214 protein-coding genes, 1 tRNA gene and 1 pseudogene (2 of these 216 only partly in view) are annotated in these 223,660 nt (G+C 64.6%); 124 read left to right on the forward strand and 92 right to left on the reverse strand.

Annotated features, from left to right (window positions below; all coding sequences use genetic code 11):
- On the forward strand, positions 1-250 hold the final stretch of the coding sequence (locus IVB45_RS08320; protein ID WP_247357091.1) for a PDR/VanB family oxidoreductase. The gene continues 731 nt to the left of window position 1, outside the view; only the last 250 of its 981 coding nucleotides appear in the window; the start codon falls outside the window, past its left edge; the stop codon is at positions 248-250.
- Positions 251-336: 86 nt separating this feature from the next.
- A complete protein-coding gene (locus IVB45_RS08325) occupies positions 337-729 on the forward strand; it encodes a response regulator (RefSeq protein ID WP_247357090.1) in 393 nt (130 codons plus the stop codon).
- Positions 730-746: 17 nt separating this feature from the next.
- Here the strand turns inward: IVB45_RS08325 and IVB45_RS08330 are convergent, their stop codons facing one another.
- From IVB45_RS08330 to IVB45_RS08345, 4 genes are all read right to left on the reverse strand, one after another.
- On the reverse strand, positions 747-1,172 hold the full coding sequence (locus IVB45_RS08330) for a response regulator (RefSeq protein ID WP_247357089.1): 426 nt from the start codon (positions 1,170-1,172) through the stop codon (positions 747-749).
- The gene (locus IVB45_RS08335; protein ID WP_247501308.1) at positions 1,123-1,470 is read right to left on the reverse strand and encodes a response regulator; all 348 of its coding nucleotides are present in this window, start codon (positions 1,468-1,470) and stop codon (positions 1,123-1,125) included. Before IVB45_RS08335 ends, IVB45_RS08330 begins: the two co-directional genes overlap by 50 nt.
- Before the next feature lie 326 nt (positions 1,471-1,796).
- Positions 1,797-3,758 (reverse strand): EAL domain-containing protein, encoded by a 1,962-nt coding sequence (locus IVB45_RS08340; protein WP_247357087.1) that lies wholly within the window; start codon positions 3,756-3,758, stop codon positions 1,797-1,799.
- A 361-nt stretch (positions 3,759-4,119) separates the two neighbouring features.
- On the reverse strand, positions 4,120-4,485 hold the full coding sequence (locus tag IVB45_RS08345) for a nuclear transport factor 2 family protein (RefSeq protein WP_247357086.1): 366 nt from the start codon (positions 4,483-4,485) through the stop codon (positions 4,120-4,122).
- Positions 4,486-4,585: 100 nt separating this feature from the next.
- On the opposite strand from IVB45_RS08345, the gene IVB45_RS08350 reads away from it, so the two are divergent.
- The 3 genes from IVB45_RS08350 to hemC are packed head-to-tail and all read left to right on the forward strand — an operon-like array spanning position 4,586 to position 7,861.
- Positions 4,586-5,176, forward strand: coding sequence for a TetR/AcrR family transcriptional regulator (locus IVB45_RS08350; protein WP_247357085.1), 591 nt, complete (start codon positions 4,586-4,588; stop codon positions 5,174-5,176).
- A gap of 53 nt (positions 5,177-5,229) precedes the next feature.
- Positions 5,230-6,855: a choline dehydrogenase gene (locus IVB45_RS08355; protein WP_247357084.1), complete on the forward strand. Its 1,626-nt coding sequence runs from the start codon at positions 5,230-5,232 to the stop codon at positions 6,853-6,855.
- Positions 6,856-6,880: 25 nt separating this feature from the next.
- Entirely contained in the window at positions 6,881-7,861 is a 981-nt protein-coding gene (hemC, locus tag IVB45_RS08360) for a hydroxymethylbilane synthase (RefSeq protein ID WP_247357083.1), read from the forward strand.
- A gap of 218 nt (positions 7,862-8,079) precedes the next feature.
- Here the strand turns inward: hemC and hemE are convergent, their stop codons facing one another.
- The gene (gene hemE / locus IVB45_RS08365) at positions 8,080-9,114 is read right to left on the reverse strand and encodes a uroporphyrinogen decarboxylase (RefSeq protein WP_247357082.1); all 1,035 of its coding nucleotides are present in this window, start codon (positions 9,112-9,114) and stop codon (positions 8,080-8,082) included.
- A 110-nt stretch (positions 9,115-9,224) separates the two neighbouring features.
- Between hemE and IVB45_RS08370 the strand changes: the two genes are divergently transcribed.
- The gene (locus IVB45_RS08370; RefSeq protein WP_007595236.1) at positions 9,225-9,440 is read left to right on the forward strand and encodes a hypothetical protein; all 216 of its coding nucleotides are present in this window, start codon (positions 9,225-9,227) and stop codon (positions 9,438-9,440) included.
- Positions 9,441-9,611: 171 nt separating this feature from the next.
- Positions 9,612-11,516, forward strand: coding sequence for a diguanylate cyclase (locus tag IVB45_RS08375; protein WP_247357081.1), 1,905 nt, complete (start codon positions 9,612-9,614; stop codon positions 11,514-11,516).
- Positions 11,517-11,522: 6 nt separating this feature from the next.
- On the opposite strand, the gene IVB45_RS08380 is transcribed toward IVB45_RS08375, so the two are convergent.
- Together IVB45_RS08380 and IVB45_RS08385 are read right to left on the reverse strand one after the other, a co-directional pair.
- Positions 11,523-11,741, reverse strand: coding sequence for a SlyX family protein (locus IVB45_RS08380; protein ID WP_247357080.1), 219 nt, complete (start codon positions 11,739-11,741; stop codon positions 11,523-11,525).
- Positions 11,731-12,528 (reverse strand): rhodanese-related sulfurtransferase, encoded by a 798-nt coding sequence (locus IVB45_RS08385; RefSeq protein ID WP_247357079.1) that lies wholly within the window; start codon positions 12,526-12,528, stop codon positions 11,731-11,733. The genes IVB45_RS08380 and IVB45_RS08385 overlap by 11 nt, the downstream gene beginning before the upstream one ends.
- A 185-nt stretch (positions 12,529-12,713) precedes the next feature.
- Between IVB45_RS08385 and ggt the strand changes: the two genes are divergently transcribed.
- From ggt to IVB45_RS08410, 5 genes are all read left to right on the forward strand, one after another.
- Positions 12,714-14,300: a gamma-glutamyltransferase gene (ggt, locus tag IVB45_RS08390; RefSeq protein WP_247357078.1), complete on the forward strand. Its 1,587-nt coding sequence runs from the start codon at positions 12,714-12,716 to the stop codon at positions 14,298-14,300.
- 223 nt (positions 14,301-14,523) lie between these two features.
- On the forward strand, positions 14,524-15,087 hold the full coding sequence (locus IVB45_RS08395) for a (2Fe-2S)-binding protein (protein WP_245287830.1): 564 nt from the start codon (positions 14,524-14,526) through the stop codon (positions 15,085-15,087).
- Positions 15,088-15,091: 4 nt separating this feature from the next.
- Positions 15,092-16,108 (forward strand): xanthine dehydrogenase family protein subunit M, encoded by a 1,017-nt coding sequence (locus tag IVB45_RS08400; RefSeq protein ID WP_247357077.1) that lies wholly within the window; start codon positions 15,092-15,094, stop codon positions 16,106-16,108.
- Between the two features lie 2 nt (positions 16,109-16,110).
- On the forward strand, positions 16,111-18,402 hold the full coding sequence (locus IVB45_RS08405; RefSeq protein WP_247357076.1) for a xanthine dehydrogenase family protein molybdopterin-binding subunit: 2,292 nt from the start codon (positions 16,111-16,113) through the stop codon (positions 18,400-18,402).
- Between the two features lie 60 nt (positions 18,403-18,462).
- Positions 18,463-18,927, forward strand: coding sequence for an FKBP-type peptidyl-prolyl cis-trans isomerase (locus IVB45_RS08410; RefSeq protein ID WP_007606926.1), 465 nt, complete (start codon positions 18,463-18,465; stop codon positions 18,925-18,927).
- 68 nt (positions 18,928-18,995) lie between these two features.
- Here IVB45_RS08410 and IVB45_RS08415 read toward each other — a convergent pair whose 3' ends face one another.
- Positions 18,996-19,214, reverse strand: coding sequence for a CsbD family protein (locus IVB45_RS08415; protein ID WP_007606928.1), 219 nt, complete (start codon positions 19,212-19,214; stop codon positions 18,996-18,998).
- A 128-nt stretch (positions 19,215-19,342) separates the two neighbouring features.
- Between IVB45_RS08415 and IVB45_RS08420 the strand changes: the two genes are divergently transcribed.
- The 3 genes from IVB45_RS08420 to IVB45_RS08430 all read left to right on the forward strand — a co-directional run bounded on the left by IVB45_RS08420 (position 19,343) and on the right by IVB45_RS08430 (position 20,945).
- Complete coding sequence (locus tag IVB45_RS08420; protein ID WP_027568511.1) at positions 19,343-19,855, forward strand: cupin domain-containing protein; 513 nt, start codon at positions 19,343-19,345, stop codon at positions 19,853-19,855.
- 130 nt (positions 19,856-19,985) lie between these two features.
- Positions 19,986-20,414 carry a VOC family protein gene (locus IVB45_RS08425; protein WP_247357075.1) on the forward strand — a complete coding sequence of 143 codons (429 nt, stop codon included), beginning with the start codon at positions 19,986-19,988 and terminating at the stop codon, positions 20,412-20,414.
- 42 nt (positions 20,415-20,456) lie between these two features.
- Complete coding sequence (locus IVB45_RS08430; protein WP_247357074.1) at positions 20,457-20,945, forward strand: VOC family protein; 489 nt, start codon at positions 20,457-20,459, stop codon at positions 20,943-20,945.
- A 156-nt stretch (positions 20,946-21,101) separates the two neighbouring features.
- Here the strand turns inward: IVB45_RS08430 and IVB45_RS08435 are convergent, their stop codons facing one another.
- Positions 21,102-22,265: a hypothetical protein gene (locus IVB45_RS08435; RefSeq protein ID WP_247357073.1), complete on the reverse strand. Its 1,164-nt coding sequence runs from the start codon at positions 22,263-22,265 to the stop codon at positions 21,102-21,104.
- A 2-nt stretch (positions 22,266-22,267) separates the two neighbouring features.
- Complete coding sequence (locus IVB45_RS08440) at positions 22,268-22,969, reverse strand: FecR domain-containing protein (protein WP_247357072.1); 702 nt, start codon at positions 22,967-22,969, stop codon at positions 22,268-22,270.
- A gap of 51 nt (positions 22,970-23,020) precedes the next feature.
- Here IVB45_RS08440 and IVB45_RS08445 point away from each other — a divergent pair, with 51 nt between their 5' ends.
- Positions 23,021-24,451, forward strand: a complete 1,431-nt coding sequence (locus IVB45_RS08445; protein ID WP_247357071.1) for a phospholipid carrier-dependent glycosyltransferase — start codon at positions 23,021-23,023, stop codon at positions 24,449-24,451.
- Between the two features lie 57 nt (positions 24,452-24,508).
- Here the strand turns inward: IVB45_RS08445 and IVB45_RS08450 are convergent, their stop codons facing one another.
- Positions 24,509-25,150 (reverse strand): OmpA family protein, encoded by a 642-nt coding sequence (locus IVB45_RS08450; RefSeq protein WP_247357070.1) that lies wholly within the window; start codon positions 25,148-25,150, stop codon positions 24,509-24,511.
- A 508-nt stretch (positions 25,151-25,658) separates the two neighbouring features.
- Here IVB45_RS08450 and IVB45_RS08455 point away from each other — a divergent pair.
- The 3 genes from IVB45_RS08455 to IVB45_RS08465 all read left to right on the forward strand — a co-directional run bounded on the left by IVB45_RS08455 (position 25,659) and on the right by IVB45_RS08465 (position 27,557).
- Positions 25,659-25,904: a hypothetical protein gene (locus IVB45_RS08455; protein WP_027568518.1), complete on the forward strand. Its 246-nt coding sequence runs from the start codon at positions 25,659-25,661 to the stop codon at positions 25,902-25,904.
- Between the two features lie 119 nt (positions 25,905-26,023).
- Positions 26,024-26,278: a hypothetical protein gene (locus IVB45_RS08460; RefSeq protein ID WP_027568519.1), complete on the forward strand. Its 255-nt coding sequence runs from the start codon at positions 26,024-26,026 to the stop codon at positions 26,276-26,278.
- A gap of 115 nt (positions 26,279-26,393) precedes the next feature.
- Positions 26,394-27,557, forward strand: coding sequence for a crosslink repair DNA glycosylase YcaQ family protein (locus tag IVB45_RS08465; RefSeq protein ID WP_247357069.1), 1,164 nt, complete (start codon positions 26,394-26,396; stop codon positions 27,555-27,557).
- A gap of 22 nt (positions 27,558-27,579) precedes the next feature.
- On the opposite strand, the gene IVB45_RS08470 is transcribed toward IVB45_RS08465, so the two are convergent.
- Positions 27,580-28,008 carry a DUF2809 domain-containing protein gene (locus tag IVB45_RS08470; protein WP_247357257.1) on the reverse strand — a complete coding sequence of 143 codons (429 nt, stop codon included), beginning with the start codon at positions 28,006-28,008 and terminating at the stop codon, positions 27,580-27,582.
- Between the two features lie 79 nt (positions 28,009-28,087).
- On the opposite strand from IVB45_RS08470, the gene IVB45_RS08475 reads away from it, so the two are divergent.
- The 10 genes from IVB45_RS08475 (at position 28,088) to IVB45_RS08520 (ending at position 42,230) form a co-directional block, all read left to right on the forward strand.
- On the forward strand, positions 28,088-29,419 hold the full coding sequence (locus IVB45_RS08475; RefSeq protein ID WP_247357068.1) for an MFS transporter: 1,332 nt from the start codon (positions 28,088-28,090) through the stop codon (positions 29,417-29,419).
- 216 nt (positions 29,420-29,635) lie between these two features.
- Positions 29,636-30,742, forward strand: coding sequence for an efflux RND transporter periplasmic adaptor subunit (locus tag IVB45_RS08480; protein WP_247357067.1), 1,107 nt, complete (start codon positions 29,636-29,638; stop codon positions 30,740-30,742).
- Between the two features lie 180 nt (positions 30,743-30,922).
- Positions 30,923-34,060 (forward strand): efflux RND transporter permease subunit, encoded by a 3,138-nt coding sequence (locus IVB45_RS08485; protein WP_247357066.1) that lies wholly within the window; start codon positions 30,923-30,925, stop codon positions 34,058-34,060.
- Positions 34,061-34,095: 35 nt separating this feature from the next.
- The gene (locus IVB45_RS08490) at positions 34,096-34,695 is read left to right on the forward strand and encodes a TetR family transcriptional regulator (protein WP_247291342.1); all 600 of its coding nucleotides are present in this window, start codon (positions 34,096-34,098) and stop codon (positions 34,693-34,695) included.
- A 174-nt stretch (positions 34,696-34,869) separates the two neighbouring features.
- Positions 34,870-35,493, forward strand: a complete 624-nt coding sequence (locus tag IVB45_RS08495; protein WP_247357065.1) for a flavin reductase family protein — start codon at positions 34,870-34,872, stop codon at positions 35,491-35,493.
- Between the two features lie 218 nt (positions 35,494-35,711).
- Positions 35,712-37,979: an acyl-CoA dehydrogenase gene (locus tag IVB45_RS08500; RefSeq protein WP_247357064.1), complete on the forward strand. Its 2,268-nt coding sequence runs from the start codon at positions 35,712-35,714 to the stop codon at positions 37,977-37,979.
- Positions 37,979-39,262 (forward strand): acetyl-CoA C-acetyltransferase, encoded by a 1,284-nt coding sequence (locus tag IVB45_RS08505; RefSeq protein WP_027568527.1) that lies wholly within the window; start codon positions 37,979-37,981, stop codon positions 39,260-39,262. Before IVB45_RS08500 ends, IVB45_RS08505 begins: the two co-directional genes overlap by 1 nt.
- Position 39,263: 1 nt before the next feature.
- Positions 39,264-41,360 carry a 3-hydroxyacyl-CoA dehydrogenase NAD-binding domain-containing protein gene (locus IVB45_RS08510; RefSeq protein ID WP_247357063.1) on the forward strand — a complete coding sequence of 699 codons (2,097 nt, stop codon included), beginning with the start codon at positions 39,264-39,266 and terminating at the stop codon, positions 41,358-41,360.
- A 51-nt stretch (positions 41,361-41,411) separates the two neighbouring features.
- Positions 41,412-41,822 carry an acyl-CoA thioesterase gene (locus IVB45_RS08515; protein WP_247357062.1) on the forward strand — a complete coding sequence of 137 codons (411 nt, stop codon included), beginning with the start codon at positions 41,412-41,414 and terminating at the stop codon, positions 41,820-41,822.
- 216 nt (positions 41,823-42,038) lie between these two features.
- Entirely contained in the window at positions 42,039-42,230 is a 192-nt protein-coding gene (locus IVB45_RS08520) for a hypothetical protein (RefSeq protein WP_007595173.1), read from the forward strand.
- Positions 42,231-42,455: 225 nt separating this feature from the next.
- Here the strand turns inward: IVB45_RS08520 and IVB45_RS08525 are convergent, their stop codons facing one another.
- The gene (locus tag IVB45_RS08525) at positions 42,456-42,851 is read right to left on the reverse strand and encodes a nuclear transport factor 2 family protein (RefSeq protein ID WP_027568530.1); all 396 of its coding nucleotides are present in this window, start codon (positions 42,849-42,851) and stop codon (positions 42,456-42,458) included.
- Positions 42,852-43,214: 363 nt separating this feature from the next.
- Complete coding sequence (locus tag IVB45_RS08530) at positions 43,215-43,691, reverse strand: nuclear transport factor 2 family protein (protein ID WP_247357061.1); 477 nt, start codon at positions 43,689-43,691, stop codon at positions 43,215-43,217.
- Between the two features lie 154 nt (positions 43,692-43,845).
- Here IVB45_RS08530 and IVB45_RS08535 point away from each other — a divergent pair, with 154 nt between their 5' ends.
- Both IVB45_RS08535 and IVB45_RS08540 read left to right on the forward strand, forming a co-directional pair.
- The gene (locus IVB45_RS08535) at positions 43,846-44,520 is read left to right on the forward strand and encodes an HAD-IA family hydrolase (protein WP_247357060.1); all 675 of its coding nucleotides are present in this window, start codon (positions 43,846-43,848) and stop codon (positions 44,518-44,520) included.
- Positions 44,521-44,611: 91 nt separating this feature from the next.
- Positions 44,612-45,454, forward strand: coding sequence for a DeoR/GlpR family DNA-binding transcription regulator (locus tag IVB45_RS08540; protein WP_247357059.1), 843 nt, complete (start codon positions 44,612-44,614; stop codon positions 45,452-45,454).
- 2 nt (positions 45,455-45,456) lie between these two features.
- Here IVB45_RS08540 and IVB45_RS08545 read toward each other — a convergent pair whose 3' ends face one another.
- Both IVB45_RS08545 and IVB45_RS08550 read right to left on the reverse strand, forming a co-directional pair.
- The gene (locus IVB45_RS08545; RefSeq protein WP_247357058.1) at positions 45,457-45,882 is read right to left on the reverse strand and encodes a type II toxin-antitoxin system VapC family toxin; all 426 of its coding nucleotides are present in this window, start codon (positions 45,880-45,882) and stop codon (positions 45,457-45,459) included.
- A complete protein-coding gene (locus tag IVB45_RS08550; RefSeq protein WP_247357256.1) occupies positions 45,879-46,160 on the reverse strand; it encodes a type II toxin-antitoxin system Phd/YefM family antitoxin in 282 nt (93 codons plus the stop codon). Before IVB45_RS08550 ends, IVB45_RS08545 begins: the two co-directional genes overlap by 4 nt.
- 231 nt (positions 46,161-46,391) lie before the next feature.
- Between IVB45_RS08550 and glpD the strand changes: the two genes are divergently transcribed.
- From glpD to IVB45_RS08585, 7 genes are all read left to right on the forward strand, one after another.
- Positions 46,392-47,942 (forward strand): glycerol-3-phosphate dehydrogenase, encoded by a 1,551-nt coding sequence (glpD, locus tag IVB45_RS08555; RefSeq protein WP_247357057.1) that lies wholly within the window; start codon positions 46,392-46,394, stop codon positions 47,940-47,942.
- Complete coding sequence (locus IVB45_RS08560) at positions 47,939-49,078, forward strand: ABC transporter ATP-binding protein (protein WP_247357056.1); 1,140 nt, start codon at positions 47,939-47,941, stop codon at positions 49,076-49,078. Before glpD ends, IVB45_RS08560 begins: the two co-directional genes overlap by 4 nt.
- Before the next feature lie 12 nt (positions 49,079-49,090).
- Positions 49,091-50,176, forward strand: a complete 1,086-nt coding sequence (locus IVB45_RS08565; protein ID WP_027568538.1) for an ABC transporter ATP-binding protein — start codon at positions 49,091-49,093, stop codon at positions 50,174-50,176.
- Complete coding sequence (locus tag IVB45_RS08570; protein WP_007595151.1) at positions 50,176-51,078, forward strand: sugar ABC transporter permease; 903 nt, start codon at positions 50,176-50,178, stop codon at positions 51,076-51,078. Before IVB45_RS08565 ends, IVB45_RS08570 begins: the two co-directional genes overlap by 1 nt.
- Positions 51,078-51,884, forward strand: a complete 807-nt coding sequence (locus IVB45_RS08575) for a carbohydrate ABC transporter permease (RefSeq protein WP_247357055.1) — start codon at positions 51,078-51,080, stop codon at positions 51,882-51,884. Before IVB45_RS08570 ends, IVB45_RS08575 begins: the two co-directional genes overlap by 1 nt.
- A gap of 67 nt (positions 51,885-51,951) precedes the next feature.
- Complete coding sequence (locus tag IVB45_RS08580; protein ID WP_027568539.1) at positions 51,952-52,281, forward strand: DUF2160 domain-containing protein; 330 nt, start codon at positions 51,952-51,954, stop codon at positions 52,279-52,281.
- Between the two features lie 127 nt (positions 52,282-52,408).
- The gene (locus tag IVB45_RS08585; protein ID WP_035962951.1) at positions 52,409-54,151 is read left to right on the forward strand and encodes an ABC transporter substrate-binding protein; all 1,743 of its coding nucleotides are present in this window, start codon (positions 52,409-52,411) and stop codon (positions 54,149-54,151) included.
- 187 nt (positions 54,152-54,338) lie between these two features.
- Here IVB45_RS08585 and IVB45_RS08590 read toward each other — a convergent pair whose 3' ends face one another.
- The 3 genes from IVB45_RS08590 to IVB45_RS08600 form a co-directional block, all read right to left on the reverse strand.
- Positions 54,339-55,439 carry an alkene reductase gene (locus tag IVB45_RS08590; protein ID WP_247357054.1) on the reverse strand — a complete coding sequence of 367 codons (1,101 nt, stop codon included), beginning with the start codon at positions 55,437-55,439 and terminating at the stop codon, positions 54,339-54,341.
- 183 nt (positions 55,440-55,622) lie between these two features.
- A complete protein-coding gene (locus IVB45_RS08595) occupies positions 55,623-56,126 on the reverse strand; it encodes a DUF1993 domain-containing protein (RefSeq protein ID WP_247357053.1) in 504 nt (167 codons plus the stop codon).
- 265 nt (positions 56,127-56,391) lie between these two features.
- Positions 56,392-57,693 carry a lytic murein transglycosylase gene (locus tag IVB45_RS08600; protein WP_247357052.1) on the reverse strand — a complete coding sequence of 434 codons (1,302 nt, stop codon included), beginning with the start codon at positions 57,691-57,693 and terminating at the stop codon, positions 56,392-56,394.
- A gap of 186 nt (positions 57,694-57,879) precedes the next feature.
- On the opposite strand from IVB45_RS08600, the gene htpX reads away from it, so the two are divergent.
- A complete protein-coding gene (htpX, locus tag IVB45_RS08605) occupies positions 57,880-58,812 on the forward strand; it encodes a zinc metalloprotease HtpX (protein ID WP_247357051.1) in 933 nt (310 codons plus the stop codon).
- A 134-nt stretch (positions 58,813-58,946) separates the two neighbouring features.
- A complete protein-coding gene (locus IVB45_RS08610; protein ID WP_247357050.1) occupies positions 58,947-59,588 on the forward strand; it encodes a tetratricopeptide repeat protein in 642 nt (213 codons plus the stop codon).
- A 194-nt stretch (positions 59,589-59,782) separates the two neighbouring features.
- On the opposite strand, the gene IVB45_RS08615 is transcribed toward IVB45_RS08610, so the two are convergent.
- Both IVB45_RS08615 and IVB45_RS08620 read right to left on the reverse strand, forming a co-directional pair.
- Positions 59,783-60,124, reverse strand: a complete 342-nt coding sequence (locus IVB45_RS08615) for a hypothetical protein (RefSeq protein WP_027568547.1) — start codon at positions 60,122-60,124, stop codon at positions 59,783-59,785.
- Between the two features lie 163 nt (positions 60,125-60,287).
- Positions 60,288-61,094: a hypothetical protein gene (locus IVB45_RS08620; RefSeq protein ID WP_247291315.1), complete on the reverse strand. Its 807-nt coding sequence runs from the start codon at positions 61,092-61,094 to the stop codon at positions 60,288-60,290.
- A gap of 229 nt (positions 61,095-61,323) precedes the next feature.
- Here IVB45_RS08620 and IVB45_RS08625 point away from each other — a divergent pair, with 229 nt between their 5' ends.
- Positions 61,324-61,617, forward strand: coding sequence for an antibiotic biosynthesis monooxygenase (locus IVB45_RS08625; protein WP_007607017.1), 294 nt, complete (start codon positions 61,324-61,326; stop codon positions 61,615-61,617).
- 139 nt (positions 61,618-61,756) lie between these two features.
- Here the strand turns inward: IVB45_RS08625 and IVB45_RS08630 are convergent, their stop codons facing one another.
- Positions 61,757-63,202: a short-chain fatty acyl-CoA regulator family protein gene (locus IVB45_RS08630; RefSeq protein ID WP_247357049.1), complete on the reverse strand. Its 1,446-nt coding sequence runs from the start codon at positions 63,200-63,202 to the stop codon at positions 61,757-61,759.
- A gap of 230 nt (positions 63,203-63,432) precedes the next feature.
- On the opposite strand from IVB45_RS08630, the gene IVB45_RS08635 reads away from it, so the two are divergent.
- The 3 genes from IVB45_RS08635 to IVB45_RS08645 all read left to right on the forward strand — a co-directional run bounded on the left by IVB45_RS08635 (position 63,433) and on the right by IVB45_RS08645 (position 66,055).
- The gene (locus tag IVB45_RS08635) at positions 63,433-65,064 is read left to right on the forward strand and encodes an isocitrate lyase (protein ID WP_247291313.1); all 1,632 of its coding nucleotides are present in this window, start codon (positions 63,433-63,435) and stop codon (positions 65,062-65,064) included.
- A 30-nt stretch (positions 65,065-65,094) separates the two neighbouring features.
- A complete protein-coding gene (locus IVB45_RS08640) occupies positions 65,095-65,301 on the forward strand; it encodes a hypothetical protein (protein WP_007595122.1) in 207 nt (68 codons plus the stop codon).
- 199 nt (positions 65,302-65,500) lie between these two features.
- Positions 65,501-66,055 carry a hypothetical protein gene (locus tag IVB45_RS08645; protein ID WP_027568551.1) on the forward strand — a complete coding sequence of 185 codons (555 nt, stop codon included), beginning with the start codon at positions 65,501-65,503 and terminating at the stop codon, positions 66,053-66,055.
- Between the two features lie 128 nt (positions 66,056-66,183).
- Here IVB45_RS08645 and IVB45_RS08650 read toward each other — a convergent pair whose 3' ends face one another.
- Entirely contained in the window at positions 66,184-67,065 is an 882-nt protein-coding gene (locus IVB45_RS08650; RefSeq protein ID WP_247357048.1) for a metallophosphoesterase, read from the reverse strand.
- A 79-nt stretch (positions 67,066-67,144) separates the two neighbouring features.
- Between IVB45_RS08650 and IVB45_RS08655 the strand changes: the two genes are divergently transcribed.
- From IVB45_RS08655 to IVB45_RS08675, 5 genes are all read left to right on the forward strand, one after another.
- Positions 67,145-67,636, forward strand: a complete 492-nt coding sequence (locus IVB45_RS08655) for an NUDIX domain-containing protein (protein WP_247357047.1) — start codon at positions 67,145-67,147, stop codon at positions 67,634-67,636.
- 62 nt (positions 67,637-67,698) lie between these two features.
- Positions 67,699-68,646: a glycosyltransferase family 2 protein gene (locus IVB45_RS08660; RefSeq protein WP_247357046.1), complete on the forward strand. Its 948-nt coding sequence runs from the start codon at positions 67,699-67,701 to the stop codon at positions 68,644-68,646.
- A gap of 67 nt (positions 68,647-68,713) precedes the next feature.
- Positions 68,714-69,229: an N-acetyltransferase gene (locus tag IVB45_RS08665; RefSeq protein WP_247357045.1), complete on the forward strand. Its 516-nt coding sequence runs from the start codon at positions 68,714-68,716 to the stop codon at positions 69,227-69,229.
- 37 nt (positions 69,230-69,266) lie between these two features.
- Positions 69,267-69,953, forward strand: a complete 687-nt coding sequence (locus IVB45_RS08670; RefSeq protein WP_247357044.1) for a methyltransferase domain-containing protein — start codon at positions 69,267-69,269, stop codon at positions 69,951-69,953.
- A gap of 32 nt (positions 69,954-69,985) precedes the next feature.
- Positions 69,986-71,143, forward strand: coding sequence for a hypothetical protein (locus IVB45_RS08675; protein WP_247357043.1), 1,158 nt, complete (start codon positions 69,986-69,988; stop codon positions 71,141-71,143).
- Between the two features lie 22 nt (positions 71,144-71,165).
- Here IVB45_RS08675 and IVB45_RS08680 read toward each other — a convergent pair whose 3' ends face one another.
- From IVB45_RS08680 to IVB45_RS08710, 7 genes are all read right to left on the reverse strand, one after another.
- Positions 71,166-73,526 (reverse strand): TonB-dependent receptor, encoded by a 2,361-nt coding sequence (locus IVB45_RS08680; protein WP_247357042.1) that lies wholly within the window; start codon positions 73,524-73,526, stop codon positions 71,166-71,168.
- A gap of 148 nt (positions 73,527-73,674) precedes the next feature.
- Positions 73,675-74,079: a DUF2946 domain-containing protein gene (locus tag IVB45_RS08685; RefSeq protein ID WP_247357041.1), complete on the reverse strand. Its 405-nt coding sequence runs from the start codon at positions 74,077-74,079 to the stop codon at positions 73,675-73,677.
- Between the two features lie 228 nt (positions 74,080-74,307).
- Entirely contained in the window at positions 74,308-75,234 is a 927-nt protein-coding gene (locus IVB45_RS08690; protein WP_247357040.1) for an alpha/beta hydrolase, read from the reverse strand.
- 335 nt (positions 75,235-75,569) lie between these two features.
- Positions 75,570-77,633: a hypothetical protein gene (locus tag IVB45_RS08695; RefSeq protein WP_247357039.1), complete on the reverse strand. Its 2,064-nt coding sequence runs from the start codon at positions 77,631-77,633 to the stop codon at positions 75,570-75,572.
- A gap of 7 nt (positions 77,634-77,640) precedes the next feature.
- Complete coding sequence (locus tag IVB45_RS08700; RefSeq protein ID WP_247357038.1) at positions 77,641-80,454, reverse strand: DUF4159 domain-containing protein; 2,814 nt, start codon at positions 80,452-80,454, stop codon at positions 77,641-77,643.
- Complete coding sequence (locus IVB45_RS08705; protein ID WP_247357037.1) at positions 80,451-81,395, reverse strand: DUF58 domain-containing protein; 945 nt, start codon at positions 81,393-81,395, stop codon at positions 80,451-80,453. Before IVB45_RS08705 ends, IVB45_RS08700 begins: the two co-directional genes overlap by 4 nt.
- Entirely contained in the window at positions 81,395-82,393 is a 999-nt protein-coding gene (locus IVB45_RS08710) for a MoxR family ATPase (protein ID WP_027516392.1), read from the reverse strand. Before IVB45_RS08710 ends, IVB45_RS08705 begins: the two co-directional genes overlap by 1 nt.
- Before the next feature lie 280 nt (positions 82,394-82,673).
- Here IVB45_RS08710 and IVB45_RS08715 point away from each other — a divergent pair, with 280 nt between their 5' ends.
- Genes IVB45_RS08715 through IVB45_RS08735 form a run of 5 tightly spaced genes read left to right on the forward strand, consistent with a single transcriptional unit; the run spans position 82,674 to position 86,243 of the window.
- Positions 82,674-83,285, forward strand: coding sequence for a DUF1285 domain-containing protein (locus IVB45_RS08715; RefSeq protein WP_063993497.1), 612 nt, complete (start codon positions 82,674-82,676; stop codon positions 83,283-83,285).
- The gene (locus tag IVB45_RS08720; RefSeq protein WP_247357036.1) at positions 83,282-83,953 is read left to right on the forward strand and encodes a CoA pyrophosphatase; all 672 of its coding nucleotides are present in this window, start codon (positions 83,282-83,284) and stop codon (positions 83,951-83,953) included. The genes IVB45_RS08715 and IVB45_RS08720 overlap by 4 nt, the downstream gene beginning before the upstream one ends.
- The gene (locus tag IVB45_RS08725) at positions 83,950-84,213 is read left to right on the forward strand and encodes a DUF6111 family protein (RefSeq protein ID WP_018454951.1); all 264 of its coding nucleotides are present in this window, start codon (positions 83,950-83,952) and stop codon (positions 84,211-84,213) included. The genes IVB45_RS08720 and IVB45_RS08725 overlap by 4 nt, the downstream gene beginning before the upstream one ends.
- 9 nt (positions 84,214-84,222) lie before the next feature.
- The gene (locus tag IVB45_RS08730; protein ID WP_247357035.1) at positions 84,223-85,479 is read left to right on the forward strand and encodes a CCA tRNA nucleotidyltransferase; all 1,257 of its coding nucleotides are present in this window, start codon (positions 84,223-84,225) and stop codon (positions 85,477-85,479) included.
- Entirely contained in the window at positions 85,476-86,243 is a 768-nt protein-coding gene (locus IVB45_RS08735; RefSeq protein WP_027568567.1) for a sulfite exporter TauE/SafE family protein, read from the forward strand. Before IVB45_RS08730 ends, IVB45_RS08735 begins: the two co-directional genes overlap by 4 nt.
- A gap of 44 nt (positions 86,244-86,287) precedes the next feature.
- Here IVB45_RS08735 and IVB45_RS08740 read toward each other — a convergent pair whose 3' ends face one another.
- Positions 86,288-86,617 carry a nuclear transport factor 2 family protein gene (locus IVB45_RS08740; protein ID WP_247291269.1) on the reverse strand — a complete coding sequence of 110 codons (330 nt, stop codon included), beginning with the start codon at positions 86,615-86,617 and terminating at the stop codon, positions 86,288-86,290.
- Between the two features lie 129 nt (positions 86,618-86,746).
- Here IVB45_RS08740 and IVB45_RS08745 point away from each other — a divergent pair, with 129 nt between their 5' ends.
- From IVB45_RS08745 to IVB45_RS08755, 3 genes are all read left to right on the forward strand, one after another.
- On the forward strand, positions 86,747-90,589 hold the full coding sequence (locus tag IVB45_RS08745) for a LuxR C-terminal-related transcriptional regulator (protein WP_247357034.1): 3,843 nt from the start codon (positions 86,747-86,749) through the stop codon (positions 90,587-90,589).
- Positions 90,590-90,761: 172 nt separating this feature from the next.
- A complete protein-coding gene (locus IVB45_RS08750; RefSeq protein ID WP_247357033.1) occupies positions 90,762-91,064 on the forward strand; it encodes a hypothetical protein in 303 nt (100 codons plus the stop codon).
- Positions 91,065-91,326: 262 nt separating this feature from the next.
- The gene (locus IVB45_RS08755) at positions 91,327-92,400 is read left to right on the forward strand and encodes a TauD/TfdA family dioxygenase (protein WP_027568570.1); all 1,074 of its coding nucleotides are present in this window, start codon (positions 91,327-91,329) and stop codon (positions 92,398-92,400) included.
- Positions 92,401-92,585: 185 nt separating this feature from the next.
- Here the strand turns inward: IVB45_RS08755 and IVB45_RS08760 are convergent, their stop codons facing one another.
- On the reverse strand, positions 92,586-93,497 hold the full coding sequence (locus IVB45_RS08760) for a DUF1127 domain-containing protein (protein WP_247357032.1): 912 nt from the start codon (positions 93,495-93,497) through the stop codon (positions 92,586-92,588).
- 277 nt (positions 93,498-93,774) lie between these two features.
- On the opposite strand from IVB45_RS08760, the gene IVB45_RS08765 reads away from it, so the two are divergent.
- Positions 93,775-94,863: a winged helix-turn-helix domain-containing protein gene (locus IVB45_RS08765; protein WP_051462886.1), complete on the forward strand. Its 1,089-nt coding sequence runs from the start codon at positions 93,775-93,777 to the stop codon at positions 94,861-94,863.
- A 77-nt stretch (positions 94,864-94,940) separates the two neighbouring features.
- On the opposite strand, the gene IVB45_RS08770 is transcribed toward IVB45_RS08765, so the two are convergent.
- From IVB45_RS08770 to IVB45_RS08800, 7 genes are all read right to left on the reverse strand, one after another.
- A complete protein-coding gene (locus tag IVB45_RS08770) occupies positions 94,941-95,219 on the reverse strand; it encodes a hypothetical protein (RefSeq protein ID WP_247357031.1) in 279 nt (92 codons plus the stop codon).
- 98 nt (positions 95,220-95,317) lie between these two features.
- The gene (locus IVB45_RS08775; RefSeq protein WP_027516401.1) at positions 95,318-95,521 is read right to left on the reverse strand and encodes a DUF2158 domain-containing protein; all 204 of its coding nucleotides are present in this window, start codon (positions 95,519-95,521) and stop codon (positions 95,318-95,320) included.
- A 368-nt stretch (positions 95,522-95,889) separates the two neighbouring features.
- Positions 95,890-96,636: an HAD family hydrolase gene (locus tag IVB45_RS08780; protein WP_247291257.1), complete on the reverse strand. Its 747-nt coding sequence runs from the start codon at positions 96,634-96,636 to the stop codon at positions 95,890-95,892.
- Positions 96,633-97,532 (reverse strand): oxygen-dependent coproporphyrinogen oxidase, encoded by a 900-nt coding sequence (gene hemF, locus IVB45_RS08785; RefSeq protein WP_247357030.1) that lies wholly within the window; start codon positions 97,530-97,532, stop codon positions 96,633-96,635. Before hemF ends, IVB45_RS08780 begins: the two co-directional genes overlap by 4 nt.
- Positions 97,533-97,536: 4 nt before the next feature.
- Positions 97,537-97,902: a 6-carboxytetrahydropterin synthase gene (locus IVB45_RS08790; protein ID WP_247357255.1), complete on the reverse strand. Its 366-nt coding sequence runs from the start codon at positions 97,900-97,902 to the stop codon at positions 97,537-97,539.
- A gap of 17 nt (positions 97,903-97,919) precedes the next feature.
- Positions 97,920-98,552, reverse strand: a complete 633-nt coding sequence (queE, locus tag IVB45_RS08795; RefSeq protein ID WP_247357029.1) for a 7-carboxy-7-deazaguanine synthase — start codon at positions 98,550-98,552, stop codon at positions 97,920-97,922.
- Between the two features lie 19 nt (positions 98,553-98,571).
- Positions 98,572-99,030, reverse strand: a complete 459-nt coding sequence (locus IVB45_RS08800; RefSeq protein ID WP_007595044.1) for a tRNA (cytidine(34)-2'-O)-methyltransferase — start codon at positions 99,028-99,030, stop codon at positions 98,572-98,574.
- Positions 99,031-99,308: 278 nt separating this feature from the next.
- Between IVB45_RS08800 and petA the strand changes: the two genes are divergently transcribed.
- From petA to IVB45_RS08830, 6 genes are all read left to right on the forward strand, one after another.
- A complete protein-coding gene (petA, locus tag IVB45_RS08805) occupies positions 99,309-99,839 on the forward strand; it encodes a ubiquinol-cytochrome c reductase iron-sulfur subunit (RefSeq protein ID WP_026232845.1) in 531 nt (176 codons plus the stop codon).
- A 62-nt stretch (positions 99,840-99,901) separates the two neighbouring features.
- A complete protein-coding gene (fbcH, locus tag IVB45_RS08810) occupies positions 99,902-101,974 on the forward strand; it encodes a cytochrome b/c1 (RefSeq protein ID WP_027568577.1) in 2,073 nt (690 codons plus the stop codon).
- Positions 101,975-102,119: 145 nt separating this feature from the next.
- Complete coding sequence (locus IVB45_RS08815) at positions 102,120-102,794, forward strand: dienelactone hydrolase family protein (protein ID WP_008134159.1); 675 nt, start codon at positions 102,120-102,122, stop codon at positions 102,792-102,794.
- A gap of 93 nt (positions 102,795-102,887) precedes the next feature.
- Entirely contained in the window at positions 102,888-104,060 is a 1,173-nt protein-coding gene (locus IVB45_RS08820) for a DUF4375 domain-containing protein (protein WP_247357027.1), read from the forward strand.
- 250 nt (positions 104,061-104,310) lie between these two features.
- Entirely contained in the window at positions 104,311-106,476 is a 2,166-nt protein-coding gene (locus IVB45_RS08825) for an anthranilate synthase component I (protein WP_247357025.1), read from the forward strand.
- Between the two features lie 8 nt (positions 106,477-106,484).
- Positions 106,485-107,024 (forward strand): adenine phosphoribosyltransferase, encoded by a 540-nt coding sequence (locus IVB45_RS08830; RefSeq protein WP_007595035.1) that lies wholly within the window; start codon positions 106,485-106,487, stop codon positions 107,022-107,024.
- 25 nt (positions 107,025-107,049) lie between these two features.
- Here IVB45_RS08830 and IVB45_RS08835 read toward each other — a convergent pair whose 3' ends face one another.
- The 9 genes from IVB45_RS08835 to IVB45_RS08875 form a co-directional block, all read right to left on the reverse strand.
- A complete protein-coding gene (locus IVB45_RS08835) occupies positions 107,050-107,382 on the reverse strand; it encodes a GIY-YIG nuclease family protein (protein ID WP_027568580.1) in 333 nt (110 codons plus the stop codon).
- A gap of 87 nt (positions 107,383-107,469) precedes the next feature.
- Positions 107,470-108,138 (reverse strand): hypothetical protein, encoded by a 669-nt coding sequence (locus tag IVB45_RS08840; protein WP_027568581.1) that lies wholly within the window; start codon positions 108,136-108,138, stop codon positions 107,470-107,472.
- A gap of 60 nt (positions 108,139-108,198) precedes the next feature.
- Complete coding sequence (locus IVB45_RS08845) at positions 108,199-108,954, reverse strand: hypothetical protein (protein ID WP_027516412.1); 756 nt, start codon at positions 108,952-108,954, stop codon at positions 108,199-108,201.
- A gap of 204 nt (positions 108,955-109,158) precedes the next feature.
- Complete coding sequence (locus IVB45_RS08850; protein ID WP_247357024.1) at positions 109,159-110,400, reverse strand: M48 family metallopeptidase; 1,242 nt, start codon at positions 110,398-110,400, stop codon at positions 109,159-109,161.
- A gap of 32 nt (positions 110,401-110,432) precedes the next feature.
- Positions 110,433-110,993, reverse strand: a complete 561-nt coding sequence (locus tag IVB45_RS08855; RefSeq protein WP_027516414.1) for a LemA family protein — start codon at positions 110,991-110,993, stop codon at positions 110,433-110,435.
- Positions 110,994-111,131: 138 nt separating this feature from the next.
- Entirely contained in the window at positions 111,132-112,109 is a 978-nt protein-coding gene (locus IVB45_RS08860) for a small ribosomal subunit Rsm22 family protein (RefSeq protein WP_247357023.1), read from the reverse strand.
- 57 nt (positions 112,110-112,166) lie between these two features.
- Positions 112,167-115,631, reverse strand: coding sequence for an AAA family ATPase (locus tag IVB45_RS08865; RefSeq protein WP_247357022.1), 3,465 nt, complete (start codon positions 115,629-115,631; stop codon positions 112,167-112,169).
- A 217-nt stretch (positions 115,632-115,848) separates the two neighbouring features.
- Positions 115,849-116,523 (reverse strand): DsbA family protein, encoded by a 675-nt coding sequence (locus tag IVB45_RS08870; RefSeq protein ID WP_018454930.1) that lies wholly within the window; start codon positions 116,521-116,523, stop codon positions 115,849-115,851.
- A 127-nt stretch (positions 116,524-116,650) separates the two neighbouring features.
- Positions 116,651-117,145: a DciA family protein gene (locus IVB45_RS08875; RefSeq protein WP_247291241.1), complete on the reverse strand. Its 495-nt coding sequence runs from the start codon at positions 117,143-117,145 to the stop codon at positions 116,651-116,653.
- A 122-nt stretch (positions 117,146-117,267) separates the two neighbouring features.
- On the opposite strand from IVB45_RS08875, the gene mutY reads away from it, so the two are divergent.
- Together mutY and IVB45_RS08885 are read left to right on the forward strand one after the other, a co-directional pair.
- Positions 117,268-118,368: an A/G-specific adenine glycosylase gene (gene mutY, locus IVB45_RS08880; protein WP_247357021.1), complete on the forward strand. Its 1,101-nt coding sequence runs from the start codon at positions 117,268-117,270 to the stop codon at positions 118,366-118,368.
- A 68-nt stretch (positions 118,369-118,436) separates the two neighbouring features.
- On the forward strand, positions 118,437-118,859 hold the full coding sequence (locus tag IVB45_RS08885) for a PaaI family thioesterase (RefSeq protein WP_247291238.1): 423 nt from the start codon (positions 118,437-118,439) through the stop codon (positions 118,857-118,859).
- Between the two features lie 206 nt (positions 118,860-119,065).
- Here the strand turns inward: IVB45_RS08885 and IVB45_RS08890 are convergent.
- Positions 119,066-120,345: pseudogene (locus IVB45_RS08890) on the reverse strand (flavin-dependent oxidoreductase).
- 128 nt (positions 120,346-120,473) lie between these two features.
- On the opposite strand from IVB45_RS08890, the gene IVB45_RS08895 reads away from it, so the two are divergent.
- On the forward strand, positions 120,474-121,094 hold the full coding sequence (locus IVB45_RS08895; protein ID WP_027568589.1) for a glutathione S-transferase family protein: 621 nt from the start codon (positions 120,474-120,476) through the stop codon (positions 121,092-121,094).
- Positions 121,095-121,177: 83 nt separating this feature from the next.
- Here IVB45_RS08895 and IVB45_RS08900 read toward each other — a convergent pair whose 3' ends face one another.
- Entirely contained in the window at positions 121,178-122,098 is a 921-nt protein-coding gene (locus IVB45_RS08900) for a LysR family transcriptional regulator (RefSeq protein WP_247357020.1), read from the reverse strand.
- Between the two features lie 90 nt (positions 122,099-122,188).
- Between IVB45_RS08900 and IVB45_RS08905 the strand changes: the two genes are divergently transcribed.
- Together IVB45_RS08905 and IVB45_RS08910 are read left to right on the forward strand one after the other, a co-directional pair.
- Positions 122,189-122,632 (forward strand): nuclear transport factor 2 family protein, encoded by a 444-nt coding sequence (locus IVB45_RS08905; RefSeq protein ID WP_247357019.1) that lies wholly within the window; start codon positions 122,189-122,191, stop codon positions 122,630-122,632.
- A gap of 336 nt (positions 122,633-122,968) precedes the next feature.
- Positions 122,969-124,978, forward strand: coding sequence for a methyl-accepting chemotaxis protein (locus tag IVB45_RS08910; RefSeq protein WP_247501309.1), 2,010 nt, complete (start codon positions 122,969-122,971; stop codon positions 124,976-124,978).
- A 58-nt stretch (positions 124,979-125,036) separates the two neighbouring features.
- On the opposite strand, the gene IVB45_RS08915 is transcribed toward IVB45_RS08910, so the two are convergent.
- The 3 genes from IVB45_RS08915 to IVB45_RS08925 form a co-directional block, all read right to left on the reverse strand.
- Entirely contained in the window at positions 125,037-125,723 is a 687-nt protein-coding gene (locus IVB45_RS08915) for a glutathione S-transferase family protein (RefSeq protein WP_247291226.1), read from the reverse strand.
- A gap of 132 nt (positions 125,724-125,855) precedes the next feature.
- Positions 125,856-126,182 (reverse strand): hypothetical protein, encoded by a 327-nt coding sequence (locus tag IVB45_RS08920; RefSeq protein WP_027568594.1) that lies wholly within the window; start codon positions 126,180-126,182, stop codon positions 125,856-125,858.
- A gap of 120 nt (positions 126,183-126,302) precedes the next feature.
- Complete coding sequence (locus IVB45_RS08925; protein WP_275992023.1) at positions 126,303-127,433, reverse strand: site-specific DNA-methyltransferase; 1,131 nt, start codon at positions 127,431-127,433, stop codon at positions 126,303-126,305.
- Positions 127,434-127,842: 409 nt separating this feature from the next.
- Between IVB45_RS08925 and IVB45_RS08930 the strand changes: the two genes are divergently transcribed.
- The gene (locus IVB45_RS08930; protein WP_027568595.1) at positions 127,843-128,775 is read left to right on the forward strand and encodes a neutral zinc metallopeptidase; all 933 of its coding nucleotides are present in this window, start codon (positions 127,843-127,845) and stop codon (positions 128,773-128,775) included.
- Between the two features lie 136 nt (positions 128,776-128,911).
- A complete protein-coding gene (moaB, locus tag IVB45_RS08935) occupies positions 128,912-129,475 on the forward strand; it encodes a molybdenum cofactor biosynthesis protein B (RefSeq protein ID WP_247357017.1) in 564 nt (187 codons plus the stop codon).
- A 196-nt stretch (positions 129,476-129,671) separates the two neighbouring features.
- On the opposite strand, the gene IVB45_RS08940 is transcribed toward moaB, so the two are convergent.
- The 4 genes from IVB45_RS08940 to IVB45_RS08955 form a co-directional block, all read right to left on the reverse strand.
- Complete coding sequence (locus tag IVB45_RS08940) at positions 129,672-130,598, reverse strand: helix-turn-helix domain-containing GNAT family N-acetyltransferase (RefSeq protein WP_247357016.1); 927 nt, start codon at positions 130,596-130,598, stop codon at positions 129,672-129,674.
- 62 nt (positions 130,599-130,660) lie between these two features.
- Positions 130,661-131,236: a glycosyl transferase gene (locus IVB45_RS08945; RefSeq protein WP_247291212.1), complete on the reverse strand. Its 576-nt coding sequence runs from the start codon at positions 131,234-131,236 to the stop codon at positions 130,661-130,663.
- 341 nt (positions 131,237-131,577) lie between these two features.
- Entirely contained in the window at positions 131,578-132,762 is a 1,185-nt protein-coding gene (locus IVB45_RS08950) for an acetate/propionate family kinase (protein WP_247357015.1), read from the reverse strand.
- An 8-nt stretch (positions 132,763-132,770) separates the two neighbouring features.
- Positions 132,771-135,185 (reverse strand): phosphoketolase family protein, encoded by a 2,415-nt coding sequence (locus IVB45_RS08955; protein ID WP_247357013.1) that lies wholly within the window; start codon positions 135,183-135,185, stop codon positions 132,771-132,773.
- 211 nt (positions 135,186-135,396) lie between these two features.
- Between IVB45_RS08955 and IVB45_RS08960 the strand changes: the two genes are divergently transcribed.
- From IVB45_RS08960 to IVB45_RS08975, 4 genes are all read left to right on the forward strand, one after another.
- On the forward strand, positions 135,397-136,560 hold the full coding sequence (locus IVB45_RS08960; protein ID WP_247357011.1) for a PA0069 family radical SAM protein: 1,164 nt from the start codon (positions 135,397-135,399) through the stop codon (positions 136,558-136,560).
- Positions 136,561-136,584: 24 nt separating this feature from the next.
- A complete protein-coding gene (locus IVB45_RS08965) occupies positions 136,585-137,040 on the forward strand; it encodes a VOC family protein (RefSeq protein ID WP_247291204.1) in 456 nt (151 codons plus the stop codon).
- A gap of 77 nt (positions 137,041-137,117) precedes the next feature.
- A complete protein-coding gene (locus tag IVB45_RS08970; RefSeq protein ID WP_247291201.1) occupies positions 137,118-137,951 on the forward strand; it encodes a ribonuclease HII in 834 nt (277 codons plus the stop codon).
- A 98-nt stretch (positions 137,952-138,049) separates the two neighbouring features.
- On the forward strand, positions 138,050-139,558 hold the full coding sequence (locus IVB45_RS08975) for a glycosyltransferase family 39 protein (protein WP_247357010.1): 1,509 nt from the start codon (positions 138,050-138,052) through the stop codon (positions 139,556-139,558).
- Between the two features lie 124 nt (positions 139,559-139,682).
- On the opposite strand, the gene IVB45_RS08980 is transcribed toward IVB45_RS08975, so the two are convergent.
- Positions 139,683-140,492: a uracil-DNA glycosylase gene (locus IVB45_RS08980; RefSeq protein WP_027568605.1), complete on the reverse strand. Its 810-nt coding sequence runs from the start codon at positions 140,490-140,492 to the stop codon at positions 139,683-139,685.
- 135 nt (positions 140,493-140,627) lie between these two features.
- On the opposite strand from IVB45_RS08980, the gene IVB45_RS08985 reads away from it, so the two are divergent.
- The 3 genes from IVB45_RS08985 to IVB45_RS08995 all read left to right on the forward strand — a co-directional run bounded on the left by IVB45_RS08985 (position 140,628) and on the right by IVB45_RS08995 (position 145,340).
- The gene (locus IVB45_RS08985; protein WP_247357009.1) at positions 140,628-142,289 is read left to right on the forward strand and encodes an electron transfer flavoprotein-ubiquinone oxidoreductase; all 1,662 of its coding nucleotides are present in this window, start codon (positions 140,628-140,630) and stop codon (positions 142,287-142,289) included.
- 335 nt (positions 142,290-142,624) lie between these two features.
- Positions 142,625-144,427: a tetratricopeptide repeat protein gene (locus IVB45_RS08990; protein WP_027568607.1), complete on the forward strand. Its 1,803-nt coding sequence runs from the start codon at positions 142,625-142,627 to the stop codon at positions 144,425-144,427.
- A 28-nt stretch (positions 144,428-144,455) separates the two neighbouring features.
- Positions 144,456-145,340 (forward strand): 4-(cytidine 5'-diphospho)-2-C-methyl-D-erythritol kinase, encoded by an 885-nt coding sequence (locus IVB45_RS08995; RefSeq protein ID WP_247357008.1) that lies wholly within the window; start codon positions 144,456-144,458, stop codon positions 145,338-145,340.
- Here the strand turns inward: IVB45_RS08995 and IVB45_RS09000 are convergent.
- The 5 genes from IVB45_RS09000 to IVB45_RS09020 form a co-directional block, all read right to left on the reverse strand.
- Complete coding sequence (locus IVB45_RS09000) at positions 145,337-146,197, reverse strand: alpha/beta hydrolase (RefSeq protein ID WP_247357254.1); 861 nt, start codon at positions 146,195-146,197, stop codon at positions 145,337-145,339. The two genes, IVB45_RS08995 and IVB45_RS09000, sit on opposite strands and share 4 nt — an antisense overlap.
- 7 nt (positions 146,198-146,204) lie before the next feature.
- Positions 146,205-146,837: a LysE family translocator gene (locus tag IVB45_RS09005; protein ID WP_247357007.1), complete on the reverse strand. Its 633-nt coding sequence runs from the start codon at positions 146,835-146,837 to the stop codon at positions 146,205-146,207.
- Positions 146,838-146,896: 59 nt separating this feature from the next.
- Positions 146,897-148,153, reverse strand: a complete 1,257-nt coding sequence (gene fabF, locus IVB45_RS09010; RefSeq protein WP_247357005.1) for a beta-ketoacyl-ACP synthase II — start codon at positions 148,151-148,153, stop codon at positions 146,897-146,899.
- A gap of 1 nt (position 148,154) precedes the next feature.
- A complete protein-coding gene (locus tag IVB45_RS09015; RefSeq protein WP_247357003.1) occupies positions 148,155-148,670 on the reverse strand; it encodes a helix-turn-helix domain-containing protein in 516 nt (171 codons plus the stop codon).
- Between the two features lie 413 nt (positions 148,671-149,083).
- The gene (locus tag IVB45_RS09020; protein WP_007594965.1) at positions 149,084-150,091 is read right to left on the reverse strand and encodes a polyprenyl synthetase family protein; all 1,008 of its coding nucleotides are present in this window, start codon (positions 150,089-150,091) and stop codon (positions 149,084-149,086) included.
- A 132-nt stretch (positions 150,092-150,223) separates the two neighbouring features.
- On the opposite strand from IVB45_RS09020, the gene IVB45_RS09025 reads away from it, so the two are divergent.
- The 6 genes from IVB45_RS09025 (at position 150,224) to glyS (ending at position 155,840) form a co-directional block, all read left to right on the forward strand.
- Positions 150,224-150,451 (forward strand): DUF2007 domain-containing protein, encoded by a 228-nt coding sequence (locus tag IVB45_RS09025; RefSeq protein ID WP_007594964.1) that lies wholly within the window; start codon positions 150,224-150,226, stop codon positions 150,449-150,451.
- A complete protein-coding gene (locus tag IVB45_RS09030) occupies positions 150,444-151,211 on the forward strand; it encodes a methyltransferase (RefSeq protein ID WP_247357002.1) in 768 nt (255 codons plus the stop codon). Before IVB45_RS09025 ends, IVB45_RS09030 begins: the two co-directional genes overlap by 8 nt.
- Before the next feature lie 205 nt (positions 151,212-151,416).
- Positions 151,417-152,325: a S49 family peptidase gene (locus IVB45_RS09035; RefSeq protein WP_247357001.1), complete on the forward strand. Its 909-nt coding sequence runs from the start codon at positions 151,417-151,419 to the stop codon at positions 152,323-152,325.
- A gap of 118 nt (positions 152,326-152,443) precedes the next feature.
- Complete coding sequence (locus IVB45_RS09040; RefSeq protein ID WP_007607173.1) at positions 152,444-152,635, forward strand: hypothetical protein; 192 nt, start codon at positions 152,444-152,446, stop codon at positions 152,633-152,635.
- A 170-nt stretch (positions 152,636-152,805) separates the two neighbouring features.
- Positions 152,806-153,741, forward strand: coding sequence for a glycine--tRNA ligase subunit alpha (locus IVB45_RS09045; RefSeq protein WP_247356999.1), 936 nt, complete (start codon positions 152,806-152,808; stop codon positions 153,739-153,741).
- On the forward strand, positions 153,741-155,840 hold the full coding sequence (gene glyS, locus IVB45_RS09050) for a glycine--tRNA ligase subunit beta (RefSeq protein ID WP_247356998.1): 2,100 nt from the start codon (positions 153,741-153,743) through the stop codon (positions 155,838-155,840). The genes IVB45_RS09045 and glyS overlap by 1 nt, the downstream gene beginning before the upstream one ends.
- Positions 155,841-156,107: 267 nt before the next feature.
- Here the strand turns inward: glyS and IVB45_RS09055 are convergent, their stop codons facing one another.
- The gene (locus tag IVB45_RS09055) at positions 156,108-156,461 is read right to left on the reverse strand and encodes a DUF1236 domain-containing protein (protein ID WP_027568617.1); all 354 of its coding nucleotides are present in this window, start codon (positions 156,459-156,461) and stop codon (positions 156,108-156,110) included.
- Positions 156,462-156,683: 222 nt separating this feature from the next.
- On the opposite strand from IVB45_RS09055, the gene IVB45_RS09060 reads away from it, so the two are divergent.
- From IVB45_RS09060 to IVB45_RS09070, 3 genes are all read left to right on the forward strand, one after another.
- Positions 156,684-156,839 (forward strand): DUF3096 domain-containing protein, encoded by a 156-nt coding sequence (locus IVB45_RS09060; protein ID WP_007594951.1) that lies wholly within the window; start codon positions 156,684-156,686, stop codon positions 156,837-156,839.
- 96 nt (positions 156,840-156,935) lie between these two features.
- Positions 156,936-159,902, forward strand: coding sequence for a pyruvate, phosphate dikinase (gene ppdK / locus IVB45_RS09065; RefSeq protein ID WP_247356997.1), 2,967 nt, complete (start codon positions 156,936-156,938; stop codon positions 159,900-159,902).
- Positions 159,903-160,381: 479 nt separating this feature from the next.
- A complete protein-coding gene (locus IVB45_RS09070; protein WP_247356995.1) occupies positions 160,382-161,836 on the forward strand; it encodes a cell wall hydrolase in 1,455 nt (484 codons plus the stop codon).
- Positions 161,837-161,992: 156 nt separating this feature from the next.
- Here IVB45_RS09070 and nadC read toward each other — a convergent pair whose 3' ends face one another.
- The 3 genes from nadC to nadA are packed head-to-tail and all read right to left on the reverse strand — an operon-like array spanning position 161,993 to position 165,603.
- A complete protein-coding gene (nadC, locus tag IVB45_RS09075) occupies positions 161,993-162,871 on the reverse strand; it encodes a carboxylating nicotinate-nucleotide diphosphorylase (RefSeq protein ID WP_247807610.1) in 879 nt (292 codons plus the stop codon).
- 11 nt (positions 162,872-162,882) lie between these two features.
- Positions 162,883-164,487: an L-aspartate oxidase gene (locus IVB45_RS09080; RefSeq protein WP_247807611.1), complete on the reverse strand. Its 1,605-nt coding sequence runs from the start codon at positions 164,485-164,487 to the stop codon at positions 162,883-162,885.
- A gap of 9 nt (positions 164,488-164,496) precedes the next feature.
- Positions 164,497-165,603, reverse strand: a complete 1,107-nt coding sequence (nadA, locus tag IVB45_RS09085; protein WP_247356992.1) for a quinolinate synthase NadA — start codon at positions 165,601-165,603, stop codon at positions 164,497-164,499.
- A 329-nt stretch (positions 165,604-165,932) separates the two neighbouring features.
- Between nadA and IVB45_RS09090 the strand changes: the two genes are divergently transcribed.
- From IVB45_RS09090 to IVB45_RS09130, 9 genes are all read left to right on the forward strand, one after another.
- Positions 165,933-167,186 carry an MFS transporter gene (locus tag IVB45_RS09090; RefSeq protein ID WP_247291166.1) on the forward strand — a complete coding sequence of 418 codons (1,254 nt, stop codon included), beginning with the start codon at positions 165,933-165,935 and terminating at the stop codon, positions 167,184-167,186.
- Between the two features lie 40 nt (positions 167,187-167,226).
- Positions 167,227-168,213 carry an MDR family oxidoreductase gene (locus tag IVB45_RS09095; RefSeq protein ID WP_247356991.1) on the forward strand — a complete coding sequence of 329 codons (987 nt, stop codon included), beginning with the start codon at positions 167,227-167,229 and terminating at the stop codon, positions 168,211-168,213.
- Positions 168,214-168,325: 112 nt separating this feature from the next.
- Entirely contained in the window at positions 168,326-168,925 is a 600-nt protein-coding gene (locus IVB45_RS09100; RefSeq protein ID WP_247291162.1) for a hypothetical protein, read from the forward strand.
- Positions 168,926-169,087: 162 nt separating this feature from the next.
- Positions 169,088-169,339 (forward strand): hypothetical protein, encoded by a 252-nt coding sequence (locus IVB45_RS09105; protein ID WP_247291160.1) that lies wholly within the window; start codon positions 169,088-169,090, stop codon positions 169,337-169,339.
- Positions 169,340-169,546: 207 nt separating this feature from the next.
- Positions 169,547-171,280 (forward strand): methyl-accepting chemotaxis protein, encoded by a 1,734-nt coding sequence (locus IVB45_RS09110; protein WP_247356990.1) that lies wholly within the window; start codon positions 169,547-169,549, stop codon positions 171,278-171,280.
- Between the two features lie 328 nt (positions 171,281-171,608).
- Positions 171,609-173,765: a methyl-accepting chemotaxis protein gene (locus IVB45_RS09115; protein WP_247356989.1), complete on the forward strand. Its 2,157-nt coding sequence runs from the start codon at positions 171,609-171,611 to the stop codon at positions 173,763-173,765.
- Between the two features lie 280 nt (positions 173,766-174,045).
- Positions 174,046-175,788: a methyl-accepting chemotaxis protein gene (locus tag IVB45_RS09120; RefSeq protein ID WP_247356988.1), complete on the forward strand. Its 1,743-nt coding sequence runs from the start codon at positions 174,046-174,048 to the stop codon at positions 175,786-175,788.
- A gap of 192 nt (positions 175,789-175,980) precedes the next feature.
- On the forward strand, positions 175,981-177,951 hold the full coding sequence (locus IVB45_RS09125) for a HAMP domain-containing methyl-accepting chemotaxis protein (protein ID WP_247807612.1): 1,971 nt from the start codon (positions 175,981-175,983) through the stop codon (positions 177,949-177,951).
- 288 nt (positions 177,952-178,239) lie between these two features.
- Entirely contained in the window at positions 178,240-179,928 is a 1,689-nt protein-coding gene (locus IVB45_RS09130) for a methyl-accepting chemotaxis protein (protein ID WP_247356986.1), read from the forward strand.
- 3 nt (positions 179,929-179,931) lie between these two features.
- Here IVB45_RS09130 and IVB45_RS09135 read toward each other — a convergent pair whose 3' ends face one another.
- The 6 genes from IVB45_RS09135 to IVB45_RS09160 form a co-directional block, all read right to left on the reverse strand.
- Positions 179,932-182,637, reverse strand: coding sequence for a DUF2339 domain-containing protein (locus IVB45_RS09135; protein WP_247356985.1), 2,706 nt, complete (start codon positions 182,635-182,637; stop codon positions 179,932-179,934).
- 49 nt (positions 182,638-182,686) lie between these two features.
- A complete protein-coding gene (locus IVB45_RS09140) occupies positions 182,687-183,655 on the reverse strand; it encodes an NAD regulator (RefSeq protein WP_247356983.1) in 969 nt (322 codons plus the stop codon).
- Between the two features lie 19 nt (positions 183,656-183,674).
- The gene (locus IVB45_RS09145) at positions 183,675-184,181 is read right to left on the reverse strand and encodes a protein-tyrosine phosphatase family protein (protein WP_027568633.1); all 507 of its coding nucleotides are present in this window, start codon (positions 184,179-184,181) and stop codon (positions 183,675-183,677) included.
- Between the two features lie 130 nt (positions 184,182-184,311).
- Complete coding sequence (locus IVB45_RS09150) at positions 184,312-184,926, reverse strand: HD family hydrolase (protein ID WP_247356982.1); 615 nt, start codon at positions 184,924-184,926, stop codon at positions 184,312-184,314.
- Positions 184,923-185,549, reverse strand: a complete 627-nt coding sequence (locus tag IVB45_RS09155; protein WP_247356981.1) for a DNA-3-methyladenine glycosylase I — start codon at positions 185,547-185,549, stop codon at positions 184,923-184,925. The genes IVB45_RS09150 and IVB45_RS09155 overlap by 4 nt, the downstream gene beginning before the upstream one ends.
- The gene (locus IVB45_RS09160; protein WP_247356978.1) at positions 185,546-186,427 is read right to left on the reverse strand and encodes a folate-binding protein; all 882 of its coding nucleotides are present in this window, start codon (positions 186,425-186,427) and stop codon (positions 185,546-185,548) included. The genes IVB45_RS09155 and IVB45_RS09160 overlap by 4 nt, the downstream gene beginning before the upstream one ends.
- Positions 186,428-186,528: 101 nt before the next feature.
- On the opposite strand from IVB45_RS09160, the gene IVB45_RS09165 reads away from it, so the two are divergent.
- The 5 genes from IVB45_RS09165 to IVB45_RS09185 all read left to right on the forward strand — a co-directional run bounded on the left by IVB45_RS09165 (position 186,529) and on the right by IVB45_RS09185 (position 190,675).
- Positions 186,529-187,863 (forward strand): dihydroorotase, encoded by a 1,335-nt coding sequence (locus IVB45_RS09165; RefSeq protein WP_247356977.1) that lies wholly within the window; start codon positions 186,529-186,531, stop codon positions 187,861-187,863.
- Positions 187,864-188,042: 179 nt separating this feature from the next.
- On the forward strand, positions 188,043-188,912 hold the full coding sequence (locus IVB45_RS09170; protein WP_247356976.1) for a sulfurtransferase: 870 nt from the start codon (positions 188,043-188,045) through the stop codon (positions 188,910-188,912).
- Positions 188,913-189,017: 105 nt separating this feature from the next.
- Positions 189,018-189,722 carry an RNA polymerase sigma factor gene (locus IVB45_RS09175; RefSeq protein WP_027568639.1) on the forward strand — a complete coding sequence of 235 codons (705 nt, stop codon included), beginning with the start codon at positions 189,018-189,020 and terminating at the stop codon, positions 189,720-189,722.
- Between the two features lie 91 nt (positions 189,723-189,813).
- Complete coding sequence (locus IVB45_RS09180) at positions 189,814-190,347, forward strand: DUF4142 domain-containing protein (RefSeq protein WP_247291137.1); 534 nt, start codon at positions 189,814-189,816, stop codon at positions 190,345-190,347.
- A 10-nt stretch (positions 190,348-190,357) separates the two neighbouring features.
- Positions 190,358-190,675: a cupredoxin domain-containing protein gene (locus IVB45_RS09185; protein WP_027568641.1), complete on the forward strand. Its 318-nt coding sequence runs from the start codon at positions 190,358-190,360 to the stop codon at positions 190,673-190,675.
- Between the two features lie 92 nt (positions 190,676-190,767).
- On the opposite strand, the gene IVB45_RS09190 is transcribed toward IVB45_RS09185, so the two are convergent.
- The 4 genes from IVB45_RS09190 to IVB45_RS09205 all read right to left on the reverse strand — a co-directional run bounded on the left by IVB45_RS09190 (position 190,768) and on the right by IVB45_RS09205 (position 192,713).
- Positions 190,768-191,034, reverse strand: a complete 267-nt coding sequence (locus IVB45_RS09190) for a hypothetical protein (RefSeq protein ID WP_007594892.1) — start codon at positions 191,032-191,034, stop codon at positions 190,768-190,770.
- A 300-nt stretch (positions 191,035-191,334) separates the two neighbouring features.
- Entirely contained in the window at positions 191,335-191,712 is a 378-nt protein-coding gene (locus IVB45_RS09195; protein ID WP_007607220.1) for a TIGR02301 family protein, read from the reverse strand.
- A gap of 47 nt (positions 191,713-191,759) precedes the next feature.
- Positions 191,760-192,194, reverse strand: a complete 435-nt coding sequence (locus IVB45_RS09200) for an NUDIX domain-containing protein (protein WP_247356975.1) — start codon at positions 192,192-192,194, stop codon at positions 191,760-191,762.
- Between the two features lie 18 nt (positions 192,195-192,212).
- On the reverse strand, positions 192,213-192,713 hold the full coding sequence (locus tag IVB45_RS09205; protein WP_247356973.1) for a hypothetical protein: 501 nt from the start codon (positions 192,711-192,713) through the stop codon (positions 192,213-192,215).
- Positions 192,714-192,776: 63 nt separating this feature from the next.
- On the opposite strand from IVB45_RS09205, the gene IVB45_RS09210 reads away from it, so the two are divergent.
- Entirely contained in the window at positions 192,777-193,532 is a 756-nt protein-coding gene (locus IVB45_RS09210; RefSeq protein WP_247356972.1) for an SOS response-associated peptidase, read from the forward strand.
- Positions 193,533-193,620: 88 nt separating this feature from the next.
- Here IVB45_RS09210 and IVB45_RS09215 read toward each other — a convergent pair whose 3' ends face one another.
- The 6 genes from IVB45_RS09215 to IVB45_RS09240 form a co-directional block, all read right to left on the reverse strand.
- Positions 193,621-194,814 (reverse strand): CoA transferase, encoded by a 1,194-nt coding sequence (locus IVB45_RS09215; protein WP_247356970.1) that lies wholly within the window; start codon positions 194,812-194,814, stop codon positions 193,621-193,623.
- Positions 194,815-194,849: 35 nt separating this feature from the next.
- Positions 194,850-195,779 (reverse strand): glycine reductase, encoded by a 930-nt coding sequence (locus IVB45_RS09220; RefSeq protein WP_247356969.1) that lies wholly within the window; start codon positions 195,777-195,779, stop codon positions 194,850-194,852.
- 70 nt (positions 195,780-195,849) lie between these two features.
- Positions 195,850-196,431, reverse strand: coding sequence for a TrgB-like protein (locus IVB45_RS09225; RefSeq protein ID WP_007594883.1), 582 nt, complete (start codon positions 196,429-196,431; stop codon positions 195,850-195,852).
- A 9-nt stretch (positions 196,432-196,440) separates the two neighbouring features.
- Positions 196,441-196,884: a GNAT family acetyltransferase gene (locus IVB45_RS09230; RefSeq protein WP_247356968.1), complete on the reverse strand. Its 444-nt coding sequence runs from the start codon at positions 196,882-196,884 to the stop codon at positions 196,441-196,443.
- Entirely contained in the window at positions 196,881-198,308 is a 1,428-nt protein-coding gene (locus IVB45_RS09235; protein WP_247356967.1) for an FAD-binding oxidoreductase, read from the reverse strand. The genes IVB45_RS09230 and IVB45_RS09235 overlap by 4 nt, the downstream gene beginning before the upstream one ends.
- Before the next feature lie 22 nt (positions 198,309-198,330).
- Positions 198,331-199,320, reverse strand: coding sequence for an L-threonylcarbamoyladenylate synthase (locus IVB45_RS09240; RefSeq protein WP_247356966.1), 990 nt, complete (start codon positions 199,318-199,320; stop codon positions 198,331-198,333).
- Positions 199,321-199,388: 68 nt separating this feature from the next.
- Here IVB45_RS09240 and IVB45_RS09245 point away from each other — a divergent pair.
- Positions 199,389-199,465: transfer RNA gene (locus tag IVB45_RS09245), tRNA-Pro, on the forward strand.
- A 410-nt stretch (positions 199,466-199,875) separates the two neighbouring features.
- Positions 199,876-200,850 (forward strand): tripartite tricarboxylate transporter substrate binding protein, encoded by a 975-nt coding sequence (locus IVB45_RS09250; RefSeq protein ID WP_247356965.1) that lies wholly within the window; start codon positions 199,876-199,878, stop codon positions 200,848-200,850.
- A gap of 33 nt (positions 200,851-200,883) precedes the next feature.
- On the opposite strand, the gene IVB45_RS09255 is transcribed toward IVB45_RS09250, so the two are convergent.
- From IVB45_RS09255 to IVB45_RS09265, 3 genes are all read right to left on the reverse strand, one after another.
- Positions 200,884-201,210 (reverse strand): hypothetical protein, encoded by a 327-nt coding sequence (locus tag IVB45_RS09255; protein WP_027568651.1) that lies wholly within the window; start codon positions 201,208-201,210, stop codon positions 200,884-200,886.
- Positions 201,211-201,431: 221 nt separating this feature from the next.
- Complete coding sequence (locus tag IVB45_RS09260; RefSeq protein ID WP_247356964.1) at positions 201,432-201,656, reverse strand: hypothetical protein; 225 nt, start codon at positions 201,654-201,656, stop codon at positions 201,432-201,434.
- A 156-nt stretch (positions 201,657-201,812) separates the two neighbouring features.
- Complete coding sequence (locus IVB45_RS09265; RefSeq protein WP_247356963.1) at positions 201,813-202,073, reverse strand: hypothetical protein; 261 nt, start codon at positions 202,071-202,073, stop codon at positions 201,813-201,815.
- 177 nt (positions 202,074-202,250) lie between these two features.
- Between IVB45_RS09265 and IVB45_RS09270 the strand changes: the two genes are divergently transcribed.
- The 6 genes from IVB45_RS09270 to IVB45_RS09295 all read left to right on the forward strand — a co-directional run bounded on the left by IVB45_RS09270 (position 202,251) and on the right by IVB45_RS09295 (position 207,592).
- On the forward strand, positions 202,251-202,682 hold the full coding sequence (locus IVB45_RS09270; RefSeq protein ID WP_247356962.1) for a hypothetical protein: 432 nt from the start codon (positions 202,251-202,253) through the stop codon (positions 202,680-202,682).
- Positions 202,683-202,873: 191 nt separating this feature from the next.
- On the forward strand, positions 202,874-203,833 hold the full coding sequence (locus tag IVB45_RS09275; protein ID WP_247356961.1) for an N-carbamoyl-D-amino-acid hydrolase: 960 nt from the start codon (positions 202,874-202,876) through the stop codon (positions 203,831-203,833).
- 1,059 nt (positions 203,834-204,892) lie between these two features.
- A complete protein-coding gene (locus IVB45_RS09280; protein ID WP_247356959.1) occupies positions 204,893-205,447 on the forward strand; it encodes a TetR/AcrR family transcriptional regulator in 555 nt (184 codons plus the stop codon).
- Between the two features lie 53 nt (positions 205,448-205,500).
- Positions 205,501-206,694, forward strand: a complete 1,194-nt coding sequence (locus IVB45_RS09285) for an MFS transporter (protein ID WP_247356957.1) — start codon at positions 205,501-205,503, stop codon at positions 206,692-206,694.
- Between the two features lie 139 nt (positions 206,695-206,833).
- Complete coding sequence (locus IVB45_RS09290) at positions 206,834-207,244, forward strand: DUF4118 domain-containing protein (protein WP_247356956.1); 411 nt, start codon at positions 206,834-206,836, stop codon at positions 207,242-207,244.
- A 138-nt stretch (positions 207,245-207,382) separates the two neighbouring features.
- Positions 207,383-207,592, forward strand: a complete 210-nt coding sequence (locus tag IVB45_RS09295; protein WP_007594851.1) for a hypothetical protein — start codon at positions 207,383-207,385, stop codon at positions 207,590-207,592.
- Positions 207,593-207,846: 254 nt separating this feature from the next.
- Here IVB45_RS09295 and IVB45_RS09300 read toward each other — a convergent pair whose 3' ends face one another.
- Positions 207,847-208,818, reverse strand: a complete 972-nt coding sequence (locus tag IVB45_RS09300) for a LysR family transcriptional regulator (protein WP_247356954.1) — start codon at positions 208,816-208,818, stop codon at positions 207,847-207,849.
- Positions 208,819-208,940: 122 nt separating this feature from the next.
- Between IVB45_RS09300 and IVB45_RS09305 the strand changes: the two genes are divergently transcribed.
- From IVB45_RS09305 to IVB45_RS09345, 9 genes are all read left to right on the forward strand, one after another.
- Positions 208,941-209,978, forward strand: coding sequence for a class 1 fructose-bisphosphatase (locus IVB45_RS09305; RefSeq protein ID WP_247356953.1), 1,038 nt, complete (start codon positions 208,941-208,943; stop codon positions 209,976-209,978).
- 12 nt (positions 209,979-209,990) lie between these two features.
- On the forward strand, positions 209,991-210,866 hold the full coding sequence (locus IVB45_RS09310; RefSeq protein WP_027516497.1) for a phosphoribulokinase: 876 nt from the start codon (positions 209,991-209,993) through the stop codon (positions 210,864-210,866).
- Between the two features lie 16 nt (positions 210,867-210,882).
- Positions 210,883-212,904 (forward strand): transketolase, encoded by a 2,022-nt coding sequence (gene tkt / locus IVB45_RS09315; protein WP_247356951.1) that lies wholly within the window; start codon positions 210,883-210,885, stop codon positions 212,902-212,904.
- Between the two features lie 14 nt (positions 212,905-212,918).
- Positions 212,919-214,004, forward strand: coding sequence for a class II fructose-bisphosphate aldolase (fba, locus tag IVB45_RS09320; protein WP_247356949.1), 1,086 nt, complete (start codon positions 212,919-212,921; stop codon positions 214,002-214,004).
- A 31-nt stretch (positions 214,005-214,035) separates the two neighbouring features.
- The gene (locus tag IVB45_RS09325) at positions 214,036-215,496 is read left to right on the forward strand and encodes a form I ribulose bisphosphate carboxylase large subunit (RefSeq protein ID WP_247356948.1); all 1,461 of its coding nucleotides are present in this window, start codon (positions 214,036-214,038) and stop codon (positions 215,494-215,496) included.
- An 11-nt stretch (positions 215,497-215,507) separates the two neighbouring features.
- The gene (locus tag IVB45_RS09330; protein WP_247356946.1) at positions 215,508-215,915 is read left to right on the forward strand and encodes a ribulose bisphosphate carboxylase small subunit; all 408 of its coding nucleotides are present in this window, start codon (positions 215,508-215,510) and stop codon (positions 215,913-215,915) included.
- A 98-nt stretch (positions 215,916-216,013) separates the two neighbouring features.
- Positions 216,014-216,949: a CbbX protein gene (gene cbbX / locus IVB45_RS09335; protein WP_247356945.1), complete on the forward strand. Its 936-nt coding sequence runs from the start codon at positions 216,014-216,016 to the stop codon at positions 216,947-216,949.
- Entirely contained in the window at positions 216,946-217,683 is a 738-nt protein-coding gene (rpe, locus tag IVB45_RS09340) for a ribulose-phosphate 3-epimerase (protein ID WP_247356944.1), read from the forward strand. The genes cbbX and rpe overlap by 4 nt, the downstream gene beginning before the upstream one ends.
- Positions 217,684-217,881: 198 nt before the next feature.
- On the forward strand, positions 217,882-218,094 hold the full coding sequence (locus IVB45_RS09345) for a hypothetical protein (RefSeq protein ID WP_063993392.1): 213 nt from the start codon (positions 217,882-217,884) through the stop codon (positions 218,092-218,094).
- 115 nt (positions 218,095-218,209) lie between these two features.
- On the opposite strand, the gene IVB45_RS09350 is transcribed toward IVB45_RS09345, so the two are convergent.
- Positions 218,210-219,046 carry a universal stress protein gene (locus tag IVB45_RS09350; protein ID WP_247357253.1) on the reverse strand — a complete coding sequence of 279 codons (837 nt, stop codon included), beginning with the start codon at positions 219,044-219,046 and terminating at the stop codon, positions 218,210-218,212.
- A 209-nt stretch (positions 219,047-219,255) separates the two neighbouring features.
- Here IVB45_RS09350 and IVB45_RS09355 point away from each other — a divergent pair, with 209 nt between their 5' ends.
- Together IVB45_RS09355 and IVB45_RS09360 are read left to right on the forward strand one after the other, a co-directional pair.
- Positions 219,256-220,794 carry a Do family serine endopeptidase gene (locus IVB45_RS09355; protein WP_247356942.1) on the forward strand — a complete coding sequence of 513 codons (1,539 nt, stop codon included), beginning with the start codon at positions 219,256-219,258 and terminating at the stop codon, positions 220,792-220,794.
- A 273-nt stretch (positions 220,795-221,067) separates the two neighbouring features.
- Entirely contained in the window at positions 221,068-221,430 is a 363-nt protein-coding gene (locus IVB45_RS09360) for a hypothetical protein (protein WP_027568670.1), read from the forward strand.
- A 6-nt stretch (positions 221,431-221,436) separates the two neighbouring features.
- Here the strand turns inward: IVB45_RS09360 and IVB45_RS09365 are convergent, their stop codons facing one another.
- Positions 221,437-221,754: a DUF6496 domain-containing protein gene (locus IVB45_RS09365; protein ID WP_027568671.1), complete on the reverse strand. Its 318-nt coding sequence runs from the start codon at positions 221,752-221,754 to the stop codon at positions 221,437-221,439.
- Between the two features lie 86 nt (positions 221,755-221,840).
- Positions 221,841-222,053, reverse strand: a complete 213-nt coding sequence (locus IVB45_RS09370) for a DUF3072 domain-containing protein (RefSeq protein WP_027568672.1) — start codon at positions 222,051-222,053, stop codon at positions 221,841-221,843.
- Between the two features lie 115 nt (positions 222,054-222,168).
- On the opposite strand from IVB45_RS09370, the gene IVB45_RS09375 reads away from it, so the two are divergent.
- Both IVB45_RS09375 and IVB45_RS09380 read left to right on the forward strand, forming a co-directional pair.
- Positions 222,169-222,390, forward strand: coding sequence for a hypothetical protein (locus IVB45_RS09375; RefSeq protein WP_247357252.1), 222 nt, complete (start codon positions 222,169-222,171; stop codon positions 222,388-222,390).
- Positions 222,391-222,408: 18 nt separating this feature from the next.
- A complete protein-coding gene (locus IVB45_RS09380) occupies positions 222,409-222,618 on the forward strand; it encodes a hypothetical protein (protein ID WP_247356940.1) in 210 nt (69 codons plus the stop codon).
- Between the two features lie 98 nt (positions 222,619-222,716).
- Here the strand turns inward: IVB45_RS09380 and IVB45_RS09385 are convergent, their stop codons facing one another.
- Together IVB45_RS09385 and IVB45_RS09390 are read right to left on the reverse strand one after the other, a co-directional pair.
- On the reverse strand, positions 222,717-222,965 hold the full coding sequence (locus IVB45_RS09385) for a hypothetical protein (RefSeq protein WP_247356939.1): 249 nt from the start codon (positions 222,963-222,965) through the stop codon (positions 222,717-222,719).
- Positions 222,966-223,060: 95 nt separating this feature from the next.
- Positions 223,061-223,318, reverse strand: a complete 258-nt coding sequence (locus tag IVB45_RS09390) for a hypothetical protein (RefSeq protein WP_247356938.1) — start codon at positions 223,316-223,318, stop codon at positions 223,061-223,063.
- A gap of 141 nt (positions 223,319-223,459) precedes the next feature.
- Here IVB45_RS09390 and IVB45_RS09395 point away from each other — a divergent pair, with 141 nt between their 5' ends.
- A protein-coding gene (locus IVB45_RS09395; protein ID WP_018456200.1) for a hypothetical protein crosses the window boundary here: on the forward strand, positions 223,460-223,660 show its 5' portion. 21 nt of this gene lie beyond the right edge of the window; only the first 201 of its 222 coding nucleotides appear in the window; the start codon lies at positions 223,460-223,462; its stop codon lies off the right edge, out of view.

A 223,660-nucleotide genomic window follows, 5' to 3' on the forward strand; every position in this document is an offset into this window, starting at 1 on the left:
GGAGATCCCACGCGAGCGCTCGATGCTTGATGTCCTCAACGCCAGCGGTCACGACGTCATGTACGATTGCAAGCGCGGCGAATGCGGCCTGTGCGCCATCGACGTGGTCGCCGTCGATGGCGAGATCGATCATCGCGATGTCTTCTTCAGCGACCATCAGAAGCAAAGCAACCAGAAGATCTGCGCCTGCGTTTCGCGCGCCCGCGGCACCATCACCGTAGACACGCTGCTCCGGGCCGATGCGATCTGACCGGTTCACGATCCGACAGGGACTGCAGGAACCCGTCTGCCTCATGAGTGTTGATCCGCCGCGGCTCTGTGCCGCGAGTGAAGCCAATGACCAGCCACGGGCAGCCAACTGTTTGCCGCGTTCTCATCGTCGAGGATGAGTACTTCCTCGGGGACGATCTGGCGCGGTCGCTACGGTCGCTCGGGTTCCAGGTGATCGGTCCCGTTTCCGAGCTGCCGGACGCGATGGCTATTCAGCATCCTGCTTTCGACGTCGCGGTGATTGACATCAATCTGCGAGGAGATTCGGCTTATCCGATGGCTGACAAGCTCACGCGCGCCGCCAAACCTTTTGTCTTCGCGACGGGCTATGGGGCCACCGCCATTCCGCACCGCTTCGAGCACGTGCCCCGATGGGAGAAACCTTACGACGTCGCAAAGCTTTCGGATCACGTCCGCGAGCTCTGCGCCGAACAATCGCCCAACGCTGCTGCCGAATAGAGTCGATGCGCGCTCATTCACACCGCTCGCTGTGCGCCTCGGCCCGGCACGGGTCGATTTCGGTTGGCGAGCAGCCAGCGAATTCTTCTCAGCAGCAGCTGCGGGTCAACGGCTCCACGTCCTGAGCTCTCTCTGCAAAGTCCGGCGGCTACATCGACGGATCGCTCGGGTGTACCAGTAAGTAACACCGTCAGCTCCGGCCTGTGCTCTCGGACCCACTTCGCGATACCGAAGCCGTCGCCCGCCAATGCTAAATTGGTGATCACGGCATTGATCGCGAAATCTGCGTGATCGAGAACGTCGATCGCCTCATGGGCCGTCACGGCTTCAATCACCCGATACCCACATTCGCGCAAATGCTTCGCGATCGGCATTCGGATGAAAACGTCATCCTCAGCCAGCAGGATCGTACGGGTCGCCGGAGCGCTGCTTAAATCGGTCATGGAGCGGTAACGGGCTGGCACCCGACCCGTTCCTGGCGACGACAGATCGGATCGCCTCGACTATGGTGCGAGGATCGTAGGGCTTCGCAAAGAAGCCATCATGCAGCGTGCTGTCGTCCCGCGGCAGATCGCTGGATGCCAACAGGATCGGCAAGTCGGGAAATTCTTGCCTCACCGTTTTTGCCAAACCAAGGCCGTTGATTGAGCCGGGAAGCCTGATATCGCTGAAAACAGTCGAAACCCGTGTTCCACCGCGCAACAGGTCAATGGCTTCGTCGGCACTGCCGCATTCGATCACCTCGAAACGCGCAGCTCGTCGGAGATCATCAGGCGTATCCAGATGTCGTCTTCGACAACCATCACGACGTGACGGGGGGGGGTCGTTCGGGGCCACTCTCCCGTCCGGCGCTCTGTTCACTTTGGACCTCAATGGGTTAGGGTGTCCCATCAACTTCAAGGATGCCGCATCGTTCCTGATTCCGCATTGCGCGGATTATGTCGAGTGCTTCGTGCGGCGCTCTTTCACATAGGTTAAGGGCAGATCGCGCGCATTCGGTGTGCCGCACGGTGCAGCTCACGCGCTGCGAGAGCACCTGAGGCATCAAGCACACATGATGGTCTAGGCTATGCCGCGTAAGTCGCCCGAAGCTTCTTCGGATCCAGCAGCGGCAGAACCTGATCCGCCGACACCGGCCGGCTGATGAGATAACCCTGAACTTCGTCGCAACCGATCTGGCGCAGATATTCGAGCTGGTCGGCGGTCTCGACGCCTTCCGCGACCACGCCGATGCGCAGGTCGCGCGCGAGCCCGATCACCGATTTCACGATCGCGGCGCAGTCCGGCTGCACCAGCATGTCGCGGATGAAGGACTGGTCGATCTTGATGCGGCTGAACGGGAGCTTGCGCAGATAGGTCAGCGAGGAGAAGCCGGTGCCGAAATCGTCGAGCGCCACGGTGACGCCGAGCTCCAGCAGCGCGTTGAGGACCGACGCGGCGGAGGCGTATTGCGACAGCAGCATCGATTCCGTGATCTCGATCTCGAGCCGGTGCGGGGCGATCTTCGCGTCCGCAAGTGCCTGCACGATGATCTGGAGGAGGCCGTTGTTGTGAAACTGTGCGGCCGAGAAATTCACGGCGACCCTGATCTCTTCGGGCCACTCGGCAACCGTCGCGCAGGCGCGGCGGACGACCCATTCGCCGATCTCGTGGATCAGCCCGGTTTCCTCGGCGATCGGAATGAACTCGCTCGGCGGCACCAGTCCGCGCTGGGGATGCTGCCAACGCAGCAGCGCCTCGAACCCGGTGATGCGGTTGCCGTTGAGGTCGAGAAAGGGCTGGAACACCAGGAACAGCTCGTCCCTGGCGATGGCGCCTTCCAGATCCGATTGCAGCGCCTTGCGGTCGCGTGACGAGCGGTCGTCGGCTTCCTCGAAGAAACACACCGTGCCGGGTCCGGCGTTCTTGGCGCGATAGAGTGCGGTGTCGACGTTCTTCATGATGTCGAGTTGCGTGCTGCCGTCACGCGGCGCCAGCACGATGCCGACGCTGGTCGCGCCGACGATCTGGCGGCCCTCGATCTGGAACGGTTCGTCGAAGGCCGCGACGAAGCGCTCGGCGATCTCGAGCGCATCCTCCGGCCGCGCCAGATTGGCCATCACCAGCGCGAATTCGTCACCGCCGATCCGTGCGACATGCTCGGCCGCGCGGGTGCACCGTTGCAGGCGGCTTGCGATCTGGACCAGGAACTCGTCGCCGGCGGGATGGCCGAACTTGTCGTTGACCTCCTTGAAACGATCGAGATCGAGCAGAAGGACCGCGAATTCCTCGCCGGACAGAACGAGCCGCTTCAAGGCTGCATCGAGCGTTTCGTTGAACGCGACGCGATTGGGCAGATGGGTCAGCGGGTCCTGCCGCACCGTACGTTCGGCCTCGATCTGCCGCATCACGCGCCGTGCGAACGCGATCGAATTGACGAACACGCTGCGCAGCAGCACCGATCCGTAGACCACCACCAGGAAGGCGATCAGCAGAAACGCCGGATCGCCATTCCTGCCGAGGCAGATCGCGATGCCAGCGAAGATCGGGGCCGTGAATGCGATCGCGGCGATCGGGATCGTGGCGAAGGCCAGCGCGCCCCCCGCCAGCATCCCCGAACAAAGGCAGGTGATGACGAGCTGCCCGCCGGTTGAGGCATTGGCGAAGAATGCGACCGGGACGGTGCCCCAGGCGGCGCCGAGGATGAAAGCATTGCGCACCAGCCGATGCATGGCCCGGCGCGAGACGAATTGCGGTTTGGTGATGCGGCGCGCGGCATGGGATTGCAGGCCGAACGCGATCGCGGCGCCCGCCACGATGGCGGCCCAGATCAAGGCCAGCTTCAAGTCCGGCGAATGCCACAGCGCGACGACGAGCACCCCGGCGTTGCAGGCATTGGCCAGCATGATGCCGACCGAATAGCCGAGCACCAGCGACATCTGTTCGGCGCGGATATGGCCGGCGACGGCTTCGTCGGTTACGGGACCGCCAAAGGCCGACAGATCGCCGGCGAACAGCCGCGCGAAAGAGCTGGTCGTTTGAGTCCGCATTCCAGAGCCTAGCAGCTTGGGCCGCTTGTCCGGCCCGGTCCGGAGACTTCGCTGCAAACCTTTGACGAACTATGAATTATCCAAGCTTGCGATGATTGCTCTGACCACTTCTGCGTGTTCGCGATATTGTATCGATAACAAATCGATACAAATGCGGCACCCCGCATTACGGTTGTGACGGCGGCTCGGTGTTCGCCACCAATTCACTGTCATGCCCCGCCACCGGGTCTCGCCTTCGGCGAGCCCGATGACAGGCTCCGGCGGGGCACCCAGTACGCTGCTGCCTATCCGATCAATCACACCTGTCTCGGAATACTGGATCGCCCGGTCAAGCCGGGCGATGACAGCTTTGCTCTAGGCATCACCGCCCCATCTGCTTGGGGTCGTAATAAAAGCGTTCCTCGACGAGCTCATCGCCCCGCCACGTCTGCCATGCGATCTCATCCAACGTTCGGATGATGCCTTCGGCATTGGTGAAGCTGAATCTCCAGCGCGTAGCGACATGGTCGCCTTCGATCAGGCTTGGCCCGATGCGCACGGCCCTGACCTCCTTGAAGGCTGCCAGCACGCCGCGCTCCTTGGCCGCGAGCTTGTCGCGTCCGACCAGGGGTTCGGCCTGGTTTTCATAGGTGGCGCCGTCCGGCGCGTAGTAGTCGAGGATCGCGCCGACGAAATCCCCGTCCTCCAATCGGTTGGCGAAAGCTTCGACGACATCACGGCTCGGCATGGCACACCTCACGAGTAAAACCGACTACTAGTCGGTAAATACCGACCGGCGGTCGAAAAGTCAACTGGCTGTCCTGGTCCATTTCGACTACAGCACACCCATGGCAAAACAGGCGGAGCGGCGGGCTGCGACATCGGAGGCGATCCTGACGGCGGCGCGCCGCCTGTTCGGGACGCAAGGCTTTGCCGCGACGACGATGGACGAGATCGCCGAAGCCGCCCACGTCGCCAAGGGCGCGGTCTATCATCACTTCAAGACCAAGGAGGCGGTGTTCGAAGCGGTGTTCGACCAGGTCTCGCGCGATCTCGTCGCCGAGATCGACAGCACGGCCCGCGCCGAGAAGGACGTGCTCGCCGCGATGGTCGCAGGCACCCAGCATTATTTCGCCGCGACCGCCAAAGGCCCGACCGGTCAGATCATCCTGCGCGATGGCCCGGCCGTGCTCGGCTGGGAGCGCTGGCGCGAGATCGACGCCAAACATTTCGGGGGCAAGCTGCCGCGCGCGATCGCGGCGGCGATGGAGGCCGGCCTGATCGCGCGGCAGCCGGTCGAGCCGCTGGCCCGGCTGCTGCTCGGCGCGGTGACGGAGGCCGCCGTCGCCTGCGCCGGACGCGCCGATATCGCAAGGGCGGGTGCGGAATATGCCCGTGCGTTCAGGTCGCTGGTCGAGGCGCTGCGCGTCGCCGCATGATCATGCTAAGTGATGATTGGAAACGCCCCCACCAACAAAAAGAACAGTAGCGCATGAACGCAACTTCCTCCCTGACGCCCTCCGATCCTGAATTCGACTACATTATCGTCGGTGCCGGCTCTGCGGGCTGCGTGCTCGCCAACCGGCTGTCGGCGAACGGCAAGCACAGCGTGCTGCTGCTCGAGGCAGGGCCGAAGGATTCCAACATCTGGATCCACGTGCCGCTCGGCTACGGCAAGCTGTTCAAGGAAAAGACCGTCAACTGGATGTACCAGACCGAGCCGGAGCCCGAGCTGAAGGGCCGCCAGGTGTTCCAGCCGCGCGGCAAGACGCTGGGCGGATCGAGCTCGATCAACGGTCTGCTCTATGTCCGCGGTCAGCACGAGGATTACGACAGATGGCGTCAGCGCGGCAACGCCGGCTGGGGCTATGACGACGTGCTGCCCTATTTCAAGAAGGCCGAGAACCAGTCGCGCGGCGCCGATCAATATCACGGCAGCGGCGGCCCGCTGCCGGTGTCCAACATGGTCGTGACCGATCCGCTGTCGAAGGCCTTCATCGACGCCGCGGTCGAGACCGGCCTGCCCTACAATCCTGATTTCAACGGCGCCACGCAGGAAGGTGTCGGCCTGTTCCAGACCACGACCCGCAATGGCCGCCGCGCCTCGACGGCGGTGGCCTATCTCGGCCCCGCCAAGGCCCGCGGCAATCTCAAGATCGAAACTGGCGCGCTCGGCCAGCGCGTGCTGTTCGAGGGCCGCCGCGCGGCCGGCGTTGAATACCGTCAGGGCGCCACTTTGCGCCGCGCCCGCGCGCGCAAGGAGGTCGTGCTGTCGAGCGGCGCCTACAACTCACCGCAGCTGCTCCAGCTCTCCGGCGTCGGCCCCGGCGACCTCCTGCGCAAGCACGGCATCGATGTCGTGCTGGACGCGCCGGGCGTCGGGCACGATCTCCAGGACCACATGCAGGTGCGCATCGTGATGCGCTGCTCGCAGAAGATCACGCTGAACGACACCGTCAATCATCCGCTCCGCCGCACGATGGCCGGTGCGCGCTATGCGCTGTTCCGCAAAGGCTGGCTGACAATCGCGGCCGGCACGGCGGGCGCGTTCTTCAAGACCAGTCCGCGGCTGGCCTCGCCGGACATCCAGGTCCATTTCCTGCCGTTCTCGACCGACAAGATGGGTGAGAAGCTTCATGGTTTCTCCGGCTTCACGGCGTCGGTGTGCCAGCTCCGTCCCGAAAGCCGCGGGTCCTTGCGCATCAAGAGCGCCGACCCGACAGTGCCGCCGGAGATCCGCATCAACTATATGTCGACCGAGACCGACCGCACCACCAACGTGGAAGGCCTGAAGATCCTGCGCAACATATTGCATGCACCGGCGCTGAAGCCGTTCGTGGTCGACGAATACGATCCCGGAGCGAAGGTGTCCACGGATGCCGAGCTGCTGGATTATTGCCGTGAGCGGGGCAGCACCATCTACCATCCGACCTCGACCTGTCGTATGGGCAATGATGCGCTCGCGGTGGTCGATCAGCGGCTGAAGGTGAGGGGCCTCGAAGGCCTCCGAATCGTCGACGGCTCGATCATGCCCGATCTCGTGTCGGGGAACACCAACGCGCCGATCATCATGATCGCCGAAAAGGCCTCCGACATGATATTGGAGGATGCGCGGTAAACTCGCGTCTTGAGAGGATTTGGGCTTGGCTACGCGATTCAAGATCGGCACACGCAAGAGCGCGATGGCGCTGGCACAGACGGAAGAGATCGCGCGCCGCCTGACCGCTGCCATGCCCGATCTCGACGTCGAGATCGTCAAGTTCGACACCACGGGCGATCTCGACCAGACCAGCAAGCTGCTGCCCCATGGCGGCAAGGGCGGTGCCTTCGTGGCGCAGATCCGCGCCGCCGTGCTGTCGGGCGAGCTCCATGCGGCGATGCATTCGCTGAAGGACATGCCCGGCAACGAAGACACGCCCGGCCTCGTGATCGGCGCCACGCTCTCGCGCGATCCTCCCAATGACGCGCTGGTCCTGCGCAACGGCGTGACGCTGGAGGCATTGCGCCAGTCGCGTGGCAAGGGTTTCAAGATCGGCACCAACGCGGTCCGCCGCGCCGCCTACGCGCGGCGATTGTTTCCCGACGTCGAGATCATCCACTTCCGCGGCGCCGCCGACACGCGCGTGCGAAAACTGGACAATGGCGAGAAGCAGCGCCTGCCGGATGGCGACGCGGTGGGGCCCGCGGACGCGCTGATCATGGCGCGGTCCGGCCTCGACCGCGTCGGCCTTTCCCATCGCATCGGCTACGAATTCTCCGCGGCGGAAATGCTGCCGGCAGCGGGGCAGGGCATCGTCGCGGTCGAATGCGCGGCACAGGACTGGCAGACGCGTCGCATTCTTGCATCGATCGACGATCCCGCTGCTCACGCCTGCGCCGATGCCGAGCGCGAAGTGCTGTGGGTGCTGAACGGCCATTGCAATTCGCCGGTGGCGGGCTTTTCGACCATTGCGGGCGATCAGATGTCGCTCACCGCGTCCGTGCTCGATCTCTCCGGCAATACCATCATCGAAGCCTTGCGTTCGGGTCCCGCCAATCGTCCCCGCGAACTCGGCCGTGCGGTGGGACTGGATCTGCTGGCCAAGGGCGCCGCCGAGATCATCGAGCGCAGCCGGCCGCGGTAAGCTTTCCCGCAGGTTCGCAATGACGAGGGGGACAGCGCTGCGATGATGGGATCATGCGCCTGTTTTGCCCGACGGGTCAAATGTTGGCGCGACCTGATGTGATGACGGCGCACCTGATTTCGGTCCGCCCTAAGTCATTGATCGGGCGTGGCCTCTCTACTGTGCATGGGGTTGTTTTCGCGCTTTTTTGTTTTCCCGCTCCCTAGGCGCAAAATAAATCAGCCCCGCACCCGCTTCAGCATCTGCTCGACATGGGCGATCGGTGTTTCCGGCTGGATGCCGTGGCCGAGATTGAAGATGAACCGCCCTTGCGCGAAATTCGCCAGCGTGTTGTCGACCGCGCGGTCGAGCGCGGCGCCGCCTGTGATCAGCACCAGCGGATCGAGATTGCCCTGAACCGCAACCTTGCTCTGCACGCGCTCGCGGATGAAGGCCGGCTCCGCGGTCCAGTCGATGCTGACCGCGTTGACGCCGGTCGCCTCGACGAACCCGGGCAGTTGCGCGCCGGCGCCGCGCGGAAAGCCGATGATCTTCGCGTCCGGCATCTTGGCGCGCACGCCTTCGACGATGCGCCGGGTCGGCTCGACCGACCAGCGCGCGAATTCGGCGGGTGGCAGCACGCCGGCCCAGGTGTCGAAGATCTGCAAGGCGTTGGCGCCGGCCGCAAGCTGCGCCAGCAGATATTCGATCGAGTTCTCGACCAGCACGTCGATGATAGCTGCGAACGCCTCCGGATGCCGGTAGGCCATCATCCGCGCCGGCGCCTGGTCGGGCGTGCCCTGGCCGGCGACCATGTAGGTCGCCACCGTCCACGGGGCGCCGCAGAAGCCGATCAGCGCGATCCTGGGATCGAGCGCGCCGCGCACGATCTTGAGGGCCTCGAACACCGGGGCGAGCTTGCCGAAATCGGCTTGCTTCGCCAGTGTCGCGACCTTGGCGGGATCATCCAGCGGTTCGAGCCGCGGACCCTCGCCGACCTCGAAGCGCACGGAACGACCGAGCGCATAGGGGATCACCAGGATGTCGGAGAAGATGATCGCCGCATCGAAGCCGAACCTCCGGATCGGTTGCAGCGTCACCTCCGCGGCAAGCTCCGGGTTGAAGCAGAGGTCGAGGAAGCCGCCGGCCTTGGCGCGCACCTCGCGATATTCCGGCAAGTAACGGCCGGCCTGCCGCATCATCCAGACCGGCGGAACGATCTGCTGCTGGCCGGAGAGGACGTCGATGAAGGGTTTTGTCGCAGACTGGGGCACGAACGGTCCTGAAGATGGTTACGGCTCCTGATACACCGCCACGGCCCGAAGCGGAACAGTGGAACCAAGCGCAATTGGGCCGCGTTGACCAGCCAACGGAGGACGAGACCATGGCTGAGACATTCAACCCCGCGCCGCATGACAAGCACGCCGACGATCTGCACGAAGCCCTCGCCGCCGACCGCCACGCCAAGCTCGACGCCGGGCTGAAGGATACCTTCCCGGCATCCGATCCCGTGAGCGCCGCCCAGCCGACGCCCTCGAAGGCCGATGCGGAGGCCGACAATCCCTCGCTCTGGGACAAGGTTAAGGCCATCTTCAGCTAGCGGCGGGTGCGCCGGATTCCGATAGGTTTGCTAATGCCTTGTTAGCGATGCGCTGAGTCCGGCGTCCGTACGACTACGGAAAACCGGGGACATCACTGCATATTTATCCCGACGTTTCAGAGTTCAATAACAGAAGCGGCAGAAGTTCCGGCGATCGGAGATTTCTGCTGCATGAGCGCTGTGACCCAAAGAGCCGGATGGAGCCGCCTGCCGCTGCGGGCAGCTGCGTTCGTGGCGCTGACCTGCGTGGCCATCCTCGGCGTCAGCGGCTGGCGGGAATGGGCGGCGCGCGACGCGGTGCTCAAGGGTGCCGAGACCGAGATGGCGAATGTTGCTCGCTCGCTGACGCAGCATGCCGAGGACAGCCTCGATCTGCTGGATTCAGGCGTCGTCGGCGTCGTCAGCCGGCTGGAGATGGACGGCGCCGAGCCGGCCACGATCGCCAAGCTCAGAACCCTGCTGGAGGCGCGCAAGAAGGCGATGGAGCGTGTCCACAGCCTCGCCATCATCGACGACCGCGGCAACTGGTTGACCTCGCCCGGTACGATCGGCTCGACTCTCAACGACGACGCGTTCTTCCGTTATCACCAGCTCTCGCCGAAACGGGAGCCCCATGTCGGCCGTCCCGTGAAGAGCCTGCTCGACGGCGAATGGGTCGTAACCTTGTCGCGGCGGTTCAACAAGCCCGACGGCAGCTTCGGCGGCGTGGTGCTCGCGACCATCAGCTCCAACTATCTCTCGCATTTCTACGAACAGTTTGAGATCGGCCGCAACAGCTCGGTGGCGTTGACGCACGGCGACGGCCTGATCATCGCGCGCAACCCCAGCAACGACAGGTTCGTCGGCCGCAGCGTTGCCGATACGCCGCTGTTTCGCGACGCCAGCCTGCAGCGGCCGGGCGGCGCCTATCATTTCAAGTCGCCGCTCGACGGCGCCGACCGCGTCAGCTTCTTCAAGCGCTCTGGCCGCTATCCGCTGGTCCTGCTCGCCACCGTCGACAAGGCCGAACTGCTGGCGCCCTGGCGCTCTGCGGCGACCTCCCGCATGCTCTACGTGCTCGCGCTGGTCATGCTGATCGCGATCATCGGTGCGGTGCTGGTGCGGCAGTTGCAACGGGGCCAGAGCATGGCGGCCGCGCTGGTCGAGAAGGAGGCGCATTTCCGACTTCTTGCCGAAGGCTCCAGCGACATGGTGACGCGTATCGGGCTCGACGAGCGGCTGCGCTATGTCTCGCCATCGTCGATTGGCGTCGTCGGCTGGCGCGCCAATCAGCTGATCGGTACCCTCGCGCTCGCCGGCATTCACGCGGACGACCGGCCGCAGGTGCAGGCTCTCGTCGACGCCATGAAACGCGGCGAAAAGGAGGAGGTGCGCGTCACCTATCGCAACGCGCACCGGCAGAACGCCGAAGTCTGGCTCGAATCGACCATGCGGGTGACCCGCAAGGAGAATGGCCGCGTGGACGGCGTGGTCGCGATCTCGCGCGACATCACCGAGCAGAAGAAGCTCGAGACCCGGCTGGAAACGCTCGCGATCGAGGACAGCCTCACCGGGCTTGCCAATCGCCGCCGCTTCGATGAACGATTGAAGGAGGAGTGGGCGCGTGCCTATCGCGAGCGCTCCAGCCTCTCTTTGCTGATGATCGACGTCGACCACTTCAAGTCTTACAACGACGAATACGGCCATCCAGCCGGCGATGCCTGCCTCCGGCAGGTGGCGCAGATCATCGCCGCCGAAATGCATCGTTCCGGCGATCTAGCGGCGCGCTACGGCGGCGAGGAGTTCGCCATGCTGCTGCCGAACACCGACGCTGCGGGCTGCGCCCTGATCGGCGACCGGATTCGACGGGCGATCCGTGATGCGGGCCTGGTCCACACCAGCAACCATGTGGCTGGCTGCGTCACCGCTTCGCTCGGCGGTGCTGCCTGCCGGCCGGCGCTGGAGCGCACGGCCGGCGTGGTCTCGCTGATCGAAGCCGCCGACCAGGCGCTCTATGCCGCCAAGGAGGCCGGTCGCAACCGGCTGATGATGTCGGGCGAGGTGAGCAACCTCCTGCTCAAGGCGTCCGGTCAGTAACCCCGCTCAATAATGCGGCGGACGCTCATTGGCCGCTCCCGGCGCATTCGCCTCGGCCTCCTGCAGCCGCTCGCCGAGCTCCGCGATCCTCCGCGTCAGCGCGTCGATCTGCTTCCACTGCGCGGTGATGGTCTGGTTCAGCGTCTCGATCGCGTCGTCGTGATAGGCGAGGCGCGTCTCCAGCGTGTCGATGCGCTCGCCGAGCGTCTTGATCTCATTCGTCACGTGCCGCGTCCTTGTCCCGTTCGCGTAATCCACTTTCCTGCAAATCAAGTTGTTGCAAACCAAGTTGCTGCAAACCATGGACGAGCGCGACGCGCTCGTCGAACACGAAGCATTCGCCGCGCCAGCGGCTCTCGGCCTCCGGCACCTCTTCCAGATATTTGAGAATGCCGCCCTTGAGGTGATAGACCTCGGCAAAGCCGCGCGCGAGCAGATGCGCGCTCGCCTTCTCGCAGCGGATGCCGCCGGTGCAGAACATCGCGATCTTGCGGTGCTTGGCGGGATCGAGCTGCTCAGCCGCAAAATGTTTAAATTGGCCAAAGCTACTGATGCCGGGGTCGAGCGCGCCGTCGAACGTCCCCATCGCCACCTCGAAGGCGTTCCTGGTGTCGAGCACCAGCGTATCGGGCGCCGCGATGAGCGCGTTCCATTCGCTCGCATCGACATAGGTGCCGACCTGCCGCGTCGGATCGGCGGTTTCGTCACCCAGCGTGACGATCTCCTTCTTCAGCCGCACCTTGAGCCGGCCGAACGGCATCGTCTCGGCGGTCGAGAATTTTAGTTCGAGATTGTTCAACCTGCCGCCGAACATGTCGCCGTGCGCGAGCTCATGGGTGAGCGCTTCGATCGCCTCGCCCGGGCCCGCGACGGTGCCGTTGATACCCTCCTGCGCGAGTAGCACGCTGCCCTTCAGCGCCAGGCCTGCGCAGAACGCGCGCAGCGGCTCCCGCAGCTCGCGGTAATCGGGCAGGGCAGCGAATTGGTAGAAGGCGGCGACCTTGCAAATCATGGCGCCCGTTTAGCAGGCGGAGCCAGCCCGGAAAACCCGCAACGAGCAGCTCTATTCCCAGCGGATGGCAGCCATTTCCCTGGCATGCCAGCATTGCCCCGGCCGGCCGGAATGTGTCATGTAGGCCCGGTTTTCCGAGCCGGCGCGCCATCCGCGCCATCCGCCCAATGAAAGCAAAGAATTCGATGAGAAACTTCCATTTCCCCGGCAGGTCCACGGTCCACGCCACCAACGCGATGGTGGCGACCTCGCATCCGCAGGCGTCGCTCGCCGCGATCGAGGTGCTGCGCGAGGGCGGCACGGCGGTGGACGCGGCTGTCGCGGGTTCGGCCATTCTCGGCGTGATCGAGCCGCAATCGACCGGCATCGGCGGCGACTGCTTTGCGCTGATCCAGCCGCGCGGCGAGGGCAAGATCATCGCCTATAACGGCTCGGGGCGCGCGCCGAAGGCGGCGAACGCCGACTGGTATCTCGAGCGCAAGATCAACTCCGTGCCGCTGACCTCGGCGCATGCGGTCTCGATCCCCGGCGTGATCGACGCCTTTGCGACCGTTTTGCGCGATCACGGCAAGTTCGGCTTCGACCGGCTGCTGCAGCCCGCGATCAAGGCGGCCGAGGAAGGCTACGTCGTCGCCCCTCGCATCGCCTTCGACTGGAAGAACCAGTTCGAGAAGCTGAAGGGTGGCACCAACACCGAGCGCTATCTGTTGCCGCACGGCAAGCCGCCGGTGGCCGGCGACGTCATCCGCCAGGCCGAGCTCGGCAAGACGCTGCGGGCGATCGCCAAGGACGGCCGCGACGCCTTCTACAAGGGCCCGATCGCGGAAGACATGGTGGAGACCCTGCGCGGAATCGGCGGCCTGCACACGCTCGACGATTTCGCCGCGCACACCACCGAGACGACGACGCCGATCGGCACCATGTACAAGGGCTACGACGTCTGGCAGTGTCCGCCGAACGGACCCGGCCTCACCATGCTGCTGATGTTGAACATCCTGTCGCGGTTCGACCTGACGAAATACGCGCCGCTCAGCATCGAGCGCTTCCACCTCGAAGCCGAGGCCGCGCGCATCGCCTACATGCATCGCGAGCTGCATGTCGCCGATCCCGAGCATATGCAGGTCGAGGTCGCCAAGATCCTCGCCAAGGAATACTGCAACGAGCACATCGACAAGATCCGCATGGACGGCATGCTCGACCTGCCGAACGTCGCGCCGCCGATGAATCCCTCGACCATCTACATCACCGTCGTGGACAAGGACCGCAACGTCTGCTCGTTCATCAACTCGGTCGCGCATTCCTTCGGCTCGGCGATCGTCTCGAACAAGACCGGGGTTCTGCTCCAGAACCGCGCGGGCGGCTTCCGCATCCAGCCCGGCCATCCGAATTGCATCGCCGGCGGCAAGCGCCCGCTGCACACGATCATGCCGAGCCTGCTCACCAAAAGCGGCCGTTCCGTGATGCCGTTCGCGGTGATGGGCGGACAGTATCAGCCGGTTGGCCAGACCCATGTGGTGACCAACATCCTCGATTATGGCTGCGACGTGCAGGAGGCGATCGATATGCCGCGCGGCCTGCACTACGAAGGCCAATACCAGCTCGAGGACAGCGTGCCGGCCAATATCGTCGAAGGCCTGAAGAAGCTCGGCCACAAGACCACCAGCGTCGTCAGTCCGCTCGGCGGCGCGCAGGCGATCTGGATCGACTGGGACAAGGGCACGCTCACCGGCGGTTCCGATCCGCGCAAGGATGGTTGCGCGCTCGGATATTGACCCCCGCGGGACGGAGTTCCCCGCGCAAGATCAGGAAAAGTTGACGCAGGGGCGACGCGGCATTTGCTGCGTCGCCCTTTCTCGTTCGGAACGGAGTTCATTGCTTCAGGTTAAGGGCCGATGAGCGGTGCAGGCGTGCGCTGCTTTTGCTCCAAGCGGCGGAGGCCCTCCCATGTCGGAAAAACCAGGTTCCGGACCGTCCGGATTCGATCGGCGCGCGTTCATGGCCGGCGCCGCCGGCACTGCGCTGGTCCCCATGACGGCGCGCGCGGCCGCGCAGGATGCGAGCGCGTCGACCGCCCAGGATCCGGTGCTTCCTGTCGATGTCACGCTGCGGGTCAATGGCAAGGACAAGCGCCTGCACATCGACGCGCGCACGACGGTGCTCGACGCGCTGCGGGAGCATCTCAAGCTCACGGGCAGCAAAAAGGGCTGCGACCACGGCCAATGTGGTGCCTGCACGGTCCTGATCGACGATCGACGCGTGGTGTCGTGCCTGACGCTCGCGCTGGCGGCCGAGGGGCAGGAGATCACCACGATCGAAGGCCTTGCCACCGACGATCATCTGCATCCGATGCAGCAGGCCTTCGTCGACAACGACGCGTTTCAATGCGGCTATTGTACGCCGGGCCAGATCATGTCCGCCGTGGCCTGCGTCAAGGAGGGGCATGCGGGCAGCGAGGCCGACATCCGCGAATACATGAGCGGCAACATCTGCCGCTGCGCCGCCTACCCCAATATCGTCGCCGCCGTGAAGCAGGCCGCGCCCGAGATCATGAAAGGCTAGGCGCATGCGACCGTTTTCGTATCAAAGGGCAACAGACCCCGACATGGCCGTGCAGGTGCTCAGCGCTGCCGCGGCCGCGAACAATCCGCTGACCAAGGCTACGGCGCAGCCGCTCGCGGGCGGCACCACGCTGATCGACCTGATGAAGCTGGACGTGATGCGGCCCGCGGCGATTGTCGATATCAGTCCGCTGGCGCGGGGCTGGTCGGCGATCGAGCCCGGCAGTGACGGCTTACGGCTGGGCGCGCTCGCCAAGATGTCCGACGTGGCCGCGCATGCCGAGATCCAGCGCAACTACCCGGTGATCGCGAATTCCCTGAAGCTCGCCGCCAGCGCCCAGCTGCGCAACATGGCGACGCTCGGCGGCAATGTGATGCAGCGAACGCGTTGCAGCTATTTCCGTGATGTCTCCTATGAGAATTGCAACAAGCGCAATCCTGGCTCGGGCTGTGCCGCCATGGATGGCGTCAATCGCATGCATGCGGTGCTGGGTACGTCCGATCAGTGCATCGCGACCTATCCCGGCGATTTTGCGCAGGCGTTGATCGCGCTCGATGCGATGGTCGAGATCACCAGCAAGTCCGGCACGCGCAACCTGCCGTTCGCAGATTTGCACAAGGCGCCCGGCAACACGCCCGAGATCGAGACCACACTTCGGCCCGGTGAGCTGATCTCTGCGTTCTCCATTTCCGGCCGCTGGCCGCGCTCGGTATATCTCAAGGCGCGCGACCGTCAGTCCTACGAGTTCGCGCTGTCGTCGTCTGCGGTCGCGCTCGACGTGCAGGATGGCACGATCAGGGACGCGCGTATCGCGCTCGGCGGCGTCGCCACCGTGCCGTGGCGGGCCCGCGAGGCGGAGGCGCTGCTGAAGGAACAGAAATTCGACGACGGTCTGACGAAGCGTGTGGCCGATGCCGCGTTTGCGGACGCCAGGGGCCGCCGGCACAACAGCTTCAAGATCGCGCTCGGCAAGCGCGTGGTGGCGCGCGCGCTCCAGCAGGCCGTAACGATGGAGATCTGATCATGACCGCTGCAGCTCCCGAGCCGAAAGCAAACATGGGCCGGCCCGTGCCGCGCTATGATGCGGCCGCAAAGGTCACGGGCCGGGCGACATATGCGTCCGACATGCCGCTCGACAATCCTGCCTACGCATTCCTGGTCACCAGCGCCATCGCCAAGGGCCGCATCGACAGTTTCGATCTCGACGATGCCAGGCGGGTCCGCGGCGTGATCGACATCGTCACGCACGAGAACGCCCCGAAGCTGAAGGAATCGAAACTGTTCAGCAATGGCGGCTATGCCGGCACCACGATCCAGCCGCTGAAATCGGCCGACATCGCCCATGACGGCCAGATCATCGCCGTCGTCATCGCCGAGAGTTACGAGGCGGCGCGCGAGGCCGCCAATCGCGTCAAGGTCAGCTACACGGCCGTAATGCCGAGTGCGAGCTTCGACTCGCCGGGGACCACCACGGCAGCGGCAAAAGGACAGAACGCACAGTTCAAGGAAGACCCGGAGGTCGGCGATTTCGCCAAGGCGTTCGACGCGGCCGAGGTCAAGCTCACCGCCTCCTATGAAACGCCGACCCAGCACCACAATCCGATGGAGCTGTTTACGACGAGCTGCGCCTGGATGGGCGACGAGCTCGTCATCTACGAGGGCAGCCAGTATGTCTATGGCCTGAAGAACGGCGTCGCCGAGCAGCTCGGCATCGACGCCGACAAGGTCCGTGTCGTCAATCCCTATGTCGGCGGCGGCTTTGGTTCGCGCGGCTCGATGACGCCGCGGACCGCCATCATCGCCAGCATTGCCAAACGCCTGAACCGGCCGATCAAGCTGGTGCCGACCCGCGACCAGGGTTTCACCATCGCCACCCATCGCGCCGAGACGCGCCATGCGATCAAGCTTGGTGCGGGACGGGACGGCAAGCTGGTGGCCTTGAGGCACGACGGCGCGGAGGTTTCGTCGCGTCCGGATGCCTATTGCGTCGGCGGCACCAAGACCACGACGCGGCTCTATGCCTGCCCGAACGTCGCCAGTCTGGTCTCGATCGTGCGCGCCGACCGCAACACGCCGGGCTTCATGCGTTCACCGCCCGAGGTGCCGTATCTCTTCGCGCTGGAGAGCGCGATGGACGAGCTCGCGGTGAAGCTGAACATGGACCCCGTCGAGCTCCGCCGCATCAACGACACCACCGTCGAGCCGATCGGCGGCAAGCCCTATACATCGCGGTCATTGATGGCGTGCTTCGACGAGGCCGCGAAGGCGTTCGGCTGGTCGCAGCGTTCGCCGCAGCCGAATTCGATGTCGGACGGCGACTGGCTGGTCGGCTATGGCTGTGCCGCCACCTGCTATCCGACGCAGATGGCGCCCTCTGCCGCGCGCGTTCGCCTCCAGCGTGACGGCCGTACCCGGGTCGAAATCGCCGGTCACGAGATCGGCACCGGTGCGTATACCGTCATCGCCCAGACCGCGGCCGAGCGGCTCGGCGTACCCCTGGAGAAGGTCGCGGTCTTTCTGGGTGACAGCGATCTGCCGCCGGCGCCTGTTGCCGGCGGTTCGAACTCGACTGCCAGCACCTGCTCGGCGGTGATGATGGTGTGCGACCGGATTCGCCAAAGGCTGTTCAAGGCCATGATGCCGAGCGACAGCCTCGCCGACAAGGCCAAGGAGACTGTCGGCATCAGCCAGGCGCCGAGCACGCAGGCGGCGCAGAGCGATCGTCCACTCGATCTCGAGAAGGCCTTCGACGCGCTCGGCGTCGGTATCGTCGAGGAATATGGCGAGTGGAAGCCCGAAGGCGCGCCGCTGGATTCCTTCACGGCGATGCACAGCGGGCACGCGCGGCTCGTCGGTGGCCATCAGATGAAGGACAAGATCGCCTATGCCTTCGGTGCCGAGTTCGTCGAAGTCCGCATCAACCGCTTTACCCAAGAAATTCGTGCCCCGCGGCTGGTGGGAGCGTTCGCGGCGGGCCGCATTATGAATCCGCGCACGGCGCGCAGCCAGCTCATGGGCGGCCTGATCTGGGGCATGTCCTCGGCGCTGCTGGAGGCCACCGAGATCGACGAGCGCAATGCACGCTACGTCAACGACAATCTTGCCGACTATCTGGTGCCCGTGAATGCCGACGTGCCCGGTGTCGAGGTGATTCTGCTCTCCGAGCAGGACGATCACATCAACCCGGCAGGCGTGAAGGGCCTCGGCGAGCTCGCCAATGTCGGCACCAATGCGGCGATCTGCAATGCGATCTATCACGCCACGGGCCAGCGCATTCGCAAGCTGCCCGTGCGGCTCGAAAATATCGAGGTGTGAGGGGTGGAAACGGCGTCGGCGTTGCGCTAGACACCTTGCGCCTCAAACGGAAGGTCTCTTATGCAGCGTTTACAGCGCGTGCTCCTCGCCATCATGTCGGCACTCGCGATCACCGTGATCGCCGGCGTGTCCGATTTCGTTTCCACCACGGCCTCGGCCCAGACCGCAGGGAAGACCATGACCACAGCTTCAGGTTTGCAGATCACCGACAGCGTCGCCGGCACCGGCGCTTCACCCAAGCCCGGCCAGATCTGCGTGATGCACTACACCGGCTGGCTCTACGAGAACGGCCAGAAGGGCAAGAAATTCGACTCGTCGGTCGACCGCAACGAGCCGTTCGAATTTCCGATCGGCAAGGGCCGCGTCATCGCCGGCTGGGACGAGGGCGTTGCCTCCATGAAGGTCGGCGGCAAGCGCACGCTGATCATTCCACCGCAACTCGGCTATGGCGCCCGCGGCGCAGGCGGCGTGATCCCGCCGAACGCGACGCTGATGTTCGACGTGGAATTGCTCGGGGTGAAGTAAGCCCGCAAACAAAAAGACCGGCCTCTCGGCCGGTCTTTTCGCTTTCAATGCGACGGTGTCATCTCGTCTTATTCCGTCGCGCGCTTGGCTGCGGCCGCGGCGCGATCGACCGCGTCCTTCGCGGCATCCTTGGCGTCGCCCATGGCCTGCTGGCCCTTGCCCTTCACTTCCTGGACCGCACCTTCACCTTTCAGGCGCTCGGACCCGGTGGCTTCACCGACGCCCTGCTTGGCCTTGCCCATTGCCTCGTTTGCGGTGCCCTTGATCTTGTCGGTCGTGCTACCCATGAAACTCTCCTCGCGTTTTGCTCGCTAGGACAACGTCCGACGGCTATGAGGGTTCCGATTTTGTTATGGCTCGATGTCGCGGCTTTGGGTTAGTTTGCCGCACACGGAACCAACAGAAAGCAAGTCTCATGACCGGCCATGACCATTCGCATTCCCACCATGACCACGATCACGACGATCGCTGGAAACATGACGGCGTGCGCGTCATTCCCGGCAACCAGCTCGATACCAATGTGCCGTCGACGGCGGGCATGGACCGCGCGGCCGCGATCAATTTCGCGCGCGTCGGTGCGCAGAAATTGTGGGCGGGCACGGTCAGCATCAAGCCCGACGCCAAGACCGGCGCGCATCACCATGGCCATCTCGAAAGCGTCATCTACGTGGTGAAGGGCAAGGCGCGGATGCGCTGGGGCGAGAGCCTGCAATTCACCGCGGAAGCCGGCCCCGGCGACTTCATTTTCGTCCCGCCCTATGTGCCGCATCAGGAGATCAACGCCAGCCCGGACGAGGTGCTGGAATGCGTCCTGGTGCGCAGCGATGGCGAGGCGGTCGCGGTCAACCTCGACATCGAGCCGGTCGAGAAGCCCGAGACCGTGCTGTGGGTCGATCCCATTCACCGCGACCCGAACGAGAAGAAGTGAGGAGCGCCTGAAAGCCAGCGGGGTCTGTGCGACAGAACCTCGCAGGCAGGGTCCAGAAAAGATCCGGAAGCCGTGTCGGATCGCCGCTTGGCCGTCCGTCCTTGGGCAGAACCCCGCCCAAGGAGCTCCGATGCCCAGGATGATTTTCCTCAATCTGCCCGTGACCGACCTCAAGCGCGCCACTGCCTTTTACGAGGCGGTCGGTGCGATCAGGAACCCGCAATTCAGCGACGAAACAGCGAGCTGCATGGTCTTTTCCGAGACCATCTACGCGATGCTGACGACCCACGAGAAATTCCGTCAGTTCACGCCGAAGCCGATCTCGGATGCAAAGACCTCAAACCAGGCGCTGTTCTGCCTGTCCGCGGACAGCCGGACCGAGGTCGACGATATCGTCAGCAGGGCCGGGGCTGCAGGCGGGGTCGCCGATCCCAGCCCGAAGGACGAATACAGTTTCATGTACGGCCGCAGCTTCGAGGATCCGGACGGCCACATGTGGGGCGTGAACTGGATGGACATGGCAGCCTTCGCGGCGCAGTCCGACATGGCGAACGCCTGATCTGAGCCCACGACAGCAAGAAACCGAAGAGGAGCATTCATAATGTCCAAGGTCGTGCCCTGCATGTGGTTCAACGGCGATGCCGAGGAAGCCGCGAAATTCTACGTCTCGCTCGTTCCGAATTCGGAGATTGCGCACGTTCAGCGCAACGTTTCAGATGGCCCTTCCGGCAAGGAAGGCTCCGTGCTCGTCGTCGAGTTCTCGGTGGCGGGACAGTCCCTGGTCGCGCTCAACGGCGGCATGAAAATGGAATACACCCACGCGATCTCGCTGATGATCCATTGCGACGATCAGGCCCAGGTCGACAGCGTCTGGAATGCGTTCCTGGCCCATGGCGGCAAGGAAGAGCAGTGCGGCTGGCTCAGGGATCGCTGGGGCGTGGCTTGGCAGGTCGTGCCGAAGGTGATGTTTGAATTCCTCTCGAGCCCCGACAAGGCGGCTGCCGCACGCGCAATGCAGGCCATGATGAAGATGGTCAAGCTGGACGTGGAAACCTTGCGCCGCGCGTTCGAGGGCAAGTCGGCGGCGTGAAGGGCGTGCCCTTGCCACATACTCACTGTCATCGCCCGGCTTGACCGGGCGATCCAGTACGCCGAGTCGGCCGTTGGTCAATCGATAGGCCGCGGCGTACTGCATGCCCCGGTCGAGCGGGGGCATGACAGCGGAATTTGAGGCGAAGGCCCGCCGCTAATAATTGATCCGCAGCCCCACGCCGCCATGGATGGTGTTGCCGACCGGCTGCGGGCCGAGCGTGCCGTTGGCGAACAGGTCGACGATCCAGCCCTTCTGCACCCGGAAGCCGAGCCGGCCGCCATACTCGAACCAGCCCTGGTTACCCATGGTCGGCACCACCACGCCGTCGCCGGTCACGGTGGCGACGATGCCGCTATGGGCAGCGAATGACTGCACCCAGCCGCCGTTGATGTTGGCCTCGATATTGCTGCCGTAGAGATGCGTCCACTGGCCCCCGATCTTGACCAGGCTGGTGCGGTCGGTGCCGGTCGCGATGCTGGCGTCGAACGGATTGAACGCCACTGCGCTGTCGGTGTAGCCCGAGACGCGCTGCCAGAGCTGCCAGACCTCGATCGAGGCGGCGACCTCGTCGCGGGGCGACACGCGACTTATCCAGCCGGCGCGGCCGTAGACGGCGTAGTTCGCGGCGTTGGTCGAACTCGTGACGCTCACCGGGCCGAGGCTGGTGTTGTAGCTGCGGGTGTAGCGCGCCTTCTCCCACGGCGTCAGGATCGTGCCGACGTCGAAGAACGGGCGCGACGAGCCCCAGTCGGTGAAGTCATAGCGCAGCGCGAATGCGCCGATCGGCGCGCTGGTGATGTTGTAGCCGCCTTCGCTGTATTGCGTGTAGGCGATGCCGGCGAGCAGCGACAGATTGTTGGTCAGCTCCTTGCGGCCGTGGATGCCGGCCGAGAACGAGCCGGCGGAGCCGAACGCGCTGACGCAGTTGCTGCAATTGACCTGCTCGTTGACGCCGAGCAGCACCGTGCCGAGCACCCGGTTGGTGATCATCTGGTTGAAGCGCTGATTGGCAAGGCCGCCGATCGAGCCGCCGCTGGAATCCGCGCCGGTCGGTGTCGGCGTCGGGCTCGGCGAGGAGGACGGGTAAGGGCTCGGCGACGATGACGGGTAGGGGCTGGGCGAGGGCGAGGGGCTGTAGGTCGGCGTCGGCGAGGGGGAATAGCTCGGCGCCGGGGTTGGCGTCGGCCCTCCGCACTCGGGTTCGCAAATCGTAGCGGCTGCCGCCGGACGGGTATCGACCGCGACAAACGCAAACGCAGCCACGGCGGTCAGCACGCTCGCGAGCGTGAAGCGCATGACGTTGGTGGATATCGCCATCTTCAGCGTCCGCACAGCATGCCGTCGTCATGGACGGCGGGCGTGATGGTCGGCGATGCGTCCGCATATTGGTTGACCGCGCACAGTCCCGCGCTCGCGGCGCAGGTCGCGGCAAAGGTCCAGGGCGGCGTGTTGGTTTTGCTGATAGAGACCTTGCCGCCGGTCGAGGTGATGATTGCGGTGTCGCCGGGCTGGGTGAGCTGCACGCATTGTTGGCTCGTCGTGCAGACACTGGCGGCGCCGTCCTGCAGCACGACGACCGAGCGGCCGCGCTGGGACAGGATATCGAGTGTGGTTCCGCGCACGCCGATGGTCGCGAGCGGGGTCGTGATCTTGTAGGCGGTCTTCTCGGAATGCCCGGTGACGAAACGGAATGCGCCAGTCGTCATGCGGATTGCGACGTCGCGATAGCTGTGCTCATCGTTGAAGACGGTGCGGTCGAGCTTGAGCGTCGCGCTCGGGCCGAGCGACAGATTGGTGCTGTCGGCCATCACGAAGCGCGCCGCGCTGCTGGCGCCGGTGCGCACGGTCTCGTCGCGGAGCATGCTGTCGCCGACGCTGATCGGCGTCGTGGTCGCGGCGACGCGAACGACTTCATTCTGGATCACGACGGCTTCACCGACGCGCGTCTGCGCCTGCGCGCAAGGGGCCACGCACAAGGCGGTCGACAACAGCGTGGAGAAAAGCCAGAAACGCAAATTCATTTCGCAACCGATCGATGTGTCCCTGATCGTACCGGATCAGGCGCGCTTGCGATGTGGCGGAATTATCACAAGCAGCGCGAGACCTGCGTTATGCTTAGTGACAGTTGCGGCAGAATGCGTTCAATGAAAACCGCGATCTCTATTATTCTCCGCGGTGACGCAAATTTGCCACGCAAAATATCCCCACAAATGCGACTCGACTTGCCGGCGGTTCCGAAGGTGTCGCGGAGCGCAGTGATTGCTGTCGCGATTTTCCTGGTCGCGCATCTCGCACTGCTGATAGGCCTCACGACGCCGGAGAAGTTCGTCTTCGACGAAGTGCACTACGTGCCGGCGGCGCGGCAGATGATGGCGCCAGCGATGTCGCAACCGATGCTCAATCCGATGCATCCACCATTGGCGAAAGAGCTTATCGCGCTATCGATCGCGACCTTCGGCGACACCGCGCTGGGCTGGCGCTATCCCGCGGCGTTGTTCGGCGCCCTCGCGATCGTCGCGATCTACCTGTGCGGCCTCGCGCTGTTCGCCGCGCAAGGGCCTGCGATCGCCGCTGCGCTGATCGCCGGCTGCAACCAGATGCTGTACGTGCAGGCGCGCATCGCGATGCTCGACATTTTTGCACTCGGCTTCGGCCTGCTCGCGATTGCCGCCTTCATGCACGGGTTTCGAAAGGACCGGCCTCACGCATTGTTCGCGGCTGCCGGCAGCTTGTTCGGTTGCGCTGCGGCCTGCAAATGGAGCGGCCTGTTTCCGCTCGGAATCTGCATCGTCATCATCGCGGTGATCCGCCTGATGCAGGGCTGGCAAACTATGTTTGCCGACGCGAAGCCGGGGGATTGGTACCGGCCCGATCTCTGGCCCGACTTCAGATTACATCACGTCGTGCTCTGCTTCATCGTCCTGCCCGCGGCGACATATCTTGCGGCCTTCGTCCCGCTCTATGGCGCGTCGCTGCCGAATCTGGTCGAGGCGCAGCGCCGGATCTTCGCCGACAACACCACCACTGCCATCGCCGGCCACACTTATATGAGCGCGTGGCCGTCATGGCCGCTGCTCGCGCGCCCGGTGTGGTTCCTGTTCGACAAGGGCGCGGACGACAATGTCTCCGCGGTCGTTTTCCTCGGTAACCCCCTGGTGCTGTGGCCGGCGCTGCTCGCGCTCGCCGTCGTGCTGCGCGACTTCGTCGTCGCGCGTCGCCGGGATGCGTTCCTGATCTCGGTCTTCTATTTCGGATCCTGGCTCGCCTGGGCGTTGCTGCCGCGCACGCTCGCCTTCATCTATTACTATCTGCCGGCCGCGACCGTAGCGTCGCTCGCGCTGGTCTACGTGCTGCGCCGGGAGGGTCTGCCACGCTGGCTGTTGTGGGCCTATGTCGCGGTCGCGGCAGCAGGCTTTGCCGCCATGCTGCCGATCTCGGCGGCCTTCGTCGGCACGTCGATGCAGACCTTCAACCGGCTGATGCTTTTCCAAAGCTGGATATGACATCGCCGCCTGCCGGGGGGACGGCAGGCGGCGTTTTGATGGGCGATGACCTGGAAATTACTTCGACGCGGTCTTGGTGTCCATGTTCACAACCTGGACGCGGCGGTTGATCGGGTCGGCGCCGTTGGCGGTGTCCTTCAGCTTGGTCTTGCCGTAGCCGACGGTGACGAGATCGGTGCCGGTGAGGCCGTAGTTCTGCACCAAATATTTCTTGATGGTGTCGGCCCGCCGCTCGGAGAGCCCCTGATTGTATCCCTCGGTACCGACCGCATCGGTGTGGCCGGCGACCACGAAGGTCGAGCCCTTCAGCGAGGGATCGGACAGCGCCTTGCCGAGCGCCTGCACCGACGGCACCGACGTCTTGGCAATGTCGGCCGAGTTGTAGTCGAACTGGATCTCCAGATCGATCTTCGGCTTGGTCGCGGCGAGCTCGGCAATCTGCTCGCGCTCGCCCGTCGACAACGACCGCGTCGAGCGGTTGCGCACGGTGTTCAGGAACGTCGATTCCTTGGCCTGCACCGCCGGATCGACCTGCGGACCTGCGGACAGGCCGCGGGTCGTCGACTTCGGCTTCAATGCATCCAGGATCTGGTTGGTCGAGACATTGCCGTCGCCGGCCATGGCCAAGCCGGCCGTCATCGACAGAAGTGCCGAGAGGGTAATCGCCTTCAGTGCAATAGACTTATTGAAACGGGTCATTGTCGTATCCTCGTTGTGACGCCTGATGGCTATTTGATGCTGCAAGCATAGGGCAGGTTCAAAACCCCTGGTGTGATCTTGGTCACGGTGGAAACGGGGCCCTCCGGGGCCATGGCAGCGAATTTCGAGCGGTTTCGGGTTCGTGGAGGGCCGACCCGCGGTCCACTCCGAGGACGGACGCCAACGCGTGAAGAGAGTGGTCGCACGCTGCCCGGCGAGCGTTCGAGCCGTCGCAGTCCTGTCGTGATCCGCATCACTGAGGACCGCCGCGCCCAGGTGCCGCTCGGGGGCCGGGGCCCGGTTCACTCGGTGAAACCTGTGCTGACCGATTGTCGCAAAGCCGTCGCGCGATGGCCTGTCCGCGGACAATTTTTCGGCCAGATGGACGCCTAGGGTGGAGCCTCCCATAAGCGCAACGAAGGGAGCCGAGTTCCATCCAGTGCCGAGGCCGAGTGATTACCAGTTCTATCGCAGTGGCCCGCCGGATCGGACCGTGTCCCTGAGCTCCATGCCCATCTACGTCGGCGCGGCGATGATCGCGGTGGCGATCCTGCTGTCGACCCTGATCACGGGGCTGACCTCCCGCTATGTCGGGCTTCAAGCGCCGACCGACGAGAACATGTGGCTGCTCGATCGTCTCACCGGCAGTGTCTATCGCTGCCAGGCGGAGGAGCGCGGCAAGGCCTCGTGCGAACCCGATGTCGCAACAGGCAGCGTTGGCGACCGGTCCAAAGCCCCGAAAGCTGGCCGTTGAGCCCTCCGTCTTCGCACCGCAGCAAGAAAATTGTCTTCTCTACGAAACGTCTTCGCCGGAGAATACGTATTGCGAAGGCCGGCATGACGCCGGTTTCGTTTTACGGAGGAGACTTTTCGATGAAGATCTTGCTCACAGCCGCCGCTTTTGTCGCGCTCACCCTTTCCCTTTCGCCGGCATCCGCCGCCATGATGGCGTGCACCGGCGATAACATGATGAAATCGACAGCCATGATGATGGGCACGGCCGATACCCCGGCCAAGGTCGCGGCCAACAAGGAAATGGCTATGGCCAACACCGATATGAGCAATGGCAAGATGAAGGGCGGCTGCATGCATTACATGAAGGCGCAGAAGGCCATGATGATGAAATAGGGCCTCGGCCACGCCAAGCGGCCGCGCTGTCAGCAGATGACAGCGCGGCTTTTCTTTTGCTGCGTCCAGTCCGCTTCTTTCTCCCGGCGCGAATCCCGCTACATTCCCTCCTGCAATGTCCCGCGCGCCCAAACCGATTCCACTCACCACGACACAGGCCCGGCAAATCTGGCTTCATGCCCAGCGGCTGGACGAGCGCGCGCCGTTCGGTGACGGCGCGCAAGCCGTCTCCGACGCGGTCGCCCATCTCGGCTATGTGCAGATCGACACCATCAACGTGATCGAGCGCTGCCATCACCACATCCTGTTTAGCCGGATCCCGTCCTACCGCCGCGCCGACCTGCGCCACGCGCAGAGCGTCGACAAGAGCGTGTTTGAATATTGGACGCATGCGCTGTCCTACGTGCCGGCCGGCGATTTCCGCTTCTTCCTGCCGGCGATGCGCGAGCACCGCCGCGAGGGGCACAAATGGTTCGCCTCGGTGAAGCCTGCCGACATGCGCAAGGTGATGCGGCTGGTGCGCGCCGGTCCGCTGACGATCCGCGACATCGAGGACGACGTGCTCACCGAGAAGGAACATCTCTGGCAAAGCCGAAAACCCTCGAAGCGGGCGTTGCAGCTCGCCTTCTATACCGGTGTCGTGACCGTCAGCGAGCGCCAGGGCATGCTCAAGACCTATGAGCTGATGACGCGCCATTTCGGCTGGGACAAGCTGCCGAAGCCGGCGTCGGCAAAGGACATTACGGCCTATCTGCTCGATCGCGCGCTGCGATCGCAAGGTGTCGTGAGCCTCGATTCGGTCTGCCATCTCGACGCGCCGCGCAAGCCGGCGGTGGCTGCCCTGATCGCCTCGCGCGTCCGCCGTGGCGAGCTCGTGCCTGTCGCCATCGACGGTGCCGGCAAGCAGGAGTACTGGGCACTGCCGGCCGCGCTCGAGCCGGGCGAGCGCGCGCCGCCGGATCTCGTCCATATCCTCTCGCCGTTCGATCCGCTGATCATCCAGCGCAAGCGCACCAATCTCATTTTCGGCTACAACCATTTGTTCGAGGCCTATGTGCCGAAGGCCAAACGCAAGCTCGGCTATTTCGCGCTCCCCGTGCTGGTCGGCGACGAGATCGTCGCCGCGCTCGATCTGAAGACCGACCGGCAGGCAAAGAAGCTGCTGATGCAGAAATGGACCTGGGTCGGCGAGGGGAAGAAGACCGCGGGACGCAAGGAGCTGAAACGGAAGATCGAGGAGGAGCTCGATCGTTTTGAGCGGTTTCAACTGGCCGACTGATCGTAGGATGGATTACGCTTCGCTAATCCACCCTACGCATCCCCGCCAATCGATCGATCCAAACGCCGAACGCAATCCCGATCGCATAAGCCGCCAGATTCCACAGCGAGAAGATGCGCCCGAGCAGCAGCGCCCCGGCCGTGGTCAGCCGGAACGCGTCGAGCCAAGGCATATGCACCAGCCGGGAGAACTCGACCACGACCGCGATCGCCATCGCAATGGCCGCGATCCGCGCCCGTGACAGCCTTGGCAGCAAAACGCCGACCAGCAGAAACACCATCGTTGCCCATAGCAGCGAGCCGCCGTACTTCACCACGAAGGCGGGCAGGCCGAGCGGAAAGCCGTACCAGCGCAGTGAGAGTCCGCAGGCAATAACCGCCAGCGCCAGACCGGCGCGGATCAGCGATGTCCGTAACGGCGCAATGGGTTTGACCGGTTGCGCCTGATGCATTGCTTGCTCCATTGACTCTTTTGCGGCGATGCTCAAAACCCCGGATCAGCCCATAAAAGCAACAACCTCGGGGGAAGCCATGAGCCAGACCACGACCTATGCCGGTTCGACCGGCGCAGCCAAGTCGGAAATCGAGACCTCGACGATCCGCGCCATCTCATGGCGGTTGATCCCGTTCCTGGTGCTGGCCTACTTCTTCTCTTATCTCGACCGCGTCAATCTCGGTTTCGCTGCGCTGACCATGAATGCCGAGCTGAAATTCACCCCGCTGATCTTCTCCTGGGGCGCCGGCATCTTCTTCATCGGCTATTTCATCTTCGAGGTGCCGAGCAATCTGGCGCTGGAGAAGTTCGGCGCCAGCCGCTGGATCGCCCGCATCATGGTGACCTGGGGCATTATCTCGGCGCTGATGGCGCTCACGAGCGGCGTCACGAGCTTCTACGTGCTGCGGTTCCTGCTCGGCGTCGCCGAAGCCGGCTTCTTCCCCGGCATCATCCTCTATCTCACTTATTGGTATCCGGCCGAATATCGCGCCCGCTTCCTCGCGGCCTTCGCCATCGCCGTGCCGGTCTCCACCGTGATCGGCGCCCCGGTCTCCGGCCTGCTGCTCGGGCTCGACGGCGCGATGGGCCTGAAGGGTTGGCAGTGGCTGTTCATCATCGAGGGCATCCCTTCGATGCTGCTCGGCATCGTCACCTGGTTCTATCTCACCGACAGGCCGGAGAAGGCGGATTGGCTCTCGGCCGAGCAGAAGGCCTGGCTCAAGACCAAGCTCGATGCCGAGATCGCGGCCAAGCAGGCGGTGAAGCATTTGTCGCTCGGCGAGGCGCTGACCTCACCGAAGGTGATCATGCTGAGCCTGGTCTATTTCGGCTTCGTCGGCGCGCTGTATGGCATGCAGTTCTGGCTGCCGCAGATCGTCAAGGCGTTCGGCCTCACCAACGCCCAGACCGGCTTCGTCACCGCGATCCCCTATTTGTTCGGCACCATCGCGATGATCCTGTGGGCACGGCATTCCGATGCCACGCGCGAGCGCGTGATGCATGTCGGCGCGCCGTTGCTGCTCACCGCCATCGCGCTCGGCGTCTCCAGCTATCTCACCGACCCCACCCTGACGATGATCGTGCTGACGGTCGCCGCGATCGGCGTGTTCTGCTGCTTCGGCGTGTTCTGGACCCTGCCGACCGCCTGGCTCTCCGGCACGGCGGCGGCCGGCGCCATCGCCCTGATCAACTCGATCGGCAATCTCGCCGGCTTCGGTGGTCCGTATCTGATCGGCTGGGTCAAGGAAGCCACCGGCCAGACCTCGAGCGGACTGCTCGTGCTCGCGGTGCTGCCGCTGATCGCCGGCATCCTGGTCTTCATCGGCGGCCACGACAGCAAACACGAGTTCGTCGAACAGGCGCGGTAGCCTCGAAATATCGCCCTGGCGAAAGCCAGGGCCCATTTCCGCGCGGTCCCTGGGGCCCGCGGCGCGACGCTCTCTTCCAACAGGTCAGGCTTCGGCAAGAGCAGCCGGGCGGCAACCACCCCTTAACGATCACGCTTTCCTGATAACTGACGATTATTGACTTTTATCAGTGATTAGTCGACATTCCTCTCATTGCAGCCGAGGGAGTGTCCTCCGATGTTCGTCCGAACCGTTTTATCCAGCTATTCGAAGCTCTTGGCGGGTGTTTCGTTGGCGCTGATGGCTGCCGCCCTCGCTGGGTGCAATGATAGCGTTGCTGAAAAGGCCGAGCCGCCGCGGCCGGTCCTGGTCGCCACCGCGCACTACGATGCCGAAAAGCCCGAACGCAGCTTCGTTGGCACGATCAGGCCGCGGATCGAGAGCGATCTGGGCTTTCGGGTCGCCGGCAAGGTCGCCAAGCGTCTGGTCGAAGTCGGCCAGACCGTCGAAATCGGCCAGCCGCTCGCGGTCCTCGATGAGGTCGATCTGAAGCTCCAGGCCGAGCAAGCCGTCGCCGAACAGACCGCTGCGACCGGCGTCCTGGCCCAGGCCGCCGCGGCCGAGCAGCGCGCCAAGGATTTGAAGGCCAAGGGCTGGACCACCGATGCGCAGCTGGATTCGAGCCGCGCCGCCGCCGACGAGGCGCGTGCCCGCCTGAACCGGGCCGAGCGCTCGGTCGAGCTGACCAACAATTCCCTTTCCTACGCGACGCTCAACGCCGACGCCCGTGGCGTCGTCACCGCAACGCTGATCGAGCCTGGCCAGGTGGTTGCCGCAGGCCAGACCTCGATCCGTGTCGCCCGCTTTGCCGAAAAGGAAGCGGTCGTCGCGATCCCTGAGACGCTGGTCGGACGTGCCAAATCGGGCGCCGCCAGCGTCACTCTTTGGTCGGAGCCGGGCAAAAAATATACGGCCAGGCTGCGCGAGATCGCGCCCACCGCGGATCCCGCTACGCGCACCTATCTCGCCAAATTTTCGCTCCCCGAGGCCGACGACAAGGTCTCGCTCGGCATGACCGCGACGCTGACGCTGTCGGACGCCGCCTCCGAGCGCGTCGCGCGGCTGCCGCTGTCGGCACTGTTCAACGAAGGCGGCAAGCCGTCCTTCTACGTCGTCGACGACAACGGCGCGGTCACGCTGAAGCCGGTCGCGGTGAAGTCCTACGAGAGCAACGACGTCGTCATCACCGGCGGTGTCGAAGAGGGCGCCAAGATCGTCGCCCTCGGCGTTCAGAAGCTCGATCCGGGCCAGAGGGTGCGGATCGTCTCGTCACTGTCCTTTTAAGTCTCGCTTACGAGTTACGTCGTGTGAGGTGAGTTTCGGCCCGAGCGCAAATGCTTTGGCTGAAGCGGCGAAGCGATCCAGAACCTGCCCAGCCCCCTGGATTGCTTCGCGGCCTCGCGACGACGCGTTGAACAGGGTGGCTGTCGTTTTTTTGCAACCGGATCATCTTTGGAGAGTGCGATGAAGCGCTTCAATCTTTCGGCCTGGGCCGTCAGCCATCCGACGCTGATCCTGTTCCTGATGCTCATTCTCGGCGTCGCCGGATTCTTCTCCTATCAGAAGCTCGGCCGTGCCGAGGATCCGTTCTTCACGGTCAAGGTGGTCAACGTCTCCGTGCTCTGGCCGGGCGCGACCGCGCAGGAAATGCAGGCGCAGGTCGCCGATCCCATCGAGAAGAAGATCCAGGAGCTGCCTTACTTCGAGAAGGTGCAGACCTATTCCAAGCCCGGCTTTACCGCGCTCCAGGTCACCTTCCGCGACTCCACGCCGCCGAAGGACGTGCCGTATCTTTTTTATCTGCTGCGCAAGAAGCTGGCCGACGTACAGGGCCAGCTGCCCTCGGGGATTTTGGGGCCCGTCGTCAACGACGAATTCTCCGACGTCGATTCCATCCTCTACATGATGACCGGCGACGGCGCCGACTACGCCCAGCTCAAGAAGGTCTCGGAGGGTTTCCGTCAGCGACTCCTGAAGGTGCCGGGCGTGACCAAGGTCGACGTCTACGGCAACCAGGATGAGCGCATCTTCGTCGAGTTCAGCCATGCCAAGCTCGCCACTCTCGGCATCACGCCGCAGGCGCTGTTCGATTCGCTCGCCAAGCAGAACAACGTGACGCCGGCCGGCACGGTCGAGACCTCTTCTCAACGCGTGCCGCTGCGCGTCACCGGAGCGCTCGACGGCGCCAAGGCCGTCGCCGAAACCCCGGTCGAGAGCAACGGCCGCGTGTTCCGCCTCGGCGACATCGCCACCGTCACCCATGGTTACGTCGACCCGCCGAGCTTCATCGTGCGCCAGGAAGGCAAGGCCGCGATCGGCATCGGCGTCGTCACCGCCAAGGGCGCCAACATCCTCGATCTCGGCAAGGAGGTCGAGAAGGCGACGGCTGAATTCATGAAGGCGGTGCCGCAGGGCGTCGACATCAAGCTGATCGCCGACCAGCCCAAGGTGGTCGAGCACGCCGTCAGCGAATTCGTGCACTCCTTCATGGAAGCCCTCGTCATCGTGCTGTTCGTGTCGTTCCTGGCGCTCGGCTGGCGCACCGGCATTGTGGTCGCGCTGTCGGTGCCGCTGGTGCTCGGCATCGTCTTCGTCGTCATGAACACGATGTCGCTCGATCTGCACCGCATCACGCTGGGTGCGCTGATCATCGCGCTCGGCCTGCTGGTGGATGACGCCATCATCGCGGTCGAGATGATGGTGGTGAAGATGGAGCAGGGCTGGGACCGCATGCGTGCGGCGTCCTTTGCCTGGGAATCCACTGCGTTTCCGATGCTCACGGGAACGCTGGTCACGGCCGCTGGCTTCCTCCCCATCGGCTTTGCCAATTCCGCGGTCGGCGAATATGCCGGCAGCATCTTCTGGATCGTGGCGATCGCGCTGGTCGCGTCCTGGTTCGTGGCGGTGATCTTCACGCCCTATATCGGCGTCATGCTGCTGCCCAACATCAAGGTGCACCACAATCACGATCCGCACGCGGTCTACGAGACCCGCATGTATCGGGGCCTGCGCGCCATCGTGCAATGGTGCGTCAATCACCGCATCACCGTGGTGGCTGCGACCGTCGGCGTCTTCATCGCCTCGATCGTCGGCTTCGGCCACGTCCAGCAGCAGTTCTTCCCGCTGTCCGAGCGCCCCGAGCTGTTCCTCCAGCTTCGCCTGCCCGAGGGCACCGCCTTCAACGTCACGGAAAAGGCGGTGAAGAAGGCCGAGACCATGCTCAAGGACGACAAGGACATCGAGACCTACACGGCCTATGTCGGGCAGGGCTCGCCGCGCTTCTGGCTCGGCCTCAATCCGCAGCTTCCGAATGAGGCTTTTGCCGAAATCGTCATCGTCGCAAAGGGCGTCGAGGCGCGCGAGCGCATCAAGGCCAAGCTTGAAAACGCCGTTGCCGACGGCGCGCTCAACGAGGCCCGCGTGCGCGTCGATCGTTTCAATTTCGGTCCCCCCGTTGGTTTTCCCGTGCAGTTTCGCGTGATCGGCCCCGACGCCAACAAGGTGCGCGAGATCGCCTACCAGGTCCGCGACGTCATGCGGCAGAACAAGAGCGTCAAGGACGTCCAGCTCGACTGGAACGAGCAGTCGCCTTACCTCAAGCTCGTCGTCGACCAGGATCGCGCCCGCGCCATGGGCCTGACCCCGCAGGACGTGTCGCAGGCGCTGTCGATGCTGATCTCGGGCTCACAGGTGACCACCGTGCGCGACGGCATCGAGAAGGTCGGTGTGGTCGCGCGCGCCGTCTCGTCCGAGCGGCTCGACCTCGGTGCAGTCGGCGATCTCACCATCACCTCGCGCAACGGCGTGGCCGTGCCGCTGCAACAGATCGCCAAGATCGAGTATGCCCACGAGGAGCCGATCATGTGGCGGCGTAACCGCGACATGGCGATTACCGTGCGTTCTGACGTCGTCGACGGCGTGCAGGCGCCCGACGTCACCGGCCAGATCGCGCCGAAGCTGAAGGCGATCAAGGACAATCTCGAGCCGGCCTACCGCATCGAGGCGGGCGGCGCGTTCGAGGAATCCGCCAAGGGCAACGCCTCGATCTTCATTCTCTTCCCGCTGATGGTCATGGTGATGCTGACGCTGCTGATGTTCCAGCTGCAGAGCTTCTCGCGCCTGATCCTGGTGTTCCTGACCGCGCCGCTCGGCATTGTCGGCGCCTCGTTCGGACTCAACATCGCCAACGCCCCGTTCGGCTTCGTGGCGCTGCTCGGCCTGATCGCGCTCGCCGGCATGATCATGCGCAACGCGGTCATCCTGGTGGACCAGATCGAGACCGACGTCTCGCACGGCCTGACCCGCCGCGAGGCCATCGTGGAGGCCACCGTCCGGCGCGCCCGTCCGGTGGTGCTGACGGCGCTCGCCGCCATCCTCGCTATGATCCCGCTGTCGCGCTCGGCGTTCTGGGGGCCGATGGCGATCACCATCATGGGCGGATTGTTCGTCGCGACCTTCCTGACGCTGCTGTACCTGCCGGGCCTCTACGCCCTCTGGTTCCGCAAGAGCCTGGATGAGGCGGGTACGCCCGAGCAGCCTGCCGCGCCGCAGCATGGGAGCGATGACCAGAACGCAATTTCGCTTGCTGAGGCGGCTGAATAAGTGAAGATGAACTGCTGATTGACGAGTCCTGACAGATGACACTGGTTTCGGAACATATCGAAGGTGACACCCGGGATCGTATTCTTGAGGTGGCCGAGCGGCTGTTCCGCCAGATCGGTTATCTCAAGACCACGGTCGGGGACATCGCCAAGGAGCTCAAGATGAGCCCCGCCAACGTTTATCGCTTTTTCGAATCGAAGAAGGCGATTCATCAGGCGGTGGCCCGCTCGCTGATGGGCGAGGTCGAGCTCGAAGCGCAGCGGATCGTGGCGAGGCCCGGTCCGGTACTGCCGCGCTTCCGCGAACTGCTCACCACCATCAATCGCATGAACACCGAGCGCTATGTCGGCGACAATAAGCTGCACGAGATGGTCGAGATCGCGATGCAGGAGGACTGGGACGTATGCGTCAACCACATGGAGTGCATTGCCGGGGTCATCGGCCAGATGATCGCGCAAGGCGTGGCCTCCGGCGAGTTCGAGGCTCCGGACCTGCAACTGGCCGCGCTCTGCGCCTGCACCGCGATGATGCGCTTTTTCCACCCCCAGATGATCGCCCAGTGTGCCACCAAGCCGGGCCCGACCATCGACCAGATGATCGATTTCGTCATCGCGGGATTGTCCCCGCGGCACTGACGGGGCGGCGAATTTCCTCCTATAAGCAGGCCGACCCGGAATGACGGTTGGTGGCTGGCAAGGACGGATCAACAAACTCCGTCATTGCGAGCGTAGCGAAGCAATCCAGACTGTCTCTGCGGAGGGATTCTGGATTGGTTCGCTGCGCTCGCAAAGACGAGAAGGAAAAAGCGCGTGACCGACAAAGACCTGCACTTCTACGAGCCCGCCAAGGGCCACGGCCTCAAGCACGATCCCTTCAACGCCATCGTCGCGCCGCGGCCGATCGGCTGGATCTCGTCGCGCGACACCAACGGCCATGTCAACCTCGCGCCGTACAGCTTCTTCAATGCGTTCTGCTATGTCCCCCCGATCATCGGCTTCTCCTCCACAAACTGGAAGGACACGGTCGAGAACATCCAGCAGACAGGTGAGTTCGTCTGGAATCTCGCCACCATGGACTTGGCCAGGCACATGAACGCGACTGCGGCCCACGTCGGCCCTGAAGTCGACGAGTTCGAGGTCGCCGGCCTCACCGCCGTGCCCGGCAGGCTCGTCAACGTGCCGCGCGTCGGCGAAAGTCCGGTCGCCTTCGAATGCAAGGTGTCCGACATCGTCCGGCTCAAGGGCGCCGACGGCAAGGAAGCCAATGCCTGGCTGACGCTCGGCGAGGTCGTCGCTGTCCACATCGACAAGGCCATGATCAAGGATGGCGTCTACCAGACCGCCGCCGCCCGCCCGATCGTCCGGGCCGGCCGCAGCGGGGATTATTTCGAGATCAAGCCGGAAAACATGTTCGAGATGGTCCGGCCGGACTGATCTGGTCGCTCTCGTAGCCCGGATTGCGCTTCGCTCCATCCGGGTGACCGCTTTTCACAGCGCTCGCCTCCCGGAACTGCCACCACGCCTCGGCCGTTATGGCTGTGGGCGGCTGCCCGGCCGCGTCAATTCGCGTCTTTTCGCAGGCGAAGTGTTCACCGCCGCCGGCCACTTTCCGCTAAAATGCCCGATCACCGCGCCGATGCATGAGGTCCGCCATGAGCTTCCGCCGCGACACTTTGACAAAGCCGATTTTCTCCTGGGCGCGCGGCGTGCTGCCGGCGATGTCGGACACCGAGCGCGAGGCGCTGGAGGCCGGCGACGTCTGGTGGGACGCTGATCTCTTCACCGGCAACCCTGATTGGTCGAAGCTGCTCAAGGTCCCGCAGGCAACGCTGACCGACGAGGAGCGGGCCTTCCTCAACGGCCCCGTCGACGAGCTTTGCGCCATGCTCGACGAGTGGAAGATCTTTTGGGAATGGCGCGACCTGCCGCCCGATGTCTGGCACTTCATCAAACGCGAAAAATTCTTCGGCATGATCATTCCGAAGGAGTTCGGCGGCCTCGGCTTCTCGCCCTATGCGCATTCGGAAGTGGTTCGCAAGATCTCGACCCGCTCGATCGCCGCCGCGGTGACGGTGATGGTGCCGAACTCGTTAGGCCCCGGCGAGCTCCTGATGCACTTCGGCACGAAGGAGCAGCAGGAGCGCTGGCTGCCGCGTCTTGCCGATGGTCGCGACATTCCCTGCTTCGGCCTCACCAGCCCTGAGGCCGGCTCCGATGCCGCCTCGATGGTCGACACCGGCATCATCTGCAAGGGCAGCTTCGAGGGCCAGGAGGTGCTGGGTCTGAAGCTCAACTGGCACAAGCGCTACATCACGCTCGGTCCCGTCGCGACGCTGCTTGGCCTCGCCTTCAAGGCCTATGACCCCGATCATCTTGTGGGGAGCCAGGAAGAGCTCGGCATCAGCGTGGCGCTGATCCCGACCAACCTTCCCGGCGTCGAAATCGGCAAACGCCATCTGCCGTCGATGCAGGTGTTCCAGAACGGCCCGAATTGGGGCCGCGACGTTTTCATTCCGCTCGACTACGTCATCGGCGGCCAGGCGCGGCTGGGGCAGGGCTGGAAGATGCTGATGACGGCGCTCGCCGCCGGCCGCGGAATCTCGTTGCCGTCGCTCTCCGCCGCCGGCGCCGCCTATGCCGCCCGCACCACCGGCGCCTATGCCCGCATCCGCGAGCAGTTCGGTATCTCCATCTCCAAATTCGAGGGTGTCGAGGAGCCGCTCGCGCGCATCGTCGCGACCGCTTATCAGCTCGATGCGGCGCGACGGCTGACCTGCGCGGCACTGAATGCCGGGATCCATCCCGCCGTCATCTCGGGCATCATGAAGCTGCACGCGACCGAGCGGATGCGCACCGCGGTCGACGACGCCATGGACATCCATGGCGGCAAGGCCGTGATCGACGGCCCGCAAAACTATCTCGGCAATCTCCACCGCGCCGTCCCTGTCGGCATCACCGTCGAGGGCGCCAATATCCTCACCCGCAATCTCATCGTGTTCGGGCAAGGCGCCATCCGCGCCCATCCTTATCTGCTCGACGAGATGAATGCGCTCGCGGATACCGATCGCGAGCGTGGGCTCGCCGCCTTCGACAAGGCGTTCTGGAAGCATGTCGGCCACAGCTTCGAGACACTGTTGCGCGCGTTCGGCCGGAGCTGGAGCTTTGGTGTCTTCGCGCTTGCACCCGACGCCGGTGACGCCAGGCCATTCTATCGTCAGCTCTCGCGCTACTCCGCGGCGTTTGCCCTCTGTGCCGATATGGCGCTGCTGACGCTCGGCGGCGCGCTCAAGCGCAAGGAGATGCTGTCGGCGCGTTTCGGCGACATCCTGTCCGAGCTGTATCTGCTCTCTGCCGCGCTGAAACGCTGGCAGGACGAGGGGCGGCAGAAGGATGATTTTGCAGCGCTCGAATGGTGCATGGCGACGGGCTTTCGGACCATCGAGAACCGGCTTGCCGAGATTCTCGCCAATCTGCCGAACCGTTTCGTCGCAAGCATTCTCAAATTCGTGGTCCAGCCGTTCGGCGCCCGCGTGCTGGGTCCCTCCGACCGAGTGGTGCATCAATGCGCAAGCCTCGTGCTGGAGCCGTCGGCCGCGCGCGACCGCCTCACGCCCGACCTCGCTTATGTCGATGACGATGGCGGCTTCGCCCGGCTGGAGCGCGCTTTCAACCTGGTCGCAGGCACGGACGCCATCGCCAGGCGCATGCGCGCGGCTCATATGAGCGACTGGAAGGATGCGGTGGCCAAGGGCGTGATCACGCAAGCCGAGGGCGAGCAGCTGGCTACGGCCCGCGAAGCGGTCGCAAAGGTGATAGAGGTCGACGATTTTGCGCCGGAGGCGCTGTCGCCGATTTACAAGAAAACCGGCGACGTGCATCAGTTCTTCCAGGAACTCGGTGAACAGAGGGCGGCGAGCTGATGGCACGACCGGTTTTCATCGTCGACGGCAGCCGGACGCCGTTTCTCAAAGCGCGTTCGGGGCCCGGTCCGTTCACGCCGGTCGATCTCGCCGTGCAATGCGGCCGGCCGCTGCTGGCGCGCCAGCCGTTTTCGCCCGATACATTCGACCAGGTCATCCTCGGCTGCGTCAACGTGATCGCGGACGAAATGAACCCGGCCCGCGTCGCCGCGCTCCGACTCGGCATGGGTGAGGACATGGTCGCGTTCACCGTGCAGATCAATTGCGGATCCGGCATGCAGTCGATCGACACCGCCTACCGCTACATCCGCGAGGGCCATGCCGACATGATCCTCGCCGGCGGCACCGAGGCTTTGAGCCACGCGCCGCTGGTCTGGCCCAATTCGGGCGTGCGCTGGTTTGCCGGCCTCGCCACCGCCAAGGGCGTCGCCGCGAAGCTTGCCGCAGCCTTCAAGCTGCGGCCGCGCTATCTCAAGCCGATCATCGGCCTGGAACGCGGGCTGACCGATCCCATTACCGATTTGAACATGGGCCAGACGGCCGAAGTCGTCGGCCATCTCTTCGGCATCACCCGCGCGCAGTCCGATGCCTATGCCGCCGAGAGCCATCGCCGGCTCGCGCATGCGCAGGCGGAAGGTTTTCTCAAGGGCGAAGTCGAAACCGCGTTCTCCCGCGACGGAAAATTCTTCGACCATGATGATGGCGTGCGGCCGGACTCGACGGCCGAGAAGCTTGCCAAGCTGAGGCCGGTGTTCGAGCGTCCCTGGGGCCAGGTCACGGCCGGCAATTCCTCGCAGATCACCGACGGCGCGTCCTGGGTGATCCTGGCGTCCGACGAAGCAGTCGCCAAGCACAGGCTGACGCCGAAGGCGGTCATCGTCGACAGCAACTGGGCCGCACTTGATCCAAGCATCATGGGTCTCGGTCCCGTGATGTCGGCGACGCCGCTGCTGAAGCGCAACGATCTCACCATTCAGGACGTCCAGACCTGGGAGCTCAATGAGGCGTTTGCCACCCAAGTGCTCGGCTGCCTCGCCGCCTGGAATGACGACAAATTCTGCCGCGAGATTTTGGGGCTCGATGGCGCTGCCGGCGAGATCGACCGCGAAAAACTCAATGTCGATGGCGGCGCTATCTCGCTCGGGCATCCCGTCGGCACCTCCGGAAACCGCATCGTGCTGCACCTCGTCAACACGATGAAGCGGCTCGGCACGCGGCGCGGCGTTGCCACCGAATGCATCGGCGGCGGGCTCGGCGGCGCCATGCTGATCGAGGCGGTGTGACATGGATTCCAAGATCATGACCGCGCTCGGCGACCGCGTGCTGGAGCTCGGGCCCAGGCCCGCTGCCGATAGTCCCTACAAGCACTTCAAGCTGACGCGCGACGCCGACGGCGTCGCCTGGCTGCTGTTCGATCGCACTGACTCCAGCGCCAATACGCTGTCCCCGGACGTGATGGAGGAGTTCGACTCCGTGTTGGCGGCAATTGAGACCGAGCGTCCGGCCGGCCTCGTGATCCGCTCCGCAAAACCGTCCGGCTTCATCGCGGGCGCCGACGTCAACGAATTTCGCGGTGCCGATGATGCCGGGATGGTGGAGACGCGGATCCGCGCCGCCCACGCGGTGGTCGACCATCTGGAAGCGCTGAAGCTGCCGACAGTCGCGGTGATCCACGGCTTCTGCCTCGGCGGCGGGCTCGAAGTCGCGCTCGCCTGCCAATCGCGCATCGCCATCGACGGCGCGCGCTTCGGCTTCCCGGAGGTGATGCTGGGCCTGCATCCCGGGCTCGGCGGCACCGCGCGTTTCACCGCGCTGGTCAATCCGACCCAATCGATGGCCCTGATGCTGACCGGCCGCACCATCGATGCCCGCCGCGCCAAATCGCTCGGCCTCGTCGACACCGTGACGCAGGAGCGCCACGTTCGCAATGCCGTCAAGGATGCGCTGTTCGGCCGCCTCAAGCGGGCGCGGCCGGGCTTTCTGACGCGTGCGGCCAATTTCGGCCCGGTGCGCGGGCTGATGGCCAGGCGGATGCGATTGGAGGCGGCGAAGGCCGCGTCCCGCGAGCATTATCCAGCACCCTATGCCTTGATCGATCTCTGGGAGACCCATGGCGGCAGCAAGGCCGCGATGCTCAGGGCAGAGCAGGCCTCGTTCGCCAAGTTGATGGTGACGCCGACCGCGCAGAATTTGATCCGCGTGTTCTTCCTGCGCGAGCAGATGAAGAAGGCGGCAGGCTCCGGCAACACGATCAAGCATGTCCACGTCATCGGCGCTGGCGCCATGGGTGGCGACATCGCGGCCTGGTGCGCGGGGCAGGGGCTGCGCGTCTCGCTCGCCGACATGAAGGCAGAGCCGATCGCGGGTGCAGTCAAGCGCGCCGCCGAGCTCTACGGCAAGATCATCCGCAAGCCGACCGAGGTGCGCGACGCGCTCGATCGCCTGATCCCCGACATGGATGGGGAGAGCGTCCGCAACGCGGATCTTATCATCGAGGCGGTCCCGGAGAAGCTCGAGCTGAAGCAGAAGGTCTATGCCGGGCTCGAGCCGCGGATGAAGCCGGGCGCGATTCTCGCGACCAACACGTCGAGCATTCCGCTCCAGGATTTGCGCACCACGCTGGCGCGGCCGGAGCGGCTGGTCGGCCTCCACTTCTTCAATCCGGTGTCGCGGTTGCAGCTGGTGGAAGTCGTCAGCCATGGCGGTAACGATACGCAGGTGCTGAAGGAGGCACTTGCTTTCGTCGGCGTGATCGATCGGCTGCCGTTGTCGGTGAAGAGCTCGCCGGGCTTCCTCGTCAACCGCGCGCTGACGCCCTACATGCTGGAAGCGATGGTGATGCTGGACGAGAAGATCGACCAGCGCCTGATCGACGCCGCCGCGGAGCAGTTCGGCATGCCGATGGGGCCGATCGAACTGGCCGACCAGGTCGGGCTCGACATTTGTCTCGACGTCGGCGACATGCTGCGCAGCAAGTTCGGCGATCTGCTGCCGCCGACGCCGGCGTGGCTGCGCGAGAAGGTCGCCAAGGGCGAGCTCGGCCGCAAGACCGGCAAGGGCTTTTACGTCTGGCGCGACGGCAAGGCCGAGAAGGCGCCGTTGCCCGAGACTGGTCCGCGCGTCACCGACCAGATGATCGACCGTCTGGTGCTGCCGATGTCCAACGTCTGCGTTGCGGCGCTTCGCGAGGGGATCGTCGATGATGCCGACATGGTGGATGGCGCCATGATCTTCGGCACCGGTTATGCACCGTTCCGTGGCGGTCCGTTGAACTATGCGCGCACGCGTGGCGTGGATCATGTCGTATCCACCTTGCGCGCACTGGCCGGGAGATTCGGCGAGCGCTTTGCGCCGGATCCGGGCTGGGACAATTTCACGTGAGCAGTTTCAAGTGAGCAATCCTCAAGTGAGGAATCTTCAAGTGAGAGCGGCATGAACGAGCAAGCCAATGCCGGGCCGGGCGGCGATCTCTGCATCCGCACGCTGGCAATGCCTGCCGACACCAACGCAAACGGCGACATCTTCGGCGGCTGGCTGCTCAGCCAGATGGACGTCGGCGGCGGCGTGTTTGCGTCAAAGGTCGCAAAGTCGCGCACGGTGACCGTCGCCATCGAGGCGATGAATTTTCGCAAGGCCGTCTATGTCGGCGACCTCGTTTCGGTCTATGCCAATCTGGTTCGCGTCGGCCGCACCTCGATGACCGTGCATCTCGAAGCCTGGGCTCTGCGACGCAGGGAGCTCCAGCCGATCCTGGTGACCGACGGCAATTTCACTTACGTCTCGATCGACGATGACGGCCGTCCGCAAACAATCCAGAGAAACGATCCACCAATCGCGACGTAATCGCGCGCGGCGTTGCGCCTCATCTCAGGTGCGGCGCCACCAAACGCGGCGCGACTGAGTCACGGCGCCGCGGCTTTGCCAAGAACCAGTCATAAAACGGATGAGGTCCCGGCTTACTCCATCGCGTGTCGATCCGGGGTGGAAACGGCGTCAAAATGCCCAGGAACCTTTGGGCAGAACTGCCGTTATTTGCCCGCACTGAGGAATCCACGGACCATGCCGGACAGCTACATCATCGAAGTCGATTCGCAGACCGCAGGTATCGTCGTTCGTTCCCAGGGAGGCTACTGCTTTTTCGCCTCATCCAACCGCTTCAATCGTCTCGAAGGCCAGCTCTTCCGCAACGCCCGCGAAGCCGAGCGCGCCGCGCGCAAGCTGGTTAACGGTGATGTGAAGGAAGCGGCATAATTTTCCGCCTGTCATTTCGGGGCGCGCTAAGCGTGGTCGGAATCTTTTGCCGACAACTGTCCTTCCTTCTCCCCTTGTGGGAGGAGGTGGCGCGAAGCGCCGGATGAGGGATTGTTTCGCCGAATTCAATTGTGAGAGGTGCGCTCGCGGAAGCATACCCCTCACCCGTCTCGCCGCTCTGCGGCGAGCCACCCTCTCCTACAAGGGGAGAGGGATAAGCCGCAATCACAACTTCGTTGCTGCCCGCGACAACAGCTTCCAGTCGTCGCCCTGCTTCTGCCAGTTCATCAGGATGTAAAGGCTGTTTGTTACTTTCTGTCCGCCGGTCATCATCTCGGCCAGCCAGTGGAAGCGAACGATCGCGGCGGGGCCGACGATCTTGATGGTCGGATCCTTGTACGTAATCGACAGGAATTCCGTTTTGCCGTCGGTGGCGTTGGCGACGAAGGCCGCCTTGTCCTCAAGGAAGCCGCTGGAATGGCTGTAGCTCAGATCGTCCGAGCACAGCGCGCTGAGCGCCTTCGGATCGGCCGCGATCTGGGCGAGGCGAAATGCCTCGACGTTCTTTGCCACCGCCTCGTGGTCTGTCGTGGCAGCATGATCGCGATTCAATGTCGTCATATCCTTCGTCCTTGATCTTGCGTCCACTGTTGCAGCCGCACTTGATTTTGTCGAGCATCAGGTCGCAATACGCTGCATTGCGCCAGGCGGAGCGATTTCTGACGCGCAAAGCGTGGTCGGAATTTTTTGCAGTCCCTGGTGCTCCTGCACTTTCCTTCCCTTGTTGGAGAAGGTGGCGTAGGCCGCCTCCAGCGGTCGTTCTTAAGAAGACGCCGAAGCGAGGCTTCGGCTCTGGCGCCGGATGAGGGGTTGTTTCGCCGAATTCAATTGTGAGAGATGCGCTCGCGGAAGCATACCCCTCACCCGTCTCGCCGCTCTGCGGCGAGCCACCCTCTCCCACAAGGGGAGAGGGATAAGCCGCAATCACAACTTCGTTGCTGCCCGCGAGAGCAGCTTCCAGTCGTCGCCCTGCTTCTGCCAGTTCATCAGGATGTGAAGGTTGGTCGGCACTTTTTTCCCATCGGCCGCCATCTCCTGTTCCGCCACCCAGTGGAAACGCACGATCGCAGCGGGGCCGACGACCTTGATGGTCGGCTCCTTGTATTCGATCGACAGGAATTTGGATTTGCCGTCGGTAGCGTTGGCGACGAAGGTCGCCTTGTCCTCGACCTTGCCGCTGGAATGGCTGTAGCTCACCTCGTCGGCGCAGAGTGCGCCGAGCGCCTTGGGATCGGCCGCGATCTGGGCGAGACGGAACGCCTCGACCTTCTTCGCTACGGCTTCCTCGTCCGCCGAGGCCGCCAGCACCGGTGTCGTGAGCGCTGAAACTGCAAGCGTCGAGACGGCAAGAGCTGGGACGGCAAGAGTCGAGAGAGCCAGATCGCGTCGGTTGATCGTCATTGTTTCCTCCTTCTTGATCTTGCACGGAGTGTTGCAGCCGCGCGCGACTTTGTCGAGTGTCGCGTAGTGGTCATGCACGTGCGTCATTGCGCGATTGGCGCTGTATTGATACGGCTTTCGTATTGATGCGTCATCTATTCGGGAAAGTACGGACATGATCGAGGCTATCGGCAGGGCGTTGCTGTTCGACATCGACGGTACGCTCGCCAACACCGATCCGCTGCACCTGAAGGCCTTCAACCAGGTGCTCGGCCCTCGCGGCCATGTCTTCGATCACGCGCGCTTCTCCAGGGAGCTGCAAGGCTTCGCGAATGTAGCGATCGGCGAACGCTTTCTGCCCGATGAGGCGCCGGAACGGCGTGCCTTGATCCTCGATGAGAAGGAGGAAGTCTTCCGCGAACTCGTCGCCGGGCAGATCGAACCGCTGCCGGGCCTGATGGCGCTGCTCGACAGGGCGGATGCGGCCGGTATTCCCATGGTTGCGGTGACCAACGCCCCGCGGCTGAATGCGGAGCTGCTGCTGTCCGGCCTCGGCATCACGGACCGCTTCAAGGCGCTCGTGATCGGCGCCGAGCTGCCCTACGGCAAGCCGCATCCGCTGCCTTATCAGGAAGGGTTGCGCTTTGCCGGCGCCAGCGCGATGGCCTCGATCGGGTTCGAGGACTCCCGCACCGGCGTGCAGTCGGCTGCGGCGGCCGGCATTCCGACCATCGGCATCCGGACCAGCCTCAGCCATGCTGATCTCGTCGCCGCCGGGGCTATCGCCTCCGCCAGCGCCTTCGACGATCCGGACCTGCTGACGCGTCTCGCCGCTGCGATGGCGTGGTGAAGACCTTCGTCCGTTAACCGTGATCGGCGCGCGCATTGACCGAACGCGCGAACCGCCGCACCATGCAGCTTCCTGACTTGAGGCCATCGCCGTGACCGGACTGACCCATCGCCAAGCCGAAATCCTCAACATCGCGCGGGCCTCGGGCCGCGTCATGGTCGATGAGCTGGCGCGCCGGTTCGAGGTTTCGGCGCAGACCATCCGCAAGGATCTCAACGATCTCTGCGAGCGCCGCTCACTGACCCGTATCCATGGCGGCGCCATCATCGCCTCCGGCGTCGAAAACCTCGCCTATGAGGCGCGGCGCTTCGTCGCCGCGGACGAGAAGAAGGCGATTGGAGCTGCGGCCGCCTCCCTGATCCCGAACGGCTGCTCGCTCTTCATCAACATCGGCACCACGACCGAGGAGGTCGCGAGCGCGCTGACCTCCCACGAGGACCTCCTCGTCATCACCAACAATCTGAACGTCGCCATGCTGCTCTATCGTCATCCCCGCATCGAGGTGGTGGTCGCCGGCGGCACGGTACGACGCGCCGACGGTGCGGTGGTCGGCTCGACCGCGACGCAGCTGATCGGCCAGTTCAAGGTCGACTACGCCATCATCGGGGCGTCCGCGATCGACGAGGAGGGCGCGCTGCTCGACTTCGACTATCGCGAGGTGCAGGTGGCGCAGGCCATCATCGCCAACGCCCGCAGCGTCATGCTGGTCGCGGACTCGACCAAGCTCCGCCGCAGCGCGCCGGTGCGCATCGCACATATCAGCCAGATCCAGACCTTCGTCACCGACCAGGAATTGCCCGAGCGCCTCGCCACCATCTGCCACGGCAAGGGCATCGAGGTGATGGCGGCGATGCCGAAGGGGGCCGATGTCGATGAGGCCCAAGGCGAGATACAAGAAGCGCCCGAGGCCGGGCCGGTGGTGCGGCTGAGGTAGGACTATGGGTTGTCCCACGGGTTCAGCAGCGGGACGCCGAACACCGCGAAATCCGTCACATTGCGCGTGACGAGCATGAGGTTGTTCGCGAGAGCGGTCGCGGCAAAGAAGCCGTCCATGACAGACAATGCGACGCCGCTTCTGCGGCTCTGAGCCATCAGGTCACCCCAGCGTTCGGCCACCGCGTGGTCGATCGACAGGGTACGCCCGGCAAAACGCTCCGGCAGATCGTGGGCAAGCCAGGCGGCCAGTGCTGCGCGCCGACGGCCGTCCTCCAGCAATGCGATGCCGCGGCGAAGCTCGGCGATCGATGCCACGCTGATGAACGCACGATCCTCGTCGATCGTATCAAGCCATGACAGGACTTTCGGCGAAGGGGCCGGCCTCTGGACCTCCGACAACACGTTGGTGTCGAGCAGTAGATTCACGGCAGCTCGTCGTGCGGCGCGTCGTGCACGCGTTCAAGCTCGAGGTCGGCGCTGCGCAGCGGCGAAGCCAGCAGGAATTCGGCCAAGGTACCTTTACGTGCCGTCTTGCGCGCCCATTCCTCGGCAGAAACGATCACCGCATTGGGCTTGCCGTGTCGGGTGATGATTTGCGGGCCGGCTTGAGCACGGTCGATCACCTCGGATAGCCGGGCCTTGGCGTTGGCAAGCGTCCACGAGTCGGTCGCAGGTGACTCTGGTGCAGTGCTGTTATCTGTCATGCCGATAATGACCAATATGACTATCGTAACTAATAATGGCCTTCGACGACTATTCAAGAGCAATAATGCTGTTCGAATGCTCTCTTGAACTGACCATTTCCACGTCCATGTGCCCGCTTAGAAGTTCCGCTTTCATTTCCTTCCTCCTCTCTTTCATCTTGCTTTCGTTTTCCGGTATGATCTAATCAAAAGCGAAAGTAACCGCTCGATTGAACGGGCGGTCGCCGGGGGATGCGTCTGTTGGAGCGTATTTTCGACCTCGCCATTATCGGAGGCGGTGTTAACGGCTGCGGCATCGCGCGCGACGCGGTGGGCCGTGGCAACACGGTTTTCCTGTGCGAAATGAACGATCTGGCGAGCGGGACGTCGTCCTGGTCGACCAAGCTGGTGCATGGCGGCCTGCGCTATCTCGAATATTACGAGTTCCGGCTGGTCCGCGAGGCGCTGATCGAGCGCGAGATTCTCTGGGGCATCGCGCCCCATATCATTCGCCCCCTGCGTTTCGTTTTGCCGCACCATGCGGGCCTGCGGCCGGCCTGGCTGCTGCGCCTCGGCCTCTTCCTCTATGACCACATCGGCGGCCGTCATTTGTTGCCGGCGACGCGCTCGGTCGACCTTGGGCGTGACGAGGTCGGCCGCCCGCTGATCCCGAACCGCTACGGTCGCGCATTCGAATATTCCGACTGCTTCGTCGACGACGCCCGCCTCGTCGTGCTCAACGCGCGCGATGCCGCCGATAAGGGCGCCGAGATCCGTACCCGTACGCGCGCAACGGATATCAAACAGTCCGACGGCATCTGGACCGTCAGCATGATCGACACGCTGACCGGCGCGCGTTCGTCGATCCAGGCCCGTGCGCTGGTCAATGCCGGCGGTCCCTGGGTCGAGGATGTGCTCGGCCGCGGCGCCGGCGTCAACGCCAGAGCCAAGGTGCGCCTGGTGCAGGGCTCGCACATCGTGGTCAAGAAGCTCTACGACCACGACCGCGCCTACATGTTCCAGAATGCCGACGGCCGCATCATCTTCGTCATTCCCTATCAGGACGATTTCACGCTGATCGGCACCACCGATCGCGACTATGACGGCGATCCGGCCAAGGTGAAGGCGACGGCCGAGGAGATCCAGTATCTCTGCACGGCGGCAAGCGAATATCTGGCCAAGCCCGTCACGCCCGATGACGTGGTCTGGACCTATTCCGGCGTGCGTCCGCTCTACGACGACGGCGCCAGCGAAGCCAAGGCCGCGACGCGCGACTATGTGTTCGAGCTCGACACGCCCGGCGGCGTGCCGCTGCTGTCGATCTATGGCGGCAAGATCACGACCTACCGCCGTCTCGCGGAGGAGGCGCTGGAGCGGCTCGCGCCCTATCTTCGCAGTGCGAAAGCGCGCGAAGGCTGGACCGGCAAATGGCCGCTGCCCGGCGGCGACATGGGCGTGTCCGATGTCGACGGCCTGATCGCCGAGCTCCAGCGCGGCTATCCCTTCCTCAGCCACGAGCATGCGCGGCGCCTCGCGCGCGCCTACGGCACGAGGGCGACCAAGCTGCTTGGGGATGCGAAATCGGTGGCCGATCTCGGCCAGGCGTTCGGTGCGACGCTGACCGAGCGCGAGGTTCGCTATCTCATGGCCAACGAATGGGCCGTCACCGCCGAAGATATCGTCTGGCGCCGTTCCAAGCTCGGCCTGCGACTAAGTGCCGACGAGATCGCGGCGCTCGACGACTGGATCAGGACCCACGCCGTGCAGCAAAGTCCCCTGCTGGAAGCGGGAGGACGCTCATGACCGTGACACTCGATCACGTGACCCGGACTGTCGACGGGATCCCGCACATCCGCGACGTCTCGCTGACGCTCGAGAGCGGCACGCTCAACGTGCTGCTCGGGCCGACGCTGTCGGGCAAGACCTCGATCATGCGGCTGCTCGCAGGCCTGGACAAGCCGACATCGGGCAAGCTGCTGGTCAATGGCAAGGACGTCACCGGTGTCGACGTGCGCCAGCGCTCGGTCGCCATGGTCTATCAGCAGTTCATCAATTATCCTTCGCTCACGGTCTACGAGAACATCGCCTCGCCTTTGCGCGTGCAGGGCAAGCCGCGCGCCGAGATCGAGGCGCGCGTCGCGGAAGCCGCCCGGCTGCTCAGGCTCGAGCCGTTCCTGAAGCGCACGCCGCTCCAGCTTTCCGGCGGCCAGCAGCAGCGAACTGCGATGGCGCGCGCGCTGGTGAAGGGCGCCGACCTCGTGCTGCTCGACGAGCCGCTCGCCAATCTCGACTACAAGCTGCGCGAGGAGCTACGCACCGAGCTGCCGCGCATCTTCGAGGCATCCGGCGCGATCTTCGTCTATGCCACCACCGAGCCGACCGAGGCGCTGCTGCTTGGCGGCAACACGGTGTGCATGTGGCAGGGAGAGGCGCTCCAGATCGGCGAGACGCCGAAGGTCTACCGCCGCCCGCAGACCTTGCGCGTCGCGCAGGTGTTCTCCGATCCGCCGCTCAACCTCGTCGGCATCGAGAAGAAGAACGGTTCCGTGCAATATGCGGGCGGCATTGCCGCGCCGGCGTCCGGTCTCTATGCCTCGCTCGCGGACGGCGCCTATCGCGTCGGATTTCGCGCCCATCAGCTCGCACTTGCCAATGGCGAGACTGACCGCCACGCCTTCCATGCCACGGTAACGGTGACAGAGATCACCGGTTCGGAGAGTTTCGTGCATCTGACCCGCGACGGATCGAATTGGGTGGCGGTGCTGCACGGCGTGCACGAGTTCGAGCCCGGCCAGACCATTGATGCCGTGCTCGATCCCAACGACGTTTTCGTGTTCGACGCTGGCGACCGGCTGGTCGCGGCACCCGGTCCCATAGCGTTTTCAAGCGAAGTGCCGAGCGGTTCGCGTGAAGAAAACGCGTCAAAGAAAAAAGCCTGAGGGGGATGCGACATGGCCCGCATTGACCTCGTCGATCTCGCGCACTCCTACGGCGGCAATGATGCGCCGCAGGACAGTTTTGCGCTGAAGCCCGTCACCATGACTTGGCGGCAGGGCGGAGCCTATGCGCTTCTTGGGCCGTCCGGCTGCGGCAAGACCACGCTGCTCAACGTCATCTCCGGCATTATCACGCCGTCGCGAGGCAAAATCCTGTTCGACGGCGAGGACATCACACCGCTGTCAACCCAGAAGCGCAACATCGCCCAGGTGTTCCAGTTTCCGGTGATCTACGACACCATGACTGTGGGGCAGAATTTGGCGTTCCCTCTGAAGAACCGCGGCGTGCCGAAGGCCGAGATCGACAAGCGCGTCGCCGAGATCGGCCGCCTGCTCGACCTCGAGCCCTATCTGAACCGCAAGGCGACGCGGCTCACGGCCGATGCCAAGCAGAAGATCTCGCTCGGCCGCGGCCTCGTCCGCTCCGACGTCGCCGCCGTGCTGTTCGACGAGCCGCTCACCGTGATCGACCCCGAACTGAAATGGCAGCTCCGCTCCAAGCTGAAGGCGCTGCATCGCGAGCTCGACCTGACGATGATCTACGTCACCCACGACCAGACCGAGGCGCTGACCTTCGCCGACACCGTGGTGGTCATGCATGACGGCCGCGTGGTGCAGAGCGGCACGCCGGCCGAGCTGTTCGACAAGCCGGCGCACACCTTCGTCGGCTATTTCATCGGCTCGCCCGGCATGAACATTCTGCCGGCCGAGGTGAGGGGCCGTGAGGCCAGGATCGGCGGTCACGTGATCGCGCTCAACCGCAGCTACGACAAGCTGCCCGATGGCGCGAAGATCGAGATCGGCGTCCGTCCGGAATTCGTTGAGGCCGTCGCGCCTGCGCCCGGCCTGCTCAGTGCGAAGATCGAACGCGTCGACGACCTCGGCCGCATTCGCTTCGCGCGTGCGCGGCTCGGTGATGCAAAACTCGCGGCCCGCGCACCGGCCGGCTTCACCAGCCCGGACGGCACGGCCGGCCTGAAATTCGATCCGTCGCACGTCCACGTCTATGCCGACAGCCTTCTGGTGGAGGGAGCCGCCTGATGGACAAGACCGTCAACCAAAAAGCCTGGTTCCTGGTGCTGCCGGTGTTCCTGGTCGTCGCCTTCTCGGCAGTGCTGCCGCTGATGACGGTGGTGAACTATTCGATGCAGGACACCTTCGGCAACAACCAGTTCTTCTGGAACGGTGTCGGCTGGTTCAAGGAGTTGCTCGATCCTTCGACCGACCTCGGCGGCCGCTTCCTGGCTTCGCTCGGCCGCAATCTGTTCTTCTCGCTGGTGATCCTCGCGATCGAGGTGCCGCTCGGCATCGTCGTCGCGCTGTCGATGCCGCGCCAGGGCTGGACGGTTGCAGCCTGCCTCGTCATCCTCGCGCTGCCGTTGCTGATCCCGTGGAACGTGGTCGGCACGATCTGGCAGATCTTCGGCCGGCCCGACATCGGCCTGCTCGGTTATGTCCTCAATGCCATCGGCATCGACTACAATTACGTCTCCAACGACATCGACGCCTGGGTCACCGTCATCGTGATGGACGTCTGGCACTGGACCAGCCTGGTCGCGCTGCTCTGCTACGCCGGCCTGAAGTCGATTCCCGAAGCCTATTACCAGGCGGCGCAGATCGACGGCGCCTCGCGCTGGGCGGTGTTCAAGGCGATCCAGCTGCCGAAGATGAACCGCGTGCTGCTGATCGCGGTGCTGCTGCGCTTCATGGACAGTTTCATGATCTACACCGAGCCGTTCGTGGTGACGGGCGGCGGGCCCGGCAACTCGACGACCTTCGTGTCGATCGAGCTGGTCAAGATCGCGCTCGGCCAGTTCGACCTCGGCAAGGCCGCCGCGCTGTCGCTGGTCTACAATCTCATCATCCTGATCGTCTGCTGGATCTTCTACACCGTCATGACCAATGCCGGCGCCGACCGGAAATCGCATGAAGGAGCCGTGTGATGCATTCGATCCCCGGCCGTCGTCTCATCATGACGCTGTTTTTGATCTTCCTGCTGTTGCCGATCTACTGGCTCGTCAACATGAGCTTCAAGACCAACGCCGAGATCGTCTCGACGATGACGCTGTGGCCGCACGCCCCGACGCTCCAGCACTACAAGCGCATCTTCACCGACGAGAGCTGGTATTCCGGCTATATCAACTCGCTGGAATATGTCGTCCTCAACACCATCATCTCGATCTCGGTGGCGCTGCCGGCGGCCTACGCGTTTTCGCGCTACCGCTTCCTCGGCGACAAGCATCTGTTCTTCTGGCTGCTGTCGAACCGCATGGCGCCGGCCGCGGTTTATGCACTGCCGTTCTTCAACCTCTATTCGGCGATCGGGCTGTTCGATACGCCCTGGGCGGTCGCGCTCGCGCACTGCATCTTCAACGTCCCGCTGGCGGTGTGGATCCTGGAAGGCTTCGTCTCCGGCGTGCCGCGCGAGATCGACGAGACCGCTTTCCTCGACGGCTATTCCTTCCCGCGCTTCTTCATCAGGATCCTGGTGCCGTTGATTGCGAGCGGCATCGGCGTCGCCGCCTTCTTCTGCTTCATGTTCTCCTGGGTCGAGCTGCTGCTCGCGCGCACGCTGACCTCGGTCTCGGCCAAGCCGATCGCGGCGATCATGACGCGCACGGTGTCGGCCGCGGGCATGGACTGGGGCCTGCTGGCTGCGGCCGGCGTGCTGACGATCATCCCGGGCGCACTCGTGATCTGGTTCGTCCGCAATTACATCGCGAGCGGTTTCGCGCTCGGTCGGGTCTAGGAGATGCGCATGATCCCGAAAAGTGGAAACCGGTTTTCGGACCAGATCATGCGCAAGGAGTAAGAGCATGGAAGCTATTGCATGGATGGCCTGGACGCCGCCGACGGCAATCTTCTTTGTTGCGCTCGCCTGCACGCTCGCCGTGATGACTTGGCTTGGGGTGGCCTATCCCGAAGCCGAGCGCGTCGGCGTGCTGCGCATCCCCACCACGCGCGGCGACCGCCTGTTCATCTCCCTCATCACGGCAGCGGTCATCCACTTGCTGTGGATCGCCTTCGCCGGCACCGACGCCCTCGCCACGCTGCCGATCGGCGAGGACGGACTTGAAATTTCGCGGCTTTGGATCGCATCAGGAATTTCGCTGGCCACGGCCGTACTCATTTTCCGCACGGTCTAGCCCGCGAAGGAACGGCCAGATCCGGGACCAGCCCGGGCCTGTAAAAAGTTTGTCGCTGCAACGGAGGACTAACATGCGGCAGTTTAGGAGAAGGGAACGTCCATTGACCAAGAATAGCTTTCTGACGATGTCCAGCGTCGCCGCCATCGTCGCGGTGTCGCTGGCCGTCTCGGCGCCGGTGCGCGCCGCCGACGACGCCGCGATCCAGAAGTGGATCGCGGAATTCCAGCCCTCGACGCTGTCGAAGGAAGACCAGAAGAAGGAGCTGGAGTGGTTCGCCAAGGCCGCCGAGCCCTTCAAGGGCATGGAGATCAACGTGGTCTCCGAAACCATCACGACCCACGAATACGAGTCGCAGACGCTGGCCAAGGCGTTCTCCGAGCTCACCGGCATCAAGCTCAAGCACGACATCATCCAGGAAGGTGATGTCGTCGAGAAGCTGCAGACCCAGATGCAGTCCGGCAAGAACGTGTACGACGGCTGGATCAACGATTCCGACCTGATCGGCACGCATTTCCGCTACGGCCAGACCATCGCGCTGTCGGACTACATGACCGGCGAGGGCAAGGACGTCACCGACCCCATGCTCGACGTCAACGACTTCATCGGCAAGTCATTCGGCACGGCGCCGGACGGCAAGCTCTATCAGCTGCCCGACCAGCAGTTCGCGAACCTCTACTGGTTCCGCTACGACTGGTTCACCAACGCCGACTACAAGGCCAAGTTCAAGGCCAAGTATGGCTACGAGCTCGGCGTGCCCGTGAACTGGTCGGCCTATGAAGACATCGCCGAGTTCTTCACCAACGACATCAAGGAGATCAACGGCGTCAAGGTCTATGGCCATATGGACTATGGCAAGAAGGACCCGTCGCTCGGCTGGCGTTTCACCGACGCCTGGCTGTCGATGGCCGGTAACGGCGACAAGGGCATTCCGAACGGTCTGCCGGTCGACGAATGGGGCATCCGCATGGAAGGCTGCCGTCCGGTCGGCTCCTCGGTCGAGCGTGGTGGCGACACCAACGGTCCGGCCGCGGTCTACTCGATCACCAAGTACCTCGAGTGGATGAAGAAGTATGCTCCGCCGCAGGCGCAGGGCATGACCTTCTCCGAGTCGGGTCCGGTGCCGGCGCAGGGCAACATCGCCCAGCAGATGTTCTGGTACACCGCCTTCACCGCAGACATGGTGAAGCCGGGCATCGCCGTGATGAACGCGGACGGTACGCCGAAGTGGCGTATGGCCCCCTCGCCGCACGGTTCGTACTGGAAGGAAGGCATGAAGCTCGGCTATCAGGACGCCGGCTCGGTGACGCTGCTGAAGTCGACCCCGGCGGATCGCCGCAAGGCGGCCTGGCTCTACCTCCAGTTCATCGTCTCCAAGACGGTTTCGCTGAAGAAGAGCCATGTCGGTCTCACGTTCATCCGTGAATCCGACATCTGGGACAAGTCGTTCACGGAGCGTGCGCCGAAGCTCGGCGGCCTGATCGAGTTCTACCGCTCGCCCGCGCGCGTGCAGTGGACCCCGACCGGCAACAACGTGCCCGACTATCCGAAGCTGGCGCAGCTGTGGTGGCAGAACATCGGCGATGCGTCGTCCGGTGCGAAGACGCCGCAAGCCGCGATGGACTCGCTCGCCGCTGCTCAGGACTCCGTGATGGAGCGTCTGGAGAAGTCCGGCGTGCAGGGCGCCTGCGGTCCGAAGCTGCACAAGAAGGAGACGGCCGAGTACTGGTTCGCCAAGGCCCAGAAGGACGGCACGATTGCTCCCCAGCGCAAGCTCGCCAACGAGAAGCCGAAGGGCGAGACGGTCGACTACGACACCCTGATCAAGTCGTGGCCGGCCCAGCCCCCGAAGCGCGCTTCGCTGCAGTAAGGCACATCAACATAACGACGAAAGGCCGGGAGCAATCCCGGCCTTTTTTCTTTTTATTGTCGTGGATTTTGCTTCCACCGTCATTGCGAGCGAAGCGAAGCAATCCAGAGTCTTTCCACGGACGTAGTCTGGATTGCTTCGTCGCTTCGCTCCTCGCAATGACGGAGGATAGAGCGACGACGACGCCTTACTCCGCCGGTTCGGCCGCCAGCGCCGGGTAGTCCGTGTATCCCTTCGCGCCGCCGCCGTAGAAGGTATTCTTGTCCCAGTCGTTCAGCGTCGCGCCCGTCTTCAGCCGCTCGACGAGATCGGGGTTGGAGATGAAAGGCTTGCCGAAGGCGATGAGATCGGCCGCGTTGGCGTCCAGCACCTTGGTGGCGAGATCGAAATCATAGCCGTTGTTGGCGATGTAGGCGCCGGGGAAGCGCTTGCGCAGGCCCGCATAGTCGAATGGCGCGATGTCGCGCGGACCGCCGGTGGCGCCTTCGACGACGTGGAGATAGACGAGCTTCAGCGCGGCGAGACCGTCGACGATATGGTTGTAGAGGGCTTGCGGGTTCGACTCCGAAATGTCGTTGGCCGGCGTCACGGGCGAGATGCGGATGCCGGTGCGCTCGGCGCCGGCCTCGGCGACGACAGCCTTGGAGACTTCCAGCATCAGCCGCGCGCGGTTCTCGAGCGAGCCGCCATAGGCGTCGGTCCGCTTGTTGGTGCCGTCCTTGGCGAACTGCTCGAGCAGATAGCCGTTGGCGCCGTGGATCTCGACGCCGTCGAAGCCGGCCTCGAGCGCGTTCTTCGTGGCGCGCTTGAAATCGTCGATGATCCCTGGAATTTCGGAGAGTTCGAGCGCACGGGGCTCGGAGACGTCGGCGAAGCCGCCGTTGACGAAAGTCTTGCCCTTGGCGCGGATTGCGCTCGGCGCCACCGGGGCTGCGCCATTGGCCTGAAGGTCGACATGCGAGATGCGGCCGACATGCCAGAGCTGGATGAAGATCTTGCCGCCGCGCTGGTGCACCTGATCGGTGACCTTGCGCCAGCCGGCAACCTGCTCCTTGGAGTAGATGCCGGGCGTGTCCTGGTAGCCCTGGCCCTGCTGCGAGACCTGGCTCGCTTCGGTGATCAGAAGGCCCGCGGAAGCGCGCTGGCCGTAATAGTCCGCCGCAAGCGGACTCGGTACGAACGTGCCGGGCGCGGCGCGGTTGCGCGTCAGCGGCGCCATCACCAGGCGGTTGGCCAGCGTGATCGGGCCGAGCTTGTGGGTCTCAAACAATTTGGTCGAACGGCTCATGAGAATGCTTCCAGGCGGTGAGAGATCCGGAACACTTGTGCATCGCGGCAATCAGCGCAAGGGAGGAGCCATACGGAAACTGCAGGCGAGATGCGCAGCGGAGCCTCGCAGCATAAAGCATGTGCAATTTCAGCCGCGGCAGCAGATTCGATCTCCCGCCGCGGCCGCCTGAATAATCGGGTACTAGTTCGCGCCGAGGAAATCGCGCTTGCCGATCTCGACGCCGGCGTGGCGCAGAAGGCCGTGGGCGGTCGCGGCGTGGAAATAGAAGTTCGGCAGCGAGAACGCGCTCAGGAATTGCTGGCCCTTCATGGTGATGGACTTGTCGGGGCCGGCCGGGAAGGTGACGTCCTTGGTGTCGGCGCCCTCGAACTGCTCGGGCTTGAACGATTTCACGTAATCGATGGTCTTCGCCAGGCGCTGCTTCAGCTCCGCAAAGCTGGTCTCGGTGTCTGCTGTGGAGGGCACTTCGCTATGGGTCAGCCGCGCGCAACCTTTGGCTGCGAAATCGCTGACCAGCTGGATCTGCTTCGAAAGCGGCAGCATGTCCGGAAACAGCCGGGAGCCGAGCAGGACGCTCGGATCGACCTTCTTGGCCGCACAATGCGCCTCGGCTTTCGTGAGCAGGCCGGTGAGGCTGTTCAGCATTTGCAAATAGGCGGGAACGACGGCGTCGTGGAAGGACATGTGATGCTCGCTCTTGTGGTGGGAATCTCAGGAGAAACCTGAGCCACTCACATGGGAACCTCATGGAAAAATACAATTGCAAAAGCGGCTTGTGCAGTGCGAAAATTCTACCGAGCGGGCTTGTGGTGCTGTCGGCGCCATACCTCGCTGTCATCGTCCGGCTTGACCGGACGATCCAGTACTCCGGGGCAGCTGTGATTGAATGGATAGGCCGCGGCGTACTGGATGCCCCGCTTTCGCGGGGGCATGACAGCGATTCGAGTGCTTAGCGGATCGTGGCCGCCGGCTGCGCCTGCGCCGTGCCACCGCGCATCCGGGCCAAAAGCTCCGCGGTCGGCCAGGAATCGGCCGGCAGACCGTATTTGATCTGCATCGCCTTCACTGCGGCGCGGCTCTGCTGGCCCAGCACACCGTCCACCTTGCCGACGTTGAAGCCGGCCTGAACCAGAAGCTGCTGCAATTGCTTGAGCTCGTTGAACGGCAGTTGCGCGACCGGTGTGGACGGCTTTCGCATCGGAGCCGCGCCCGCAATCCGGGTGGCGAGATAACCTGCGGTGGTCGAATAGATCAGCGAGTTATTCCACTCGGTATAGGCCGCGAAATTCGGGTACGCCATGAAGGCCGGCCCGTTCCGACCCATCGGCAGCAGCACCGACGCGGCAAGATTGTCGGTCGGCAGCGGCCTCCCGTCGGGATAGGTCACCCCGAGCTGCGCCCATTTCGAGCGCGGCAGCTGCACCGTGAGGTCGGTCTGATCCCAGGGCAGGTTTTGCGGCACCTTGATCTCCTCCAGCCACGGCTCGCCGCGCCGCCACTTCAATCCGTTGGCGATGTAGTTCGCGGTCGAGCCGATCACGTCGTCCTCGCTGCGGAGGAGATCGCGACGTCCGTCGCCGTCGTAGTCGACGGCATAGTTGACGTAATGCACGGGCAGGAACTGGGTCTGTCCGAGCTCGCCGGCCCAGGAGCCGACCATCTCGTCGGGATGCAAATCGCCGCGGTCGATGATCTTCAGCGCGGCGATGGTCTCGTTCACGAACATCTCCGAGCGGCGGCAATCATAGGCCAGCGACACCAGCGACTTCAGCGTCGGCAAATTGCCCATGTTGACGCCGAAGTCGCTCTCCAGTCCCCAGAACGCGGCGATCACCGCCGGCGGCACGCCGTATTCTTTCTCCGCGCGCGCGAACGCGGCCGCATGTTGCTTGATGTGCTGCTGGCCGTTCTGCATGCGATAGGGCGCCGCCATGCGGCCGGCAAATTCGGTGAAGAGCTGGCCGAACACGCGCTGGCCGCGGTCGCGATTGACGATGCCCTGGTCGTAGACGAGGTAAGGCGAGGCCGCCGCGATCGTCCGCTGCGACACGCCGGCGGCGACGGCCTGCTGTTTCACGTCGGCCAGGAAGCGATCGAAGTTCGCCCCGTTGTGGCACGACGCCGCGCGCGGCGACGGCGCGGTGGCCCTGGCGGCCGCCGGCTTTGCGGGTGGCGGAGCGAACTGGGCAGAGGCGGGAAGGGCGAGCGTGAGCAGGGCGGCGGCCGCGATCGCAAATCGGGTCTGGAGCATGAGGTTTCCGCAAGGGGAGGAGACGCTTGGATTCTTGGCCAAGCTTAATGGAACGATTGACTTCAAACCAGTGCCGCGGCTCCGCGACGCACCCGGAAACCTTGCGGGCGGGCCGGGGTCATCCCTACCTCATGCTTGCCGGCCCGCAATCCCTCCAGCGGCCACGGCCGGCCTCGGGAGACGGCCATGAACTATCTGCGTACCGCAATGCTGCTCGCAGGCCTCACCGCTCTGTTCATGGGGGTTGGCTATCTGATCGGCGGTGCCGGCGGCGCCATGATTGCGCTCGTCATTGCCGCGGCGACCAATCTCTTCACCTACTGGAACTCCGACCGGATGGTGCTGTCCATGTATGGCGCCCATGAGGTCGACCGCGGCAGCGCGCCGGAGCTGGTCGGGCTCGTGGCCGAGCTTGCGGGCCGCGCCCGCTTGCCGATGCCGCGCGTGTTCCTGATGGACGAGCCGCAGCCCAACGCCTTTGCCACCGGGCGCAATCCGGAGAATGCCGCGGTCGCGGTCACCACCGGGTTGATGCGCCAGCTCAGCCGCGAGGAGCTCGCCGGCGTGATCGCGCACGAGCTTGCCCATATCAAACACCACGACACGCTGCTGATGACCGTTACCGCGACCATTGCGGGTGCGATCTCGATGCTGGCGCAGTTCGGCATGTTCTTCGGAGGCAACCGCGACAACAATGGTCCGGGCATCGTCGGTTCGATCCTGATGATGATCCTCGCCCCGATCGGCGCCATGCTGGTGCAGATGGCGATCAGTCGCACGCGCGAATACGCCGCGGACAATCTCGGCGCACGCATCGCCGGTCAGCCGATGTGGCTGGCATCGGCGCTGGTGAAGATCGAAGGCGCTGCGCATCAGGTCCCGAATGTCGAGGCGGAGCGAAATCCCGCCACCGCGCACATGTTCATCATCAACCCGCTGTCGGGCCACGGCGTCGACAATCTGTTCGCCACCCATCCCTCGACGCAGAATCGCATCGCGGCGCTTCAGCAGCTCGCAGCCGAGCTTGGCGCGCAGGCGTCGCCGTCGGTCGGCGCCAATGAGAACTATCCGCCGCGGAGCCCGTGGGGCCGCTCGTCCTCGCGCGGGCCTTGGGGCTGACGCAGCAGCGGCTCTAATTTGCGCGCTTTGTGACCTGTCGCACACAGGACGGTCCCGGCCGGTGTTAACACCCTGCCGTGACAGTTTCTGCGAAAGGGGATGCGTGGCCGGCCCTCCGCCTGCCACCGTCGAAGATGACCAAAGCTGCAGTACCATTATTGATTGTCGTGGGCGTGCTGATTGGCCTCTCCACGCACACCGTCGTCAATTGCGGAGACGAGGACGAGCCCGACATCTGTTCGGCGGTGATCGGCTTCTCGCCGCTGCGCGGCTCGCTGATCGCTTTCGCCTATGAGGGGCGCGGACGGATCGCGCTGCGCCACGGCGATTGGCGGCGGGCGATCGCGGATTTCGACGAGGCCATCCACCTCAATCCCAACCGCGCCTCGCTCTATCGCGATCGGGCGCTGGCGCGCCGGCAGAATGGCGATCTCGAACTTGCCATCGAGGATTACGACGAGGCGATCGCGCATGATCCCAGGCACGCCGCGCCCTATCACCAGCGCGGTCTCGCGCTCGCGGCCGCCGGCGATCTCGATCGCGCGATTCTGAGCTACAACACCGCGGTCCGCCTCGACCCGTCGGATGCACAGCCTCGGCTCGACCGCGGCCTCGCCTTCCTCGCCCGCGGCCAGGCAAATGAGGCGCGCGCCGATTTCGAGGCCGCGCTGGCGCTGCCCGCCGGCAAGGATGCCCGTACCCGCGATGCAGCGCGCGCAAAACTCGCCGAACTGGCGAGCGCCGAGCCGACCCGGCTCGCCGCGCCATTGCGGTAGAGATATCTAGAGCTGCGTGCGCCGCTGCAACCCTCTCCCCTTGTGGGAGAGGGTGGCTCGCAGCGAAGCGGCGAGACGGGTGAGGGGTATCTCTCCGCGCGTGAGCCTGCTGCAGTTGAATTCGCGGAAACAACCCCTCATCCGGCGCTTCGCGCCACCTTCTCCCGCAAGGGGAGAAGGAAGAAAGTGCGCGCCTACTTCTTGGCTTTGGCCTTCTTCGCCTTCTTCACCGGCTTCTCCTTGGCGGGCTTCTTCTCCACTTTCACCGCGACCGGTGTGCTGGCGGCAATCCGCATCGACCGCGCGTAGCTGTCGGCGACGTTGTCGGCGGACATCTGCAGGCGCTTGGCGGCGGCGATGGCCTGCTCCATGGTGGCCTTGGCCATCATCTTGAAGCGGTCGCCGGTCTCCTTGCTCTTGGCCTTGGCCGCAAGGCCGTTGAATCGATCCCGCCGCTCCTTGGCGCGGGACATCAGGCCCGTATGCAGCTGTCTGGCCAGTTGCCGGATCACGACATCCAGGTCGGCGTCCGCCATGTTGTTCTATCCTCTTCGAAAACAATATCGATGCGGGCGGACTATGCAGATCGGGCCCCGCCTTGGCAATTCCCGGCCGCGCGTCATCCGCAGCTTCCGGTGACCAAAACAAAAAAGCCGCGCTACGCGCGCGGCTCTCTGGCTTGGTTTGGCGTTTTTTGCCTTACTTCAGCGAGGCGACCGGGCCGCTTGTCGCTGCCGGATCGGGGTCGAAGCCGAACACGCCCACCAGATATTTGTAATAGTCCGGCAGCTTCTCCTTGAGCGCCTCGCGCGACTTGGGGTCGTGGAATTCGCTCTTCCCGGCCAGGAAGATGCTGGCGGTCACGGCAAAGAATTCCATGTGATTCTTCAGCGCGTAGGATTCCTTGGGCAGGAGATCCTTGGACTTGGCGTAGGCGTAATAGCCGATCACGCCCTTGTTGGCGTAGCCGTCCGGCAACAGCCGCGCGTGGTAGGCGTGCAGGAGCTCGTGCAGCAGCACGGCTTCCTTTTCGTACCGCATCATGTCCGGCCGCAGCATGATCACGCCGAGGCCGGAATCGACCGCGAGGTCGACGGCGTTCGGATTGCTCCAACGCTGCTTGTTGGGGTCCCAGACCGTCAGCGTGCGGGGAGCGGTGCGCTGGATGTCGGGCGTGACCCGGCCGTAGCATGCGGTCGCGGCGCCCTCGTCGAGGCAGGCGAGCTCGCTGGCGATGATCGGGACGGTGCGGAAGAAGCGCAGCACGCGCGGCGAAAGGCCGGCAGCCTCGACCACGTCGATCTGGCTCTTCACATTGTCGGTGAGCTTGTCGACATCCTTGCGGTCGGAATTCTCCGACAGGTCGAACATGTAGCCGCGGTAGCTCTGGAAGCCCGGCGGCAACGCCTGCGCTGCGCCGGCGGACGCATCCAGCGGTCCGGCATGGGACGGATTGGCAAAGAGCGCGCCGACAATGGTCGCGGTCAGCAGCAACGCAATGCGCATGATGAACCCCCTGATGTCACTTCACGCGGCACGATAAGCCGCCGTTGTTTGCGAAAAGTGAGTGGGGCGAGACTAAGGCAGCGATGTTGAGGCGTGCTTAATCGATCGTTGCGGATCGCGGAACTGAATTAGCGCCGGGTTAACCAAGCGTGGATTGCCCGCGCGCTTCGGCGTAGCATGCGGTCCGGGCACCAAGCCCTCAAATCAGATAGCCGGAAGGGAGGATGCCATGTATGCCGCCATCCGTCAGGCCAAGGCAAAAAGCGGGAGCGCCGAAGAGCTGGCGCGCCGTATCAAGGAAGGCGCCGTTCCGATCATCAGCGACGTCGACGGCTTCCGCGCCTATTACGTCGTCTATGCCGGCGACGACACGGTCACGGCGATTTCGATCTTCGACAAGTTCGAGCAGGCGGAGGAGGCGAACCGGCGTGCGATCGCCTGGATCGAGAAGGATCTCGGCGCGTTGCTTGCAGGCGACGCCCGCGCCGCCGCCGGGCCGGTGATCGTGCATACGCTGGCGTAGGGATTGGGTGCAGCCGCGCATTCAACTGTCATCGCCCGGCTTGACCGGGCGATCCAGTACTCCGAGACGGCAGGGATTGAACCGATAAGCCGCGGCGTACTGGATGCCCCGCCTTCGCGGGGCATGACAGCGGTGTGCTTTACAACTCCCTTGCATTCGAAAACGCAAACGAGCTCACCCGCCGCGTCGTCTCGTCCAGGATCAGCGTGCGCGTGATCGGCGGCTCGGCGCGCTGAGCGCAGTTTTCGCGCTCGCAGAGACGGCAGTTGACGCCGATCGGCGTGCCCTCCGTTTTCTCCAGATCGATGCCGGCAGCGTAGACGAGGCGCGCGGCGTGACGGATCTCGCAGCCGAGGCCGATGGCGAAGCGCGGCTGCGGCAGCGGGTGCGGCGCGACGGGGCGGCGCACCATCTGCGCGATCGAGAAATAGCGCGTGCCGTCGGAGAGCTCGATCACCTGCTTCAGCAGGCGGTCAGGCGTGTCGAAGGTCGAGTGCACGTTCCACAACGGACAAGTGCCGCCGAATTTCGAGAACGGGAACGTGCCCGATGAAAATCGCTTCGAGACGTTGCCGGCATTGTCGACACGAAGCAGGAAGAACGGGATGCCGCGCGCGTTCGGCCGCTGCAGGGTGGTGAGCCGATGGCAGACCTGCTCGAAACCGGAATTGAAGCGCTGCGCCAGCAGATGGATGTCGTAATTCAACGCTTCCGCCGCAGCCAGGAAAGCCGGGTAGGGCATCATCACCGCGGCCGCGAAATAGTTGCCGAGCGTGATGCGGAACAGGCGGCGCGGTGTGTCGTCGAGCGGGCCGGCGCGGCCGATGATGGTCTCCAGATGCTGCGCGCATTCAATGAGGCCGAGCTGGAAGGCGAGCTGGAACGCGCGGCCGGGCGGGTCGACCAGTTCGGAGATCAGGAGTTGGCGGCGGTGGCGGTCGAAGCGCCTCAGCGTCTCGCGCATCACGTCCACCGGCATGATGCGGGTCTGGATCGAATGCTTTTCGCGCAGCCGCGCCGCCAGCGCCGCATAAAGCTCTTCGGCCGGCACGTTCAGCTCGTCGCGCAGAGTCTCCGCGGCCTGCTCGAGTTCCGGAAAGTAGTTGCGGTTGGCCTCGATCAGCTCGCGGACGCGCTCGACCGGATTGGCCTCATAGCGGGTGCCGACGTCGCGGTCGGCCATTTGTGCCGCGGCCAGCGTCTCGCCCTGGCGGGCCTCGGTGTAGGCGGCATAGAGCCGTTGCAGCGCATGGGTGACGCCGGGGCAAAGCTCCGCGAGATCGCGTAATTCCTGCTTGGGAACGTCGATCTGGCGGAACAGCGGGTCGGAGAAGATCTCGTTGAGTTCGGCGAAAAAGCGGTCCTCGTCGGCGCTCGCGAGGTCGCGCAGGTCGAGGTCGTAGGTTTCGGCCAGCCGCAGCAGGATCTGGGCGGTCACCGGACGCTGGTTACGCTCGATCAGATTGACATAGCTCGGCGAGATCCCGAGCCCCTCGGCGATCTGGGTCTGCGACAGCCCCAGTTGCTGCCGGATCCGCCGGAAGCGCGGGCCGACGAAGAGCTTCTTGCTGGAACCGGCGGGCATTCTCAGGTCTCCGGAGGGGCATCAAAGGGCAGGCTTGCTGACCTAATTAATTTACAAGATTTACAAAGTAACATCTATTACAATTACCTATGTTACATGACATCACCATTCAAATACAAGCCTACTGTACGAGCTGTGCTTTCTCGCGTTTAGCTTCTGACGCGCATCTCGCAATGCATTGTCAAGAATGTCGATGGCTGGTGGCCATCGTCAGCGAAAGGATCAGGCACATGAATTACCAGCCCCGTGGCATCAGCACCCTCCAGGCCCCCGCCTCGTACCAGAGTGAGGTCGAGGCGGCCCGGTCGCTCCTGGAGACCCAGCCGACCTGGAACGGGGTGTCGGCCGAGGCCGTCGCCCGCATGCGCCTGCAGAATCGCTTCAAGACCGGCCTGGATATCGCCCGCTATACTGCGGCGCTGATGCGAGCCGACATGGCCGCCTACGACGGCGATCCCACCAAGTACACGCAGTCGCTGGGCTGCTGGCACGGCTTCATCGCCCAGCAGAAGCTGATCTCGGTCAAGAAGCACTTTGGCAAGACCGATCGCACCTATTTGTACCTGTCCGGCTGGATGATCGCGGCGCTGCGCTCCGAGTTCGGCCCGCTGCCGGACCAGTCGATGCACGAGAAGACCTCGGTGCCGGCGCTGATCGAAGAGCTCTACACCTTCCTGCGTCAGGCCGACTCGCGCGAGCTGAACGACATCTTCCGCAACCTCGATAAGGCCCGCAAGGAAGGCGACAAGACCCGAGAGAAGGAGTTGATCGAGAAGATCGACAACTTCCAGACCCATGTCGTGCCTGTCATCGCCGACATCGACGCCGGCTTCGGCAATGCGGAGGCGACCTATCTGCTCGCCAAGAAGATGATCGAGGCGGGTGCCTGCGCGCTCCAGATCGAGAACCAGGTTTCGGACGAGAAGCAGTGCGGCCATCAGGACGGCAAGGTCACCGTGCCGCACGAGGTGTTCCTGGCCAAGATCCGGGCCTGCCGCCACGCCTTCCTCGAACTCGGCGTCGAAGACGGCGTCGTCGTGACCCGCACCGACTCGCTCGGTGCCGGCCTGACCCAGCAGATCGCGGTCAGCCACAAGCCCGGCGACCTCGGCGACCAGTACAACAGCTTCCTGGATTGCGAGGAAGTGACGGCGGAGAACGCCCGCAACGGCGACGTCATCATCAACCGCAACGGCAAGATGATGCGTCCGAAGCGGCTGCCCTCCAATCTCTATCAGTTCCGCCCGGGCACCGGCGAAGACCGCTGCGTCCTCGACAGCATCACCTCGCTGCAGAACGGCGCCGACCTGCTCTGGATCGAAACCGAGAAGCCGCATATCGAGCAGATCGCCAAGATGGTCGACCGGATCCGCAAGGTGGTTCCGAACGCGAAGCTGGCCTATAACAACTCGCCCTCGTTCAACTGGACGCTCAACTTCCGTTGGCAGGTCTACGACGCGATGAAGGAAGCGGGCCAGGACGTCAGCAAGTACAATCGCGCCGAGCTGATGAAGGTGGAATACGACGATACGCCGCTGGCGAAGGAAGCCGACGAGCGCATCCGTACCTTCCAGGCGGATTCGGCCAAGCGTGCCGGCATCTTCCACCACCTGATCACGTTGCCGACCTATCACACGGCGGCGCTCTCGACCGACAATCTGGCGAAGGAATATTTCGGCGACCAGGGCATGCTCGGCTATGTCAAGAACGTCCAGCGCGCCGAGATCCGTCAGGGTATCGCCTGCGCCAAGCACCAGAACATGGCCGGCTCCGACATCGGCGACGACCACAAGGAATACTTCGCCGGCGAGGCTGCCCTGAAGGCGGGCGGCGCCCATAACACGATGAACCAGTTCGGCTAACGCATCACGCTAATCGACAGGAGACTGACAATGACCAACAGCAATTTCTGGGTGATCGGCGGCGAGTTCGGTTCGATGAACTTCCACAAGCTCGTGGAAGGCTCGGCCCAGGTGCAGGGTCCGTTCAAGACCCGCAAGGAGGCCGAGGACGCCTGGCGCTCGGTCTCGGAAGAGAACCGCCATAAGGCCGGCGTCCGCTTCTCGATCGTGGAAGAGCCGTCGCGGGTCTCGGCCTGACAATCTGAACTAACACGACAATCTGAATAAGAAGACGTCCAAGGACGGAGGGTCCCATCCGGCGCAAGCCGGGTGGGATCGTCTGTTTTTGGCACAGGTGAACGGCCTGTGGGCACCGTAAGTAACTGGAATTGTAGGGCCTTTGCGGACACTTTGGTTGCTGATAGGTTAATCCGGCCAAGTGAGGACGAGGCCGCCAATGTCAGAGCCCGAGACCAGCGGGATCCATCCCAGCCAGCCGCGCCCGGTGCGGCTGCGCGATGCGCTGTTGCGCGCGCGGATCGAGGCCGCCGACCGGACCGGCGTCGTCGTCGATTTGCGCGATGCCGAGGTGGCGCGGCTCGAGATCCTCAACGATTCGCTCGATCCCCTGTTCGCGCAGGTGCCTGACAAGATCGACCTGTTCGACCGCGGCATCAGCCAGGGCGATACGCCCAGGCTCTGGATCGACGTCGTCGCGCACATCTCGATGGGGCGCGACAAGCGGATGTACCGCTTCGTGCAGGACACTCGCTTCGGCCGCATCGTGCTCGCCGAATCGCACGACACCGCTGTCATCGTCGAGGCCGTCACGGACTATGTCGCCCGCCGCATGATCGAGCGCGAGCATGCGATGGTGGTCCCGCCCGAGCCGAAGCCCGAGGCCGCGCAGCCGCGGCGCCGCTCGCGCCTCTGGCCATTCGTGCTGGGGTTCGTGCTCGGCGCCGCCGCGCTGTTCGGGGTTGCCGTGCTCGCGGCCCTGCGGAGCTGGTGAGGCGTCGTCATTGCGAGGAGCCCGCGACAAAATTGCGAAGCAATTTTGCGCTGGCGACGAAGCAATCCAGGCTGCCTCTGCGGAGGGACTCTGGATTGCTTCGCTTCGCTCGCAATGACGGCGTGGGACTAGATCAATCTGACATGCTTGATCTGCCCGATCTGAAATCCAGCCCCCAGGCTCCGCACCGTCTGCTCGCAACGCCAGCCGGTGTTGTCCTTCTCGATCGTGAACAGATTGTACGCGGCAGCCGGGGTGCGCCCGTGCGCGAGCGCGGAGGCCGAGGGCACGCCGATTGCGGGAATGTTGCCGTTGGGGCCTTCGAACCACATCGTCGAATGAATGTGGTCGTGCCCGTGCAGGATCAGCTCGACGCCGCGGCGTTTCAAAAGCGTCAGGAGCCCGGCGGAGTCGGTCATCCGCTTGTGGCGCGCGCCGGACTTCAGCGGATGATGCACCAGCAGCACGCGAAAGACGTCTTCAGTCGCGAGCCGTTCGAGCACCTCTTCGAGGGACGCGAGCTGATCGCGTCCGAGCGTGCCTGTCGCCATCAACGGCAAGGTGGGCACCGCCGTGGACAGGCTGATCAGCGCGAGCGGCCCGCGTCGGCGCAGGCTCGGAAAGCCGGTACGGCCATCGTCACCCGCAAGATAGGGCGCGAAGGTTTCGCCGAAGCGATGAAAGGTGGCGCGGACATAGGCGTCGTGATTGCCGGGAATCGTGGTGACGCGGTCGGGCGGACCGACGCCGTCGAGCCAGGCGCGCGCCGGCGCGAACTCCGCCTCCAGCGCCAGATTGACGAGATCGCCTGTGACCGCGATGTGATCGGGACCTTGCGCCTTCAAATCGGCGACGAGTGCGTCGAGCACCTCGCGGCGCTGGTACTTGTGACGGTTGCGCGTCCAGTTGACGTAGCCGAGCGCGCGCTTGCCGGCGAGCTCGATCAACCGCGGCTTCGGCAGCGGCGGCAGATGCGGGTCGGACAGATGGGCGAGCGTGAAGGGGGCCATTGGGGGCGATTGCCTCGCTATTCGCCCGCTGTAATGGCAAGGTCGCAGGCTACGTGCAAGCGGGCATCGAGGGAGCCCGATGGGAGAACGTCTGAACAGTGTCCGACGGAGATTCGAGCCGCTGCTGCGGCGAATTTTCCACGCCTACTTCCTGCTGATCCGCGGCATGACGCTCGGCGTCCGCGCCGTGGTGCTGGATGCCGACACCAGGGTGTTCCTGGTCAGGCACAGCTACGTCACCGGCTGGTACCTGCCCGGCGGCGGCGTCGATCTCGGCGAGACCATGGAGCAGGCGATGCGGCGCGAGCTCAAGGAGGAGGGGGATATCGATCTCACCGGCGATGCCGTGCTGCACGGCATCTTCCTCAACAGCCACGTCTCCCGCCGCGACCACGTCGCGGTCTACGTCGTCAGGCAGTTCAAGCAGGATCGCCTGCCCGCGCCCAACCGCGAGATCGCCGAGTGCGGATTCTTCGCGGTCACCGCGCTGCCCGAGGGGACCACGCCCGGCACGCGGCTGCGGATCGAGGAAGTCCTGCACGACAGGCCGCGGATTGCGACGTGGCGATGATGGCTCCCTGTGCTAGTAAATCGCCGCGCCTGCGGTGTCGGCGCATGGACGAGGGATGAAGATTGTCTGAATCGACGAGGTCATGGCCGTTTCGGGTCGCCGTGCTGGTGCCCTGCTACAATGAGGAAGCCGCTGTCGCGAAGGTCGTCGCCGATTTCCGCAAGGCACTGCCCGCGGCCGAGGTCTTCGTGTACGACAACAATTCGACCGACCGCACCGCGGCGGTCGCGCGCGAGGCCGGCGCGATCGTGCGCAGCGAACGGCGCCAGGGCAAGGGCCACGTCGTGCGCCGCATGTTCGCGGACATCGAGGCCGACATCTACGTGCTCGTCGATGGCGATGCGACCTACGACGCGCCGAGCGCGTCGCGCATGATCGACCAGCTCCTCGATGAGCATCTGGATATGGTTGTCGGTCTGCGCGTCGATCAATCGCAAGCGGCCTACCGGCGCGGTCATCGCATCGGCAACCGGCTCTTCACCGGTTTCCTGGCATCGACCTTCGGTCACGCCTTCAAGGACATCCTGTCCGGTTACCGCGTGTTTTCGCGCCGCTTCGTCAAATCCTTCCCGGTCCTGTCCGGCGGTTTCGAGATCGAGACCGAGTTCGCGGTCTATGCGCTGGAATTGTCGCTGCCGGTCGCGGAGGTCGAGACGCCCTACTACGCGCGCCCGGAGGGCTCCTTCTCCAAGCTCAATACCTGGCAGGACGGGTTGCGCATCTTCAACACGATGTTGAAGCTCAATCGGTCGGAGCGGCCGCTGCGCTTCTTTTCGGCGATCGGCATCGTCTTCGCGCTGCTGTCGATCGCTTTCGGATTGCCCGTCGTGATCACCTTCCTCGAAACCGGCCTCGTCCCGCGCCTGCCGACCGCCGTGCTCTCCATGGGCCTGATGATCATGGCGCTGCTTTCGGCTTCGTCGGGGCTCGTGCTCGACACCGTGACGCGCGGCCGGCGGGAAGTGAAGATGCTCGCCTACCTGTCCCAACCGCCGCTCGGGCGGACCTGAAATTGCCTCCGGAGCCGGGCGCAATCGTATGGACCGCTGCCCTCCAAGGTGATATCCCGCCGACGCGATGAACGATCTCTCCCTCACCATCCGGTCGGAAGCCGCCGGCGATGCTCAGGCCATCGAGCGGCTGCACGAGCGCACCTTCGGACCCGGTCGCTTCGTGCTCAGCGCGTACCGCATCCGCGAGCACGTGGATCATGTGCTCGATCTCTCCTTCACCGCCCGCGTCGGTACGTTGCTGATCGGATCCGTCCGGCAATTGCCGATCTGCGTCGGCGACACGCCGGCACTGCTGCTCGGGCCCCTAACGGTCGAGCCTCCGTTCCGCAGCCGTGGCGTCGGCCGGCTGCTGCTCGAGCGCGCGCTGAAGGATGCGAAGGCGCAGGGGCATCGCCTGGTGCTGCTGGTCGGCGACGAGCCCTATTACAGCCGCGTCGGCTTCATGCAGGTCGCCAAGGGACGCGTCACCATGCCGGGCCCGGTCGATTACAGCCGGCTCCTCGTTATCGAGCTGGTCGAAGGCGCGTTCGAAGGCGTATCGGGTCCGGTCGGTCCCGACTGGAGCAAGACGCGAACCTGACGCGTCATCGCTTCGAAGCTCACATGAAGGTAGGGCAGTGCCGGTCGATCAGCAATATTACCGGGAAGTGGCGTCCGGGAGCACGGCGGAAAAGCTGCTGATCGCGGCGCGCGACCGCATCTTTCAGGATTTCATCGCCCGGATGCAGCCGTCTGCCTCGGACGAAATACTGGATGTCGGCGTGTCCGACGTGATCAACGACGGCGCCAACGTGCTGGAACGAAGCTACCCGCATCAGCACAAGATCACGGCCTGCGGGCTCGGCGAAGGATTAGGGTTCAAGGCGGCTTTTCCACTTTGCCGTTACGTGCAGATCGAACCGAATACACGGCTGCCCTTTGACGACAATGCGTTCGATGTCGCGACGTCCAATGCCGTGCTCGAGCATGCCGGCAGCCATGGAAATCAGGTGCTCCTTGTCGAGGAGCTTTGCCGCGTCGCGCGGCGGGTGTTCATCACCGTGCCCAACCGGTTCTTTCCGGTCGAGCACCACACCGCCATCCCCCTGGCGCACTATCTGGATGGCACCTTCAGGATCGCCTGCAGGGTCGCCGGCAAGTCGGAATGGACCGACGAGCAGAACCTGATCCTGATGACGCGAAAACGCCTGCTGGGGCTCGCCGCGCTAGTTGCCAAGTCGTCCACCCCCAAGTCCGCGGCCGTGGGCTACACCGGTTTGTCGCTCGGCCCGCTATCATCCAATCTCTATCTCGCATTCCGCTAACGCAGCGCCGCCTCCCCCGCAGCATGATCCCGATGAAGAAAATCCACACCAGCAAAGCCGTTTTCGCCGTGTTGTTTCTCGCGGTGCTGGTCGGCCATTTCTGGACCATGATGCGATGGAGCGAGGCGCGCGGCGTCTATGACGACATCTGCTACCTCAGGCAGGCGCATCTGTTCCAGAGGTTCGGGCTGGTGGAGGGCTTCGACACCAACCTTGGCCGCGACGACGACGGCTATCAGAAAGCAAAGCTGAAGGAGATCGGGTACCCGGACTGGAACGATACGACCGCTGCGCCCTGTCACAATCTGATGCCGGCCACGGGGAAGGTCGTCATTCAATACCCGCCGGGTGTAGGCCTCGTATTGGCGTTGTTTCCGCCGGGTCACCAGGTCGTGCCCATGTACATGCTGGCGACCATTGTCGTCCTCGGCCTTGCGCTGTTTGCGCTGTCTCTCGCGCGCAGCATGAGGTCGGTCCTGATGGCCGGGACGTTCGGCTGTCTTGCGATCTACCTGATGGTCAATCCGGTCAAGGCGAGCTATTCGATGGCCCCGACCGTCGTCGTGTGCGCGCTCGCCGGATGTCTCACGGCGCGATGGCTGGCGACCCCGCGATCTCAACCGGGGATCTGGCTGCTGGCGCCAATCGGTTTCCTGCTCGGATTGACCGTCGATTTCCGGTTGGCCAACCTCTTCCTGGCGTCCGGCTATGGTCTGTTTCTCCTCGTCGCGTTCCTGGCGGAGCGGACGTTGTCCCGGTTCTTGCAGGGGGCCGTGTTCGGCGTCGCGTTGCTGGCCGGCGTGATCCCGACCATCGTCTCTTACGCCGTCAACGCCGGCAGTCCATTCGCATCGACTTACGGCAACAACCCCGATGTGAGGCCGCTGGATTTTTCGTTCGCGGTGGTCCGGGACTATCTCGCCGATCCGCTCCAGACCTTGCTGATCGTCATCGGAATCGCAGGCTCGATCTGGCTGTTGCGGCAGGCGAACGGCATTCGCCGCGTCGCGCTGCTCACGTTGGCCAATCTGGCGCTCAACCTCGCCTTCTTCTTCACCTATCCGATTGCGACCCCATACTACACGATCCCCATTTCTCTCCTGACATTGTGGACCCTGCTGTTTGCCGTGCTGTTTCGGGAGGCGGCAGAGGGGGCCCCCGAAGCGGCCGCCTCAGCCACAGCACGATGAAGTCCGGCTAGCTGTCGCGCTTTCAGAACTTGAAGTTCGCGAACGCCCGCACCCCGATGCCGGGCATCAACACCTCGTCCTTGGTGTAGGACACCGAGTTGCGGATGTTTTCGTTCAACAGATTGTTGCCGACGAGGCCGAGCAGCATCTCGCGCGCGCCGAATGCATTTGGGTCGAGCTTGGTCTTGTAGCTGACCTCGGCCTTCAAGAGGTTGTAACCCGATGTCGGCGTTTCCGCGATCACGGCGACGTTGTTCTGAGCGAAGGCGTGCAACAGATTGACGCGCATCAGCCAGTTGTCGTCGCGCCAGAACACGCCGGCGCCCAGTCTCAGCGGCGGAATGCGCGGCACGTTGGTGCCGTCGGTGAAGGTGGCACGGACCACGTCGAACTGGTTCTCGATGCCCCAGATGCCGCCCCGGAATGCACCGACGTCGAGCTGCGACTGGAATTCGCCGCCGCGGAAATTCGCGTCCCGCTGCGAATAGACCGCCTGGTTCACCTCGGCGCCGGGTGCGCCGCACGAGGCAAAATCGTCGTCGCACATCACGCCGGTGAGACGGCGATAGATGAAATTGTTGAAGTGCGTGTAGTAGACGGTCGCTTCGAACCGGAACGGTCCGGTCGCCTTGCGCAGGCCAATCTCGACGGACTTCGCGGTCTCGATGCCGAGGTTGGGGTTTCCGATGTCGAAGGTCGCGGTCGCATCATGCGCACCGCGCGAGAACAGCTCCGCCGCCTTAGGCGCGCGCTCGACATATTGCGCGGTGATGCTGCCGACCAGGCCGCCCGGCAGGTCCTGCAACAGGCCGACGCTGCCGCTCTTCGGCGTGAACGCCGGATTGCGCGAAATCGCCGCCTGCGGTGTGCCGTCGGGCAGGAAGTCCGCGGGAAAATCCGGCGTCGTGCCGTGCAGCTCGACATGCTCGATGCGCCCGGCGATCTGCGCCCGCGTCGCGTCCGTGAACTTGAACTCGTTGAAGGCGTAACCGGCGACGCGCGTGCTGTTGTTCGGGTCCCACAGGCCGTTGAACAGCGTGCCCGGATTGTCCGGGCTCGGTGCGCTCAATTCCTGATGGCCGACCTGGAAGCCCAACGCCGTCGTCACCTCGGCGAAGCGCGCGTTGAACGGCATCAGCTGCACCTCGGTGCGGATCTCCTGCTCCTTGTTGGTGAAGGTCTGCCGCACGGCGTCGCTATTGGGATCGGCGGGATCGGCAAGCCCGATCTCGTTGTGCCGGTAGTCGGTCGCGCCGGCCCAGAAGCGAACGACATCGATCGCCGCAGCGTCGGGATGGTACTCGCCCTTGACGTTGATCTTGGTCTGATGGCCGTCGATCCGCGTGTTGTGGTCAGCGCCGTCGATCCCGGGGATGTGGTAGAGCGCGTCGTTCTGCGTGATCGCCGCACCGATATAGCCGCCTTGGAAAAAGTAGGAGCCGCCGATCGAGGCCCCGTCCGAGCGTGTCGCCGAGTTGGGCTGGCGTCCGTTGGCGACGGGCCGGGTCTGGTCGGTGAGGTATGGGTAGCTCGGGATGCTGTAGTCGGTGGTGTTGCGCCCGTAGACGTCGGCATGGAAGGCAAAATTGCCGCCGCCGGTGTCGAGCAGCACGCCGCTTTCGACGCCGCGGTCGACCGAACTGAACGCGCTGCGCGTCTCGGCGGTGATGCAAGGCGAAGTCGCGGTGCTCGCGAGCGGCGCCTTGACCGGCAGGCCGAAACTCTGGAACGGCTGGGCACCGCAGTTCGGCAGCGCATCCGGAATCCGGTTGTTGGTGGCGCTGACGACGCCGCCGATCGAGGTCGAGCCGTAGCGCAGCGCGGCCGGTCCGCGCACCACCTCGACCTGGTTGGTCGCGAGCGGATCGATCGGGACGAAGTGGTCCTCGCCGAGATCGGAGGCGCCGCCGGCATTGGTGCCGTTCTCGACGATGCCGACGCGGTTGACGTCGAGCCCCCGGATGATCGGCCGGCTGGAGGCACCGGGCGCGAAGCTCGAGCCGGTGATGCCGGGCTTGGAGAACAGGAGATCGCCGAGCTGGCCGCCGCCCTCGCGGCGGATCTCTTCGTTCGGCACCACCGTGACGGTCGCGAACTGGTTGGTCACGATGGGCAGCACGCCCTGCTGAGGTGCGGCCGGCGCCGCGGCTGCCGGCGTGGCGTCCGCCGCGCGTTCGTGGCTGCGTGCCCGCGCGGTTCGCGTGGGTCGGCCCGGGTTGCGGGTCGGCACCACCGCCCTGCGCACGATGGGACTCGGGGCCGTCACGGTGACGGCGGGGATCTCGGTCGATGATTTATCCTCGGCCAGCGCCGAGGTGGCGGCGCCGAGCAGGAGCAGGCTTGCTCCACCAAGACGCTGCGCGCGCCGCAATTTGAATGACATGGTCCTGATCCAGTCAGGCGCCGTCCGCAATGTTCGTCTGCTGATCGGAGGCGGCCTGCCGTCGCTGGGCGACGGAATTCGACTTCAACTGCTCCCGGGCACGCGCCGATTTGCGGCGAGTCCAGGCGTGATCAAGCGTTGTTGGAAGTCAGGACGCGGGAGGGGCGCGGGGCTGGAATGCCGTGCCGGCCGATTTCAGGTGGACGAATTCGGCGTCGGTGGTGCGGTAGAGCAGGTCGATCGCCTGCGGCAGCAACAACACAGGCGGCGACGCGAACATGACGGTGCCGGCCATCGCGACCAATGCGCAGATCGCGCAATTGTCCTCGCCCGGGTGCTCCCGGTCGGGAGCCAACGGCGATTGCCTCTCGACCGCCGCGCGGTCGATCGAGGCCACGCCGTTGCTGCTGTCGGTCTGCTGAAGCGAGGCCTGGGCGAGGGGAGCCGCCTGGGCGAACCAATGGCTGTGGCCGAACGTCAGCGCGAACTGCACCAGCATCGCGAAGATCGCGAGCCGGGCGCCGTGCCTGATATTCGACCGGAACCACTTCATCTGGAAACGTCACCCCACATCGCCAGGTGCCAATCCCCTCGGCATCCTGCGATGTTATAATGTAACATCGCCTGATCGGTCAGCGGATGTCAACCGCTGTCGAGCCGACCCGAGCGGGCCGGCTCCTCGCCGTGTCGTGCGGGCAACTGAAAGATCTAGGCTGAGGACCTTTCGAATGGCTACGGGGACGGCGATTGATTGACTCAGTGCCGGCGCGAGGAGGCGGCATCAGAGCTTTTTGCTCTGGAGCCAGGTGCGGATGGCCTCGATGTGTTCTGCCTTGCGCTCCAGCGGCAGCCAGTGCCCTGCGGGCATGCTCGTCACGGTCAGGTCCGGGCAGGCGACGCGCATCGGGTCACCTTGGCGATTTCCGATGATGCTGCAGATCTGATCAAAGTCGCCGTTGACGAACAGCACCGGCTGCGACAGGCGGCCGCCATTGGGTGCTTTGCGCGCATAGGCGATGTTGGCGTCGTCGTTCAGGTACCACGCGCAGGACGGGCGGAATCCATGAGCCTTGAACGACTGCACCAGCACGTCGAAATCCGCGGGCGGCCAGAGAGCCGGATCGGGCTCAGTCGCCGGTGCGCGGTGCGCGGCGCCAAAGCGCCCTCCATTGCGCGTGACCATCGCATTCGGCGAAACCTTGCCGATGCCGGCGGGGTCGCCTGGCCGAAAGATCGACGCCAGCGATGCGGCCAAGTCTGTATCGAGGTCGGCGACTGCCGCCTCGAAGTGCGTGGTGTAGTAACGGTAGTAATCCCATTGGCCATCCGGATATTGGTCAACCGGATAAATCGTCCGGTCGACCAGCGGGACGACTGTGCGCAGGGCGTGCCCGTCGGGTTGATATGCCAGCGAGGTCAGCACGACTCCGCGGCTGCGCTTTGGCTGATGCGCGACCAACTCACCGACCACAACACAGCCCCAGTCGTGGCCAACCCAGATCGCAGGCTTGCCGCCCAGGTGATCATGGAGTTCGGCCATGTCCGTCACGATTTCCTCGATGGTGTAGGCGTCGTTGGCTGCGGGCGTGGAAGAGCCGCCGTAGCCCCGCAGATCGGGAGCGACGCAGTGCCAACCATCGGCGGCAAACGCGTCCATCTGCGCGCGCCACATCAAACTGATGCTCGGCCAGCCATGGACGAAGATCATCAACGGTCCGTCAGCCGGCCCGCACTCGATGTAGCGCGTTGTCTGACGAGGCGAGCTGAACGTGCGCTGGTGAAGTGGGTCTGTCATGGTCGAGTAACTCCGCTTCTCATCGAACGCTCGCACTGTTTGAGTGCTGCGAAGGCTGCGTTCAGAACTGCTCTTGTCCGCGGGGCGCGATGCCTGGACAGGGACACCCCTGCCAGCGGCCGAGAATGAACCGCCCCAGATTTCCAACGCGCTACATTCGACCGGGTTCGGGGGCGAAGGCGCTATGGCGGAGAAGTGACGATGGGATTTATCCGACTAACGGAAGCGAAGGGAGGCGCGTAAGCCGCCTACCGCCCCTCGCGCATCCACGTCGCAGCAAACGCGCCGAGCAGCAGCAACAGGCCGATCAGGCCGGCAAAGATCGGCAGCACGCCGACGCCCTTCACGACGCTGGCGTCGCGCATCCGCACGCCCATCCAGCCGTCACCATGGAAGACGCTCGCCGAGCGGACCGGCAGGATGCGCGGCAGCTCGACGCTGGCGCCGTCGACCACGCGCACGGCGTCACCGCCGGTCGCCTGGGTCAGGGGCTTCAACGTGTCGGTGGTGGAGGTGACTTCCGAAAATTCCTTCGGATTGGTCGGGCCGACATTGATCAGCGCCTTCAGCGTGCCGTCGGTGGCTTGCCACAGGCCGAGCTCGCTCGCCGGCAGGCTGGCGCGCCATTCGCCGGGATCGCCGGCTGCAAGCGTCAGGTCACGCGACACGCCCGACGGCGAGGTCACGCTCACCGGCTGAACGCTGTCCGCCATGGTCTGGCGCACCACCACGAGATTCTTGCCCTGCACCTGCAGGCGCAACGCTTCCTCGTCCAGATCCGGCTGCTTCATCAGCCAGTGCGACATCCGCCGCAACAGATCGAGATGCGGGCCGCCGCCTTCATAGCCGCGCGCCCACAGCCAGATGTGGTCGGAGAGTAGCAGCGCGACGCGGCCCTCGCCGAAACGCGACAGGAACAGCAGCGGCTTGCCGTCGACGCCCGTCATGACGGGCGGGTTGACCGCATTGCGGGTCTCGACGGTGCGGAAGAACCGGCTCCAGCGCGGCGGCTCGGAGGCCGAGCCCTCGAGGCCACGCGTGACGGGATGGCGTTTGCCGACGTCGGACAGATGCGCGTAGAACGGCTTTTCCGTCACCCCGACCGGTTCGGCCGGCAGCACCGAATCCAGCGGTGTGCGCCAGATGCTGGTGTTGGAGGCGTAGTCCGGGCCGGCCGAGACCAGCACCGCGCCGCCGGAACGCACGTAGCGTGCGATGTTGTCGAAATAAGCGATCGGCAGCACGCCCTGGCGGGCATAGCGGTCGAAGATGATCAGCTGGAATTCGTTGATCTTCTGCTGGAACAGCTCGCGGGTCGGAAACGCAATCAGCGACAATTCGTTGATCGGCGTGCCGTCCTGCTTCTCCGGCGGTCGCAGAATGGTGAAGTGGACGAGATCGACACTGGCATCGGACTTGAGCAGGTTGCGCCAGGTGCGCTCGCCGGAATGCGGCTCGCCCGAGACCAGCAGCACGCGCAGCTTGTCGCGCACACCGTCGATGGCGACGACGGCGCGGTTGTTCACCGGCGTCAATTCCCGCTCGAGCGGCGAGGCCTCGATCTCGACGATGTTCGGCCCGGAATGCTTGATGTCGACGTCGACGCTTGCGGCCTGGCCGCTCGAAAGCGTGCGCTCGTTGATGACCTCGCCGTCTCTGCGGACCGTGACCTTGGCGCGCTCGCCGCTGACGCCCTGATCGTCGAGGCGGTAGGTGATGGTCTGGGGCTGCCCGACAATGCCGAAACGCGGCGCGGCGATGACCGCGATACGGCGGTCGCGCTCGTCCTTCTGCCCGGTGATCAGCGCGTGCACCGGCGCCTGGAAGCCGAGCCCGGCGGCGTTGGCCGGAATGTCATGGACGCGGCCATCGGTGATCAGGAACGCACCGGCGACGCGGTCGACCGGCACGTCCGACAAGGCCGAGGCCAGCGCCCCGAACAGCTTGGTGCCGTCGGTCTCGCCGTCGGCCTGTCCGGCATCGACGACGCGGACCTCGAGCCCCTTGATCTTCTTCAGGCTGTCAACCAGCGCTTCCTGCGCCTGAGCGGCCTCGCGATTGCGATTGCCGAAATTCTGGCTCGGGCTCTTGTCGACGACGATTGCGGCGACAGAGGTGAGGGGATCGCGGTCCTCGCGGGTGAAGGAGGGATTGGCGAGCGCCAGCAGGAACAGCGCCAGCGCGGCCACGCGCACGGCGGCGCCGCGCGCACGCGCCAGCAGCAGCACCAGCGCGATGACGACGATCGCGGCCAGCGCGAGCCACAGCACGATCGTGGGAACCAGCGGCGTGAATGCGATGCCGTAATTCATATCGATCCTATTGCCCCAGCCGTTCGATCAGGGCCGGTGCGTGCACCTGGTCGGCCTTGTAGTTGCCAGTCAGCGTGTACATCACGATGTTGGCGCCGGCGCGGTAGGCGAATTCGCGCTGGCGGGGGTCGCCGCCGGTCACCGGCAGCATGGCCTGGCCGTCGGGCCGCACGGCCCAGGCGCCGGCAAGGTCGTTCGAGGTGATGATGATCGGCGAGACGCCGTCGCCGCCGCGTGCCGGCCGCTGCGCGCTGTCTTCGTCGTCTTCGCGCGGCAAGGTCTCGACCCAGGTCTGGCCGGTTGTGAAGCGGCCGGGGAAGTCGCGCAGGAGAAAGAAGGTCTTGGTCAGCACGTGCTCGCGCGGCACCGGCTCCAGCTCGGGCACGTCGAGCGAGGACAGGATCTCGCGGAGCGTCTGCATGGCGGGGGTCTGCGCGGCGCCTTTCGCGCCGGGCGGCGCTTCGACCGCGTCGCGGGTGTCGAACAGCACGGTGCCGCCCTGCTTCATGTAGGCGTCGATCTTGTTGATGGCGTCCCGGGACGGCTTGGGCGCGCCCGGCACGATCGGCCAGTAGATCAGCGGGAAGAAGGCGAGTTCGTCGCGCGCCGGATCGATGCCGACGGGATCGCCGGCCTCGAGCGCGGTGCGCTGCGCCAGGAACAGCGTCAGTCCCGATAGCCCGGCCCTGACGATGGAATCGACGTCGGCATTGCCGGTCACGACATAGGCGAGGCGGGTCTGCGACACCGCCTTCATCGCGAACTCGTCGGACGCGCTGTCCGCGTGCGACGGCGTCGGCACGAACGAGGCGAAGGCTGCAAGCACCAGTCCGACAACGATCATCGCGGGCGCGGCGCGGCGGCGCAGCAGCGCGGCAAGACCGCCGCCGAGCACCGCGACGATAATGGCGTCGATCAGGAACAGCGCGAGCGCGGTCGATAGCAGCCAGCCGCGCAAGTCCTGCGGCTCGGCATTGGTGTAGGTGGCGTGTCGGGCGCGCAGGCTCGCGGTGTTCAGGGCTGCGATACGGTCGGCGCTGGCAAGCGTGTTCACGGCGAGCGGTCCTTCTGCCGGACCATAGAGGCCCGGCGGATGATCGGGTGTGGCGCGGTCGCGATAATCCGCGGGCAGCGGCTTTGCGGCGGCCGGCGGCGGACCGAAAGCGCCGAAGCCGTCGAGGATGTGCAACGGCGCCACCGTCTCGGCGGTCCCTTCAGTGGCAACGCCTGCGCCCGGCTTGGCGGTATAGCCGGACATGTCGACGACGCGGCGCAGGATTTCGACGAAGGTGCCCGACATGGGCAGATCCGACCAGCGCATGTCGGCGCTGACGTGGAACAGGCTGACGACGCCCTTGCCGCGATGCTCGCCTGTTACCAGCGGCGTGCCGTCTTCCAGCGACGCCCAGCTCTTGGTGGCGAGCACGGCGTCGGGCTCGGCGAGCACCTGGCGGCTGATGGTGACGTCCTTGGGGACCACGACGCCGGCAAACGGACCGTCGGCGGCAAAGGAGGCCAGATGTTGCGGCTTTTCCCAGGTCAGGCTGCCGCCAAGCGTCCGGCCGCCCTTGCGCAGCTTGACCGGAACGAGATCGTCCTCGGCCTGCGCCAGCCTCGGACCGGCGAACCGCACCAGCACGCCGCCCTGATCGATCCAGGCATTGAGACGCTCGCGGATTTCGGGGGCGATGGTGCCAACATCGGCGAGGATGATCATCGGCAGCTTCTGGTCGAGGAACTGCGTGATGCCCTGCTGCGGTGAGCCCTTGTCGGCAAGCCGCACGTCGGCGAACGGCGCCAGCGCCCGGGTGAGATAGAAGGTCGGCGCCAGCAGCGGCTGCGCGGTCTCGCTGGTCGAGCCCGAGACGATGCCGATGGCGCGGCGGCGCCAGCGCTTGTCGAGCAGCTGCACCGCGCCTGCGGAGCGCTCACCGGCAATTTCCAGCCGCGTGATGTCGTTGCGCAGCTCGACCGGCAGATCGAACGAAGCTTCGGTTTCCTTGTCCTGCGGGCCGAACGAATAACGCGCTTCGCCGATCGGCGAGGCCTTCTGGTCCAGCGCGCGCACGGTGCCGATGGCGATGTCGCTGTCGGTGCGCAGCACCTTCACCGTCATCCTCGCTGCGGCGTTCTCGGCCGCGACCAGGGCCAGCGGTGACGAGGTGCCGCCTTCGAACACGGTCAGGCTGCGGTCGCCGACGGTCTTGCCGAGGCCAGCCACGAATTCCTCGCCGCGACCGGTATCGACGCTGTCGGAGAGCCAGGCGATCTCGCAGTCGCCGGTCGCCTTCAGGAAGCGATCGATTGCGGTCAGGGTCTCGACGCGCTCGATCGAATACGGCTTCGGCGTGAGCTGCCGCAGCGCGACGCGCGCAGCGCCCGCCGGCATCAATGTGATATCGCGGTTCGGCTCGGACAGCGGCACCAGCGCAATCGCACGGCGGTCGTTCTCGGCACTGGCGATCAACTCGTCGGCGGCCCTGATCCGGATGTCCCAGTTCGAGGCCGCGCTCCAGCCGTCGTCGAACATGATCATCAGCGGCGCCTTGCTGGCGGCCGCGCCTGTTTGCGGATTCCAGATCGGACCGGCGGCGGCGAAAATGACCAGCGCGGCAGCCAGCAGCCGCAATGCGGTCAGCCACCACGGCGTCCGCGACGGCGTCTCTTCGCGCGGTGCGATGTCGAACAACAGGCGCGTCGGCGGAAACTCGATGCGGCGCGGCCGCGGCGGCATCACGCGCAACAGCCACCACAGCACCGGCAGGCTGACGAGGCCGATCAGGAGCAGCGGTTCGGTGAAGGCGAGCGGCAGTCCCATCATGCTGCCGGCCCCGCCTTGATCGTGGTGGTGCGGGCGCCCGACTTGCTCACCTGCATGCCGGCATGCAGGAACAGCAAGAGCTCAGCGGCCGAGCGGTCGGTGGCGTGCGTCGTGAACAGCCAGTCGAGCTTGTTGGTCTCGGCGCGGATCTGGTCGCGGTGCAGCGCGAGCCGCGCGGTGTAATCCTGCGCCCAGCTCTCGGCGCGGCCGGCGGTGATCACGCCGAACCCTTCCGGCTCGACGAACTCGACGCGGCCGGAATACGGGAACGATTCCTCGGCGGGATCGACGACCTGGACCAGCGTGCCATGCGCACCGGAGCCGGACAGGCCGGCGAGCGTGGTCCTGATCTCGGAGATCGGCGACCAGAAGTCCGACAGCACGATCGTCTCGGCCAGCGCCGCGGGCACGAAGGACGGCGGCAGGCTCAAGCGGTCGGCATCGTCATGCAGCATCGCCTGCGCCATCTTGTCGATGACGCTGCGGCTCGCGGTCGGTGCCATCAGCCCGGGAATGCCGACGCGTTCGCCGCCGGAGACGAGCAGCTCGGCCAGCGCGAAGGCGACGATCAGCGTCCGCTCGAGCTTGGATTCACGCGCCTGCTTTGAAGCGAACGCCATCGAGGGCGAGCGGTCGGGCCAGATCCAGACCGTGTGCGAGGCTTCCCATTCGAGCTCGCGGACGTAGAGGAGATCGTCGCGCGCCGAGCGCCGCCAGTCGACGTTCTGCGACGGCTCGCCGGAGATGAAGCGGCGGTATTGCCAGAAATTTTCGCCGGAGCCGGCGCGGCGACGGCCGTGCAGGCCGTGGATGACGTTGGCGGCGATGCGGCGGGCCTCGAGCACCAGGCGCGGCAGCGAAGCGGCGAGCGTGCGGCTTTCGCCATCGGCACGTCGGATCGCGATGACCTCCTTCGCTGCGTGCCCGTTCTCCGCCGCCATCAACCGATCCGTGTCTTCAATTGCCGGATCACGTCCGGAATCGTGCGGCCTTCGGCGCGCGCCTGGAATGTCAGCGCCATGCGGTGCTTCAGCACGGGCTCGGCGAGGTCGAGCACGTCGTCGATCGAGGGCGCGAGGCGGCCGTCGATCAGCGCGCGTGCGCGCACCGCGAGCATCAGCGATTGGCTGGCGCGCGGGCCCGGTCCCCAGGCGATGAACTTGCTGGTGTCGCCGCCATCCGGACCCGGACGGGCCGAGCGCACCAGCGACAGGATCGCCTCGACCACGGAATCGCCGACCGGCAGCCGCCGGATCAGCCGCTGCGCGGTGATCAATGCGTCGGGTGTCATCGCGCCCTTCGCCAGCGTCTCGTCGGCGCCGGTGGTCTCGAACAGGATGCGGCGCTCGGCGTCACGATCGGGATAGTCGACGTCGATCTCCATCAGGAAACGGTCGAGCTGGGCTTCAGGCAGCGGATAGGTGCCTTCCTGCTCCAGCGGGTTTTGCGTGGCGAGCACGTGGAACGGCTTCGGCAGATCGTGACGCGCGCCGGCAACGGTGATGTGCTGCTCCTGCATCGCCTGGAGCAGCGCAGATTGCGTGCGCGGGCTGGCGCGGTTGATCTCGTCGGCCATCAGCAGTTGGGCAAACACGGGGCCGGAGATGAAGCGGAAGGCACGCTTGCCGGAGGTGCTCTCGTCGAGCACTTCGGCGCCGAGAATGTCCGACGGCATCAGGTCGGGCGTGAACTGGATGCGCTTGGCATCGAGGCCGAGCGTGATGCCGAGCGTCTCGACCAGCTTGGTCTTGGCGAGACCGGGGACGCCGATCAACAACGCATGGCCGCCGGAGAGGATGGTGACCAGCGTGTTCTCGATCACGCGATCCTGACCGAAGATGACGGACGCGATCGCATCCTTTGCCGCACGAATCTGGCTCGACACCTGCTCGGCTGAACGGACTACTCCGTCTTCGAGCTTCTCGACACTCTCAGCCATCCGTTAGCTCCTTCAGCCTGCCATGCGGCTCGCTTGCGTCGTCATGTCATCACGTCCTCAACTCAAGACGTGGGCCCTATGCTAGACTTGCAGGAAGGCCATGTATTCGTTGAATTAACCTATCCCCACCTTATCGGCTTAGGGATATGTAGGGCATCACGAAGTGGCGACCTCCACACCGGACGAATGCGGGGTGGAACCGAGCACCCGGATACAACGTAAACCTGCACCAATCGTGCCAAATGACCGATCGTGCCAAATGACAAAGTCAGGGCAAACCATGGCGAACCAAGGGCAGAGCGCCGATCGCGGTCTTGAGGGGCTGACTGCCGCTGCCAAAACTGCTGCCGATGCCGAAGGCGCCAAAAAGGGCCTGCCTCCGGTGCATTTGTGGAATCCGCCGTTTTGCGGCGATCTCGACATGCGAATCGCATCCGATGGTACTTGGTTCTATTTGGGGACGCCAATCGGCCGTCATGCTTTGGTTCGCCTGTTCTCGACCATCCTCAAGCGTGAAGGCGACAAGCATTTCCTCGTCACGCCGGTGGAGAAGGTCGGCATTCGCGTCGACGACGCGCCGTTCATGGCGGTCGAGATGCAGAAGGACGGCGAGGACAACCACCGCGTGCTCCGCTTCCGCACCAATGTCGACGACTGGGTCACCTGCGATGCGGCGCATCGGCTGCGCTTCGAACAAGCCAAGGACGGCGGGCTGACGCCTTATCTGCATGTCCGCGCCGAGCTCTGGGCCAAGGTCACCCGCGCGCTCTATTACGATCTGGTTGACATGGGTGAGGAGCGGATGGTCGATGGCCAGCCGATGTTCGGTGTCGAATCGGCCGGCGAATTCTTCGCCATGGCCGATGCGGAGCAGGTGAGGGCCGCGCTTTGAACAAGCCTATCTCCAGGAACGATTGCGCCGTGATCGGTGCGGCCGATTTCTTCGCCCGCTCCGCCGCGCGGCTCGGCTTCGACGTTCCGCCCGGTCTCTACGATCCCAACATCATTCCGGCCTCGGGCGATCCCGGTACCGACAAGATGCTCGAGATCATCGCGCGCGAGCAGCCGGTGCGGCCGGCGGCGGTCTTGATCGCGGTGGTCGATCATCCCGAGCCGACCATCCTGCTGACGCAGCGCTCGGCGCATCTGAACGACCATGCCGGCCAGATCGCCTTTCCCGGCGGCAAGATCGACGCGACCGACCGCTCGCCGCTCGATGCGGCGCTGCGCGAGGCCGAGGAGGAGGTCGGGCTGTCCAGAGACTTCGTCGAGCCGATCGGCTATCTCGATCTCTACGGCACCGGTTTCGGCTTCCGCATCCTGCCGACGGTTGCCAGGGTGCGCCCGGGTTTTGAGCTGACGATCAACCATTCCGAGGTTGATGACGCGTTCGAAGTGCCGCTATCCTTCCTGATGAACCCGGCCAACCACCAGGTGCACAGCAAGGAATTCCGCGGCATGGAGCGGTCCTACTACGCGATGCCGTTTGCCGAACGCTACATCTGGGGCGCGACGGCCGGCATGCTGCGCGTACTCTACGAGCGGATCTATTCATCATGATCCGGCCGATCCTGACCGAGATCGGAATCTTCCTCGTTCCCTTTGCCGTCTATGCGCTGTTCCTGGCCGCCACGCGTTCCGGCCTGTTCGTGCAGTCGTCCTGGCCGATCACCATCGTCGCGCGCCTCATGCTGGCGGCGCTCGTGCTGGTGATCGCGGGGCTGATCGGCTTTGCGCATTTCTCCGGCGCCGCGCCGGATTCGACCTATGTCCCCGCCCATGTCGAGAACGGCAAGCTCGTGCCGGGCGTGGAAAGATAGGACCGGCCGATGAGCGCGGTGCCCATGCTCGCCGATGCGCCCTGGCTGATGTCGGGCGGGACCGCGCGCGTCCTGCAATTGCTCAACGCGGATGGCGAGGAGGCGCGGGTCGTCGGCGGCGCCGTGCGCAACGCGCTGCTCGGCCTTGTCCCCGGTGACATCGACATCGCGACCACGGCGCTCCCGCACGAGGTGATACGGCGCGCCAAGAGCGCCGGCATCAAGGCCGTGCCGACCGGCATCGACCACGGCACCGTCACCCTCGTCATCGACAGCCAGCCTTACGAAGTCACGACGCTGCGCGAGGACACCGAGACCTTCGGCCGCAAGGCCAAGGTCGCGTTCGGCCGCGATTGGGTGAAGGACGCCGAGCGTCGCGACTTCACGATGAACGGGCTCTCGGTCGATGCTGACGGCGTCGTCCACGATTACGTCGGAGGCATCGCGGATGCGGCGGCGCGGCGCGTGCGCTTCATCGGTGATCCCGACCAGCGTATCGCCGAGGATTTCCTGCGCATCCTGCGCTTCTTCCGCATCCACGCCGCCTTTGGCGCCGGCGATCCCGATCGCGACGGTTATCTCGCCTGCATCCGGGGACGCGCCGGCCTTGCGAGCCTGTCGGCCGAGCGGCTGCGCATGGAGATGCTGAAGCTGCTGGCGGCTGGCGGCGCCTCTGCCGCCGCGCTCGCCATGGCGGATGGCGGATTGGTGCAGGCGCTGACCGGCGGCGTGGTCTACACCGGGCCGCTCTCGGCGATGATCGCGATCGAGCGCGAGCTTGGCCTCGCCGCGAGCAGCACGCGGCGGCTCGCCGCGCTGACGGTCGCGGTGACCGAAGACGCCAAGCGCGTCGCCACGCGTTTGAGGCTCTCCAATGCGGAAACCAAGGCGCTCGATTCGATGGGGCACCGCTGGTGGCGCTTGGCCACCAAGGGCGAAGCCGATGCGCGGCGATTGCTCTACCGGCTCGGCGCGGAGTGCTATCACGATCGCGTGTTGCTGGGCTGGGCGCGAGCCGGCGGTGACGTCGGCTCATCGCGATGGCGTGCGCTCGCCGAGCTGCCGCAGCGCTGGATTGCGCCGAAATTTCCGCTCCGCGCCGCCGACTTCATCGCGCGCGGCATGGCGGAAGGACCCGCGCTCGGACATGTCTTGACGCTCGCCGAGGACGCTTGGCTTGCTGCGGATTTTCCCCTAGAGGAAGCCGCACTCGTTTCCATCGCCGATCAAGCTGCGGCACGAATCAGCCGCGACGAGAGAACGTGACCATCGTCTCAGGCTTCGCCGACATCTCGATCTTTCAGCTGCTGCTGGTCGCGTTGATGGCGTTGTTTGCTTCGATCATCGGTGGTCTCGCCGGCTACGGCACCGGCGCCCTGATGCCGCTGGTGCTGGTGCCTCTCGTTGGCGCCGAGCCCGTGGTGCCGATCATCGCGATCTCCGCGATCTTCACCAATTCCAGCCGCGCGGTCGCCTATCTCCGCTATGCCGATCGCCGCCGCGCGCTGATCGTGCTGGCCTGTGCGGCACTGACGACCGCGCTCGGCGCCTACGGCTATACGCGCCTCACCAATGCGGGGGCGGCGCTCGTGATCGGCTCCATGCTGATCCTGAGCGTGCCGCTGCGCCGTGTGCTCCGCCGCCGCCAGGTCAAGATCGGCGACACCGGTCTCGCGGCAGGCTCGGTCGGCTATGGCGTGCTGGTCGGCGGCACCTCTGGCTCCGGCGTGATCCTGCTATCGCTGCTGATGGCCGCGGGCCTTGAGGGCGCCGCCGTCATCGCGACCGATGCAATGATCTCGCTCGGCACCGGCCTCATCAAGATCTCGGTGTTCGGCCTCGCCGGCGCTGTCACTGCGCAGGTGCTCGCCTTTGCACTTCTGATCGGTGCCATCGCGATTCCCGGCGCGTTCCTGGCCAAAGCCTTCGTCGAGCGGATGCCGGTACACATCCACACCGCGATCCTCGACGTCGCGGTGATCACGGGCGGGTTGGTGATGATCTCTGCTGCGGCGAGGCAGCTGATCTAACGCCGACAGGTGTCCCGCTGCGGGGGTTGGATCAGGCCGCAGGTCTAGTGTGAGGGACTACAATCCAGTTCCTTGATCCTGCCGGCGGCGTCAAACGCCAAGAGTGCACTCATCACGCCGGCACTGGTGATGTACGAGATGATGGTGCCGTCGTTGCGCCAGGGATTGAGGTCGTCCAACGTGCCCGCCGGATATTTTCGGAGGCGATCGACCCAATAGGCACGAAGTGCCTCGCGGCCGGTGATGGTTTGGCCGCCAGCGCAACCGCAATGGACCACGGCGTCCTCGGCATAGAGTTCCAAAATCGCGTCGATGTCGCCCGCGCGATACGCATCAAGCCAGTCGACTGCAACGGCCATGGGATCAAAGGACATATTTTTCACTCACATGCGTCCAAATCTGGTTCAGGCCGGGGAACCACCAAGCCTCCTATGATTTTAATATCCCACCCGGCCACGGCCATATGCCGAAGGACATAGAGGACCGGGCCGAGGGCAAGATCGATGTTGGATGCGTCCGCCAGGCAGGGGATACTCAAGCCCATCCGGCTTTTGCTCGTCGATCCACAGCCGATCGTTTTGCAGGGACTGAGGTCGGTCCTCGGCACGCAGCCGGATTTCGACGTTGTCGCAGCGTCCAGCGATCGGACAAGCTGCCTCCAAGCAATTCGGAAGCTGACGCCTGACGTCGCGCTTCTTGCCGACAAGGTGCCGGATCTCACGGTCGCCGAGATCCTCGCGATCGTGAAGGCTGAGAAGCTCTCCACGCGCCTGGTGTTCTTCACCGAGTCCGACACCGACCACGATATGACTGCAGCCATCGCAGCCGGCGCCTGCAGCGCAATTTCGAAATATGCCTCTCCCGCCACGATGCTGCGATCACTGCGGCTGATGACGAAAAGCGGTGTGGCACTGGAGAAGTCCGATCTCTCGGCAGCCGGCAAGGAAGCGGACGGCGACGGCAAAGTCGAAAAGATGCTGGAACTGTTGACGCAACGGGAACGTCAAATTGCACGACTCGTGGCGGAAGGACTATCGAACAAGGAGATCGCGCGCCAGCTCAACGTTTCCGACGGGACGGTCAAAGTCCACCTGTACAATATTTTCCAGAAGCTTGAGATCACCAACAGAACTGTGCTCGCGACCATCGCATTGCTGCAACGCCCCTCAGGCCTGGCCGCGCTCTCGCTGGCATTTCTGGCGTTCGCAATTGCGGACGAACTCAAGGCGTCGGAAGCGAACGATATCTTGCCGGATGAGAACGGCGTCGGCCACGCGGACGAGCACGCGGGATACGAGCACGCGGCCTACGAGCCATGGAAAAAAGGGATTCTCCGGCACCTCGTCGTTTGGGAATCCGGCGAGACGCCCACGCAAGCCCAGAGAGATCTGTTCGCCAAGGCCGTCCAAATCACGAACCCGGCGGCCGCAATGGAAGCGCTGCGCACGGCCGAGCAATCTGGAGGCTCGAAAGCGTGGACACACCACGGTCCAGCAGGATCGGGCGCGCCCGATCTTCCGCGCTTATTGCGAGAAGCGATCGACATACAGACCGGTGACGACCCGGCCCCGGAACATCAATTCCCGCGGCTTCTTTCCAATGCGACCTCGATGCACGGAGGGTATGGCAACTTTGCTATTCTCACCGGTGCGTTGATCTACGCACTGCAGGACCCTCATCTCGCCGCGCACGCGCATGACCTCCGGGACGCCTCGATCGACAGCATCCTGGCCGCCACCGAAGAGAGTGCGACCACAAAGCTGGCCGCGATCACCCATGCCGCCGCCAATCCTGACGACCATTCAGCCCCAAGTTTTCTTTCGCAGGATGTCCGCCTGTCTTCCGCCGTTGTGACCGCTGGACACGACAATGCCACTCAAGAAGGCGCTCTGGTTCAAAAAGGCGCAGGCGATGCGGGTAACAATATCCATACACCTGTTGGCGCGGACCCTGGTCACGGTGCCGGTAGCGGCGTAGGCGGCAACGTTGAAAAAGTTGTTTATCGCTCCCCGATCGACTCCGAGTCTGACCATTTCAACTCGACCTCACCCGACACTGTGTTCGATTTCGCGTCGGGGCCGGGCAGGATCAATCTTGCGGCTTTCGGAGCGCTTGCCTGGCTGCATATGACGGCGGCAACCAAGTCTATACCGCCACATACACTCGCCTGGGTCTACGACTCCGCAAGCAATGAAACGATCGTCTATGTGAATGCGACCGATCGTGTCCTTGATGTCGGCGATCGCGGCCTGCTGGAAATCCATCTCGAGGGGATTGTGGCCGTTGCGGAGGCGGATGTCGGCTCCGAGCCAGATGGTGCGGCTGTTGCGACCACCTTGGAGCAGCTCGAAGCAGTGCTGATATCGGCGACCGAAACCGATGCGACTGTTTCGAAGGATCATGTCCAAACCACTATCGAGGGGAGCGAGAGCTCGCTCGGGACGTCTGGAGCCTGGGCGATTCTGGCCAACGGCGGCTCGGACTTCCAGTTCGGGCAGGCTCGCTTGGGAACGTCGACGAGGCTCGGAAGCTCCACCGGCGCATCGGCGGATGCAACGGAAGAGAGCGATGGTGCGTCTGCCGCGTCGGCTCACGGATCATCCATCGAGCTTGCGCATAGCGCGACGGCCCCGGTAGCCGCAAATGTCGCATCGAACAGTGGTCCGGCCAATACGGGCAACGGCGTTTCGTCGACTGCACCGAACGAGATCGGCCAACCCAATATCGTAACCGTCGACAACGCGGGGCACGGCAACTCGCAGCACGCTTCAGACCCATCGACTGAAGCTGGCTCCAAACCGGGCAACGGCGTCGGCAATGGCGCCGAGCATCACGATAAGGGCCCCGAGGCTCCGGGAGGGTCAGCGAAGAAGGCAGAACCAGACGGCGCGGAACACGGCAAAGCCGGGCACTCAAACGCTGCAAAAGCACCGGACGCAGCTAAGACCGATCCGGACGTCGCAACGGACGCCAACGCGGGTCACGGCAACTCAAAGCACGCTTCGGAGCCGGGGTCTGCAAAAGCGGCAGCCGACGAATCGACTGAAGCTGGCTCCAAACCGGGCCCTGGCGTCGGCAATGGCGCCGAGCATCACGATAAGGCCTCTGAGGCTCCGGGAGGGTTAACGAAGAAGGCAGAACCAGCGGGCGAGGATCATGGTAAATCCGGGCACTCAACCGCACCGGACGCAGCCGAGATCGATCCAGGCGCCGCAACGGCTGCCGGCGCAGTCCACGGCAACTCGCAGCACGCTTCGAAACCAGAGTCTGCAAAGGCGGCAGCCGGCGAACCGACTGAAGCCGGCTCCAATCCGGGCAACGGCGGCGAGCACCACGCTTCGGCTTCTGATGCGGCGCACGGACCAGCGAAGACGGCAGAACCAGGGGCTGCGGAACACGGCAAATCCGGGCACTCATCCGCTGCAAACGCATCGGACGCGGCCGATATCGATCCGGTCGCCGCAGCGGTCGCCAACGCTGGCCACGGCAACTCGCAACACGCTTCGAAGCCAGACTCTACGAAGGCGGCAGCCAGCGAAGCAAGTGAAGCTGGCTCCAAACCGGGCAATGATGGCGGCCATGGCGCCGATGATCATCACGCTTCGGCTTCTGAAGCCGCGCAAGCATCAGCAACGACGGCAGAAACAGGCGGCGCGGAACACGGCAAATCCGGGCACTCATCCGCTGCAAACGCATCGGACGCAGCTGAGACCGATCCGGGCGTCGCAACGGCCGCCAGCGCAGGCCACGGCAACTCGCAGCACGTTTCGGAGCCGGGATCTGCAAAGGGAGCAGCCGCGGAATCGACTGAAGCTGGCTCCAAGCCGGGCAACAGCGTCGGCCATGGCGCCGAGCATCAGGCTTCGGCTTTTGATGCGGGGCAGGGACCAGCGAAGACGGCAGAACCAGCCACCGTGGACCACGGCAACCCGGACAACGAGTTACACTCGGCCTCTGCGAACGCGTCGCAAGCAGCCGACATCACAGAGCCGAGCGTCGCAGCAGGCGGTAACGCCGGACGCGGTAACTCGCAGCACCCTGCGCAATCTGCTGCAGTCGCATCAGAAGAGGCACACCCGACCAAAGCTGCGTTCGAAACCGGCGGCCTGGACCAAGGACCGGTGTTCCGCTTCGATAAAGGCGCAACCCCTGCTACTCCTGTCGCGGTGGGTGAGCTTAAAAAACTCGATGATCCGCTGGGTTCGCACGTTCCGTCCAGTCAGGAAGAAGGCCTCGGGTTTAACGTCAACATCGTCCCTCATGCACTGAACGGACACGCGGACGATCACGGCAATAGCGGTGCGCATCAAGCCATTGTGCCTGTGCATCATGATTTGCTGATTTGAACTGTGATCGCGACGGGGCAATGACTGGCGGGCTCCGACTTTGGTGAGAGACTTCCCGCGACCGAACGTATCGGCGAGCGCATCTGCCTGGTCTCGCGTCTCAGAAACGTAACGCTTCCGCGGATCAGCCTCTTTGCTGAATTGTTCAGGGTTGCAGCCGTGAGAGCAGACGTTGCCGATCCTGATCGCGACGTCGCTGCTCCATGCGCATCCGTTCGAGTTCGCCTTCGGCTTTGGCTGTGTCCTCGTTCTGGCGCTTCATTTCAATGATCAGCGCCTCTTGCTCGGCGAGCCGCCGTTCTCCTTCGACGACCTCGCGTTCGATCTGGCTCAGCTCATCGTATATCGCCGTCGTGTACATCGCGATCCTCGCGCGGCCGTGCTGCAGAAGGCACGCCGGAGAGCAGTTTTCGCCTCTTCCAGGAGCTTGATCGGGCCGCTTGGTGCGGCCTTGACCGAAGCGCAAGGCGCATGACTTTCAACTCAATCAGCTTCTCGAACGTTCCGGCTGTTTCCATTTTTTCCCGAGCTTGGATCGGTCGAACGAGCGGCCGTGTTGTAATCATTTTGGCGGAAGCGGCTCACCTAACACGCGACTGCCTGGAACGGACCTCCTCGCGGCGACAATGCACTCGGCTCAGGGCTGCGCCTCAGTCAAGTTGCAAACAAGCGGTCGGCACAATATCGTCGATCGTCCGCCCGCATGTCTGACGTCCGATCTTTCAGGAGCCAACACTATGAATGTGGTCTCAGTGCCCGGCGGGATCCATCGCCCTCCAGGGAAGGTCGATATCCCGTCTGCCTGGCGGGGCGCTGAGATGAAAGCCAATCCCGATCGATGGTTGATATCGCTTGCGGCCGGCGAGATCGCGGAACTTGAGGGCGCGGCTGAAACGTATCTGGGCAAAAACAAAAGAATTGCCGAGATCACGAAGGAAAGCTTTCCGCTTCCCCGCTTCGGCGCGCATCTGGAAGAGCTTAAGACAACGCTCCTGGCTGGCCTTGGCTTCGAAGTGATCCGCGGCCTGCCGGTGGCAAAATATAACCAGGAGCTCGCCGCGACGATATTTTGTGGGGTGGGCGCGCATCTTGGATCGGCGCGGTCTCAGAATGCAGCGGGTCACATTCTCGGTCACGTCCGTGACACCGGCGCCGATGCGAAGGATCCGAACACCCGCATTTATCAAACCTCGGAACGGCAGACATTCCACACGGATTCGTCCGACGTGGTTGGATTGTTATGCATTCGCGAGGCGATGGAGGGAGGGGATTCTCTCCTTGTCAGTACGACGACAATCTACAACGAGATGTTTGACAGGCGTCCCGACCTTGCCACCCTCTTGTTTGATCCGATCGCGACAGACCGGCGAGGCGAGGTGCCGGAGAACGAAAAGCCATATCTTGAAATCCCGGTGCTGAATTGGCATGCGGGGTTCCTGACCGGGTTCTATCAGCGCCAGTATATCGATAGTGCGCAGCGCTTCCCCGATGCGCCGAGACTGACTCCGGCTCACGTCGAGGCGCTCGATCTCTTCGACACGCTCGCAAATGATCCCGGGCTGCATTTCGGCATGCGGCTTCAGCCGGGTGACATGCAGTTCGTTTACAATCATGCCTTGCTGCATGACCGGACCGGATTCCGTGATTGGCCCGATGCAGGCCAGAAGCGTCATCTGTTGCGCCTTTGGCTCAGCATGGAAGGCGACCGGCCGCTGCCCGACTGTTTCAAACAGCGCTATGGCTCGATTGAGATTGGCAACCGCGGCGGCATCATCACCAAAGGTACCAGTTTGAACGTCCCGTTGGATTGACGTTCCGGATGGTTTGAACCGGAAGCCCAGACCCAACTTGGCCTCGCAAGCTCTAGCGGCAGGAGCAGGCCGGACAATCCCTTCGACAGCGCCAAGCTGAAACTCTCAACGTGGCTCGACGCGACCAGGGCGAGTATCCATAAATGCCGCTTGTCGGCGTAAAGCGGACTTACGCATCACCCGAGCTACTTGAATGCCGCGGTCTCCGCCGGGGCGGGTGTACTTGGCCGCACGAATACAATGGTGGAGTTCACTGGAATTTCCGCGTTCTCGCGGGTGCCCTGGCCGATGAGAATGAGGCCTGCTCCACCATTGGCCACCGTCAGGATGACCGGTTCACCCGCCCATGTCCTGATCGGCTCCATCCCGATGATGAGAAACTCACCGATTGGCTGGTCCAAGTACTGAAGTCTCAGCTGCGGAGCGATTTCTGCGGGCGCAAGTCCGAAACCCAGCCGTTGCGCGCGCGCATAGATTTCGGTCAACGACGCTGTCTCGCCCTTGAAGCCGAGCTCCGCGGCCGAGACAGGGACGAGCTGCACGTCCGTTTTCTTGCCACTCAGAGTAAAAGCCGGCCGCGCAAGGACTTCAGCAGCGGCGCTTCCGACGTCGCAGCCCATTGCACTCATCGCCTTGCGAAGGGCGCGCATGTCCCTGAACGTCCCTATCGCAATCGTCTTCCACAGCCGAACATCGGCGGCCGAACTGACGGGAGTCTGCGATCGCTGCACCGGAGGAGCAGTCTTGAGGTCCAGGTGATTGCGCAGAACGTCCTGCGCGGTGCATTGAGCTTTGGCCTCGCTAGCGAAAGCGAGGATAAGCGCGCCACAGAGCAGCAGGGCAATAACGCCGACGTCGCGTTCTGTCGAACGATTCGGCCTCGCGATGTCTCGGTGCGAGGCGATGTAATCGATCTCGCCGCGCGTCGTGCCGATGTCCATGAGCTCCCTGTCGCTGAGGCCGCGCAGGGTCGCTTGTGCACGCCGGCGTCTACGGCGCTCCCGCCATGTGCTCAAGAATTGCTGGACGAGGCTGACAACGCGCTGCGTTGATCCGAAGGGCCGTCGCATCCATGCGGCGCCATAGATCACGCTCATCGCAATCTCCTTTGGCTTGCTTCTCACCGAGGGCTAAGGTGCCAATGCTCGGTCCGGCACGCTTGACGAGGGGCTTACATTTTTCTCACCGGCGGCTTATTCTTTGCGTCCAAGGCGGTGCGGGGGCGTTTCCGTGCGGCTGACGTCGGCCGATCCCGCGACGCTGGGCAAGGCACACTTGATATTCGGCTTACATTTTTCCGTTCGAAGGCCTATCCTCGCCGGACAATCGCTGCGGCGCTCTCGGAAGTAGAGGGCAAGCCTGGGGAATGGTGCCATGCGCTATTTCTTCGAGGACTGTGTGCTGGATACCGACCGGCGCGAGTTGCGGCGCGGGGCCGATGCCGTGCCTACGACGCCACAGGTACTTGATCTGCTCGGCTATTTGATCCGCAGCAGGGATCGCGTCGTCAGCAAGGATGATCTCATAAACGCGATTTGGAATGGTCGGATCGTGTCCGACGCGGCGCTGACGACCCGATTGAACGCGGTCCGACGCGCGATCGGCGACTCAGGCGTGCAACAACGTCTTATCAAGACATTTCCACGAAAGGGCTTTCGTTTCGTGGGCGCTGTCCACGATGACGAGCGATGTCCCGAAACTGCGGTGACATCAGGCGCCCTCGCAGAACCGGCGAATCTTGCGCGCGCAGCCGCGGAGGCAGCGGTTTTGGTCCCGGAGTTCTCCGAAAAAGTAGCTTTCAAATGGCGGTCCAAGAACTGGGTGCGTCACATCAGAGGCCCTCTGAAGTTCGTCGGCGGGACGCTGGCGTCGGTTGCTGCCATCGGTGCAATTGCCGGCGGCCTTGTCGGTTATTGGAATGTTTGGAAGACGCTCCGTACCGACGCGGTTCAGGAAGCTCGAGAGCTTCACGGACAGCCGATAGTCAGGCCCGAGATCGCGCATCGTCTCTCTCTCATCGTGTTGCCCTTCGCCAACCTCAACAACGATCCAGAGCAGGATCACCTTGCCGATGCCATCACGACAGATTTGACGACCGATCTTGCGCGAGCGCCCGCCACTTTCGTCATCGGACGCGAGGCCGCCCGCACCTACAAGAATAAGTCGATCGATCTGAAGCAGCTTGGAACGGATATCGGCACCCGCTGGGCGGTGCGCGGCGCGGTGAAGCGCAGCGGAGATCAGGTGCGGATCAGCGTATCGCTGACTGATCTTCAGACTGCGCACGACGTATGGTCCGACCGGTTCGACGGCGATCGGACAGATCTAGCCATCTTGCAGAAGAATATCACGGTGCGGCTCCTCTGTGTTGCGCACCTGCAACTCCGCCAATACGAAGAAGCCATCGAACCGTGTAGCCGATCGCTAAATATCGGCGCGGGCCTTCAGGCTTACACAAGCTGATCTCGGCCTACGGCCGACGGGACAAATGGGAGTTGCCGTGACAGTGCTGGCTGCACCACTTAAGCGAGATACGATAATTACAGGCAGGGCGTTCCGAGGATGGCCTTCTGCTTCCAGGAATTCAGATGCTGAAAGTATCCGCCGAGGGACTCGGCCAGCAACGTGTAACGGCCGTCAGTCCCTTGGTGACCGACAGGCGGCTGTCCCATGATTGAATTCCCTGCCAGACGCCTGCGAGCCGTCGGTTGCGAGCGCGCTGCGTCTTTCGGAATGTCCTGCTCCATTGTCGCCTCCGCCTTTTCGCTTCTGACAAGAAGATGAATCCGGACAGCGCCTCGTCGGCCGTTCTGCGCCATGCAGCGATGTCCGCTATCGCGCCTTTTTGGCGGAAGCGGACATCACGCGCGCCGGAGCTGTGCGCTCCGATCAAACTAGGACGTGGCCTCAGCCGCGCTTACTCCTCGTCTTCGTCATCATCCTCGTCTTCGTCGTCGAGCTCTTCCAGTCGATCGAGCACCGCGAGCGGCAGCGTCTCGCGAAACAGATCGCCTTCTGCGCCCATCCAGAGACAGATCACGTCGTCGCCCTTCACGTCAGCGACGGTGAGCGGCTGCCCGCCTGATTTCAGCATGACGATATCGCCGGCTTTTAGTTCCATGGATGGTCCTTTCGGTTGATTGACGGAGAAGCTAGCAAACCGGCATGACATGCCGATCACGGGCTACTTGGTCAGTGGATGTGTTGCGGTAGGGCGCATGCGCCGGCCGGGCTGCTGAAATCGATCAGAGAGCTTTAGGCCGGAGCGATCCCATCACGAGAGGCAATGGCGCCTGTTCGATGGGTGGCGCAAGGGCTCTTCCGTCCCGTGCGTCGCGACCATGACACCATGCGCCTGTTTTGCCCGACGGAGCAAATGATTTTGTCAGATCCGCAGTTTGCGTTTACCGCAAGTCCTTGATTCTGCTGCGGCCGTCTACTGTGCATGGGGTTGTTTTCAATGTTTTTGTTTGCGCACCCTGATTGCAGTCAGCCCGGCAGCAGTTCTGTCAGCGAGCGGATGATGCGGTCGGGCTTCACCGCCGAGCCTTCGGGCAGGCCGTCGCCATGCACGTCGATCCAGATCGCGTAGATGCCGAGACGCTGCGGCGTCACGACTTCCCATTCCAGATTGTCGCCGATCATCCATGTGTCTCTTGCGGTGACGCCGAGCGCGTCCATCGCGTGCAGATAGGCGCGCTCCTCGGGCTTGCCGAAGCCGTGCTCGCCCTCGATCTGGATGTGGTGAAAGCGATGCGCCAGCTCGAAGCGCTCGACCTTGGCGCGCTGGGTGTCGGCGGCGCCGTTGGTCACCAGCGCGAGCTTGATGCCGAGCGCCTTGAGCCTGTCGATGGCGTCATGCGCGCCGGGGAAGACGAACATCTCCTCCTCGCGATAGGCGGTGAAACGGTCGGCGAGACGAATGGCGAGGTCGTCGGGCAGGGCGCGATGACCGGCGGCCGCGAGCGCGGCGAAGCCGCCCTTGACGGTGAGATGCCGGGCCTCGGCGAGCTTCATCCGCCAGGAGGCGTCCGCATTGGCCCAGAAGTTTTTCGCGAACGCCAGGACGGTGCTTGCGACCAGTTGCGGCGGCAGCGGCGCGAGCTCCTCCGCGAACTCCGCTGTGATCGCGTTCCAGGCGATCTCGGGCCGCGCATAGGCCGACAGGATGGTGTCGTCCATGTCGATCAGCATGGCGCGCGGCAGCGGCCTCATTGCGGGCTTCATCGTCGTCATGGCCACTTCACCTCCGGCGGCAGCGACGACAGGATCGAATCCACATTGCCGCCGGTCTTGAGACCGAAGATGGTGCCGCGGTCGTAGAGCAGGTTGAACTCGACATAGCGGCCGCGCCGGATCAATTGCTCCTCGCGATCCTCCGCGGTCCAGCTCGTCGCGAAATTGCGCTGCACGATGTCGGGATAGATCTTCAGGAAGGCGCGGCCGACATCCCGGGTGAAGGCAAGGTCGGCGTCCCAGTCGCCGCTGTCATGCCAGTCGTAGAAGATGCCGCCGATGCCGCGCGCCTCTTTGCGATGCGGCAGGTGGAAATACTCGTCGCACCACTTCTTGTACTTGTCGTAATCGGCGATGCCGTTCGGCTGCGTGCAGGCCTGTTTCATTGCGGCGTGGAAGGCGATGCTGTCGGCATCGTCCTGCGTGCGCCGGCGGTCGAGCACCGGCGTGAGATCGGCGCCGCCGCCGAACCAGGCTTTCGTGGTGACGACGAAGCGTGTATTCATGTGCACCGCCGGCACGTGCGGATTGCGCAGATGCGCGATCAGCGAGATGCCGGAGGCCCAGAATTTTGGGTCGTCCGCCGCACCGGGAATCTGCGCGCGAAACTCGGGCGCGAATTCGCCGTGCACGGTGGAGCAGTGCACGCCGACCTTCTCGAACAGGCGGCCTGACATCATCGACATCACGCCGCCGCCGCCGGCCGCGCCGGTATGATCGGTACGCTGCCACGGCGTGCGTTTGAAGCGGCCCGGCTCGCCCGAATAAAGGCTTTGCGGGGCATCGTCCTCCAGCCGCTCGAAGCTCGCGCAGATGTCGTCGCGCAGGGCTTCGAACCAGGCGCGTGCGCGGGTCTTGCGGTCTTCGATCAAGCTCGGGTCCAATGTGGATGTCATTCTCTCAACCCTGCGGACCGTAATAGGTGCAGCTCTCGTTGCAACTGTCGCGGTGGATGCTGACGCGGGTGAGCTTGCCGATAGGGGCGAGCCGCTCCCACACGAAGCGCGAGAGGTTTTCCAGCGTAGGCGTGCCCAGCGCCTCGATCTTGTTGAGGTACTTGTGATCAAGCGTCATGCGCACGTCCTCGATGGCGCGCTGGACCAGGCCGAGATCGACCACCATGCCGGTTTTGGGATCGGGCGTGCCGCGCAGCGTCACCTCGGCGCGAAAGGAGTGGCCGTGGATCTCTTCGCTATCAGCGCCGAACGTCGTTCCCGACAATGAGTGCGCCGCCTCGAAGCGAAACGATTTCGTCAATTCCCACATCTGTTCGAAAACCAATCCTATCTGATACCAAGCGACTTATGCGTCTGCACGCTGAGCCGCCATTGCGGATGATTGAGGCAATAGTCGATGGCGCCCGCGGTGTTTTGGGCGACCTCGGGCCCGTCCATCGGCTGCAGCGAGAAGCGCTCGAAGGCGAGATCCGCGAAGGCCTCCGGCATGGCGAGCGGCTGCGGATAGACCAGCTTCAGCTCGTGGCCGCGCCGGATCACAAGATCGCTGCCGCCCTTCGGGCTGACGCAGATCCAGTCGAGACCCTCGGGCGGGGCGATCGTGCCGTTGGTCTCGACCCCGATCTCGAAGCCGCGGGCATGAAGCGCCTCGACCAGCGCGGTATCGACTTGGAGCAGCGGCTCGCCGCCGGTGAGCACCACGTAACGGTTGTCGGTGGAGGCCGTCCATTGCGCCGCGATGGTGCCGGCGAGTTCCGCAGCCGAAGCATAGCGCCCGCCGAGCGTGCCGTCGGTGCCGACGAAATCGGTGTCGCAGAATTTGCAGGTGGCCTCGCTGCGGTCCGTCTCGCGCCCGCTCCAGAGATTGCAGCCGGCAAAACGGCAAAATACCGACGCGCGCCCGGCGTGGGCGCCTTCGCCTTGCAGTGTCAGGAAGATTTCCTTGACCGCGTAACTCAACCGTCTCTCCTCGACAATCTCAAACTTGCGGGTTCCGAAGCTGGCGCAGTGCTTCGCCTGCGGCCATCGCCGCGGTCATGGCGACATTGAGCGACCGCAGCCCCGGAGCGATCGGGATCACCAGCCGCGCGTCCGCCGCCTCGACCACCGCCTCGGTGACGCCGGCGCTCTCGCGCCCGAATAGCAGGATGTCCGCCGTCTGGTAACGGAAATCGCGGTAGTCGGTCGCCCCCTTGGTGGTGAACAGCAGCAGGCGGGCGCCCTGCGCCGCGCGCCATTGCTCGAATTTCGACCAGGAGTCGTGCCTGACGATGCTGACCTGATCGAGGTAGTCCATTCCCGCCCGGCGGAAATGCCGGTCGGAGACGGGGAAGCCCGCCGGTTCAATGATATGGGCGGCCACGCCCAGACAGGCGCAGAGCCTGAGAATCGTGCCGGTGTTCTGGGGGATGTCGGGTTGGAAAAGCGCTATCTGCATGGGCTGTGCCGGGTTCGGTGCGGGCCGGAAATGTCTCAATAAAACATCGCTGGCCGCGGAATTCGTGCATTGCACGCTCCCGCGCCGATAGCGGGCTTGCGCTCGCCCGGCAAGGGTGCCAATAGAACGATTCTGGACTGCTGTTTTCGCCTTGTTTTGGTGGGGGCACGTGAAGTTCTGCCGCCGCGGGGGGCCGCGGGCGCCGGCAGGCTGTTCTGGGGACCTTGGGGGCTCCTGGAGCGGTTCCGCCGGCTGCATAAGAAGAAAGGGTTGGAATCGTGACGACAGCGTCTTCGGCGGACCATCCGACACGCCGTGATTTCTTATTCGTTGCAACGGGGGCAGCTGCAGCAGTAGGGGGCGCAGCCGCGCTCTGGCCCTTCATTTCCCAAATGAATCCTGATGCGTCGACCATCGCCGCCGGTGCGCCGATCGAGGTCGATCTCAGCCCGGTCGCCGAGGGGCAGGACATCAAGGTGTTCTGGCGCGGCAAGCCGATCTATATCAGCCACCGCACCAAGAAGCAGATCGACGAGGCGCGCGCCGTCAACGTGGCGAGCCTGCCCGATCCGCAGTCCGACGAGGCCCGGGTCAAGTCCGGCCACGAGCAGTGGCTGGTCGTGATCGGCATCTGCACCCACCTCGGCTGCATCCCGATCGCCCATGAAGGCAATTACGACGGGTTCTTCTGCCCCTGCCATGGTTCGCAGTACGATTCGTCCGGCCGCATCCGCCAGGGGCCCGCGCCCGCGAACCTGCCGGTGCCGCCGTACCAGTTCGTTTCCGACACCAAAATCCAGATCGGCTGAGCCTCGGGCCCTCGTCCGAAGCTTCGCGCCGTCTCGTCGTACTATTTCCTCAGGATCGCATCATGAGCGGACCATCCGACTACCAGCCGAGCAATCCGGCCCTGCAATGGATCGAGCGACGTCTGCCGATCCTCGGCCTCATGCACTCCTCCTTCGTGGTCTATCCCACCCCGCGCAACCTGAACTATTGGTGGACCTTCGGCGCCATCCTCTCGTTCATGCTGGGGATCCAGATCCTGACCGGCGTGATCCTGGCGATGCACTACACGCCGCATGCCGACCTCGCCTTCAAATCGGTCGAGCTGTTGGTCCGTGACGTCAATTACGGCTGGCTGTTGCGCAACATGCATGCCGTCGGCGCCTCGATGTTCTTCGTCGCCGTCTATGTCCACATGCTGCGCGGCCTCTATTACGGCTCCTACAAGGAGCCGCGCGAGGTGCTCTGGATCCTCGGCGTCATCATCTACCTGCTGATGATGGCGACGGGCTTCATGGGCTACGTGCTCCCCTGGGGCCAGATGAGCTTCTGGGGCGCCACCGTCATCACCAATCTGTTCTCCGCCATTCCCTATGTCGGTGAGAGCATCGTGACGCTCTTGTGGGGCGGCTATTCGGTCGGCAACCCGACGCTGAACCGCTTCTTCTCGCTGCACTATCTGCTGCCGTTCCTGATCGCGGGCGTCGTCGTGCTCCACGTCTGGGCGCTGCATGTCTCCGGCCAGAACAACCCTGATGGCGTCGAGCCCAAGACGGAGAAGGACACGGTTCCGTTCACGCCGCATGCGACCATCAAGGACATGTTTGGCGTGTCTTGCTTCATGCTGCTCTACGCCTGGTTCATCTTCTACATGCCGAACTACCTCGGTGACGCCGACAATTACATTCCGGCGAATCCGGGCGTGACGCCGCCGCACATCGTGCCGGAATGGTATTACCTGCCGTTCTACGCGATCCTGCGTTCGATCCCGAACAAGCTCGCGGGCGTGATCGGGATGTTCTCGGCGATCATCATCCTGTGCTTCCTGCCCTGGCTTGATGCTGCCAAGACCAAATCGTCGAAGTACCGTCCGCTGGCCAAGCAGTTCTTCTGGATCTTCGTCGCGGTCTGCATCCTGCTCGGCTATCTCGGCGCGCAGCCGCCGGAAGGTATCTACGTGATCGCCGGCCGGGTCCTGACGTTCTGCTACTTCGCCTACTTCCTGATCGTGCTGCCGCTGCTCTCGCGCATCGAGAAGCCGCGGCCGGTGCCGAACTCGATCTCGGATGCCGTCCTGGCTAAAACCGGGAGCAGGTCGACGCCGATGGTGTCGAGTGCGATCGTGCTTGCGCTGGCGGGCGCGTTGTTTGCGGGCTCAGCCGACAGCGCGCGTGCCTCCGAAGGCAGCGACAAGCCGCCGGGCAACAAATGGTCGTTCGCCGGTCCGTTCGGCAAGTACGACCGCGGTGCGCTCCAGCGCGGCCTGAAGGTCTACAAGGAAGTCTGCGCCAACTGCCACGGCCTGTCCTACGTCGCCTTCCGCAACCTCGCGGAAGCTGGTGGTCCCGGCTATTCGGTCGCGCAGGCGGCAGCCTTCGCCTCCGACTACAAGGTCAAGGACGGCCCGAACGACGCGGGTGACATGTTCGAGCGCGCGGGCCGGCCGGCGGATTATTTCCCCTCGCCATTCCCGAACGAGCAGGCCGCGCGTGCGGCGAACGGCGGCGCGGCGCCGCCGGATCTGTCGCTGATCACCAAGGCGCGCTCCTACGGCCGCGGCTTCCCGATGTTCATCGTCGACTTCTTCACCCAGTATCAGGAGCAGGGCCCGGACTACGTCTCGGCGCTGCTCCAGGGCTTTGAGGACAAGGCACCCGAAGGCGTGACCATCCCGGAGGGGTCCTACTACAACAAGTATTTCCCGGGCCACGCCATCAAGATGCCGAAGCCGCTCAGCGATGGCCAGGTCACCTACGACGACGGCTCGCCGACCACGATCGCGCAATATTCCAAGGACGTCACCACGTTCCTGATGTGGACCGCCGAACCGCACATGGAAGCGCGCAAGCGCCTCGGTTTCCAGGTGTTCATCTTCCTGATCATCTTCGCCGGCCTGATGTACTTCACCAAGAAGAAGGTCTGGGCCGACTCGCACTGAGCGGCCCGAGGCGAGAATGAAGAGGCCCCCGCAAGGGGGCTTTTTTGTTGGGCGCGAGAGTGTGTTGTCAGGCGCGATTGCCTATCGCCCGCGCAGCCGCCAAAATACCAGCAATCGCTTCCCCAGAAACTCGTCGGAGGACACCATGGGAACCGCCATCACCTTCAAGCGCCCGGACGGCAAGGACGCATCGGGCTATCTCGCCAATGCCGCGCGCGGCAACGCGCCGGGCGTGGTGGTCATCCAGGAATGGTGGGGGCTGTCGGACCAGATCAAGGGCCTGTGCGATCGCTTCGCGCTGGCCGGTTTCGATGCGCTCGCGCCCGATCTCTACAAGGGCAAGGTGGTGCCGTATCACGACACCGACGCCGCCGGCAAAGAAATGAACTCGCTCGATTTCATGGACGCCACCACGCAGACCGTGCGCGGCGCCACGCAATATCTGTCGCGCAACGGCGCCAAGGTCGGGCTGACAGGCTTCTGCCTCGGCGGTGCCGTCACCATCATCGGCGCGGTGCATGTGCCGGAGCTCGCGGCCGGCGTCGTGTTCTACGGCATTCCGCCGGAGCAGGCCGCCAAGCCTGCCGACGTCAAGATCCCGCTCCAGGCCCATTTCGCCAACAAGGACGATTGGTGCACGCCGGAACTGGTCAATGGCTTCGAAAAGGCCATGAAGGCCGCCGGCAAGTCGCTGGAGCTGTTCCGCTATGACGCCGAGCACGCCTTCGTCAACGAGCAACGCCAGGCCGTCCACGACCGCGAAGCCGCCGAGCTCGCCTGGGGCAGGGCGACGGAGTTTTTTAGGAAGCATCTGGGGTAGGCTGGTCGCCGACGGACCGCGATCAGCTCTACTGCCGCGCCACGATTGAAAATCAATCACCGCAATCATAGTGCAGTCGCAGGGGTTTCCACCATGCGACTGCTGGAGAGCACGATGATTGTGGATGGCCGCTTGACCAAGATTGTGGTGCCGAGCAAAGCGCTGGAAGCGGCTCGGGACCCCGAGAGGGCCGGTTATCTAACCGGCGCTGTGGTCGACTATGTCAGCCAAATTCAGCACGTCGGCGTCTACACGAGAGGTGAGCTCCCGGCCGTGGCCATACAGGCCTATCATGCCGACTACTATCTCGCTCAGGTCTGCAACGGCGGTCACAGCCAGTTCATCGGCAACACAGGGCTCGCGATGCTCCCAACGACGTCCGGCGATGCACTCGCTGGATTGGAGGCGATGGGAGCGAGCTCGCACCACCAGATCTTGCAGGAGATGATCGCCTGGGTAGAGGCACATCCCGGCGAGGCTGCGCTGCAGACCGGATTCGAAAACCGCGCCGCGGCGCTCAGCGCGCTTGATAAGCGCTTCTATGCGGTAGAACGAGAGCAACCAATGACACCACTCGCGGCCCGATGGATCGCAAGCTGGCCCGAATTGCGCGCCGTCGCGCAGGAGCAGTATTCTTCTGAAATCGAGCGGCTTGCGCAGCTTAACCCACATCGGTCCCACCGCCGGATCTGGCAAAGCGTTCGCCACATCAGCTTCCAGATGACTGACGATTTGCAGATCACGGTCGCGGCGGCCTGCGGGGCGGCAAGGCCTGACCCAGAGCTCAAGGTTATGGTGCTTCCAGGATTCGACACCGATGTGGAGGGGCAGCAATGCACGGCGTTCGGCGTAAGGACCAACAAGGGCTCGCGGCTATGCGTCTTTGATGAGGCGGGTGGACGACTTTATCAACTTGCGACGCCCCCTACGATAGTGGGCGCGCGGCTGTCGACTGTGGGGACTGACACGATCCAGAATTTTTTGAGAATTGCCGAGCAAAACTTTGCGGCCGAAGCGATCGACCTGCTGTTGCGGAAGTTAAGTCTGGGTCCCACCGCGGCGATCACGGCCTTGAGCGTGAGCGACGATCGAGCCATTTGGTGTGCGGTCACAGGAGAGACCAGCGTTTTGATCGAAACCTTGGGCGACCGCGCCCAGGTCATCGGATCTGGTGGCGAGCTCGTGCTCAGGGTCATGCGAGACGAAATCGAGCGTCATGCCGCAGACGCGGCCGTGGGGCGCAACAGCCTGCAAGACCGGCCATAACCCTCGTTGCGATTTGCGCCATTTTGCGGTCGAGCCGACCCCAGCCACCCTTGACGCCGTACCCGCGCCATGGTGAGTATCCGCCCTATGAGCACCGCCGTCCGCCCATCCCGTCTTTGGTGGCGCACCTCCTAAGAGGTGGCCGGTGCGATTTATTCTCCCAAAATCGTCTGAGGTCGCCCACGCAGTGCGGCGGCCTGATCGTTTGTCCTGTGTGGCGTTCCCTCGACAAGTTTCGTAAGAGGACCCCATGAACAGGACCGTCTTTGCCCTTCCGGCTCGAAGCGACTACGTGACCCGCGCAGGGCTTGCGATCACGCGCGTGGCGGAACAGTTCTCCGGCGGCGCCAACCGGCTCGACGATCTCGTCAGCCTGCTCGACCGCCGCCGCGGCGTGGTGCTGTCGTCGGGCACGACCGTGCCCGGCCGCTACGAGAGTTTTGACCTCGGCTTCTCCGACCCGCCGCTCAAGCTCGAGACCACCGGCGTCAATTTCAAGCTGGAAGCACTGAACGCGCGCGGGGAGGTGCTGATCGCCTTCTTCGCTGACGTCTTGCGCGAACCCTGCGTCGTGATCTCAGAGACGACGCCCACGCGCCTTGCTGGTCATATCATTCGCGGCGAAGCCCCGATCGACGAAGACCAGCGCACGCGGCGCGCCAGCGTGATGTCGCTGGTGCGCGATCTCGTCGCCGCGTTCTCCGCCAATGACGACGGGGTGCTCGGCCTGTTCGGCGCCTTCGCCTACGACCTCGTGTTCCAGATCGAGGATCTCGTGCAGAAGCGCGCGCGCGAGAGCGACCAGCGCGACATCGTGCTCTACGTCCCCGACCGCCTGCTCGCCTATGACCGCGCCACCGGCCGCGGCGTCGTGCTCACTTACGATTTCGCGTGGAAAGGCAAGTCCACCGCGGGCCTCCCGCATGAGACCGCCGAGAGCCCATACCTCAAGACACCGCGCCAGGGCTTTGCCGATCACGCCCCCGGCGAATATCAGGCCACCGTCCAGACCGCGCGCGCCGCTTTTGCGCGTGGCGATCTGTTCGAGGCGGTGCCGGGGCAGCTCTTCGCCGAGCCCTGCGACCGCTCGCCTGCCGAAGTGTTCCAGCGGCTCTGCGTCATCAACCCGTCGCCCTACGGTGCGCTGATGAATCTCGGCGAGGGCGAATTTCTCGTCTCGGCTTCTCCGGAAATGTTCGTGCGCTCGGACGGACGCCGGGTCGAGACCTGCCCGATCTCGGGGACGATCGCGCGCGGTACCGATGCGATCGGCGATGCCGAGCAGATCCGCCAGCTCCTGAACTCCGAGAAGGACGAGTTCGAGCTCAACATGTGCACCGACGTCGACCGCAACGACAAGGCACGCGTCTGCGTCCCCGGCACGATCAAGGTGCTGGCGCGGCGGCAGATCGAGACCTATTCAAAACTCTTCCACACCGTCGACCATGTCGAAGGCATGCTGCGTCCAGGGTTCGATGCGCTTGATGCGTTCCTCACCCATGCCTGGGCCGTCACCGTCACCGGCGCTCCAAAACTCTGGGCGATGCAGTTCGTCGAGGATCACGAGCGCTCGCCGCGCCGCTGGTATGCCGGCGCGATCGGAGCGGTGAATTTCGACGGCAGCATCAACACCGGCCTCACCATCCGCACCATCCGGATGAAGGAGGGCCTCGCGGAGGTGCGCGTCGGCGCCACCTGTTTGTTCGACTCCGATCCCGCCGCCGAGGACCGCGAATGCCAGGTCAAGGCCGCGGCCCTGTTCCAGGCGCTGCGCGGCGATCCGCCAAAGCCGCTGTCGGCCTTCGCGCCCGATGCCACCGGAAGCGGCAAGCGGGTACTGCTGATCGACCATGACGACAGCTTTGTGCATATGCTGGCCGATTATTTTCGCCAGGTCGGCGCCGATGTCACCGTAGTTCGCCATGTGCATGCGCTCGACATGCTCAAGCAGAAGCGGTGGGATTTGCTCGTGCTGTCGCCCGGGCCCGGCAGGCCTGAGGATTTCGGCATCAAGAAGACCATCGACGCGGCACTGGAGAACAAGCTGCCGGTGTTCGGCGTCTGCCTCGGCGTCCAGGCGATCGGCGAGTATTTCGGCGGCGAGCTCGGGCAGCTCACGCATCCCGCCCACGGCCGGCCCTCGCGGGTGCAGGTGCGCGGCGGGCGGCTGATGCGCAATCTGCCGAACGAGATCGTGATCGGCCGCTATCACTCGCTCTATGTCGAGCGCGACAGCATGCCGGAGGTGCTATCCGTCACCGCCAGCACCGAGGACGGCGTCGCGATGGCGCTCGAGCACAAGACCCTGCCGGTCGCCGGTGTGCAATTCCATCCGGAATCGCTGATGTCGCTCAGCGGCGAGGTGGGCTTACGAATTGTCGAGAACGCGTTCCGTTTGGATGCGCGCGCTGATTGAGAGGCACCATGACTTTTGACCACGATCTGAAGGCGAGCGTCCGCACCATCCCGGACTACCCCAAACCCGGGATCTTGTTCCGCGACATCACCACCCTGCTCGCGGATGCGCGTGCGTTCCGCCGCGCGGTCGACGAACTCGTCAATCCCTGGGCCGGCAACAAGATCGACAAGGTCGCCGGCATGGAAGCGCGCGGCTTCATCATCGGCGGCGCGGTGGCGCACCAGGTTTCGGCCGGCTTCGTGCCGATCCGGAAAAAGGGCAAGCTGCCGCACACCACCGTGCGGATCGCTTACTCTCTCGAATACGGCATCGACGAGATGGAGATGCATGTCGACGCCATCCAGCCCGGCGAGCGCGTGATCCTGGTCGACGACCTCATCGCCACCGGCGGCACCGCGGAAGGCGCGGTGAAATTGCTGCGCCAGATCGGCGCCAATGTGGTCGCCGCCTGCTTCATCATCGACCTGCCGGATCTCGGCGGCGCCGCCAAGCTCCGAGCGATGGACGTGCCGGTGCGCACGCTGATGACGTTCGAGGGGCACTGAGCGGCAACCGCGCCGCTGGTGACGTTCAGATCGGCTCGGCCTTTAGCTCCGACAGCCAATGCAGCATGCGCTCTTTGAGCAGCGCATTCCTGACATAGGCAGTCTCCTCATCCTCCAGACGCTCACATTCACCAAACGTCAGGCCTGTCTCGCCATGGGCGTTCCACGCAGCCTGGAGGCGACGACAGGTGTGGCTACCCTGGCGCAGAGAGAACCAGATGCGGTTCTGGATGGTCTCGAGGTTCGGGGCTTGACTGACCCAAGCCTCGCCCGAGGCCGTGCAGCGGACGACGTAGATGCCCGCAACGGTCTTCCGGTCCTTGTAGGCAGCGATCGCTGCTTTCCGGTCTATGGTCACGGTGAAAGGGCCTTGCTGAGGAACGCTGGTACGTAAACTCCAGTAACCGAAGGGCCGCTCGACGTCAATATTATCCGGGTAAAATATTCAGGATCGTTGCAGGATCAGGCTGAGCTCGAGCTCGCGGAAGGCGAGATAATTGCGCCGGGTCCACTGGTGCAGCTCGGTCGAAGCATCCTTCTCATGGCGCAGGTAGCCGGTGAAGGAGAAGTTCAGGCGGCCGATATAGGTCTTCAGGAAGCCGGGCAACGCCGGCAGGCGCAGCAGCCGGCCGCCGGCCATCGCTTCCGGCAGCTCGCCGCGCACGATGTGCTCGTTGTCCACCGTGATCAGATTGATCCGCGGGATCTGTTCGCGCAGCATCTCGTGGGCGCGAGCCGAGACGCGGTCGGTGTCGGCGACGAACAGGATCATCGGCGCGACGTGGCGGCGCGCCGCCTCTTTCAAAAGGCCGATCTCCTCCGTCATCTTGAAGAACTCGTCAAAGGCGTGGAAGCCGAGGTCGATCACCTTGGCAACCCCGTCATCGACGATGACGCGATCCATCAGCTGCATCTTGCCATAGGTGTCGATCACGTCGGCGGTCTCCGTGATCTTCGGCAGATAGTCGAGCAGCGACGGCTCCTTCAGGTTGACGTCGAAGGCCACGACGTTGCCGTTCTTGAGCAGCAAAAATTCGCTCAAAAGCCGCGCCAGCAGGGTCTTGCCGACCTGCGGGCGGGGCGAACAAATGATGTAGAGGGGCGTCGCGGGCATCGATAGCTATATCAGTCGAACTTGGCGACCAATCCAGCCGTATCCGCCCGGCTTGCGCAACTATTTTTCGCTGTTGCGGCTCCCGGATTTCGTCGAGCCGACGATATCGGTCAGCCGGATCCGGTCGAATTCGCTCCAGACGTTCGCAAGCCAATGCCGGACATAGCCGCGCAGCACGAACGAATAGTTCGCTGCCTCGTCGTTGATGCCCTTGTTGGCGACGAATTTCAGGAACGGGACGGAGGACACCTCGACCTGCTCATAGGCCATTTCGTTGAGCTTGGGGATGGTCAGCTCGGTCGCGTCCTTGATGCGGTTGAAATACGACTGGTAAGTCGCCTGGTCCCACTGGAAGAACTGGGTATCGTTGATGAAGTTCTTGACTAGGAAATATTTCGCGCCCCCCATGAAGCCTGCGGTCTCGGCGATTTCGTCCAGAGAGGCGATCGAGGGTCCGAGGATGTGGAACACGGCAAAGGTGATCTGGCCGGCCTTGGCGGCGTCGAGGAAACCGATGTCGCGCAAGGAGGCGAGCGCCGGCGAGAGCAGGCCGGCGCGGACGTCGATCACGGTAACCGACGGGCTCGTCGCGTTGAGCGTATCGAAGATCTTCATCTGGTCCGACGTCGTCGTCATGTCGACGATCTCGGTGATGTCAGGGTGGAAGCGCTTCAGGGTTCCGCGCGGCGACTCGGTGTCGAAGGCGCGCGTCGGCACGTTGTTGGCGGAAAAATAATCGAGCAGGGTGCGCGACACGGTGGTCTTGCCGACCCCGCCCTTGTCTGCGCCCACCACAACCACTGCCGGCTTTGCCATTGCTGTCCCCTAACGCGCCCCCCGATCGCGAAGTCGCAATCGGCCGGGCCCCAAATCGATGTCGCAAAGATGTCCCAAGTCTGCTGTTGGGCGCGAACATGGCAGAAACAAGGGAGAATTCAATTCCGCAGACCCCAGTTACGGCAATTCCCGAGGTTTTTCCCAATCGCGACGAAACCCGCCGCGCATGGCGTCAAATCGCGCTCAATGGCGGCCCCAAGGACCCAAGGGATTACTCAAGGGATTGCGCACGGGATTGCCTCTTGGGTTGCTACTGGCGGTTCCGGCTGAGCTGGGTGCGGGCACCGGCGGCGGATTGGCCGCGCCATCAGCGTCATTCCAGGGACCCTGCCGCAGCGCCGGTGGGGCGTCCGGCCGGTCGGCCTGCGTGTCTGGCTCCTCGGTCCCGTCGGCGGGAGGCGGCAGCGGGCCGGGATCATGGCCGCCGGCGAACTTGACCAGCGCATCGACCCGGGACTGCACCGAAGGGTGGGTCGCGAACAAATCGGCAAACCCCTCGCGCGGATTGTCGACGCAGAGCTCCATCACTGCCGAGGTTGCGCCCGGTAGTTCGCCGCGGTTCTCGATCTTGCGCAGTGCCGAGATCATGGCGTCCGGGTTTTTCGTCAGCTCGACGGAGCCCGCGTCCGCGAGATATTCCCGCGAGCGCGACAGCGCGAGCTTCACCACCTGCGACAACAGCCAGGCCACCACGATCAGCACGACCGCGATGATGATGACGATCACCGCGCCGCCCCCCGAACTCTTGCTGTCGCTCGACGACGAGGACGATCGTGACGACGAGGAGGAGCCCGACGACCACGAGCCGCCGGAGCCCCAGCTGAAATTCGTGAACAGGCGGAAGAACAGTTCGCCGAAGAACCCGACCACACCCGCGATGATGACGGCGACCACCATGAGCTGCACGTCGCCGTTCTTGATGTGGGTCAGCTCATGGCCCAGCACCGCCTCGATCTCCTTGTCATCAAGCGCATTGAGAAGACCGGTGGTGACGGTGACCGAATATTGCCGTGGATTGAGGCCGGTCGCGAACGCGTTAAGCGCCGGGCTCTCCGTGATCTTCAGCTTCGGCATCGTGATGCCGCGCGAGATGCAGAGATTTTCGAGCAGATTATAGAGCCGAGGCTGTTCCTGCCGGGTGACGTCGTGGCCTCCGGTCACCGCATCGATCATCGACTGGTGGAAGAAATAGGCGATCACGATCCAGGCCGCTGCCACGACGGTCGCAACCGGTGCGGCGACTTTCAGATCATAGAAGGCGCGTCTCAGATAATGGACGACGGTCTCGTCGCCGTTGATGACGACTTCAGCGATCAGCGCGCCGGCATAGACAAGCACATAGACCAGCGCGAACAGGCCGGCGAGCAGCAGCATCGAACGAAACTTGTTCGAGGCGATGTGCGTGTAGAGACCATACGCGGCCATGACGCGATGCCCTGCCGGCCTATCGGCTCAACTCAGAACTTCACCTGCGGCGTGGCCTCGACCTCGGTGCGGCTGGCGCCGAGATCGAAGAAGTCCTTTTTGGTGAAGCCGAACATGCCGGCGAACAGAGCGGCGGGCATCTGCTGGATGCCGGTGTTGTATTCCTGGACCGCGTTGTTGAAGAAGCGGCGGCTGGCCGCGATCTTGTTCTCGAGGTCGGACAGCTCGCTGGCGAGCTGCTGGAAATTGGCATTGGCCTTGAGGTCGGGATAGGCCTCCGACAGCGCGATCAGCCGGCCGAGCGCGCCGGAGAGCTGGGTCTCGGCCGCGGACACCTGCGCCGGTCCCTGCGCCGACATCGCCGAATTGCGCGCCTTGATGACGTCGTCGAGCGTGCCGCGCTCATGCGAGGCATACCCCTTCACCGTCTCGACCAGGTTCGGGATCAGATCGTGACGCTGCTTGAGCTGCACGTCGACGTCGGCAAAGGCCTGGCCGACGCGTTGGCCCAGCGCCACCAGCCGGTTGTAGGCGGCGAAGGCAAAGAACACGAGGACGACGATAACGCCGAGGACGATCCAGCCGGTCGACATGGAGAACTCCTGAAGGGGGAAGAAGGCGGGCGCTAGGGTAGACCAAATTGGCGCGGAGCGAGAGCCCGGCGCAGAGGGAAGGTAGGATTTGGTCGGATGAGAGGCTATCCGAGTTCAAGGTGAAAGAGCCGGAGGAGGTTAACTTTCGGACAGGTCGCCATCGCCCCAGCGCCAGCGCCGAGCGCTCGCATAGGCGGCCTTGTCACGGCGCGGCGCTTTCGTGATCGCGAGGCCTTTCCCGGTGCAGAGCTTTGCCGTGATCTCGGCCTTGCCGATATCCGGCGGCGCCAGCACGCGTGCGGCGCGGGTTGCGGGCGGCGTGCGGATCAGCGCCACGTAGATGAATCGCTCGTCCTCGAACGGCACCTCGGCGCCCTTGATCTGGCGGTGAGCCTGCGAGCGCGGCAAGCGCTGGGAGAAATGGCACCAGTCCGGCGCCGCCAGCGGACACGGCTTTTCATGTGGACAGGGTGCGGCGACGTAGGCGCCCGCCGCGATCAGTTGCTGGCGCAAAGCGAGGATGCGCGCGTAGCCGGCGGGCGTGCCGGGCTCGATTACGACCAGCGCGTGGCGCGCTTTCGCCCACATCGCTTCCGCGAGCTTGCGTTGATCGCTCTCGCTGAGCTCGCCGATGACATAACTCGCGACGACGAGATCGGCTTGCGAGATCTCGGCGAGGTTCGCGCCGGCATCGCCCGGCAGATAGCGGCAATCCGCCAAACGCGTGCTGTCGCGCGCCAGTTCGAGCGCGAGACGGCTGAGCGTGGCGTTGGCGTCGAGCAGGGTGAAATCCTGCAGCGAGGAGAAAGCCTCCGCCGCGGCCCAGCTCGCGGTGCCCGGACCTGCGCCGACGTCGAGCAGTGTTTCCGGAGCGAGGTCCGGTACGATCTCGGTCAGCGCATTCAGACTGGCCGCCACCGCCGCGTAAGTCGCCGGCATGCGCGCGAGCGCATAGGCGAGCGCATCGGCCTCCGACTTGATCGTGCCGGAGCCACCGCCTGCGCGGTAGGTGGTGGAGATCTTCTGCGATCGCTGCGCAGCGTCGGTGCGGGAAAAGCCCTGCAGCTTGCCGTCGAGCGCCGCTTTCAGTTCGGCGGGGAGAGTCGGAGAGATCATGTTTGATCATCCGCTTTCGCGGATGACGACGTCAATGGGTGTGGAACGACCGGAAGCTCACGCCACGTTCTGGTCGAGAATATCCACCGCCTCTTGCAGGTTCACCGACACCAGCTGCGAGACCCCGCGTTCGGCCATGGTGACGCCGAACAGGCGGTTCATCCGCGCCATCGTGATCGGGTTGTGGGTGATGATGATGAAGCGCGTGTCGGTCGAGGCGGTCATCTCGTGCAACAGGTTGCAATAGCGCTCGACGTTGTGGTCGTCGAGCGGCGCGTCGACTTCGTCCAGCACGCAGATCGGCGAAGGATTGGTGAGGAACACCGCGAAGATCAGCGCCATCGCGGTCAACGCCTGCTCACCGCCGGAGAGCAGCGACAGCGTCTGCGGCTTCTTGCCCGGCGGCTTGGCGATGATTTCGAGACCGGCTTCAAGAGGGTCATCGCTCTCGATCAAATGCAGCGCGGCTTCGCCGCCGCCGAACAGCTCGACGAACAGGCGCTTGAAGTGGTTGTTGACGACCTCGAACGAGGTCAGGAGCCGCTCGCGCGCCTCCTTGTTGAGGCTCTGGATGCCCTGGCGCAACCGCTTGATGGCCTCGACGAGGTCGTCGCGCTCGGTGACCAGACCGTTGTGCTGGGTCTCGACCTCGCGCAGCTCTTCCTCGGCGCGCAAATTGACCGCCCCCAGGCGCTCGCGGTCGCGGCGCATTTTTTCGAGGTCTTCCTCGATGTCGTGCAGCGGCGGCAGCTCGGCGCCGGGTTCGATCTCGGCGAGGCCGGCAACGGCCTGCGGCTCGACTTCCAGCATGTCGCGGATCTCGCGCTCGATGTCCTCGAGCCGGCGCCGTGCGCCTTCCATGCGCTCCTCGGCGCGGGCGGTGGCCTCGCGCGAGCTCGACAGCGCCTCCAGCGTCAGCTTGGCGACGCGATCGGTTTCGGCCATCGCGGTTTCCGCGCTGGCGAGCGCATCGGCAGCCATGCGGCGGTCGTTTTCGGCGTATTCGATCTCGGTGATTAGCGCGCTGCGCTTCTCCGCGAACACGGCCGGCGCGTTCTCCAGGTCGCTTCGCTCGATCGAGACTTCGGCGATGCGCGCTTGGATAGTGTCGATGTGGGAGGCGGCGCTCTCCTTGCGGTTCTGCCACTCGGTGCGTTCGGCGAGGATCGCCTGCACGCGGCGGTCGGCCAGCTCGGCTTCGCGCGCCAGCGCCTGTGCCTCGGCGCGGACCTGAGCGGCCATGCGGCGATGACCTTCGATGTCGCTGCGGACCGCGGCGAGACGGGTTTCGGTGTCCTCGCTCGACGGCAGCTCGGAGATCCCGGCTTCGGCGTATTCGTAGGCGGCTTCGGCCTCGGCGCGGTCGGCGGCCAGGCGGCTGTGCGCTTCCGACAGCGTCGCCTTGCGCGCGGCGTGGCGGCTGATTTCGCGCTCGACCGTGGCATGGCGCTCGCGCGCGACGTTGAGCTCGCGCTGCGCGGCGCGCCAGGCTTCGCGACTCGCACCTTCGGTGCTGGCGGCCATCTGCAGCTCGGCCTCGGCGTTCTCCAGCGCCTGACGCTTGATCTGCGCGTCGATGCGGGCCTGCTCCAGCTCGTTCTCGATGTCGATCAGGCGGGCGCGCTCGGCAAGCCGCCGTGCTGCGCCGGTCGGCGCGTGGGCGGCTGCGACAAAACCGTCCCAGCGCCAGACGTCACCTTCGGGCGACACCAGCCGCTGGCCGGTCTTGAGCTGCGAGACCAGCTCGGCGCCGCGCTCGCGCGGCACCACGCCGATCTGCGCCAGGCGGCGGGTCAGCTCGGCCGGGGCCTGCACGTGGCTGGCGAGCGGCACCACGCCGTCGGGCAGTGCCGGATCGCCGTCGGTGACGCCGGCATTGGTCCAGCGCATCGGCGCGGACGGATCGACCGGCGCGTCGAGATCGTCGCCAAGCGCCGCGCCGATCGCCTTTTCAAATCCCTTGTCGACGGTGATGCCGTCGATGATCGGCGGCCACAGATTCTTGGTCTCGCCGTTGAGGATCTTGGAGATCGTGCGCGCCTCGGTATCGAGCCGTTGCACGCGCTTGTCGGCTTCGACCAGCGGCGAGCGCGAGGATTCCAGCGTCTGCCGCGCCGCGACGTGCGCGGCTTCGCTGGCTTGAGCCGCGGCTTCCGAGGCCGCCAGTGTCTGCTCGGCGTTCTCGACCGTCGCGGTCAGCTCGTCGAGATCGCCGAAGCCGCCGGTCGCCTCGGTGAGCTTCTGCTCTTCCGCCGCGACGTTCGAAATCTCCTGGTCGAGCCGGGCGAGCTTGTCGCGGTGGGTTCGAACGTTGGCTTCGAGTTGATTGCGCTTGGCTGTGAGATCGGCGAGCGCGGTGGTGAGCTCGGCGAACTGCTGCTCGGTCTCGGTCAGCACCGCCTCGGCTTCGGCAACACGCTCATCGACGCCGGAGCGCTTCTCGACGCGCGACTTGATCTCTTCCTTCAGCTCGGCATCTTCGGCGTCGAGGCGCTGCAGCGCGACATCGGCGTCCATGGTCTGCTGCTGGGCACGCGAGATGTCGCCTTCGAACTGTGCGAGGCGCCGCTCGAGCTCAGCGACGCGCTCCTTGGCGCGCTCTTCCTCGCGATCGAGCAGCTCGCGGGCGTTGGTGAGGCGCTGCAGCCCCGCTGCGGCGCGGGCTTCGGCATCGCGCAGCGCCGGCATTTCGGCAGCGCGAATCGCCTGGATGCGGGCGGCCTCGGCCTGGTGCTGGGTCCGCTCGGCCATCTCGCGGACCGCGAGATCGTGGGTGTGGCCGGACTCGTTGACGTCGGCATGGGCGCCGATCCAGCGCAGGTGGAACAGGGTGGCTTCCGCCTTGCGGACCTTGGCCGCGACCTCGCGATAGCGCACGGCCTGGCGGGCCTGCTTCTTGAGGCCTTCCATTTGCCCGGCGAGCTGGCCGATCACGTCCTCGACGCGGGTGAGATTGGTTTCGGCCGCCTTGAGCCGCAGCTCGGCTTCGTGGCGGCGGGCGTGCAGGCCGGCGACGCCGGCGGCGTCTTCCAGCACGCGGCGGCGCTGCTCGGGCTTGGCCTGAATGATCTCGCCGATCTTGCCCTGGTGGACCAGGGCCGGCGAGCGCGCGCCGGTGGCGGCGTCGGCGAACAGAATCTGCACGTCGCGGGCGCGCACGTCGCGGCCGTTGATGCGGTAGACCGAACCGGCCTCGCGCTCGATGCGGCGGGAAATTTCCAGCAGCTGGCTGTCGTTCATCGCCGCCGGCGCGGTGCGATCGGAATTGTCGATCGTCATCGTCACTTCGGCGTGGTTGCGTGCCGGACGATTGCCGGAGCCGGCGAAGATCACCGCGTCCATGTCGGCGGCGCGTAGCGACTTGTAGGAGGTCTCGCCCATCGCCCAGCGCAGCGCCTCGACGAGATTCGACTTGCCGCAGCCGTTCGGGCCGACCACGCCGGTCAGGCCGGGCTCGATGACGAAGTCGGTGGCCTCAACGAAGGACTTGAAGCCGTGAAGGCGCAGGCGGGTGATTTTCATAAGCACGCATCTCTGTTGGCAGGCGCGAATCCCCCTGCCGGGACAATACCATGGAAGGCAATGTCGCTATCCGGGCGAGTCGCGCGAGGCGCCTCATGCGGTCGGACAATGGCCGCGGTGCGCCGCGAGGGCAACCGGCGAAAGCCGCTTTTCCCAAGGGATTTATGCCGGGAAAGATACGGCTATCGAGATGCGAATCAGAATCTTGACGAGCGAATCAGCTCTTGAGCAGCGGATTGATCTTCTTGGCGAATTCCTCGAATGAGGTCTCGCCCTTGATCTTCTCGCCGTTGACGAAGAACGTCGGCGTCGAATCGACCTTCAGAACGTCGCTGGCATATTTCTGGTCGGCGGCGATCTTGTCGAGCAGCGCCTGGTCCTTCAGGCAGGCCTCGACCTGCTGCTGGGTCAGACCGGCCTGCTTGCCGATCCGGGTCAGGGTCTCCGTGGTGTTCTTCACCACCCAGTCGTTCTGCTGGCGGAACAGCATGTCGGTGACGGCAAAGTATTTCGGCGCATCGCCATTGGCGATGCAGCGTGACAGCATCGAGCCAGCGGCGGCTTTGATGTCGAGCGGGAACTCGCGGAAGACGTAACGCACCTTGCCGGTGTCGATGTATTCCGACTTGATCTTGGGAAACACCTGCTCGTTGAAGGCCGCGCAATGCGGACAGGTCATCGAGGCGTATTCGGTGATGGTGACGGCGGCGTCCTTCGGGCCCAGCGCCATGTCGGGCAGCGACACCGGCTTGGCGACGTCGCCGGCCGCCGCCTGCGCCATGGCTTCAGGGATCATGGCATCGGAGATGAATCGCAGCGGCGAGAACCCAGCGAGCGCGGCAAGCCCGGTCAGCGACAGCATCGAGGTGAAGGCGCGGCGGGTGATGATCAAGGTCGGCTCCCGGATTGGCGTGGTCTCGCCCGAAATTCCCATTCAGACGGCCTGTCGCTAGCTTGAAACGTCGCTTGAGGCAATGGCGAGCGGCAAGGAGAGGTCCAGTTTGGCCGCAGAATAAGGCTCAATTTCGCTTGATGGCGGCCCCGAGGCGCGCCAGCGCCGACTTCAATTGTTCATCTTCGATGTCGCCCAGGCGCTCAGCCACCTCGGCCACCGATTTGGCGTCCGGCGGGGCGGGCCGGGTCTGCCGGCGGGCGCGCGACAGCGGAGCCTGGCGGAAGGCCAGCTTGCCGACCGCGCTCCAGCCGAAGAAGCGGTTGACCCGCTGCAGGATCACATCGGCGGAGTGCTGGATCTCCAGCGCCATCGGCCCCTCCACCCGCAGCACCAGCGTGGCCGGCTCCTGCGGCTGACCCTCGACCGGCCGCGGCCATTGCATCTTGAGCGGCTCGGCATGGGCCGCGATCTCCGGTCCGGCAATCTGCGCCCACCGCGTCACCAGTTCGCGCGCGGCAAAACCCTGCTTGGCATAGGCCTCGGCGAAGACGTCGTTGAGCAGAAGCGACAACGGCTTGGCGCTGATAGGACCGGGTTTCATGGGGCGAAGCTTGGACATGGGACCTTATAGCACTCCGGCGCGTCGGCCACAGGCTCTTCGCCGCGAAGAAAAACGTGGATGCCCGCGACAAGCGTGGGCACGACGTGGAGAGATCGGTGCATTGCCGCTACAGTGTGAACATGAGCCCCAAATCCGCCCTCAAGGCGAAATCGGAACCAGTTCCGCCGGAGACCTCGTCGCGCCCGCTCGCGCTGCTCCAATGGTACGACCGCCACCGCCGCCGCTTGCCCTGGCGCGCTGCGCCCGGCGAGGCATCCGACCCTTACCGCGTCTGGCTGTCCGAGATCATGCTGCAGCAGACCACGGTGAAGGCGGTCGGGCCCTATTTCGAAAAATTCGTCGCGCGCTGGCCTGATGTCACCGCGCTCGGACGGGCCTCGCAAGACGACGTGCTGCGGATGTGGGCCGGGCTCGGCTATTATTCTCGCGCCCGTAATCTCCATGCCTGCGCGGTCGCGGTGACGCGCGAGCACGGCGGCGCCTTTCCCGACACCGAAGTGGGCCTGCGTGCGCTGCCGGGCATCGGGCCCTATACGGCGGCAGCGATCGCGGCGATCGCGTTCGACCGCCGCACCATGCCGGTCGACGGCAATATCGAACGCGTGGTCTCGCGGCTCTTTGCAGTTGAAGAAGAGCTCCCGCAGGCCAAGCCGCTGATTCAGGAGTTGGCTGCGACGCTGCTTGCCGATTCTCGCGCCGGTGACAGCGCCCAGGCGCTGATGGATCTGGGGGCCTCGATCTGCACGCCGAAAAAGCCGGCCTGCTCGTTATGCCCGCTGAACGAGGACTGCACGGCGCGCGCGCTCGGAACGCAAGACACGTTCCCGCGCAAGGCGCCGAAGAAGAGCGGCGCGCTACGGCGCGGCGCCGCCTTCGTTGTCACGCGCGGCGACGAGCTTCTCGTCCGCAGCCGTCCCGAGAAGGGTCTGCTCGGCGGCATGACCGAGGTACCGGGATCGCATTGGCTGGCCGGGCAAGAAGATGCCAAGGCAAAACAGCAGGCACCCGAGCTGAAGGGGCTCTCGCGCTGGCAGCGCAAGATCGGCGTGGTCACCCACGTCTTCACGCATTTCCCGCTGGAACTGGTGGTCTACACGGCGAAGGTGGTAATGCGCACGCGGGCACCGGCAGGCATGCGCTGGGTGCCCATCGCCACGCTCGCCGACGAAGCATTGCCCAACGTCATGCGTAAGGTGATTGCGCATGGATTGGACCCCTAGCAGCCCATCCTGCTGACAACATGCTGGCAGCAGGCCTGCGTTAGCTGTGGTCGGCAACGGAGGCTCGCATGATCAAGACCGCGCTCGACAACTTTCCCAGGCCGCCCTGTGCCGAGCTATTGGGGTGGCGCCTGCTCGATGCCCGTCCCGGGGAAGGCTGGATCAAGCTCGCCTTCGACGGCAAGCCGGAGTTCTGTAATCCGGCCGGCTTCATCCAGGGCGGCATGCTCTCGGCCATGCTCGACGACACGATGGGCCCCGCCGTGCTGGTGATGAGCGAGGGCAGGCTCTACACCACCACCATCAGCATGACCGTGAATTTCCTGGCGCCCGCAAAGCCCGGACCGATCATCGGTGAAGCCAAGGTGACGCAGCTCGGCAGGACGATTGCGTTCGTCGAGGCAAAGCTGACGGCGGAAGACGGCACGCTGCTGGCGACGGCAAGCGCGAGCGAGCGGTTGCTGGAGGCGGCGAGGGTGGTGAGCAAATAGCTGCCGCGCACTCTTTTTTCCTTCTCCCCTTACGGGAGAAGGTGGCGCGAAGCGCCGGATGAGGGGTTTGTCTCGGCGAGTTCAAATGAGAGTTAGACTCGCGGAGACAGACCCCTCACCCAAGTGAGCTTGCGTCTGCCGGCGTCACTGCCCTCTCCCGCAAGGGGCGAGGGCGCATCAACGTGCGTCTCGCTTGGTGCGAATACTCATTTCGTCGCGCGCGCACCCGCGCTCACGATCGGCGGCTTCGCATTCAGCGCTTCGACCTGGAAGCCCGCGACGCGCTTGTAGTTGGCGGCAACATCCTCCAGCTCCTGTTGCGACAGCACGTCAGTGACGACCTTGTAGCCATCCGGCGCGCGCTCCTCGACGAGCTGCATCACCTGCTCCGGGCCATTCTTGCGGTTGAGCAGGACGAGACTGGTGGTTGCAGGCCGCCGCTCCGCCTCATAGGCGAGCAGGGCCGCTTGCGTCGGGCCGTGCGCCAGGATCTCGCGGGTGATGGTGCGGGCATCGAGGATCGCCTGCGAGGCACCGTTGGAGCCGATCGGGTACATCGGATGTGCGGCGTCGCCCATCAGCGTGACGCGGCCGAAGGTCCATTGTGACACCGGATCGCGATCGACCAGCGGATATATTCATAGGCGTGCGGGCAGTTCTTGATCAGGCCCGGCACGTCGAGCCAGTCGAACTGCCAGCTCTCGAACCAGGGCAAGAACTCTTTCAGGCGCGCGGTGCGGTTATAGTCCTCGCGCCGCCATTGATAGGTCGGCGGCATGTGGCGCTCGGCAACCCAGTTGATCAGATGGTTGCCCGCGGCGTCAGGTTCCTTCGAGATCGGATAGCAGACGAATTTCAGGATCTCGTGGCCGGCCATGATCATGGTGCGGCCGCTGAGGAAGGCCTTTGCAGGTGTGACGCCGCGCCAGAGGATGCGGCCGTTCCAGATCGGCGGGCCTTCGTCGGGATAGAGTTTTTCTCGCGCGGCGGAATGGATGCCGTCGGCGGCGATCAGGATCGTGCCGTCGTAAGTCCCCGCGGCCTTGCCGGTGGCCTTGTCGATAAAATCGGCGCGCACGCCGTCGGCGGTTTCGCTCCAGCCGGTCAGATGATGGCTGGTGAGGATGTTGTCGCGGCCGAGGCGCTCGATCGCGGTGTCGAGCAGCAATTGCTGGAGCGTGCCGCGATGGATCGAAAACTGCGGCCATTTATAGCCGGCCTCCAGCCCGCGCGGCTCGCTCCAGATCGGCTTGCCGTGCTTGGAGAAATAGGCAAGCTCGCGGGTGCGCACGCCGCTAGCATCGAGCTTGTCCATCAGGCCGAGCTCGATCAGCTCGCGCACCGCATGCGGCAGCACGTTGATGCCGACGCCGAGCGGCCGCAGTTCGGCGACGCTCTCGAACACTTTTACGGGAATGCCGATTCCGTGCAGGCTGAGCGCAAGCGTCAACCCGCCGATGCCGCCACCGGCGATGAGTACGGTCATGGGAAAGCCCCTCCAACTCGGGGCGTCTTGGCACAGCCGGGCGCCGGTGGGCAACTGCGAAGAGAAGTTCGTGCTATGGACCTCGGGGCCCGCAGCCGTTACCTTCCGGCTTTCCCATGAGGTCCGACATGCTCAAGCTCTACTACGCCACCGGCACCTGCGCGCTCGCCACCTACATCACCCTGGAAGAAGCCGGCGCCGACTACGCGGCGGAGCGGCTGAGCTTCAAGACCAACCAGCAGAACAGCGCGGAGTATCTCGCGATCAACCCGAAAGGCCGCGTGCCCGCGCTGGTGACCGATCGCGGCGTCCTGACCGAGACCCCGGCGATGCTGGCCTATCTCGCGCAGACCTTCCCCAAGGCGAAGCTCGCGCCGCTCGACGATCCCTTCGACTTCGCGCAGGTGCAGTCGTTCAACTCCTACCTCTGCTCGACCGTGCACATCAACCATGCCCACAAGATGCGCGGCGCACGCTGGGCGAGCGAAGAAAGCTCGTTCGCCGACATGAAGGCGATGATCCCGAAGACCATGGGGGCCTGCTTCGCCCTGATCGAGCAGAAGATGTACAAGGGGCCCTGGGTGATGGGCGAGCAGTTCACGATCTGCGATCCTTATCTCTACACCCTGTCGACCTGGCTCGAAGGCGATAGCGTCGACATCAACGCGACGCCGAAGATCGCCGATCATTTCAAGCGCATGTCCGACCGCCCCGCCGTGCGCAAGGTGATGGACGCGCAGAAGGCGTAGCAGCGCGGGAACATATTCCCTTGTCGTCCCGGGCAAGCGTAAGCGCAGACCCGGGACGACACCATTTGCTTTGAAGTTGCGTCTTACCCAGCGCGCCCTTTCTTCTCCAATTCGCGTCCCGTCTCCAACATCAGCCGCCTGAGCCAGATCGAGCCGGGATCCATCTGTGCGCGGGTCGGGTAGAACATGAACTGCTCGTCGATGCCGGGGTCGAGCGGCGGCGTCACCGTGACGAGGCCGAGCTTCTTGGACAGCGCCCCGATCAGCCGGTGCGGCACGAAGGCGACGAGGTCGGTGCGGGCAGCGACGTGCAGCGCTTCGAGATAGCCCGGGACGACCAATGAAATGTGCCGGTCGATGCCCTTGGTGCGCAGCCAGGTGTCGATCAGGTCCTCCGGCTGGCCGCGGATAATTACTCCGACATGGCGCGCGGCCAGGAACATCTCGCGCCGTTTCAGCTTCGCAGCCACGGGATGGCCGCGCCGCACCGCCAGCGCGTCGCTGTCGGTGTAGAGCAGCTGGCGGTGAAAGCCCTTGAAGGCGTTGCCGATCGAGATCACGAGATCGATGGTGCGGGCGAACTCGGCGTGGAAAATCGCCGGTCCCCGCCACGGCACCACGTCGATTCGGACATTGGGGGCGGCCTGCGTCACCTTTTCCATCAAGGGCGGCATCAACAGCTCTACCGCGAGATCCGGCATCATCAGTCGGAATTGCCGCTCGCTGCGCGCCGCGTCGAATTCGTCCGATAGGAACAGCCCGCGCACCTGGTCGAGCGCCTGCGCCAGCGGCGCGCGCAAGGCTTGCGCCCGCGGCGTCAGCTCCATGCGCGCGCCTGTGCGGACCAGGAGCGGATCGCGAAAGATGTCGCGCAGACGCTGGAGCGCATGACTGGCCGCCGGCTGCGACAGCCCGATCCGCAAGGCGGCGCGGCTGACGTTGGCCTCGCGCAGCAGCGCGTCGAGCGCGGTCAGGAGATTGAGGTCAAGCGAATTCAAATTCATGAGGCGAATAGATATCATATCCACTATCGATTTGAAGAATTTAGAGGCGGCGGCGATGATCTCGATGTTCTCACAAAGGGAGATGCCGCCATGAGCGCGAGCGCCAACAAGAAGCTGATGCAGGATATCTTTGCCGCCGCCGCCAGCCGCGATCCGGCTGCGCGCGACCGCGCCTTGTTCACCGAAAGCCTTGCCGACGACGCCAAATGGATCGTGACCGGCCAGTACTCGTGGTCGCGCACCTTTTCGGGCAAAGAAGCGATCCTCAACGACCTGCACGCCTATGTGCGGACCCGTCTTGTCGACCGGACGCGGACGGTCGCCCACCGCTTCACCGCCGACGGCGATGTCGTCGTCGTCGAAGCCAAGGGCGACAACGTCACGCCCGAAGGCGTACGCTACGACAACGACTACTGTCTCGTGTTTCGGCTCGAGGGCGGCAAGATCAAGGAGATCCGAGAATATTGCGACTCGGTGCTGACCGAGAAGGCCCTCGGCCCGTTTCCGCAAACGGCCGTAAGGGCCGCGAGCTGAGCGGATGAGCGGCGTCGCGTCCGCCGACCGGTGCCGTCCGCCGCGGCCGTCGATGGTCGTGTCGGTGGCGCAGGCCGGACAGGCTGCAGCGGCATGCATGACGCTGCGGGCTTCGCGCCAAGACCTTGCTCACCTGCCGATAAAATCAGCAGATGTTGTGACATTTGACGCGTGCGCGCGCGAAAAATTTGAAGGTTCAATTAACGAGTGTCCCCCATTGTGTCGCGGTGCAGCGTGGGTCGCGAACAACGCGATCCGCGGCTGCCGGGGTGGCCCGATAAATCGCCGGAGTTGTTCGTCCGCCCGAATTGACACGCTTCTGAGTGGACAGTGGGAATGCCGAGTTTTCGTTTGCGGATCAGGGGACGCCTGTACGCAGGTTTCATGGCCTTGGTGGCGGTTGGTCTTGTGATGGCGGTGGTCGCCATCTGGAATTTGCGGTCCGTTCAGGATCAGGTCGAAAAACTCTCCAAATTGTCGGACAGCACGGCGCGCGTCCTGGAGATATCGACCCATTTTCAGGCCATCCAGCGGGCCAATCTGCGCTACATTTACGACGCCAACGAGCCTGCGATGCGGGAGGCTGCCGAGCGAGAGACCGCGGCGACGGGGCTATTACAGCTCGGAGCAAAGGGCACCCTCTCGGAGGAGCGGCGGAAGCTCTACAACGATCTGATCGCCGACATCGCCAAAATGAAAAGCCTGCGTGATAGTCTCGGCGACGCCGTCAACGAGGCGCGGACCGGCAAAGCGACGCTGTTGCCGAGCGGCGAAGAGCTGACGGTGAAGATGGCCAAGCTGGTCGATGTGGCCCGCGCCGCCGCCGACGACGACACGGTGTCGCTCGTCGCGGACCTCGAATCCCGGGTCCTGCTGGTTCGAATCGCGAACTGGCGCTTCCTCGCTCTGCGCGACACCAACGGCCCCACCGCCTTCAGAACCAATGTCGACAGGGCGGTGCAGCGGCTCGCAGCCGTCGAAAGGAGCCCGCAGGCGGCCGACCTTCGCTCGTCTCTGACGCCCGTGAAGACCGCCCTCGGTATCTACAAATCTGCGTTCGAAACGACCTCCGCCGCGATGCTGCGGTCCGACGAGATCTACCACAAGGATCTCGCACCGCTCATCTCCGCGAGCATCGCCAAGCTCAAGGTCACGGAAACGGCCTTGAAGACGGATTACAAGGATTCGCGCACCGCGGCCGATGCTGTGATCGACGGCACGACCTCGCTCCAGGCGATTGCGGGCGGTCTCGCCGTCCTGTTTGGACTGATCGTCGCCTTCCTGACCGCCCGCAGCATCGTGGGGCCGCTGACCTCGATGACGCGCGCAATGGGGCTGCTTGCCGGGGGCAATCTCGCCGTCGAGATCCCTTCGCGCGGCAAGGCCGACGAGATCGGCGACATGGCCAAGGCGATCGACGTCTTCAAGACCAACATGATCGAGACGGAAAGGCTGCGCCATGAGCAGACCGCAACCGAGGCCCGGCAGGCCGAAGGCCGCAAGGCCGACATGGCCCGGCTCGCCAGCCAGTTCGAGCAGGCGGTGGGCGAAATCGTCGATACCGTATCCTCGGCATCGAACGAGCTCGAGGGCTCGGCCGGCACCCTGACCGCAACCGCGAGGCGCGCTCAGGATCTCTCCACCGAAGTGCAATCCGCCTCCCAGGAGGCCTCGGCCAATGTGCAGGCGGTGGCCTCCGCGACCGAGGAGTTATCCTCCTCGGTGACGGAGATCGCGCGCCAGGTGCAGGAATCGGCGCGCATTGCGGGCGAAGCCGTCGGTCAGGTGAGCAAGACCAACGCGCGCGTCAGCGAGCTCTCCAAGGCTGCAGCCCGCATCGGCGACGTGGTCGAGCTGATCAGCACCATCGCCGGCCAGACCAACCTCCTGGCGCTGAACGCCACCATCGAGGCGGCGCGCGCGGGTGAAGCCGGCCGTGGCTTTGCCGTGGTCGCCTCGGAGGTCAAGGCGCTCGCCGAGCAGACCGCGAGGGCCACCGGTGAGATCGCCCAGCAGGTTTCGGGCATCCAGGCCGCGACGGAGGAGTCGGTCGGCTCGATCAGGGAGATCAGCGGCACCATCGAGCGACTGTCGGAGATCTCGTCGACGGTTGCCGCCGCCGTGGAGGAGCAGGGTGCGGCGACGCAGGAGATCTCCCGCAACGTGCAGCAGGCGGCCCAGGGCACGCAGCTCGTGTCGTCCAACATCGGCGACGTGCAGCGCGGGGCTTCCGAGACCGGCTCGGCCTCTTCGCAGGTGCTCTCGGCGGCACGCTCGCTGTCGGCCGACAGCAACCGCCTGAAGCAGGAAGTCGCCAACTTCCTGAGCTCGGTCCACGCAGCCTGAGCCTCAAAAGCAAAAGGCCACGCGCATGCGCGTGGCCTCGCGTTGTGACCGGACGCGATCAGGCGACTTTCGTCGTCATGTGCTTGAACATGTTGCTGCGGGCCTCGTCGTCCATCTCCGCCTTGAAGGTGAACTTGTCCTTCAGAGCGATCGCGCGCGTCGCCGCAGGCCGCGCCGTGACCTCGTCCACCAGCCGCTTGACGTTCGGGTATCGCGCGAAGGCATCGTCGCCGAGCTTGAACGGCAACATCCGTGCCCAACCCCACAGCGCCATGTCGACGATCGAATAGCTGTCGCCGACCATGTAGCGGCGGCCTTCGAGGTGACCGTCGAGAATCTTGTAGTGACGATCGGTCTCGAACTGATAGCGGTTATGCGCGTAGTCGTGGTTCTGGTCCTTCGGCGCGAAATGCTTGAAGTGCACGGCCTGGCCCGAATACGGCCCGACGCCGGTGGCGACGAACATCAGCCATGACAGCATCTCGCCGCGAAAATTGGCGGCCGGCAGGAATTTTCCGGTCTTCTCGGCCAGATAGAGCAGGATGGCGTTGGAATCGAACACGATGGTGCCGTTGTCGTCGATCGCCGGCACCTTGCCGTTCGGATTGATCTTCAGATAGTCCGGCGTGAACTGCTCGCCCTTGCGGGTGTCGATCTTCACCGGCTCAAAGGCCAGGCCCGACTCTTCGAGATAAAGCGCGACCTTGGTCGGGTTCGGCGAGCCATTGAAATAGAATTTGAGCATCGGGCATCTCCCCTGTGTTTGTTGGCTGAGAGTGGAGGCAGCAACATGTCCGCAAGCGGCCTTGTCTTGCCTGAACCTTATCGGGGAGGGCAACCGGCGAGTTTGCCGGGCGGTATCTGCGCGCCACGCAGATCAGCCGGCGTAACAAAGGCCGATCGCCGCCGTAATGACCATGGCCGCGCCCACGACCTCCAGGCGCAGCCCGAGCCGGGTAGCGATATGCATGTCGGAAGCTCGCGCCTTGCGCTCCGATCCGCGCGCGTAGCCGTGAACGATGACGTCGTGATTGAAGCTGTCGTGGGCCTCGTTGCTGCTGGCGAGCCCGACACAGACCACGAGCACGCCGAACAAGGCGAGGCCGAAAAATCCCAGCAGCGCGATCAGGAACATCGGAAACATGCCGAGCAGAAAGATCGGCAGCAGCGGCACCAGCAGCAATGTCTCGGACTGTCGTCGCATGGGAGGACCGGTCGGGACGGGGCGCAGGCGATTAATCTAGTCCCTGCGGCGGCCGTGTTCAACCAGTCTCGTCATTCCGGCTCTTGCCAAGAGGCGCGCTCCGGGATGACGAAAGGAAGGCTACCCCGCCGCCATGCCGGCGCGGATCTCGGCGCGGAGCTCGTCGATCAGCTTGAGACCCTTCTTGGTCTCGATGTGCCAGAAGGTCCAGCCGTTGCAGGCTTGCGCGCCTTGCGCCACTGCGCCCATGCGGTGGATGGAGCCGACCTTGTCGCCGAACATGATGGCCCCGTCGGCGCGGACCAGCGCGCCGAACTTCTTTTTGGCGTCGAACAGCTTGGTGCCGGGCATGATCATGCCACGCTCGATCAGCTCGGAGAACGCAACCCGCGGCGCTTCGCGCGCCGTCATGAACGGGGCGAGGCTTGCCTCCGGCAGCGGCTCGACCGCGGCGATGCGCGCTTGTGCGGCTTTCGCATAGGTCTTGTCGCGCTCGAAGCCGATATAAGAGCGCCCGAGGCGCTTTGCGACCGCGCCGGTGGTGCCGGTGCCGTTGAAGGGATCGATTACGAGATCGCCGGGCTTGGAGGACGACAGCAGCACGCGCGCGAGCAGGCCTTCCGGCTTCTGCGTCGGGTGCACTTTCTTGCCGTCGGCGCCCTTGAGGCGCTCCTCGCCGGTGCAGAGCGGGATCAGCCAGTCGGACCGTGCCTGCACGTCCTCGTTGGCGGCTTTCAAGGCTTCGTAGTTGAAGGTGTAGCCCTTGGCCTTTTCGTCGCGCGCGGCCCAGATCATGGTCTCGTGCGCGTTGGTGAAGCGGCGGCCGCGGAAATTCGGCATCGGGTTGGTCTTGCGCCAGACGATGTCGTTCAGGAGCCAGAAGCCGAGGTCCTGCATGATCGCGCCGACGCGGAAGATGTTGTGATAGGAGCCGATTACCCAGATCGTCGCCGACGGCTTCATCGCGCGGCGGGCGGCAAGCAGCCAGGCGCGGGTGAAATCGTCATAGGCGGAGAACGAATCGAACTTGTCCCAGTCGTCGTCGACCGCATCGACATGGGATTCGTCGGGGCGCTTGAGATCGCCCTTGAGCTGGAGATTGTAGGGTGGATCGGCGAACACGAGGTCGACCGAACCAGCCTGAAGCTTCGACATCTCGGCGACGCAATCGCCGAGGACGATGCTGTGCGAAGGAGACTCAAAATTTGTGCGGGGCGCCCTTGCAGACGCCCCGCGACGCGACTCTACCATGACTCAAGAACTCTGACTCAGGCGACGCTGTCGGCGACGCGGGACCAAACAACCGACTGACCGTTACATTGAAGCGGCAAAGTAAAAATCGACTTAACCCGCCGCTTTCGTGAATAGCTCTCACATCGCGCCTTGCACGCGGTTCGCTCCGCGCATTCGCCGTGTTTTGCAGTGTATTTCGTGTTTCTTCGCGTTGCGGCTGTGATCGGAGCGCAAAAAGACTCGAAATTCCTCTCGGAAAAAATTGCTCGATGCCCGGAAAAAATTGCTGGCATTGCCATGCTGTCGCACTAGGCAATAATTGCCGAGCGGGATATTGATTAACGCAATGGAAATTTTACGTGCATGGTGCGTTGAGCTTTGCCGCCTTTGCGCCCAATGATGCCAGCCAGGACCGAGGGAAGCCGCCATGCGCTACGATGATTTCCGCCGCAGCGACGACATCGAGGATCGTCGCGACGATGGTGGCGGCGGTGGTGGAGGAGGCGGGTTCGGCCTCCCCATGGGCGGCGGCGGGCTCGGCATCGGCACCATCATCGTGCTCGGCCTGGTCGGCTACGCCTTCGGCATCGATCCGCGCATCCTGATCGGCGGCGCCGAGATCCTCACCGGCGGCGGCCAGGCGCCGTCCTACCAGACCGATCGCCAGTCCACCTCGGCCAAGCGCGGCGCGCCGACCGACGAGATGGGCAGCATGATCTCCGGCATCCTCGGCGAGATCGACGACCGCTGGAGCGAGATCTTCCAGGCCTCGGGCCAGTCCTTTACCGGTCCGAAGGTCGTCCTGTTCCGCAACGTCACCAATGGCGGGCGCTGCGGCCGGGCGGAGTCGGCGATGGGACCATTCTATTGTCCGCCCGACAGGACCATCTTCCTCGACACCGGTTTCTTCCGCGAGGTCGAGACGCGTTTTCGCGGGTGCTCCGGCAAGTCCGCCTGTAACTTCACCACCGCCTACATCATCGCCCATGAGGCCGGCCATCACATCCAGAACCTGCTCGGCATCATTCCGCGCGTGACGCGCCTGCAGCAGCAGGCCGGCAGCAAGGCGGAGTCGAATGCGCTCCAGGTGAAGGTCGAATTGCAGGCCGACTGCTTGTCCGGTGTCTGGGTCAATCGCGAGGCGAAGAAGCGGCCGAACTTCCTGGAGCCGGGCGACATCGATGCCGCACTCACCACGGCGAGCGCGATCGGCGACGACACGCTGCAGCGCCAGTCCACAGGCCGCGTCGTGCCCGATTCCTTCACCCACGGCTCGGCCGCGCAACGCAAACAGTGGTTCATGACCGGCTATCAGCAGGGCACCGTCCAGGCCTGCAACACGTTTGGTGGCGGACAGTAGGGGTTATCCGTCATCCTGAGGTGCTCGCCAATTGGCGAGCCTCGAAGGATGGCGAGCCCGTGGCCCATCCTTCGAGGCGCGCCAGAGCGCGTACCTCAGGATGACGTCAGTGGGCGGGGAAAGAAGGTGCGTTGCAATGACCTCCATCGACGAAACAAAACAGTTCGTCCCGCTCAACATCGCGGTGCTCACCGTCTCGGACACGCGCGCGCTCGCGGATGATAAATCCGGCCAGACCCTGGCCGACCGTCTCCTTGCGGCTGGCCATCATCTCGCCGCGCGCGAGATCGTCACCGACGACGTCGAGGCGATCCGCGCCGTCATCCGCCGCTGGATTGCGGAGGCAGGCGTCGACGTCGTTATCACCACCGGCGGCACCGGCTTCACCGGGCGCGACGTCACGCCGGAGGCGGTCGAGCCCCTGTTCGAGAAACGCATGGACGGTTTCTCGATCGCGTTCCACATGCTGAGCCACGCCAAGATCGGCACGTCGACGATCCAGAGCCGCGCCACGGCCGGCGTCGCGGGCGCAACCTACATCTTCTGCCTCCCAGGTTCGCCCGGTGCCTGCCGCGACGGCTGGGACGGCATCCTCAAAGCCCAGCTCGACTACCGCACGCGTCCCTGCAATTTCGTCGAGATCATGCCGCGCCTGGACGAGCACCTGCGCCGGCCGAAGGCGCAAGGCGCGACGGTGTAGTTGGACATCCCTTCTCCCCTCATGTCCGCCGAAGCGAAGCGTCGGCTATGGCGCCGGATGAGGGGTCTCTGTCCATTTGCACAGATGCTTGCGGAGACAACCCCTCACCCTAGTGAGTGTGTGTCTGCCAGCGTCGCTGCCCTCTCCCGCAAGGGGCAAGGGCATATTTATGCGCATCTCGCCCGCTGTTGCAGCATCAGAGATCCCGCTCCCACGTTTCCCCAATCAGATCCTGCCCGAAGCTGTGATGCGGCTCGGTAGCGATGAGCTTGAAGCCTGCACTTTGATAGATGCCCCGCGCGGCGACCAGGATGCTTTGCGTCCACAGCGTCATCTTGCTGTAGCCCCTCTCGCGTGCGCCCTGGATGCATTGCTCGACCAGCGCGCGGCCGACACCGAGTCCCCGCGCTTTCTTCTCCACCTGCAACAGGCGCAGCTTGGCAATCTCGTCCGTGGCCTTGACCAGAAAGATCGAGCCGACCGGCTCGCCATCCACTTCCGCAATCCAGCAGTGCTCGCGCGCGGCGTCATAGTTCTTGATGAACTGTGCGCAGATCTCGGCGACCAGGGCCTCGTAGCTGATATCCCAGTTGTAGTCGGCCGCATAGGCGGCAGCCTGGCGGGAGATGACCCAGCCCATGTCGCCGACGCGATGGCTGCGCAGCATGAAAGCCGCGGGCTGGCTTCGATGCTCCAGCACAGCCTCGATGGTCGCCATAGCCTGCGTGAGCCGCGTTGCATCGCTGGCCGAGAGCTGAGCCAGCATTGCGGCGACCTCGTTTTGCGAGCCCAGGTTCAGCTTGGCAAAGCTCTGGCGCCCCTTGGCAGTGAGGCTGAGCTGGTATTGCCTGCGATCCGCGGGCAGGGGCCTGCGGGTGATCAGCCCCTTTTCGTCGAAGCTCTGCACGATGCGGCTGAGATAGCCGGGGTCGAGGCCAAGCTCGTTGCCGATCTCCTTTGCGGCAAGGTCGTCCCGTTGTGCGAGCTCGTAGAGCACGCGGGCCTCGCTGAGCGAGAACGGGCTCTTGCCAAGGTGCTGGTCGAGCACGCCAAGCCTGCGGGTGTAGAAGCGGTTGAAGGCGCGAACCGCTGCGACGTGGTCCTCGGTACCGTTAATTGACATGGCTCACCTCGATACTTGCCATTGTCAAATAATTATTTGACTTTGGCAAGTATTGAAGTGCTTCAGCCGACCATGACGATCCGGCTGCGCAGCATGATCCGCGACGAGCGGCCGAGCCGCCGGAGCAACCGCGCCTCGGAGCGGCGGGCTTGGGGCGGGTAGCCGCCGATGCGGTCGTAGTGATCACGCGCGATCAAAAGTCCCTGATCGCCGAAGGGACCGACGAGCTTGCGCATCAGGGCCCAGAGGATATCGCGGAAGCCGGCATCAGCGTAGGGTGAGCGGGCATAGCGGAAGACAGCTGCACGATCCCGGCCGCTGGTCGAGACGGACTGGATAAACTGAGCGGTTTCCTCGATCCAGCCGGTTTCCAGCACGGCGCCGGCGGGGAGGAACATCAGCCAGGACGAACGGGCCTGGAGTGCGCCGGCGGCGAGCGCGGCGCCCTGCGTGGATCCTTCGAAGCCGATGAAACGGCAGCCCGCGACGTCGGCAACGCGCTCGATGACCCCATTGCGGGTGCCATCGACGAGGAGCACTTCCCGGATGATGCCTGCGGCGGCACCGGGTACCAGCGCGGCCAGAGTTGCGACCGCCGTCTGCTCGACGCCTTCGGTCGGAATGATGACGCTCAGCATGATTGAGGCTTCAGTGTCCACACTTCGGGAGAAGCGTAGCTCATTATCAGGGCGTCATAAAACATGTGGCGCTGCCGAGTGCAACTTTCCGGCCGTGCTTCGGTATACGATGGTAAACCGCCGCGGCTGTCGCATCCAAATTTGTCCCGTACGGGCCACGATATCGCCAATATGTCGGCCCCAGCCTATCCTCTCCGTATTAATCCGGAGGTGAGCCGTAATATTGCGCGGCGGGCCGGCCGTTCGCAATCCCGCAAGAGGAAGGACGCGATAGCGGACGAGCGCGAGAGCGGGAAAAACGTGCAATCACGCTGCTGACGAGGGCTTCGAATGAACGCCGGTCAACTTGCTGTTCTTAGCACCGCCGCACAATGTCGTGCGATCATCAGTTCCTCATTCGTTGGAATGACGAAGACATCGGCTGCGCTATCGTCACCGCTAATGCGCTCGCGCGCCGCATCATTCGCAACCGCATCGATGCGCACACCGAGCCAGTCGAGACGCTCACCGATCGCGCTGCGGATTTCCCCGGCATGCTCGCCAATGCCGCCGGTGAAGACCAGGCAGTCCAGCCCGGCAAGCGTCGTCGCCATCGCCGCCACCTCCTGCGCGGCGCGGAAGGTGAAGAGCTCGACCGCCTCCCGTGCCGCAGCTTCGCTGCTCGCAAGCAGCGTCCGCATATCCGACGCGATGCAGGAGACGCCGAGCAGGCCCGATTCGTGGTAGAGCAGGTGCTGGACATCGTCGACCGACATCTTCTCGTGCTGTTGCAGATAGAGCAGCACGCCCGGGTCGATCCTGCCGCACCGCGTGCCCATCACCAGCCCGTCGAGCGGCGTCAGTCCCATCGTGGTGTCGATGCTGCGGCCGTCGCGCAAGCCGCACAGGCTCGCGCCATTGCCGAGATGCGCGATCACGATGCGCTTGGCCACGAGCTGCGGCGCGATTCGGGCGAGCCGTCCCGCGACATATTCGAACGAGAGGCCATGAAATCCGTAGCGTCGGACTCCGCGCTCTTCATAACGTCGCGGAATGGCGAAGCGGCTGGCGGGCGGCGCAATGCCGTGGTGGAAAGCGGTGTCGAAGCAGGCGATCTGCGTCAGGTCGGGCCTGATCGCGCTGATGGCGCGGACCGGCGCCAGACACCGCGGCTGGTGCAGCGGCGCCAGCGGTGTCAACGCCTCCAGCTTTGCGGTGACATCGTCTGTCAGCTCGACCGGAGCGGAATAGTCCGGACCGCCATGGACGACGCGATGGCCGACGGCGCGCAAGCGATGGTCGCCGAAACGATCCTCGATGAAGCCGAGCATGTCGGCGAACAGATGATCGCTATCCGCATCCGATGATTCCCTCCCTTGCTGGAACAGGTCTTCGCCCGCGGGGCTCTTCACGACGAGCCGCGGCTTCGTCTCGTGCTCGTCGAGCAGGCCCTTGCAGAGCGGGGTGAGCTCGGCCGCCGAGATCTCGAACAGGCCGAATTTGATGCTCGACGATCCCGAGTTGAGAACGAGAACGGTGTTCAACATGGCTGCTGTCAGTCGCCTGCCTCCGCCGGCGTGTTGCCGCCGGCGCTGTTCTGCCAGACCCATTCCTGGATTTCCGGCATGTCCTCGCCGTATTCGCGCACATAGCGCGAATGCTCGATCAGCTTGTCGCGGAATTGCTGCTTCACCTGCGCCGCTTTGGTCGCGAGCCCCGGCACGCGCTCGATCGCCTCGATCGCGAGGTGATAGCGGTCGAGCTCGTTGAGCACGACCATGTCGAACGGCGTCGTCGTGGTGCCTTCCTCGGCAAAGCCGCGGACGTGCATGCCGGCGTGGTTGGTCCGGTTATAGGTCAGCCGGTGGATCAGATAGGGATAGCCGTGATAGGCGAAGATCACCGGCTTGTCGCGCGTGAACAGGCCGTCGAAGTCGCGGTCGGACAAGCCGTGCGGGTGCTGCTCCCTGGGTTGCAGCGTCATGAGGTCGACGACGTTGACGACGCGGATCTTCAGCTCGGGCAGCGCCTTGCGCAGCAGGTCGACGGCGGCGAGCGTTTCCAGTGTCGGCACGTCGCCGGCGCAGGCCATCACGACATCGGGCTCGCCATTCGCGTCTTCCGTCCCGGCCCAGCTCCAGATGCCAATGCCGGCATCGCAGTGCGTGGCTGCCTCCTGCATCGACAGCCATTGCGGCGCCGGCTGCTTGCCGGCCACGATGACGTTGATGCGGTCATAGGTGCGCAGGCAGTGATCGGCGATCCACAGCAGCGTGTTGGCGTCCGGTGGGAAGTAAATGCGGACGATATCGGCCTTCTTGTTGGCGACGAGATCGACGAATCCGGGGTCCTGATGGCTGAAGCCGTTGTGGTCCTGGCGCCAGACATGCGATGTCAGCAGATAGTTGAGCGAGGCGATCGGGCGTCGCCACGGCAGATGCCGCGTCACTTTCAGCCATTTGGCATGCTGGTTGAACATGGAATCCACGATGTGGATGAACGCCTCGTAGCAGGAGAAGAAGCCGTGCCGACCCGTGAGCAGGTAGCCCTCTAACCAGCCCTGGCAGAGATGTTCGCTCAGGACTTCCATCACGCGTCCGTCCTGGGCGAGATGCACGTCGTAAGGTTTTGTCGGCTCCATCCAGACGCGTTCGGTGGCCTCGAACACCGCATCGAGCCGGTTTGAGGCGGTTTCGTCCGGGCCCATGATGCGGAAGTTGCGGGCCTCGGCGTTGAGGCGGATGACGTCGCGCAGGAATTTGCCGAGCTCGCGGGTTGCCTCCGCCACGATGCCGCCCGGCTGAGGGACCTTGACGGCGAAGCTGCGGAAGTCCGGCAGCTTCAGCTCCTTCTTCAGAAGGCCGCCATTGGCGTGCGGATTGGCGCCCATGCGGCGATTGCCTTCGGGCGCGAGCGCCTGGAGCTCGGCAACGAGCGCGCCGTTCGCGTCGAATAGCTTTTCCGGCTCGTAGCTGCGCATCCAGTCTTCGAGAATCTTCAGATGCGCCGGGTTGTCGCGGCAGTTCGCGACCGGCACCTGATGTGCACGCCAAAAACCCTCGACCTTCTTGCCGTCGACTTCCTTGGGGCCGGTCCAGCCCTTCGGGCTGCGTAGCACGATCATCGGCCAACGCGGGCGTTCGACGCTCTTGCGGCCGTCGCGGGCGTGCTGCTGGATCGACCGGATGCTGGCGAACGCGACGTCGAGCGCGTCCGCCATGGCCTGGTGCATCAATTTCGGATCGTCGCCCTCGACGAATAGCGGCTCGTGGCCGAGCCCGCGGAAGAGATCGCGGATCTCGTCGTCGCGCATCCGGCCGAGCACGGTTGGGTTGGCAATCTTGTAACCGTTGAGATGCAGGATCGGCAGCACCGCGCCGTCATGGGCAGGATTGAGGAACTTGTTGGAGTGCCAGGACGCCGCGAGCGGGCCAGTCTCGGCCTCGCCGTCTCCGACGACACAGGCGACGATCAGGTCGGGATTGTCGAATGCCGCGCCATAGGCATGCACCAGCGCGTAACCGAGCTCACCGCCTTCGTGAATCGAGCCCGGCGTCTCCGGCGCCGCGTGACTCGGGATGCCGCCGGGGAAGGAGAATTGCCTGAACAGTTTGCGCAACCCGTCGGTATCGCGCGAGATATCGGGATAGATCTCGCTGTAGCTGCCTTCGAGATAGGTGTTGGCGACCATGCCGGGGCCGCCGTGGCCGGGACCGCACACATAGATCACGCTCAGGTCCAGCGCGCGGATGACGCGGTTGAGATGGGCATAAATGAAGTTCAAACCGGGCGTCGTGCCCCAATGGCCGAGCAAACGCGGCTTGATGTGCTCGGGCCGTAACGGCTCGCGCAGCAGCGGATTGTCGAGCAGGTAAATCTGCCCGACGGAGAGATAGTTCGCGGCGCGCCAATAGCGGTCGAGCAGATTGAGGTCGCTGCTCGCTGCGGCCAATTGTTGTTGATTTGTCATGTTCCTGCCGAACTTCACCCGGGATCGTCACCAACCGAGTTCCGGCTAGATCGATCCTTCGGCAGCATCAAACGAGATCGCCGTGACGCCACTGTTGCGTGAGGTCAAAAGCAGGCGCGCGAAGTTTGGGCAACTCTACTGTGCATGGGGTTGTTTTCACGTTTTTGGTTTGTGTTCTTGATTTGTTCCTTCGACGTGCTATCTTGGCTTCATGAGTCCAGCATCCTCTCATGCTCTCAAGCACCCGCCGGTCACGGCGCCCTCCGAGCCGGCGGGTGCGCCTTCTGACTTCCCTGAGCTGGCGGTCGCCATCGACCGCCAGCGCAGGCGAGGCCGGGGCGCGCAGTCCAACGCCAGCGGCCGCTTTGAGGCCGAGGCGCGCGTCGCATTCGACGATGGCTGGCAGAGCCTTGACGAACTGCCTCCGTTCAAGACCACGGTCGGGATCGACGCCTCGCGCAAGGTGATCACCCGCAACGAATCTCCCGACATCGGCTTCGACCGTTCGATCAATCCCTACCGCGGCTGCGAGCACGGCTGCGTCTATTGCTTCGCGCGGCCGACGCATGCCTATCTCGGCCTGTCGCCGGGGCTCGACTTCGAGTCGAAGCTGTTCGTGAAGCCCGAGGCGCCGGCGCTGCTCGAGAAGGAGCTTGCGGCGCCGGGCTACGAGCCGCGGATGATCGCGATCGGCACCAACACCGATCCCTATCAGCCGATCGAGCGCGAGCGCAAAATCATGCGCGGCATTCTGGAGGTGCTGGAGCGCGCCGGCCATCCCGTCGGGATCGTCACCAAGTCGGCGCTGGTGACCCGCGACATCGACATTCTCGCGCGCATGGCCAAACGCAACCTCGCCAAGGTCGGCATCTCCGTGACCTCGCTCGATCCGAAGCTGGCGCGCACCATGGAGCCGCGGGCGTCCACGCCGCCGAAGCGGCTGGAGGCGCTGAAGCAGCTTTCCGAGGCCGGCATTCCGACCACCGTCATGGTCGCGCCCCTGATTCCCGCGCTGAACGATTCCGAGATCGAACGCATCCTGGATGCTGCCGCCCATGCCGGCGTCAAGGAAGCCTCCTACGTGCTGCTGCGGTTGCCACTCGAGGTGCGCGATCTCTTTCGTGAATGGCTGATGGCGAACTATCCGGACCGCTATCGCCACGTCTTCACGCTGATCCGCGACATGCGCGGCGGCCGCGACTACGACGCGAAATGGGGCGAGCGCATGAAGGGCACCGGCCCGATGGCCTGGACCATCGGTCGCCGCTTCGAGATCGCCTGCGACAGGCTGGGGCTGAACAAGCGGCGCTCCAAGCTGACGACGGATCATTTTGCCAAGCCGAAGCGGAACGGCGATCAGCTCAGCCTGTTCTGAGGGACAAAGTGGGAGAGGCGTCGCATGAGTAAGGAACTGCCAGCTCCGATCCCGCGACTTACCGTCATCACGCTGGGCGTGAACGGCATCCGCGCCAGTATTGCCTTTTACGACGCGCTTGGTTTCTCGCGCCGGCTCAAGGTGACCGGCGAGGCCGTGGCGTTCTATGACACCGGCGGTCCGGTGCTGGCGCGATTTCCCTGGGATCAGCTCGCGGCCGACGCCAAATTGCCGGATCAGCCGAGGCCATCGACGTTTCGCGGCATGACGCTCGCATGGAACTGCCGCGCGCGTGAGGAGGTGAACGCGGTGCTGGCCTTCGCCGTCAGCAAGGGCGCCGCGCTGCTGAAGGCCGCGCATGAGACCGACTACGGCGGTTATTCCGGCTATTTCGCCGATCCTGACGGCCATCCCTGGGAAGTCGTGGTCGCGCCCGGCATCGAAGTCGGCGAGGACCGACGGGTGCATCTGGCGGAATAGGGCGACTGACTTGAATAACGGGAATTGTCCGAGGTTCCCGGTTGCGCAGGCCATGCCGCTTGCGCACGATCCCGGCCATGATTCGGGATCAATCCGCCAAGAAGCCGGCCAAAGGCGCGCCCAAGAAGGTTGCGCCTGAGAACAAGAAGGCTGCGCCGAAAATCGCCAAGGCGCTGGCCGGCACCAAGAGCGCCATCATCGTTGCCCCAAGCTTCCGCCGCGAGCGCGCGCTGATCAAGCGCGGCGTCTGGCCGGTGGCGGGCTGCGATGAGGCCGGCCGCGGGCCGTTGGCCGGTCCGGTGGTGGCGGCGGCGGTGATTCTCGATCCCGACCGCATCCCGCGCGGCATCGACGATTCCAAGCGCCTGACCGCCGAGGAGCGCGAAAGGCTGTTCGACAAGATCTGCGCCACCGCCCAGGTCTCCGTGGCCGTCGCCTCCCGCGCCCGCATCGACCGCGACAACATCCTGCGCGCTTCGCTGTGGGCGCTGAAGCGCGCCGTCGTGGCGCTGCCCGAGCAGCCCCGGCACGTCTTCGTCGACGGCCGCGACCGGCTCGACACGGCATGCGATTGCGAGGCCGTGATCGGCGGTGACGGCATCGTCCTGTCGATCGCAGCGGCCTCGATCGTCGCCAAGGTGACGCGGGACCGCCTGATGTGCGCGCTGGCTCAGGACTGCCCCGGGTACGGTTTCGAGCAGCATAAGGGCTACGCCGTGCCCGAGCACCTCGATGCGCTCAACCGCCTCGGCCCCACCGTCCACCACCGCAGCTTCTTCGCCCCCGTCGCCGCCGCACGCGCCAAGCACATGCCGTGGACGGTCGAGCCGGCGCAGGATCTGTTTGCGGTGACCGAGATCGAGCTGCAGGTGGACACGAGCTCGGAAATCGACGCGTCGGCAAATCTCTAGACGAGACTCGGTTGCCACGACGCGTCGCGCCCTCTATCAAAATAGTCGTGAGCGAATAGGGCCGGCTTCACGGGTTGGCTGCATCTTTCGGACGTTGCATGCGGTTTACCTCCCTGGTCATCGAGCTCATTCGCGCGCGGCCGCGGCTGATCGTCTGGATCGCCGTGCTGCTCCAGGCCGCGATGTGGCTGTTCGTGGCGCTGGTGTTTTATCGCAGCCCGCCCGGCAGCCTCGCGACTCTGCTGGCCTTCGGCCGCGAATACCAGGTCGGCACTGATTTGGGCCCGCCCTTGCCGGTCTGGCTCGCCGACATCGCCTATCGCGCTGCCGGCGGCCACGTGTTCGGCGTCTACGTCCTGGCGGAGCTCTGTGGGGTCGCGACCTTCATCGCGCTCTATCATCTGTCCCGCGCGGTGGTCGGCGCCCAGCAGGCAGTGCTTGCCGTGCTGCTGACCATGACGCTGCTGGCCTTCTCCTCGCCCGTACTCGACTTCGGCCCGCTGGTGCTGGCGCGGCCGCTCTGGGCACTGCTGCTGCTGCATTCCTGGCAGATCATCGGACAGCGCCGCGGCAACGCCTGGTTTGCCTGGTCGATCGAGGCGGGCCTCCTGCTGCTGACGACGCCGGCTGCGATCTTCCTGCTGCTGCTGATCGTCGTCTTCGCGCTCGCAACCGCGGATGGCCGCCGCACGCTACGCGCATTCGACCCGCTGTTTGCGCTCGTGGTGGTCGCCGTGCTGGCATTGCCCTATGCCGTCTGGCTGATGCGCGCCGAGGCGTTCGTCCTGCCGGCCTTGCCGCAGGTTGCCGAACTCAATGCCCGCGCGCTGCACGCGGCCTGGCTGCTCGGAGGGCTCCTGCTCGGCGCGGCGGCGATCCCGGCGCTGACCGTGCTCAACACCGGCCTGTTCGTTCCCAAGAGCGAGGAGGCGCCGATCATCTACCGCCCGCCGGTCGAGCCGCTCGCGCGCAATTTCGTCTGCTTCTTCGCGCTGGCGCCGGCGCTTGGCGCGGTGCTGATCTCGGGCCTGCTTGGCCTCGACGCCGTCGTGGGCGGCGCCGGCGTCGTGCTGGTGTTGTCGGGGCTCGCCGTGGTCGTGGGGGCCGGCGATCTCATCGCGATGCGCCGCGCGAGGATGCTGCGGATGGTCTGGGCGGCCGCCGTCATCGCGCCCGCAATCGGCGTCGTACTCGCCGTCCTGCTCCTGCCGTGGACCGGTGCCAACGAGATCGCGACGTCGATGCCGGCGCGCGCGATTTCGGACTTCTTCGACGAGAGCTTTGCCCGCCGCACCAATCATCGCCTGCGCGCGGTCGCCGGCGAGACCCAGCTTGCGAGCTTGATCACGCTGCATTCCGGCCGGCCGCATCTGTTCATCGATGCCCAGCCCTCACGCACGCCCTGGATCAATCAGGCCAAATTCAGCGAGACCGGCGGCGTCGTGGTCTGGCGTGCCTCCGACACCGCGGGCACCCCGCCGCCGAACATTCTCGCGCGCTTTCCCGGCATCGTGCCGGAAGTGCCGCGCGCCTTCGAATGGCTGGTGACCGGCCGTCAGCAACTGCTGCGCATCGGCTGGGCCATCGTGCGGCCGAAGGGCACTTAGTCGCTCGCTCTTTCCGTCGTCATTGCGAGGAGCCCTTGCGACGAAGCAATCCAGGGTCGCTCCGCGGAAAGATTCTGGATCGCTTCGCTGCGCTCGCAATGACGGGGAGAGGTCGTACGCCTCCTCACGCGCCCGCCAGCACCTTCGCGATCGCGCGCAGATCCTGCCAAGCGAGCCGCTTGTACGACGGCGAGCGCAACAGATAGGCGGGGTGGAAGGTCGGCAGCGCGCGAATGGTGCGCCCGCCCGTCTCGTAATCGAACCAGCGGCCGCGGGTGCGCATGATGCCTTCGCGGGTCGACAGCAGCGTCTGCGTCGAGGGATTGCCGAGCGTCACCAGCACATCCGGATTCACCAGCTCGATCTGGCGCTGGATGAAGGGCAGGCAGATTTGCGTCTCCTGCGGCGTCGGCGTGCGGTTGCCGGGCGGGCGCCAGGGAATCACGTTGGCGATGTATGCGGTGGTGCGGTTGAGGCCTATGGCTCCGATCATCAAGTCGAGCAGCTTGCCGCTGCGCCCGACGAAGGGCAGCCCCTCGATGTCCTCGTCGCGGCCCGGTGCCTCGCCGACGAACATGATGCGCGCCTGCGGATTACCGTCGGCGAAAACCAACCGTGTCGCCGTGTGCTTCAGCGCGCAGCCGTCAAAGCTTTGCATCAACTCGCGCAGCGCCTCCAAGGTCGGCGCGGTGCGTGCGGCCTCGCGCGCCGAGGCGATCGCGATGTCGGGCGCGGGGGCCGCCTCGCCGCGCAACACTGCCGGCGCGGCGGCCGGCCGTGGGGCCTCGACCGGAGGTGGCGCGCGCGGGGCCGGAGGTGGAACATCCAATTCCGCCAAGCGGTCGATCGGTTCCTCCGCGAGCGTGCAATCGACTCCGGCCTCCAGATAGAAGGCGAGAAGCTCTCGGACCGTGGGTGCGGGTTCTGGGATCATCGGAAAGTCTGACTATTAGTCCAGTTTGGGGCGCCTTGCACCCCGGCGAAACGCATTTCCGAGGTTGTCCTACCCGGAAAAATCGGAAACAAGAGGGCGCAATCGACCAAGGACCGTCTCAAGGGCTGAGATCAGATGAGCACCGAAGAACTTCCCCCGCGCGAATCCATGGAATTCGACGTCGTCATCGTCGGCGCAGGCCCCTCGGGCCTGGCTGCGGCGATCCGGCTGAAGCAGATCAATGCCGATCTCAACGTCGTCGTCGTGGAGAAGGGCTCCGAGGTCGGTGCGCATATTCTCTCCGGCGCCGTGATCGACCCGGCCGGGCTCGACAAGCTGATGCCGGACTGGCGCGAAGATTCCGATTGTCCTCTGAAGACCCAGGTGAAGGACGACCGCTTCTACTGGATGACGGGCGGCGGCGCGATTAGGCTGCCTAACTTCATCATGCCGCCGCTGATGGACAATCATCACTGCTATATCGGCTCGCTTGGCAATGTCTGCCGCTGGCTGGCACGCAAAGCGGAAGCGCTTGGCGTCGAGATTTATCCGGGCTTTGCCGCGGCCGAGGTGCTCTATGACGAGCAGGGCGCGGTGAAGGGCATTGCCACCGGCGACATGGGCATCGGCCGGGACGGCAAGCCGAAGGACTCCTTTACCCGTGGCATGGAATTGCTCGGCAAGTACACGCTGTTCGCGGAAGGCGCGCGCGGCAGCCTGACCAAACAGCTCATCGCGAAGTTCGCGCTGGATACCAAGAGCGAGCCGGCGAAATTCGGCATCGGGCTCAAGGAAGTCTGGCAGATCGATCCCGCCAAGCACCAGAAGGGCATGATCCAGCATTCGTTCGGCTGGCCGCTCGATCTGAAGACCGGCGGTGGCTCGTTCCTCTATCACTACGACGACAACCTCGTTGCCGTCGGCTTCGTCGTGCATCTCAACTACGACGACCCGTATCTGTCACCGTTCGACGAGTTCCAGCGTTTCAAGACCCATCCGTCAATCCGCTCCACCTTTGAAGGTGCCAAGCGGCTCGCCTATGGCGCGCGCGCCATCACCGAGGGCGGCTATCAGTCGGTCCCGAAACTCAGCTTTCCCGGCGGCGCCCTGATCGGCTGCGCGGCCGGCTTCGTCAACGTTCCCCGGATCAAGGGCGTGCACAACGCGATGGGCACGGGCATGCTCGCCGCCGAGCACGTTGCGTCCGCCATTGCCGCCGATCGCGCCAATGACGAGATCGTCGACTACGAGAACGCCTGGCGCTCCTCCTCGGTCGGCAAGGATTTGTTCCTGGTCCGCAACGTCAAGCCGTTGTGGTCGAAGTTCGGCACGGTGCTCGGCGTTGCGCTCGGTGGCTTCGACATGTGGTGCAACACGCTGTTCGGCGGCTCGCTGTTCGGCACCCAGTCGCACGCGAAGCCCGATCGCGCGACGCTCGATCCGGCCAAGACCCACGCGCCGAGAACCTACCCGAAGCCGGACGGCAAGATTTCCTTCGACAAGCTCTCGTCGGTGTTCCTGTCCAATACCAATCATGAGGAGGACCAGCCGGTCCATCTCAAGGTCACGGACATGAACCTCCAGAAGACCTCCGAGCATGACGTGTTTGCAGGTCCGTCGAATCGCTATTGCCCGGCCGGCGTCTATGAGTGGATCGAGGAAGGTTCGGGTCCGCGCTTCCAGATCAACGCCCAGAACTGCGTCCACTGCAAAACCTGCGACGTGAAGGACCCCAACGGCAACATCACCTGGGTTCCCCCGGAGGGCGGCGGCGGTCCAAACTACGAGGCGATGTAGGCGGGGTCAGCAAGCCGCAATCCAGGTTACCAAGGCCCAAGGCGACCAATATTGCGTGACCTTGGCCCTGCGACGCACGTTCGCGTGAGAACCCGGCCGCGGCCGCGGTCCGTGGTCACGATAAGGCCATACTGGCGGCGTCTTGGGGCGCTCTTGACCGGTCACTTGGCCGATTTGGGGCGTGCGGAGGGGATCGTCCGGCCCGAATCCTTGCGGTGAAGCGCCAAAAGCGGCATTGTTCGCCCGACGGTTCCGGGTCCCCATGCCACCGGCCGCGTTCGCATGCGATACGGCCTTCTTCAGACCCAGGCACTACCAACTCAAGGCGAGCCCTGATGTTTTCAAATCGTTTCAACCGCTGGACTGTTGCCGCCATCGCCCTCATGGGCACAGCGATCGCGACGGTCCCCGGCAGGGTCCTGGCGCAGACGCCGGATCATCCGTCCGACACGGCGGCGCAGTTTCCGACCCGAAACGATCTGAAGGCGCTGACCACTTCCGGCAGCTATCTCGCCGCCCGCCACGCCAGCGTCGAGCGCGATGCGGCCTCCGCCGCCGCGTTCTATCGCTCGGCCCTGCGCACCGATCCCAAGAACAACGAGCTGCTCGACCGCGCCTTCATCTCCTCGGTTGCCGACGGTGACATCGACGAGGCCGTCAAGCTCGCCGAGCGCATCCTGACCATCGACAAGACCAACCGCGTTGCGCGCCTCGTCGTCGGGGTGCACGATCTCAAGTTCAAGAAGTACGCGACGGCGCAGACCAACATCAACCAGTCGATCCGCGGTCCGATCACCGATCTTGTCGCCACGTTGCTGTCGGGCTGGGCCGCCTATGGTGCGGGCGATGCCAAGGGCGGTGTCGCCACCATCGACAAGCTGGCCGGTCCGGAATGGTATCCGCTGTTCAAGGATCTCCATGCCGGCATGATCCTCGAGCTCGCCGGCAAGGAGAAGGACGCTGGCACTCGGTTCGAGCGTGCCTACAAGCTCGACGATTCCATGTTGCGTGTCACCGAGGCCTATGCGCGCTGGCTGTCGCGTAACAAGGACTCGGCCGCCGCGACCACGGTCTACCAGGCTTTCGACAAGAAGCTCGCCCGCCATCCGCTGATCGTGGAAGGATTGCGCGACACCAAGGCCGGCAAGAAGATGCCGCCGCTGGTCGATAGCGCGCAAGCCGGCGCCGCCGAAGCGCTCTACGGCATCGGCGCCACACTGACCCGCCGCGGCGGCGAGGATCTGGCGCTGGTCTATCTCCAGCTCTCACTCTACCTCCAGCCCACCCATCCCCTGGCGCTGCTCTCGCTCGCCGATCTCTATGAATCGGTGAAGCGGCCGCAGATGGCGATCAAGGTCTACGAGCGCGTGCCGGCGTCCTCGCCGCTCAAGCGCAACGCCCAGATTCAGCTCGCCATCGATCTGGATTCCGCCGACCGCACCGACGAGGCGATCAAGATCCTCAAGGGCGTCACCACTGAGGATTCCAAGGATCTCGAAGCCATCATGGCGCTCGGCAACATCGAGCGCGGCCGCAAGAAGTTTGGCGAATGCGGCGCGACCTATTCGCAAGGCGTCGACGTGCTGCCGGCCGGCAACGACAAGGCCAACAGCGTCTGGTATTATTATCGCGGCATCTGCGAGGAGCGCTCCAAGCAGTGGGGCAAGGCCGAAGCCGACATGAAGAAGGCGCTCGAGCTGCAGCCCGACCAGCCCCACGTCCTCAACTATCTCGGCTATTCCTGGATCGACCAGGGCATCAATCTCGACGAAGGCATGAAGATGATCAAGCGGGCGGTCGAGCAGCGCCCGGATGACGGCTACATCGTCGACTCCCTTGGCTGGGCCTATTACCGCATCGGCAATTACGAGGACGCGGTGAAGAACCTCGAGCGCGCCATCGACCTCAAGCCCGAGGATCCCACCATCAACGATCACCTCGGCGACGCCTATTGGCGTGTCGGCCGCACGCTGGAAGCCAAGTTCCAGTGGGCGCACGCCCGCGATCTCAAGCCCGAAGCGGATGAGCTTCCGAAGATCGAGGCCAAGATTGCAAACGGAATGACCGACGACAATTCGAACTCCTCGGCTGCGCAGGCGGAGAAGGAGAAGAAGAAGGACGACGGCAAGGGCGGCTGAGCGAGTTGAAGTTGGGGGCGTGTCGTCTATGCCGGCGTTGATTGAAGAAGGGCGCGCGAAGGTCAATCTGAGCCTTCGCGTGGTCGGCCGTCGTGCCGACGGCTATCATGATCTCGAAAGCGTGGTCGCTTTTGCCGACTGCGCCGACCGGCTCACGCTGGAGCCCGGCGGCGAGCTGAAGCTCACCACGACGGGGCCGCTCGCGGCGGCCTGCGGCGATATGGCCGACAATCTCGTGTTCAAGGCGGCCAAGCTCCTGGCCGAAGCCGTCCCGAACCTGAAGCTGGGCGCCTTCGCGCTCGACAAGGTGCTCCCGGTCGCCGCCGGCATCGGCGGCGGCTCGGCCGACGCCGCGGCGGCGCTGCGGTTGCTGGCGCGTCTCAACGATCTGTCGCTCGACGACGCCCGCCTCCAGAAGGTTGCGCTTGCGACCGGTGCCGACGTGCCGGTGTGTCTGTTCTCGCGCGCCTGTGACATGACCGGTGTCGGCGAACAGCTGCTGCCGCTGGCGTTGCCGAGCATGCCCTGCGTGATGGTCAATCCGCGCGTGCCGGTCGCGACCAAGGATGTGTTTCAGGCGCTGGGCCTGCGCAACGGCGAACTCCTGGTCGGCGCCACGTCCGTCTTCGACGGTCCGGCCTGGCCGGGCGAGGGCGCCTCCATTGCCGATTGGGTCGACACGCTCGAGACCGTCGCCAACGATCTCGAAGCCCCCGCGATGCGCATCGAGCCTGTCATCGGCGACGTGCTGGAAGCCTTGCGTGGCTCCGCCGGCGTCAAGCTCGCCCGCATGTCCGGCTCGGGTGCGACGTGTTTTGCGATCTATGGCGTATTTGCCGAGGCGCATGCCGCCGCCGAGAAGATCCGCAGGGATCATTCGGGTTGGTGGGTGCACGCGGGGACGCTGAGCTAGGTCAGCCCGAGAAACCGCCGGATCTCGCCCAACACCTCTTGCGGCTTGTCATGTTGCAGCCAGTGTCCGGCGCCGGCGATGGTCTCGACACGCGCCTGCGGAAAGTAGCGCTCCAGGCCCGCGGCCCTCGCGCCAGCCAGAAAGCTTTCGCCGGCATTCAAGAGCAGCGTCGGACAGGTGATGCGCGACCACAGCGCGATGTGATCGTCCGGCCAGAGCCGGTGCGGCGCAGAGGCGCGCTGGTAGGGATCGAACTTCCAGCTATAGGTGCCGTCCTCGTTCTGCCGCGCGCCGTGGGTGGCGAGATGCAGCGCAAGGTCGCGGGACAGCCGCTTGTTGTGAAGGACCATCTGCGCCGCGGCGTCTTCGAGGGTCGAATAGCGGCGCGGTGCGCGGTCGTGCAGCTTGTCGAGCTGACCGACCCATTTGCCGATCCGCTCATGTACCGGCGGCTTTGGTGTATCCGGCAACATCGTCACGCCGTCGAGCACGACCAGCTTCGAGACCTGTTCGGGGAATGCCCCTGTAAAGATCAGGCTGACCATGCCGCCCATGGAATGGCCGATGAGAGTGACTTGAGGGGCCGCGACGGCACGGACGAGCTGGGCGAGATCGTACACATACTCCGTCAGCGCGTAGCTGCCGCCTTTGGTCCAGTCGGAATCGCCGTGCCCGCGCAGGTCGGGTGCGAGCACGTGAAAATGCGGCTGCAGCGACCGGGCGATGACGTCCCAGCTCCGGCAGTGAGCGCGCCCGCCATGGACCAGGATGGCGACGGGCGCGCCATCGTTGCCCCAGTCGGCATAGTGCAGCCGCAGGCCGTGAGACTCGTAGATGCGGCTTTGCGGGGCGAGCATGGTGGCGCTATCCATTCACCGGCCGCCGCGCCAGTGCCAGCGACAGGCCGAGCCCTGCGATGAAGACGCCGGAACCTTGGGTGAGACGCCGCATCAGCTGCAGCCTTCCGATCAACTGCGTGCGTGTCGCGGAGGCCATCAGCACCACCACGATGTCGGCGAGCGTGTTCAGCGTCACCGAAATCGCACCCAGCATGATGAATTGCAGCGTCGGGTTCGATCCCGCCGGGTCGAGGAACTGCGGAATGAAGGCGAGGAAGAAGGCGGCGGTCTTCGGGTTCAGCGCCTCGACCAGCACGCCGTCGCGAAAGGCTTGCTTGTCGCCGACGGGCTTGCTGTCGAATGACAGCGCGCGGCTGGCGCCGCGAAAAGTCCTGATGCCGAGCCAGACCAGATAGAGTGCGCCGACGAATTTCACGGCGGCAAACAGCTCGGCGCTGGCTAGGATGATCGCGGAGATGCCGAGGCTGCCTGCGACCACATGAACCAGCCCGCCGAGCGCGGTGCCTGCGGTCGATGCAAAACCGCTGGCGCGCCCTTCCGAAAGGGTCCGTGCCGCCACGTAGAAAATGCCGGGGCCGGGAACGGCGGCGATGAGACAAGCGGCGGCCAGGAACAGCCAGAAATTCGTATTGATCATCCTGCTTTGGTAGCGATGCTTGCCGCGATTGCAAGGCCCGTCGTTGCAAGGCCCGTCGTTCAGCCCATCCGGCGGAAGATCACGCTGGCGTTCACCCCGCCGAAGCCGAACCCGTTCGAGATCGCGTGCTGCATCGGCATCGGGCGCGCCGCACCGGCGACGATGTCGATGCCGTCTGCGGCAGGATCGGGGTTTTCGAGATTGAGCGTCGGCGGTGCGATCTGGTCGCGCAGGGCGAGCACGGTGAAGATCGCTTCCAAGCCACCGGCGGCGCCGAGCAGATGGCCGGTAGCCGACTTGGTCGCGCTCACGGCGATGCCGCGGTGACGACCGAACAGCGCGGCAATCGCGCCGAGTTCACTCTCGTCGCCTGCCGGCGTCGACGTCGCATGCGCGTTCAGGTGCTGCAAATCCGCGGGCGCTAGCTTGGCCTGCCGGAGCGCGATCTCCATGGCGCGCCGGGCGCCGTCGCCGTCAGGCGGACCCGATGTCATGTGATAGGCGTCCGCGGTCGTGCCGTATCCGACGATCTCCGCGATCGGCGTCGCGCCGCGCGCCAATGCATGCTCCATCTCCTCGATCACCAGGATGCCGGCGCCTTCGCCCATGACAAAACCGTCGCGGTCGCGATCGAACGGGCGCGAGGCGCGCGCGTCGTTGAACCCGCTCGACAGTGCGCGGGCCGCGGCAAAGCCGCCGAGGCTGACAATGTCGATGCAGGCTTCCGCGCCGCCGCAGATCGCCACATCAGCCTCGCCCGCGCGGATCATGCGCGCGGCATCGCCGATCGCCTGAACGCCGGCGGCGCACGCCGTGACCGGTGTGCCCAGCGCTCCCTTGTAGCCGTATTTGATCGAGACGTGGCCGGCCGCGAGATTGGCGAGGAAGGAGGGGATCGTGAACGGCGACAGCCGGCGCGGGCCGCGTTGTTCGGTGATGCGCACTGCTTCCGCCATCGCCGGAAAGCCGCCGACCCCGGAGGCGATGATCGTCGCAGTCCTCTCCAAAGCCGCCGCGTCCTGCGGCGTCCAGCCGGCCTGCGCAACCGCCTCCGCGGTAGCGAGCAGCGCGAACAGGATGAAGCGGTCCATCTTGCGCTGGTCTTTCGGCGCGGCGGCCTGCGCGGGATCGAAGCCGCCGTCCACGTCCTCGGCCTTGTCGGGCACGAGGCCGGCAACGCGTGCGGGCAGCGCCTGCGACCATTCCGGCAGCGGGCGCAGCCCGCTTTGACCGGCCAGCAGCCGGCGCCAGGACAGCTCGACGCCGCAGCCAAGCGGCGACACCGCGCCCATTCCCGTTACGACGATACGACGCATGTCAGTCTCCAGCCGGCGCGACGGCCGGGTTCATGGCTTTGAGCGAGGTCAGCCGTTTGCGCATGACACGGCTGGCGCGGGGACCGGCGATGATGACCGCATTGGTGAGCGTGATCGGCTGCATGTCGGCGGCATCGACCACGACCGGATTGAACGGACGACGATCGTGCCTGTTCGCGAGCAGGATCGCTTCGCCCTTCGGTGCGAGATGCTTGTTGCCCCAGGCGAGCAGGGTTGCGACCACGGGAAAGAAGTCCCGGGCCTTGTCCGTCAGCACATATTCGTAGCGCGGCGGCCGTTCATTGTAGCGGCGGCGGACGAACATGCCGCTTTCCGTGAGATGGGCCAATCGCCGGGACAGGATGTTCGGCGCGATCCCGAGGCTTTGCGAAAATTCGTCGAACTTCGTTGCGCCCTGGAACGCATCCCGCAGGATCAAGATGCTCCACCATTCGCCGACCGTCTCCACGGCGCGGCCGACCGGACATTCCTGGATGGAGGGGGATTTGGGCTGCATGGTTCGAAAGTAGGGATGTAACTTTCAAAATGCAAGTGACAAGGGGCAGCTTCCCCGCATGGGAGGACGAGGTGCGGGGCTGCAAAACTATCTCTGTGATAGGATGCGAGTTGGCGAGCGACGCCCGCGCTCCTTGCTCGGTCATTGCGAGCGGAGCGAAGCAATCTAGAGTCCCTCTGCGAAAAGATTCTAGATTGCTTCGCTGCGTTCGCAGTGACGCTGTTGATGCAGTGGTGGCGCTACCTCAACGATGTCGTCCCGGCGAAGGCCGGGCCCCATAGCCACGACTGTTGTTGTGGTGCACGATGGTTGCCACAGGCGCTAAGACAACGCTGACCGGGGTAATGGGTCCCGGCCTTCGCCGGGACGACACTGAGCGTGTGGCTACCAGCAAGCGCTAAGGATGCAAGTAGCTAATGCGACCGAGCCAGACAGAACGCCACGACCTGCTCCAGCGCGCTCTTCATCGGCGAGGACGGGAATAGCGCCAGCGCGTCCACCGCCATGGCGCCGTAGTGCTGGGCGCGGCTGCGCGTATCTTCGAGCGCGCGATGCTTGTTCATCAACCCGATGGCGTGGTCGAGGTCGGTGTCGCCGATCTCGCCGCGCTCGAGCGCGCGGATCCAGAAGGCGCGCTCGGTGTCGTTGCCGCGGCGGAAAGCGAGCACGACGGGCAGCGTGATCTTGCCCTCGCGGAAATCGTCGCCGGTGTTCTTGCCGAGCTTGGCGCTCTTGCCGCCATAGTCGAGCACGTCGTCGACGAGCTGGAAGGCGATGCCGAGATTCATACCGACCGAGCGGCAGGCGGTCTGCTCCGCCTTCGGGCGGTTGGCGATCACGGGTCCGACCTCGCAAGCGGCCGCGAACAGCTCGGCGGTCTTGCCGCGGATCACGGCGAGATATTCGTCCTCGGTGGTCGCGGTGTTCTTGGCGGCGGCAAGCTGCATCACCTCGCCCTCGGCGATGGTGGCGGCGGCGGCGGAGAGAATGTCGAGCGCGCGGAGCGAGCCGACCTCGACCATCATGCGGAAAGCCTGGCCGAGCAGGAAGTCGCCGACCAGCACGCTCGCCTCATTGCCCCAGAGCATCCGCGCCGACAGCTTGCCGCGGCGCATCTCGCTTTCGTCGACGACGTCGTCATGGAGCAGGGTGGCGGTATGCATGAACTCGACGCTGGCGGCGAGCTTGATATGGCCGTCGCCGGTGTAGCCGGCGAGGTTGGCCATGGCCAGCGTCAGCATCGGCCGCAGGCGCTTGCCCCCGGAGGAGATCAAATGGTTGGCGACCTCCGGGATCATGGTCACGTCCGAACCGGTCCGCGACAGGATCGTGGCGTTGACGCGCTCCATGTCACCGGCGACAAGGGCAACCAGCTCTTCGATCGACGCGCCGGGAGTTTCGAAAGGTACGATGACGGCCACGCCGGTCTCCAATATTTGCCCCGGAAGGGCTATTCTGATGGAAAGACAATAGAAACTGGACGGGGATGCGGCAAGGGCCGTGGAACCATTGACATTTGGCGCTTAATCCCCGTCAGGCAGGAGGCCTGTGTTTTGCGAGAACTGGTTCGGACCAACGATATGGTGCTGGTGTCGGCGATCGGCGCGCTGCTCGACGGCGCCAACATCCATCATCTGGTGCTCGACCAGAACATGAGCATCATCGAGGGCTCGCTTGGCATTTTGCCGCGGCGGATCCTAGTCCATGAGGACGACGCCCTCGAAGCCCGGCAGCTTCTGACCGAGGCCGGCCTCAGCCACGAACTGCGCGGCGATGAGTGAAGCACTGGCAGACCTCACCGAGGACGCCTTTCTCGGCGGGCAATTGCGGCTGAAGCAGAAGCGGTCCGGCCATCGCGCGGGGCACGACGCCATTCTGCTCGCGGCGGCGACGGAGGCGAGCGCGGGCGACCGCGTCGTCGATCTCGGCGCCGGCATCGGCACGGCCGGGCTTGCGTTGGCGCGGCGCGTTGCCGGGATCAGGCTCGGCCTGGTCGAGATCGATCCCCAGCTGGCGGAGCTTGCGCGCGCCAATGCGGCAGCGAATGCGATTGCCGCCGAGACGATCGTGCTCGACGTCACCGCGGACGCGCAGGCCTTCGCGGCCAGCGGGCTCGTGCCGGACAGCGTCGACGTGGTGCTGATGAACCCGCCCTTCAACGATCCCGCTCGCCATCGCGGCTCGCCCGATCAGGCGCGCCAGATCGCGCATGTGGCGACGGATGAGACGCTGAATGCCTGGGTGCACGCGGCGCGGCGCATCCTCCGCTCGAATGGCGCGCTGACATTGATTTGGCGCGCAGATGGGATCGCGGAGGTTTTGGCGGGACTGTCTCGCGGCTTCGGCAGTCTCGCGATTCTGCCGGTTCACGGTGAAGCCGGGCGGCCCGCGATCCGCGTGCTGGTGCGCGCGGTCAAGGGCGGGAGGGCCCCGGCACGATTGTTACCGGGCCTCGTGCTCAACGAGGAATCACGCGTGCCTAAAGAGGTGATGGATATTCTGGAGGGAAGGGCGGTTCTACCCCTGGTGGAACCGTGCTGAGCTATTGCGGAAGCGATTCCTGCTCTTGCGGAGTCGTCAGGCGGATCGCCATGAACAGCGCACCGATCAGCAGCATCAGCAGATAGATTTTCATGGTGTTCTCCGCTGGCCCATTGCAGCCTCTCAACGGGGTTTCTGCAAAACACGTTCCGGGCCCTTCCAATGACAGTCGCGTGATAAGAAATAGTTAATCAGAGGTAACGGCATGGCCGAACAATTGAACGATCGTGAGAATTCCGGCCTGGCCGACAAGCTCATGCAATATCTGCCAGCGCGCTTCCGTCCCGGCACGGCCGTGGTGCCGGTGGTGCGGCTGTCCGGTGTGATCGGTGCAGTGACGCCGCTGCGCCCGGGCATGACGCTCGCGACCGTTTCGCGGGTGCTGGAGCGGGCGTTTTCGACGCGCAACGCCAAGGCGGTGGCGCTGGTGATCAATTCGCCCGGCGGCTCGCCGGTGCAGTCGCGCCAGATCTACCTGCGCATCAAGCAGCTCGCGGCGGAGAAGAAGCTGCCGGTGCTGGTGTTCGTCGAGGACGTCGCGGCCTCCGGCGGCTACATGATCGCCTGCGCCGGCGACGAGATCATCTGCGATCCGTCCTCGATTCTCGGTTCGATCGGCGTGGTCGGCGGCAGCTTTGGTTTCCAGGAGGCGATCAAGCGGCTCGGCATCGAGCGGCGCCTCTACACCGCCGGCGCGCACAAGGCGATGCTCGACCCGTTTCTCCCTGAAAACCCCGACGACGTCGCCAAGCTGAAGGCGCTCCAGCGCGAGATCCACCAGATCTTCATCGCGCTGGTGAAGGAAAGCCGCGGCGCGCGGTTGAAGGGCTCCGACGACACCCTGTTCACGGGCGAATACTGGGCCGGCGAGAGTTCGATCGCGCTGGGGCTCGCCGACAGCATCGGCGATCTCCGCTCAACTCTTCGTGCCCGCTTTGGCGAGAAGGTTCTCACCCCCGTGATTGCCCAGCCGACCGGTCTGCTCTCCGGCCTTTTGGGTCGGAAATCGCCCGGCGCGGGGCAGCTTTCGGCCATGGAATCAATGGCCAGCCTGCCGGACGAGCTGATCTCCGCGGTCGAGACGCGGGCGATTTGGGCGAAATTCGGATTCTAGACGGAGCCCTGCCGCGCCATTTGGCCCCAAGGAGACTTGAAGCCGTGCCAATTGCGGCGCGGCCCGGTCTGCGCAAGAATGCGCGTGGGGGCTGAGCATTGTGAACAAGGAACGACCGATGCCGCCGTTCGTCGCATTCGCGGGCGTCCTGGGCGGGCTTGCCGTGGTCCGCTGGGCCTACAAGACCGCTGTCAGGATCAACCAGGAGCTGGAGGAGATGCGCCTCTCGCGCGTCGCCGAGGCCGCCCATAGGGGGGCCGTCCAGACGCTGAAACAGGATCCCGTGACCGGAGCCTATCGGCCGGGTTAGGTGCTGCGCTCGTCATGGCCGGGCTTGTCCCGGCCATCCACGCCTTGCCTGACGCACGAAAAACGCGGATGCCGGGGCATGACGGGATTGGCCCCCTTTGCCTTGATTCCCACCCCTGCCGTCGATACGGTCCCGCGCGATTCAACCCCCCGCGAGAGCCCGATCTGACGATGGACGCCTCCTTGCCCGCCCATATGCGCCCGGAACGCTCGTTCCAGGGCTTCATCCTCGCGCTCCAGCGGTTCTGGGCCGAGCAGGGCTGCGTGATCCTGCAGCCCTACGACATGGAAATGGGTGCGGGTACCTTCCATCCGGCGACCACGCTGCGCGCACTCGGGCCAAAGCCCTGGAATGCGGCCTATGTGCAGCCCTCGCGCCGGCCCAAGGACGGCCGCTACGGCGAGAATCCGAACCGGATGCAGCACTACTACCAGTTCCAGGTGATCATGAAGCCGTCGCCACCGAACCTTCAGGAGCTGTATCTGAAGTCGCTCGCCGCGATCGGCATCGATTCCGCCGTGCACGACATTCGCTTCGTCGAGGACGACTGGGAGAGCCCGACGCTGGGTGCCTGGGGCCTCGGCTGGGAGTGCTGGTGCGACGGCATGGAAGTCAGCCAGTTCACCTATTTCCAGCAGGTTGCGGGTGTCGAATGCGCGCCGGTCGCGGGCGAGCTCACCTACGGCCTCGAGCGGCTCGCGATGTACGTGCAGGGCGTCGATCGCGTCTACGACCTCAACTTCAACGGCCGCGACGGTGACGCCAAGGTCACCTATGGTGATGTCTTCCTCCAGGCCGAGCGGGAATATTCGAAGCACAATTTCGAAGTCGCCGACACCGCGATGCTGTTCGAGCAGTTCAAGATGGCGGAAGCCGCCTGCCGGAAATACCTCGATGCGGGTTGGAAGGACGGCAAGCGCGAGGCCCATCTGATGTCGCTGCCGGCTTATGACCAGTGCATCAAGGCGAGCCACGTGTTCAACCTGCTCGACGCGCGCGGCGTGATCTCGGTGACGGAGCGGCAGAGCTACATTCTTCGCGTGCGCGAATTGGCAAAGGCTTGCGGCGAGGCCTGGATACATACTGAAGCGGGCGGAGCGGCCTGATGCCCGATCTTTTGCTTGAACTGTTCTCCGAAGAAATCCCCGCGCGCATGCAGGCCAAGGCGGCCGACGATCTGCGCCGCATGGTCACCGACAAGCTCGTCGCCGAAGGTCTCGTCTACGAGGGCGCGAAGGCGTTCGCGACGCCGCGCCGCCTCGCGCTCACCGTGCACGGCATCCCTGCGCGCCAGCCTGACCTGAAGACCGAACGCCGTGGACCGAAGATCGGCGCGGCCGATGCGGCCGTGCAGGGTTTTCTGAAAGCGACCGGTTTGACGTCTCTGGATGAGGCCAAGATCCAGCGCGATCCGAAGGGCGACTTCTACATCGCGCTGATCGAGAAGCCCGGCCGCGACGCGATCGACGTGCTCGCGGAAATCCTTCCCGTGATCATCCGCACCTTCCCCTGGCCGAAATCGATGCGCTGGGGTGCGCGCTCCGGCAAGCCGGGCTCGCTGAGCTGGGTGCGTCCGCTGCACGCGATCACCGCGACGTTCGGGCTCGAAACCGAAGAGCCCGATGTCGTCAAATTCTCGGTGGACGGCATCGAGGCCGGCCAGACCACCTACGGCCATCGTTTCATGGCACCTAGCGCGATTTCCGTGCGCCGCTTCGAGGATTACGAAGCGAAGCTGAAGGCTGCCAAGGTCATCCTCGATCCGCAGGCGCGCAAGGACATCATCTTTGCCGACGCCAAGGAGCTGACGTTCGCCCAAGGGTTCGAACTGGTCGAGGACCAGGTGCTGCTCGATGAGGTTTCGGGCCTCGTCGAATGGCCCGTCGTCATGATGGGATCGTTCGAAGCGGAATATCTCGCGATTCCCGACGAGGTGATCCGCGCCACCATCCGCAACAACCAGAAGTGCTTCGTCGTCAAAGATCCCAAGACGGGCAAGCTGACGAACAAGTTCGTCCTCACGGCGAACATCGAGGCGGCCGACGGCGGCAAGACCATCGTCGCCGGCAACGAGCGCGTGATCCGTCCGCGCCTGTCGGATGCGAAGTTCTTCTATGAGACGGACCTGAAGACGAAGCTGGAAGACCGGCTGCCGAAGTTCGAGCAGATCGTGTTTCACGAGAAGCTCGGCACCCAGGCCGCGCGTATCAAGCGCATCGAACGCCTCGCCGGCGAGATCGCGCCGCTGGTCGCCGCCGATGTGGCAAAGGCGACGCGAGCCGCGCATCTGGCGAAGGCGGATTTGCTGACCGACGTCGTTGGCGAATTCCCCGAGGTGCAGGGCCTGATGGGCAAGTACTACGCGCTGGCCCAGGGCGAGGATGCCTCCGTGGCCGCCGCTTGCGAGGAGCACTACAAGCCGCAGGGGCCTGCGGATCGCGTGCCGACCGATCCGGTCAGCGTCGCGGTGGCGCTCGCGGACAAGCTCGATACGCTGGTGGGCTTCTGGGCAATCGACGAGAAGCCGACGGGAAGCAAGGACCCATATGCACTGCGTCGTGCGGCGCTGGGCGTGATCAGGCTGATCACCGAGAACGGACTACGTCTGTCGCTCATGAAGATGGCGGCATCCGCACTCGCCGCCTTGTCCTTGAAGCCTGCCGATGCGCAGAAGCTTCCGAGCGACCTGCTCGCCTTCTTCGCAGATCGCCTGAAAGTTCAGCTCCGCGAGCAGGGCGCGCGGCACGATCTCGTCGACGCCGTGTTCGCGCTCGGTGGCCAGGATGACCTTCTGATGATCGTTCGCCGCGTCGAGGCGCTCGGCAAATTCCTCGAGTCCGAGGACGGCAAGAATTTGCTCGCCGGCATCAAGCGCGCCAGCAATATCCTCGGCATCGAGGAGAAGAAGGACAAGCGCACGTTCGACGGGGCGCCGGATGCCGCGCTCTACGGTCTCGGCGAGGAGAAGGCGCTGGCCAAGGCGATCGGCGAGGTGACGGCGGAGGCAAGTGCTGCTGTCGCGAAGGAAGACTTCGCGGCCGCAATGAGTGCGATGGCCAAGCTACGTCCGCCGGTCGATGCATTCTTCGAAAAGGTTCGCGTCAACGACGAGGATGCGAAGGTGCGTGAGAATCGCCTGAAGCTGCTCAACGAGATCCGCAGCGCCACGCGTGCGGTGGCGGATTTCTCGAAGATCCAGGATTGAGCGCGGTTTGGGCGCAATGAACACCGTCATGCCCGGGCTTGTCCCGGGCATTCACGTCCTTCTTCTCGTGGAGACGCGTGGATGGCCGGGACAAGCCCGGCCTTGACGACGGAGTTGGTGGCCGCATTACCGTGCGCGAAGAGTGTCCACACAAAAAAGCCCCGCCCGGCGGGGGGAGGACCGGGCGGGGCCTGATGTCCGACTATACTGCTCGCGTCAGCCTGATTGATGTGACGCGCCGGACACCTAGTTGATCCCGTGAAAGTGCTAGTCCATCACCTCGACGATGCGTCGCGAGCGCGGCTCGACCAGCACGGTCTCGCCGTTCACGACGGTGTAGCGATAGGTGGTGGCGCCGAAACGCTGCGGCACGTCATAATAGGTGACGCCGCTTTCAGGTAACGTGGCACCGACCACCACGCGATCCGGGATACGGAAAGCCGGCACGCGTTGTTCGACGACATAGTCGCGGAAAGCCGGCCGCTGCTCGACGGCAATGGTCGGGCCGCTGTCGACGACGACGGGCGCGCGTCCCACTGTGACGCCGCTTTGCGCCTGCGCCGCAAGGGGCGAGCCGATCGCGGCCGCGAGCGCTGCAAGAGCAAGAATCCTGTTCCGCATGGGCAACTCCTTCGAGAAGGTTTCGTGAAGCGCCAATGGCGCGACCGGTTGCCAATGCATGCGTCTCCGCGATGTTCCGGAAAACGCCCGCCGCATTCGCGGCATTTTCGGGCTGTTTTCGCGGATCTGGGAACTCGCGCGCGCCCGATGCGTCTCTACCCGCGGAACCCAGTCCGCTATGATCCCGCCGCGATTCGCCCCTACCCCACGGAAAGAAAATTCATGCACATCACCGTCGCCCATATCTCGCCGATCCTGTCGCTGCTTGCGGGTGTGCTCATCCTGATTATGCCGCGCCTCCTGAACCTGATCGTCGCGATTTTTCTCATTATAAATGGTGCGATCGGGCTCGGATTGTTGAAGTGGCTCCATCTCTAGGCCTTCATTCTACGGAACTCTTCGACTTGCGCGGACCTGCCCAAAGTGGTGTAAGGCCCGCAATTACCCATTCCTCTCGCAGGTTGTGTGCAAGCTATGGCCAAAGCCGCCTCGAAAACTCCAGCGAAAATGCCAGCGAAATCAAAGTCCTCCGCCAAGGCGAAAGCCGCGCCGGCGGCCCGCAAGGCACTTGCCAAGCGCGCCCCGAAGCCCGTGGCCAAAGCCGCTGTTAAGCCGCTGGCCAAGCCGGCTGTGAAGCCTGCCGCCAAGTCGGTTTCCAAGGCTGTTGCAAAGGCACCGACGAAACCAGTTGCGCCGAAGGTTGCCGTGAAGCCCGCACCGAGCAAGGCTGCTTCAAGCAAGGCCGCGCCTGTTGCGGCCAAGGCCGGCAAGTGGGTGTTCACGTTCGGCGACGGCAAGGCCGAGGGCAAAGCGGAGATGCGCGACCTGCTCGGCGGCAAGGGCGCCAACCTCGCCGAGATGGCCAATCTCGGCCTGCCGGTGCCTCCGGGCTTCACCATCCCGACCTCGGTCTGCACCTATTTCTACGCGCACGACAAATCCTACCCCAAGGAACTGCGGTCGCAGGTTGAGAAGGCGCTCGATCATGTCGGCAAGTTGACCGGCAAGATCTTCGGCGATTCCAGGAACCCGCTGCTCGTCTCCGTGCGTTCCGGCGGCCGCGCCTCGATGCCGGGCATGATGGACACCGTGCTCAATCTCGGCCTCAACGACGAAACCGTGGAAGCGCTCTCGGAACTGTCGGGCGATCGCCGCTTCGCCTATGACAGCTATCGCCGCTTCATCACCATGTATTCGGACGTGGTGCTCGGCTTCGAGCATCATCATTTCGAGGAAATCCTCGACACCTTCAAGGACAGCCAGGGCTACACGCTCGACACGGATCTCACCGCCGACGACTGGGTCGATCTGGTCGGCAAGTACAAGGACGCGGTCGCTCGCGAAACCGGCAAGGATTTTCCGCAGGACCCGCACGACCAGCTCTGGGGCGCGATTGGCGCCGTGTTTTCATCCTGGATGAACGCCCGAGCGGTGACCTACCGCAGACTGCACGACATTCCGGAATCCTGGGGCACCGCGGTCAACGTGCAGGCCATGGTGTTCGGCAACATGGGCGAGACCTCGGCGACCGGCGTTGCCTTCACGCGCAATCCCTCGACCGGCGAGAGCAAGCTCTACGGCGAGTTCCTGATCAACGCGCAAGGCGAGGACGTGGTCGCCGGCATCCGCACGCCGCAGGACATCACCGAGGAAGCGCGGAAGGACTCGGGCTCCGACAAGGCGTCGATGGAATCGGCGATGCCGGAGGCCTTCAAGGAGCTGACGCGGATCTACACGTTGCTCGAGAAGCACTACCGCGACATGCAGGACATGGAGTTCACGGTCGAGCAGGGCAAGCTTTGGATGCTGCAGACCCGCGGCGGCAAGCGCACCGCGAAAGCGGCGCTCCGCATCGCGGTCGAGCTCGCCAATGAAGGCCTGATCACCAAGAAGGAAGCGGTGACGCGGATCGACCCGGCCTCGCTCGATCAGCTGCTGCATCCGACCATCGACCCCAACGCCAAGCGCGACGTGATCGCGACCGGCCTGCCGGCCTCGCCGGGTGCGGCCTCCGGCGAGATCGTGTTCTCCTCGGACGAAGCGGCCAAGCTTCAGGCCGACGGACGCAAGGTGATTCTGGTCCGGATCGAGACCAGCCCCGAAGACATCCACGGCATGCACGCCGCCGAAGGCATCTTGACCACCCGCGGCGGCATGACCTCGCATGCTGCGGTGGTCGCGCGCGGCATGGGCAAGCCCTGCGTCTCCGGTTGCGGCACCATCCGGGTCGATTACGGCCGCGGTACCATGAGCATCGGCTCGCGCACCTTCAAGACCGGCGACGTCATCACCATCGACGGCTCGCTCGGCCAGGTGCTCGCCGGCCGCATGCCGATGATCGAGCCCGAGCTGTCCGGCGAGTTCGGCACGCTGATGAAATGGGCCGACCAGGTCCGTAAGATCGGCGTGCGCGTCAACGCGGACACGCCGGAGGACGCGCATACCGCGATCAAGTTCGGCGCGGAAGGCATCGGTCTCTGCCGTACCGAGCACATGTTCTTCGAGGAGACGCGCATCCGCACGGTGCGGGAGATGATCCTCTCCGAGGACGAGCAGTCGCGCCGCGCTGCGCTGGCAAAGCTGCTGCCGATGCAGCGCGCCGACTTCGTCGAGCTGTTCGAGATCATGAAGGGCCTGCCCGTCACGATCCGTTTGCTTGATCCGCCGCTGCACGAGTTCCTTCCGCACACCCATGCCGAGGTCGAGGAAGTGGCCCGCGCCATGAACACCGACCCGCGGCGCCTGGCCGACCGCGCGCGCGAGCTTTCGGAGTTCAATCCGATGCTCGGCTTCCGCGGCTGCCGTATCGCGATCGCCTATCCCGAGATCGCCGAAATGCAGGCGCGTGCGATCTTCGAAGCAGCGGTCGAGGCCGAGAAGCGCACCGGCAAGGCCGTCGGCCTCGAGGTGATGGTGCCGCTGATCGCCACCAAGATGGAGCTCGACCTCGTCAAGGCGCGCATCGATTCCACCGCGAAGGCGGTGATGCGCGACACCAACACCAAGCTGACCTATCAGGTCGGCACAATGATCGAGCTGCCGCGCGCCTGCCTGCTCGCGGCCGAGATCGCGGAGAGCGCCGAGTTCTTCTCGTTCGGCACCAATGACCTCACGCAAACGACGTACGGCATCAGCCGTGACGATGCCGCGAGCTTCCTCGGCACCTACGTGTCCAAGGGCATCCTGCCGATCGATCCCTTCGTCGCGCTCGACCAGGAAGGCGTCGGCGAGCTCGTCAAGATCGGCGTCGCACGCGGTCGTAAGACGCGCGCCTCGCTCAAGGTCGGCATCTGCGGCGAGCACGGCGGCGATCCCGCCTCCGTCGCCTTCTGCCATGCGATCGGCCTCGACTACGTCTCCTGCTCGCCCTACCGCGTCCCGATCGCCCGCCTCGCCGCCGCGCAAGCCGCGCTCGGCAAGGCGGTGGCGAGCCAGGCATAATCGGAGCGGCGACCTGAAATATTGAGAGCGAAAGAGGCGGGGCAAAACCCCGCCTCTTTTCATTTTGAGGCTCGACTGCTTCCACGCCGTCATTGCGAGCGCAGCGAAGCAATCCAGAATCTTCCTGCGGCAGCAGTCTCGATTGCTTCGTCGCAAGAGCTCCTCGCAATGACGAGCTTGAGCGCGTGCGTGTGAGCACATCGCAGTAGCGGGAACTCAGCGCGCGTCCCGTAATGAGACGTGCGCGCAAGAGTTCCTTCACCATTCGCGTTGACCAATTGTTTACCCCCTCGCGTGAGGGCGCATTTACCAAGGCGCATCATCACCCCGTGAAAACACCTGCGATTGCTTGCGTGTGCCGCAAGCGCAACGCCGATTAACGCCCCGGCAACCTAAATTAGATACTCACGATAAAGATCGAATTGCACGGATGTACTGCGGCTCGATTTTTCTAGCGTAAGCGTAGCGTGAGCGTATCGATGTTTTTGTTGCGTACCCATCCGAAGGGCGCGCGGTTCGCGTCCTTCGGCATCGGTCTCTGCATCTTCGCATTGATGCCGAGAGAGACCGGCTATCAGGACATTGCCTCGCTGCTGGCGCGCCAACCCGGCGTCGCGGAGCGTTGGCAGAAGCAGGTGTTCTCTGCTGCGTCTTCCATCCAGCTCGCCACTTACAGTTTTTCCCGGCCGATCGGCACTTCGGCTCCGCAGAGCGCGATGGTTCGTCTCGCGAGCCTCGACGGCCGTGACGTCACCGGCGCGATCAGCCGCAATCCGGCGCTTCAGGCGCCGCCGCGCTACCAGGCCGCCGATTTTCCCAAGGTCGATCGCTCCATGAAGGGTGATCGCCTCGCAACGGTCACACCGACGCAGGCTCCCGAAGCGGGTGCGCCGACGGCAGCGCCGACGCAGGAAGATCCCGCAACGTCGAACAGCTCGGTGTTCGGCGCCAAAACCGTCGCGCTGCCACAGGCGATGTCGCCGGAGTCCGCGGCCGCGCTCGATCCCGAACTCGCGGAAGCGCTGCGCGCGCCGCCGCTGCCGCAATACACCAATGCACCACAAGCCAGTGATGCTGCGCGCTCGCTCGCGCTCCAGCCGCTCGAAGCGCTGAAGCAGGCCACCATACCGGCCGCACCGCCGCGCGATCCATTCCGCGTCAAGACCTCGAACCTGTTCTTCGGGAGCTCCTCGCTCGGCGGCAACGTCGAGAGCATCGAGAGCTGGCAACCGGGTGCGGAGCCGCTGATCGTGATGCCCGACCCCGACATGAAGGTGACGGCCTCGCTGTCGCCGCCGTCGGAGGAAATTGCGAAGGATATCGAAAGCGGCGAGAGCGTCGCGCCGAAGGGTGAGGTCAACGTCGACAACCAGCGCGCCAGATCGCCGGCGGAGCGGCTCGCGCTCGACGACAAGTCGCGCGCGAAGTCCGAAAAATGCCTCGCGGAGGCCGTCTATTTCGAGTCCCGCGGCGAGGCCGTGCGCGGCCAGATGGCGGTTGCGCAGGTGGTGATGAACCGCGTGTTCTCCGGCAAATATCCCGACACCGTGTGCGGCGCGGTCTATCAGAACAAGCACCGCCATCTCGCCTGCCAGTTCACCTTTGCCTGCGACAACAATGCCGACGTGATCCGCGAGCCCGAGATGTGGGAGCGTGCGAAAAAGATCTCCAAGGCCATGCTCGACGGCCAGATCTGGCTGCCCGAGGTCGGTAAGTCCACGCACTACCACGCCTATTGGGTGCGCCCGTCCTGGGTGGCCGAGATGAAGAAGATGTACAAGACCGGCGTCCACACCTTCTATCGCCCCCGCGCTTGGGGCGACGGCAGCGAGGAACCGAGCTGGGGGACGCCAGCGCAGACCGCCGCGCTCTCCGCCGAGCTCACCCAGGAAGCCAAGAGCTCCGCCGAGATGGGCGCGACCGAGCGAAGGTAGCTGTTCACAAGAATTCGTCATGCCCGGGCTTGTCCCGCCTGCGCGGCCGAAGCCGCTTCGGCGAGGCGAAGGCCCGGGCATCCACGTTCTTTGCACAGAGTTGCAAGGCGTGGATGGCCGGGACAAGCCCGGCCATGATGGAGAGGGAACCCCGCATCACGCCTCGATATCCAGTGCGCAGTCGAAATTCGGCGCCGAATGCGTCAGCGCACCGGCTGAGGCGTAGTCGACGCCGGTCGCCGCGATGGCTGCGATCGAGTCCAGGGTGACACCGCCGGATGCCTCCAATTCGAGGCGTCCCTCGTTGATCCCAACGGCTTCGCGCAACGTCGCAATGTCCATGTTGTCGAGCAGCACAGCGTCGGCAAGGCCTGTGTCAAGCACCTCGCGCAACTGCGGCAGCGTGTCGACCTCGATCTCGATCTTGACGAGGTGGCCGGCATGGGCGCGGGCGCGCTCCAGCACGGGGCGGATGCCGCCGGCGACCGCGATGTGGTTGTCCTTGATCAGGATCGCGTCGTCGAGCCCGAAGCGGTGATTGAAGCCGCCGCCGCAACGTACGGCGTATTTCTCCAACGCGCGCAGCCCAGGCGTAGTCTTTCGCGTGCAGCAGATTCTCATCCGGGTGCCCTCGGTCCGCGCAACATAGTCCGCCGTGAGCGTCGCAACACCCGACAGGCGGCCGACGAAATTCAGCGCCGTCCGCTCCGCCGTGAGGATGGCGCGTGCCGGCCCCGAGATCGTCAGCACCTGCTGTCCGCGGGCGACGCGCGCGGCGTCACGAACATGCGCGCGTATCTCGATGTCGGGCGAAAGCTTTTGCAAGGTGGCGAGGGCCAGCGGCAAGCCGGCGATCACGCCGGACTGCCGTGCGACCAGGACCGCTTGCGCCTTCGTTGCCTCGGGGATCGTCGCAAGCGCGGTGATGTCGCCGGCGCGGCCGAGATCCTCATCGAGCGCGCGGAGCACGGCCTCGTCGAGCGCGAGCGGGGAGAGAAAGGCGTCGGGATAGAGCAGAGAGGTCGGGGTGATCATGGCAGACTCCGTCAGGCGATCATGGGTTGCGCGGCTCGCGGTGTCGGGCGTTCGGTCAGACCGTCCGCGAATTCGCGCACTACTGTGAGCGTAGTCATGGTGCGTTGCGCGAGTGCGGGAACGTCCGCGGAATGGTCGGAGCGGAAATGCGCGCCGCGGCTCTCGCATCGGCTCCAGGCCGACGCCGCCACGAGCAGGGCGGCCGTTGCCATGTTGCGGACCGCGATGCTTGTGGCCTCGCGTTCGAACGCGGCGAAGCTGCGAACCGCTTCCGCAAGCCCGTCACCATCGCGGATCACACCGACATGTGCGCTCATCAGCGTCCGCAGCCGCTTCACGGCCGCGGCATCTGACGCGGCGCCGCGCGGCGGCACCAGCGCATCGGGAAGCCGGGCGGGCGAGGGGATGGCGCGGCCGGCGATGTCGTCGGCGATGCGCGCGGCGTAGACCACGGCCTCCAGCAGCGAATTCGACGCAAGCCGGTTTGCGCCATGCGCGCCGGTGGACGACACTTCGCCGCCGGCCCAGAGCCCGTCGATCGAACTGCGGCCACGATCGTCTACCGCGATGCCGCCCATGTGGTAGTGCGCGGCCGGTGCGATCGGGATGGGCTGCGTGGCGGGATCGATGCCGGCGGCGATACAGCTTGCATGAACGGTCGGGAATTTGTCGGCAAGACATGCACCCAGCGCCTGCCGCGCATCGAGGAAGGCGCCGCGCCCGGCCGCGATCTCCGCGAACACGCCGCGGGCCACGATGTCGCGCGGTGCAAGCTCGGCGAGCGGATGACGCGCCGCCATGAAACGCTCGCCACGGCCGTTGATTAGTGTCGCGCCTTCGCCGCGCAGCGCTTCCGTGGCGAGCGGCGCCGGATCGCGGCCGACCATGATGGCGGTCGGGTGAAACTGCACGAACTCGGAATCCGCGATGACCGCGCCTGCGCGTGCAGCAATCGCAAGGCCGGATCCGCTAGCCTCGCGCGGATTGGTGGTGACGGCATAGAGATGGCCGATGCCACCCGTGGCCAGCACCACCGTCCTAGCGGCGAGCAGGACAGGCCGTGCGGCGAAATTGTCGGCTTCGCGCAACTGAAGGCCGGTGACGGCGCCGTCCTCGGTCAACAGCGCCTCGGCGACGAAACCTTCGATCAGTCGGATCGACGGCGTGCGCCGCACGGCATCGCTCAGCGCCGCGATGATGGCGGCGCCCGCGCCATCGCCACGCACATGCACGATGCGGCGCGCCGAATGTGCGGCTTCGCGCCCGACTGCGAGCCTGCCTTCGAGATCGCGGTCGAACGGCACGCCATAGGCGAGAAGGTCGTGAATCCGCGGTGCGGCCTCGCGCGCGATCCCGAGAGCGACAGCTTCGTCGACGATGCCGCCGCCAACTGCAACCGTGTCCGCGGCGTGCGCTTCCGGCGTATCGCCTTCAGCCATTGCCGCGGCGATGCCGCCTTGCGCCCATGCGGACGACGCGCCCTGTCCGAGCGGCGCGGCCGAGATCAATGTCACGGGCCGCGGCGCGAGCTTGAGCGCGCAGAACAATCCGGCAAGGCCGCCGCCGACGATGATGACGTCGTCGGAGCGGGGGAGCGTGTTGATGTTGTTTGTCATGGCTTTATCTCAATTCTTTAAATTGATCATCCGCTCGACCGAGCGCCTTGCGCGGTCCGCAAGTGCGGGATCGATCGTCACTTCCTCGCGAAGCGTCAGCAGGCTCTCCAGAATGTTGGCGAGCGTGATGCGCTTCATGTGCGGGCAGATATTGCAGGGACGCAGCATCTCGACATCGGGCAGCTCGGCGCGGACATTGTCGGCCATCGAGCATTCCGTGATCATCACCAGCCGCCGCGGCCGCCGCTCACGCACCCAGTTGATCATGTGCGCGGTCGAGCCCGTGAAATCGGCCTCGGCCAGCACGTCCGGCGGGCATTCGGGATGAGCGATGATCTGCACGGAGGGATCGGCCTCGCGGTAGCTGCGCAGCTCGGCGCCAGTGAAACGCTCGTGCACCTCGCAGGCGCCCTTCCAGGCAATGATCTTCACGTCGGTCTTCGAGGCCACGTAGGTGGCGAGATAGCGGTCGGGCAGGAAGATCACGCTGGGCGCGTCGAGGCTCTCGACCACCTGGACCGCGTTCGACGAGGTGCAGCAGATATCGACCTCGGCCTTCACCTCCGCGGAGGTGTTGACATAGGCAACGACAGGCACGCCGGGAAATTTGTCACGGAGCAGGCGGACGTCGGCGCCGGTGATGCTGGCAGCGAGCGAGCAGCCGGCGCGCGTGTCAGGAATCAGCACCGTCTTGTCCGGATTGAGCAGTTTCGACGTCTCCGCCATGAAGTGCACGCCGCACTGGACGATGATGCCGGCCTTCACCCTGGTGGCTTCGACCGCGAGCTGGAGCGAATCACCGCCGATGTCGGCGACGCAGTGGAAGATCTCCGGCGCCTGGTAATTGTGGGCGAGGATTACCGCGCCCCGGGCCTGCTTCAGCTCGTTGATCGCCTTGATTGTCGGGGCCATCAGCGGCCATTCGATCGGCGGGATGGCGTGTTTCACGCGCTCGTAAAGCGGCGCGGTGGCTCGCTCGACCTCCGGCGTCCATTCCAGCGAAGGCATCGGCAGCGGAGGTCCGGTTCGCGCCTGCTCGGCCCGTGCCGGGGTGATGACGTAGCCCTGCGGCCGGTTGGCAAAGTCGTCGGGGCCGTAAATTCCAATTAGCGGCATCGAAGCCTCCGTGCATGTTATTTATACTCATCATGAGCATATATAGAACCTGAGAAATCCGGCCGACGGGCCGGAATTCCATTCGATATGCTCGATATGAGCAAATAACAAATAGCACGTCGTGTTGGGAGCCGCCAGATCTCGCCGCACACATTTCCGTCAAGTGGGGTGCTCGGCGCGTCGGACGAGGCCGCGAGGAAATGCAATGCTCCCGCGCCAGCTCTTTTCGGAATGCAATCGTTTTTGACTTGGGGTTTTCATGCAGATGCATTAAACGAGCTCGCTCGCGGCTGCCATTTGCGAAACCGCGACGACGCACGAGGAACAGCATGTCGACACAGATGGGTGAGCTCGGTTCGGTCTCCCGTTCCTCCTCCTGGCGCACGCCGGCGATCATCATTCTCTGCGGCTGCGCGATCGGGATGCTCGGCTTCGGCCCGCGCTCGGCGCTGGGCTTCTTCGTGCAGCCGATGAGTCATGAATATGCCTGGGGCCGCGACGTGTTCGGCCTCGCGATTGCCTTTCAGAATTTGCTGTGGGGACTGGGCCAACCCGTCGCCGGTGCGGTCGCCGATCGCTTCGGCCTGTTCCGGGTGATGTGCGTCGGCGCTCTGCTCTATGCCGGCGGCTTGCTCCTGATGCGCTATTCCTCGACGCCGCTGTCCCTCAACATCGGTGCTGGCGTCATGGTCGGCTTCGGTCTCGCCGGCTGCTCGTTCAATCTGGTGCTGTCGGCCTTTACCAAGCTCTTGCCGGCCGAGAAGCGCGGCCTTGCGCTCGGCGCCGGCACTGCGGCGGGATCGTTCGGGCAATTCCTGTTCGCGCCGATCGGTGTGGCCCTGATCGACAATTTCGGCTGGCAGCAGGCGCTCACCGTGTTCGGCTTCCTGATGCTGCTGATCATCCCGCTGGCGCTGGCGCTCTCGACGCCGCCGGTCGCAAGCACCGCAAACGCGCCGCCTGCGGACCAGCAGACCTTCACCAAAGCGCTCGCGGAAGCCTTCGGCCATCGCTCCTACGTGCTGCTGGTGCTCGGCTTCTTCACCTGCGGCTTCCAGCTTGCCTTCATCACGGTGCATCTGCCGGCCTTTCTGGTCGACAGCGGCATCTCCACGCAAATCGGCGGCTGGGTGATCGCCGCGATCGGCCTGTTCAACATCATGGGATCGCTGAGCGTCGGCTATCTCCAGAACAGCCTGCCCAAGCGCTACATCCTCTCGACCATTTATTTAACGCGCGCGCTTGCGACGCTTGCCTTCATCTCGTTCCCGATCACGCCGTTCTCGGCGATTGCGTTCGGCGCGGTCTCCGGCCTGACCTGGCTGTCGACCGTCCCGCCGACCTCGGCGCTGGTCGCGATCATGTTCGGCACGCGCTGGTTCGCCACCCTCTATGGCTTCGCCTTCGTCAGCCATCAGGTCGGCGGCTTCCTCGGCGTCTGGCTCGGCGGCATCGTGTTCGAGCGGTTCGGTTCCTACACGCCGATCTGGTGGCTCTCGATCCTGTTCGGCGTGCTCTCGGCGCTGATCAATCTTCCAATCGTGGAGAAACCGGTCCAGCGGGCGGTTGCGCAGCCTGCCTGATCGGCTAAACATCCCCTGAAACAAGTCAGGGAGTTTTGCTGTGGCGACGTTCAAGGCGATCCGGATCGACAAGGCGGACAAGGGCACCACCGCGCAGCTCACACAGTTCGACGAAGCCGAGCTGATGGAGGGCGACGTAACCGTCCGCGTGGAATGGTCGACCTTGAACTACAAGGACGGCCTTGCGCTCACCGGCAAGGCGCCGGTGGTGCGCCGCTTCCCGATGATTGCCGGCATCGATTTCGCCGGCACGGTCGAGCAGTCCTCGCATCCGCAATGGAAGGCGGGCGACAAGGTCGTCTGCACCGGCTGGGGCATGGGCGAGACGCATCTCGGGGCCTATGCCGAGAAGGCGCGGGTGAAAGGCGACTGGCTGGTCGCTCTTCCGCAGGGCCTGTCGGCGCGCGACGCCATGGCGATCGGCACCGCCGGCTTCACCGCGATGCTGTCCGTGCTTGCGCTGGAGAAGCACGGAGTATCGCCGAAGAGCGGTCCGGTCGTGGTGACCGGCGCGGCGGGCGGCGTTGGCTCGGTTGCGACCGCCGTGCTCTCAAAGCTCGGCTATCACGTCATCGCGTCCACCGGCCGTGCGTCCGAAGCGGACTATCTGAAAGAGATCGGCGCGACGGAGGTGATCGACCGCAACGAATTGTCGGCGGCCGCCAAGCCCATTGCGAGGGAGCGCTGGGCGGGTGGCGTCGACAGCGTCGGCTCGACCACGCTCGCAAACCTGTTGTCGATGACGAAGTACGGCGGCGCGATCGCGGCGTGCGGCTTGGCTGCCGGCATGGACCTGCCGTCTTCCGTCGCTCCCTTCATTTTGCGCGGGGTGTGCCTTCTCGGCATCGATTCCGTGATGTGTCCGATCGAGCCGCGGAAAGCCGCCTGGCAGCGCCTGGCGTCCGATCTGGATCGGACAAAACTAGCTGAAATTACTCACGAAATTTCGCTTTCCGACGTTCCGGAGTGGGGCGCGAAAATCCTGGCCGGCCATGTCCGCGGTCGCACCGTTGTAAAAATTGTCTAACGGCGTTCAGACTTTACCAACCATGCTGCTTCAATGTCGCCATGGTTAGTATGGTAAGCAGCGGGTAAAGAGATAAGGCATAGCCCGCTGCGGGGTTGGTTCGGAGTTGAGCATGCTTGCGCGTATTGTGTTGGGGGCGGTCACGGCGGTAGCGACGCTTGCGCCGGCCATTGCTGGAAGCATGAACGCCGATGAGGCGCGCCGCTTCGTCGCCGGGAAGGTGTTTGCTTTCACCTGCTTTGACGGCACCCGCGGCGCTGGCCGCATCATGGACGACCTCGGCGCCGCCGGCGCCGTGCAGTTCTCGGGTGCAGGTCCGGTGAAACATCTCCGCCTGCCCGGCAACACGCTTCAGATCCGCGGCCAGAACGTCTGCGCCTCCATCAAGGGCATTCCGTTCGAGCCCTGTTTCAACCTTGAAAAGACCGACGATCGCAGTTTCCGCGGCTCGGTATCGGGGATGGGCTTCGCCTATTGCGACTTCCATCATCAGGGCGGCAACCAGATGCTGATGGCGCGCGCCGTGGCGCGGCCGCGCTCGCTGCGCACTTCGGAACACACGGGTTCGGTCGGCACGCCCAACACCGAAGTCGCCGCGCGTGTCGAGACCCCGCGCGTCGAGAGTAGCCGGCTCGAGCCGGTGAAGCCGCAAGTCAAATCGGAGCCCGCCAGGGACGAGGCCCCGCTGGAGCTGCGCCGCTCCACCCAGTGAATTGGTGCGCGGGACAGTCCGCGCACTTTGTCGTTGAGAGCTGCCATCAGACACGAAGCCGCCGCGCCGTAGTCATACGGACGGCGGCTTTCATGCGTTGGTAGCTGTTCGCGCCCCAGTTTGCGTACGGCCGGGGGCGCGGCCCGATAAAAGGGTTCAACGATGTCGCTGTACTTCTTCCGTATCAGCACGGGCCGCTATTCCGGTGCTGCCGACCAGCCATATGAGTTCGAGGACCGCGCCGCGGCCTGGACCGAGATGACCGAAGTCTGTGCCAATCTGCTCGGCGGCATCTCGCGCAGCCTGAAGCCGAACGCCGAATGGCGCATGGAGCTGCTCGACGAGAACAAGGAGCCGGTGTTCCGGATTAGCCTGATCGGCGAGGGCCAAAAGGCCCTTGGTCGCACTGGTTAGAAATCGGGCATCCTACCGCCGCGTGTGGTTAACCTGTTAAGCGCGCAGACCGTGCCGTTTTTCAAGGGATTTTCCGGTAAGTCCGGTATTTGTCCGGGGGCGATCGTTAACCGGATCACCACACCTGAAGCTCAGTTTTTAGGCAAGGGCGATCAACGCCGAGGGCGGCCGACAATGACTTGGCCGCGCAACCCGGGAAACGCCCTCATGTCGAGACTCATCCAGAATCTGCAAATCGGTACCAAGCTCGCGCTCGCTTCGGCGTTCGGCGTTATTCTCGTCGGCGCCATGATCGCGAGCCAGGTCATGGGCAACAACACCGTGCGTCATTCCAACCAGGCAGCGATTGCGCAGCAGGAATTGGTGCGCGAGGCCACCGAAGCCAAGCTTGGGATACGCGGCTTGCAACTCGCCGTACGGGACATGCGTCTCGCCAACAATCAGGGTGACTTGCAAAAGGCGAGCGAGCTTCTGCTGGAGCGGTCGAAAGCACTGAACGGCGTTGTCGATTCCATGCTCAGGTTGTCGCACGCCCCGGAAAACCGCGCGCGGATGGAGAAGCTCAAGTCTACGTCGGCCGATTACCTGAAGGGCGCGCAGCAGAACGCCTCTGTTCGCAGCGAGGCCATTGCGGTTGCGGCCACGGACCCCGTCCGCGCCGCCAAGATTTCCGAGGAAGGCGCGCGCCAGATCCGCGAGGTGACGCTGCCGCTTGCCACACAGCTGGACAATTTGACCAGCGAGATTGCCGATTTCGCCAAGCACAAGAGCGATGAAGAAATCGCTGCCGCGAGCCAGGAGATGGCCGCGAGCGAGCGTCTCGGCATGGTGGTCGGTGCGTGCGCCGTGCTCGTCCTCATCGGTTCGTGGTTGATGTCCTTCCTGACCATCGCGCGGCCGATCCGCGCGCTCACGGTTGCCATGGACAAGCTCGCTGGTGGTGACTTCTCTGTTGTCCTGCCGGGTCTCGGCCGCAAGGACGAGGTCGGCGGCGTTGCCGGTGCCGTCGAGAAATTCAAGATCGTGTCGGAGCAGAAGGCGCGCGAAGAAGTGGAAGCCAAGATGCGACAGGACCAGGTGGCGGCCGAGCAGCGCAAGGCCGATATGCGCAGGCTTGCCGACAGTTTCGAAGGCGCCGTCGGCGAGATCGTCGATACGGTCTCCTCCGCCGCGACAGAGCTCGAGGCTTCGGCCTCGACGCTGACCTCGACGGCGGAGCGGGCACAGGAGTTGACGATAGTGGTGGCCGCAGCTTCGGAGGAAGCCTCGACCAACGTGCAGTCGGTCGCGTCGGCCACGGAGGAGCTGTCGTCCTCGATCACCGAGATCAGCCGCCAGGTGCAGGAATCGGCGCGGGTCGCGAGCGAGGCGGTAACCCAGGCCCGAACCACGACCGACCGTGTCGGCGAATTGTCCAAGGCGGCGGCGCGCATTGGCGACGTGGTCGAGCTGATCAACACCATCGCCGGCCAGACCAATCTGCTGGCACTCAATGCCACCATCGAGGCCGCGCGCGCCGGCGAAGCCGGTCGCGGCTTTGCCGTGGTGGCTTCCGAAGTGAAGGCGCTGGCGGAGCAGACCGCGAAGGCGACCGGCGAAATCGGCCAGCAGATTTCGGGCATTCAGGCGGCGACGCAGGACTCGGTCGCCGCCATCAGCGCCATCAGCAACACCATTGAAAAGCTGTCCGAGATATCGTCCACGATCGCTGCGGCCGTCGAGGAGCAGGGCGCGGCGACGCAGGAGATCTCGCGCAACGTGCAGCAGGCGGCCGAAGGCACCCATCAGGTCTCGTCCAACATCACCGACGTGCAGCGCGGTGCAGGCGAAACCGGCTCGGCATCGTCGCAGGTGCTGGCAGCCGCGCAGTCGCTGTCCGGCGACAGCAACCGCCTCAAGCTTGAGGTCGGCAAATTCCTCGATTCAGTGCGCGCTGCCTAAGAACCTCGTTCCAGACAGTTAGAGAGACGCCCTGCCTCTCTCAGGCGGGGCGTTTTTGCATCCGATCGCCGCCGCGAACGTCTCGCGCATGCCTTCGGCGAACATCGGCTGCAAAAGCAAACGGCGGCGACCTCCAGCTGAAATTTACAACTTACTCGCGAAATTATCTCTTCCATTTCAATTATTTGGGCTGAAATCTCAGTATTTCTCCGGGCCCTCCCGTTAACCAGAATGCGAAACTCGAGGACTAGATTCTCCGGCAAGGGCGATCAACGTCCATGCAGCCGGCAAGGACTTGGCTGCGTGTTTCCTTTGGGGGAAACTTAGCATGTTGAGCCCTGCTCATCATCAGCAGGTCCGAACTCAGGCCGCCAGCGCGTGGAGTCGGCTTGGAAATGTTCGGATCGGCACGATCTTGCCGATCATCATCTCTGCCCTGGTCTTGCTGGGGTTGGCCTCGGCTGGATTCATCGCCTATGAGGCCATCCTCAAGAGGCGAGAGTCCGAGGCATTCCTGAAGGTCAATGCAGTTGCCCATCTGCTGCTGCGCAGCGCAGGACATTGGGCGATTGAACGCGGGCTGACCAACGCCGTGCTGAAGTCTCCTGATGTCGTCAGCCCCGAGCGCCGTGCCGAAATCGCCAGGGCGCGCGCGACGGCCGACGAGGCCTTTCGCCAAGCCGCCCTCGATATCAGCGCGATTCCCGAAATGACGGCGGGGCAAAGACAGATTGCGGACGCCGCGGCGAAATTTGAGGCGCTGCGTCTCTTGCGTGAGAAGGCCGATGCGGGAATGTCGCGCCCGCGCGTCGAACGCGAGCCTGACCTCGTAGATGGCTTCGCGCCGACAATTACGGAGGTGATCGACGTCGCGAGCAACCGCTTGCGGCTGACGCTCGAAACGCTCACCAGCCCGCCCGTGGCAAGGCTGGCTCAGCTCATCGGCTTGCGACATCTGACAGCTCAGATGGCCGAGAATGCCGGAAGGGAGCGGGCCCTGCTGGCTGGAGTCGTCGGTGCGCGCGCGAAGCTAGGGATGGAGGGCTATGAGCGCCTTTCGGCGCTGCGAGCCAAGGTCGAACTCGCATGGGACACGGTATTGCCGGTGCGGCTGCGCTCCGACCTCGCCGTGCAGATCGGCGAGGCGATGACGGAGGTCGAGAAGTCCTATTTTGGAGCCTACGGCGAAACGCGGGCAATTGTGCTCGCCGGTGGCGAAGGCGGGGACTACAAGATCACCGGACCCGAATACTTCACGCGGGCTACTGCCGGCATCAATGCGGTGCTGAAGCTCGGTGAAGCCATTGGCGCGGCCGCTGACCGCGAAGCCACCATGCAGGCAGAAGGCAGCACTCGTAATTTCGCTTTCACGGCCGTGTTGCTCTGCGCCTCGGTGATGCTCGCTGGCCTCAGTTTCTGGATCACCTTTGGCCGGATCCTCAAGCCGCTATCAGCCATTTCGGTTGCGATGGGTGGGCTCGCCAATGGCGACTTCACGACGGTCGTGCCAGGCACCCGCCGAGGTGACGAGGTCGGCGAGATGGCGCGGACCGTCGAAGTCTTCAAGCAAAACGGCCTCGAAGTCGAACGCATGCGCGGCGATCACGCTGCGGCCGAGCGGCGGGCAGACGAGCAGCGCAAGGCGGATATGCGGAAGCTGGCCGACGGCTTCGAAGCCGCCATCGGGGAGATTGTCGATACCGTGTCCTCGGCAGCGACCGAACTCGAAGCCTCGGCGTCGACGCTCACATCGACCGCGGAGCGCGGGCAGCAGCTCACGACCATGGTTGCTGCGGCCTCCGAGGAGGCGTCGACCAACGTGCAGGCGGTGGCGTCGGCGACCGAGGAGCTGTCGTCCTCTATCACCGAGATCAGCAGGCAGGTGCAGGAATCGGCCCGCGTGGCCAACGAAGCTGTCGGCCAGGCGCGTGTCACCACCGAGCGTGTCAGCGAATTGTCCAAGGCGGCGACGCGGATCGGCGACGTGGTCGAGCTGATCAACACCATCGCGGGTCAGACCAATCTCCTGGCGCTCAACGCGACCATCGAGGCCGCGCGCGCCGGCGAAGCCGGTCGCGGCTTTGCGGTCGTCGCCTCCGAGGTCAAGGCACTCGCCGAACAGACCGCGAAGGCCACCGGCGAGATCGGGCAGCAGATCGCCAGCATCCAGACCGCGACCGAGCATTCGGTCGACGCAATCAAGGACATCAGCGGCACTATCGAGAAGCTCTCGGAGATTTCCTCCACCATCGCGGCTGCCGTGGAAGAGCAGGGCGCGGCGACACAGGAAATCTCCCGCAACGTGCAGCAGGCGGCGGAAGGCACCCATCAGGTCTCGGCCAACATCACCGACGTGCAGCGCGGGGCGAGCGAGACCGGCTCGGCGTCGTCGCAGGTGCTGGCGGCGGCCCAGTCGCTCTCCGGAGACAGCAACCGCCTTAAGCTCGAGGTCGGCAACTTCCTCGATACCGTGCGCGCAGCGTGACGCGGCATCGCGCAGTCGCAACCGAATCCGAAATCGGTTGCGTCTGCGGAGCGACCTCGTAGGGGGTAGACGTTAACGCACGCGGACCTCGCAAATTCGCGAAGCATGTTCCGATTGCGCGGGATAGTTGCGGTAACCCGGCAATTCGAGCGGCGCATTCAGTATTTCTACCTAAGCGGCGCCGCTCTCGCGCTTAACGTTAATGGAGGGCTCGTCAGATATCCTTCCCAGCTGTTCACGCGCTTGGTCGCGACAATGCGTATCCCAAGGATATTTTTCGATGATGATCATTCAGAACCTGCGAATTGGCACCAAGCTCGCCATCACCTCGGCGCTGACCCTCGCGCTCGTCGCCGTGATGATCCTCCTCCAGATGAGCGGAGGCGCCGAGGTCCAGAAGTTCGGCGATGGCGCATCGAGACAGCAGGCGATCGCGCTCAATGCCGCGGAAGCGAAATCGTCGGTGCGGGGCATGCAGATCGGCATTCGCGACATCCTGATGTCGAGCTCACCGACCGAGATGCAGAAAGCCGCCAGCTATTTCAATGACCGGCAGACGTCGGCCCTGAAGTTCTCGGGTGAAATGGCAAGGCTTTCGCAATCGCCGGAGAACCACAAGCGTATCGACCGCCTGACCGTGTTGATCGGAAATTTCCAGAAGGGCGAGCAGCAAATCGAGGCGATCCGCAAGCAGGAGCTCGCACTCGAGTCGAAGAAGGACGGCGAAGCGGCGACGCAGTTGGCAAAGCTGACCGCCGAGATCGACCGCATCCGCAAGGAAACGTTGGCGCCGATCAACGCGGAGATATCGGAGCTCGCCGACGAAATCACGAACTTTGCCAAGCACAGGAGTGAGGAGGCGCGCACGGCGGCGGAAGCGCAGGCTGCGTCCGTTGCGCGGACGTCATTGATCGCAGGCGTGCTGGTCGCGCTCGTCCTGATCGGCGCCTGCGTCTTCTCGATCTTCAGCATTGCCCGTCCGATGCGCGCCCTGACTGCCGCAATGGAGAAGCTCGCCGGCGGCGACTTCGCCGTGGTGCTGCCGGGCCTCGGCCGCAAGGACGAGGTCGGCGGCGTTGCCGGTGCCGTCGAGAAATTCAAGACCGTATCCGAGCAGAAGGCGCGCGAAGAAGCGGAAGCCAAGATGCGACAGGACCAGGTGGCGGCCGAGCAGCGCAAGGCCGATATGCGCAGGCTTGCCGACAGTTTCGAAGGCGCCGTCGGCGAGATCGTCGATACGGTCTCCTCCGCCGCGACAGAGCTCGAGGCTTCGGCCTCGACGCTGACCTCGACGGCGGAGCGGGCACAGGAGCTGACGATAGTGGTTGCTGCGGCCTCCGAGGAGGCCTCGACCAACGTGCAGTCGGTTGCCTCTGCGACCGAAGAGCTGTCGTCCTCGATCACCGAGATCAGCCGCCAGGTGCAGGAATCGGCGCGGGTCGCGAGCGAGGCGGTAACCCAGGCCCGAACCACGACCGACCGTGTCGGCGAATTGTCCAAGGCGGCGGCGCGCATTGGCGACGTGGTCGAGCTGATCAACACCATCGCCGGCCAGACCAATCTGCTGGCGCTCAATGCCACCATCGAGGCGGCACGCGCCGGCGAAGCTGGTCGCGGCTTTGCCGTGGTGGCTTCCGAAGTGAAGGCGCTGGCGGAGCAGACCGCGAAGGCGACCGGCGAAATCGGCCAGCAGATTTCCGGCATTCAGGCGGCGACGCAGGACTCGGTCGCCGCCATCAGCGCCATCAGCAACACCATTGAAAAGCTGTCCGAGATATCGTCCACGATCGCTGCGGCCGTCGAGGAGCAGGGCGCGGCGACGCAGGAGATCTCGCGCAACGTGCAGCAGGCGGCCGAAGGCACTCATCAGGTCTCGTCCAACATCACCCACGTGCAGCGCGGTGCAGGCGAAACCGGCTCGGCATCGTCGCAGGTGCTGGCAGCCGCGCAGTCGCTGTCCGGCGACAGCAACCGCCTCAAGCTCGAGGTCGGCAAGTTCCTCGACACCGTGCGCGCCGCCTGACGGCGCATATCATGAGAGAACTGCAACCGCCGCGCGTAGAAGCGCGGCGTTTGCGCGCGTGCATATTGCGGAGCCGCGACGAAGACCGCGCAGGGTTAACCTTCCGGAAAACCGATGCAGTCATGATGCCCGCAATATTCCGGGCGCTGAGTCGCCCTCCCGTATTGCGTATCGACGTATTGGAGCACACTCATGAGCGGCCTTTCCATCCGTCTCACCCACAAGGTCATGGCGATCGGACTTTTCGGTCTCGTCGGCCTCGTCGCTTTTGGCTCGATCTACCAGATCGGCAGCCTGTCCCAGGATGCCTCCCGTGCCGTCGCCAACCGCGCTCGCGCGATCGCTGACCTCGACAAGCAGCTCTCCATCGAGATGCTGGAGGCCCGCCGCAACGAGAAGAACTTTCAGCAGCGCCGCAACGAGAGCTACGCCAAGGCCCATGCCGAATTGATCGGGCCGATCAATCGCGATTTCGACGAGGTGGAGCGGCTGATGTCGGCCGGCGGCTTGGGCGCGCTGTCCGACCGGATGAAGCAGGCCCAGGACGGCTTCAAGCGATACGCGTCGGACTTCGGCGCATTGGTGGCCGCGGAGACCCGGCTCGGCCTAAACGAGACTCTGGGCCTCTCCGGCTCGCTCCGCGCCGCCGTGCACGACATCGAGGCCAAGCTCAAGGAGATCGACGATCCCAGGTCCACCAGCTGGATGCTGATGATGCGCCGGCACGAGAAGGACTTCATGCTGCGGCGCGACCCAAAATACATCGCCGAGATGAAGAAGGCCGCAGTCGAGTTCTCCAAGGCGATAGAGGTCGTCGCAATCCCTACGGCAGTGATGAACGACATCACAGCCAAGCTGCAGAAATACCAGTCCGAGTTCACGGCGTGGGTGGAGACGGCGCAGCAAACTGCGGCCCTCGACGCCAGCATGATGAAAACGTTCCGTGGGTTAGAACCGAGCATGATCGAGGTGCGCAACACAGTCGAAGACCTCTACAGGAAGGCCGACGTTGCGGAAGCTGCGACCCGCGATGCCGTGCGCATGTGGATGATGGTCGCCTTCGGCGTTACCGTCGTCGTGCTCGCCGCGGTCGGCTTCCTTCTGGGGCGTTCGATCTCGAAGTCGCTTGCCGGCATGGTCGGTGCGATGACGCGGCTTGCGCGCGGCGAGCTTTCGATTTCCGTCCCCGGCGTCGGGCGCAGGGACGAGATCGGCGAGATGGCCGGCGCCGTCGAGGTGTTCAGGACCAGCATGGCGGCGGCCGAGCGGCTGCGCATCGAGCAGATCGAGGCCGAGGCGCGCGGGCACCAGCAGCGCAAGGCCGACATGCACCGGCTCGCGGATAATTTCGAAGGCGCGGTTGGCGAGATCATCGATACTGTTTCGTCGGCTGCAACCGAGCTCGAAGCATCTTCGAACACGCTGACGCAGGCCGCCGAGCGCGGCAACGGGCTTGCCACCGTCGTGGCGGCCGCCTCCGAAGAGGCCTCCGCGAACGTGCAGTCGGTGTCTTCAGCGAGCGAGGAAATGACCTCCTCGATCTCCGAGATCAGCCGCCAGGTGCAGGAATCGGCGCGTGTCGCCGATGTCGCGGTCGAGCAGGCCCAGCGCACCAATGCGCGCGTCGCCGAGCTGACCAAGGCCGCCTCCCGCATCGGCGACGTGGTCGAGCTGATCAACACCATCGCCAGCCAGACCAATCTGCTGGCGCTGAATGCAACGATCGAGGCGGCGCGGGCGGGCGAAGCCGGCAAGGGCTTTGCCGTGGTCGCGACCGAAGTGAAGGCGCTCGCCGAGCAGACTGCAAAAGCCACCGGCGAGATCGGCCAGCACATCGGTGCGATCCAGAACGCGACGCAAGACTCGGTCGGTGCGATCAAGGAGATCGGCAACACCATCGCGCGGATGTCGGAGATCTCGTCGGCCATCGCCGCCGCGGTCGAGGAGCAGGGCGCCGCTACCCAGGAGATCTCCCGCAACATCCAGCACGCCGCGCACGGCACCTCGGAAGTCTCGGCAAATATCGGCGACGTTCAGCGCGGCGCAGGCGAAACCGGGGCCGCCTCGGCGCAGGTGCATTCGGCTGCGCAATCGCTGTCGCAGGAGAGCAACAGGCTCAAGAGCGAGGTCGCGCGCTTCCTTGAATCGGTACGGGCGGCGTGACAGCCGCTGCCGCGTTGGTCGCATGTTGCGGCGCAAGCGGACCGGCTGCGCGTGGCAGTATGAGGTGGCTGCGAGCTGCAACAGATGGTTGCAAGAGAAATTGCGACTGTCGGAAGTGTCCCGTAATTTTACGTAGGTCCCTGTTAACGCCTACTTGCGACTATAGGTGCAATCTCACGGGATAAGAACCAGCCAGCATTGTTGAACTGACCTCCGTCTCGCCATCTTCGTGGCGATTTGCGGCGCAGGTGGTTTGCGTGTTGCGAGGTAACATCGGGATTTGTCGTGATGTCGAAATTGTCCATCGTCTTCAAGCTTCTGGCCGTGCTGTCGGTCCTCGTCCTTTCGCTCGCCGGTGTCGGCGTGACGGCGATCGGCACCATGCAGAACATCAATTCCCATACGGTCGAGATCGCTGAGAGCTGGCTGCCCAGCGTGCGCGCGCTCGGCTCGCTTCGCGCCGACATCAACGAGCTGCGCGTCGCGCTGCGTCTGCATCTGATGCAGGACAGCGTTGAGGGCAAGGACGCCGCCGAGAAGCGCCTCGCCTCGCTCCGGGCGCGTATCGACCAGACGCGCAAGGTCTACGAGCCGCTGATCACCTCCGCCGAAGAGCGCTCGCTCTATGGGCAATGGAGCACGGCGTGGGCCGAGTATCTGAACGGCGTGCAGGACGTGATGGCGCTGTCGCGCAAGAATGTCGGCCGCTTCCCGGCCGACGCCAACGAGCTACTGCAGACCAAGGTTGCGAAGATGGCCCAGGCCGCCGACCCCCTGCTTCAGAAGGGCATCGAGCTCAACAACCGCGGCGCCGAGCTTGAGACGAAGCAGGCCGCCGATAGCTACGCGATGATCTTCCGCGTGCTGGTCGGCATCATCGTGCTCTCGGTCGTGATCGCGATCGGCGCCGCCTATTATCTCGTGCGCGACGTTTCTCGTGGCATTGCCTCAATCATCCGCCCGATGCAGTCGCTCGGCGAGGGCGACCTTTCGGCCGAGGTGCCGCATCGCGGCGAGAAGACCGAGATCGGATCGATGGCGGATGCACTGCAGATCTTCAAGGAGGCGCTGATCGCCAAGAAGGCCGCCGACGAGGCCGCTGCGCGCGATGCCGAAGCCAAGATCGAACGCGGCCGCCGTGTCGACGCCATCACCAGCAAATTCGAAGCCATGATCGGCGAGGTGGTCGGGACCGTGTCCTCGGCCTCGACCGAGCTCGAGGCCTCCGCCTCGACGCTGACCAACACCGCGCAGCGCGGACAGGAACTCGCGACCGTCGTCGCGGCCGCCTCCGAGGAAGCCTCGACCAACGTCCAGGCGGTGGCATCCGCTTCGGAGGAGCTGTCGTCCTCCATCACCGAGATCAGCCGCCGCGTGCAGGACTCGGCGCGAATGGCCGCTGAGGCCGTCGAGCAGGCGACGCGGACCAACGACCGCGTCAATGCGCTGTCGCAGGCTGCCTCCCGCATCGGCGATGTCGTCGAGCTCATCAACACCATCGCGGGCCAGACCAATCTGCTGGCGCTGAATGCGACCATCGAGGCCGCACGTGCCGGCGAAGCGGGCCGCGGATTCGCGGTCGTCGCGTCCGAGGTCAAGGCATTGGCTGAGCAGACTGCGAAAGCAACGGGCGAGATCGGGGCGCAGGTCGCGGGCATCCAGGCGGCGACGCAGGAATCGGTCAGTGCCATCCAGGAGATCGGCGGCACCATCGAGCGGCTGTCCGAGGTGGCTGCAGCCATTGCCGCTGCCGTCGAGGAGCAGGGCGCCGCCACGCAGGAAATCTCGCGTAACGTGCAGCAGGCCTCGGTCGGCACGCAGGAGGTCTCGTCGAACATCACGAACGTGCAGCGCGGCGCGATCGAGACTGGCGAGGCTTCCACCGAGGTACTGTCGGCGGCGAAATCGCTGGCGACGGACAGCACCCGTCTCAAGGTCGAGGTCGCGCAATTCCTGGAATCGGTTCGCGCGGCCTGATCCTCACATGCTCGTCTGCGGAGCCGGCGGCGGTGCGACCTGCCGCCGGAACAGGATGCGCTGGTAGAGCCAGCCGATCGCGACCAGCACGATGCCGAGGCACATGAACGACAGCGCGCGGTAGACGCCTGTCAGCGTCGACATGTCGATGACGAACGCCTTCAGGATCGTCAACGCGATCACGACCGCCGACGCCAGCCGCGCCCGCTCGGAATTGACGAGAATGCCGACGCCCAGCAGCACCACGCCGAAGCCGAGCCAGCCGATCGAATAGGTATATTGCTCGGCGCCCGTCGTCGCCCCGCTGGAGAGGATCGGACCGTGATAGAAGCGGCGGATCTCCAGCGTGACATAGGCCAACGCGAACAGCAGCGCACCGCCCGCAATCGTGTTGGCGTAGGCCTTGCCGCGTTCGCCGGCCACGGCATAGGACAGCAGCAGCATCAGCACCGCTGGCAGCGCGTAGCCGAGCAGCAGCAGGTTGAACACGGCGCCGCCGACGTCGGTGCGCCACAGCAGCGGGTTCTCCAGGATCAAGAGGCCGAACACGCTGACGAGCCCGCCGATCGCCGTGAGCACGACCGCGCCGACATTGTGCACGATGCTGCGGCTGCGCTGCCGCAGACGCTCCAGCCCGATCGCCATGGCGAGCGCGACGCAGGCCTGCAGCGCGCATTCGAGCAGCGACGGTGCTGACGTCACGTCGCCGCCGGTCGCAAAATGGCGGATCTCCATGAAGGCGAGCAGCGCGGTGAACAGGATAGCGGCGCTCTCGACCATGCGCAGCGGGGCGTCGTCGGCGCGTCGGCGAAGGAACAGGCTCGCTGCCCAGAACGATGCCGCCGGCAGTCCGTAGCCCCACAACAGCCAGTTGAAGATCGGCGTGGTTCCGACGGCGTCGCCGACGATGCGCGGATCATAGCCGATACGTGCGGTGACGAGGCCGGCGAAGATCGCGGCCAGCCAGCGCAGGAACGGGATTGGCCGCTGCATCGAGATCCAGGCGGTGCCGAGCGACATCAGCGCCAGTGAGATCGTGAGCCAGCCCTTCTCCAGCGCAAATGTCAGCGCCAGCGCCAACGCACCGAGCGTGCCGGTCGCGAACAAGGCCGTGGAAATCATGGCGCCCGGCCGGGTCTCGCGGCGCGCAAGGGCTTCGGTGGCAGCACCAAAGGCGGCGGCGAGCAGCACCGCGAGGATGGCGAACGGAATCGAGCGGTCGAGATGCGCGATGCGTGCGTAGAGCGCGACCAGGATCGCGATCGGCGTCGCGACAGCCGCGACCGACCACACCACTGGAATGATCGCCGAGTTCGAACGGCCCTGCGCGAGGAAGCCCGCGATGCCGAAGCCGGCGGCGAAGATCGCCGCCATCACCAGATGCAGCGTCACCGCAGTGTCGATCGCCGTCGGTGCGATGCCGGCGATGGGGCCGCCCGGCAGCACCAGCATGTCGGGATTGGCGCGCACCGCCCATTCGGCGAACACGACGAAGACGGTTGCGGCGGCTGCGCCGAGCGCGCCGGTGGTCGCCGGCGCGCGCCAGGCGACAAGCAGCGTCGCGCCGACCAGCAGCGCGAAGGCGATCAGCGCCAGGTCCGCATGCGCGCTCGACAGCACGATCAGCATCGCGCCGAACAGATAGGCGCCGAGCGAGCCCGACGAGACCGGTTCGATCTCGCCGTCCTGGATCGTCGGGCCGAACATGAAGCCGCAGACCACGAGAAGAGCGGCAAGAACGAAGCCTGCGATCACATGGAAAGCGTGCGGCGCGACCTGCAAGTCGCCGGTATCGAGCCCCGGGAAGATCCAGAGCACGGCGAAGGCGATGGTGGTGACTGCAAGCCAGCGCCACAACCGGATACGGGCGAGGCCGAAGCTCGCAGCGGTGACGATCGCGAGATAGATGTAGAGCGCCCAATAGTCCGGCTTGCCGCTGGAGACGAGGATCGGCGTCACGAACGCGCCGACCACGCCGAGGCCCGCGAGCGCGGGCCCGTGCAGCAGCGCCGCGGCCAGCGTGCCGAGCGCAACGAGGCCGAGCAGCACGAAGGCGGTCGCGGGGACGAGGAAGCCATAGAGCGCGTAAGCTGCGTAGATGGTCGCAAATGCCACCGCCGTACCGGCAGCGGTGAGGATCGCGGGAATGTTGGCGATCGGCAGCGCGGCGATATTGGAGATGCTCTCTTTGCGGCGTGACCATTCGCCGGCCCCCAGCAGCGCCAGCGCGAATACGCCGCCAAGGAACACGCGCACGCCGGGGCCGACGAGGCCGGCCTCGATCGAATAGCGCACCATGAAGAAGCCGCCGAGCGCGAGCGCAAGGCCGCCGATCCACACCACCCAGCGCGTGCCGAGCCGTTCCTCGAAGCCGGGCGCGGGTGCGGGCAGCGGCGGCGCGTCGGCCTCGGTGTTCGCTGCGAGCGGTGGCGGCGAAACATCCTCGGGGACGAGCGGGGGCGGCGCCTCGGCTCCTGGTTCGGCTTGGGGCACAAGTGGCGGCGGCGCTGCGGAAGTCGTCGCGGACGCTTCAGCCCACACATCTGCCGGGATCCGCGGCGGCTGCACGGGCCGTTGCGCGTGGAACGTCTCTTCGAGCGAGCTTAGCCGTCGTCGCAGCTCAGACGCTTGGCTGGAGGCCTTAATCGCGATGATGAAAGCGATGACCGCAATGATCAGCGCGAAGACGTCAAACGGGCCGTCAGACATAAAGCCTCCAGGCAATCGGCGGGCAGGGGCCGATCACGCATATATCGGGTTAGCGCCGGGAGCGTACGCGCAAGCCCGGCGCGGGCCGCTCCTGGAGCACGTCGCGACGGAAGCGGTAGAGCGCCGCCGGACGTCCGCCCGTCTGTGTCGACATCACCCCGGTCGGTTCGACCAGGGCTTCCATTTCGACCAGGCGGCGGAAATTTTGTTTGTGCAGGTGTCGGCCGGAGATCGCCTCCACCGTATACTGCAATTCCGTGAGTGTGAACTCGGCGGGCAAAAGTTCAAAGACCACAGGACGATACTTCAGTTTGGCACGCAGTCGCGCGATCGCTGTCGCAAGAATCCGGCGGTGGTCGAAGCGCATGAATGTGCCGAGCGCGGACAGGGCCTTGCGCGCTAATGCCGCAGGGCGGCCGTCGCGCCGTGCTTCCTCGACCAGCCCGGCCTCATACAGGAGCTCGTAGCGGTCGAGCACGCGCTCCTCGTCCCAGGACGCGCCGTCCAGACCGAAATAGAACCGCACCCGATCCTTGCGCGGCAATGCGCGCGTCGTCTCCGGCGTCTCCTCTTCGGCCCACTCGGTCAATGCCGGGATGATGTCGTCCGCGATGATCGCGGGCGGGCCCTCTCGCCGGTCCTCCCAAGGCAGGAAGCGATACCATGGCGCGAAGCTCGCACTCGTGGCTGCCAGTTCGCCGCCGATGGCGCGCGTCAGTGCGAGATAGCCGATCGACACCATGTGCGCGCCGGTGTCGCCGGCCTCGGCATGCCGGCCGCGATCGCCAAACGTGTAGAGCTGTTCGACATAGCCGAGCCGCAGCCCCGTCTGTTCCTCGACCCAGGCCCGCAGGCCGATCTCGAAAGTGCGATGGCTCGGCGCATCGAACGGGCCGAACGGCAGGCCCGCCAGTCCGTCACTGTCGCGCGCGGTGAGGATCAGCGGCTCGTGATCCTCGATCGCGACGATCGCGGCAGTCAGGCCGATCTCGATCGGCGTCAGCAGCTTTTCGCTCATGCGATGGCGATCGCAACTGTCATTCGAGCTCGATCACGAAGGGGCGGCCCTCGACCATCATCGCGCCCGGGCCCATCTCGTCGAGTGCGCGCAGCATGCGGCCGTTGCGGCCCAGCGCACGGTCGGCAAGGCCGACGATGCGGCGGTTCGGCGAGGCGATCGGGGAAGCTGCCCGGATCTTCTTCGCGATCTCGGTCTCGTCGCGATCCGGATTGAGTGCGCACACGGCGGCAAAGGCGCTCGCGGTGGAGCGGCTGATGCCAGCATAGCAATGCACCACCAGCGGCGCGTCGCGGTCCCAGCCGCGCACGAAGTTCAGCACCTGCTCGATATGCGTTTCCGATGGCGCGACGAAGCCGTCCATCTCCTCGGTGATGTCGTCCATCGACACCTTGAGATGGTTGGCCGGCAGCACCGACACCGGCCGGGCCACCTGCTCGACATTGGCCATCACGGTCAGCACGTGGCTGGCCTTGGTGAGGCGGACGGTTTCGGGAAGGGCGGCGAGAGAACAGACGTGGATCATGGCGGACCTTTTTCCGCAGATTATAGCGAGCGTTGGCGCGGTGGGCAAAGCGAAGCGTACCCACCACTTTCGTCTCATTGCGCAAAATCAGTGGGGCGGCGCAAGGGCCCCATTGCCCGCCCTGCAGGACCTACGCAAATACGGCGCCAAACCGCTCCAAAAACTGCTTCTCGGCCCGGGCAGCCGTCCAGGGGGTGAGATAATCGCGCCGGACGCTGTCTGAGAGGCCGGGATTCTTGCCGAACAGGCGCCTGGCCTCGCTCTCGCTGAAGCCGGCGAGCGTCGTCGCCTCCAGATAGGCCGCGCCGCGATCGGCGGCCTTGATCGCCAGCGTGATCTCCTCCGGCAGTACCGGCGGCAGGCCAAAGCGGATGTGGATGGCGCCGAGCAGGCGTTTCTCGACCGCCTTGTAATGACCGTCGAGCACAGCCTTGAACGGCGAGATCATGTCGCCGATCACGTATTCGGGTGCGTCATGCAGGAGCGCGGCGAGCCGCACGCGCAGATCCACGCGCGGGTTCTCGTGCCGCATCACGGTTTCGACCAGTAGCGTGTGCTGCGCGACCGAGAAGATGTGCGCGCCAATGGTCTGGCCGTTCCAGCGGGCGACACGCGCCAGCCCATGCGCGACGTCGGCGATTTCGATATCGAGCGGGGAGGGATCGAGCAAATCGAGCCGCCGGCCCGACAGCATGCGTTGCCAGGCGCGGGTGTCGGCGCCGCGTTCCGTCTTCTTCACGCTCATTTGGCCTTGAGGCGCTGCTTGCGCTGCGTCTTGCCGCAGCTCGCGTGACAATGGCAGTCGACGAGATGATCGTTGACCATGCCGGTCGCCTCCATGAAGGCATAGACGATGGTCGGGCCGACGAACTTGAAGCCGCGCGAGGACAGCTCCTTGGAGATCTGCATGGAGAGCGGCGTCGAGGCCGGCACGCTCGCGGTGGTCTTGAAATGATTGACCTTGGGCTTTCCGTCCATGAAGTCCCACAGGAATCTCGAGAAGCCGGGGCCCTTCTCCATGATGCCGAGATAGGATTTCGCGCTCGATATCGCGCCGTCGATCTTGGCCTTGTTGCGCACGATGCCGGCATCGTTCATCAGCGCGTGAACTTTCTTCTCGTTGTAGCGTGCGATCTTTTCCGGCTGGAAATCGTCGAAGGCTTTGCGGAAATTGTCGCGCTTGCGCAGGATCGTGATCCAGGACAGGCCGGCCTGGAAACCGTCGAGGATCAGCTTCTCATAGAGCGCGCGGTCGTCGTATTCCGGCACGCCCCATTCGGTGTCGTGATAGGCGACGTAGAGCGGATCTTCGCCGGGCCAGGGGCAACGCGTCTTTCCGTCGGGATGCAGGCGGGGAGCACGGCTCATGCGATGGGTTGCTTCGTTGGAATGCGCACGACGCCTGGTTCCGCAAGCCTCACAGCGAGGCCACCGGCAGTCAGCGCCTGTCCTGCATCGAGCGCATCAGCGACGCGGTCGATGCGCACCAGCGCGATACCCTTGCCCTGCGCCGACGAGCCCATCGTGCCGACCGGCTTGTCGCCGGCGAGAACGCTGACGCCGGGCTCGGGCGAGGAGTTCTCGAGCAGCACCTTGACGCTACGGGTGCGCGCGGTGCCGCGATGCTGCATGCGCGAGACGACCTCCTGGCCGACATAGCAGCCCTTGTCGAAATCGACGCCGGAAAGGCGGTCCATGTTGGTCTCGTGCGGGAACGCATCGCTGTACGTGAAATCGAGCCCGCCGCGCGGCACGCCGAGCGCGATGCGGTGGGCCTCGTAGGCGGCGGCGTCGACCATCTCGGCGCCGATCAGATCGGACAGCTTCTGTTTGAGATCTTCGGGAATCAGGATGCGGGTGCCGAGGTCCTCATTGCGCGGATCGGCGAAGGCGAGGTCGAGTTGGGCCGCAGGCTTGCCGTCCCAGGCCGCGAGCACGCCGAGATCCTCGGACAGGTTTTCCACCGTGACCCTGGCGCGCAGCTTGTAGAATTTCAGCTTGGTGGCGAGGCCGTCGGCAAGCGGCTTCGGGCAATCGATCAGGAACCCACCGCCATGGCCGGCAGGCGCTTCCGTGATCAGGAAATCCACGATGATCTTGCCCTGCGGCGTCAGCAGCGCGCCGAATCGGCCCAGGCCCGGTTTCAGCTTGTCGACATCGGTCGTGACGAGGCCATTGAGGAAGTTGCGCGCATCCTCGCCCGCGACCTTGATCACGCCCCGGTCCGGAAGAAACGCTGATTTCATACGAAAATCTCTTGCGACATGTTGCTCCGGAACGTAAGCCCGCAAGGCAAAAACGACAAGACCTCAAGCCCTGCGCTTGGGGACGAGAGAGGCCTTCAGCCATGACCCAGCGTTTCGACGTGATCCTCAAGGGCGGCACTGTCGTCAACCAGGACGGCGAGGGAGCCCGCGATATCGGCGTCGTCAACGGCCGCATTGCCGAGATCGGCGCGCTGTCGCAGGCTTCCGCCGCGGAGGTGATCGACTGCAAGGGTCTGCACATCCTGCCCGGCGTGATGGACACGCAGGTGCATTTCCGTGAGCCCGGGCTGGAGCAGAAGGAAGACCTCGAGACCGGCTCGCGCAGCGCCGTGATGGGCGGCGTCACCGCCGTGTTCGAGATGCCGAACACCTCGCCATTGACCGTGACCGAGGCCACCTTCACCGACAAGGTGAAGCGCGCCCATCACCGCATGCATTGCGACTTCGCCTTCTTCATCGGCGGCACCCGCGAGAATGTGCAGGATCTGCCGGTGCTGGAGCGGGCGCCAGGTTGCGCCGGCGTCAAAGTGTTCATCGGCTCCTCGACCGGCGCGCTCTTGGTGGAGGACGACGAGAGCCTGCGCCGCATCTTCCAGGTGATCCGCCGCCGCGCCGCGTTCCACGCCGAGGACGAATACCGTCTTAATGAACGCAAGCCGCTGCGCATCGAGGGCGACACGCGTTCGCACCCGGTGTGGCGCGACGAGACCGCGGCGCTGATGGCGACGCAGCGGCTGGTCAAGCTCGCGCACGAGACCGGCAAGCGCATCCACGTGCTGCACATCTCGACCAAGGAAGAGATCGAATTTTTGCGCGACCACAAGGATGTCGCGTCCTGCGAGGCGACGCCGCATCATCTCACGCTGGTCGCGCCCGAATGCTACGAGCGGCTCGGCACGCTGGCGCAGATGAACCCGCCCGTGCGCGGCGCCGATCACCGCGCCGGGATCTGGCGCGGCATCGAGCAGGGCATCATCGACGTGCTCGGCTCCGACCACGCCCCGCATACGCTTGAAGAGAAACAGAAGACCTATCCGGCCTCGCCCTCCGGCATGACCGGTGTGCAGACGCTGGTGCCGCTCATGCTCGACCACGTCAATGCCGGCCGCCTGTCGCTGGCAAGGTTCGTCGATCTCACCAGCACCGGCCCCGCGCGCCTCTACAATATGGCCTGCAAGGGCCGCATCGCCGCCGGCTACGATGCCGACTTCACTGTCGTCGATCTCAAGCGCAGCGAGACCATCACCAACAAATGGGTCGCGTCCAAGGCCGGCTGGACCCCCTATGACGGCGTCCGCGTCACCGGCTGGCCCGTCGGCACCTTCGTCCGCGGCCGCCGCGTGATGTGGCAGGGCGAGCTCGTGACGGCCTCGCAAGGTGAGCCGGTGCGGTTTCTGGAGACGTTGAAGCAGTAGGGATTGCAGGTAAGCGGCACAAACTTCCCACACATCCGGGTGTCGCCCTGGCGAAAGCCAGGACCCATTATCCCGACTGCATTTTGTTGCGAAGATGGGTGGCTACACGTGTGCGCCACAATTTGAACTTGTGGCAATGGGTTCTGGCTTTCGCCAGGACGACGCTGAGGGAGGAATGAATGACCCAACCAACACCCCTCATCACCACCGAGCAACTCGCAGCCCAGCTCGGCGATCCCAACCTGCGCCTCTACGACTGCACGACCTACAACGAGCCGGTGCCGCCGGGCAGCGACGTGCCCTATCGCGCGGTGCCCGGCGACAAGACGTTCGAGGCGGGCCATGTTCCGGGCGCCGATTTTCTCGACCTGCAGGGCGAGTTCTCTGACGCCTCCGCGCAGCAATTCTTCATGATGGCTGATGTGGCCCAGCTGGAGGCCGCCTTCGGCCGCCACGGCCTCGATGCATCGAAGTCGGTCGTCCTCTACAGCATCGGCACCATGATGTGGTCGACGCGGGTCTGGTGGATGCTGCGCTCGCTCGGCGTCGACGCGCGGGTGCTCGACGGCGGCCTCGACAAATGGAAGGACGAGGGACGGCCGGTCGTAACAGGCGCCCCGAAGGGCTATCCGGCGACGACCTTCAAGGCCACACCGCGCGCTGGCTTCTTCGTCGACAAGAATGCAGTGAAGGCACGGCTCGGCGATTCCGCGACTGTTATCGTCAACGCGCTCGGTCCACAATTTCATCGCGGCCTCGAGCCGAGTCGCTACGGGCGGCCCGGCCGCATTCCCGGCAGCGTCAACGTATCAGCGGCAACGCTCGTCAATGCCGACAAGACTCTGACCTCGCTCGCCGATGCCGAAGCCAAATTCGCCGCGGCAGGCGTCACCCGCGACAAGAATGTGATCTGCTATTGTGGCGGCGGCATCTCGGCGACGATCGACCTGCTGTTGCTGACGCAGCTCGGCTACGACAAGCTGACGCTCTACGACGCCTCGATGGGCGAGTGGGCGAGGGATCCGGCGCTCCCGATCGAGACAGATTAGGACATTCCCTGGTCCTCCCCCAGGGGAGGGACAGAAAGTTGGGAACCTTTCCCTTGGGGCGGCATCCAATGTCCGGGAACGAAGCCAATCGAGCAGGTGACCGCCATGCCACGGACCGCAGCCGGCCTATCCGCCGGCGCAAAAACATCGGAAATACGGACCTTGGAAGCCGAACTGGTCGAGCGCGCGCGGGGCCGTGACGAGGCCGCGTTGCGCGAGATCATGCAGGCCAACAACCGCAGGCTCTATCGTCTGGCGCGCGGAATTCTGCGCAGCGACAGCGAAGCCGAGGATGTCGTTCAGGAAACCTATGTCCGCGCCTTCACCCATCTCGACGGCTTCCGCGGCGAGTCCGGGCTATCGACCTGGCTGTCGCGCATCGCCATCAACGAGGCGCTTGGCCGGGCGCGAAGCGCCAGGCCGCATGTCGAACTCGGCTCGGTGCCCGAAGCGATGCTCGAGGCGCAGATCATCAAATTTCCCGCTTCTCCCGCAGGCGATCCGGAAAGGACCATGGCCCAACGTGAAATCCAGCGCGTCGTCGAGCGCGCCATCGATGAGTTGCCGGATGTCTTCCGGATGGTCTTCGTCGCACGCGTCATGGAAGGCATGAACATCGAGGAGACCGCCGAGCTGCTCGGCGTCAAGCCCGAGACCGTGAAGACGCGGCTGCACCGTGCGCGGACCATGCTGCGCGAGAACGTCGAGAAGGAGATCGGTCCGGTGGTGATGGATGCGTTCCCGTTCGCCGGGTGGCGCTGCGAGCGGCTGACCGTGTCGGTGCTGAAGCGGCTCGGCATCGGCGGCTGAAGTTTTTCGGGAACGTTCGCGCGAGAATTCCATCCAACGCCTGTGAAGCAACGCGCCGGCAAAGCGTCCGGCACCACAGGAGTGTCAAACCATGTTCGTTCGTTGGAGCGCGGCGATCGCCGCTGCAATTTTGTTGTCGAGCCCTGCGCTGCTGCAAGACGCCAGAGCAGCCGACAAGCCGACCGATCCGCAGATCGCCCACATCGCCTACACCGCGGGCGTGATCGACATCAACGCAGCCAAGCAGGCGCAGAAGAAGGCCAAGAACAAGGACGTGAAGGCATTTGCCGAGGACATGCTGCGCGACCATGAGGCCGTCAACAAGCAGGCGCTCGCGCTGGTCAAGAAGCTGAACGTCACGCCTGAAGACAACGACACCAGCAAGGCGCTGTCAAAGCAGGCGAGCGATAAGCTCGCCGAACTCGACAAGCTAAATGGTGCGGCCTTCGACAAGGCCTATGTCGCAAACGAGGTCGCCTACCACAAGACGGTCAACGGCGCGCTGGAAACCCAGCTCATTCCATCCGCCAGCAATGCCGAGCTGAAGAGCCTGCTGCAGACCGGCCTGAAAATCTTCCAGGGGCATCAGCAGCATGCCGAGCATGTCGCGGCGGAGCTGAAATAGGGAGGCAATGATGCCGGGACGATTGTCTGCGATCGTGTCAGCGGTCCTGCTCGTGGCGTTGGCCGTCCCGGCGCACGCTGCGACCATCGAGATCACGATGGAGAATCTCGAAGTGTCGCCGAAAGACGCTTCGGCCAAGGTCGGCGACACCATTGAATGGATCAACAAGGACGTCTTCGCCCACACCGCGACTGCTGGGAACGGCGATTTCGACGTCAACCTGCCTGCGAAAAAATCAGGGACGTTGGTTCTCAAGAAGGCAGGCACGGTCGATTATTACTGCCGCTATCATCCCAACATGAAAGCGACGCTCAAGATCGAGCCCTAACGGCTGGGGAGCGTATTCCCCACGGCAGCGGAAACTGGCCCCGCCCGCGTGGCGGGGGCATTTTCGGCAAGGCTTACTGCCTGGAGGAAGACTTACTGTCTGGAAATATCGACCGAGAATTCGCCGTTGCGGATGCGGCCGGGAAAGCCTTCAACGAACTTCGCCACCGCGTCCTCGCCATAGGTGCCGACGAGCTCGGCAAGGGCCGCAAACAGGCTCGCCTGCGCCAGGCAGTCGCCGTCGACGCCATCATGGCGCGCTTCGGCCCAGGCCTCGTTGAGATAGCTCAGTGCGGCCTGCTTCTGCTCGTGATCGGGCAGCGGCGCGCGTGCGGGGGCGTAGGACACTGGATGGCTCATGAAACTCGATCAGGGCTGGGGCGCGATCCACGGCGATGCGCTGTGCGAGAGGTGTAGCACGCGCGTTAACGCCCGCTAGGCCACATCTTTAGGAACGGTTAACGGCTGTGTACAAACTCGACGACGGGGTTCCCCGCCGCGCGTCCGACAGCCCAATCCTCATGGTGAGGAGCGCGTTGTTCGCGCGCGTCTCGAACCATGCAGGCCCCGCTAGAGCCGGGCCTTTCATGCTTCGAGACGCCCGCTTTGGCGGGATCCTCAGGATGAGGAATTTGCGTTGCAGGATGAAGCCGACAGGAATCAGTTCGCGTAACGCGCCGTGAGATCGCGCGAGATCTTCGCGCCTTCCTCGATGTAGCGGCGGATCGCCACCGTCGCGGCCGGCGTGCAGCTCCGGTAGGTCTGCTGAAAACCGTTATAGCCGCGGTTGAAGCCGGCGATCATGCGGGTGCGGCGTTCACCGGCGGGGGTTTCGGCATCGATCAGCGCCTGCATCTCGCTGCGCCATTTGTTGCCCTCGTTGGACCCGCAGATGCCGCGCAGATAGTGCAGCCCACCGAGAATCTCCGCCAGCCGCTGCAAATCGCCGTCAAACGGCGCTGCCCCGTCCTGAGCCCTCGTGGGCACCGAGGCACAGGCGAGAATCAGGGCAAAAATGGCCAGAAATCGCGTCGACATCGGCCGAGTGTATGCCTCCTCGGGGCGGTGGACGCAAGGCGTGGCCGTCAGGGGCCGATCAGCCGGTGGGCGGACTGGATGACCTCTTCCAGCCCGCCGGTCAGCTTGAGGTCGCCAAGGCTCGCCAGGGCCTCCGGGGCGATCCAGCGGTAGTCGTCGAGCTCGTGGTTGAGAACCGGCTCCCGGGCCACCCATCGGGCAGCAAAGGACATGATCAGGTAGTGGCCCGCGCCGGCCGCGGCCGGGAGCACTTCGCGCCAGCCCGCGAGGCCAATGATGTCGATATCGAGCCCGGTCTCCTCGTCGATCTCGCGCGCCAGCGCCTGGTGCAGCGATTCGCCGAACTCGACCCGACCGCCCGGCAGCGAATAGAACCCCTTTGCCGGCGAGCGTGCGCGACGGGTCAGAAGCACCTTGCCGTCACGAAAAATCGCGGCACTGACCGCGATCTGGGGATGGGCCGGCTGGACGATCGCAGCCATGACTTCACCTGCTCGGGCCTAGTTCGCCATGATGTTGTCGACGTCGGCTTCCGCGCCGCCATTGATGATGCCGCCGCAGGCCGCGATCAGCGGCTTGACCCAGTGGGCGGCCTGCTCGGCGAGGCGAACGCGGGTCGTGTCCTTCTCGACCTCGCGCATGGCCGAGCCGACCGCCGTCAGGATCGAGGTCATGGTGTCGGTGAGGTGGTCGAACTGGGCGCGCACGTTCGGGTCGGCGTTTTCATAGGCCTCGATCGCCAGATCCCGGGCCTTGAAATTCGACGCCGTGAAATGCTCGGCATAGGACAGCGGCGACCAGGTCAGAAAATCTTCCGCGCATTCCGGCATGTCGGGGACCATTTCCAGCAGCATCACGGCTTCATTGAAATGGTTGAGATAGTCGGTGGCAAGCCCGGTCCGCGGGTTGATGTTGGCCACGCGCAGCCGCTCGGCCCAGGCCGCGGCCTCGGGCGCCGTCTGTCCATGCATTCGCGCCGGCTGGGAGACCGTTGAGCTCATCTGCCGCAGTGTTAACGTTCGGGGTTAAAAGGACCTGAACGGACCCTATATAGGCCCTCAAGGATGTGTGGACGCTTCGTCATAACTTCGGCCCCCGCGGCGTTGCGGCAACTGTTCGGCTACATTGAGCAGCCGAATTTCCCGCCCCGGTTCAACGTGGCCCCGACACAACCGATTCCGGTCGTGCTGGCCGAGAACGGCGCGCGCCATTTCCGACTGATGCGCTGGGGTCTGCTGCCGGGCTGGGTCAAGGATCCCAAGGGATTTACGCTCCTGATCAACGCCCGTTCCGAGACGGTGCTGGAGAAGCCCGCCTTCAAACGCGCGATTCGCCGACGTCGCGGCCTGATCCCGGCCGACGGCTATTACGAATGGAAGACGGAGGATGGCCGCAAGCAGCCCTTCTTCATCCATCGCGCCGACGGCGCGCCGCTCGGCTTTGCCGCATTGTTCGAGACCTGGGTTGGGCCGAACGGCGAGGAGCTCGACACGGTCGCGATCGTCACGGCGGCCGCAGGCGAGGATCTCGCCACGCTGCATGACCGCGTGCCCGTCACCATCAGCCCGCGCGATTTCGAGCGGTGGCTCGACAGCCGCAGCGATGACGTCGATGCCGTGCTGCCGCTGATGACCGCCCCGCGCATCGGCGAATTCGCCTGGCACCCGGTCTCCACCCGCGTCAACCGCGTCGCCAATGACGACGACCAGTTGCTGTTGCCAAGCAGTGCGGAGGACACGGAAGCGGAAGCGCCGAAGAAGAAGGTGGTGCGGAAAGCGGCGGCCGGCTCAGCCGATGACGGGCAGGGGTCGTTGTTCTAGCTGCGAACCACAAAACAACGGTCGTCCCGGCCTAGTGCGCAATTGCGCACGGGGGGCCGGGAGACGGTGGAGTTTTAGGCGGCAGCCCTTACACGATTTCCCTCGCCCTCAACGCCGCGATCTCCGCCGCGTCGAATCCCAGTTCGCCCAGCACCGCGTCCGTATCCGAGCCGAGCTCCGGCGCCATCCGGTCCAGCCTGCCGCCGCCATGCGCGAGCTTGAATCCGCTGCCGGCGAAACGAAGCCGCCCATAGGGTGTGTCGAGCTCCTGGATCGCGCCGCGCGCCTTGATCTGCGGATGGTCGATCACTTCCTCGACCTTCCAGATGCTGGCGCAGGGCGCGCCGGCATCTTCCAGAATGGTCTCCCATTCGCGCGCCGGCCTTGCCGCGAGCGCCTGTTCGATGATGGCGCGCAGCGCCGGCTCGTTCTCGTTGCGGGCAAACCAGTCGGCAAAGCGCGGGTCGCTGAACGTATCCTCGCGGCCCAGTGCAGACATCAGCGCGCGGTATTGCTTCTCGTTGTTGACGGCGAGCAGGATGTGACCGTCGCCGCATTTGAATAAATTCGCCGTGGTCCTGCGGCTGACAGCCTGATTGCCTGACAGCTGCTGGCGATGGCCGGCGACCGACCAGTCCGCGATCTGCCCCGACAGAAACGCCATCGTCGCCTCCAGCATGGAGACGTCAATGAGCTGGCCCTTGCCGGTGCGATCGCGCTGGTACAGCGCGCTCGACACGCCGAACGCAGCCGTGGCGCCCGACAGCACGTCGCACACCGCAAAGCCCGCACGCGTCGGGCCGGTTTCGGGATGGCCCGTGATCGCCATGATGCCGGACAGCGCCTGCATCTTGCCGTCATAGCCGGGTCGCAGGCGATCCGGACCGGTCTGCCCGAAGCCTGATACCGCACAGTAGATCAGCTTCGGATTGATCGTCGACAGCGCCTCATAGCCGATGCCGAGCTTGTCCATCACGCCGGGACGGAAATTCTCCATGACCACGTCGACCTGCGCGGCGAGCTTCTTCACGATCGCGATCGCGTCGGGCTTTTGCAGATCGAGCGTCAGGCTGCGCTTGTTGCCGTTGATGGCCTGGAACGCTGGCGCGAGACCGCGGTCGGCCCATTCGCGCGAGAGCGGCGTGCGGCGCATGTCCTCGCCCTCGCGCCGCTCGACCTTGATGACCTCGGCGCCCAGGAGCGCGAGCTGGTAGCTCGCATAGGGGCCAGCCAGCACTTGCGTGAAGTCCAGGATCTTCACGCCTTCGAACGGTCGCGTCACGTCGCTCTCCCTTTTTGTTCTGGTTGTCGGAGGCGTCAGGCGGCGCGATTGCCGCGCGCGATCTCCTTCTGCTTGTCGAATTCGGCACGGCGGCGCGCCAGCTCTTCGGCTGAGAGCTGCGCGACGTTGTTGTAGTCGAGCTTCCAGGAGGCGTCCTCGCTCCAGCGTAGCGGTGACTGCATGGTGGTCTGCGGGCCGCTCGCGTTCTCCAGCAATCTGAGCGCCAGCTCGAGCGTCTGCGCCTGCGAGGCGACGTCGTGCGGCTTGCCGGCGGAATTGCCGAGCGGAAAATCCGAGAACAGGAAGCGCGGCACCGCAGCGTGCTCGATGATGTCCTTGGCGCAGCCCATGATCACCGTCGGAATGCCGTTCGCCTCGAGATGCCGCGCCACCAGCGCCGTGGTCTGGTGACAGACCGGGCAGTTCGGCACCAGCACGGCGACATCGACCTTGTCGGCAAGGCAGCGCGCCAGAATCTCCGGCGCGTCGGTGTCGAGGGTAACGCGATGGCTGCGGTTGGTCGGCGCGCCGAAGAAGCGCGGGGCCACCTCGCCGATGCGCTCCGCAGCACTCGCCTTCAAAAGCTGCGGCAGCGGAAACCAGGTGCCGTTGTCGGTGGCCGTGGTGTGCTTGCGGTCGTAGCCGATATGCGAGATGCGAAGGTCGTGCGGCTTCGCCGTGTCGCCGTCATAGACCTGGTAGAATTTCGCACCGCCATTATACGCCGCGCCCGGACCCTGGTCGCCCTTGGCTGGATCGTACGGCGCGGCCGTCGTGATGATGGTGACGCGCGACTGCGACAGCGGCTTCTTCAGCGGCTGGAACGGCGCCTCGGTGTAGTGGGCCCAGCGATACGCGGTGGTGTAGCCAATCGCGGCGTAATAGTCCCGCGTGCGCTGCATATAGGGCACGGGGGCGTCATAGTCGGGCGCAAAGCCGAATTCGTCGTCGCGCGAAGCGGACATGGGCGCGTCTCCTGGTTCTCGTTGGCGACAGACTAGAGATAGTCGGGGGTGAGCTCAAGAGTAAGCAAGTTCACCGAAACACATGCAGCGCCACATGCTGCAGCAGCATGATCGCCTTGGCGTCGATGATGCGCCCGTCTGCGATCATCGCCAGCGCCTCGTCGATGCCAAGCTCCAGCACCTCGATGTCCTCGCCTTCATGTTCGAGGCCGCCGCCGTCGCTGACCCGCATCTCCGGCTCGTATTCGGCGACGAAGAAATGCAGCTTCTCGGTGATGGCGCCGGGGCTCATGAACGCCTCGAACACCTTGTGGACGTGGTGCAGGCGATAGCCGGTTTCCTCCTCGGCCTCGGCGCGGATGCGTACCTCGGGCGAGGCATCGTCCAGCACGCCGGCGGCCGCCTCGATCAGCAAATCGTCGTAACCGCGGATGAAGGCCGGCAGGCGGAATTGCTTCACCAGGATCACCGTACGCCGAGCGAGATTATACGGCAGCACGGCGGCGGCGTTGTCGCGCTCATAGGTCTCGCGGTGCTGGGTCTGCCATTCGCCATTGGCGCGCCGGTACTCGAACGTGGTGTTCTTCAGCGTGGTCCAGCCGTCCGAGAGCACGCGGACGTCCTTGATGCGGACGCGGTCGGAAATCGTCATGGCTCGATCTCAATTGCTTGGCGTTGTGGTGCGGCCGTCGAGCCACTTCTGGAACATCACCGAGGTCGATTCCTCGAAACCCAACGACTGGTAGAACGCATTGGCCTGCTCATTGCCGCGCCGGACCAGGAGCTGGAGCTTTGCGATGCCGGCCGCGCGCAGCCAGTCCTCGGCCGCCGCCATGACGACGCGGCCGTGGCCACGCTTCTGGCTATCCGGGTCGACCGCGACGTAATAGACCCAGCCGCGATGGCCGTCATGGCCGACCATGACGGTGGCGACGATGGCGCCGCCGTCGCGGCCGAGCAGGATGGTGGAATTATCGCGCCGCCGCGCCAGTGCGATGTCGGCATGCGGATCGTTCCACGGCCGGGTCAAGCCGCAGCGCTGCCACAGCGTGACCACGGGCTCGACATCGGCCTCGGTGATCGCGTCGATCGTGAGCGCACTCACAGCACTTTTCCCGGGTTCATGATTCCAAGCGGATCGAGCATCGCCTTGATGGACCGCATCAGCTCGATGGCGGTCTTGTCCTTCACATCGGGAAGCTCGTCGCGCTTGAGCACGCCGATGCCGTGCTCCGCCGAGATCGAGCCGCCCATGCGCAGCACGATCGCGAACACCACCGCGTTCATCTCGTGCCAGCGCGCCAGATAATCCGCGGTGTTGGCGCCGATCGGCTGGCTGACATTGTAGTGCAGATTGCCGTCGCCCAGATGGCCGAACGGCACCGGCCGCGCGCCGGGGATCAGTTTCACCACGGCTTCGTTGGCTTCGGCGATGAAGGCGGGCACGGTGGCCACCGGCACCGAAATGTCGTGCTTGATGGAGCCGCCCTCCGGCTTCTGCGCTGACGACATCTCGTCGCGCAGCTTCCAGAAGCCGGCGCGCTGGGTCAGATTGGCCGCGATCACCGCGTCGTCGACGATCTCGTCCTCCATGGCGCGGCCGAGGATCGTTTCCAGCGGCGTGCGGGCGTCGTCGCCGGGCGACGACAATTCCATCAGCACGTACCAGGCATGCTTTTGCGCGAGCGGATCGCGCACGTCGATGCCGTGGCGAATCGAGAAATCGACCGCCATCTCCGACAGCAGCTCGAAGCTCGTCAGCGCATTGGCGGCCTCGCTTTGCGCGATTGCCAGCAGCTTCAGGGCGGCGTCCGGCGACTTCAGCCCGACGAAGGCGGTCTCGATCGACCGCGGCTTCGGAAACAGCTTCAGCGTCGCCGCCGTGATGATGCCGAGCGTGCCTTCGGCGCCGATGAACAGGTTGTGCAGATTGTAGCCGGTGTTGTCCTTCTTCAGCTTCGAGAGCACGTTGAGCACGCGCCCGTCCGCCAGCACCACCTCGAGCCCCAGCGCCATCTCGCGCGCGACGCCATAGGCGAGCGCGGCCGTGCCGCCGGCATTGGTCGAGAGATTGCCGCCGATGGTGCAGCTCCCTTCCGCCCCCAACGACAGCGGAAACAGCCGGTCCACGTCCGCGGCCTTCTGTTGCGCGATCTGCAGCACCACGCCGGCCTCGCAGGTCATGGTGTTCGAGGCAGTGTCGACCTCGCGGATCTTGTCTAGCCGCCGCAGCGACACCACCACCTCGCCATTGTGCGGCGTCTGGCCACCGACGAGTCCCGTGTTGCCGCCCTGCGGCACCAGCGCGATTTTGTGCTCGGAGGCGAGCTTGCAGATTGCGGCGACCTCGGCGGTCGAGCCGGGGCGCAGCACCAGCGGCGAGCGGCCGTGGAACAGATTGCGCTCCTCGGTGACATAGGCCTCGATGTCGGCCGCATCGGTGATGGCGTGCCTCTCGCCGACGATTCTGCGGAATTGTTCGATCAGCTCGGGCGCAAGCGGTGGGGTCGCCGAATGATTAACGTTCATTGTCTTGTCTCTTGCTTCGCTCTTATCGCGCCACGGCCGCCCGGCGCAGCCGGTCGTTGATCGCTTCGCCCAGATCTTGTTCGGGGATCGCCATCACCGCGATCGCCCGCGGCCCGCTGGCATCGAGGGCGCGAAGATAGCCGAACAGATTGGCGGCGGCTTCATCGAGATCGCCGCTGGGCGACAAATTCATGACCGCCGTGGCGGCCTCCAGTCCGGGCAGGCGCGCGGGGCCGAACGCCAGCAGCGCTTCGCCCGGCGCGACGTCCCGCGCATTGAGCCGCACATTGGCGCGCGGCGCGTAATGCGAGGCCAGCATGCCCGGCGCCAGCGGCTGGCTGTCGTCGCTGTCGGTCTCTGCGGGCAGTCGCGCCAGCGATGCACCGAGCACGGCTTCGATCCGCTCGCGTGACAGCCCACCGGGCCGCAGCAGCATCGGCTCCACGAAGCAGCCGACGATGGTCGATTCGACGCCGACCGTAACCGGCCCGCCGTCGACGATCAGGTCGATCCGCCCCGCAAGGTCGCCCTCGACATGGGCCGCCAGCGTCGGCGAGACGTGGCCGGAGAGGTTGGCGGACGGCGCCACCACAGCCCTGCCAAAGGCGCGCAGGATCGCCTGCGCCACCGGATGGGCCGGAATGCGGATCGCTACCGTGTCGAGGCCCGCGGTGGCAAGCTCGGCCACCGGGCAGCTTTCCGTCTTCGGCACCACCAGCGTCAGCGGTCCCGGCCAGAACGCCTCCGCGAGGCGCAAGGCGCAGGCGTCGAATCGCCCGATCCTCCGCGCGGCCGCGAGGTCGGCGACATGCGCGATCAGCGGATTGAAGGCCGGCCGCCCCTTGGCGGCGTAAAGATGGGCGATCGCGCCGGCGTTTCCGGCGTCCGCCCCGAGGCCGTAGACCGTCTCGGTCGGGAACGCGACCAGCCCGCCGGCGGCCAATGTCCGGGCGGCAGCTTCCGCGCCGGCGGTGCCGGCCGGTAAAATCAGCGTTTCAAGACCCGTTTTCACAGGGATAAGATTCCTCAGCTCGGCCGCTTGCGGTGCGCCAAACCCGACGCTATAAGCCGGCCTCTTGTCGGAGTGTGGCTCAGCCCGGTAGAGCACTGCGTTCGGGACGCAGGGGTCGCAGGTTCGAATCCTGCCACTCCGACCATTCTTCCAAAAGTCGACGTTCTAGAGGCTCGGCGGACCGGTCGCCGGGGCCTCGGAAGCGCCTTATTGCAACGATTTAGGGCGCGGGTCCACGGCCGATTTGGCCGGGCAGAGGCGTGTGCCGCAGCGGCATGGCTTTCTTTTCGCCGGCATCCCTGATCCGGCGTTGCACGGTAGGTCAGAGAATTACCGTCTCGCCGCGAGCGAGCCAATCAAATCACACCAGGCACGGCTCCCACGAGGCCTCCTCTGACGCTTCCGCAATTGCCTCTAAAACCGCCGTAACTCATCAAACCCTCGCGCTCGGGACGGTCGGTTGCCATCCGGTCAGACCGACGGTTAGATGAACCTGCAGTCGATCGCAGCTTCAAGCAGCGCAATCCGCCAATAACAAAAAACAGGGCAGGAATCATGAACAAGAAAATCGTCGCGCTTGTTGCAGCTTTTACCTTCGCTGCTTGCGGATCGGCATGGGCCGCGTGGCCGGAAGACAAGCCGATCGAAGTCGTCGTCGGCTTTGCGCCCGGCGGCGGTACCGATGTCATGGCTCGCAAACTTCTTCCCTTTGTTGAGCGCGCGCTAGGCGGTAAGGCGAAGTTTGTCGTCCTGAACAAGCCTGGCGCTGGTGGAGAGATCGCGTTTGCTGCGATCGCGCGCGCGGCGCCCGACGCCTATTCGATCGGCGTCGTCAACGTGCCGGGCTACAACTTTTTGCCGATGACGCGCAAAACCCAATACACAACGGATGAAATCCGGCTGGTCGCACGGATCGTTGAAGATCCGAACGTGATGGTGGTTCCCGCGGACAGCAGATTCAAGAATCTACCGGATGTCATTGCCGCACTTCGCAGCAAGCCCGGCTCGGTGACGTTTGGTCACAACGGTGCCGGCACGAACGGTCATTTGGCCATTCGCATGCTGGCAGCAGCCGCGAAGGTCGAGCCCAACGAAATCTCTTACAGAGGAACGGCCGCGCAGCGGACCGATCTATTGGGCGGGCATCTGGAAGTCGGGATGGTCACTCTCAGCGAGATTCCCGAATTACATGGCAGCAACAAGGGGCAACTTCGCGTCATCGCGATCCTGTCGAAGAAGCGCTTTCCATCGCTGCCCGAAGTTCCGACAGCAGAGGAAGTGGGCTTTCCGATCACGACGACGGCAGAACGCGGCTTCGCGGTGCCGAAGGGCGTTCCGGACGACATCGTCAAGATGCTGGAAGCCGGGATTGCGGAAGGCCTGCGCAATCCCGAGTACCTGACGAATTCGCCTGGCGACGAGCCGGTGATCGCTTTCCTGACTGGCGCTGAGTGGCAGAAACGACTCGACGGCATGTCTGAGGCGTTGCGTCCTTATGCTGAAGACATGCGCACGAACGAGCAGAAGTAATCAACCCAGCTGTCGCCGGCGGTTGTTGCGAGACTATCGCCGCGCCACCAGAACGCCGACCATAAACGCAATCATCAGTGCCGGCAGCGGCGCCTCGCGTACCATGCCGCGAACGACATGTGTCCAATTTTGCTCCGGGACGAGGTTCGGAGACCTGATCTCCGGTGTTGGCGTGATGCCCCATTCGGAGGCGAGTTCGGCAATCTCGCTTGAGGCGAGCCGCACGCCGTCGCGGACGCGGAAGATGGCGGCGTCCGCGCGCTCGCGCGGCGCAAGCAGCATCATCGTCGTGACGGCCGTACGCAGGGTCATCTCGCCGTAACCTTGCAGCCTGACCGATTCCTCGGGGTCGGACGTCATCGGAAATCCCTCACAGGGCCAAATGCCTTACAACGCGAAGTGGCGCGCGATGGTGAAGGCCATCGTCGCGCACAGGACCAGCGTGGATACCGCGCCGGCCACGCCGCGCGCGAGATCGGTCCGCGTCAGGTGCCTGGTCATGATTTTGCTCCATGCTCGGCATGGCAATGGCGGGGAGGCGGCGTTGGTTCCAGCCGCGACGGGCGAATCGCGAACGCGGGCTATTTCCGCAGCAGCTCGCTCAGCGCCGCCGTCGCCTCGGCGCAGCGGATGTCGTCGATCTCGCGCGACAGGTTGAGTGCGCTCGATCTGAGCTCTTCGACTTTCCAGCTCTCGGGGGGCTGGGTCTCGAGTTGACCGAGCCGCTTGTTCAGATCGTCCAATCTGGTTTGCAATTGTTCGACGCTGGCGGCCCCATTCACCACCCAGACTCGTTGCGCACGCATCGTAGTTCCCCTGCTCGTCTCACGGCGTTGTGAGAGGGGTTCGTGGCCGCAATGGGAGTTTCTTTTGTCCGGCTTCAGACGGACGGGAACCGTTGCAGATCAGCAACGGGAGTTCCCTCGCGTTAGCGTGCGTCTGGAGCTCGGCCCGTCACCGCATCAGGCCGCGCGCGGCCACTCGGTCGATTGCTTTTCAAGCCGGCTTTCGAGAATGGCGATGCTCACCCGGATATTGTCGCGCCGGGCCCGCAGGTTCTGCGCGAGCATGGGGTAGGCGACGTTCTGGGGATCGGAGATTCCAGCCTTCCGCTCTTCCTCCAGAATGTCGGCGTCGATCATTTGCATGCGCCAGCGCAGATCGGAGATCAATGCGTGGAGCTGTGTCGGCATGGTCGCTTCGAAACGGGACGTCGGGTGCATGATCGCCTCACGATGAAACAGACCCACTGCGGGTCTGAGGGATTTGACTGCCGTCCAGCAAGCACAATGCCAGTGGGCGGCTGAGCGTCTCCCGCAATTGCTCCACGGCGCACCGGAACGATTACCACTCTTTCCCGTTGCTGCAGGGGCCTCGATAACGAGGCGATCGAGGGACCCATGCCGCTCATCCGCTATTTCGTCTTCACCGGCGGCGCTCTGCTCGCCCTCCTGTACCTTGCTGATTACTACCTGGCCGGCCCCGTGAGTGCGGCCGCCGAAACCGGGCCGGACCTCTCGATCGCCCGAATTCATTCTGCACAGACCTGGCCGGAGAAGATCATCTTCGACACCAACGTGCGCCAGATTCCGTTGACCAAAACTGTGGCGTCAACGTCAGACGCGGCGGCGCCAGTCGCGCCGGACGGTACGCGCCAGGCATTTGCCATAACGGCGCAACCCGCCGCGGAGCTCTCCAAGGCCGCGGAGCCCAGGCAGGCCAAGGCGGCCGCTCTGAACAAACGCGTCGCGGAGCGGCATCGTCGCCGCCAGCCGTCGCGCATGGCGGCGCGCGGTCAGTTCTTCAACGAGCCCGTCGCCGCAGAATGGTGAGTGGCGCTCTGCGAGGGTGTTTTCGCGCGACGTGGATGCGGTCGATCGTTATTCATCCTCGGCGCTCCCCGCGTGACGGTCGAACTGCCTCTCGGTTGGGCACCGTGCCGGACAGCGAGGCTGTGCGCGCGACGCATCGCAAGATAGTCTCTGCCGCGACCTGACCCAGGAAGCGGACGAGGGAAAGATTCGTGACGAGATTTTTGACGATCGCGGCCGGCCAGCTTGGCCCTGTCGCGCGGACAGAGACGAGAACCGCGGTCGTGGCGCGCCTGATGGCCTTGATGCGCCAGGCGCACGCCAACGGTCGCGACCTGATCGTCTATCCCGAGCTCGCGCTGACCACGTTCTTTCCGCGCTGGTATTTCGAGGATCAGGCGGAGATAGACAGCTTCTTCGAGCGTGAGATGCCGGGGCTGGAGACGAGAGGCCTGTTCGATCTCGCGCGCGAGATCGGCATCGGATTTTATCTTGGCTATGCCGAGCTGACGGTCGAGGCCGGAATTGTCAGGCGCTACAACACCTCCATCCTGGTCGAGAAGAGTGGCGAGATTATCGCGAGATATCGCAAGGTGCATTTGCCCGGGCATGCCGAGCACGAGCCTTGGCGCGAATTCCAGCATCTGGAAAAGCGCTATTTCGATCCGGGCAGCAGTTTCGGCGTGACCGAGGCCTTTGGCGGCGTGATGGGAATGGCGATCTGCAACGATCGCCGCTGGAGCGAGACCTATCGGGTGATGGGGCTGCAGGGCGTCGAGATGGTGATGATCGGCTACAACACGCCGGTGCACAATCCGCCCGCGCCCGAGCATGACGATCTCTCGCTGTTCCACAATCATCTGGTAATGCAGGCCGGCGCCTACCAGAACGGCACCTTCGTGGTCGGCGTCGCCAAGGCCGGTGTCGAGGAGGGCGTCGACCACATCGGCGGAAGCTGCGTCATCGCGCCCTCCGGCGAGATCATCGCGCGATGCACGACCAAGGGCGACGAGATAGCGCTCGCTCGCTGCGATCTCGATCTCTGCAACTCCTACAAGCGCACCACCTTCAATTTCGACGTTCACCGTCAGCCGCAGGCCTACCGGATGATTGTCGAACGGAAGGGCGTGACCCTGATGGCGGACAGAACGCCGGTGCGAACGACAGGGTGAGCTCCTGTAGCCCGGGTGAGCGAAGCGATACCCGGGACCGCTGCGAGAGTCCCGGATGTCGCTTCGCTCATCCGGGCTACAAGACTTGCCGTCGGGCAAAACACCCGCACTCCGTCAACCCCTTCCTGCAAAAATATTCCGCTTTACCGAAATTCGGAAATGACGTATGTGTCGCCCATCCCGGTTCATCCTTGAGGGGCGATCTTGTGGTCGTCACGTTCGCGAGCCGGGCTTGCGGTGGACGCGGCAACGTTCGGGTGCGAGAGGCTAAGGGCAGGGCGGATTGCTCTCCGTGAGCCCGAGGCTTCGTTCCGACGAGCGGCGCTGCTAGGCTTCGTCTCGTCTGTAAGTTTCCGGCTTTGTCGACAGGGCTGGGAAAACTGCGGCGAAATGGCGGGCCGTGCGTACGGCAAAACCGTGTGGTCCTGGCCGTCGTTGCTACGGTCAAGCTCTTGCGGATGCGGCACTTGCGTCAACCGGCGCGGCGCCGGTGACTTTCGCGAAGGCGAGGGAGGCCAAAAGGAACTCGGCTCCCGGGAGAGCACGGCATAAGCCGTCCAACCATCGCGCAGGGAAGGCCGAGTGATTGGCTACACCTGTATGCTGCTGTGCGGTTTTCCTGCGTGTGCTTTTCGCGCGGCGGACCGCGGGTGCCAGCCGGCACCCGGCCTTCCCTGCGCCCTCTTGGATTTGAGGGTGGAGTGACGAAGCAAAGCTCGGGCGAAACGCGCCGCGAGGATGCGAAGGCGTGTCTGCGAATTGGCGCAACAACCTCAAATGTCGTCCTGGCGTAGGCCAGGACCCATACCCCGAGGTCTATCGATTTGAGGCGGTATCAATCCCACCGAGCGAATGTCCGCCGGACTCCTCCCGGGGGTAATGGGTCCTGGCCTTCGCCAGGACGATGCAGGGGTTGGTGGCGATCAGTGTGACCCACACCCCATCACAACCACGTGTCTTTATTCGGAAACAATCATTCCCTATTATCCCGCAATGCAAAAAGCCGCCCGCAAATCCCGCTCCGTCGCGCGTCCGCCCGGCCGTCCCCGGGAGTTCGACATGGACATTGCCCTCGACGGGGCCGTGCGCGTGTTTTCCGAGCGCGGTTATCATGCGACCTCGATTGGCGATCTCACCGCGGCGATGCGGCTGGCGACCGGCAGCGTCTACAAGGCGTTTCGCGACAAGCATGCGGTGTTTCTCGCCGCCTTCGAGCGCTATGTCGCTCTGCGCCAGGAGCAGACGCGTAGCGCCGCGGCGAAAGGCGCCAACGGCCGCGAGCGGCTGCGCAACATGCTATTGTCGTATGTAGAGCATTCCCAGGGCAGCGAGGGGCGGCGCGGCTGTCTCGTGGTCGGCAGCGCGGTCGAATTGTGCGCGGTCGATCCGGTGGTGGGCGCCCTCGTCAGCGCGCGGCTCGAGACCAACGAAGGCTTCATCGCTGGCCTCATTCGCGAGGGGCAGGCTGACGGCTCGATTCCCCGCCATGTCGCCGCCGACGACACCGCGCGGCTGATGATCTGCATCACGCAGGGTCTGCGCGTCGTCGGCAAGGCGCGCCTTTCGCTCGACGGCAAGCGCCTGGTCGCCGCCGCGATGAAGCTGCTCGCCTGAATTTTTTGTCATATTAGGAAACAAGCGTTTCCTAATACCTGGAGACTATGTGAATGACGATGAATGCCACGATCGAGACAGCCCCCGAGCCGGATGCGGTGTCGCAGCGCCTGACCTTCGTGCTTGCCGCGGCCTGTGGCATGGTCGCCGCCAACATCTATTACGCCCAGCCGCTGATCGCCCCGATCAGCGCCGCGCTCGGCCTGTCGCATGAAGCGGCGGGACTGATCGTCACCATGACGCAGATCGGCTACGGCGTGGGGCTTCTCTTCATCGTGCCGCTCGGCGACCTCGTCGAGAACCGCACCTTGATCTGCTCCGTCATCACGCTCGGCGCGGCAGCCCTGCTCGCCGCGGGGGCCGCATCCCATGCGCTACCGTTCCTGATGGCCGCGCTGTTCATCGGGCTCGGCTCGATCGCGGTGCAGATCATCATTCCCTATGCGGCGCACCTTGCGCCGGCAGCCATTCGCGGCCGTGTCGTCGGCAACGTCTCGACCGGCTTGATGCTCGGCATCATGCTGGCGCGACCGGTGTCGAGCTTCGTCACGGCGATGCTGTCGTGGCACGCGGTGTTCTTCTGCTCGGCCGCACTGATGATCGTGCTCGCAGCGGTACTCTGGATGACGCTGCCGAAGCGCAAGCCGGTCGCGCGGATGCATTACGGCGAGTTGCTGCTGTCGATGCCGCATCTGGCGCGGACCACGCCGCTGCTGCGCCGCCGCGCGCTGTACCAGGCCAGCCTGTTCGGCGCCTTCAGCCTGTTCTGGACCGTGACGCCGCTGCTGCTCGCGAGCGAGTTCGGCTTCACCCAGCGCGGCATTGCGCTGTTCGCGCTCGCCGGTGTCGCCGGCGTGTTCGCGGCGCCGATCGCGGGGCGGCTTGCCGATCGCGGCTACAGCCGCATGGCAACACTGGTCGCGCTGCTGCTCGCGGCCGTAGGCTTCCTGATCACGCATGTCGGCGCGCCCGGATCGGTGCTGAACCTCGCCTGCCTGGTGGTGGCCGCGATCGCGATCGACATCGGCGTGCAGGGCAACGTCGTGCTCGGCTTCCGCGCGATCTTCGCGCTGGGGCATGAGCACCGCAGCCGCCTCAACGGCCTCTACATGGCGACGTTCTTCACCGCGGGCGCGGCGGGCTCGGCGGTCGGCGCCTGGGCGTTTGCGCAAGGCGGCTGGACGCTGGCATCGGCCATTGGCCTCGCGCTGCCCGTCGCAGGCCTGGTCTATGCGGCCACCGAGTAGGGCCGCGGTGGGTCCAGATTGTGCGATTCGGCCCGTTTACCAAGGCCGTCCGGCCGGCAATTTCCACCTCGCAGTTTCCCTGCCGCTGTAGTACTTTGGTCGCAAGCGAGCCTGGTTAACGGGCGGCAGGGGGAGGCTGATGAGGCGTGCGGGGCTGGTTGGCGTACCGCGGGTACGACCATGGTCGTGGCAGGCGTTTCTGCTTGGATTCGTCGTTGTCGCAATGTCGGCTGCGCTCCAGGGCGTCTGTGTCGCGCTCGGCGCAAAACTCTATTTCGCAGCGTTCCTGCCCAGCCTGTTCGTGCTCGGCATTATCGCGGGCGTGCCAGTTGCGGCGTTCGCCGCACTGCTCACCATTCCGCTGGTGTGGTGGGCGTTCATTCCGCCCTTCTTCGAGTTCAATTCTCTGACCAGCGCGCATGCCGATTCCATCAAGCTGTTCTGCCTGTTCGCGGTGCTGGTGATCGGACTTGCCGATCTCTGCCGCGAGATCATCAGCCGCGGTGGATTGAAGCCGCGCAGCGAGAGCGCGGCAACGAATTCGCAATAGATCGGCCTTGTACGGCCGCGCACGTTGCGCGCGGGCAACAGTCCGGAAACCATTCGCGCGCTTGCCGCGCGGCGCTAACTTTTCAAAAAAGATTTGGCCGCAATTTCTCCCCCGGGAATGACGAGGGAGTTTTCGGACATGAACGGCCAAATAACCGGTCACGCCATCTTGGAGAACGTGCGCCGCTATCGCGGCATCGCATCGCTCTATCGCCAGACCGCTGCATTCCGCCCGGGCCAGAGCTGGTCGCTGCTCGAGCAGGCGAAGGATTGGGAAGCACGGGCGCTGCTGGAGCTGGAAGCCTATTTCGCCGCGCGGATGGATTACGCTGCTACGCGTGCGGCCTGATCGTTAACCATCGGCGGCGCGGCCTTGCGCAGGCCCGCGTCGGCCGTCGGGTCGCGCACGGAAAACACGGGGCGATTACGGAGTTATCTCGACGCCCGCCTGTGCTAGCAACGTCCCGACCGAGACATTCCAATTCGGCCGGGGCAAGCGATGACCACCTTCAACCGCATCTTCACGACCGAGCGCCTGCTCCAGATCATCGTCATTCTCGCAGCCACGGTCGCGATGAAGCTGATGGGCTGAATTTCGACGGGCTATCGCGCGCCGAATTCGGGCAATTCGGGAAGATAGTTCGACCCCTCCGATCCCAAGAAATCGAACATCGCCTGCGCCGGCGGCAACAGCACCTTGTCGCTGCGGCGGATCACGTACCATTGCCGCACGATCGGCAGGCCCGCGACGTCGAGCACGATCAGCCGGCCCTCGGTGAGCTCGTGCGCCACGGTGTGGGCCGAGATGAAGGCGATGCCGAGCCCGGCGATGACAGCCTGCTTGATGGTCTCGTTGCTGCTCATCTCCATGCCGATGATCGGCTCGAGATCCGACCTCTGGAACATGCCTTCCATCAGCGTCCGCGTGCCCGAGCCAGGCTCGCGGGTGAGGAAGGTCTCGTGCACGAGGTCGGTCAGGTTGAGGCCGGAATCTTTCTCCAGCCAGTGCCCCTTGCGTGCGACGATGATGTGCGGATTCCGCCCGAGCTGACGGACGTCGACGCTGACATCGGCCGGTGGCCGACCCATCACCGCGAAATCGAGGTCGTAGCCGTGCATGGCCTCGCGGATCTCCTCGCGATTGCCTACCGTGAGCTTGAGCTCGATCTTCGGATACCGCTTCGAGAATGCCGCGATCGCGTGCGGCACGAAATATTTTGCGGTCGAGACCGCGCCGAGATGCACCGTGCCGCCGGTTCGCCCGGCGAGCAGGTCGAGCGCGCCCTGGCAGTCGGTGATTGCGGCTTCCACGCGCTCGGCGAGGGTAAGCACTTCCTTGCCCGCCTCCGTCAGCAGCATGCCGTCGCCGGTCCGCTGCAGCAGCGGCAGGCCGGCGAGATCCTGAAGCTGGCGCAGTTGCTGGGTCACGGCCGGCTGCGTCAGGCCGAGCTGGGTCGAGGCTGCCGTGACGCTGCCCTTGGCCGCGAGCGCCGCGAGCGAGCGAAGCTGCCGGATCGTCAGATGCCGGAGCTGTGCCGCCGAATGGGCATTATAAGATAATTCTTTGGCGCTCATTATGAATAGAAATTTTCCTTATTAAGCCGGCCCTGTCAATCTCATCGTTGTTGGCACTGACCGCACCGGACCTCCAGCGAGGAGGGAACTGGATACGGCACCAGCAAAGGGGATGGACGCAGATGACCGGGCAACTCAGGCTGGACGACCACCTTCAGCGGTATTCCGAGACGGCGCCGCATGCGCTGGCCGTGGCGTCCGCGGTCGATGCCATCGCGGCGGCCGCGATCGAAATCGCCGATCTCATCGCCACGGGAGACCTTGCGGACGCCTCCGGCCTGACCACCGGCCGCAATAGCGACGGTGACGTCCAGCGCGATCTCGACGTGCAGGCGGATGCGATCCTGCGCCGCTGTCTCGGCAAGCTGCCGATCGCGGCACTGGCGTCGGAGGAGATGCGCGAACCTCAGATCGGCGACCGCAAGGCCAAGATCTGCGTCGCGATCGATCCGCTCGACGGCTCCTCCAACATCGACATCAACATGACCGTAGGCACGATCTTTTCGATCCTGCCCGCGCCTGATGATCTCGCGCTCGCCTTTCATCAGCGCGGCTCGGCGCAGCTCGCGGCGGGGTTCGTCACCTACGGCCCGCAGACCTCGCTGGTGCTGACGCTTGGCGAGGGCGTCGATATCTTCACGCTGGATCGCAAGTCCGGTTGCTTCCGTCTCGCGCGTAGCGCCGTGCAGATCTCCGAGACCTGCGAGGAGTTCGCGATCAACGCCTCGAACCGCCGGCATTGGGAACAGCCGGTGCGCGCCTTCGTCGACGAATGCCTCGCCGGTGTGGAAGGGCAGGCCAACCACAATTTCAACATGCGCTGGGTCGGCTCGCTGGTTGCCGAGGCCTACCGTATCCTCACCCGCGGTGGCGTGTTCCTCTATCCCTCCGATGCACGGCCGGGCTATGGCGACGGCCGCCTGCGCCTCGTCTACGAGGCGCACCCGATGGCTTACATCGTCGAGCAGGCCGGCGGCTCCGCGTCGACCGGGCGCGAACGCATCCTTGAGCTTTCAGCGCAGAGCCTGCACCAGCGCGTGCCGCTGATCATGGGTTCGAACAACGAGGTGCAGCGCGTCGAGGACCTGCATTGCGATCCCTTGCTGGTCGCCAGCGTCTCCGCACCGCTGTTCGCGCGGCGCGGCTTCTTCCGGCTGTAAGCGAGGCATCCCATGTCCAGGAAGCATCCGATCATCTCCATCACCGGTTCTTCCGGCGCCGGCACCACGTCGGTCAAGAAGACGTTCGAACAGATATTCTTCCGCGAGAAGGTCAACGCCGCCTACATCGAAGGCGACGCCTTCCATCGTTACGATCGCGTGGAAATGCGCACGCAGATGGCGAAGGAGGCCGATCGCGGCAACAGGCATTTCAGCCATTTCAGCCCCGAGACCAATCTGTTCGAGGAGCTGGAGCGGGCGTTCCGCGACTATGGCGAGACCGGTACGGCGACGACGCGGCACTATGTCCACGATGCCGAGGAATCCGCGCTGCATGGTGCCGCACCCGGCACCTTCACCGAATGGAAACGGCTGCCGGAGAGCTCCGACCTGCTGTTCTACGAGGGCCTGCATGGCGCGGTCGTCACCGACAAGGTCAACGTCGCGCGTTATGCCGACCTCAAGATCGGCGTCGTGCCCGTCATCAATCTCGAATGGATCCAGAAGCTGCACCGCGACCGCAGTGCGCGAGGCTATTCGACCGAGGCCGTCACCGACACCGTTCTGCGAAGGATGCCCGACTACATCCACTACATCTGTCCGCAATTTTCCGAGACCGACATCAACTTCCAGCGCGTGCCGACGGTGGACACCTCCAATCCATTCATCGCGCGCTGGATCCCAACGCCGGACGAATCGATGGTCGTGATCCGCTTCAAGAACCCGCGCGGCATCGACTTCCCCTACCTGCTCTCGATGCTGCCGCAAAGCTGGATGTCGCGCGCCAATTCGATCGTGTGCCCCGGCGCGAAGCTCGATCTTGCCATGCAGCTGATCCTGACGCCGCTGATCATGCAGCTCATCGAGCGCAAGCGAAACCTGAAGTGAACGAGGGGAGGATCCGATGAACATCTCCGTCCACGCCGACGCAGACCTTACCGCGGTCACACACAATGATCTCGCCAACGCCGTGCGCTTCCTCGCGGTCGACGCCATCGAGACCTCGCAGTCCGGCCACCCCGGACTGCCCATGGGCATGGCCGATGTCGCCACCGTGCTGTTCTCGCGATTCCTGAAATTCGACTCGGCTCACCCCCACTGGCCGGACCGTGATCGCTTCGTGCTGTCGGCAGGCCACGGCTCGATGCTGCTCTATGCATTGCTCCATCTCACCGGCGGCGACGTCAGCCTCGATGACATCAAGGCCTTCAGGCAATGGGGCTCGAAGACGCCGGGCCATCCGGAATATGGCCATACGCCGGGCGTCGAGACGACGACCGGTCCGCTGGGGCAGGGGATTGCGACCGCGGTGGGCATGGCGCTCGCCGAGCGGATGGGCAATGCGCGGCATGGCGATGGCCTCGTCGATCACTTTACGTATGTGATCGCCGGCGACGGCTGCCTGATGGAAGGCATCAGCCAGGAAGCGATTTCGCTCGCCGGCCATCTCGGGCTCGGCCGCCTGATCGTGCTGTTCGACGACAACGGCATCTCCATTGACGGGCCGACCTCGCTTGCGACCTCCGACGACCAGCTCGCGCGCTTCGCCGCCTCAGGCTGGTCGGTGCGCCGTGTCGATGGGCACGATTCCGAAGCAGTTGCGCAGGCGATTGCGGGGGAGCGTGAGAGCCAAAGACCGTCGCTGATCGCCTGCCGCACCATCATCGGCTATGGCGCGCCGGATCGTCAGGGCACCGAGAAGGCGCACGGCGCGCCGCTCGGCACCGAGCAGACCGCGGCGGCGCGGCGAGCGCTCGGCTGGGACTATCAGCCCTTCGTGGTGCCTGTCACGGTCCTGAAAGCATGGCGGATGATCGGGCAGCGCGGGCAGGTCGAGCGTCTCGCCTGGCTCGATCGCTATGAATGCGCGACGCCTGAGCAGCGCGATCTGTTTGTCGAGGGTAAGTCGGTTGCCCTGCCGAACGCCTATGCCCTGGCCTCGGCGAAGTTGCGCGAGCGCTTTGCCACCGAGCGTCCGAAGCTCGCGACGCGGCAGGCGTCGCAACAGGTGCTCGACGGAATCGCAGGGACGATTCCCGGATTTGTCGGTGGCTCGGCGGACCTCACGCATTCGAACCTGACGCATGCCAAGTCGCAGACCCCGGTCAAGCGCGGCGCGTTCGCCGGCGATTACATCCATTACGGCATCCGCGAGCACGGCATGGCGGCCGCGATGAACGGCCTCGCGCTGCACGGCGGCTTCATTCCCTATGGCGGCACCTTCCTCGCGTTCTCCGATTACAGCCGGCCGGCGCTCCGCCTTGCGGCCTTGATGCGGATCCGCGTCATTCATGTGATGACCCATGACTCCATCGGCCTCGGTGAGGACGGCCCGACGCATCAGCCGGTCGAGCATCTCGCAGCGCTTCGCGTCATTCCGAACCTGCTTGTTTTCCGGCCGGCCGACGCGGTTGAGACGCTGGAAGCATGGGACTGCGCGCTCCAAGCTGAAAATCGTCCGTCCGTGCTGTGCCTGTCCCGTCAGGCACTGCCGACCTTCCGCAGCGACGTGCGCGGTAGAAACCGCGTCGCACGGGGCGCCTATCTGATCGTTTCGCCGGACGGCGGCCGCGACGTGACGCTCATCGCAACGGGTTCGGAAGTGTCTATTGCGCTGGAAGCGGCCCGCCTGCTCGCCACCGAGCACGTCCGCGCGGCCGTAGTCTCCGCGCCCTGCTTCGCGTTGTTCGAGGAGCAGCCGGAGGACTACCGCGCTGCCGTGCTCGGCACGGCGCCACGGATCGGCATCGAGGCGGCAGTCGCCGGCGATTGGCATCGATGGATCGGCACTGACGGCGAATTCGTCGGCATGCGCGGCTTCGGTGCCTCGGCGCCCGCGCCAGTGCTCTACCGCGAATTCGGCATCACGCCGCAAAGCGTCGCGGAAGCCGCCCGGCGGGCGATTTCCCGCACAAGCAAGCAATAACAGGAGGAATTGTCGTGGCCCGTATCACCCTTCGTCAGCTACTCGACCACGCCGCCAGTCACGGCTACGCGGTGCCGGCATTCAACATCAACAACATGGAGCAGGGCATCGCGATCATGCAGGCGGCGGCCGAGGTCGACGCGCCGGTGATCATCCAGGCTTCGCGCGGCGCGCGCAGCTATGCCGGCGACCTCATGCTCTCGCACATGATCGACGCGCTGGAGCGGACCTATCCGGACATCCCGCTCTGCATGCACCAGGACCATGGCAACGACGAAGCGACCTGCGCCTCCGCGATCGCCCACGGCTTCACCTCGGTGATGATGGACGGCTCCCTCAAGGCAGACGCCAAGACCGCGGCCGATTACGGCTACAACGTTGCGATCACCAGCCGCGTCGTCGATCTCGCCCATTGGGTCGGTGCCTCCGTCGAAGGCGAGCTCGGCGTGCTCGGCTCGCTCGAGCATGGCGGCGGCGAACAGGAGGATGGTCACGGCGTCGAAGGCACAATCAGCCACGATCAGTTGCTGACGGATCCCGACCAGGCGGTCGACTTCGTCCGCGCCACCAAGGTCGATGCGCTCGCGATCGCGATGGGCACCTCGCACGGCGCCTACAAGTTCAGCCGCAAGCCGGATGGCGACATTCTGGCGATGCGGGTGGTCGAGGAGATTCATCGCCGTCTGCCGAACACGCATCTCGTGATGCACGGCTCTTCCTCGGTGCCGCAGCCGCTCCAGGACATGTTCAATCAGTTCGGCGGCGAGATGCCGCAGACCTGGGGCGTGCCGGTCGAGGAGATCGTCCGCGGCATCAAGAGCGGCGTGCGCAAGGTCAATATCGACACCGACTGCCGGCTGGCGATGACCGCGGTGTTCCGCAAGGTCGCCGCGCAAACGCGCTCCGAGTTCGATCCGCGCAAATTCCTCAAGCCCGCGATGGATGCGATGCGTGAGCTCTGCCGCGAGCGCTTCGAGCAGTTCGGGACTGCAGGCCACGCCAGCCGGATCAAGGTCGTTCCCTTGAGCGAGATGGCGCGGCGCTACCGCGCCGGAGAACTCGATCCCAGCATCGACGCCCGCGAGCCCGTCGCGGCCTAATCATTCAGAGAGAGAAGAGCAGGAGAGAGCCATGAATGCACATGCAGGAACCGTCCGCGGCAAGGAAAGATATCGATCGGGCGTGATGGAATACAAGCGCATGGGCTATTGGGAGCCTGATTACGTGCCAAAGGACACCGATGTCATCGCGCTGTTCCGCGTCACGCCGCAAGAGGGCGTCGACCCGATCGAGGCGTCGGCCGCAGTCGCCGGCGAATCTTCGACCGCGACCTGGACGGTGGTGTGGACCGATCGCCTGACCGCTGCCGAGAAGTATCGCGCAAAATGCTATCGCGTCGATCCGGTGCCGGGCACGCCGGGCTCGTATTTCGCCTACATCGCCTATGACCTCGACCTGTTCGAGCCTGGTTCGATCGCCAACCTCTCGGCCTCGATCATCGGCAACGTGTTCGGCTTCAAGCCGCTGAAGGCGCTGCGGCTGGAAGACATGCGCTTCCCGGTCGCTTATGTGAAGACGTTCCAGGGGCCGGCAACCGGCATCGTGGTCGAGCGCGAGCGGCTCGACAAGTTCGGCCGGCCGCTGCTCGGCGCCACCGTCAAGCCGAAGCTCGGCCTCTCGGGCCGCAATTACGGCCGCGTGGTCTACGAGGCGCTGAAGGGCGGGCTCGACTTCACCAAGGATGACGAGAACATCAACTCGCAGCCCTTCATGCACTGGCGCGACCGCTTCCTCTATTGCATGGAGGCGGTGAACCGTGCACAGGCGGCCTCCGGCGAGGCGAAGGGCACTTACCTGAACATCACCGCGGGAACGATGGAGGACATGTACGAGCGCGCCGAGTTCGCGAAGGAGCTCGGATCGTGCATCGTCATGATCGACCTCGTGATCGGCTACACCGCGATCCAGTCGATGGCGAAATGGGCGCGGCGCAACGACATGATCCTGCATCTGCATCGCGCCGGTCACTCGACCTACACGCGGCAGAAGAGCCACGGCGTGTCGTTCCGCGTCATCGCCAAGTGGATGCGGCTTGCCGGCGTCGACCACATCCATGCCGGCACGGTGGTCGGCAAGCTCGAGGGCGATCCCAACACCACGCGCGGCTATTACGATGTTTGCCGCGAGGACTTCAACCCGACCAGGCTCGAACACGGGCTGTTCTTCGATCAGTCCTGGGCGAGCCTGAACAAGATGATGCCGGTCGCCTCCGGCGGCATCCATGCCGGCCAGATGCATCAGCTGCTCGACCTGCTCGGCGAGGACGTCGTGCTGCAGTTCGGCGGCGGTACCATCGGCCATCCCATGGGCATCGCGGCCGGCGCGATCGCCAACCGCGTGGCGCTGGAAGCGATGATCCTCGCCCGCAACGAGGGCCGCGACTATGTCCACGAAGGTCCGGAGATCCTGGCCAGGGCGGCCGAAACCTGCACGCCGCTGAAAGCTGCACTCGAGGTTTGGAAGGACGTCTCCTTCAATTATGAATCCACCGACACGCCCGACTTCGTGCCGACCGCGCTCGAAACCGTTTGAGGAGATTTGACATGAAGCTGACCCAAGGCTGCTTCTCGTTCCTGCCCGATCTGACCGACGACCAGATCACCAAGCAAGTGCAGTATTGCCTGACCAACGGCTGGGCGGTGAACATCGAGTTCACCGACGATCCGCATCCCCGCAACACCTATTGGGAGATGTGGGGCCTGCCGATGTTCGATCTCCAGGACGCCGCCGGCGTGATGATGGAGCTCGCCGAATGCCGCAGAGTGTATGGCGACCGCTACATCCGCCTCAGCGGCTTCGACTCCAGCCATGGCTGGGAATCGGTTCGGATCTCGTTCATCGTCAACCGCCCGCCGCAGGAAGCCGACTTCGAGCTGGTGCGGCAGGAGGTGGGCGGACGTGCGATCCGCTACACCACCGTGCGCCGGCAGCCCGCACACGCGCCAACCTAAGTCATTCTCCACCGCGCGGAGCGCTCCCTGCTCCGTTTCCTTGGCGGACCCCTGCTTCGCCGCTTCCCCGCGGCGAAGCCCTTTTCTTCGAGGTGCCGATGCTGGATGTTCCCCACGCAATGACCACTGAGCCCGGCAAGACCAGTTTCGATCTCCGCAAGGAGGCCGAAGAGGCTGGAATCACCGGCACGTTGCAGCAGCTCGAGCAGGAGCTGATCGGATTGAAGCCGGTGAAGAACCGCGTGCGCCAGATCGCGTCGCTCTTGCTGATCGAACGTATCCGGCAGCGTGCGGGACTGGCTTCGTCGCCGCCGACGCTGCACATGTCGTTCACCGGCAATCCCGGCACCGGTAAGACGACCGTCGCGTTGCGCATGGCAAAGATCCTGCACGGCCTCGGCTTCGTGCGGCGCGGGCAGGTGATCTCGGTGACGCGCGACGATCTCGTCGGCCAGTATATCGGCCACACCGCGCCCAAGACGAAGGAGATCCTGAAGAAGGCGATGGGCGGCGTGCTGTTCATCGACGAGGCCTATTATCTCCATCGGCCGGACAACGAGCGCGACTACGGCCAGGAGGCGATCGAGATTCTGCTGCAGGTGATGGAAAACCAGCGCGAGGACCTCGTCGTGATCCTTGCCGGCTATGGCGAGCGGATGACGAGCTTCTTCGCCTCCAATCCCGGCTTCCGTTCGCGCATCGCCCACCACATCGACTTTCCGGACTATGCGGAAGCCGAGTTGCTCGTGATCGCCGAGCTGATGCTGAAGGAACGCGGCTATCGCCTCTCGGCGGCGGCGCGTGAGGCGTTCGAGAAATATATTGCGCTGCGTCGGACCCAACCGTTCTTCTCCAATGCGCGATCTATCCGCAACGCCGTCGACCGCATCCGCCTGCGGCAGGCCGATCGCCTGGTGTCCGATCTCGATCGCATGCTCGAGATCGCCGACCTCGAAACGATCGATCCCATGGACGTCCTGGCGAGCCGCGTCTTCAGCGGCGGTGCCGACGCGCAGGGGAGTGCGAAGCCATGACCAGAGAAATCCTCATCGCGCCGTCGATCCTGGCTGCGGATTTTGCCCGCCTCGGGGAGGAGATCGCAGCGATCGACGCGGCGGGCGCCGACTGGGTTCATTGCGATGTCATGGACGGGCATTTCGTCCCGAACATCAGTTATGGCGCGGACGTCATCAAGGCGATCCGGCCGCTGACGAAGAAAAAATTCGACGTGCATCTCATGATCGCGCCGACCGATCCCTATCTCGAGGCGTTCGCGAAGGCCGGCGCGGATCTCATTACGGTGCATGCCGAAGCGGGTCCGCACCTCGATCGCTCGCTTCAGGCCATCCGCGCGCTCGGCAAGAAAGCCGGCGTCAGCCTGTGTCCCGCCACTCCCGAAAGCGCGATCGAGTATGTGCTCGATCGTCTCGATCTCGTCCTGGTGATGACGGTCAATCCGGGTTTTGGCGGCCAGTCCTTCCTCGAGTCCCAGCTCGAGAAGATCGCGCGCATCCGAAGCATGATCGGCGACCGGCCGATCCGGCTCGAGGTTGACGGCGGCATCACGCGCGACAATGCTGCTGCCGTGGCCGCTGCGGGCGCCGATACGCTTGTAGCGGGCTCCGCCGTATTTCGCGGCAAGAGCAGCGCGGACTATGCCGGCAACATCGCGGCTATCCGCGCCGCTGCGGAAGCCGGCAGGGTTCCGAAGCTGCAACATAGTTCGGCGCAGACGATCCGAGCCGGTGAGCCCGCGCTCATCCGGTAGACTACCTGGTACACATTGGCCCGCGGTGAGGTTCCGAAGCGCTGAGTCCGCGCTGGTTGGAACTTTCGCCTAAATGCGCGTTTGCCTAGAATCAAGCGCGTCTAGCGCGCGGCGGGCGCAGCAAATCTTTTGCACAACCGCCATCGCCCTGACGCAAATAAGGGCAATAAGCTCTGTGTGAATGCGAGGGAGGGTCTCATGGATAACGTACGTCGCTACCGCGCGCTGGCGTCCCTCTGTCGTCAGCAGGCCGCCTACCGGCCGCTCCAGAGCTGGGAACTGCTCGGCCAGGCCGAACATTTCGAATATCTCGCCGAAGTCGAACTCAAGGCCCATTTCGACGCGTGCAATGCGCCACACGACGAGGACGGCGTAGAGGCCACGGCGTGGGAGAGGCCCGCCGCGGCGTGACGGTCCAACTTGTTCGAACATGACCTGAACTTGCCGAGGCCGGCACCGCTCAAGGACGCGGTTATCAGCCCGAACGACGAGGCTTGCGACCGGCCCGTCCTGGATCAACCCTCGATTAATGCGACATCAGCGTCGGGACGGTCATGGCTTCCAACATGGCGCGGGTGACGCCGCCGAGGAACCGTTCCTGCAATCGCGAATGGCCGTAGCCGCCCATGACCAGAAGATCGAGGCGCTCATCGGCTGCAAGCGACAGCATGGTCGGCTGAATGTCAGAGCGCGCGGCCGACAGGTTGACGGTGCGGGTCGACAGTCCGCGCCGGCCGAGGTGCCTTGCCAGATTGCGCGTCGAGACCTCGTCGGGAACCATGTCTGTTTCGTTGATCGCAATAATCACGATTTCCTCGGCGCGGGCCAGGAATGGTGCGGCGTCGCGCATGGCGCGCGCGGCGAGGCGGCTGCCGTCCCAGCAGATGCCGATCCGTTTCGCCTTGAACGCTCCATGGAAAGTGTAGGGCAGGAAAAGCACCGGGCCGCCCGCCTGGAACAGGATCTCGCGGGGCACATCGTTGTCGAGTGAGGCTTGCGCCGGGTCCGGCTGGAGCACGATGCTGAGATCGTGCAGCCGCGCCATCTCGCCGAGCAAGCCGACCGCATCCCCCGGCATCGTCCCGAGCGGGTGGCATGTGTAGGAAATGCCGGCGTTCATCGCTTCGTTCTTGAATACCGCGAGCGCCGCCTCGGCCCGCGCCACTGCGCTTTCGCGCTCCATCTCGAACACCGCCGCCACCGCGGCGCCGCCCTCCATGATATAGGCCGCGCTGGTTGCCACATAGCCAACCGCGACTGCATCGAGATGGGCGTTGAGGCCCGCCGCGAGCGAGATCGAGCCATCGATCACCGGGCGCACCGGGCGCTCGGTGGGGATGTGGACGAGAATGTCTTTGTACATGACGCGCCTCCGACGGACATCATCCGGTGGCGGCAGTCTTTCACGGTGCGCAGGGGCCGCGTTGAGCTGCATCAAACGTGCAGCCTCGAGTTTTGGACCTTCGCCGGCCCCGGCTACTTTGCCAAGATTTAACCGCGCGGACGGGACGCCGTAAGGTGGCGACCGCCATGTTGGGTGCAAGGCGACTTACCCAACATGGACATATCGACATGAGCGATCACGTCAATTCCGACACCACAACGTCTCGCAAGGTCCTGAGGCCGCGCCGGCTCGCGCTGCTCGGCACCGTGGCCGCGCTTGGCGTGGCCGTGCTGGCGACTGCACCCGGCTCTTCGCCGTTCAGCGCGAACTCCTTCGTCGCGCCCGCCCAGGCCGCGGAGCCCACCGCGACACCGCCGGGCTTCGGCGACCTCGTCAGCAAGGTCAAACCCGCCGTCATCTCGGTGCGGGTCAGGATCGACCAGGACAACGACAAGAGCGCGATGCTGCAACAGAACCGGATGGATTCGGACGAGGCGACGCCGTTCGACCAGTTCTCGCGGCAATTCGGCTTCCGCGGCCCGGGTGGAATGGAGGGCATGCCGCGCCAGCACCGCCAGATGATCACGGGTGAGGGCTCCGGCTTCTTCATCTCCGCCGACGGCTATGCCGTGACCAACAACCACGTCGTCGATCACGCCGAGTCGGTGCAAGTGACGATGGACGACGGCACGATCTACAGCGCGAAAGTGGTCGGCACCGATCCGAAGACCGATCTCGCGCTGATCAAGGTCGAGGGTAAGAAGGATTTTCCGTTCGTCAAATTCTCGGACCAGAAGCCGCGTATCGGCGACTGGGTCGTCGCGGTCGGCAATCCCTTCGGCCTCGGCGGCACCGTGACCGCCGGCATCGTCTCGGCCAGCGGCCGCGACATCGGCAACGGTCCCTATGACGACTTCATCCAGATCGACGCGCCGATCAACAAGGGCAATTCCGGCGGCCCGGCCTTCGACATGAACGGCAACGTGATCGGCGTGAACACCGCGATCTTCTCGCCCTCCGGTGGCTCTGTCGGCATCGGCTTCGACATTCCGGCCTCGACTGCAAAGCTCGTCGTCGCACAGTTGAAGGACAAGGGCGCGGTCACTCGCGGCTGGCTCGGCGTGCAGGTGCAGCCGGTGACATCGGATATCGCCGACAGCCTCGGCCTCAAGGAGGCGCGCGGCGCGATCGTCGACAATCCGCAGGACGGCAGCCCGGCGGCGAAAGCGGGCATCGAGGCTGGCGACGTCATCACCGCCGTCAATGGCACCGCGATCAAGGATTCCCGCGATCTCGCCCGCACCATCGCCACCCTGGCGCCGGGCACGTCTGTGAAGCTCGACGTCGTCCACAAGGGCGACAGCAAGACGGTGACACTGGCGCTCGGCGAGTTGCCGAACGAGCGGCAGGCCAGAGCCGACGAGGGCAAGTCGCAGCCGGATGCCGGCATGCCGCCGCGTCTCGGGCTCAGTCTGGCTCCGGCTGGCGACGTGCAGGGCGCCGGCCAGAAGGGCGTCGTCGTCACTGAAGTCGATCCGCAAGGGCCGGCCGCGCAACGCGGTATCCAAACCGGCGACGTCATCCTCAATGTGGGCGGCAAGGCTGTCGCCAATATCGGCGATGTCCGTTCGGAGCTGGCGCAGGCGAAATCGTCCGGCAAGCGTAGCGTGCTGCTGCAGGTCAGAAGCGCGCAGGCGACCCGTTTCGTCGCGTTGCCGCTCGCATAAGGCGAACGTCGATCGGCGCAACTCCAAAAAGGCGGCCCACGGGCCGCCTTTCCTGTTCGCCTTTAGGATTCCGGATGTCCGCCGATAACATTCTCGTTAACGGCAGTGAGGATGACCCGGTTCGTCCGAAAAAGCCGTGTTCGCTCATCACAATTCCGGGTCAGGTAGGGACTCGGCGGCAATGAAGCCGCCGGGACGATTGCAAGCGTGGAACTTCGAACTTGCCGCCGCTGAGCTGGACCGGTCGGCAATTCGTATTTGATCGGTGCCGACATGGATCGATTGAAGCTCTCGCTGAGGACTGCGCTGCTCGTGGCGCCATTCGTGCTGTGGGGCGGAATCGCTCTCGGCCGTGACGACGGCCGCTACGCGGACTCTCCCCTCAAGCCATGGTTCGACGGTCTGCGCAGCCATCTCGGTCCGTGCTGCTCAGATGCGGATGGGTTTGCCGTCGCCGATCCCGATTGGGACTCGCACAATGGACATTATCGCGTGCGGCTCGACGGCGAGTGGGTCGACGTCCCGGACGAAGCCGTGATCACCGAGCCGAACCGGGCCGGCCGCACCATGGTGTGGCCGGTGAAGACCGCGTTCGGCGTTTCGATCCGCTGCTTCATGCCGGGCAGCATGATCTGACGGAGGTCAGCGCGACCGTTTGGAGGATTTGCGCTTCGACGTCTTCTTCGAAGTCTTTCTCGAAGTCTTCTTGGATGTTTTCCGAGATGTCTTCTTTGACGTCTTCTTGGACGTCTTTCGCTTCGCGGCTTTCTTCGGGACCTTCTTGCCCTTCTTGCGCGCTTTCGACAGGCCGATCGCGATTGCCTGCTTGCGGCTCTTCACGCGTCCGCCTCGACCGCCCGGTCCGCTTTTCGCGGTACCTTTCTTGTAGCGCTTCATCTCGCCTTCGACGTCGCTGCCGGAGCTGCGCGAGTAGCGGCGCTTCTTTGCCTTGCGTGCCATGCATGTTCTCCCTTGGCCTGGGAAAACAATCCGAGACAGGCATGGTTCCGAAAGCGCGCATGCACGTCCCGGATACGCGGCTTAGTCTAGAACGAATCCGCCAGCTCGATCTCGGCTTCCAGCACCTGAATGCGCCGTGCTGCCTCGCTGGAGGACAGATCCCGCGCATATTGCGCGGGCTGATACGCCTCTTCGCTCAGCCGTTTCAGCCGGAGGCCCTGCGCCCGCGTCATCTGCTCGGTGAGGAAAGTCTTGGCGGTGAGAAGAGTCTTGGCGTCGTATTTACCCTGAACCTGCATGTCGCTTCTCCCTTCTGAAATCGTGACTTGACTATATGTTCTTATTTTGTTCTAACAAGTCATGGACAACAGAATTAATGAAATTCGACGTAAAATCAGCGCTTTGAGGCTGGAAATGGCCGATGTCGAGGCGGCCGTACGCGAACTCGTCGAGCGCGATCGGGACTGCACAGAGAAGGCTCTGGCGCAGATGGATCTGCGCCGGAAAATCAATCTGCTGATCGGCGAATGGAAGGCTGCAGGTGGCGGCGATGTCCTGCCGAATGTCCGCGACAGGATGAGCCTTCGTTCCGCGAAGACATCAGGTAGTCCTCTGCGCGTGATCGCGCGCCGCTGAGAGCTTTGGGAGCGCACGGTGGAGGAAGACCCGGATGCGTACCGGATTCTAAAGCTGCGCGCCGAGATTCTCGAACTGGGCTCTGCCATCCGGCAGCTGCAACGCGAGGGGCTTGATGACGCCGCGGCCCAGCTCTTGATCGCGCGCAAGCGTGCACGACTCGACCATCTGGTGAAGTCAGATCCTGCAGGCGTTCATCCTGTTATCCTGAGAAGCCATCGTAGCTGAAGGCTGCGCGCAACGCGGCCCGAGAAAAAGTTTGTTCGAGCACCATAAGCAAAAAGGCCCCGCGATCGCGGGGCCTCTACGAGTTGGACGAACAAAACCTACTTGGTGTTGCTCATGCCGCCCTTGTTGTTCGTCATGGTGCCGCCCTGATCGGAGCCGGGACCGGAGCCGCCCTGACCGGAGGGATCAGCACCCTTGGAGGACTTGGCGTTGGCGCCTGTGGTGGTTTGCGACGATGACATCGAGGATCCGTGTTTTGCCTTGTGCGACTTGGCCTGCACGGCGAACGGTGCGGCGGCGAGGCCGGTGGCCAACATCACGGCAAGAGCGAGCTTGGTGGTCTTCATGTGCGGGAACTCCCTGAGTTGAATTGACGCAGGCAGCCAACTGCCATTCGTCGCAGGAGTTCCGAACAAAGAAGTTCCGGTAAATCTCGCGTCCTTCAAGATTGCTTGTCTTCTGCGAGGATGAATACGAGGCCGGTGAGTGTCGCCCCGATCGCGAACGTCGTCACCAATGTGAGGGCGAAAACCACGAGGGCCTGGCTTCCGCCGTGACTCAGCAAATTGGCGACGGCTGGATTGGACAGCACGAGCAAGAGGCTGAAAGCGAGCCCGAGGGCTGCGCCCATCATGGCGTGCGTCATCAGTTTGACGAGCCCGCTCGGAGAGATCAGGTCCGACGACTTTTTCGCGCGCATGGAACTCTATCCCGATCTCGCAAGCAACGCCTGCGACACGCGCTGGTTCCACCCGCATGAAGGAATCGTCGTTATCGCCCGCTTCATCCGACGTTCATGCCGGTTGGGCGAGAATGACCGCGCAACACGGGAACATTCGATATGGGTAAGGTGGTCTTTCTCTATCGCTCTCTGGCTTATCGCAACGCCGCCGCGGACATCCTCCGCAAAGCGCGCAAGCTGCCCCGCGGCGCGGAGCGAAGCGCGGCGTGCCGCTATGCCAAGGCGCTGCGCGATCTCGCCCAAACGGAAGCCTGGCTCGAAGGACGGGTCGCGCGCGAGCCGCAAACGACGCAGCGCAGG

The organism is Bradyrhizobium sp. 4 (assembly GCF_023100905.1).
In the GTDB taxonomy this organism is placed as follows: domain Bacteria; phylum Pseudomonadota; class Alphaproteobacteria; order Rhizobiales; family Xanthobacteraceae; genus Bradyrhizobium.

What these genes read in the sequence shown, in the direction of transcription:
- IVB45_RS08910 (WP_247501309.1), top strand. Translation starts at nt 122,969, where the DNA reads ATGCCGAGTTTTCGTTTGCGGATCAGGGGACGCCTGTACGCAGGTTTC.
- IVB45_RS08520 (WP_007595173.1), top strand. Translation starts at nt 42,039, where the DNA reads ATGCCGGACAGCTACATCATCGAAGTCGATTCGCAGACCGCAGGTATC.
- IVB45_RS08630 (WP_247357049.1), bottom strand. Translation starts at nt 63,202, where the DNA reads ATGCCCGCCGGTTCCAGCAAGAAGCTCTTCGTCGGCCCGCGCTTCCGG.
- IVB45_RS09150 (WP_247356982.1), bottom strand. Translation starts at nt 184,926, where the DNA reads ATGAGCGTGAAGAAGACGGAACGCGGCGCCGACACCCGCGCCTGGCAA.
- ggt (WP_247357078.1), top strand. Translation starts at nt 12,714, where the DNA reads ATGAGAAACTTCCATTTCCCCGGCAGGTCCACGGTCCACGCCACCAAC.
- IVB45_RS09000 (WP_247357254.1), bottom strand. Translation starts at nt 146,197, where the DNA reads ATGCTCGCCCCGCAAAGCCGCATCTACGAGTCTCACGGCCTGCGGCTG.
- IVB45_RS08535 (WP_247357060.1), top strand. Translation starts at nt 43,846, where the DNA reads ATGATCGAGGCTATCGGCAGGGCGTTGCTGTTCGACATCGACGGTACG.
- IVB45_RS08590 (WP_247357054.1), bottom strand. Translation starts at nt 55,439, where the DNA reads ATGAGCCGTTCGACCAAATTGTTTGAGACCCACAAGCTCGGCCCGATC.
- IVB45_RS09170 (WP_247356976.1), top strand. Translation starts at nt 188,043, where the DNA reads ATGACCCAACCAACACCCCTCATCACCACCGAGCAACTCGCAGCCCAG.
- IVB45_RS08920 (WP_027568594.1), bottom strand. Translation starts at nt 126,182, where the DNA reads ATGCGACGACAGTCCGAGACATTGCTGCTGGTGCCGCTGCTGCCGATC.
- IVB45_RS08415 (WP_007606928.1), bottom strand. Translation starts at nt 19,214, where the DNA reads ATGGGTAGCACGACCGACAAGATCAAGGGCACCGCAAACGAGGCAATG.
- IVB45_RS09365 (WP_027568671.1), bottom strand. Translation starts at nt 221,754, where the DNA reads ATGGCACGCAAGGCAAAGAAGCGCCGCTACTCGCGCAGCTCCGGCAGC.
- IVB45_RS09290 (WP_247356956.1), top strand. Translation starts at nt 206,834, where the DNA reads ATGAGGCGTGCGGGGCTGGTTGGCGTACCGCGGGTACGACCATGGTCG.
- IVB45_RS08425 (WP_247357075.1), top strand. Translation starts at nt 19,986, where the DNA reads ATGCCCAGGATGATTTTCCTCAATCTGCCCGTGACCGACCTCAAGCGC.
- IVB45_RS08860 (WP_247357023.1), bottom strand. Translation starts at nt 112,109, where the DNA reads ATGATCTCTCCGACTCTCCCCGCCGAACTGAAAGCGGCGCTCGACGGC.
- IVB45_RS09355 (WP_247356942.1), top strand. Translation starts at nt 219,256, where the DNA reads ATGAGCGATCACGTCAATTCCGACACCACAACGTCTCGCAAGGTCCTG.
- IVB45_RS08990 (WP_027568607.1), top strand. Translation starts at nt 142,625, where the DNA reads ATGTTTTCAAATCGTTTCAACCGCTGGACTGTTGCCGCCATCGCCCTC.
- IVB45_RS08665 (WP_247357045.1), top strand. Translation starts at nt 68,714, where the DNA reads ATGAACGATCTCTCCCTCACCATCCGGTCGGAAGCCGCCGGCGATGCT.
- IVB45_RS08850 (WP_247357024.1), bottom strand. Translation starts at nt 110,400, where the DNA reads ATGGCCGCGTATGGTCTCTACACGCACATCGCCTCGAACAAGTTTCGT.
- IVB45_RS08875 (WP_247291241.1), bottom strand. Translation starts at nt 117,145, where the DNA reads ATGTCCAAGCTTCGCCCCATGAAACCCGGTCCTATCAGCGCCAAGCCG.
- IVB45_RS08455 (WP_027568518.1), top strand. Translation starts at nt 25,659, where the DNA reads ATGCCCATCTACGTCGGCGCGGCGATGATCGCGGTGGCGATCCTGCTG.
- IVB45_RS09135 (WP_247356985.1), bottom strand. Translation starts at nt 182,637, where the DNA reads ATGTCTGACGGCCCGTTTGACGTCTTCGCGCTGATCATTGCGGTCATC.
- IVB45_RS08855 (WP_027516414.1), bottom strand. Translation starts at nt 110,993, where the DNA reads ATGTCGACCGGCTGGATCGTCCTCGGCGTTATCGTCGTCCTCGTGTTC.
- IVB45_RS08830 (WP_007595035.1), top strand. Translation starts at nt 106,485, where the DNA reads ATGACTTTTGACCACGATCTGAAGGCGAGCGTCCGCACCATCCCGGAC.
- IVB45_RS08475 (WP_247357068.1), top strand. Translation starts at nt 28,088, where the DNA reads ATGAGCCAGACCACGACCTATGCCGGTTCGACCGGCGCAGCCAAGTCG.
- IVB45_RS08585 (WP_035962951.1), top strand. Translation starts at nt 52,409, where the DNA reads ATGTCCAGCGTCGCCGCCATCGTCGCGGTGTCGCTGGCCGTCTCGGCG.
- IVB45_RS08960 (WP_247357011.1), top strand. Translation starts at nt 135,397, where the DNA reads ATGAGTCCAGCATCCTCTCATGCTCTCAAGCACCCGCCGGTCACGGCG.
- IVB45_RS08470 (WP_247357257.1), bottom strand. Translation starts at nt 28,008, where the DNA reads ATGCATCAGGCGCAACCGGTCAAACCCATTGCGCCGTTACGGACATCG.
- IVB45_RS08675 (WP_247357043.1), top strand. Translation starts at nt 69,986, where the DNA reads ATGAAGAAAATCCACACCAGCAAAGCCGTTTTCGCCGTGTTGTTTCTC.
- IVB45_RS09325 (WP_247356948.1), top strand. Translation starts at nt 214,036, where the DNA reads ATGAATGCACATGCAGGAACCGTCCGCGGCAAGGAAAGATATCGATCG.
- IVB45_RS09385 (WP_247356939.1), bottom strand. Translation starts at nt 222,965, where the DNA reads ATGAAGACCACCAAGCTCGCTCTTGCCGTGATGTTGGCCACCGGCCTC.
- IVB45_RS08625 (WP_007607017.1), top strand. Translation starts at nt 61,324, where the DNA reads ATGTATGCCGCCATCCGTCAGGCCAAGGCAAAAAGCGGGAGCGCCGAA.
- IVB45_RS08905 (WP_247357019.1), top strand. Translation starts at nt 122,189, where the DNA reads ATGAGCGCGAGCGCCAACAAGAAGCTGATGCAGGATATCTTTGCCGCC.
- IVB45_RS08395 (WP_245287830.1), top strand. Translation starts at nt 14,524, where the DNA reads ATGGCCGGCGCCGCCGGCACTGCGCTGGTCCCCATGACGGCGCGCGCG.
- IVB45_RS08635 (WP_247291313.1), top strand. Translation starts at nt 63,433, where the DNA reads ATGAATTACCAGCCCCGTGGCATCAGCACCCTCCAGGCCCCCGCCTCG.
- glpD (WP_247357057.1), top strand. Translation starts at nt 46,392, where the DNA reads ATGCGTCTGTTGGAGCGTATTTTCGACCTCGCCATTATCGGAGGCGGT.
- IVB45_RS08525 (WP_027568530.1), bottom strand. Translation starts at nt 42,851, where the DNA reads ATGACGACATTGAATCGCGATCATGCTGCCACGACAGACCACGAGGCG.
- IVB45_RS08930 (WP_027568595.1), top strand. Translation starts at nt 127,843, where the DNA reads ATGCGCTACGATGATTTCCGCCGCAGCGACGACATCGAGGATCGTCGC.
- IVB45_RS08330 (WP_247357089.1), bottom strand. Translation starts at nt 1,172, where the DNA reads ATGACCGATTTAAGCAGCGCTCCGGCGACCCGTACGATCCTGCTGGCT.
- moaB (WP_247357017.1), top strand. Translation starts at nt 128,912, where the DNA reads ATGACCTCCATCGACGAAACAAAACAGTTCGTCCCGCTCAACATCGCG.
- IVB45_RS08985 (WP_247357009.1), top strand. Translation starts at nt 140,628, where the DNA reads ATGAGCACCGAAGAACTTCCCCCGCGCGAATCCATGGAATTCGACGTC.
- IVB45_RS08500 (WP_247357064.1), top strand. Translation starts at nt 35,712, where the DNA reads ATGAGCTTCCGCCGCGACACTTTGACAAAGCCGATTTTCTCCTGGGCG.
- IVB45_RS09270 (WP_247356962.1), top strand. Translation starts at nt 202,251, where the DNA reads ATGCCGCTCATCCGCTATTTCGTCTTCACCGGCGGCGCTCTGCTCGCC.
- IVB45_RS09015 (WP_247357003.1), bottom strand. Translation starts at nt 148,670, where the DNA reads ATGCAGCCCAAATCCCCCTCCATCCAGGAATGTCCGGTCGGCCGCGCC.
- IVB45_RS09190 (WP_007594892.1), bottom strand. Translation starts at nt 191,034, where the DNA reads ATGAGCCATCCAGTGTCCTACGCCCCCGCACGCGCGCCGCTGCCCGAT.
- IVB45_RS08575 (WP_247357055.1), top strand. Translation starts at nt 51,078, where the DNA reads ATGCATTCGATCCCCGGCCGTCGTCTCATCATGACGCTGTTTTTGATC.
- IVB45_RS09105 (WP_247291160.1), top strand. Translation starts at nt 169,088, where the DNA reads ATGTCGCTGTACTTCTTCCGTATCAGCACGGGCCGCTATTCCGGTGCT.
- IVB45_RS08815 (WP_008134159.1), top strand. Translation starts at nt 102,120, where the DNA reads ATGGGAACCGCCATCACCTTCAAGCGCCCGGACGGCAAGGACGCATCG.
- IVB45_RS08820 (WP_247357027.1), top strand. Translation starts at nt 102,888, where the DNA reads ATGCGACTGCTGGAGAGCACGATGATTGTGGATGGCCGCTTGACCAAG.
- IVB45_RS08775 (WP_027516401.1), bottom strand. Translation starts at nt 95,521, where the DNA reads ATGGAACTAAAAGCCGGCGATATCGTCATGCTGAAATCAGGCGGGCAG.
- IVB45_RS08885 (WP_247291238.1), top strand. Translation starts at nt 118,437, where the DNA reads ATGATCAAGACCGCGCTCGACAACTTTCCCAGGCCGCCCTGTGCCGAG.
- IVB45_RS08490 (WP_247291342.1), top strand. Translation starts at nt 34,096, where the DNA reads ATGACACTGGTTTCGGAACATATCGAAGGTGACACCCGGGATCGTATT.
- IVB45_RS09195 (WP_007607220.1), bottom strand. Translation starts at nt 191,712, where the DNA reads ATGTCGACGCGATTTCTGGCCATTTTTGCCCTGATTCTCGCCTGTGCC.
- IVB45_RS08900 (WP_247357020.1), bottom strand. Translation starts at nt 122,098, where the DNA reads ATGAATTTGAATTCGCTTGACCTCAATCTCCTGACCGCGCTCGACGCG.
- IVB45_RS08350 (WP_247357085.1), top strand. Translation starts at nt 4,586, where the DNA reads ATGGCAAAACAGGCGGAGCGGCGGGCTGCGACATCGGAGGCGATCCTG.
- IVB45_RS08955 (WP_247357013.1), bottom strand. Translation starts at nt 135,185, where the DNA reads ATGACAAATCAACAACAATTGGCCGCAGCGAGCAGCGACCTCAATCTG.
- IVB45_RS08780 (WP_247291257.1), bottom strand. Translation starts at nt 96,636, where the DNA reads ATGACGACGATGAAGCCCGCAATGAGGCCGCTGCCGCGCGCCATGCTG.
- IVB45_RS09060 (WP_007594951.1), top strand. Translation starts at nt 156,684, where the DNA reads ATGCACATCACCGTCGCCCATATCTCGCCGATCCTGTCGCTGCTTGCG.
- IVB45_RS09180 (WP_247291137.1), top strand. Translation starts at nt 189,814, where the DNA reads ATGTTCGTTCGTTGGAGCGCGGCGATCGCCGCTGCAATTTTGTTGTCG.
- IVB45_RS08710 (WP_027516392.1), bottom strand. Translation starts at nt 82,393, where the DNA reads ATGGCTGAGAGTGTCGAGAAGCTCGAAGACGGAGTAGTCCGTTCAGCC.
- IVB45_RS08640 (WP_007595122.1), top strand. Translation starts at nt 65,095, where the DNA reads ATGACCAACAGCAATTTCTGGGTGATCGGCGGCGAGTTCGGTTCGATG.
- IVB45_RS08465 (WP_247357069.1), top strand. Translation starts at nt 26,394, where the DNA reads ATGTCCCGCGCGCCCAAACCGATTCCACTCACCACGACACAGGCCCGG.
- IVB45_RS09070 (WP_247356995.1), top strand. Translation starts at nt 160,382, where the DNA reads ATGTTTTTGTTGCGTACCCATCCGAAGGGCGCGCGGTTCGCGTCCTTC.
- IVB45_RS08995 (WP_247357008.1), top strand. Translation starts at nt 144,456, where the DNA reads ATGCCGGCGTTGATTGAAGAAGGGCGCGCGAAGGTCAATCTGAGCCTT.
- IVB45_RS08840 (WP_027568581.1), bottom strand. Translation starts at nt 108,138, where the DNA reads ATGCCCGCGACGCCCCTCTACATCATTTGTTCGCCCCGCCCGCAGGTC.
- IVB45_RS09040 (WP_007607173.1), top strand. Translation starts at nt 152,444, where the DNA reads ATGCCGCCGTTCGTCGCATTCGCGGGCGTCCTGGGCGGGCTTGCCGTG.
- IVB45_RS09090 (WP_247291166.1), top strand. Translation starts at nt 165,933, where the DNA reads ATGTCGACACAGATGGGTGAGCTCGGTTCGGTCTCCCGTTCCTCCTCC.
- IVB45_RS09055 (WP_027568617.1), bottom strand. Translation starts at nt 156,461, where the DNA reads ATGCGGAACAGGATTCTTGCTCTTGCAGCGCTCGCGGCCGCGATCGGC.
- IVB45_RS08950 (WP_247357015.1), bottom strand. Translation starts at nt 132,762, where the DNA reads ATGTTGAACACCGTTCTCGTTCTCAACTCGGGATCGTCGAGCATCAAA.
- ppdK (WP_247356997.1), top strand. Translation starts at nt 156,936, where the DNA reads ATGGCCAAAGCCGCCTCGAAAACTCCAGCGAAAATGCCAGCGAAATCA.
- IVB45_RS08975 (WP_247357010.1), top strand. Translation starts at nt 138,050, where the DNA reads ATGCGGTTTACCTCCCTGGTCATCGAGCTCATTCGCGCGCGGCCGCGG.
- IVB45_RS08580 (WP_027568539.1), top strand. Translation starts at nt 51,952, where the DNA reads ATGGAAGCTATTGCATGGATGGCCTGGACGCCGCCGACGGCAATCTTC.
- IVB45_RS08700 (WP_247357038.1), bottom strand. Translation starts at nt 80,454, where the DNA reads ATGATGGGACTGCCGCTCGCCTTCACCGAACCGCTGCTCCTGATCGGC.
- IVB45_RS09155 (WP_247356981.1), bottom strand. Translation starts at nt 185,549, where the DNA reads ATGAGCCGTGCTCCCCGCCTGCATCCCGACGGAAAGACGCGTTGCCCC.
- IVB45_RS08610 (WP_247357050.1), top strand. Translation starts at nt 58,947, where the DNA reads ATGACCAAAGCTGCAGTACCATTATTGATTGTCGTGGGCGTGCTGATT.
- IVB45_RS08945 (WP_247291212.1), bottom strand. Translation starts at nt 131,236, where the DNA reads ATGCTGAGCGTCATCATTCCGACCGAAGGCGTCGAGCAGACGGCGGTC.
- IVB45_RS08410 (WP_007606926.1), top strand. Translation starts at nt 18,463, where the DNA reads ATGCAGCGTTTACAGCGCGTGCTCCTCGCCATCATGTCGGCACTCGCG.
- IVB45_RS08845 (WP_027516412.1), bottom strand. Translation starts at nt 108,954, where the DNA reads ATGGCAAAGCCGGCAGTGGTTGTGGTGGGCGCAGACAAGGGCGGGGTC.
- IVB45_RS09265 (WP_247356963.1), bottom strand. Translation starts at nt 202,073, where the DNA reads ATGCACCCGACGTCCCGTTTCGAAGCGACCATGCCGACACAGCTCCAC.
- cbbX (WP_247356945.1), top strand. Translation starts at nt 216,014, where the DNA reads ATGCTGGATGTTCCCCACGCAATGACCACTGAGCCCGGCAAGACCAGT.
- IVB45_RS09045 (WP_247356999.1), top strand. Translation starts at nt 152,806, where the DNA reads ATGGACGCCTCCTTGCCCGCCCATATGCGCCCGGAACGCTCGTTCCAG.
- IVB45_RS09005 (WP_247357007.1), bottom strand. Translation starts at nt 146,837, where the DNA reads ATGATCAATACGAATTTCTGGCTGTTCCTGGCCGCCGCTTGTCTCATC.
- IVB45_RS09145 (WP_027568633.1), bottom strand. Translation starts at nt 184,181, where the DNA reads ATGATCCACGTCTGTTCTCTCGCCGCCCTTCCCGAAACCGTCCGCCTC.
- IVB45_RS08740 (WP_247291269.1), bottom strand. Translation starts at nt 86,617, where the DNA reads ATGTCCTTTGATCCCATGGCCGTTGCAGTCGACTGGCTTGATGCGTAT.
- IVB45_RS09300 (WP_247356954.1), bottom strand. Translation starts at nt 208,818, where the DNA reads ATGAGCGCCAAAGAATTATCTTATAATGCCCATTCGGCGGCACAGCTC.
- IVB45_RS09375 (WP_247357252.1), top strand. Translation starts at nt 222,169, where the DNA reads ATGGCCGATGTCGAGGCGGCCGTACGCGAACTCGTCGAGCGCGATCGG.
- IVB45_RS08895 (WP_027568589.1), top strand. Translation starts at nt 120,474, where the DNA reads ATGCTCAAGCTCTACTACGCCACCGGCACCTGCGCGCTCGCCACCTAC.
- IVB45_RS08705 (WP_247357037.1), bottom strand. Translation starts at nt 81,395, where the DNA reads ATGGCGGCGGAGAACGGGCACGCAGCGAAGGAGGTCATCGCGATCCGA.
- IVB45_RS08715 (WP_063993497.1), top strand. Translation starts at nt 82,674, where the DNA reads ATGGCGAACCAAGGGCAGAGCGCCGATCGCGGTCTTGAGGGGCTGACT.
- IVB45_RS08940 (WP_247357016.1), bottom strand. Translation starts at nt 130,598, where the DNA reads ATGTCAATTAACGGTACCGAGGACCACGTCGCAGCGGTTCGCGCCTTC.
- IVB45_RS08695 (WP_247357039.1), bottom strand. Translation starts at nt 77,633, where the DNA reads ATGAATTACGGCATCGCATTCACGCCGCTGGTTCCCACGATCGTGCTG.
- IVB45_RS09220 (WP_247356969.1), bottom strand. Translation starts at nt 195,779, where the DNA reads ATGTCCGCTTCGCGCGACGACGAATTCGGCTTTGCGCCCGACTATGAC.
- IVB45_RS08430 (WP_247357074.1), top strand. Translation starts at nt 20,457, where the DNA reads ATGTCCAAGGTCGTGCCCTGCATGTGGTTCAACGGCGATGCCGAGGAA.
- IVB45_RS08405 (WP_247357076.1), top strand. Translation starts at nt 16,111, where the DNA reads ATGACCGCTGCAGCTCCCGAGCCGAAAGCAAACATGGGCCGGCCCGTG.
- IVB45_RS08980 (WP_027568605.1), bottom strand. Translation starts at nt 140,492, where the DNA reads ATGATCCCAGAACCCGCACCCACGGTCCGAGAGCTTCTCGCCTTCTAT.
- hemF (WP_247357030.1), bottom strand. Translation starts at nt 97,532, where the DNA reads ATGACATCCACATTGGACCCGAGCTTGATCGAAGACCGCAAGACCCGC.
- IVB45_RS08595 (WP_247357053.1), bottom strand. Translation starts at nt 56,126, where the DNA reads ATGTCCTTCCACGACGCCGTCGTTCCCGCCTATTTGCAAATGCTGAAC.
- IVB45_RS08435 (WP_247357073.1), bottom strand. Translation starts at nt 22,265, where the DNA reads ATGGCGATATCCACCAACGTCATGCGCTTCACGCTCGCGAGCGTGCTG.
- IVB45_RS08645 (WP_027568551.1), top strand. Translation starts at nt 65,501, where the DNA reads ATGTCAGAGCCCGAGACCAGCGGGATCCATCCCAGCCAGCCGCGCCCG.
- IVB45_RS08400 (WP_247357077.1), top strand. Translation starts at nt 15,092, where the DNA reads ATGCGACCGTTTTCGTATCAAAGGGCAACAGACCCCGACATGGCCGTG.
- IVB45_RS09210 (WP_247356972.1), top strand. Translation starts at nt 192,777, where the DNA reads ATGTGTGGACGCTTCGTCATAACTTCGGCCCCCGCGGCGTTGCGGCAA.
- IVB45_RS08685 (WP_247357041.1), bottom strand. Translation starts at nt 74,079, where the DNA reads ATGAAGTGGTTCCGGTCGAATATCAGGCACGGCGCCCGGCTCGCGATC.
- IVB45_RS08825 (WP_247357025.1), top strand. Translation starts at nt 104,311, where the DNA reads ATGAACAGGACCGTCTTTGCCCTTCCGGCTCGAAGCGACTACGTGACC.
- IVB45_RS08345 (WP_247357086.1), bottom strand. Translation starts at nt 4,485, where the DNA reads ATGCCGAGCCGTGATGTCGTCGAAGCTTTCGCCAACCGATTGGAGGAC.
- tkt (WP_247356951.1), top strand. Translation starts at nt 210,883, where the DNA reads ATGAACATCTCCGTCCACGCCGACGCAGACCTTACCGCGGTCACACAC.
- IVB45_RS08790 (WP_247357255.1), bottom strand. Translation starts at nt 97,902, where the DNA reads ATGTGGGAATTGACGAAATCGTTTCGCTTCGAGGCGGCGCACTCATTG.
- IVB45_RS08565 (WP_027568538.1), top strand. Translation starts at nt 49,091, where the DNA reads ATGGCCCGCATTGACCTCGTCGATCTCGCGCACTCCTACGGCGGCAAT.
- IVB45_RS09235 (WP_247356967.1), bottom strand. Translation starts at nt 198,308, where the DNA reads ATGAACGTTAATCATTCGGCGACCCCACCGCTTGCGCCCGAGCTGATC.
- IVB45_RS09205 (WP_247356973.1), bottom strand. Translation starts at nt 192,713, where the DNA reads ATGAGCTCAACGGTCTCCCAGCCGGCGCGAATGCATGGACAGACGGCG.
- nadC (WP_247807610.1), bottom strand. Translation starts at nt 162,871, where the DNA reads ATGATCACCCCGACCTCTCTGCTCTATCCCGACGCCTTTCTCTCCCCG.
- IVB45_RS09115 (WP_247356989.1), top strand. Translation starts at nt 171,609, where the DNA reads ATGTTGAGCCCTGCTCATCATCAGCAGGTCCGAACTCAGGCCGCCAGC.
- IVB45_RS08770 (WP_247357031.1), bottom strand. Translation starts at nt 95,219, where the DNA reads ATGGCGCAGAACGGCCGACGAGGCGCTGTCCGGATTCATCTTCTTGTC.
- IVB45_RS08485 (WP_247357066.1), top strand. Translation starts at nt 30,923, where the DNA reads ATGAAGCGCTTCAATCTTTCGGCCTGGGCCGTCAGCCATCCGACGCTG.
- IVB45_RS08915 (WP_247291226.1), bottom strand. Translation starts at nt 125,723, where the DNA reads ATGCTCAAATTCTATTTCAATGGCTCGCCGAACCCGACCAAGGTCGCG.
- IVB45_RS09330 (WP_247356946.1), top strand. Translation starts at nt 215,508, where the DNA reads ATGAAGCTGACCCAAGGCTGCTTCTCGTTCCTGCCCGATCTGACCGAC.
- IVB45_RS08965 (WP_247291204.1), top strand. Translation starts at nt 136,585, where the DNA reads ATGAGTAAGGAACTGCCAGCTCCGATCCCGCGACTTACCGTCATCACG.
- IVB45_RS08325 (WP_247357090.1), top strand. Translation starts at nt 337, where the DNA reads ATGACCAGCCACGGGCAGCCAACTGTTTGCCGCGTTCTCATCGTCGAG.
- IVB45_RS08510 (WP_247357063.1), top strand. Translation starts at nt 39,264, where the DNA reads ATGGATTCCAAGATCATGACCGCGCTCGGCGACCGCGTGCTGGAGCTC.
- IVB45_RS08730 (WP_247357035.1), top strand. Translation starts at nt 84,223, where the DNA reads ATGAGCGCGGTGCCCATGCTCGCCGATGCGCCCTGGCTGATGTCGGGC.
- IVB45_RS08460 (WP_027568519.1), top strand. Translation starts at nt 26,024, where the DNA reads ATGAAGATCTTGCTCACAGCCGCCGCTTTTGTCGCGCTCACCCTTTCC.
- IVB45_RS08480 (WP_247357067.1), top strand. Translation starts at nt 29,636, where the DNA reads ATGTTCGTCCGAACCGTTTTATCCAGCTATTCGAAGCTCTTGGCGGGT.
- IVB45_RS08970 (WP_247291201.1), top strand. Translation starts at nt 137,118, where the DNA reads ATGATTCGGGATCAATCCGCCAAGAAGCCGGCCAAAGGCGCGCCCAAG.
- htpX (WP_247357051.1), top strand. Translation starts at nt 57,880, where the DNA reads ATGAACTATCTGCGTACCGCAATGCTGCTCGCAGGCCTCACCGCTCTG.
- IVB45_RS09360 (WP_027568670.1), top strand. Translation starts at nt 221,068, where the DNA reads ATGGATCGATTGAAGCTCTCGCTGAGGACTGCGCTGCTCGTGGCGCCA.
- IVB45_RS08600 (WP_247357052.1), bottom strand. Translation starts at nt 57,693, where the DNA reads ATGCTCCAGACCCGATTTGCGATCGCGGCCGCCGCCCTGCTCACGCTC.
- IVB45_RS08800 (WP_007595044.1), bottom strand. Translation starts at nt 99,030, where the DNA reads ATGCAGATAGCGCTTTTCCAACCCGACATCCCCCAGAACACCGGCACG.
- nadA (WP_247356992.1), bottom strand. Translation starts at nt 165,603, where the DNA reads ATGCCGCTAATTGGAATTTACGGCCCCGACGACTTTGCCAACCGGCCG.
- IVB45_RS09130 (WP_247356986.1), top strand. Translation starts at nt 178,240, where the DNA reads ATGTCGAAATTGTCCATCGTCTTCAAGCTTCTGGCCGTGCTGTCGGTC.
- IVB45_RS09030 (WP_247357002.1), top strand. Translation starts at nt 150,444, where the DNA reads ATGAGTGAAGCACTGGCAGACCTCACCGAGGACGCCTTTCTCGGCGGG.
- IVB45_RS09080 (WP_247807611.1), bottom strand. Translation starts at nt 164,487, where the DNA reads ATGACAAACAACATCAACACGCTCCCCCGCTCCGACGACGTCATCATC.
- IVB45_RS08530 (WP_247357061.1), bottom strand. Translation starts at nt 43,691, where the DNA reads ATGACGATCAACCGACGCGATCTGGCTCTCTCGACTCTTGCCGTCCCA.
- IVB45_RS08370 (WP_007595236.1), top strand. Translation starts at nt 9,225, where the DNA reads ATGGCTGAGACATTCAACCCCGCGCCGCATGACAAGCACGCCGACGAT.
- IVB45_RS09345 (WP_063993392.1), top strand. Translation starts at nt 217,882, where the DNA reads ATGGATAACGTACGTCGCTACCGCGCGCTGGCGTCCCTCTGTCGTCAG.
- IVB45_RS09035 (WP_247357001.1), top strand. Translation starts at nt 151,417, where the DNA reads ATGGCCGAACAATTGAACGATCGTGAGAATTCCGGCCTGGCCGACAAG.
- IVB45_RS08505 (WP_027568527.1), top strand. Translation starts at nt 37,979, where the DNA reads ATGGCACGACCGGTTTTCATCGTCGACGGCAGCCGGACGCCGTTTCTC.
- IVB45_RS08560 (WP_247357056.1), top strand. Translation starts at nt 47,939, where the DNA reads ATGACCGTGACACTCGATCACGTGACCCGGACTGTCGACGGGATCCCG.
- IVB45_RS09185 (WP_027568641.1), top strand. Translation starts at nt 190,358, where the DNA reads ATGCCGGGACGATTGTCTGCGATCGTGTCAGCGGTCCTGCTCGTGGCG.
- mutY (WP_247357021.1), top strand. Translation starts at nt 117,268, where the DNA reads ATGAGCCCCAAATCCGCCCTCAAGGCGAAATCGGAACCAGTTCCGCCG.
- IVB45_RS09280 (WP_247356959.1), top strand. Translation starts at nt 204,893, where the DNA reads ATGGACATTGCCCTCGACGGGGCCGTGCGCGTGTTTTCCGAGCGCGGT.
- glyS (WP_247356998.1), top strand. Translation starts at nt 153,741, where the DNA reads ATGCCCGATCTTTTGCTTGAACTGTTCTCCGAAGAAATCCCCGCGCGC.
- IVB45_RS08745 (WP_247357034.1), top strand. Translation starts at nt 86,747, where the DNA reads ATGTTGGATGCGTCCGCCAGGCAGGGGATACTCAAGCCCATCCGGCTT.
- IVB45_RS09225 (WP_007594883.1), bottom strand. Translation starts at nt 196,431, where the DNA reads ATGACGATTTCCGACCGCGTCCGCATCAAGGACGTCCGCGTGCTCTCG.
- IVB45_RS08725 (WP_018454951.1), top strand. Translation starts at nt 83,950, where the DNA reads ATGATCCGGCCGATCCTGACCGAGATCGGAATCTTCCTCGTTCCCTTT.
- IVB45_RS08765 (WP_051462886.1), top strand. Translation starts at nt 93,775, where the DNA reads ATGCGCTATTTCTTCGAGGACTGTGTGCTGGATACCGACCGGCGCGAG.
- IVB45_RS09200 (WP_247356975.1), bottom strand. Translation starts at nt 192,194, where the DNA reads ATGGCTGCGATCGTCCAGCCGGCCCATCCCCAGATCGCGGTCAGTGCC.
- IVB45_RS09175 (WP_027568639.1), top strand. Translation starts at nt 189,018, where the DNA reads ATGCCACGGACCGCAGCCGGCCTATCCGCCGGCGCAAAAACATCGGAA.
- fabF (WP_247357005.1), bottom strand. Translation starts at nt 148,153, where the DNA reads ATGCGTCGTATCGTCGTAACGGGAATGGGCGCGGTGTCGCCGCTTGGC.
- IVB45_RS09260 (WP_247356964.1), bottom strand. Translation starts at nt 201,656, where the DNA reads ATGCGTGCGCAACGAGTCTGGGTGGTGAATGGGGCCGCCAGCGTCGAA.
- IVB45_RS08550 (WP_247357256.1), bottom strand. Translation starts at nt 46,160, where the DNA reads ATGACAGATAACAGCACTGCACCAGAGTCACCTGCGACCGACTCGTGG.
- IVB45_RS08355 (WP_247357084.1), top strand. Translation starts at nt 5,230, where the DNA reads ATGAACGCAACTTCCTCCCTGACGCCCTCCGATCCTGAATTCGACTAC.
- IVB45_RS08440 (WP_247357072.1), bottom strand. Translation starts at nt 22,969, where the DNA reads ATGAATTTGCGTTTCTGGCTTTTCTCCACGCTGTTGTCGACCGCCTTG.
- IVB45_RS09310 (WP_027516497.1), top strand. Translation starts at nt 209,991, where the DNA reads ATGTCCAGGAAGCATCCGATCATCTCCATCACCGGTTCTTCCGGCGCC.
- IVB45_RS09160 (WP_247356978.1), bottom strand. Translation starts at nt 186,427, where the DNA reads ATGAAATCAGCGTTTCTTCCGGACCGGGGCGTGATCAAGGTCGCGGGC.
- IVB45_RS08755 (WP_027568570.1), top strand. Translation starts at nt 91,327, where the DNA reads ATGAATGTGGTCTCAGTGCCCGGCGGGATCCATCGCCCTCCAGGGAAG.
- IVB45_RS09165 (WP_247356977.1), top strand. Translation starts at nt 186,529, where the DNA reads ATGACCCAGCGTTTCGACGTGATCCTCAAGGGCGGCACTGTCGTCAAC.
- IVB45_RS08655 (WP_247357047.1), top strand. Translation starts at nt 67,145, where the DNA reads ATGGGAGAACGTCTGAACAGTGTCCGACGGAGATTCGAGCCGCTGCTG.
- IVB45_RS08445 (WP_247357071.1), top strand. Translation starts at nt 23,021, where the DNA reads ATGTGGCGGAATTATCACAAGCAGCGCGAGACCTGCGTTATGCTTAGT.
- rpe (WP_247356944.1), top strand. Translation starts at nt 216,946, where the DNA reads ATGACCAGAGAAATCCTCATCGCGCCGTCGATCCTGGCTGCGGATTTT.
- IVB45_RS08620 (WP_247291315.1), bottom strand. Translation starts at nt 61,094, where the DNA reads ATGCGCATTGCGTTGCTGCTGACCGCGACCATTGTCGGCGCGCTCTTT.
- IVB45_RS08680 (WP_247357042.1), bottom strand. Translation starts at nt 73,526, where the DNA reads ATGTCATTCAAATTGCGGCGCGCGCAGCGTCTTGGTGGAGCAAGCCTG.
- IVB45_RS09125 (WP_247807612.1), top strand. Translation starts at nt 175,981, where the DNA reads ATGAGCGGCCTTTCCATCCGTCTCACCCACAAGGTCATGGCGATCGGA.
- IVB45_RS08650 (WP_247357048.1), bottom strand. Translation starts at nt 67,065, where the DNA reads ATGGCCCCCTTCACGCTCGCCCATCTGTCCGACCCGCATCTGCCGCCG.
- IVB45_RS08420 (WP_027568511.1), top strand. Translation starts at nt 19,343, where the DNA reads ATGACCGGCCATGACCATTCGCATTCCCACCATGACCACGATCACGAC.
- IVB45_RS09305 (WP_247356953.1), top strand. Translation starts at nt 208,941, where the DNA reads ATGACCGGGCAACTCAGGCTGGACGACCACCTTCAGCGGTATTCCGAG.
- IVB45_RS09100 (WP_247291162.1), top strand. Translation starts at nt 168,326, where the DNA reads ATGCTTGCGCGTATTGTGTTGGGGGCGGTCACGGCGGTAGCGACGCTT.
- IVB45_RS08760 (WP_247357032.1), bottom strand. Translation starts at nt 93,497, where the DNA reads ATGAGCGTGATCTATGGCGCCGCATGGATGCGACGGCCCTTCGGATCA.
- IVB45_RS09350 (WP_247357253.1), bottom strand. Translation starts at nt 219,046, where the DNA reads ATGTACAAAGACATTCTCGTCCACATCCCCACCGAGCGCCCGGTGCGC.
- IVB45_RS09255 (WP_027568651.1), bottom strand. Translation starts at nt 201,210, where the DNA reads ATGACGTCCGACCCCGAGGAATCGGTCAGGCTGCAAGGTTACGGCGAG.
- IVB45_RS09140 (WP_247356983.1), bottom strand. Translation starts at nt 183,655, where the DNA reads ATGAGCGAAAAGCTGCTGACGCCGATCGAGATCGGCCTGACTGCCGCG.
- IVB45_RS08450 (WP_247357070.1), bottom strand. Translation starts at nt 25,150, where the DNA reads ATGACCCGTTTCAATAAGTCTATTGCACTGAAGGCGATTACCCTCTCG.
- IVB45_RS08340 (WP_247357087.1), bottom strand. Translation starts at nt 3,758, where the DNA reads ATGCGGACTCAAACGACCAGCTCTTTCGCGCGGCTGTTCGCCGGCGAT.
- IVB45_RS08375 (WP_247357081.1), top strand. Translation starts at nt 9,612, where the DNA reads ATGAGCGCTGTGACCCAAAGAGCCGGATGGAGCCGCCTGCCGCTGCGG.
- IVB45_RS08385 (WP_247357079.1), bottom strand. Translation starts at nt 12,528, where the DNA reads ATGATTTGCAAGGTCGCCGCCTTCTACCAATTCGCTGCCCTGCCCGAT.
- IVB45_RS08570 (WP_007595151.1), top strand. Translation starts at nt 50,176, where the DNA reads ATGGACAAGACCGTCAACCAAAAAGCCTGGTTCCTGGTGCTGCCGGTG.
- IVB45_RS09390 (WP_247356938.1), bottom strand. Translation starts at nt 223,318, where the DNA reads ATGCGCGCGAAAAAGTCGTCGGACCTGATCTCTCCGAGCGGGCTCGTC.
- fbcH (WP_027568577.1), top strand. Translation starts at nt 99,902, where the DNA reads ATGAGCGGACCATCCGACTACCAGCCGAGCAATCCGGCCCTGCAATGG.
- IVB45_RS08515 (WP_247357062.1), top strand. Translation starts at nt 41,412, where the DNA reads ATGAACGAGCAAGCCAATGCCGGGCCGGGCGGCGATCTCTGCATCCGC.
- IVB45_RS09110 (WP_247356990.1), top strand. Translation starts at nt 169,547, where the DNA reads ATGTCGAGACTCATCCAGAATCTGCAAATCGGTACCAAGCTCGCGCTC.
- IVB45_RS08925 (WP_275992023.1), bottom strand. Translation starts at nt 127,433, where the DNA reads ATGGTAGAGTCGCGTCGCGGGGCGTCTGCAAGGGCGCCCCGCACAAAT.
- IVB45_RS08615 (WP_027568547.1), bottom strand. Translation starts at nt 60,124, where the DNA reads ATGGCGGACGCCGACCTGGATGTCGTGATCCGGCAACTGGCCAGACAG.
- IVB45_RS09120 (WP_247356988.1), top strand. Translation starts at nt 174,046, where the DNA reads ATGATGATCATTCAGAACCTGCGAATTGGCACCAAGCTCGCCATCACC.
- IVB45_RS09370 (WP_027568672.1), bottom strand. Translation starts at nt 222,053, where the DNA reads ATGCAGGTTCAGGGTAAATACGACGCCAAGACTCTTCTCACCGCCAAG.
- IVB45_RS08865 (WP_247357022.1), bottom strand. Translation starts at nt 115,631, where the DNA reads ATGAAAATCACCCGCCTGCGCCTTCACGGCTTCAAGTCCTTCGTTGAG.
- IVB45_RS09250 (WP_247356965.1), top strand. Translation starts at nt 199,876, where the DNA reads ATGAACAAGAAAATCGTCGCGCTTGTTGCAGCTTTTACCTTCGCTGCT.
- IVB45_RS09295 (WP_007594851.1), top strand. Translation starts at nt 207,383, where the DNA reads ATGAACGGCCAAATAACCGGTCACGCCATCTTGGAGAACGTGCGCCGC.
- IVB45_RS09285 (WP_247356957.1), top strand. Translation starts at nt 205,501, where the DNA reads ATGACGATGAATGCCACGATCGAGACAGCCCCCGAGCCGGATGCGGTG.
- IVB45_RS08690 (WP_247357040.1), bottom strand. Translation starts at nt 75,234, where the DNA reads ATGATCTTCGTCCATGGCTGGCCGAGCATCAGTTTGATGTGGCGCGCG.